A 230686-nucleotide genomic window follows, 5' to 3' on the forward strand; every position below is an offset into this window, starting at 1 on the left:
GTCAAAGCCGAAGGTACCGCGTGAGCGGCGCGAGGACGGCCCGGCAGCAGCAGAGGTGCGCTGGCCCGCACTGCGGCGCGCTCGCCCGGAAAAAAAGGCTGCCACGTCTGACCGTGACAGCCTTTATAAAACTAATCTTAACCGATCAGCATTACACCCTCAGGTGCCGTTTTTTCATTGCAGCGCAGCGTAAAGCAGAATTAACGGAACATCACTTCCGCCCAGCGGGCCAGCCCTGCGGTGACGGAGGCGAAATCATCGCCGCCCGCAATCGGTGTATCCGGCAGCGTCTGCTGCAGCGCCGCGCGCAGCAACGGCGAACGCGCACTGCCGCCGGTCAGGTAAATCACATCAGGCTTAATCTGGCTGGTGGCCAATGCCAGCTGCACCTGTTCCAGAATTTTCTCCAGCGGCTGACTGATGGCGTCCTGCAGCTGATCCACGCCAATCTCTGTCTCTAATGCGGCGGCAATAAAGTCCAGGGAAGCGGTATGCGCCGGGCTGGCTGACAGCGCAATCTTGCTCTCTTCCGCTGCGCGTACCAGGCGATAACTGAGCTTCTGCTGCCACACTTTCAGCAGGCGAGCCACTACGTCACCCTGTTCCGCATCACGCACTAAATCCCGCAGCCACTTTCCGCAGGCGGGACTGTAAAAGTCACTTTGTGCCGGCACATCATTGATGGCGATCGCATTCCACCACGGCAGCGCAGGCAGGGCGGTGCCTTTCTGGGTGTTACCGCCCAGACCGAGTAGCGGCATCAGGGTCTTAAACGTCAGCATGATGTCCAGGTCGTTACCGCCGACACGGCAACCGCTGTGGCCCAGCAGGCTTTCACGGCGGTCAGCTTTATCACGCCACTTCGGCCCCATCAGCAACATTGAGCAGTCGGTAGTACCACCGCCAATATCCACCACCAGTACCCGCGTCTCCTGCTGCAGCGTGGCTTCGAAATCGAGTCCGGCCGCCACCGGTTCGAACTGAAACTCTACGTCGCGGAAACCGGCGCGGTGAGCGGCGCGCAGCAGAATACCTTCAGCCTGCTGGTTAGACTCTTCACTGCCTAAACCCTGGAAGTTGACCGGTCGGCCGATTACCGCCTGATCGATAGCCTGATCAAGCTGGCTTTCACCCTGCTTGCGGATGTGCAGCATCATTGCGCAGACCAGATCTTCAAACAGGGCAATCTGCTGTGGCTTCAGGCCAGTAGCACCGAGGAACGATTTGGGGGATTTAACGAACCAGACATCTTCGGGATCGACCATATAGTGTTGCAGCGCGGTGAGGCCAAACTGCACGCTATTGGGCTGGACGTCGATATCTTCTTCGCGGTTATATCGCAGCGCGCGCTGCAGCAGCGCCGTGGTTTCGCTGTCAGGTGTCGCGACCTGATGATGACGATAGAGCCATTCGCTGATCGACTCGCGGGTGGGCGCACAGATCATCGACGGCAGCAGGCGCTGATCATTTTCCAGCGTTAACAGACGTGGCGTGCCATTTTCGCTGACTGCAATAGAGCAGTTAGCCGTGCCGTAATCGAATCCTATGAACATTTTCGCCCCCATGCCGGAAAAAAGGGGGCGACTTTAGCGCAGCTTCAGCAGGGTGGCAAGCGGGCAGCGCCGGAATTAACGAATAGCGAAGATGTGATCTTCAGCCAGTGAACGCAACGGCTGGCGCTCCGCCACGGCACTGCCCCAGACGCCATTAACATCAAGGTTAGCCAGGGTGCTGAGCAGGGCCGGTACCGAAACCGGACCGGCCAGCACCGAGATATTGCGCTGTGTGGCCTGGCCCTGAATGATGGTCAGCAGCATCTCATCCATCAGATTATTGTGAACGTTGGCAACCAGTTCAGGCGCCAGCACCAGATAATCGACCACCTCGTCACTCAGCAGATTGAAAGCATCCAGATTACGGCCAAAATGTTGCAATACGATGCGGCAGCCGCACTGCCGCAGTTGCAGCAGCGCGGCATAGAGCTGATCGCCCTGGCTCAGCACGCTGGCGGCAGGGAAAGCAAAACCACAGCCGCTGCTGGAGAGTCCGGCGGCGACAAAGCGCTGACAGAGTTGCTGCACAAAGGCGGCATCACTCAGCACCTGGGCATTAAGCGGCAGAATCACCGGAATGCCTTTGTTATTGAGCCGCTGCACGTCGTGGCGGAAAAAAGCCTCAACAATATTGTTATCCAGCCGGCGACGCAGCGTTTCATCAGGCAGGTTATTGCGTAACAGTGTCTCATCCAGCAGCAATCCGTCAGCGGTTAACAGCTGCACCTCAAGCAGCCAGATAAAGGCGGCCTGCGGCGTTTTTGGCGGCGCAACGGCCCAGGCGGGCAGTTCGATCTGCAGCGCATCAATCATCGCCGCATCCATGCCCTGATGGTTGCCCGACAGCGGTAAGCGATGCTGTTCGTAGACCACCAGCCGTCCGCGCCCGCTGCGTTTGGCGTTGTAACAGGCGATGTCCGCCTGCGAAAGCACGTCGCTGCTCTGACAGTTTTCTGCTGAAATCTGCGTCACGCCCGCGCTGGCGCCGACCTGATAGAGTCGTCCCAGCCACTGGAACCGGTAATCATTTACCGCGGCGACAATGCGCTGCACCACATCATGAGCCTGTCCGATATCGCAATCGGGCATCAGTAGTGCAAACTCATCACCGCCCAGTCGCGCAAGGAAATCGCTGCTGCGCAGAGGGTGCTGCATCAGATCGGAGAGTTCGCGCAGTAACGCATCGCCTGCAGCATGCCCGGCGCTGTCATTGACCGCTTTAAACTTATCAAGGTCGATAAACACCAGCACATGCTGATGCTGATGTTCAGCGGCATCAAACAGCAGACGCTTAAGCTGAAGTTCGAAGCTGGCGCGGTTAGGCAGACGGGTCAGGGTGTCATGCAGCGCGCTGTAGCTCAGGCGCTTCATCAGTTTGCGTGACTCACTCACATCCTGAATGACCATCACCGCCCCCTGTTCCAGACCCGCTTCCGAACGCAGCGGCGTGATGCTGTAGTGAATATCGATATGACCGCCGTCCGGGGTATGCAGCACCAGATCTTCAGCGAGACCGGGGGTGACTTTTTCCGGCGGCAGCTGGCATAACAGCAAACTCTCTACCTCAGGGCCGTTAAGTCCCTGCGTGATATGCAGCAGTTCACTCAGCGGCTGACCGGCGGCCTGCTCCTGCGACCAGCCACTCATTTTCTCCGCCACCGGGTTCATAAAGGCAACGCGCATCTCTTTATCGGTGCTGATGACCGCTTCGCCGATCGAATCCAGGGTGATCGCCATGCGCTCTTTCTCCTGAAACAGCGCCTCGTTAAGATTGCGTAGCGGCGTGATGTCCTGACAGATGCCCAGCATGCGCTCAATGCGCCCCTCTTTGCTTAGCAGCCGGTTGGCCTGAGTGCGCACCCAGCGATGTCCCTGGTCATCGACCACGCGGTACTCCATGTGAAACGCGCTGCGAAGCTCAATCGCCTGTTGCACCGTCAGTGCGGCATACTCGCGATCGGCGGGATGCAGCAGATGGATCCAGAGGTCGTAGCTGGGTGACTCATGCGGGGCAAGACCAAACAGCGCGTACATGCGCTTGTCCCATAACATCTCGCCGGTCAGCAGGTTCCACTCCCATACGCCAATGCCACCCGCTTCGTTGGCCAGCGTAATACGCTCCATCAGCCGGCGATTCACCTGCTCGCTCTGCTTCAGCTCAGAGATATCGATAATCTGCGCAATAAAGTAGAGCGGTTCCTGGTTACCATCGCGCACCAGCGATACCGTCAGCCGCGCCCAGACAATCTCGCCATCTTTGCGGAAATAGCGCTTCTCAAAGGTGTAGGTATCAATCTCACCCGCCAGCAGTCGGTTCGCATGTTGCAAATCGAGGCTGAGATCGTCGGGATGGGTGATCTGCTGAAAAGTCAGCCGCTTCAGCTCCTCAGCCGGGTAGCCCAGGATCTGGCACAGCGAGCGGTTGACCTGCAACCAGATGCCGTGGGGCGCCACCAGCGCCATCCCAATGGCGGAATACTCCATGGCGTGACGGAAGCGGGTTTCACTGTCAGTGATATGGAGCTTTTCGCGCCGGAACGCATCCATCACCAGCGACATAATGTGACTGGGGATTAGCACCAGCAGGAACGGCAGCCAGCTGGAGACCGGGCCCAGCGCGCTGTTGTTGTTCACCACGGTGACCAGATCAAAGGCGAGCAGTATCGAGATAAAACTGGCGTTCAGGAAGAACAGCACGAACGCCTGCAGCTTGGGCAGGCGGACCGCGCACCAGAAGAGGATCACCACGATAAAGGTAAAGGGCCACGGCAAAAAGCGCAGCGCCAGATAACTGGCCCCGAGGGTGAGAAGAAGCGTCAGCAGAGCTTCGGCCAGGCGCAGATTGCTGAACCCCGTGCGACGCAGCGGCCACGGCAGAAGTAACAGCATCGGGCCTAACACCAGCATGCCGATGATTTCGGAGATCACCCAGGTATAAAAGAAGGGAAAAGAGGCGTGGCCGCTGACCTGTAGCGTCCAGAGTGCCAGCAGGCCGCCGAGCACCGGCGTCACGATGCCCACCGACAGTACCATCCGTGCCCAGTCATGCAGTGAATCCAGCGGCGCGCGCCGATCCAGCAGGGCGCGCAGCAGCATGCCACCCACACCGGCCTGGATAAGATTGAGCAGGGCGAATTTAATGTTCGAGAGGGCAGGCCCGATGATGATGGCGTTAGCCCCGGCGGTGCCAAGCACGCAGGCTGTCAGCAGCAGCGGGAGCTGGCGTGACGGGCAGCGGAAAACCACGACGGTCATTAACGTAGTCGGAAACCAGAGCGGGGAGATTTTGCCGCTGACGACGATCAGTTCCAGACAGAAGAGTGTCAGGACAAACACCACGCAGCCAAGGAGCAGCGCCGAGAGCCAGCGGTTTGGCGTGCTATTTTGCGGGGACAGGATCTCTATCGTCATGCGGACTTCCGGCAGGGTGCAGCGCTCCACAATGGCGTATCAGGCACCAGTCATTCTCTCACTGCATGCTAGCACATCCGGCAAAGAAAAAAGGGGTGAAATCAATATTGCCCGTTATTCGGCGAATTGACGGGCACGCTAAGATTGATTGCCAGCACGTTGATTACTGGCGGAAAAGATCGGCGCGGGTATAGGGTTTCTCCATGCCCGCAAGGCTGGCGGCGAAACGCTCCAGGAACTGCTGCGTGGTGGCGACACGACCGTGACTCATCAATACAAACGGCACTAACAGCGCAGCACCGACCTGCGGCCAGCTGAAGCCTTTGAGCGAGGTGCGACGCTGGGATATCAGAAACGCCGTGCTCAGCGTGAAGCCCAGCAGCAGCCCGGTGACCACCTCACTTTTTGAGTGTGCGTGGATGACCAGGCGGGAGAAACCGACCATCAGGGGAATCAGATAGCCAACCCCAATCGCCGCAATGCGCCACATCGCGGACCAGCGCCCGGAAATCAGCCATAGCATGACCGGCCACAGCGTGGCGGACATGGCGCTGTGGCCGCTGAAACCGGTAAAATTAAAGCGGGCGCTGCCGATGCCAAACCCCAGAAACAGAATTTTAGAGATGCTGACGGTCAGGCCAGCCAGGCCGAATGCCACAATCCAGTAAAAGACCGTATGACGATTATCACTCTTCCACGGCAAAATCAGCGCAATAATCACGGCTGTTGGAATCAACAGCATGCTGTCGCCAAAATAGGTCAAAGTCTTCCAGTGCATACCACTCCTGATGCATCTTCGGTCGTCACGTTAGCGACACGCGTTGTCTGAACAGCGCGCCGCGCAGGCCATTTTTTTTATAGTATGGTGTGCCGCTAGTTTATCGGTGAAATGAGTGGCGTCCAAAGGAGAAAGTCTGAAAAGTCGCCGACGCCATTTCTCTGGCATCAAAAGGCCGAAATCCCTATACTTAGCGCGAACACACCCTCTCCATTTCGGCCCGTCCGCTGCCCGCGTAATGTGTGACCAGTGGCAGGCTCCAGTTATCAGGTCTTAAAAAAGTATGACTGACAAGTCTCATCAGTGCGTGATTGTAGGCATTGCCGGCGCTTCCGCATCCGGTAAAAGTTTAATTGCCAGCACGCTCTATCGTGAAATCCGTGATCAGGTAGGTGGCGAGCACATCGGGGTCATCCCGGAAGATGCTTATTACAAAGATCAAAGTCACCTCACCATGGAAGAGAGGGTTAAAACCAATTATGACCATCCGAGTGCGATGGATCATGATTTGCTGTTGCAGCATCTGCAGGCGGTCAAAGCCGGTCAGGATATTGAGCTGCCGGTCTACAGCTACGTTGAGCACACCCGCACCCAGCAAACGCATCATCTGAGCGCAAAAAAGGTCATCATCCTTGAAGGCATTCTGCTGTTAACCGATGCCCGTCTGCGCCAGGAACTCAACTTCTCTATCTTCGTGGACACGCCGCTCGACATCTGTCTGATGCGTCGTATGAAGCGTGACGTCAATGAGCGTGGCCGCTCAATGGATTCAGTAATGAGTCAGTATCAGAAGACCGTGCGTCCGATGTTCCTGCAGTTTATCGAGCCATCAAAACAGTACGCCGATATCATTGTGCCGCGCGGCGGAAAAAACCGTATTGCCATCGATATTCTCAAGGCGAAAATCAACCAGTTTTTTGAATAACGCACGTCCGTCCGGACGTGGTGCAGACCGGCGGCAGGCACGCATGCCGGTTTGCTACACTTATGCCATGGAGTTACCGCAATGAGATTATGCGATCGCGATATTGAAGCCTGGCTGGACTATGGCAAACTGGCCATTGAGCCACGCCCGCCGGTCGAGCGCATTAACGGAGCAACCGTCGATGTGCGTCTGGGTAATCAGTTCCGCACCTTCAGCGGTCATACCGCGGCCTTTATCGATCTGAGCGGCCCGAAACAGGAAGTGAGCGCGGCACTGGATCGGGTCATGAGCGATGAGATCGTGTTGCCTGATGGCGAAGCCTTTTTCCTCCATCCGGGAGAGCTGGCGCTGGCGGTGACGCTGGAGTCCGTGACGCTGCCTGACGATCTGGTCGGCTGGCTGGATGGCCGTTCATCGCTGGCGCGACTTGGGTTGATGGTACACGTTACGGCTCACCGCATCGATCCTGGCTGGCAGGGCCGTATCGTGTTGGAGTTCTACAATTCAGGTAAACTGCCGCTGGCTCTGCGTCCCGGTATGTTGATCGGCGCGCTGAGTTTTGAACCGCTTTCAGGCCCGGCTGCGCGTCCCTATAACCGACGTGAAGATGCGAAATATCGCGGTCAGCAGGGCGCTGATGCCAGCCGTATCGACAAAGACTGATCTGAGGATGTAATGAAAAGAGTGATAACCACGCTGGCCATCCTGTTAGTGGTGGTCGTAACGGGAATGAGCGCACTGGTGCTGCTGGTCAATCCCAACGACTTTCGTGCCTATATGGTGCAGCAGGTCGAACAACGCAGTGGTTATCGCCTTGAGGTCAGCAGCGATCTGCGCTGGCACGTCTGGCCTCAGCTCAGCATTCTGGCCGGCCGGATGAGTCTTACCGCGCCGGGTGCCAGCCAGCCGATGGTCTCGGCGGAAAACATGCGGCTGGATGTTGATCTCTGGCCACTGTTATCCCATCAGCTCAGCGTCAGCCAGGTGATGCTGAAAAATGCGATAGTGCGGGTGACGCCAGATAGCCGCGCGCAGCGTGCCAGAAATGCGCCTCAGGGTCCGCGTGATGCGGAGCCGGCTTCGCCTTCCAGCGGCTGGTCATTTGATATCGCTAAACTGCGGGTAGCAGACAGTCTGTTGATCTGGCAGCAGCCAGGCGGCGACGAATATAATTTCCGCGACCTCAACATTAATATGGAACAGGACGCGAACAAGCTGGCGACCCTGTCGCTGAGCACTACGCTGATGCGCAACCAGCGCAACGCCACACTGAATCTCAAAGGCCAGCTGGATGCCGCGCAATATCCCCATCGCCTCAGCGGCCAGTTGCAGCAGCTTGATTACACCTTGTCCGGCGCTGATATTCCGGCACAGGGGATCAAAGGCTCGCTGAGCCTGCAGGGCGAGTGGGATGGCGACCGCCAGCAGCTCTCCTTCAGTAATCTGCAGCTCACCGCCAATGACAGCACCCTGACCGGGCAGGGCAGTGGCCATATTGCGCCACCGCAGCAGCTGGCGCTGGATCTGAAAGCCAGCAACCTTAACGTCGATAATTTACTCACCAGTGCGCCCGTCTCTGACGCACCTGGCGTGCAGCACGCCACCGTAGCTCGTTCGCCGGTGATTGCTGCGCCGCGGGAACGCAGCAACGCCGACTCTCCGCTGAATGACCTGGATCTGGCGCTGATGTTACAGGCTGACAATGCGGTATGGCGCGGACTCTCTCTGACCAGTCTTTCGGTGAACGCCAGCAATCAGCAGGGAGTGATGACGCTGAAGACGCTCAGCGGCAAGCTGGGCAATGGCAGCTTCTCCATTCCCGGCAGTATCGATATCCGTCAGCCAGAGACGCGGGTCAGCCTTAAACCCCAACTCCGTTTAATTGCGATTCAGCCGCTGCTTAAAGCGTTTGAACTGCCGGAAAGTGTGCAGGGGAACCTGAGTCTGGATGGCGACCTGTCGGGTGATACGCTGACGGTCGAAGCAGCCAAACGTCGCTGGCAGGGCAGGGCGACCATCAGCGCCAGCAACCTGAAGCTGGCACAGCTGAATCTGCAGCAGATGGTGCAGCGTGCCGTGGCGCGGGTCAGCGATAAGGTCAGCAGCGATCAGGCGGTGGATGAGGGGATTGAGTCGATTAGCGCACAGGTGGCGCTGAATAAGGGCGTACTCAGCTTCAGCGATATCAATGGCAACGGACAGAATCTGGGCCTGCAGGGTGCGGGCAAAGTTGACATGGTGCAGCAACAGCTGGATATGACCCTGGGGCTGAAAATCAGCGGCTGGCGTGGCGATGATGCGCTGGTGAAGGCGCTCTCCAGTCAGCCGGTTCCGCTGCGCATGTATGGTCGCTGGGACAGCCTGCAATACTCTCTGCCGGTGGATGACGTTCTGCGTAACCGGCTGCAGAGTGAGGCGAAATCACGGCTGAATCAGTGGATCGATCGCCAGAAAGAGGGCGAGAACAAAGAGAACCTGAAGAAAATCATGCGCCCATAGCGGGCGCATTTCCTTCTGCCTGCTAATCGCTCAGACCTCGTAACTGATATCGGGCTGCAACAGGATCTCGACTTTCTGCACCCGATGATTTTCGACCTGCAGCGTTCGCAGCAGATAGTCACCCAGTTGCAACACTTCGCCTTCCTGAGGGATGTGTTGCAGCTTATCCATCAGTAATCCCGCCAGCGTATGATAGTCACCCTGCTCATCGAGCGGCAATTTCACATAGAGCGCCAGATCTTCCAGCGGCATATGACCGTTAGCAATCCAGTGACCTTCATCCTGAATCTGAATATCGTAGCGAGCATCGATTTCACCCGCCTCATTCGGCAGATTGCCGGCGATGGTCTCCATTACATCGCTCAGCGTCACCACGCCTTCCACCGAACCAAACTCATCAACCACAAAGGCGAAGTGAGTATGGGCCTGACGAAACTGTTCAAGCGCCTGCAGCACCGTCAGCCGTTCAGGAAAGACCAGCGGCTGTCGAATCAGGGCGCGTAAATCGAGGGAATTGTGGTGCAGTGACTGGTGCAGCAGATCGATAACATGAACCACGCCCAGCGGTTCGCTGGAGTGATCTGTGATCAGTATTCGCGTGTGCTGATTGCGGTCGAGGCGCGACATAATCTCTGCCGGATCATCACTGAGATCGATATGTTCGACGTCGTGGCGCGAGGTCATGATGCTGTTAATGTGGCGCTGACCCATGCCCAGTACGCGGGCAATCATCACCCGTTCCTGCCGGTTAAACAGCATGCTGTCATCGCTGTCAGCAATCAGTGACGAAGTTTTCGCATCCAATTCCGCCGGTTCTGCCGCGCCGCGCAGCAGGCGTAACACCGCTTCCGCCGTGCGCTGGCGTAGCGGACGACCGGCCGACAGCACCCGACGACGATTAAAGTGCGCCAGCTGGTTCAGTGCCTCAATGACCACCGAGAAGCCGATTGCCGCATAGAGGTAGCCTTTGGGAATCACAAAGCCAAAGCCTTCCGCCACCAGGCTGAAGCCGATCATCAGCAGAAAGCTTAAGCAGAGGATCACAATCGTAGGATGGTTGTTCACGAAGCGGGTTAACGGCTTGCTGGCGAGCAGCATCAGCAGAATGGCGATGGTGACCGCAATCATCATGACCGGTAAGTCATTAACCATGCCGACGGCAGTAATCACCGCATCCAGCGAGAAGATGGCATCCAGCACCACGATTTGCGCCACCACCGGCCAGAATTTAGCGCCGCCTTTTTGTTGACCGGACGCCTCATCATCCCCTTCAAGACGCTCATTCAACTCTGTGGTGGCTTTAAATAGCAGGAAAATCCCGCCTGTCAGCAACAGTAAATCGCGCGCACTGAAGGGGTGGCCCATAAGCGTAATCCAGGGTTCTTTCAGCGTAACCAGCCACGAAAGCGATGCCAGCAGCAATAATCGGCACAATAACGCCAGCAGCAGTCCAATCACGCGCGCGCGGTCGCGAAGCGGCCCTGGAAGCTTCTCCACCAGGATGGCGATGAAAATCAGATTGTCGATGCCTAAAACCAGTTCCAGAACGATTAGCGTTACTAATCCCGCCCATAGCGAGGGATCTGCAATTACCTCCAGCATGCGTTGTTCACCTGAATGTCTTAAATTGAGTTTTCTCTGATGATAGTGGAGTGCGAAGCCACGTACAAATGGCAGGGCAGGGGGCATGTTCTCAGATAACCGCGCTATATCGTGCAAAATATGAACATAATAGTGTGACGCTTTGATTAACTTCACAGGGCGCAGTAGAGATAATTCTTAGTCATTGGCTGACAGGAAAGAGATATTCACCTGTCGGGCTTATGCGATTTATCTCATCGTGAGTATGGCATTAATCCGAATTGTGAAGAAAGGATTGCACTGCCCGTCAGGCCTCAATACTAATTGCTGGTAGTCTTTTTCCTAAAATAGTCCAGGGATGGCGGGACCTGCTTGTAAACAAGCCAGTAATAACTAGTATAGCAACAAGTTAGCAAACTCTGCCCCAGAGTCGTAATCTGCGTACCTATTCGACATTAATCGCAATGTTACGAATGAGTAATTCGCCTGTGAACGTCTGTATGATGCGTTACGGTAACGCTAACACATTACGGGGAGCATTATGAATGATGACAGCGATATTGGCAGCGACAGCCAAGGGCGGTAGCGTGCCCGAATCGCGTTTTTGTTGATAAAGTGAGCAGCGCTGGCGGTGGTTAAGTCAGAGTAATCTGTTGGTATTCATCACGATATTATTGGTTTCATGGTTAAGATCATTGGCCTAAACGCCGCAGGAGCTCCCCTTAGAAACGGCTCACTCTGGAGAGGTTTCGTCGCTTAATGATTAAACAGGCGATAGCCGTTGCGGGTTTAAGGAAATAAAATAAAGAGTTAAATATGCGCGATACAGAATTTACGTTTAAAAGTCTTATTACCAAATTAATGCTGGCATGTTCAGACTTAATTTGTTTCAACGCAGCGTTCTTTTTGGCGATGATGCTAATTAATTTGCAGTCAGATTCGCCGCTGGCAGATATTTCTGAAAAAGAAATGAATTTAAAAATTGCCACACACATTTGTCTGTCGGTAATTTGTATTGGCTGGTTCTGGGTAAGGCTGCGTCACTACACTTACCGCAAACCTTTCTGGTTCGAATTAAAAGAAGTTTTTCGTACCATTCTTATATTTTCTGTTATCGACCTGTCGATTACCGCCCTGTCGCAGTGGCAGATGTCGCGTTTCGTCTGGTTACTGACCTGGATCCTGGCGCTGATTTTAATTCCGACCTGCCGCGCGCTTTCTAAACGTCTGCTGAATAAAAATGGCTTGTGGAAAAAACAGACCATTATTATCGGCAGCAGCAAAAATGCGCATGAAGCCTGGCAGGCACTGCAAAGCGAAGAGGTCATGGGTTTTGACGTTATCGCCTTCTATGACGTTGATGGAACCTGTCCGCAGGAGATCATGAACGGCGTGCCGGTGCTGCGCGACGAGCAGGAGCTCTGGAGCCTCACCAACAGCGAAACGCAGTTTATCGTTGCGGTTGAGTATGAGCAGAGTCAGTACCGTGATGTCTGGCTTAAATCGCTGGCGATGCACAACTGCCGTTCAGTGTCAGTGATCCCAACCCTGCGTGGTGTACCGCTCTACGGTACCGACATGGCCTATATCTTCAGCCATGAAGTGATGATCCTGCGGGTTCAGAACAACCTGGCTAAACGCACGTCGCGCTTCCTGAAGCGGGCATTCGATATCGTGGGTGCGCTCTCGATTATCCTGATGCTGATGCCAGCGCTGCTGGTACTGGGCTTCCTGGTGGGTCGTGACGGTGGACCACCGATTTATGGTCACGAGCGTGTGGGAATGAATGGCCGTAAATTCAAATGCCTGAAATTCCGCTCGATGGTCATTAATTCAAAAGAAGTGCTGGAAGAGGTGCTGCGCACTGATCCGATTGCCCGTGCTGAATGGGATAAAGATTTCAAACTCAAAAATGATCCACGTATTACTAAAGTGGGCCACTTCATCCGTAAAACAAGCCTCGATGAGCTCCCTCAGCTCTGGAACGTGGTGCGCGGTGATATGAGTCTGGTCGGACCGCGTCCGGTCATTGAAGATGAACTCTGTCGTTATGCCGGTGATGTTGATTATTACCTGATGGCAAAGCCAGGCATGACGGGATTGTGGCAGGTCAGCGGTCGTAATGATGTTGACTATGAAACCCGCGTCTATTTCGACTCGTGGTACGTGAAAAACTGGTCACTGTGGAACGACATCGCGATTCTGTTTAAAACAGTGGGCGTGGTGTTGAAACGCGATGGTGCCTATTAATCGTGAGTCGGAATGAGCGCGTTAATGCGCGCTCAGAGGTGTTTTGCCGTTGTCAGGCGTGTCGTTGATAGTGGCCATCATCAGGGATATCGCTGTGCATCCATAGTCCGCTATGATGCGTGGCGTTCAGGGTACACCCTGGTAGATGGCCGCTACTTATAACAAGTGGAGCAAGGATAATGAACGACAGGTTCAGTGCTTAAGTCAGGTAGGATTTACTTTTTGTTGGACGCTTACACAGCGGCGGTTTCGCCTCTATCAATAAATAACTGATAGCGAAGATCTAAATGATTACAATCAAAATGAAATTGATACCCTTGCTGGTATCCGCCACATTCCTTAGCGGGTGTACGATCGAACCAGGTTCTCACCTTTCTACATCAGGAAAAGATGTTGTTGAACAGCAGGATAGCAACTTTGACATCGATAAATATGTCAACGTCTTCCCGTTAACGCCTTCACTGGTTGAAAGGATGCGTCCGAAGCCACTGGTGGCTCAGACGAATCCTGCCCTGCAGAACGAAATTCAGAACTACGAATACCGTATCGGTGTGGGCGATGTCCTGACCGTAACGGTCTGGGATCACCCGGAACTGACCACCCCAGCGGGTCAGTACCGTAGCGCCAGCGACACCGGTAACTGGGTGCATTCTGACGGCACCATTTTCTATCCCTACATTGGTCGTGTGCGTGTAGCGGGCCGTACCGTCGGCGAAGTACGTGACGAAGTGTCACGTCGTCTGGCTCAGTACATTGAAAGCCCACAGGTTGATGTCAGCATCGCCTCGTTCAAATCACAGAAAACCTATGTGACGGGTTCAGTGACCACTTCTGGTCAGCAGCCCATCACCAACGTTCCGTTGACGGTGCTGGATGCGATCAACGCCGCTGGCGGCCTGGCTGCTGATGCTGACTGGCGCAACGTGGTGCTGACGCACAACGGTCGTGAACAGCGCATCTCTCTGCAGGCACTGATGCAGAATGGTGACCTGAGCCAGAACCACCTCCTCTATCCAGGCGATATTCTTTACGTTCCGCGTAACGATGATCTGAAAATCTTCGTGATGGGTGAAGTGAAGCAGCAGACTACCCTGAAAATGGACCGTAGCGGCATGACGCTGGCGGAAGCACTGGGCAATGCGGCCGGGATGGATCAAACCACCTCTGACGCCACCGGTGTATTCGTTATCCGTCCACTGCACGGCACCGATCGCAACAAGATTGCCAACATCTATCAGTTGAACACCAAAGATGCGGCATCCATGGTGATGGGAACCGATTTCCAGCTCCAGCCTTACGACATCGTTTATGTCACCTCTACGCCGCTGACGCGCTGGAACCGTGTGATTGGACAGTTGATACCGACCATCGCAGGTATCAACGATGCAACACAGGCCGCATCGCGTATCCGTACCTGGGGTAATTAAGGTCCCATCATGATTAAGTCCGTGTTAGTCGTTTGCGTCGGCAACATCTGCCGCTCTCCTACCGGAGAGCGCCTGTTTAAACGTGCGCTGCCTGATTTAGACGTTCGCTCTGCCGGCCTGGGGGCGCTGGTCGGCCACCCGGCCGACAAGACGGCGTCTGAAGTCGCTGCTGCGCAGGGTCTGTCGCTGGAAGGACATGAGGCGCAACAGTTGACGGCAGAGATGTGCCGCAACGTTGACCTGATTCTGGTGATGGAAAAGCGACATATTGAACAGGTGAATCGCATCGACCCGGCCGCGCGTGGCAAAACCATGCTGCTTGGGCACTGGCTCAATCAGAAAGAAATTGCGGATCCGTACAGAAAAAGCCGTGAGGCCTTTGAAGAGATTTACGGATTACTGGAAAACGCTACCCAGAAGTGGGTGAACGTATTAAGCCGATAGTTGGGATTATCCATGAATATAAAAAATAAGGTCAGAACCGCGCCGGGAGAGGATTCGAATGGATGGGATCTGGCGCATCTTGTGGGACAGCTAATTGATCATCGCTGGATCATTGTTGCCGTTACCGCTTTTTTCATGCTGGCGGGAACACTCTACACACTGTTTGCAACACCCATTTATAGCGCAGATGCGTTAGTTCAGGTTGAGCAGAAGAATGCCAGCACCGTTCTGAACGAAATTGACAGCATTCTGCCACCGACACCAGCCTCTGATACGGAAATCGAGATTCTGGAATCCCGTATGGTCATCGGCAAAACCGTTGACGATCTGGGTCTGGATACCGTCGTTGAGCAGAACTATTTCCCGGTTATCGGTAAAGGTCTGTCGCGCCTGATGGGCAACAAACCCGCCAGTATCGCGATTTCGCGCCTGGAAATCCCACGCACTATCGACAAACGTAACGTTGAACTGGAAGTGACCGGTCCGGATAGCTACACCGTCTCAAAAGATGGCGATGAGCTGTTCAAAGGTAAAGTCGGCCAGCTGGAGTCGCACGGCGACATCAGCATGCTGGTCAGCGAGATCCACGCTGATGAAGGCACCAGCTTCACCGTGACCAAGCTGAATAACCTGCAGGCGATCCGTTCAGTGCTCTCTAACCTGACCGTGGCAGACAAAGGTAAAGATACCGGCGTGCTGGGTCTGGAGTATCTGGGTGAAGATCCAGAGCAGATCAGCAAAGTGCTGAACCAGATTGTGAATAACTATCTGTTACAGAACGTTGAGCGCAAGTCAGCGCAGGCAGAGAAAAGCCTGGAGTTCTTACGCACTCAGCTGCCTGCCGTGCGCAGCAAGCTGGATGAAGCGGAAGACAAGCTGAACACCTTCCGTCGTCAGAACGAATCTGTTGACCTGTCACTGGAAGCGAAATCCGCTCTGGACTCCTCTGTCAGCGTGCAGAGTCAGCTGAACGAACTGACCTTCCGTGAAGCCGAAGTCTCTCAGCTGTTTACCAAAGATCACCCGACGTATCGCGCGCTGCTTGAAAAACGCAAAACGCTGGAAGGTGAGCAGGCTCAGCTGAACAAGAAAATTGCTGGCATGCCACAGACTCAGCAGGAAATCCTGCGTCTGACCCGTGACGTTCAGTCTGGTCAGGAGATCTACATGCAGCTGCTGAACCGTCAGCAGGAGCTGGGTATCAGTAAAGCGAGCACCGTGGGTGATGTCCGCATCATCGATGGCGCGCAGACTGCTAACTCGCCTGTTGCACCGAAGAAGCTGCTGATCATCGCCGCGAGCCTGATTTTCGGTCTGTTCGTGTCAGTGGGTCTGGTTCTGCTGAAAGCGCTGCTGCATCACGGCATCGAGAACCCGGATCAGCTGGAAGAGCTGGGCATGAATGTCTATGCCAGCGTTCCACTGTCAGACTGGCAGCGTAAGAAAGATACCGAAGCCCTGGCGCGTCGTGGCAGCAAGGTGAAAACCGATCCGCACGAAACGCTGCTGGCGCTGGGTAATCCGACTGACCTCTCCATCGAAGCGATTCGTAGCCTGCGTACCAGCCTGCACTTCGCGATGATGGAAGCGAAAAACAATATCCTGATGATCACCGGTGCCAGCCCGGGTATTGGTAAAACCTTTATCTGTGCCAACCTGGCGACCCTGGTCGCGAAAGCGGGTCAGCGTGTTCTGTTTATCGATGGCGACATGCGTCGTGGTTATACCCACGAACTGCTGGGCGCAGATAACAAATCAGGTCTGTCCAACGTCTTGTCCGGTAAAACTGAGTTCAGCCCGGCGCTGATTCAGCAGGGCGTGTACGGTTTCGACTTCCTGCCACGTGGTCAGGTTCCGCCGAACCCGTCTGAGCTGCTGATGCATCGTCGCATGGGTGAGTTGCTGGAGTGGGCGAGCAAGAACTACGACCTGGTGTTAATCGATACGCCGCCAATCCTGGCCGTCACCGATGCCTCTATCATCGGTAAGCTGGCCGGCACCTCACTGATGGTGGCGCGTTTCGAAGCCAACACCACCAAAGAAGTGGACGTCAGCTTCAAACGCTTTGCCCAGAACGGTATTGAGATTAAAGGTGTGATCCTCAACGCCGTGGTGCGTAAAGCCGCTAATGCGTATGGCTATGGGTATGACTACTACGCCTATGACTACGGCAAGACGAACAAAAGCTGATCATTGAGCAATAAAACAGGGGGCGGTCTGACCGCCCCTTTTTATCGTCCCTTTGAATGACGACACGCATCAATTTACACAGGTTATTCTGTCCAAACCCACAAAAGCGATACATCTATAAATCGCATGGCGAGCGTCACTCAACAGAATTCATCACCAGCCGGCATCGCCCGCACGCAATTTGTGACCGTGCAATCAGACTCGCTGTAAAGCCAGTCGGTAAGGCGAAGCGTGATTATTGCTGGCATGAGAACTTGTGGAATTAAGGAATCACACCATGGCTCCATATTGGTATGTATCAGGCTTTTTACTGCTGCTTTCGCTGTTTGAAATAGCGCTAAAAAAAGACGAACGCACAAATTATATTCTGACCTGGCTACTCTGTTTTGCCGCCGTGACTTTGATTATTTTCGGGGGAATACGCGGTCTTGGTACCGGCATGGATGACTTTCAGTACCGGAGCTTCTTCGAAGACTTTGTAAGACGTATTGAGATTAATGGCTTCTTTAATACCGTTGCGTTTTTCCGTTACGAACCGCTGATTTTTGCGATGGCCTGGCTCACCAGCCTGTTTTCGCACAATGCCAGCATCTTCCTGTTTGTCTTCTGCGCCATTGCCGTTTCCATCAATACCTGGTTTTTCAGGAAGATGTCTCCGTATCCGGTGCTGGCGCTGGTGCTCTATTCGGCGCACATCTTTATCAACAAAGACATTAACCAGATTCGCTTTGGCCTGAGTTCTGCGCTGTTCCTTGGCGTTCTCTGGTCGATCTATCTCAAGCGCTACTGGTGGGCATTTGCCTTCTTTATTCTGTCGTTCACGAGCCATAACACCGGTGTCATGGTGGTGACGCTTGTGCCGTTCCTGTTTATCCGGGACTGGCGCTGGTGGCCGGTCATTATCATCGTTGCCAGTCTGCCGCTATCGGTTGTGGGTGGCTCGGGCTTTATTGCCCTGATTGCCGGTCATCTGGGATCGCTGGGAGAGAGGGCATCGGGCTATAACAATGACCCCTCCTATGCAATGGGTGGCAGCATTCTGGCCGTATCGAACCTGAAAAACATCATGCTGGTGTTCGTCTTCTTCTATTTCATGCTGACCGATAAGCTGAAGCGCGAGAATTACGCCCAGTATCGCCTTAACTATCTGCTGATTTTAAGTTTTGCCATCGGCGGGGCGATCAGGATCTTCCTGTACAACTTCCCGTCAGGTTCGCGCCTGTCCAACTATCTGCAGCAGGTTGAGCCGATCATCCTGACCTCGCTGATTTATCAGGCAAGGCGATCCTGGAAGCCAGCGCTGTATGCCATGCTGGTGTTCTTCCTGCTCTATTACCTCTACTACAACACCATTTCAACCAAACAGGCCGTTACCGGTTATGAAGTGGCGCGGGAGTTTTGGCTGATGCACTAATCAATCTGACGACCGCCTCTGGATGACGAGTTTCACCCAGGGGCGGTCGTCGGTCAGAACACAGGTTTTTCATCGACCGTTGTCGAATGAACTGTTTATTTTTGAACTACTTTAATGAGGTGCTGGCAATGAAGGACATTCGTTTCTCCATCGTAATTCCGGCTTATAACGCGTCAGAATCGATTGTCACGACGCTGGATTGCGTTAAAGCACAAACGTATCGCAATTTCGAAGTCATCATCGTTGATGATAAATCTGCGGATGCCGCCGCGCTGGCGGATGTGGTGCGCAGCGAACGCTACCGGGATCTCGATATCAATCTGGTGCTCTCTGAGGTCAAACTCAACGGAGCCGGTGCGCGTAACAAAGGCATTGAGCTGGCGACCGGTGACTACGTCAGCTTCCTTGACGCCGATGATGAGTGGGCGGCGGACAAACTGCAGCAGGTGAGCGAAAAAATTGCTCAGCTGGACGCGCAGGGCAAAAAGAATTTCGTCATTTTCAGCCAGGTGAATATCTATCAGGATGGCACGTTCCTGAAAGTGATGCCGATGCAGCCGCCAGGCAAAAATGAAACGGTCGCGGAGTATCTGTTCGGCTGCTACGGCTTTATCCAGACCAGCACCATTGTGCTGAAGCGGGAAGACGCGGCGAAAATTCAGTTCGATACCCGCTACATCCGTCATCAGGACTATGATTTCTGCATACGTGCCGACCGCATGGGCTATGACTTTGTGATGATCGCCGCACCGCTGGCGAACTACCACCTGGTCACTAAGTTTGGCTCGAAACACAAAGGCGAATCGGTGAACTACTCGATGTTCTGGCTCGATAGCATGAAGCCGCATCTGACCCCGCGTGACATCCACACCTACAAAGCTTTTAAGCTGCCGCTGCGCTACAAGATGGATGGTAAGTCGCTGATGGCGAGCCTGAGCTTTGCGCGCTACTTCTTCCTCACCAACAAAGACAACCGTGCTTACTTTATGAACCGGGTTAAAGACAAGGTCAAAGCACGTTTCGGCGGTGAGAAAGCGATCTCCTGACGCGCGCCGCGCCTCGCTCTGCTCCTGATGCCAGGAGCGACTCTTTTTACGATTAATTCAGGGTTGAAGATGAATACTTCTGTTGGAACCGTTGGCATTGTCATGCCTATGTATAATGCACGTCAGACGGTGTTACGCGCGGTGCAATCGGTTATCAATCAGCACTATACCGACTGGCATCTCTATCTGGTCAACGATAAATCGACCGATGACTCGCTGGAATTTGTGCGTGAGCATTGTCAGGATCCGCGCATTACCATTCTGGATAACGCGGTCAACATGGGCGCAGCAGAAACCCGTAACGTCGGGCTGCGCGCGGCCACTGAAGAGATTATCGCCTTTCTCGACAGCGACGATGAGTGGCATGCGGATAAGCTGACCCAGCAGGTTGCTGCCATTGCGGCCGGCGATGATTTTGTGATTACCGAATATCACTATAAAACCCGCAAGGCTGAGCACGACATTACCTACGGCAAACCTTACCTGCAGCAGGAAAACTTTGTGAAGAAGCAGTATCGCGTCTGCTTCTCCTCCGTCTGTTTCCGCCGTCCGCCGCAGGGGCTTTTCTTCCAGCGCAAAGGCCACGAAGATTTCCTGTTTTTGTATGAATTATTCACCCGCTATAAGCAGGCACGCGTAATTCAGACGATTCTGGTCAACTATTACGAATTAGGCGATTCCCTTTCCCGTAATAAGAACAAAGCGGCCCAGTGGCACCTTGAATTATTAAGAATTATCTATAAAAACAATCCTTTAAAAATCTATTACTATTACGCCTGGTATATGGTGAATGGTGTGCTGTTTACCCTTAAGCATCGTTAAGCCTGTCGGCAGGATTGTCTTTAAAATTTGAGGTGGATAGCGTTTCATGAAAAAAATTGTCCTGGTGATCAAAGATGCTTATTCGTATGCGGGCACCGAGAACATCTGTAACTTCATGTCAGAGTGTCTTGGCGAGACCCATGAAGTCACCATCTACTCGCTGGAAGGCAGTGGAAAAACCTTTTACCCGTTTGAGCACGTCAAACAGATCGTCAGCTTTGAAGGGCAGAGCAATCCGATCAAAAGCGCGGTTGCCCGGATTCACGAAGAGGGTTTCGATACCGTCTTCCTGATCAGCATGGGTCGCCTGAGCGTGATGTTCGCTTTCTGGAATCTGCTGGCGATGAAGAAGAAGCGGGGCAAAGCCTACGCCTGCGAACACATCGCCATTAACTCCTTCAGCAAACCGATTAAGTTCCTCAAGTTTCTGCTGCTGCGCTACTACGACCGCGTGATTGTTCTGACCGACAAAGATCATCAGGTGTTCAGCCGCTGGCGCATTCCCAGCAAGCAAATCCCCAACCCGGTGGTTTACAAAGACTATCAGCGCCAGACCCGTCATCGCCAGGCGCTGGCCGTAGGCCGTCTGGATAACCAGAAGGGCTTTGACCTGATGCTGGATATCTGGCGCGACTTCGCCCGCAGCCATCCTGACTGGACGCTGGTGATTGCCGGTGACGGTGAACTGCGTCAGCAACTGCATGACCAGGCGGCGGTGCTGGGCATCACCGACAGCGTGAAGTTTGTCGGTAAGGTCAGCAATATCAACGACTACTATCGCGACAGCGATATGGCGCTGATGACCTCGCGCTATGAAGGATTGCCACTGGTGCTGCTGGAAGCAAAATCCTGGTCACTGCCGGTAGTGGCATATGACTGCCCGACCGGTCCACAGGAGATCATCAATCACGGTGAAGATGGTTTCCTGGTTCCGATGAACGACAAAGCCACGTTTCTGGCCCGAATGGAGCAGCTCGCCAGCGATGACGCGCTGTTCTATGCCATGAGCGAAAAAACGAAACAGACCGCGCTGAAATTCGACGGTAATCAGATTAAGCAAAGCTGGCTGTCACTGGTTTAACCGGAGCTGGAAAAGCTCACTTGCGACGTGCCTCAGGGACACCGCCATGGCCAATGGCCTTATTGACTACGGGAATTGATGCATGAAAAGAAGAGAAGTTTTACAGACCGCCGCCTCCGCTCTGGTGGGGGCTCTCTCCGTGAGCACCTTTTCCAGCTACGCTGCAAAAAGTAACGGTATCGCCCTGAAGCCGGTTGATGCCACTGACGTGCCTAAAGGCGACGTGCCAATTCTGACCCCGGAAAATGTCTACGCCATGCCACCGCAGTTCTGGCAGGGTTTTGAAGGCAAACTCTGGATTGGTAAAGCAGGTGCAGATGCCAGCAAACCGGGCAACCAGATCCCGGTCTTCCTGCGTGATGCCAGCGGCAAAGTGTCGGAGATTGCTCAGCCTATCGCGCTGAACAAAGGTAACTTTGCCCAGTTTATTCAGGACAATGCTGCGCTGATTGCCAATCCGTCGCATTCGATGGCAGTCGAGGACAGTAGCGGTCAGACGCTGTTCAACATCGCAGATGTCAGCCGTCCGGGCGCTGCAGATTTCAGCCAGCGTCTGGCGCAGCCAGCAGGTTATCAGCTGATTGGTGAGATCCCGTCCGTAGCGGAGTTACGCAAAACCCGTCCGCTGTTTGAAGGGGCCAAGGTTAAGCTGAAAAGCTGGCATGAAGGACGGGAAGTCGGCGGCGGCGAGTTTGTCGGCAGCTTCCAGCCCGCGCAGAATGATGGCGGCGTGAACTTTGCCGGTGAGGGCTTTTCCTGGCGTCGCGTGGTAGACGATTTTAACCGCCTGACCCTGTTTGATTTCGGTGCGATTGCCGATGGCAAAACCGATACGGCACCCGCCATTATGGCGATGTTCCAGTGGTCACAGCAGGCTAACCAGCAGATCTGCGTCCAGTTCCCGGCCGGTACCTTCATGGTCTCAGCCTGTAACCTTGGCGATAAGTATCTCAACTTCTTCCGCATGTCCGGTGCGATGGTAAACTTCGGCTACTTCCCGGCGACCACGATTGTCTCGGATGGTAAGTCAGAGTTCGTCTTTGAGATGAATGCCCGTCGGGTTGAGCTTTCCAACCTGAACTTTAACGGCAACAGCGATAAAAGCCCCAACAAGCAGGGCTTTTTCCATAACAATTGCCCTGGCGGACAATATTTCCGTGGTGCCTGCCTGCGCTTTAACGCAGTCGGCGGCACCGCTATCAGCCTGCAGGATACCCTCGATTGTAAAATCGACCAGTGGTACGCCTCACGCTGCAGCGGCGATGTGATCAAATCGGGCTGGTCAGGTCAGAAGCAGGGCAAATGGGACCACAGCACCGCGATTGAGCTGTCGAACTTCAATGCGCAGTACTGTCGTGGTGGCAAAGTCCTCAACCTGCCGCGCTGCGGCCAGTCGATTATCCATAACGGCTGGATTGAGCATTGTGATAACCCGGGCGATCTCTCCAACGGTCAGTGGATTGTCGATGCGCTGAGCCTGGAAGATTGTAAGAATCCGCTGATCGCGCATAACACGCGCCTGAATATGCGCCAGACCAGCCTGCAGTCGGGCAGCTGGATCGACAACTCCATGCAGGGCGACCGTCTGCTCAGCATCTGGGAGATGGGATCGACCCGCGTGGAGTCCTATGGCGTCGCGCTCGATGGCAGCCTGAAGTACAACTACATTACCTCGCGCTGGCGTTTAGAGAACAACACGAATCAGGAAACCTGGTTTGATCTCGGCAGCCTCTACTCCCCGACGGTGGGTGATTCGTGGGAGATCGAAATTTTTGGTCAGTCGCAGTTCAGCAACGGCAGTGGCGATAAGCCGCTGATGGACCTGATCGGTGACAAGACCACCGGTGGCCGCGCGATGATCCATGTACAGCGCAAAAAAGATCGCTCTGAAGCGAGCTGGTCGGCCGAAGGCAGCAGCCCGATTGTCGATGTGCGCTATGTGGCTGAGCATGACACCGATGTCCGCATCTTCGTCAAACTGGCGGGCTGGACGCCGTCGGTGGCCGTGCTGGTGAAAACCACCGGTAAAGATCGCTTTGTCACCGGTCGCTGTGCGCGCGTTAACGCGAAGATGGAGAAGGGCAATCCTCCGGCGGGCGACGCGACTAAACGCGCGCCGCAGCGCTTCAGCCTGCACAACGGCAAAGCGGGCGTGGGCGCTAATGAACAGGGCGACCTGCTGATGGCTTCCCGTCCGCTCTCCGCCGAACAGGTCGATACCAGCAAGCCAGAAGGTTTTGTTTCCGTCGTGATCAACGGCAAACAGGTCGCACTGCCTTACTTCGCAATCAAGTCGTAACACCTTGCATCACGGCCGCCACAATGGAGGCGGCCGGTTTTAACAGGAGCACTACCTTTGGGTGCGTTATCCCGTAAAGCATTACTTTAAACAGAGTTCATTTTGCCCATTGCGGATCTGGGCGGCTTACAGAATTAAAAAAATTCATTCGGAGTTGTTATGAAAATTTTATTGGTGGGTAACCATACGTGTGGAAATCGCGGGGATGGCGCGATTCTTCGTGGACTGATTGATTCAATGAAGTCTGCACGCAGTGATTTAGAAATTGATGTTATAAGCCGTTATCCAACCAGCTCCGGTTATCTGCTTCAGCAGGATATTAAGCAGGATGCGCTGTATCTGCACAACAGCAAATCAGGCAAAGGTCTGGTCGGTTCGTTCAAGCGTAAAGTCGCGAACCGCCTGATGCCTGATATCATGATGGCGCATCTGGGCAAGGGCGGGATCTTTAAGTCGTTCGCTGTACCCCCGCACCTGAAAGCGTTTACTGACAGTCTGGCAAAATATGATGCGATTATTCAGGTTGGCGGATCGTTCTTCGTTGACCTCTATGGTGTGACCCAGTTTGACCATGCCCTCTGTGCACTGATGGCGAAAAAGCCGATCTACCTGATCGGTCACTCGGTGGGGCCGTTCCAGAACCCGCGCGTCAATGCGCTGGCAAACTTTGTCTTTGATCGGGTCGACAGCCTGGTGCTGCGTGAATCGGTCAGTCTTGACCTGATGAAGCGCGATGGCGTGACCAGTTCTAAAGTCGCGTCTGGCGTTGATACCGCTTTCCTGGTGCGCGCACGCGAAGTCGAAAATCCGAGCCATAACCTGCTCTACTGGCAGGGCATTATCGATGGCCGTAAAACCATCGCGATCACCGTGCGTGAACTGGCACCGTTTGATAAACGTCTGGGTGTGACGCAGAAAGAGTATGAAGCGGCATTTGGCCGGGTGATCAATGCCATGATTGCTGAAGGCTATCAGGTTGTGGCGTTCTCAACCTGTACCGGCATCGACAGCTATGCCAAAGATGACCGCATGGTTGCACTGACCCTGCGTGACCACGTGACGCAGCCTGAACATTACCATGTCATTATGGATGAGTTTAATGACCTGGAACTGGGCATCCTGCTGAATCATTGTCATCTGACCATTGGTACCCGCCTGCACTCGGCGATTATCTCCATGAACTTTGGCACCCCGGCTGTGGCGATTAACTACGAGCACAAGTCGATGGGTGTGATGAACCAGCTTGGTCTGCCGCAGATGGCAACCGATGTGAAAAGCCTGATGGATGGCTCGCTAATCGACAAGGTGAAAACTGTGCTTGCCGATTACGACAACATCAAGCTCAAGGTCGACACGGCCGTTGCGAATGAAAGGGAAATTGGCAACCGGATCACTGAAGAGATTCTCAAAGTATTAGGGTAATGTGATGAAACTGACTTTTTTCACCATGCGTTTCCCGGTTGCCTCTGAGACATTCGTATTAAATCAGGTAACCCACTTTATTGATGCCGGTTACGAGGTGGAGATTATTTCAGTCTTTCCCGGCGATTTAGTGAACCGGCATGCCGCTTTTGATGAGTATGGTCTGGCGGCGAAGACGCATTATCTGCTGCCGGAAGAGAAGATCTCGATTGTCGATAAGCTGAACCAGCGTATCAAGCTGGTGCTGCCAAAAGTGACGAAGCCGTCGCTGCTGCGTTCGCTGAATGTGCGCCGTTATGGCGCACAGTCCAGCAAACTGCTGCTGCCGTCGATTGTGGCGAATGCTAAACAGACCTTCACCGCAGATGTTTTCCTGGTGCATTTCGGCTATGCCGGTGCGCTGGCGAACAAGCTGCGTGAGCTGGGCGTGCTCAAGGGTAAACAGGCGACCGTGTTTCACGGCGCCGATATTTCCCGTCGTCACATTCTGGAAGAGCACAAACTCGACTATGTGAATCTGTTCCGCCAGAGTGAGCTGATGCTGCCTATCAGCAATCTGTGGAAGAATAAGCTGATTGAGATGGGCTGCCCGCCGGAAAAAATTCACGTTACGCGTATGGGCATTGAGCCGGAGAAGTTTAACTTCCAGCCGCGCCAGGCGTTTCAGACGCCGCTGCGTATCGTTTCGGTGGCTCGTCTGACCGAGAAGAAAGGGCTGGATGTGGCGGTCAAAGCCAGCGCCATCCTGAAGCAGCGTGGCGGTCAGTTTCAGTACACCATTATCGGTAACGGCGATCAGGATGAGATGATGCGTGATTTCATCGCCCGCGAGGGGATGGAAGATTGCGTCAGCATGCCGGGCTTTAAACCGCAGGAGGAGATCCGTCGCGCGCTGAGTGAGGCTGACATCTTCCTGCTGCCCTCCAAAACCGCCGCAGATGGCGATATGGAAGGTATTCCGGTTGCACTGATGGAGGCGATGGCGGTCGGCCTGCCGGTGGTCTCAACCTTCCACAGCGGCATTCCGGAGCTGATCGAAAACAACGTATCTGGCTGGCTGGTGGAAGAGGACGATCCTGAGGCGCTGGCGGAGACGCTGCTGAAGCTCTCTCAGGGTGAAGTGGATGTGGCGCCCGTGGTCGCGGCCGCCCGTCACAAAGTTGAGACTGAATTTAATCAGCATATCGCCTACGGCGAACTGGCACAGATTCTGGAGCGACTGGTGTGAGTGGATTTAAGTCACAGGCGATTTGGCTGTTCGGCAGCACCTGCTTCTCGGCAGTGCTGCAGGTTGCACAGCTAAGCTTTCTCGCCCGCAAACTGGAAACCCACGAGCTGGGTCTGTTAGCCATCATCAACGCCATCCTGGCGGTGGCGGGTGTGCTGCAGGATATGGGGATGAGCAGTTATCTGGTGCATCGCCAGAACATTACCCGTCGTGAGCAGAGCACTATCTACTGGGTGAACGTCTCACTCAGCTTGTGTACTGGCCTGATCATGCTGCTGATCGCCTTCCCGGTCTCCTGGTTCTATCACCTGCCGGAGCTGGTGGGTCTGATCATGCTGACCAGCCTCAACTTCCTGGTGCTGGGGCATCTGTCGCAGTATCAGGCGCACTACATCAAAACCAAGCGGATGGTTTCGCTGGCGAAGATTGAGATGGGCACCAAGCTGTTTGCCTTCCTCTGTGTGGTGGCGATGCTGGAGTTCACCTCGCTCACCGTAGCGGCGGCGATTCTTGGTCTGTTTATCAACGCCTTTACCCGCATCCTCTGCATGATTGCGCTGGGTGAGAAGTCGTGGCGTCCGACCTGGGAGTTCGATAAAGCGACTTTTATTGGCGCGATTCGCTACGGCAGTTATCAGCTCGGCTCGCAGACCATTAACCAGCTGCGAACCCAGGCCGATGCGCTGGTGGTCGGTAAAGTGATGGGCGCAGAGATGCTGGGTGTCTACTCGCTGGCGAAAGAGCTGGTGCTGCAACCGCTGAAGCTGGTGACGCCGGTGATTAACCGTCTGGCACTGCCGCGCTTTGCAGAGAAGCAGCACGATGCCGAGCAGTTGAAGAAGCTGTTCCTCAAAGGCACGCTGGGGATCATGCTGTTCAGCAGCGCGATGTACCTGGTGATTGGCATCTTCTCGCCGGTTATCGTTCGTGTGCTCTACGGCGCATCCCACGAGCAGGTCTATCATCTGATTCCGCTGATGCTGCTGTTTGGTATGCTGCGGCCGATGGGCGGACTGACCGGAGCGATTTCCCAGGCCAACGGACGGACCAACGTTGAGTTCTACTGGAACATCGTGGCGAGTATTGTGGTTCTGGCGGTGCTGGCAACCACCTTTATCTGGCCGAACGTGCTCTATGTGGCGCTGACGCTTTCCATCTCGCAGATTCTGATCTCGGCACTGGCTCATCCGTTCTTTATCAAGCCGGTAATTGGCATTCGGTTTATCCCTTATGCCCGGCAGTGGGTGGCGGTGTCGGTGGTATTTGTCGGCATAATGCTGCTGGTCAATCACTTTAATCTGTTTGTGATGCCAGAGTGGTTTGAAGGCTGGTTGTAATCACAATTGCGTTATATCAACGGGCGGCCTCAGGGTCGCCCGTTTTCATTTATGGCTGGTCTCAGCCGTGCGGCGACCAGGGGTTGAAATAACAGAGGCGATATTCGATTACTGATTGTCTTTATTCAGTTTATGCCGTTGCTGGCAATGGGCAAAATGCCGAATTTCCAAGTTATGACAGAGAGTTACTGTCCGATTTTCAGATAAAGATTATACTTGCTCTTCCGGCCGATCCTGCATAATCGACCCACATCTTCATTTTATTAAACGGAATAAATATGACCAAGCTTAAAGCAGTAATCCCGGTTGCGGGCCTCGGTATGCATATGCTCCCTGCGACTAAAGCCATTCCGAAAGAGATGCTGCCTGTCGTCGACAAACCGATGATCCAGTACATCATTGACGAGTGTGTTGCCGCGGGTATTAAAGAGATTGTGCTGGTCACGCATGCATCGAAAAATGCCGTAGAAAACCACTTCGACACCACCTATGAGCTCGAAGCGCTGCTTGAAGCGCGCGTGAAGCGTCAGCTGCTGAGCGAAGTGCAGTCTATCTGCCCGCCAGGCGTAACCATCATGAACGTGCGCCAGGCGCAGCCGCTGGGCCTGGGTCACTCGATTCTCTGTGCCCGTCCGATGATCGGTGATAATCCGTTTGTGGTCGTGCTGCCAGACGTCCTGCTGGATGACTCCACCGCTGACCACATGCGTTACAACCTCGCAGCAATGGTTGCCCGTTTTGAAGAGACCGGCCACAGCCAGGTCCTGGCGCAGCATATGCCCGCGTCCAATCTCACTGAGTACTCGGTAATCACCACTGCAGAGCCGATTGATCACCCTGGCGACATCAGCACCATTACCGATTTCGTTGAGAAGCCTGAAGATACCGCCGGACTGAATTCTGACCTGGCTGCGGTAGGCCGCTATGTCCTCTCTGCTGATATCTGGGCCGAACTGGAGCGCACTGAGCCAGGCGCGTGGGGCCGTATCCAGCTGACTGATGCCATCGCCAGCCTGAGCAAACATAAAACCGTTGATGTTTCGCTGCTGACCGGCCACAGTTTTGACTGCGGTCGTAAGCTCGGTTACATGCAGGCGTTTGTCTCTTACGGCCTGCGCAGCAACGCGCAGGGTCGCGATTTCCGCGAAGCTATCCAGACCATCCTCGCAAAACAACAGTAATTTATCTGCCGCGTCCTGCGCGGCAGATTGAAAGGAGCTCACATGGCAATTTTAGTCACGGGCGGAGCAGGGTATATCGGCTCCCATACGGTACTGGCGCTGTTGCAGCGCGGTGATGATGTTGTGGTTCTGGATAACCTCTGCAATGCCTCACGCGAAGCGATTAACCGCGTTGAGAAACTGGCAGGCAAAAAAGCGACCTTCGTTGAAGGCGATATCCGTGATCGCGCCTGTCTGCGTGACCTGTTTGCATCCAACAGCATTTCAGCCGTGATCCACTTTGCTGCGCTTAAAGCCGTCGGTGAATCTACGCGTATGCCGCTGGAGTACTACGAGAACAACGTCGCGGGCACCGTGGTGCTGCTGGAAGAGATGCGTGATGCCGGCGTCTGGAACTTCATCTTCAGTTCATCAGCAACAGTTTATGGCGCAGATGCCCCGGTTCCTTACGTTGAGACCACGCCGATTGGCGGCACCACCAGTCCATACGGCACCTCTAAGCTGATGACCGAATTCGTGATGCGCGACTTCGCCAAAGCTGAGCCGAAGTTCAAGGCGATTGCGCTGCGTTACTTCAATCCGGTGGGCGCGCATGAGTCAGGCGAAATCGGTGAAGATCCGGCGGGCATCCCAAACAACCTGCTGCCGTACATTGCACAGGTTGCGATTGGCCGTCTGGAGAAGCTGGGCGTGTTTGGCGGTGATTACGATACGCCAGACGGCACCTGTCTGCGTGACTACATCCATGTCGTTGACCTGGCGGAAGGGCATCTGAAAGCGCTGGATTATCTGAGCAAAGTTGAGGGCTACACCGCCTTTAACCTGGGCGGCGGCAAAGGCTTCTCGGTGCTGGAGATGATCAAAGCGTTTGAGAAGGCGTCCGGCAAGGCGATCCCGTTTGAGATCAAGCCACGTCGCGATGGCGACCTGCCTGCGTTCTGGGCCGATGCGTCACTGGCAAACACCACGCTCGACTGGCGCGTGACGCGCGGCATCGATGAGATGATGCGCGATACGTGGAACTGGCAGAGCAAGAACCCCGATGGGTTTCGGTAGTCTGCGATGAAATAAAAAAAACCCGGCTCAGGCCGGGTTTTTTTGTGCCTGCATTAAGAGAAATTGCATATTCCTGCTCACTCTCCTCACCTCAATGCCAGATTGTGACTGACTGATGACTTAATACGGAATTATCCTGGTCTGGCTTCTATAGCGTTTAATCACAATAGCGGCTAATCCGACTGTGTGAAGAGGCGCAAAGCGCGATTCCTCATACGCTACTATGCTGTTTTGCCAGTGATTACATTTACTCATGCAGGATGAGATCAATGTTTAGTCACTCTTAAGTTTTGTCAGTGGCAATGAAAGATTAGGCATATTATTTTTGCCGCACAAAATGTACTATTTGGTGTTATCCCGGAACCCGTATGCGATTGAATAAAATATAATCAGCGCATCGACAAGCTAACCTGTGAAGGTAAGATTCCTATCACACAGCGCATTGGTTGCTGCAAGCCAGGGGCGGTAGCGTGGCTGTTTATTCATAATGAATAAAAATTGACCCGCTTATATGCATAGCATGTTTAAATTTGTTAGAGGATGTGGAATGTTACTTCCCGTAATCATGGCCGGAGGAACCGGCAGCCGCTTATGGCCCCTTTCCCGCGAACTTTACCCAAAACAGTTCATCTGTCTGCACGGTGAGCACTCCATGCTGCAGGAGACGGTTAATCGTCTGAGCGGTGTCGAAGCGCGTGCACCGATGGTCATCTGTAACGAGGAACATCGTTTCCTGGTTGCCGAGCAGTTGCGACAAATTAACAAGCTATCCCATAACATCATTCTCGAACCGGTAGGGCGTAACACTGCTCCGGCCATCGCGCTGGCTGCGCTGAACGCCGTAGAGCAGGGTGATGATCCGGTTCTGCTGGTGCTGGCCGCCGATCACGTGATTGAAGACCGTGCTGCGTTTCATCAGGCTATCAAAGTCGCCACCGCCTATGCCAAACAGGGCAAGCTGGTGACTTTTGGTATTGTGCCAACCGGTCCGGAAACCGGCTATGGCTACATTCAGCGTGGCGAAGCACTGCCAGGCGCAGAAAGCGGCCCTTATCAGGTTCAGCGCTTTGTTGAAAAACCGAATCAGAGCACCGCTGAGCAGTATCTTGAGTCCGGTGAATACTACTGGAACAGTGGCATGTTCATGTTCCGGGCTAAACGCTATCTGCAGGAGCTGGAGAAATTCCGTCCGGATATTCTGGAAGCCTGCCGTCGCGCCATGGCTAACGTGAAAGAAGGGAATGATTTCATCAGTATTGATAAAGATGATTTTATCGCCTGTCCTGACGAGTCAGTGGATTACGCAGTAATGGAACAGACCGATGCCGCTGTGGTCGTCCCGCTGGCAGCCGGATGGAGTGATGTCGGTTCATGGTCTGCACTGTGGGAAGTAAACGACAAAGACGCTCACGGCAACTCGCTGAAGGGCGATACCTTCCTGCACAACACCAAAAACTGCTACATCAACAGTGAAGATCAACTGGTTGCCGCCATCGGCGTTGAAAACCTGGTCATTGTGAACACCAAAGATGCTGTGCTGGTTGCACGTAAAGACCAGGTACAGGATGTTAAGCGGGTGGTTGAGTTCCTGAAAAACGAGTGCCGCAGCGAATATCGCCGCCATCGTGAAACTTACTGGCCATGGGGACGTTGCGATCTGGTGGTTAACACTGGCCGCTTCAACGTTAACCGCATCACGGTTAAGCCGGGTGAAGCCTTCGAACTGCAGATGCATTATCACCGCACCGAACACTGGGTGATCCTCTCAGGCACAGCGAAAGTCACTATTCAGGATAAAACCCTGCTGCTGACAGAAAACCAGTCAACCTTTATTCCAATCGGTCACCCGCATACGTTAGAAAATCCAGGCAAAATTCCCCTGGAACTTCTGGAAATCCAGTCGGGTTCTTACCTTGGTGATGACGACCTCATTTTGATTAAACAACAGTTTGCAAGTAAGTAAGGACAGACACGATCATGGCAGCACTGACCTGTTTTAAAGCTTATGACATCCGCGGCGAGTTAGGCACTGAACTGAATGAAGACATCGCTTACCGCATTGGCCGCGCCTATGGTGAATTTATCCGGCCAAAAACGATCGTGGTGGGCGGCGATGTCCGACTGACTAGCGAGTCGTTAAAGCTGGCACTGGCAAATGGACTGCGGGATGCGGGCACCGATGTGCTCGACATTGGTATGAGCGGAACAGAAGAGATCTATTTCGCCACGTTTCATTTAGGCATTGATGGCGGCATTGAAGTGACTGCCAGCCACAACCCGATGAACTACAACGGGATGAAACTGGTACGGGAAGGTGCTCGCCCGGTCAGTGGTGATACCGGTCTGCGTGACGTGCAGCGCCTGGCTGAAGCGAATGACTTTGCTCCGGTAGAAGAGAGTAAGCGCGGCAGCTTTAAACAGATTTCTGTGCTGGATGCCTATGTCGATCACCTGATGGGTTACATCGACCTGAGCAACTTCACTAAACCAATGAAGCTGGTGATCAACTCCGGTAACGGTGCAGCAGGTCATATCATTGATGAAATTGAAAAACGCTTTAAGCAGGCCAATGCGCCAGTAACGTTCATCAAAGTACATCATGAAGCTGACGGTAACTTCCCGAATGGTATTCCAAATCCGCTGCTGCCGGAGTGTCGCAAAGACACTTCTGATGCGGTGCGTGAGCATCAGGCCGATATGGGTATCGCCTTCGACGGTGACTTTGATCGCTGCTTCCTGTTTGATGAGAATGCAGAGTTCATTGAGGGTTACTACATCGTTGGGCTGTTAGCCGAAGCGTTCCTCAAGAAAGAGCCTGGAGCGAAAATTATTCACGATCCGCGTCTGACCTGGAACACCATTGATGTGGTGACCAAAGCGGGTGGTATTCCGGTGATGTCTAAAACCGGTCATGCGTTTATCAAAGAGCGCATGCGTGAAGAAGACGCGGTTTACGGTGGTGAGATGAGTGCGCACCACTACTTCCGCGACTTCGCTTACTGCGACAGCGGTATGATTCCATGGCTGCTGGTGGCAGAGCTGCTGGCAGTGAAAGGAGAGACACTTTCCGGGCTGGTTTCGGAAAGAATGAAGGCGTTTCCTTGCAGTGGTGAGATTAATTCTAAAGTTGCCAATACAAAAGAAAAGATTGAAATCATTAAAGAGCACTATGTATCTGAAGAAAGTGTATTAAATCTGACAGATGGAATCAGTGTGGATTTCTCTGACTGGCGTTTCAATTTAAGAACTTCTAATACAGAACCTTTAGTCAGATTGAACGTCGAATCTAAAAACAATTCAGCGTTAATGAATGAGAAAACAGCAGACATTCTAGCTTTACTAAATGGAGTCCAGAAGTGAGAGAGATACTGATAGCGATATTAAAGTATCGTGGCTTTATATGGAGTAGTGTGAAAAGAGACTTTCAGTCTCGCTACCAAATGAGCATATTAGGAGCAGCATGGTTAGTCTTGCAGCCTCTCGCGATGATCACTGTTTATACCGTAATCTTCTCGCAACTTATGCAGGCCAGGTTGCCTCAGTCAACCGGACCTTTTGCATACAGTATATACCTCTGTTCCGGTATTCTTACTTGGGGTTTATTCGCTGAAATACTTTCCAGAATGCAGGTAGTATTTATTGAAAATGCTAATTTGTTGAAAAAGGTTACATTTCCAAGAATCTGTTTGCCGGTCATCATTGTTTTATCATGCATACTTAACTTCTTAATAATATTCTCACTGTTTTTGTTTTTCCTGGCAGTGACGGGGAATTTTCCCGGAGTTGACTTTTTCTATATTATTCCAATATTGATCATTCAGGTATTATTCGCGAGCGGGCTTGGCATTACGCTTGGCGTACTGAATGTTTTTTTCCGTGATGTGGGGCAGTTTGTCACCGTTCTGCTTCAATTCTGGTTTTGGTTCACGCCGGTGGTGTACGTCTATACAACACTTCCTGTCTGGGCTCAGAGATGGTTAAATTACAATCCAATGACAGCCATAATAAACGGATATCATGAAGTTTTTGTACATAACACCGTACCAGACTTTTTTGCTATGAAATGGACTGTTGCTATCGCGGTTATATTTTGTGTGTTGGGTATTTATCTCTTTCGGAAACACGCGGCTGATATGGTGGATGAATTATAATGTACAGCATAAAAGTTGAAAACGTCAGTAAGAGTTATAAACAATACCCGCGAAAAATTGATCGGCTATTAGAGTGGGTTTTACCAAGCAAAAAAAAACGTTTTCATGAAAAACATGTTTTAAACAATGTCTCTTTTGAAATTGAAAAAGGGGAAGCTGTTGGTATTATTGGCGTCAATGGCGCTGGTAAAAGTACCTTATTAAAAATTATCACGGGTACCACAGCAGCGACATCAGGACAGGTGAAATCACAGGGGCGTATTGCTGCACTCCTTGAATTAGGTATGGGATTCCACCCTGATTTTACCGGCAGGCAAAATGCTGTAATAGCGGGCCAACTCCTGGGTATCACTGAAGAAGATATGGATGAAGTCATCCGTGATGTAGAAAACTTTGCTGGTATAGGTGAATACTTCGATTCTCCTGTACGGACATATTCAAGTGGTATGCAAGCCCGTGTAGCATTCTCAGTAGCGACCGCAGTTAAAGCTGATATATTGATTGTCGATGAAGCACTCAGCGTTGGCGACCTGGCTTTTCAGGCTAAATGCATGCAACGCATGAATAAGATGCTTGAAGACAATGTGACTATCCTTTTTGTCAGTCATGCACTTTTCCAGGTTAGGCAGTTTTGTTCTCGTGCAGTCTATATAGCAGACGGGGAAGTAAAAGCTTTTGGTGCCGCGGCAAAAGTTTGCGACCTCTATCAAAACTCTCTGGTGGAAAATAAAATTTCTATTAAAGAGCAGGAAAATACGGGATTAATTGTTAATCACAAACTCGATCCTGATATTACAGTTAATCCTAATCTCCGCCAGAATTCCCTACAGGAGAATGCCGGGAGCCTGGCTCTGGAGTTTCTGGATTTCAAAATGTTGAACGCTGAGGGGGAGGAAATTGCTACCCTCTACGCGAAAGATAAAGTTACCGTTCAGGCTGTTATCAGATGCAACAGAGATGTACCTGCTGAGGCATGTGTTGGCATGCTGATCGGTGACAAAAATGGTTTTCCTGTGTTGAGCATGAATTCCAACTATTATGATACTCGCCTGGAGAGTCTGAAAGCTGGTGAACACGTCATCATCAGCTGGGATTTTGTCATTCCCTTTTATATGGGAGAATATCGCATCGATATTGGCATCAAGCCTGAACCCTATTCGTCTGATTTTTATGATCGGATCTTCTGCGTAAAAGTTTTCACTGTGAATACGCCAGTTGAGCTTCTGAAAGAAAACTTTGGTGGTATGCTCCATATCCCGGCAGAAATGAAAATCATAAAAAAATAAATCCAGTCTGAAATTTCAGGAAATATGTGTTAATCACATGAGGTGAATGCGAGTAATGTCAAATAAGAAATCCAAATATCTATTTTTTTGGCTTCCCTATGACGTCAAATATTCCTATGAAACATTTCTAACCGCTTTTTACCTGAGTGTTAAGCGTTTCTCTTGTAATGACGCGATACATATCGGACATGAGAAGATTTTTCAGGATGTGCCACCGCATTTACCTGAGAACTGGCTGGCAGATTTTAATACTTCCTTGCCAGACAATGAAGAGTTAAGAAATCTGGATAAAATTATCTGGAGCAGCGATGTTTTTTCTGCTCTGGAAGTTAAGCATAAATCTAAAAACATCGTATGGCAGCATATTCTTACCCAAGAGTACGAGCCATTGATGGAGCTGTTTGAATCTGAAATTGTCAGAATCAAAGAAACGTTTGATATTAAAGCTGTAGTATTATGGTCAAACTGTCCTTCAGTAAAAAAAATTGCACACAAACATCAGATTCCTGTTATTCATAATGAACTAGGACCATTACGAGAACCTGTTTATTTACCGACTTGCTATTTTGATTTTAGTGGTGTTAATGGGAATACTGAGGCTGCCCGTCGGTTTGAAAATTATCACATAAGCAACGATCGATATGCAAATTTTGGACGTGTAGCGCTGCTAAGTCTTTTTCTTAAAGTCGTAAAACCCATTCGTAAATTTGATAATTACGAAATTGGTGTGCCTCTTCAGGTTGAAGATGATTCAAATATTATTGCTTATAATAACGGGTTTGATAATCCCAAAATTATTGACTACGTCAAAAGTAAAACCAGCAGAGTTTTGATCCGCAAACACCCTTACGGACGTGTTAATTATAAAGATATAGAAAATGGAAGTGAGGATTTAACGCCTCAGGAATTTATCGCTTTATGCGAAAAAATAATTACTATTAATTCGAGTGTAGGTTTCGAAGCATTGTTATGGGGAAAACCAAGTGAGATATTAGGCGATTCTCCATTTTCATTCATTAGCCGTGACAGCGCCGGGTTTGTCGATGCGCTAAGATTCGCATTGCTTAACTATCTGGTCCCATTCGATTTCCTTTTCAACAAAGAATATTACGACTGGCGCATCACGATGCCTGATGAAGATAGTATCAGGGATAAGCATCTGTTCTATTATCTGAACTTAAAACACGGCTGGAATAAAACAAATATAAACATCGATACAATTCCTATTGAGCTGGAGAATATTTTTTTCAGAAATCTTAATTTGCAATTCGTTGAAAATGAAAATTATTTTCGTTCTGAGGCCGAAGAATTAACTAAAAAATTAATGAAGTTTAATTCCGACAGGGCGAAAGAAGTGGATTTGCTTAATTCGGAACTGAGTAAAAAGAACCAAGAGCTTGATAGTGCGGTCAATAAAAAGAAACATCTAGCAGATGAATTATGGTGTCACCAGCATCTTATTGAAAACATCTATGCAAGTAAGTCATGGCGACTTACAAAACCATTAAGAGTTATAAATAGTCTAAAATATGCGAAAAAAACAACATTTCCCTTGAAACGCAAAGTTGTTGCGCTGGCTTTACCAATTGCCAGAAAAATGCTTGCCAACTATCAGGCTCGAAAATTAGCTATAGCTGTAACAAAAAAGATTGGCCTTTACGGTAAATTAAAAAGCATTTATTTACAAAGTACAGTTCCAGTCGCCTCACCATTAGTCGATGTTTCAAATGAAAGCCAAAAATCCAAAGACACTGTTATCAATATTAAAAAAATCAAGATGCTTAAAAGTCAAAGAGGGAACGATTGATGCGCATAGCAATTGATATGCAGGGTTTGCAGTCAGAGAGTCGGTTCAGAGGTATTGGCCGGTATACTCGTGCGATAGTTAAGTCTCTGGCTAAACTGGCATTTAATAAAAAATATGAAGTTATTTTAATAGGTAATGGTGCTTTCCCAGTAAAAGATTTAGTCAATGAATTTTCTCCACTGGTTGGCCGTAATGCTATTAAGTTCTGGTACCCGGCAGGGCCCTGTGCATTTGAAAACCCCGCCAATCATCATAATAATTCAAATGCAAAAATTATTCGGGAAGCATTTTTTAAAAGCCATAAGCCTGACATCATCTATATACCGGCTATGTTCGAAGGCTATCAAGATGATAGCGTCTTAAGCGTTAATGAATTCGATACGGATACACCCGTTGTCACAACCCTTTATGATCTGATTCCGCTACACAATCCTGCACAATATCTGGACCCTAACCCCAATTATAAGAAGTTTTATCTTGAGAAGATTTCTTATTTGCAGGCATGTAAAAAGTTACTGGCTATCTCTGCTTTTTCAAGACATGAAGGACAAGAGTATTTTAAAGATAAAGCTGAAGATATTGTTAATGTCTCTACAGCCTGTGACGATATTTTCAGAGTTATAGAATCAGACCAGAATAAAATCAACGAGCTCAAACTTAAATTTAAAATAACTAAACCATTTATTATGTATTCTGGAGGAGCAGATGAACGTAAAAACCTTCCTGCTCTGATAACAGCACTCAGTGAGCTTCCTGTTGAACTACAGAAACAGTATGATTTTGTATTAGCAGGAAAATTATCGCAATTTGACATCGATAAACTCAATCACCATGCTCGTCAGTGTAAGTTAGAACACATGTCGATGATCATGACTGGTTATATTACTGATGAAGAGCTGGTTCAGCTTTATAACACCTGTAAACTCTTTGTCTTTCCCAGTTGGCATGAAGGATTCGGCCTGCCGGCTCTGGAAGCTCTTGCTTGCGGCGCCGTTGTGATTGGTGCAGGCAATACCAGTTTACCTGAAGTAATTGGTATCGAAGAGGCGTTGTTTGATCCGCTAAGCGTGTCAGACATCAGAGAGAAGATTACCAATGTGCTTACGGATGAATCACTTTATTCTTCTTTGAAAGAAAAAGGCTTGTCGCGAGCTCAAGCCTTTTCATGGGATACTTCTGCTGCTATTGCGCTTTCTGCATTTGAAGAAGTTATTGAAAGTAAAGAAACGACTGTCCTGAAGGATGCTGGCAGTCTTAAGAAGACGTTAGCATTTTTTACACCTTTAAGTCCTGCGCGATCAGGTATTTCATTATATAGCGAAGAGTTACTTCCAGCGCTATCAAAATTTTATGATATTGATGTGGTTATTGATGAAAACCAGTCTGATATAAGAGAGAATAGTTATTATTCTTTCATTACAGCGAGCGAATTTTTAAACAGCTCAAAAATTTATGATCGCATCATTTATCAAATGGGTAATTCCATATTTCATGATTATATGCATGAGATTCTGGAAATTTATCCCGGCATTGTTTGTATGCATGATTTTTATCTCAGTAACTATTTCCGCTATAAAGAAACCTTTGCTGGTCATGAACGTTCATGGAGCGAACAGTTATTTGATTCTCATGGTTATAATGCGCTTATTCAAAGAGCGAATATTAATGACGATGAGAAGATAATGTATCATTACCCGTCAAACTTTAATGTGCTGAGTAATGCTACGGCCGTTATAGTGCATTCCGATTATTCGAGGAAGTTAGCAAAACAATGGTATTCAAACAGTCGCGCGCTTGACTGGGAATGTATTCCATTGTTGCGTGCTGAACCCGTTTCTCAGGATAAGCAACAGGTCAGAAAAGAACTTAATATTTCTGAAGATAAAATATTGATTTGCTCATTTGGTATTCTTGATGCTTCTAAACTCAACCACCTTTTGATTCAGGGGTTAGGAGCTTTAAATAATGAGCTAAAACATAAGATCAAAATGGTTTTTGTTGGAGAGCTTGGTGGTAGCTATAAAGATCGGATTGAGTCATTAATAAAAGAGTATCATCTTGAGTCAGCTGTCGAGATCACCGGGTGGGTTTCTGATGCTCTTTACCGGCAGTATCTGGTTGCCGCTGATATTGGTGTTCAGCTCCGTGCTTTATCCCGGGGGGAAACCTCTGCCGCTGTTTTAGATTGCATGAATTATGGTTTAGCAACAATTATCAACGCTAATGGTTCAATGGCTGAGCTCCCTGATGACAAAGTTATTAAGCTCGCTGACGAGTTCATGCTGAGCGATTTGATCACGGCTATTGATAAATTGTGCGAGGATAAAAAATTCAGAGAAGATCTTGGCGATAGCGCGCATCTTTATATCTCAGCAGAGCACAGCCCCGAAAGATGTGCTGAGTCATGTTTTAATCATATAGAGGCTGCATATAGTAAAAATAATCTTACTGTTAATCAGATTATCAACAAGCTGGATATTCCGGAAAAACAGTATGAACCTTACGCTAATCTTATAGCCAATAACTTTCCCCGCATGAAATCAAACAGAAAGTTATTTTTTGATGTTTCCCTCATTAAAGATTCTGATTTATGGACCGGGATTGAGCGTGTTACCCGAGCCCTGCTGATTGAGCTGACCAAGCTATCAGATAATCGTTTTAGCGTAGTGCCTGTATATCTGAATAAAGAGCAAAGTGGTTATACTTTACGTGAAGCCAATAGTTTCATGGCAAAACTCTATCCTGGTATTGCACCTTATATTGATTACGATAGATGTGTCGATTTTAACTCAGGCGATGTTTACTTTTCATCCGAGTTAGCCTGCGATTTAGTCATAGATGCCCAAAAAAATGGATTTTATGACCATCTCTTAAAAAACAGTGTTAATGTCACATTCATGATTCATGATATTTTACCTGTTACCAAAAATCATTTCTTCCCGCCTGGAAGTAATGAAAGTTTTTCAGCATGGCTTAATATTATAATCGAGTATTCTGATAAAATAATTTGCGTTACTGATGCTGTTGTTAGCGAAGTTAAAAAATATATTTTGTCCAAAAAGCTAGATAATCCACGTTTGCAGCTAGAGTATTCTCATCATGGTGCGGATATTTCCTCAACAATACCTTCAGGTGGCATTAATTCGGGCGATGTTGACAAGGTTAACCTGATTAAACAGAATCTCTCTTTCCTCATGGTTGGTACACTGGAGCCGCGTAAGGGGCATTTGCAGACTGTGGCTGCTTTCGAACTGCTTTGGGCAGCAGGTAATGAATCCCACCTGGTTATCGTGGGTAAAGAAGGCTGGAAGGGGTTGCCAGATGATGCGAGGCGTACGATCCCTGAGATTGTCGATACGATTAAAAATCATCCGTTGTTAAACAAAAAACTCTTCTGGTTTGATAACGCCAGCGATGAATTACTTAATGAGCTTTATCAGAACGCTGACTGCTTACTTTATCCATCTGAAGACGAAGGTTTTGGTCTTCCGTTAATTGAAGCCTCACAGCATAACAAACCATTGATATCACGTGATGTTCCGGTGCTTCGTGAAGTTGCTGGTGAGGGCGCTTTTTATTTCCAATCCAATCGGCCTGAGGTATTAGCTCGAGCTATAGAAGAGTGGATCGAACTCTTCAAAAACAATGCACACCCTGATTCAGCTGAGATTAGTTGGTTAAGTTGGGCGCAAAGTGCAGAAAATCTTGTAAAAAAACTCTTTGATTAAAAGGTTATCTATAAATGAAAAGTGCAGTTATTACAGGCATCACTGGTCAGGATGGCGCATATTTAGCTGAATTGTTACTTGATAAAGGTTATAAAGTCTTTGGTACTTATCGCCGTACAAGTTCAGTAAACTTCTGGCGCATCGAAGAGTTAGGAATTAAACAAAATCCTAATCTTCACCTGGTCGAATATGATCTGACTGACCTGTCATCAAGCATTCGTTTACTTCAGGAAAGCAAAGCGACCGAAGTCTACAACCTTGCGGCTCAAAGCTTTGTAGGTGTTTCTTTTGACCAGCCGCTGACCACAGCTGAAATTACAGGTATTGGTCCGGTAAACTTGTTAGAAGCTATTCGCATCGTTAACCCTAAAATTCGTTTCTATCAGGCGTCTACTTCAGAGATGTTTGGTAAAGTGCAGGCTATTCCGCAGAAAGAAGATACACCTTTCTATCCGCGTAGCCCGTATGGCGTTGCAAAGTTGTATGCCCACTGGATGACAATTAACTACCGTGAGAGCTACAACATCTTCGCCTCAAGCGGCATTCTGTTTAACCACGAATCACCACTGCGTGGACAGGAGTTTGTGACCCGTAAGATCACCGATTCTGTAGCCAAAATTAAGCTCGGTAAGCTGGATGTGCTTGAGTTAGGTAACATGGACGCCAAGCGTGACTGGGGCTTTGCTAAGGAATATGTTGAAGGCATGTGGCGTATGCTGCAGGCTGATGAGCCAGATACATTTGTCCTGGCAACCAACCGCACTGAAACAGTCCGTGACTTCGTTTCAATGGCGTTCAAAGCTGCTGGCATTGAATTGCGCTTCGAAGGCAAAGATGACCAGGAAGTTGCCATCGATGTAGCCACTAATAAAGTGGTGGTTAAGGTCAATCCTAAGTTCTATCGTCCTGCTGAAGTAGAATTACTGATTGGTAATCCACAGCGCGCGAAGGACATTCTGGGCTGGGAACCAAAAACCACGCTCGAAGAGTTGTGTGCGATGATGGTAGAAGAAGATCTGCGCCGCAATAAACAAGGGTTCTCCTTCTGATATGACTAATGGCAAAAAAGCATTGATCACTGGGATCAAGGGCTTTACCGGCCAATATATGGCAGCGGATTTATCCGCTGCCGGATATGAAGTTTATGGTTTCGGTTCAACTCCCGCCCAGAATTCCTCACGCTATTTTCAGGTTGATCTTACTAATGCAGCACAGGTAAAAAATGCTGTTGACAGTATTCAGCCTGACGTCGTTGTTCATCTTGCAGCCATCGCTTTTGTTGGTCATACCGACCCGAATGCGTTCTATAGTGTAAACCTTTGCGGTACGCGTAATCTATTACAGGCTCTTAGCGAATCAGCAAAAATGCCGGATGCAGTTTTGATCGCCAGCAGTGCTAATGTTTACGGTAATAACACACCGGGAAAATTAGCAGAGTCAGTTCCTGCCAGACCTGCAAATGACTATGCGGTAAGCAAGCTGGCAATGGAGTATATGACCAGTCTGTTTTATGAAAAATTGCCGATTATTATTACCCGGCCATTCAATTACACCGGCGCCGGTCAGGCAGAAAATTTCCTGATTCCGAAAATCGTCAAACATTTTCGTGAGAGAAAAGATGTCATTGAGCTGGGCAACATAGATGTATGGCGTGATTTTTCCGACGTGCGTGACGTGGTTAAAAGCTATTCCGCGTTACTTCATTCCCGCTCATCTGGTCAGACTGTCAATGTCGCTTCAGGTAAAATGCATTCATTGAGGGAAGTCGTTGATCTCTGCCAATCCCTGACAGGCCATGATATTAAGATTGAAGTTAATCCTGATTTTATACGGCCTAATGAAATTAAAGAACTTTGTGGCGATATCACTTTGCTCAGTAGCTTAGTCGGTGAGACTTCGTCTAAAATCCCTCTTAGAGATACCCTGAAATGGATGCTGGAAGCAAAGCAATAAACGTCGTTTATTCTACGGACTGTATTAAATATCCTTTAACCGGTATTGGCCGTTATGCGTTTGAGCTTGCTAAACAGCTTCAGGAAAGAGATAACGTCGCGCTGACGTTTCTTCATGGCACTAAGACTCGCGACTCACTGGCAGTCGCGAGTGAGTCTGCTCAATCGGTTCAATCTCTAAAGCGTAAGTTACAAAGAAGCAAAACAGTAAGTGAAATATACCGTTTGACTTTCCCGGTAATGAAAATGATGGCGCTGAGGCATTTTAAGAATCATATATTTCATAGTCCAAACTATTATCTACCTCCTCGCGTGAAACATTGTGTTGCCACCTTTCATGACCTGTCAGTATTCCATTGGCCTCAATTTCATCCGGCTGGACGTGTTCACCTGATGCAAAAAGAGTTAAGGAATACCGTTTCGCGTGCATCGATGTTGATTACTGACTCTTATTACACAAAGAATGAGTTAATTGATTTCTTTGGTATTGAAGATCATAAGATTGCCGTAGCTCCTCTGGCCTGTAATGAACATTTTCATCCCCGGGATCAAGCAGAAACACAACATGTTCTTGAAAAATACAATCTTAAGTGGCGACGTTTCTTTCTGTATACCGGCACGATTGAACCAAGAAAGAATATCCTGACATTGCTTCAGGCGTATGATCGTCTGCCCGCTCAGGAAAAATCTGCTTTCCCGTTAGTCATTAGTGGTTATAAGGGTTGGGAAAATGAGCAACTCTTTAAACTCTTTGACAAGGGCGAGAGAGAAGGGTGGCTAAAATATTTAGGTTTTGTACCCGGTAAAGATCTGCCGTTTTTATTCAGTGCTGCAACGAGCTTTGTTTTCCCTTCAATCTATGAAGGTTTTGGCTTGCCGGTTCTTGAAGCGATGGCATCAGGAACGCCCGTGATCTGCTCAAATGCAACATCACTTCCGGAAGTCGCTGGAGATGCAGCATTAATGCATGAACCTCAGGACGTTCATGCTTTGACAAATTACATCCAGATGATGATTGAAAACGCTGATGAAAAGCGCCGTATGATTGATACGGGATTAGCGCGTGCCCGCGAATTTTCATGGTCACTGTGTGCGGATAAAACCATTGAAGCTTATGAGCAGGTCGCAAGATATATATGATTAAAGTTCTACACTGTTACAAAACCTACTACCCTGATACTTTTGGCGGCATCGAGCAGGTTATTTATCAGCTCGCAGAAGGTGGTTTTAAATCAGGTATTGAGTCTGTTGTTTTTACTCATAGTCCGCAATTTGAAACCAAACAAAACACGCTGGATAATCATCAGATTCATCGGGTAAAAACGCAGTGTGAGTTTGCTTCCACGCCATTCTCTTATTCAGCGATAAAAGAGTTCAGGGAACTGGCTCAGAAGGCGGATATCATCCATTACCACTTCCCGTATCCCTTTATGGACTTTATGCATTTTGCTGCTGGCATCAAAAAGCCATCAGTAGTGAGTTATCATTCTGATATTGTTAAACAGAAGGTGCTGTTAAGGCTCTATACGCCGTTGATGAACCGTTTTCTCTCCAGTGTAGACCGCATCGTTGCCGCGTCGCCAAACTATGTTGAAAGTAGCCCGGTCCTGCAGCAGTTCAAAGATAAAGTTGAAGTTATTCCTTACGGTCTTGATAAACAGTTTTATCAAAATAACGATTCTGCCGTTCTGCAAAAATGGCAGGCAAGATTTCCGGATGGCTTCTTTCTCTTTATTGGAACGTTTCGCTATTACAAAGGCCTGCATATCTTAATCGAGGCGGCAAAGAACAGCCGTTATCCAATCGTCGTGGTTGGTGCAGGACCTATTGAGGCTGAGCTGAAATCGCAGGCGCAGCAGTTAGGCGTGAACAATATTCATTTCCTGGGTGCGCTGGAAGACAGCGAAAAATCTGCCTTGCTACAGTTATGTACCTGTCTGGTTTTCCCGTCTCATTTACGTTCAGAAGCTTTCGGTATCTCTTTACTGGAAGGTGCTCTCTATTCAAAACCACTAATCTCCAGCGAGATCGGAACGGGAACAACCTTTATCAATATTGATCGGGTCACAGGATTAGTCGTCCCTCCATCTGATCCCGCAGCATTACGACGGGCGATGGATGAAATCTGGCAGAACCCCGAGCTGGCAACGACCTATGGTGCGGCTGCGCTGGCACGCTTTGAATCCCTTTTCACAGCAGATAGAATGATTCAAAGCTATACCAAGCTTTATAAATCCTTGTTAAGTGTGTGATTTATTTTCAGATAATTTCATCCGCACGACCGCACCATTCATTACCTTTAATCCGCTATCCTGAGTTAACATACTGATCACTTACAAAGTGGTGTTACGGGTAACACCATGCGAGACCACAGACAGGAGTATGTAATGTCCAAGCAACAGATCGGCGTTGTAGGTATGGCAGTAATGGGCCGCAATTTGGCTCTTAACATTGAGAGCCGCGGTTACACTGTTTCTATCTTTAACCGTTCACGCGAAAAGACTGATGAAGTCATCGCCGAGAACCAGGGCAAGAAACTTGCTCCTTTTTACACCGTTGAAGAGTTTGTCGAATCGCTGGAAAAACCTCGTCGTATCCTGCTGATGGTTCAGGCGGGTGAAGCGACCGATAAGACTATCGCCTCCCTGACTCCACACCTGGATAAAGGCGACATCCTGATCGATGGCGGTAACACCTTCTATAAAGATACTATCCGTCGTAACAAAGAGCTTTCTGACCAGGGCTTCAACTTCATCGGTACCGGTGTTTCCGGTGGTGAAGAGGGCGCACTGAAAGGCCCATCTATCATGCCTGGCGGTCAGAAAGAAGCCTACGAGCTGGTTGCTCCGATTCTGGATAAAATTGCTGCACGTGCAGAAGATGGCGAAGCCTGTGTGGCTTACATCGGTCCGGACGGCGCGGGCCACTATGTGAAGATGGTTCACAATGGCATCGAGTATGGCGACATGCAGCTGATCGCAGAAGCCTACGCTCTGCTGAAAGGCGCGCTGGGTCTGAACAACGAAGAGCTGGCTGAGACCTTCACTGATTGGAACAACGGCGAACTGAGCAGCTACCTGATCGACATCACCAAAGATATCTTCACCAAGAAAGACGAAGAAGGTAAATACCTGGTTGATGTGATTCTGGATGAAGCAGCGAACAAAGGCACCGGTAAATGGACCAGCCAGAGCTCACTGGATCTCGGCGAACCTCTGTCACTGATCACTGAGTCTGTGTTCGCTCGATACCTCTCCTCGCTGAAAACCCAGCGTGTGGCAGCCTCTAAAGTACTGAGCGGTCCACAGGCGAAGGCCTTCACCGGTGATAAAGCGGAATTCATCGAAAAAGTTCGTCGCGCTCTGTATCTGGGTAAAATCGTTTCTTATGCTCAGGGCTTCTCACAGCTGCGTGCCGCGTCTGAAGAGAACAACTGGGATCTGCACTACGGCGAAATCGCGAAGATCTTCCGCGCTGGCTGCATTATCCGTGCCCAGTTCCTGCAGAAGATTACTGATGCATACGCAGAAGATGCAGGCATCGCTAACCTGCTTCTGGCTCCGTACTTCAAAGATATCGCTGATCAGTATCAGCAGGCATTGCGTGATGTAGTTTCCTACGCGATTCAGAACGGTATCCCGACGCCAACCTTCTCTGCGGCGATCGCTTACTACGACAGCTACCGTTCAGAAGTGCTCCCTGCTAACCTGATTCAGGCGCAGCGTGACTACTTCGGTGCGCATACCTACAAGCGCATTGATAAAGACGGTGTGTTCCACACCGAGTGGTTATAATAGCTGTTACCCAGGTTTAAAAAAACCCGGCTTGGCCGGGTTTTCTTTTGCCGAAAATGAATTATTGCTTTTATAAATATAAGAATACTTTTTAAATGGTGTTGGCGAATGAATAATAAGTTAGCAGGAAAGCATATTCCATATCATCCTTTCATTGATGGCTTACGTGCTCTGGCAGTTTTAGCAGTGGTGTTTTTTCACCTGAATTCAAATTTATTGCCTGGCGGTTTTGTTGGCGTAGATGTTTTTTTCGTTATTTCAGGTTTCATCGTAAGTGCTTCAGTAGCGGCTTTTAAAGGCGCAACCATCCTACAGTTCTTTGCAATATTTTATAGTCGAAGAATAAAGCGTATATTTCCTGCGTTAATATTTATGCTGCTGGTTGTTTTTTTGTTATCAACAGCCTTTATTCCCGGCTCATGGCTAAGTTGGGTTAATCAGTCTACAGGGTATTATGCATTTTTCGGGTTCAGTAATTTCATCCTCGCTTCAACAGGAAGAGATTACTTTGCTCCAACCTCAGATTTTAATCCGTTCACGCATACGTGGTCACTAGGTGTTGAAGAACAGTTCTATTTAATATTTCCATTTCTTTACATCTTCTGGTTGTCATCAAAAAAGCGGTATTTGTCTTCAGTTATATACTTGTGCTTAGGCGTGGCTTCTCTGGTATATTCATTTAAACTATCAGCTACAGAACCTACACAGGCTTATTACTTTACAGCTAGTCGTTTTTGGGAACTGGCTTCAGGTGTATTGTTATACCAGTTCATGTCTGCGTTCAGACAGCAACTTAACTCACAACATCGGGTAATCTGGTTCAGAAGAATTATCAGTGTTATCTCTCTGGCAGGTTTACTGATTTCTTTCATCATCACTGATACCAATCGCTTCCCGATGCCAGGTGCATTACTCGCCACAGTAAGTACACTTGGGCTATTGTTTAGTCTCTATGATGGCGTTGCGCCATCAATCGTCAACAGTCTGCTAAGTAACAGATTCCTTAGATTTATTGGTAAATTGTCTTTTTCGCTTTATTTATGGCACTGGCCGGTATTCGTTCTCTTTCGCTGGACTTACGGCCTCGAAAAGATTTCACAACAATTATTAGCATTGCTGATAGCAGTATTGTTTTCGCTCTTCTCCTATCTGGTTATCGAAAAACCTGTCAGAACCGCGCGCTTTATTGCACAAAGAAATAACTGGATCGTACTATTTACAGGTGTTGTGGTTATAGGGATTTCATACTTAGCTGCTGCAAAAATCGATTCCCGCGTAGGGAAAATTTCGCAAAGCGTACTGACTAAATTCCCACAGGATTGGTATCCTGAAGGCAGTGGTGTTGTTGAGGGCTATCCTGGCTGCCAGGCAGAGCCAGAACATGTTGATGTAAACGGTGGGTTGTTACTGATTTATAAGGTGAAAGGTTGTGATAAACCAGCTTCGCCTAATCCACATCAGATTTTCGTTATCGGGGATTCGCATGCCCTGGCATACTCTGGATTATTTAAAAGTTTTGCAATCAAAACGCAGACGACAATTTTTGCATACAATAATGGTGGCTGTCCTTTCCTCAGCTTTACGCCAGAAAGAGATATGGATGTCCCTCAATGTCAGAAATATTCAGATTCGTCACTTCAGGATATTATTAAAAGAGTGAAGCCTGGAGACATTCTCTTCCTGGCTTCATTGAGATTGCCGAGATTCGTTGATCAGTGGGCCTATTTCGGAGACAGGCAACATGCGGATATTCTGTTTAGTGAGCGGGCTGAAAAAGGGCGCGAACGTACAGTAGATTATGCAAAAGAGGCCTTAAAACCCTTTGTTGATAAGGGGGTTCACATCATTTTCGAAGCACCAAAACCTCTGTTTAAGATTCCAGTGTATCGATGTGCTGACTGGTTCAACAAAAGCAATCCTATCTGTAAGAGTGGAGATTCAATCTCACGTGAAGTTATTGAAAACTATCGGGCACCTATTTTAGCTAGCTATTCGGAGTTAGGTAAAACTATCCCATTAGATGTCTGGGATCCGCTCCCGACTTTATGTGGTGAAAGTAAATGTAGTGCTTATAAAAATGGTAAACCACTCTTTTTTGATGGAGATCATCTGAGCGGCTACGGAAATAAAACGCTGTTTCCTTCTTTTACGCGCTTTGTTAACTCAGTGGAAAGCGGGAATCGTCAGCAAATTACGTTATCTGGCAAAAAACTAACTATTGATTTTACTCAGCCAACCTATCCTTCATATGTCGAAGATATTGAAGGGCTTTCACAGCATGAGGCATGGGGAAGATGGTCAGATCAGACTGAAGCCGAAAAAGTATCGATCAGCTTCAAAGCTAATTTACCTAAGCATTTTGTTATTACGCTTAAGGGACATGCTTTTGGGCCTAATATAGGCAAGGATATTAAAATCAGCTATTCAGGTGTAAATCGTACAGTGAGGTTGCAACAGGATGATACTATCCAATCGATTGAATTCAATTCAAATGAACAGTCAAATGAAATTGTTATCATGCCTCCTGCACCAACGACACCTCAATCTCTAAATCTCGGAGAAGATAAACGAATGCTGGGTGTAGGTTTTGTCAGTCTGGATATTAATGAAGTGAAATAGTGAATTTAAATTTCAAATAGAAATGGATTGCTAATGATGATTGAACAGAAAGAATATGATATTGCAGTTGTTGTGCCTTGTTATAATGAGGGTGTCTCAATTTCACAAGTGATTAAGGATTTCAAACAACATCTACCTTCAGCATCAATTTATGTGTTTGACAATAATTCAAATGACGATACTGCTGATAGAGCACTTGCGGCAGGTGCTAAAGTTTTTACTGTGAAAGAACAGGGAAAAGGTAATGTCGTCAGGCGCATGTTCGCGGACATCATTGCTGACATTTACATAATGGTAGATGGCGATGCAACCTACGATGCGGCAAGTGCCCCCAAAATGATTGAGAGATTAATCAATGAACGCCTTGATATGGTTGTCGGCGTCAGAAAACATGAAGATAAAGAAGCGTATCGTATGGGGCATACTTTAGGTAATAAGATGCTTACCGGATGCGTGAAAAGTATTTTCGGTGGCAAGTTTTCGGATATGTTATCGGGGTACCGTGTTTTTTCACGTCGCTATGTTAAATCATTCCCGGCAATGGCAAAAGGTTTTGAGACTGAAACAGAACTCACTGTGCATGCTCTCGAACTCCGGATGCCTTACAGTGAAGTGGATACCCCTTACAGTGCAAGGATGGAAGGGTCAGCGAGTAAGTTGAACACTTACAGAGATGGGATTCGCATCGCAAAAATGATCCTTAGGTTATATGCAACTGAACGGCCTCTGATGTTTTATGGCATCTTAGCACTCTTGTTCAGTATTACCGGATTCGTTTTAGCATTTCCTTTGGCCACCTACTATTTCGAAACGGGGCTCGTTCCTCGCTTGCCTACGGCATTACTCTCAACAGGATTGATTCTGTTAGCATCAATTTCGTTTGTGACCGGATTGATTTTAGAAAGTGTGACCGTAGGTCGGCGTGAACTTAAGCGTCTTTCCTATCTTTCAGTTCCTGTAAAGCGTATTTGATTTTAATATGATGAAATTAATATCCAACAGAAATGTCAGAATTCTATTATTCATTCTGGCATTTATCATAACGTTGGGGATTGTTTTCTCCAGACAATTCTCAACAGGCTTTGAATTTGTTATTGGTAGTCGTTTCGATGGAATGATAGAAACCAGTATTTTACAGCACTGGTACAATTTCTTTACGGGGCAGGCTAAATGGAATCAGGTAGCCTATTTCTATCCCTACAAAGATACCTTGGGCTATAATGATGGATATTTAATCTTTGGGATGATTTTTTCAATTTATAAGTTTTTAGGTTTGGATGTGTTTCTGGCATCTGAATTTGTTAACATAACATTGAAAGCGATTGGCTTTATATCTTTTTTCTATCTTGCGCGTCATGTTTTAAAGGTGGGTTTTTACGCAGCAGTCGCTGGGGCCATGATTTTTAGCCTCAGCAACTCTCTGACTGTGCAAATGCATCATGCACAATTGCTAAGTCTTACTTTTGCTCCGCTGTTGACGGCTCTACTTCTCAAATATTTTTCTTCGGTTATCGCAGGTGATAGAAAGAACTCCATCATCTTAGGAAGTTGTTCAGCTGTATTTTTATCGGCATGGCTGATAACCTCTTTTTATATGGCTTGGTTCTATCTGCTTTTTTCACTTATTTTTATAATATGTATTATACCTTCCATTTTATTCAGTACGGCTTTGCGAGAATCTCTCTTTAGTAGAGTTGATATTTATTCTTTTTTTGTGCCTGTTCTCTTTTTCGTTGCTTCTATAATCCCTTTTCTGATGGTTTATTTGCCTAAAGCAAAAGAAACGGGCGGGCAAAATCTTTACTCAGTTACTTATTATGCGCCAAAAATAGGTAACCTGCTGGATCCTGGTTCTTCTAACCTGCTTTTTGGAAAACTTGCCGATTTTGTTTTTGGGAACCACTTTGGGTCTGTACAGCGAGTCGGAGAGTTAAATGTTGGTTTTCCGCCGTTCATTGTACTTGTGTTTGTTTTTTCTTTACTTTCAATTCTTTTTATAAAAAAGAAAGATGTCGGGATTAAGTTAATTGCTGGCTTGATTTTTGCGTTGTTCATCTCTCTGGCAGTAATGATAAAACAGGGCGATTTCTTTCTTTGGGAGTATATCTGGAAGTTTGTTCCCGGCGCTAAAGGAATGAGGGTTACTTCACGCTATGCGCTCTTCCTTATCTTTCCGCTTGCCCTTTTAGCAACATTATTTCTTTCTGGAAGAATCGTTAAGATCGCAAAACCTATTGGGTTTATTCTTGGTGTGTTGCTTATTACTGAGCAGATTAATCTGTCACAAAGTAGTGATTTTAACCGTAAAGTTAGCCTTGCCTTCTTAAATGACGTGCCCGCTCCTCCTAAAGAGTGCAAATCATTCTATGTTTTAGGACAGCGTTTCGGTGAGTTCGATATAAATAACACAAACATTGACTTTGATCTCTATCCACATAATGTCGATGCGATGTTTATTGCTGAGATTTTTCACCTGAGAACAATCAACGGCTTTTCAACTTTCAACCCCAAAGATTGGGATTTTGCTAAAAACCCGTTAAATACCTATATACCCAGAGTTCTTAAATATGTTGATGCTCATGGTATTCGTCAGGGACTATGTGAATTTGATTTAAACCGGCTTAAATGGACTTACTTTTCCTCATCTCAGCAGCCAGGTACCTCTGGAAAAGTTCAAGGGAATTTGTCCTTAAAGCTCAGGTCACAAATCAAATCTGCAAGCGATAATTCTGGTCAGACGCTATCGGTCACTGTTATTAACAACAGTGATTTCGCTGTTGGCAAAAATACATTTTATCCTTTGAATTTAGGCGTCAGACTATATAGTCCGGATGGAGCGCTCATTAATCAGGACTTTTTGCGCGTGGCTATGCCTTACGTTGCTGCGCAAGGCGGCCATGCTGATGTAACCCTCAAATTACCAGGGAAGGTTAGTGACAGAAGCCGTGTTCAAATTGTCCCGGTTGAAGAGGGAATCGCTTGGTTAGATAAGCAGGGCGTAGAACCCTTGGTTGTCTCTTTTTAATCAAGATGACCAGCTATTATTCTGTGGCTGGTCATAACAATAAAATTGGTTCTGATTCTCGTATGAAAAAATTAATATTATTTGCATTTGTCGGTGTTGCTGGTTTTATCGTTGACGCCCTTGTGCTCTATCTTTTAAAAGATTTCTTAGGGCTGTATATTGCCAGGCTGATTTCATTTCTGGCGGCAGTTTTTGCAACCTGGCTGCTTAACCGGAAACTTACTTTCAGAAGCATGTCTTCGTCATTAAATAAGAAAAGAGAGTTCTTAAATTATCTTTTCTTTATGCTTTTTGGCGGGGCTGTGAACTATATCGCCTACAGTATTGCTGTTTACAATTCCTCCTGGATTGCGCAATACCCAGTGGTTGCCGTAGCCATCGGAAGTCTATGCGGGCTGGCGGTCAACTTCACAACATCGTCTCTCTTTGTGTTCAAAAATCGACGCGAGCAAAGCTGATTGCGAAGTGACACGCCAGTTGGTGATGCTGACTACATCACCAGCAAATCCCCGCTCCGAATCTCTCGCTCACCTGCCAGCCTCACAACCAGCATGCCTGCCGTCGCAAACTTAGCCCAGTGTCTTGCATAGAGAATACCGCCATGTTCCGTCACCAGCGGGGTAATCTGGTCGGTTATCGGATCAACAACCTCCGCCACCACTTCTCCCGGCCGAATCTTTGCGCCCAGCGGTTTACGATGCAGGATCAGTCCGGATACCGGCGAATGAATATATTCACAGCCCGCTAACGGCGTAGGTGGATTTTTCAGGGCAGGGAAGGCCGCCGCCGATCCTTCGCTGTGACGCTCTTTGATGACGCCAGCTTCTCCAGGTGCTTCAGCGATATCTGGCACGTTTAAACCAATCGGGCCGTCATTGATAGCCACGATATCGTCTCCGCCCGCGCTCGCCCGGACAAGTTCGTCGCCGCCAATCACGGGTGCCGCCACTTCCACGGAAATCGCAGGCTCGCTGTAGCCGATATAACCGCCTTCCTGTAGCGCTGAAATAATCGCCTCCGCGTCTTTCTCCGCCTGTTCAGGCGACACATCACGTACACCGCGCAACTCCAGCGTCACCGGCAGCAATCCCCGTGGCATCGGATAATCTTTGCCAAACCGTTCCGCCAGCGTCAGCCAGGGTTCGCAACAGGCTTCATCAAACGGTTCACCGCCAGAGATCTGCGCCAGCAGCTGCACCTCACTGCCTAACCAGCGCGCCAGCGGCTCAATGTCCGGCCAGGCGTGCGGCGTGGTGTACAGGTGAGGCACGGCTTCCCAGTCACAGTGCAGATCGATCATCAGATCGGCCTGACTGGCCATCCGCATCAGCGTGTGGCGTTGCGCATCCAGCTCGGTTTTTGGCACGGTATCGCGATAGTGGCGATCAATCGCCTCGCGGATCAGGCTCTTATTTTGCGTTTCACTCTGAGTCAGACTCTCAGCCAGCCCGGCCGCCAGGGTTGCGCCCAGTGACGGGAAACGGCGGTTGAAGTCCTGGCCAGAGAGCGTATGGAATCGGCCAAGATGGGTGCCATGCCAGTGCTGTCCCAGCGCCAGGGGATTGGCAACCGGCACCAGGGTAAAGGCGGCTTTAAGTTGACCGGCGGACTCCAGCGCCTGTAGTCGCTGCTTTAAAAACCATGCCACCGCCATACCGGGCAGTTCGTCGCCATGCAGCGCAGCCTGGATGTAGACCTGACGCTCGTTGTCTTCCGCGAAATGGAAACTGATGATTTCACGCTGGGTGCCTAAAGAGGCGCTTAACAGTGGATGATGTTGTTGATGCATACCGTGTTAATGTCCTTTAATCGGCAAAGGACGACAGCGCGCCGTCCCGAAATAGTTAGAGTATAGTGCCGGATCGCGGTGAGGATGAAAAAGGGCGACCGCGAGGTTAAGGCTGGATAGAGATATCCGTGGCGAAGTAGCGCTTCTGAATCTGGTCAAAGGTGCCATTCTTTTTGATTTCGACGAAGGCGTTATCCAGTGCGGTTTTCAGCTCGGTATCGCCTTTACGCAGGCCAATCGCCGTGCCGGGGCCGATGATCGGATCCTGTATAATCGGGCCAGCCAGTTCAAAATCTTTGCCCTGCGGATGCTTCAGGAAGCCGATGGCCGCCTGTGCCGCATCGGTGAATACCGCATCCAGTCGGCCTGAAACCAGATCGCTTTCAACCTGTGCCTGATCGCCATAAGGCACTACGGTCACACCGTGAGGCTGCCATTTCGCCAGCGCATAGCGCTCCTGAACCGTTCCCTGTTCTACGCCGACCGTTTTTCCTTTCAGGGATTCAACGGTGGGCAATATGCCAGCACCTTTACGGGCAATCAGCTGGGTGTGGGTGTCATAGAGCGGCGCGGTAAAATCAATCTGCTTCAGGCGCTCTTCGGTAATGCCCATGTCGGACAGAATGGCATCAAATTTACGCGCTTTAAGGGCCGGGATCATGCCGTCAAACTGGCTTTCAACCCAGACACATTTTGCCTGCATCTGAGTACAAAGCGCATTGCCCAGATCAATATCAAAGCCGACCAGCTTGCCCTGTGGCGTTTTCGATTCGAATGGCGGATAGGTCGGATCGACCGCGAAACGCACCTGTTCGATTTTTGCCTGCGCGCCAAAAGCGCAGCCTGCCATAACGGCCACAGCCAGCGTCTGACGCAGGCGTTGAGTGAAAATGTTCATGATTTTGCTCTTATTCTGTCGTGATGAGTGATTATGCAGAGTATCGCCGGGCTGCCGGGATGGCAATTACTGCGTAATCTTCACCACGTCAGCCGCGCATAACGCGCGATAATCTTCGGTATTCAGGATCACTGAGCGTTCCAGCAGACCGGCGTTAAACGCGATCTCCGGATAACGTTCAAACAACGCGGGGTCAACAATCAGTCTGAGGTCGGGATGAAAGCTGAACGGCGGAATCGCCCCGAATACGCAGCCGGTCAGCAGATCGGTTTCCGCCGGACTGGCGAGTGAGGCGCGTCTTCCCCCGACTGCTACCGCGACTTTGCCCAGATCGGCCTGATGATCGGCAGGTAAAACCGCCAGTACATGCTGTTTAACGCCGTTGCCTTTCACATGACAGACCAGCGCTTTAGCACCCTGGCCGATTTCGGTGCCGCGTATCGCCGCGACCGCTTCACATTTACCGGTCGCCTCATGCTCCATCAGGCGATAGCGTGCCTGGTGCTGGTCGAGCAGGGCGATTAATTTCTCATGGGTGGTCACGGTTCTCTCCCTGAGGTTTGAGTTGCCGTCATTGTGCCGGATGGACGAGAGGAATGAGCTGAAGACTGCTCAGAATTCGCATAAAAACGAAATTCTGAGCAGCATATTGCACAGTTACTTATGGCGGTCACGCAGGTTGTTGATCACGGCGCGGAAGTCGAGATCCTGATCCTGCAACAGCACCATCAGGTGATAGACCAGGTCAGAAGCTTCGTTGGTGAGTTCATCCCGATCGTTGACCGTGGCGGCCAGTGCGGTTTCAACGCCTTCTTCACCCACTTTCTGCGCGATGCGTTTGGTGCCGCTGGCGTAGAGTCGTGCGGTGTAGGAGCTTTCAGGATCGGCGGTTTTGCGCGAAGCCAGCAACTGCTCAAGCTGATAGAGGAACGTCCACTCAGGGACCGCCGGTGAGAAGCAACTGGTGGTGCCCAGATGGCAGGTCGGGCCAATAGGATCCGCCAGCACTAACAGGGTGTCATTGTCGCAGTCAGGCGTGATGCTCACGACCTGCAAAAAGTTGCCGGAGGTTTCGCCTTTGGTCCACAAGCGATTTTTGGTGCGGGAGAAAAAGGTGACCTTGCTTTCTGCCAGCGTTTTCTCCAGCGCGGCCGGGTTCATGTAGCCATGCATCAGTACTTCGCCTGAGACGAAGTGCTGGACAATGACCGGCATCATGCCCTGTGTTTTATCCCAGTCGAGAAGGGCCTGTTGTTGTTCAGTTAGCACGCGCGAATCTCCACTCCGTTGTCGATCAGAAAGCTCTTCAGCTCACCAATATTAATAATCTGCTTATGGAATACCGAGGCGGCTAAAGCACCATCCACGTTAGCTTCGGTAAACGCATCCAGGAAGTGCTGCATGGTGCCTGCGCCGCCAGAGGCGATGAGGGGCACGTTGCAGACTTCACGCATTTTCTTCAGCTGCACCAGGTCATAGCCGTTACGCACGCCATCCTGATTCATCATGTTCAGCACGATCTCGCCTGCGCCCAGCTTCTGCACTTCCTGCACCCACTCCAGCGTTTCCCACTGTGTCACGCGGGTGCGCGCTTCGTCGCCGGTATACTGATTCACCTGATATTTACCGCTGGCTTCATCAAACCAGGTATCGATCCCGACCACAATACACTGCACGCCAAAACGGTCCGCGAGGCGGGTAATGAGCGTGGGATCGGCCAGCGCCGGCGAGTTAATCGAAATCTTATCTGCGCCAAACTCCAGAATGCGCGCTGCGTCTTCCGGGGTTTTAATGCCGCCTGCGACGCAGAACGGGATATCGATCACTTCCGCAACCCGCGATACCCAGCTTTTGTCGACGACCCGGCCATCGGATGAGGCGGTGATATCATAGAACACCAGCTCGTCGGCACCTTCGGCGGCATAGCGCTGCGCCAGCGGCACGATGTCGCCGATGATTTCGTGATTGCGAAACTGTACGCCTTTGACCACCTGGCCGTCACGTACGTCCAGGCAGGGAATTATCCGTTTTGCCAGCATGCGATCGCCTCCGAAACAGTGAATTTATCTTCCAGCAGCGCACGTCCAACAATCACGCCCTGAACGCCGCTGCCGCGCAGGGCGGCGATATCATTGAGGTCGCCAATGCCACCCGAGGACTGGAAAGCAATCGTCGGAAAGCGCGCCGCCACTTCCTGATAGAGCGCAACATTGGAGCCGCTCAGGGTGCCGTCGCGAGAAATGTCGGTGCACAGCACGTGCTTCAGGCCCACCTGCTGAAAGTCGGTAATCACCTCTTCCAGCGTGACACCCGCCGCTTCCTGCCAGCCACTGATTGCCACTTCTTTGCGGTTACTGGCATCAATGCGCACATCTAACGCAAGCACAATCGCCTCTGCGCCAAATTCCGCAAACCACCGTTTTACCTCTTCAGGCTGTTTCACCGCGGTGGAACCGACCACCACGCGACTCGCTCCGGCTTCAAGCAGTGCATGCACATCATCACGGCTGCGAATGCCGCCACCAACCTGCACCGTCACATCAACGCCATCCAGCAGGGTTTTCAGCAGCGCGATCTGGCGTTTCGCCGGATCTTTCGCGCCGGTTAAATCCACCAGATGCAGCACGGTCGCGCCCTGGCGAACGTAATCCTGCAGACGCGGCAGCGGATCGCTGCCGTAATCGCGCTGCTGACCATAATCGCCCTGATGCAGACGAACCACTTTGCCGTCAATTAAATCTAACGCGGGGATAATCATTACATCTCCAGGAAGTTTTTCAGCAGCTGCGCGCCCGCTTTGCCCGAGCGTTCCGGGTGGAACTGGACGCCAAAGAAGTTATCTTTCTGCACCGCGGCGGTGAAAGCTTCACCGTAGTGACACTGGGCGATAGTGCTGGCGTTGACCGGCATGGCATAGCTGTGGACGAAGTAGAAATAGCAGCCTTCGTCGATGCCACGGAACAGATGATTGCCCGCCTGCGCGGTAATCTGATTCCAGCCCATGTGCGGCAGCGGCAGGCCGTGCGTGTCCATTAATGACACCGGCACATCGATAATCCCCAGCGTCGGCACGCCGCCGTTTTCATCGCTGCCTCGACCCAGCAGCTGCATACCCAGGCAGATCCCCAGCACCGGCTGGGTACAGGCTTTCACCAGATCGATCAGGTCACGCTCTTCCAGCTGATTCATTGCCGCCTGCGCGGTGCCGACGCCGGGCAGAAACAGTTTGTCGGCACGCAGCACCACATCGGGATCGCGGCTCACTTCCGGGGTGTAGCCCAGACGTTCAATCGCCCATTTCACCGACGACAGGTTGGCGCAACCGGTATCCATGATCACCACGTTCATCACAGCACTCCCTTCGAGCTTGGCAGCGTATTGCCCTCAACGCGGATCGCCTGACGCAGCGTACGGCCAAAGGCTTTAAACAGGCTCTCGACGCGGTGATGGTCATTCTTGCCTTTAGTTTTAAGATGCAGGGTGCTCATCATGGCGTAGGAGAGTGAGCTGAAGAAGTGCTCGACCATCTCGGTGCTGAGGTCGCCCACGCGCTGATAGTTGAACTCCGCTTTGAACTCGATGTGCGGACGGCCGGAGATATCCAGCGCGCAGCGCGCCAGACATTCATCCATCGGCAGCACAAAACCGAAACGGCCAATGCCACGCTTGTCGCCCAGCGCCTTCAGCAGCGCTTCGCCCAGTGCCAGACCGGTATCTTCCACCGTGTGGTGATCGTCAATATAGAGATCGCCTTTCACTTCGATGTTCATGCGGAACCCGCCGTGTACGGCAATCTGGTCCAGCATGTGGTCGAAGAAACCCACGCCGGTATTAATCTTGCTGCCGCCTTCGCGATCCAGCCACAGTTCTACCCGCACCTGTGTCTCTTTGGTGTTGCGCTGCACCAGCGCATGGCGGTCACGCTGGGTCAGACGCTGCTGGATGGTCTGCCAGTTCTGGCCGTCAGCACCGTAGCGGATAGGCTGGATGCCCATGTTCTCTGCCAGCTGGACATCGGTCAGGCGATCGCCAATCACGTAGCTGTTGGCGGTATCCAGCGCGCCTTCAGCCAGCCAGGCTTCCACCATTCGGGTTTTTGGCTTGCGACAGTCGCAGTGATCGTCCGGCATGTGCGGGCAGATCAGCACATCGTCAAACGCAATGCCCTGCGAGGTCAGGATCTGCATCATCAGATTGTGCGGGCCATCGAAATCGGCCTGCGGGAAACCCGGGGTGCCAAGACCATCCTGGTTAGTGATCATGACCAGGCGATAACCGGCGGCCTGCAGTGCCAGCAGCGCCGGGATAACATCTGGCTCAAACGCCAGCTTATCCATGCGGTCCACCTGATAATCTTCAGGCGGCTCAGAGATTAACGTACCGTCGCGGTCAATAAAAAGGGTCTTCTGGCTCATGCTTGCTCCACAGAAAAGGCTTGCAGCGCGGCGATCACTCGTTCGCACTCTTCACGCGTGCCGATAGAGATGCGCAGGCATCCCGACAGGCCCGGATTTTTGTTCTGATCACGCAGGATAATGCCCTGATCCCATAAGGTTTTGAAGACTTTTGGTGAATTGGTAAAGCGCGCCAGCACATAGTTGGTTTCACTGGAGAAAACCTGCTCAACGCAGGCCAGCTGAGCAAGTTCAGCCTGCAGCCAGCTACGATTCTCATTCAGCTGTGCCACATGCTCACGCATCAGCGCAATTCCCTGGTCGCTCAGCGCCTGACCGGCGACATCGGCCACCGGTGTGGCCAGCGGGTAGGGCGCAATCACCTTCATCAGCAGGTCGATGACCGGCTTATTCGCCAGCGCAAAGCCGCAACGCAGGCCAGCCAGCGCAAAGGCTTTAGAAAGCGTACGCAGGATCACCAGATGCGGATAATCCTTCAGCCAGCCGGTCAGGGTCGCCTGCGGGCAGAACTCAATGTAGGCTTCATCTGCGACTACCAGCGCTTTACCGGCGGTCATCGCCAGCAGCTGACGGATGTCGTCCTGATTGATCAGGTTGCCGGTCGGGTTGTTCGGGCTGCAGAGGTAAACCACTTTGACGCCATCCAGCTGCTCTGCAATGGCAGGCAGGTTCAGCTGCCAGTCGGTCAGGGCCGGGACGGTGCGGTATTCAATGCCGATGGTTTCGGCGCTGACGCTGTACATGCCATAGGTCGGTGGACAGAACAGAATCGCATCCTGACCCGGCTCACAGAAGGCGCGCATGATCAGTTCGATGGCTTCATCTGCGCCACGGCTCACCAGCACCTGCTCCGGCGTTAAGCCTGCATAAGCAGCGTAGCGCTCAATCACCAGTTTAGGCTGACATTCCGGATAGCGGTTCAGCGTCTGCTGCGACAGCTCAAACGGCACCGGCAGCGGAAACTCGTTGGCATTGAGCCAGACATCTCCGTTGCCACCCAGACGACGCGCCGACATATAGGGCGTCAGGGCGCGCACATTGGCGCGCGCCAGCTGCTCAATATCCTGACTCATGCTTGCTCCTTCAGTGCGGCAACGCGCAGGGTGACGGCATTCTTATGGGCATCCAGCTGCTCGGCGGCGGCCAGGGTTTCAATGGTGGCGGCCAGGTTCAGGAAGCCCTGTGGCGTCAGCTCCTGCACCGTCATGCGTTTCTGGAAATCGGCCAGGCCCAGGCTGGAACAGGTCGAGGTGTAACCGTAGGTCGGTAACACGTGATTGGTGCCAGAGGCGTAATCGCCCGCGGACTCCGGCGACCAGTCGCCTAAAAATACCGAACCGGCGCTGGTGATCGACTCCACCAGATCGCGCGGCTGGCGCGTTTGCAGAATCAGGTGCTCCGGGCCGTAGAGATTAGAGATCGCGACACACTGCTCAAGGTCACGCGCCACGATCAGGCGGCTGCTTTCCAGCGCCTGACGCGCTGTGGCAGCCCGCGGCAACTGCGCCAGCTGCTGCTCAACCGCGACCGCGACCGCCTCGGCCAGCTTTAATGAAGGCGTCAGCAGAATCACCTGCGAGTCGGGACCATGCTCTGCCTGTGAAAGCAAATCAGACGCGACAAACGCGGGCGTGGCGCCTTCATCCGCAATCACCAGCACTTCAGAAGGACCCGCTGGCATATCAATCGCCGCGCCATCGAGTCGCTGACTTACCTGACGTTTCGCTTCTGTCACCCAGGCGTTGCCCGGGCCAAAAATCTTATCCACGCGTGGCACGGTTTCGGTGCCGAAGGCCATCGCGGCGATGGCCTGCGCGCCGCCTACCTGGAACACCTCTTCTACGCCGCACAGCTGGGCGGCATACAGGATCTCATCGGCAATCGGCGGCGGCGAACAGAGCACCACGCGGCCACAGCCAGCGATACGGGCCGGGGTCGCCAGCATCAGCACGGTGGAGAAGAGCGGGGCGGAACCACCAGGAATATAGAGTCCGACCGATTTCACCGGACGGGTAATCTGCTGGCAGCGTACGCCTGGCTGGGTTTCCACATCCACCGGCGGCAGGATCTGCGCGTTGTGGAAGGTTTCGATATTGCCCACCGCGACGGCCATCGCCTGCTTCAGCTCGTCACTCAGACGTAAGCTGGCTTCTGCGATTTGCTGCGCGGTAACACGCAGGTTATCCACCTGCGCTTTGTCGAAGCGGGCGCTGAACTGGCGCAGGGCGTCATCACCGTTCAGCTTTACCTGCTCCAGTACATCGCGCACCGTCATCGTCACGTTTTCAGAGGCGGCGATAGCGGGACGTAACAGCAGCGCCTGCTGCTGTTCGGGGGTGCACTGCTGCCACTCAATCGGGGTAGAAAAGGCCATGGCTTACTCCATCATCTTCTCAATAGGCAGCACCAGAATCGAACTGGCACCCAGCGCTTTCAGTTTTTCCATGGTTTCCCAGAACAGGGTTTCGCTGCTGACCATGTGCATCGCCACGCGGCTGACATCGCCTGCCAGCGGCAGCACGGTCGGGCGCTCTGCGCCAGGCAGCAGGCTGATCACTTCTTCCAGACGCTCACTTGGCGCGTGCAGCATGATGTACTTCGATTCACGCGCTTTAATCACGCCCTGAATACGGGTCATCATTTTGTCGATCAGCTCCTGCTTCGCGGCAGGCATCTCGCCGTCACGCTGGATCAGCACCGCTTTTGAACGATAGATTACTTCAACTTCGCGCAGGCCATTGGCTTCCAGCGTAGCACCGGTAGAGACCAGGTCGCAGATGGCATCAGCCAGACCGGCACGGGTCGCCACTTCTACGGAACCGTTCAGTAAACAGGTCTTAAAGCTGACGCCTTTTTTGTCGAGGTATTGTTTTAACAGGTGCGGATAGGAGGTGGCGATACGGGATTTATCCAGGCATTCCGGGCCGGTGTACTCGGCATCTGTCGCCATCGCCAGTGACAGACGGCAACCGCCGAAGTCCAGGCGGCGCAGCGTAAAGTAGCGCGGGTCTTCACCCTGGGCACGGCGCGACAGCAGCTCTTCTTCCAGCACGTTCTCGCCGATGATGCCTAAATCGACCACACCATCCATCACCAGGCCAGGAATATCGTCATCGCGCACGCGCAGGATGTCGATCGGCATGTTCTCCGCAAACGCAATCAGGCGCTGTTGCTGAAGGTTGATTTTAACGCCGCAGCGCGCCAGCAGTTCGCGTGAATCATCACTTAAACGGCCAGATTTCTGCATAGCTATGCGTAAACGGGTGTTATCTAACATGGTTCCTGTCCTCTTAATTCGGTCCTGAATGTGTGGTTACGTCAGCCCATAAAAAAACCCCCGGAAGACGATCTTCCGGGGGTTCTCTTGCGTTCACACCACTGGAAGATCTTGAAAGTCTTCCAGCACCAATCGCCTGAAAGACTAGTCAGGATGATGGTGGTGATGATGGTTGAACTGAACGCGTGTCATAATAATCTCGTCGATGAATGAGTATTCATTTGTGGGGTTTAACCTAGCGAAGATGGCTGCGCTTGGCAACACTTTTTTAAACGGGCGGTTCGGAAAGCGCTGAAACAGGTTGTTCTGGTTTGCAATCCGGGGGCAAACTACGGTGAAGTCAGGGTTGATGTTTCACGTCAGGAGTCAAAATGAAGAAGGTCGCGATTGTGGGACTGGGCTGGTTAGGCATGCCGCTGGCCACGGCGTTAACTGCGCGAGGCTGGCAGGTCACCGGCAGCAAAACCACGCCAGACGGTGTAGACGCGGCACGCCGCTGCGGCATTGAGGCGTTCCAGCTGGAACTGACGCCGGAACTGCTCTGTGATGCCGCCGATATTGAGCCGCTATTCAACGTCGATGCGCTGATCGTTACACTGCCCGCCAGCCGCACTGCGGAAGGTGGCGAAGCCTATCTGCAGGCGGTGCAGAATGTGGTCGATACGGCGCTGGTTTATAAGGTACCGCGCATTATCTTTACCAGTTCCACCTCAGTCTATGGCAGCAGCGCCGGCGCTAAGCGGGAAAACAGCCCGCTGGACGCAGAAACGGTGGCCGGAAAGACGCTGGTTAAACTGGAGAACTGGCTGCACGATCTGCCAGGCACCAGCGTAGATATTGTGCGGCTGGCCGGTCTGGTAGGACCAAAGCGCCATCCGGGACGCTTCCTCGCCGGTAAGCAGGATGTGGCCAATGGCTCGCAGGGCGTCAATCTGGTGCATCTGGATGATGTCGTTGAGGCGATCACGCTGCTACTGCAGTCGCCCAAAGGGGGCCGGGTCTATAATCTGTGTGCCTCGAAACATCCCTCGCGTGACACCTTCTATCCTGCGGTCACGCACCAGCTTGGGCTGCAGCCGCCGCAGTTCGCACCCGAGGAGGAAAAGAATAGCGGCAAGCTGATTGATGGTTCCCGCATCTGTAGCGAGCTCGGTTTTGAGTACCGCTATGACGATCCGATTAAAATGCCGCTGGAGTGATACGCGGCTGGCGCTGTTGCGGGGGCTGAGTGCTCCCGCTCTGATAGGTGAAAGTTCTGCTCTTCCTGTAGTTACAACATACTATAACAGTTTAAACAACAGGGCAGAATGTGCCCCGCTGAAAGACCTGTTTTCATCTGGCCAGACAGCCAGGTCTGGCCCTCAGCCTCACACCCCTAACCGATCCCTCAACGCATACCACACCGCGCCCATCGCCGTCAGCGGCACCTTAAACCGTCGCCCACCGGGAAACGGCAGGTGAGGCAGGCGGGCGAAGGCATCAAAACGCTCGGCATCGCCGCGTAACACTTCGCTGATCAGCTTGCCGGAAAGATGCGTACTGGTTACGCCATGACCGCTGTCACCCTGCATAAAATAGACATTCTTCTCCAGCCGGCCAAACTGCGGCATGCGCGACAGCGTCAGGAGGAAATTGCCGCTCCAGCTGAAGTCCAGCTTCACGTTCTGCAACTGCGGGAAAGTGCGGCGCAGCTTGGGCCGGATCAACGCTTCAATATCGGCCGGTTCCCGTGCGCCATAAACCACGCCGCCGCCATAGAGCAGCCGGTTATCCGCAGTCAGACGGAAGTAATCCAGCAGATAGTTACAATCTTCCACACAGTAGTTGTTCGGCATCAGCGACAACGCCTGGTCGGTTGACAGCGGTTCGGTTGCCACAATCTGCGATCCGCACGGCATGCTTTTCCTGCTCAGTCGCGGTTCCAGCTGCGGGGCCAGATAGGCATTCCCGGCGAAGATCACAAAGGTTGCGCTGACCTCGCCCTGGGCGGTTTTTACCCGGTTTGGTGTACCATAAACCACACTGGTCGCCGCGGACTGTTCATAGATGCGTCCGCCATGTCGCCGGATCGCCTCCGCTTCCCCCAGCGCCAGGTTCAGCGGATGCAGATGGCCGCCGCGCCGATCCAGCAGCCCGCCAACGTAGCGTTCGGTGGCGACTTCACGGCGAATGGCTCGCTCATCCAGTAGTTCCAGATCATGATTCCCATACTGCTGCCATAACGCTTTCTGTTTTCGCAGATGCGCCATCTGACGTGCATTCAGGGCCGCAAAAACGCCGCCAGGCCGGTAATCGCAGTCGATCGCGTACCGCTTAATGCGATCGCGGATGATTTCAGCGCCTTCAAACATCATGCTGCCCAGCATACGGGCGCTCTCTTTACCGTAGCGCTGCTCAATCACATCCACGTCGCGGCTGTAGGAGTTCACCACCTGACCACCGTTACGCCCGCTGGCACCAAAGCCGACCCGCGCCGCTTCCAGCACGACCACGTCATAGCCTACCTCGGTCAGATGCAGCGCCGCCGAAAGACCGGTGAAACCGCCGCCAATAATGCAGACGTCACACTGAATGCTCTCCTGTAATGTCGGCCAGGGCGCATGCGGATTGGCGGTCGCTGCGTAATAACTCTCCACGTAATTCATAACAACCTCCGGAAGCGCCTAAAAGTTGGCTGGCGTATGGGCACTGACAATGCGGCAGGGGATTTCAGCACGGTTGGTGAAACTGTGTGGTAAGCCCGTATCAATGACGTAGCTCTCTCCGGCAGAGAGATGATAGTGCTCTCCGTTGATGACCAGCGTAATCTCTCCTTCCAGCAGCGTGCCGGTCTCTTCGCCCGGATGACGCAGCTTCTCGCCGGTGCTGGCACCGGGTTGATAAGTTTCCAGCAGCATGCCCAGCGTGCGCTGTGCACGGCCATTGTCGATAAGCTTCAGCGAAACTCCCTGACTGCCAATCTCCAGCAGGTCGCTGGCGCGGACAATGACCTTAGGTTCCGCGTCCGGTTTGGGTTCCGAGAAGAACTCTGACAGCGAGAGCCCATAGACTTTCAGCAGCTTCTGTAGGGTGCTGACCGCCGGGCTGACCTTATCCTGTTCAATGGTGCTGATGGCGCTGTGGGTCAGTCCGGCCAGTTCGGCGACACGGCGTTGTGACAGCCCCAGTGTCTGCCGGATCTGCGCCAGCCGTCGTCCCGGCGCCAGCGTGGCATCACTCATTTTCTTTTTCCTTGTGATAACGAATGGCGGCCTGAATAAAGCCGCTGAAGAGCGCCTGCGATCCCGCCGTGTGTTCCGGCTGCCACTCGGGATGCCACTGCACCGCCAGGGCGAAGGGATGATGGCGCAGACTCACCGCCTCAATCAGGCCATCCGGCGCGCGCGCTTCAACGCGCAATTGCGGGCCCGGTTCGCGTACCCCCTGATGATGCAGTGAATTGACCGCCAGCGGACTGTTGCTGTCCAGCAGCGTCGCCAGCAGGCCGTCGGGTTCGATAGTGATTGGATGCGTCGGCGCATACTGCTGCTCCAGCGGCTGCGTCTCATCTTCATGATGACGCTGAAACGGCGGCTGCCCGCTGAGCTCCCGCCACAGCGCACCGCCATTTGCCACCACCAGCTCCTGCAGCCCACGGCAGATCCCGAACATCGGCATCTTGTGGCTGGTGGCCCAGGTGATCAGCTGAAAGGCGAGATGGTCACGGCCCGGATCGGCATGCGGCTCTTCGCCCGCCTCGCCATAATGCCAGGGTTCGATATTGCTGGGGCTGCCGGTCAGCAGCAGGCCATCCAGAACAGCCATAGCGTTTTCTAATAGATGAGGCGCTTTCATCAGACTGTGGGGCAGGGCCAGCGGTACGCCACCCGCAAGGACAACCGCATCGGTATACTTATTGTGAACCGTCTGGCTCGGATGGCCGCCCAGATCCTTCTGGCACATCACTACGCCGATCAACGGCTTGTCAAAAATAATGCCCATCTCACGTCCTCGCATCGCTGTTCGAAATATCTACCGAAAGGGCACGTCTGGCGGTTAAGTGTGCAATATTTTTTCAATCTAGCAATCTGCTGTTTGTTCTTCAAACAGATTTGTTACATTTGCACACTTTTTATGTTGGCGCTATGTTAGTGGTGTGGCTGTTATTTTGAGCATTACGCAAACCTAATAGGGGCGGGTGAGATCATGACTAACCTGGTAGAAGTGGAAGACTTCACGCTTCACAGTGAAGAGAAACGAACCAGCGCGTTCCAGCTTGAGGTGAAAACCTGGCTGGAGCGCCATCCTGACACGCAGTATGTCGACATCCTGTTAAATGATTTAAATGGTGTGTTCCGCGGCAAGCGCATTCCGGTCTCTGCGCTGCCTAAGCTGGAAAAAGGGTGTTATTTCCCCGCCTCGGTGTTTGCCATGGATATCCTCGGCAACACAGTAGAAGAAGCGGGACTCGGCCAGTCACTGGGCGAACCCGATAATCTCTGCCTGCCCGTCACCGGTACTTTAGTTCCCTCCGCGTCTGACCCTCAGCACATTGCGCAACTGCTGTTAACCATGTGCAACCAAGATGGCACTCCCTTTGACGTTGAACCCCGAAATGTCCTTAACCGGCTGTGGCAACAGCTGCGTAACCGAGGTCTGTTCCCGGTGGTAGCGGTAGAGCTGGAGTTCTATCTGGTGGACAAAAAGCGCGATGCCGAAGGCTTTATCCAGCCGCCGTGTTCGCCCGGCAGTGATGAACGCAATATGCAGAGCCAGGTCTACTCGGTAGATAACCTCGATCATTTCGCCGATGTGCTGCGTGACATCGACGATCTGGCCCGTCAGCAGGGCATCCCGGCCGATGGTGCGCTGGCGGAAGCCTCGCCCGGACAGTTTGAAATTAACCTGCATCATACCCGCGACGTGCTGCGGGCCTGCGACCATGCGGTGCAGCTGAAACGCCTGATTCGTCAGGTGGCGGAAAACCACGGTATGACCGCGACGTTTATGGCGAAGCCCTATGAGGAGTACGCGGGCAGCGGCATGCATGTGCATATCAGCATGCTGGATGCCGCCGATCATAACGCCTTCGCCTGCGATGACGGCAGTGATTCGCCGCTGATGAAACGGGCGCTGGCCGGGATGATCGATCTGATGCCCGCCTCAATGGCGTTGCTGGCACCCAATGTGAATGCCTATCGCCGTTTTGTTCCGGACGCCTATGTGCCGTTGCAGGCATCGTGGGGCCATAACAACCGGACCGTTGCGCTGCGGGTGCCGTGCGGGGATATCGACAATCATCGTATTGAGTACCGGGTTGCGGGCGCGGATGCTAATCCCTACCTGGTGGTATCGGCTATTCTTGCGGGGATGCTGCATGGGCTGGATACCCAGTTGCCGTTGCCCCATCCGGTCACCGGCAACGGTCACCATGCCGAGGGTCTGGCACTGCCGATCCGCCAGAGCGATGCGCTGTATGAGTTTGACAACAGCTATCCGCTGCAGAAGTTACTGGGCGAACGCTTTGCCAGTGTCTGGCACAGCTGTAAGCATCATGAACTGATGCAGTTTGAACGGCTGATTACGTCGACCGAGATTGACTGGATGCTGAAAAATGCCTGACAGGTTTTTTTACCTGTCATCTGACGCGCTTTTTTTTGCATAAGATGCCCCGATGGCTTGTATTCCTGCCACGGGTTAGGGCAGAATACGCGGCCTGCAAAATCAGATGATAACCGACGCTAACCGCGCCGGTTATTTTTTTGCATCCAGTTTTATTAGAGCGTTTTTTGCTGACTTAACCGAGGCCGGGCACGCACCCGGATAGATAAACACTGAAAACACGCATAAGCGTGAGATTGAGGATTACAAAGATGGGGATGTTTTACACTCTGCCAGCCAACGCTGGTACGCGTTTTCGTGATGACTACGGCGCCGCGTTAACCGCTAACCTTACTCCCTGTCGCTTAATGCGCAGTTGCCCTGTGACCCAGCCCAGCCAGGTTGTCGCACATGGGGGACTGAAGCATGTCGCTTAATACCTCCGCCGCACCGCAGCGTGCGCAACTCAAAAAAACACTCACGTTACTTCCGGTCGTCATGATGGGCTTAGCCTACATGCAGCCTATGACCCTGTTCGATACCTTTGGCATCGTTTCCGGGCTGACCGAAGGTCACGTCGCCACCGCTTATGCTTTCGCGCTGATTGCGATTCTGTTCACTGCCGTGAGTTACGGTAAGCTGGTACGCCGCTTCCCCTCTGCGGGCTCCGCTTATACCTACGCTCAGAAGGCGATCAGTCCGCACGTCGGCTTTATGGTCGGCTGGTCATCACTGCTGGACTACCTGTTCATGCCGATGATCAACATCCTGCTGGCTAAAAACTATTTCGAATCGCTGGTGCCGGGCATCCCGTCGTGGATTTTTGTGGTGTTGCTGGTCGGGTTTATGACGCTCTCTAACCTCAAGGGCATCAAAACCGTCGCCAACTTCAACAGTGTGATTGTGGTGCTGCAGGTGGTTGTCATGGTCGGGATTACCGCGATGGTAATCTACGGTGTGGCAAGCGGCGTAGGTTCCGGCACGCTGGTGAGCAGCCGTCCATTCTGGTCTGAGAATGCGCATGTGGTGCCGATGATTACCGGTGCGACGATACTCTGTTTCTCGTTCCTCGGCTTTGATGGCATCAGTTCGCTGTCGGAAGAGACCAAAGATGCAGAACGCACCATTCCGCGCGCTATTTTCCTGACCGCGCTGATTGGTGGGGTGATCTTTATCGCGGCATCTTACTTCCTGCAGCTCTACTTCCCGGACATCACACGCTTCCAGCACCCGGACTCATCGCAGCCTGAAATCATGCTGTTCGTGGCCGGTAAAGCGTTGCAGGTCGGCATCCTGATCTTCTCGGTGGTCACGGTGCTGGCATCCGGTATGGCGGCGCACGCTGGCGTCTCGCGTCTGATGTATGTGATGGGCCGTGATGGTGTGTTCCCGGAGCGTTTCTTCGGTTACATCCATCCGAAATGGCGTACCCCGTCGCTCAACGTGCTGCTGGTGGGTGCGATTGCGCTGATGGCGATTAACTTCGACCTGGTGACCGCAACCGCGCTGATTAACTTTGGTGCGCTGGTGGCGTTTACCTTCGTTAACCTGTCGGTGATTGCGCAGTTCTGGGTCCGTGAGAAGCGTAACCGCACGCTGAAAGATCACGTTCAGTATCTGCTGCTGCCGCTGCTTGGCGCGCTGACGGTGGGAGCGCTGTGGGTGAATCTGGAAGAGAGTTCTATGGAGCTGGGCCTGATCTGGGCCGCCATCGGGATTATCTACCTGGCGTTCGTAACCCGCAGCTTCCGTAATCCGGTGCCGCAGTTCAGCGAAGAAGTTTAATCACGCTCACGTTGCCGCCTTCCCGGTTCAGGGAAGGCGGCGACAGCTTAACCAGCCAGTATCAGTTCACAGCTCCCCGCACTTAACAGCTCCCGCGCCGACTCACTCAGATGCGTGTCTGTCACTACCCGATCAAAGCTCTCCAGCGGTAAAGCCAGAAACGTCGCAATCCTGTTGTACTTCGAACTGTCACTCAGCAATACCCGCTTACTGCTAACTTCACTCACCGCCTGCTTCACCATCACTTTATCTTCATCCGGCGTAAACAAGCCACGCGGCCCCCAGCAGGAGGCGGAAATAAAGGCAATATCAATGGCCAGATGACGCAGGCTGCGTGCCGCCGACTCCCCGACACAGGAGCGGTTCTCCCGGCAAACGGTGCCGCCCGTGTGAATAACCCGGCACTGACTGGCCTCCATCAGCAGATTCGCCACCATAAAATCATTGGTCACCACCAGTAAATCATCGCGATCCACCACTTCTCTTGCCAGCGCTAACGTCGTGGTTCCGGCATCCAGGTAGATGCAGCTGTTACGTGGGATCTGTCGGGCGGCGGTGCGACCAATTGCGCGCTTCTCCTCATTGTAGAGGGCGCTTTTCGTCAGATGTGACGGCTCAGCCGCCAGCCGGTCGGCTGAGCGCACGCCGCCGGAGACCGACAGCACGGCCCCTTGCTCCTCCAGTTTCTGCACATCACGGCGTATGGTCATGTGTGACACACCCAGCCGTTCAGTGAGTTCTGCAATGCTCACCACGCCACGATCGGCCACCAGCGCAAGAATCTGTTGATGACGTTCAACCGGAATCATATCGGCTCCCTGATGATTACCATTTTTTCACATTATAAAGTATCTGCCGGTTAACCAGAACAAATAATAACAGCGGCAATCCCGGCAACGGCGGCGGTAACTGCACTGCGGCAGTGCCGGTGCTGCCAATCTGGTAATGTTAAAAATTGTTCTGGTTCACATCGGGAATATTTTTTTGTGAGCGGCAACACATTTTTGGCGGCAGTAAACTGGCAGGATTAACAGTAACAAACAAATAATCACTTAAATTAACAGTGGGGGCGTATCGTGCCAGCTGAAAATATCTGCGTTATCGGGTTAGGTTCCATGGGCATGGGGGCCGCGAAATCCTGCCTGCGTGCCGGTCTCAATACCTGGGGTGTCGATTTGAATCCCGCCGCGCTTGAGAACTTACGCCAGGCAGGCGCGCGTGATGCGCAGCCTTCAGCATCCGCCTTTGCAGACCAGCTTGATGCCGTTTTGCTGCTGGTGGTAAATGCGCAGCAGGTTAACGCCATTCTGTTTGGTGAAGAGGGCCTGGCCGCAAAACTGCGTCCCGGCACCGTGGTCATGGTCTCATCCACATTGTCCGCCCGGGATGCGCAGCAGATTGAACAACAGCTGGCGCAATATCAGCTGCTGATGCTGGATGCACCGGTCTCCGGCGGTGCCGCTAAAGCGGCCAGCGGTGAGATGACGGTGATGGCGTCCGGCAGTGAAGCGGCCTTTACGCAACTGCAATCTGTACTGGATGCCGTGGCAGCCAAAGTGTATCGCGTGGGCAGTGAGATCGGCCTCGGGTCAACCGTCAAAATTATCCATCAGCTGCTGGCAGGTGTTCACATCGCGGTAGGGGCAGAAGCGATGGCGCTGGCGGCGCGTGCCGGCATCCCGCTGGAAACCATGTATGAAGTGGTCACCAACGCCGCAGGCAATTCATGGATGTTCGAAAACCGCATGCGGCATGTGGTGGATGGCGACTACAGCCCGAAATCGGCGGTCGATATCTTTGTGAAAGATCTCAACCTGGTGGCCGATACCGCGAAATCCTTGCACTTCCCGCTGCCGCTGGCCTCAACCGCCCTCAATATGTTCACCGAAGCCAGCAACGCCGGTTACGGCCGTGAAGATGACAGTGCAGTAATTAAAATCTTCAGCGGCATCACGCTGCCGCAGGCAGAGGAGAAAATCTGATGCGGCTTGGCGTGATAGCGGACGATTTTACCGGTGCGACTGACATTGCCAGTTTTCTGGTGCAGAACGGGCTGACCACCATTCAGTTCAACGGCATTCCTGACAGCGAGGAAACCACAGAGGCGCAGGCGATTGTGGTCAGCCTGAAGAGCCGCTCCTGTCCGGCAGACCAGGCGGTTGCTCAGTCGCTGGCTGCGCTGGCCTGGCTGCAGAAGCAGCGCTGTGAGCGCTTCTACTTCAAATATTGCTCCACCTTCGACAGTACCGCGCAGGGCAATATCGGTCCGGTAACCGACGCCCTGCTGCAGGCGCTGGGTGAAACGCAGACGGTAATCTGTCCGGCGCTGCCGGTGAATGGCCGCACCGTTTATCAGGGCTACCTGTTTGTCGGCGATCAGCTGCTGTCAGATTCCGGTATGCGGCATCATCCGGTCACACCGATGCACGACAGTAACCTGTTGCGGTTGATGACATCACAGGCGACGGGCAAAGCCGGGCTGATCGCGGCGGCACAGGTCGATCAGGGCGCTGAGTCAGTACGGCATGCGCTGGGTCAGCTGGCGGCGCAGGGGATCAACTACGTCGTAACTGACGTCCTGCATCAGGAACATCTGTTGACCCTGGGCGAAGCACTGAGCGATCTGCGCCTGGTCACCGGCGGTTCCGGGCTGGCCATCGGTCTGGCACGGCAGTGGGCGACGGCTGAGAGTGATGCAAAAGCGGAGCAGGCAGGCCGTCCGCAGGGCGATCGCGCCGTGGTGCTTTCCGGTTCCTGTTCACAGATGACCAATCGTCAGGTCGCCGCGTACCGCCAGCTGGCACCGGCCTGCGAAGTTGAGACTGAACGCTGTCTGGAAGATGCCGGGGCTTATGCCCGGCAGTTATGCGACTGGGTGGAAGCGAACAGCGATCAGACGCTGGCACCCCTGCTGTTTGCCACCGCTGACGCGCAACAATTGCAGGCGATTCAACAGCGTTATGGTGCTCAGCGCAGCAGCGAAGCGGTTGAGCAACTGTTTGCTGCCGTCACCCGCGAGCTGAAACGGCGCGGATGGCAGCGCTTTATCGTGGCGGGTGGCGAAACCTCCGGCGTGGTCGCGCAGAGCCTGGGTGTGACGGCCTTTCATATCGGTCCGACGATTTCGCCCGGCGTGCCCTGGGTGCGCGACATTCATCAGCCGCTCTCTCTGGCACTGAAATCGGGCAATTTTGGCGATGAAGATTTCTTCCGCCGCGCGCAAACGGAGTTTACTGATGTCTGAATCTTTCTCTTTAACGGAACAGCAGGCGCGTGACGAGATGGTGCGTCTTGGCGCTTCGTTTTTTCAGCGCGGCTATGCCACCGGCTCGGCGGGCAACCTCTCAATGTTGCTGGAGGATGGCAATCTGCTGGCGACTCCCACCGGTTCATGCCTGGGTGAATTACAGGGTGACCGGCTGGCAAAAGTCACGCCTGACGGTGAATGGCTCTCAGGCGATAAACCCTCCAAAGAGATTGCGTTTCACCGCGCGCTCTATCTGAATAATCCCGACTGCAGGGCGGTGGTGCATCTGCATAGCCACTACCTGACGGCGCTCTCCTGTTTACAGGGGCTGGACACGGACAACTGCATCCGTCCGTTTACCCCCTATTTGGTGATGCGTGTCGGTGATGTGCCGGTTGTGCCTTACTACAAGCCGGGTGATGGGCGACTGGCCGAGGATCTCGCGGCGCTGGCTCCACGTTACCGTGCCTTCCTGCTGGCGAATCATGGCCCGGTGGTAGTGGGGAAATCGTTGCAGGAAGCGGCAGACAACACTGAAGAGCTGGAGGAGACCGCCCGGCTGATCTTTACCCTGGGCGACCGCCCGATCCGTTATCTCAATGATGCCGAAGTGGCAGAATTAAGGAGCCGATAATGCCGAAGTTTGCTGCTAACCTTTCGACGCAATTTACTGAATTGCCGTTTGCTGAACGCTTCGCTGCAGCGGCGGAAGCCGGTTTCACTGCCGTCGAATTTCTGTTTCCTTATGACTATCCCGCCACGCAGATCAAGCAGTGGCTTGATGATAACCAGCTGGACTTGGTGCTGTTCAATACCGCACCCGGCAACGTCGCAGCGGGTGAGTGGGGCGTTTCGGCCATCCCTGGACGGGAAGCGGAAGCAAAGGCGGATATCGATCGCGCCCTGAGCTATGCGCTGGCGCTGAACTGCCCGCAGGTGCACATCATGGCGGCGACGGTGCCGCCCGACGCTGACCGTCAGCGCTACGTTGAGACCTTTATCAGCAATATGCGTTATGCGGCTGAGCGCTTTGCGCCGCACGGCATCATCCTGCTAATTGAGGCGCTGAATCCCACAACCAAACCCAACTATCTTTATGCCAGCCAGTATCAGACGCTGGAGATGGTTGAACAGATCGATCGACCCAATGTCTTCACTCAGCTCGACCTGTTCCATGCGCAACGGGTGGATGGCAACCTCAGCCATCTGATTCGCCACTATGCCGGACGCTATCGGCACGTGCAGATTGCTTCGGCACCGGATCGTCATGAACCGGATGAGGGTGAAATCAACTACCCCTATCTCTACTCACTGCTGGATGAGGTTGGCTATTCCGGCTGGGTGGGCTGCGAATATATCCCGCGCGGCAACACTACCGCTGGTCTTGGCTGGTTTGCGCCCTGGGCGAGAAAAACCTGATTTAACGGGCTAAAAAAACCGGTGTTTCGGCACCGGTTGAGATTTTTTCGTCCTTTTTCTGACCCTGCACCTGTTTATTCTGTACGCCGATAACCTAAAAAATATAACAATTTCTGAGGTTTACTATGTCCACCGCACTGCTGTTAGCCATAGCGACCGCCAGCATCGTGATCCTGCTGCTGCTGGTCATCAAAGCCAAAGTTCATCCCTTTGTCGCCCTGTTAATTGTCAGTCTGCTGGTGGCCATCGCCACCGGCATTCCGGCTGAAAAAATCATGGAGACGATTATCACCGGGATGGGCGGCCTGCTTGGTCACATCACCATCATCATCGTGCTTGGTGCCATGCTCGGGGCGATCATTGAAGCCTCGGGCGGTGCCGAGTCGCTGGCGCAGCGTTTCAGTAAAACGCTGGGGCTGAAGCGTACCGTTGCGGCATTGACCATGGCGGCCTTTATCCTTGGCATCCCGGTATTTTTTGAAGTCGGCTTTATCATTGTTATTCCGCTGATTTATGGCTTTACCAAAGTGGCGCGGGTCTCGCCGCTGAAGTTTGGCCTGCCGATGGCGGGTGTGATGCTGACGGTACATGTGGCATTGCCGACCCATCCGGGCGCAGCGGCGGCAGCCGGGATCCTGCACACCGACATGGGATGGCTGATGATACTGGGGATCGCGATTTCCGTGCCGGTCGGGATCATCGGCTACTACGTAGCGAAATTCATGAACCGTCGCCACTACCCCCTGTCGGTGGAGGTGCTGGAACAGTTGCAGATGGCGAAGCCGGAAGGGCAGGAAAAGAAGAATGAACCGGCACCACCCGGTGCGCTCACCATCAGCGGCCTGATTGTGGTCCCGATTGTATTGATCGTGCTGGGAACTCTGTCACACACACTGCTGGCTGAAGGGAGTCTGCTGCGTAGTGTGATGACCGTGATCGGCACACCGCCGATTGCCCTGCTGATTGCCTTAGGGCTGGCGGCCTGGCTGCTGGGCGTACGGCGTGGCTGGAGCAAAGATAAGCTGGAAGATCTGACCGGCCGGGCCATTCCCACCTCAGCCAGCGTGATTCTGGTGGCCGGGGCCGGTGGTGCATTCGGCAAAGTGCTGGTGGAGTCGGGCGTGGGTAAAGCGCTGGCGGTCACGCTTGAAACGCTGCATCTGCCGCTGGTGCCAGCGGCATTTATCCTGTCGCTGGCGCTGCGTGCATCACAGGGTTCCGCCACGGTGGCGATCCTGACCACCAGCGGTTTGCTGACCCAGGCGGTGACCGGCGTGACGGATATGCAACGGGTACTGGTCACCCTGGCGGCCTGTTTTGGTGGTCTGGGATTGTCGCATGTCAATGATGCGGGATTCTGGGTGGTGACCCGTTATCTGGGACTTTCGGTGGCCGACGGTTTACGCACCTGGACGGTGCTGACAACGCTAATGGGGCTGAGTGGTTTTGCGCTGACCTGGCTGGCGTGGACCGTGCTCTGATTAAGCAGCATCAGAAAGTCTGACCCGGCAGGCGATACCGGGTCAGACTCTTAGTGCTTCAGGAAACCAACTCCTGCGCATAGAGATAGAGCGCTTTAAGCTGCCCAACTTTTTCTGCATCCGCTTCGTGCAGATTCGCCAGACCTTCCAGTTCCTGCATAAACGCCTGCACCCGATCGGCATTAAGCACGTCACGACGGTGCTGCAACCAGCGTTGCTGCTCTGCATCATCCAGCGTGCCGGGGAAGTTACGCGCCCGGTAGCGGAACAGCAGTTTCGCTACCCGTGCACTCTCAAAGCTCAGGTCCAGCGCAGGCAGATTCGCGGGCGCGGTCTGGCGGATAATATTCATCCCCGCCCGATCGGCATCACTGAAGAAGCCATCATAGAGTTGTGTGTCCACATCATCTGACGGTGCAAACGGCTCCGCTTCGGCAAACAGCGTGACCAGTTTTTCCCGCACGTCGGGCTGCTGACGCAGCAGCGCCAGATTCGCCAGGCAGTGCTGACGATCAATATTCAGCCGGGCCGCATCTTCCGGCCGCAGCGTACTGGCAGGCGCCAGCACCGGACACTTATTGATATGCACCAGTTTGACCGGCACCGCAGGCAGATCGCCGAGATCGTTTTTCGGCGTGTAAAGACGCTCACGCAGCGTGTCGGCATCCAGTTGCAGCAGCGGTGACATGTCGCCCGCCAGATCCACCACAATCAGCGCATTGCGGTTATCGGGATGCCAGGCCAGCGGTACGATCCAACTGGTGTTACCGCGCGCGGCACCGAACATGCCGGAGACATGAACCAGCGGTTTCATCTGCGGGATATCAATCAGGTTCATCAGCTTGTTTTTGTTACGATGGGTAAACAAAAACTCAAACAGTTTTGGCTGCTTCTCCTTCACCAGCTTCGCCATCGCCAGCGTGGCGTAAACGTCGGACATGGCATCGTGCGCATTTTCATGGGAGACGCCGTTTGCTTTGGTCAGATGCTCCAGCCGGAAGCTGGGAAAACCTTCTTCATTCTCCGGCCAGTTGATCCCTTCTGGCCGTAACGCGTAGCAGGCACGCATCACGTCGAGCAGGTCCCAGCGTGAGTTGCCGTTTTGCCAGGCCCAGCCATAGGGATCGTAAAAGTTGCGATAGAAGATATTGCGCGTCACTTCATCATCGAAACGCACGTTGTTGTAGCCCACCACACAGGTTTGCTCCGTGGTGAACAACGCGTGGATGCGTTCAGCGAACTCAGCTTCGATCACGCCGCGACTCATCGCTATCTGCGGGGTAATGCCGGTGATCATCACCGCTTCGGGCTGTGGCAGATAGTCATCAGGCGGACGGCAGTAGAACACTTCGGGTTCGCCGACCGGATTAAACTCACTGTCGGTGCGCAGGCCGGCAAACTGGGCTGGCCGGTCACGAGAGGGGCTGGTGCCGAAGGTCTCGTAATCGTGGAAGAGGAAAGTGGGCTGTACGCGGTCGTTATTCAAATTTCATATCCGTTCATTGCGTTCACTAAACTGATGAACAGAAAGTCATCAGGCTTCCCGTTCGCTGGATGCCTTTCTTCATCGGCGCCTGGCTGCTGGTGCGAGAGCGGTGCCTTTGCCGGGCAAGGTCATGCAGGCTCAGGCTTCACTTACTACATGGTAAACCATAATCCCACTGGCCTGAAGTTTCGGATGGTAGCGGGGGGCGTAGTATCTGACTGAGCGGTCAGGGGCAAGGAGTAAAGCGGACTTTTTACCTCTCAGGCTGTAGCTCGCTCATCCCATGTGCCACGATAGATAATATTCCCTTCGACATATTTCCAGGTTATTGCTGCATACTGTAATTCCGGTGTTTCCAGATGCGTGCTGCTCATGCCGCTGGGTGCAAGGCAGGGCGATACCGTGGTGACCTTAACGTTTTTCAGGATGATATTGAAATATTCGGTCTCATTTCCTGCATCAATTAGCCGTTACCTCCACTCTGCAGGCATCAGCCATACCCGTCGCAGTTCATACTTTTTTTCAATTTATTCAAACCTTCACAACGCTTTTGCCGTAAAACGTGCGGCTGTTTCCGTTTCGTTTTAGAAATTTTCTCTCCCGTGCAATTAAGGATGAAGTGTTGAAAAGGCGTCTGCTGTTCACCGTTACCGCTACTGTTTTTTGGGCCTCGCTGGCGCAGGCTGATGCGATTCCCTTTCCTGTGACGCCACCAGCGATTGATGCGGCTTCCTGGGTGCTGATGGATGCCACCACAGGACAGGTTCTGACTGCTGGCAATCCCGATGAACGCCGTAATCCCGCCAGCCTGACCAAACTGATGACCGGTTACGTGGTTGATCGCGCCATTGACCAGAAGAAAATCAGCCGTGACGACATGGTTACGGTCGGAAAAGATGCCTGGGCGGCGGGTAATCCGGTGTTCAAAGGCTCCTCGCTGATGTTCCTGAAGCCAGGCGATAAGCTGAGCGTCCGGGATTTAAGCCGTGGCGTCATCATCGACTCCGGTAACGACGCCTGCGTTGCCCTGGCTGATTATGTGGCGGGCAGCGAAGCGAACTTCGTCGGCATGATGAATCACTACGTTGAGAAGCTCGGCCTGCAGAATACCCATTTTGAAACGGTTCATGGTCTGGATGCGCCGGGTCAGTTCTCCAGCGCGCTGGATATGGCGAAACTGTCACGCGCCATCATTGATGGTGAGCCTGATTTTTATGCCATGTACAGTGAGAAGACCCTGACCTGGAATGGCATTACCCAGAACAACCGTAATGGCCTGTTGTGGGATAATAATCTCCACGTTGATGGGCTGAAAACCGGTCACACGGAGACCGCGGGCTTTAACATCATCGCCTCGAATGTGGTGGGCAAGCATCGCCTGATCGCCGTCGTCATGGGCGGTAAAAGCCCGAAAGGCCGCGAAGAGCAGGCGCGTAAACTGCTGGTCTGGGGACAGAACACCTTTGATACCGTTCAGCTGTTCCATGCCGGTAAGAAGATTGGCAGCGAAAACGTCTGGTATGGCAATCCTCATCAGGTGGATGTGGGTACCGCAGAAGATGTTTATCTGTCACTGCCGCGCAGTGAAGTGCAGAACGTGAAGGCGAAGTATGTTATCGATCGCAAAGATCTGGAAGCCCCGCTGAAAGCCAACGAAGTCATTGGTGAAATTCAGGTGATGGATAAAGATCAGCAGATTGCCCACTATCCGCTGGTGGCGCTGAGTGCGGTTGAACCCGCAGGTGTAATTACCCGCCTGACGGATTATCTCAGGCAGAAGTTCTGATTAGCCGATTGTCAGCACTAAAACGGGTAGCCTGCGGGCTGCCCGTTTTTACTTGCACGCTGGCTGCTCTGAGCGTGTTACTGAGAGCCGATAAAGGTTAAAAAATCGCATTAAGTTGTTTTTAACTACCGGGAAAGTATGTGAGGCGGATGTTGATAATTGTAAGCGAACGTCAAAACTGTTTTAAATATCCGACCCGCGCTAAGCCTGAGCCGCGTTCAGCGTTAAGATAGCCACACCATGTTCCCGCAACCGGAAAGTCATTTTGCGTCCCGATAAGCCCATATCAAAACTGGAGTTCTGGTTTTATCGCCATTATCGCTCCGTCCACGGTGTGCGTATTGCCATCGCCTTTTTGCTCTGCTTTATCTTTGTGCGGGCGACCGATATCCCTGAAGGCACCTGGCCGCTGATTACGCTGGTGGTGGTGATGGGGCCCATCTCCACCTGGGGGAATGTCTTTCCGCGCGCACTGCAGCGCATCAGCGGCACGGTCGCCGGGTCAATATCCGGTCTGATTGCCCTGAAGCTGGAGCTGATTTCGATGCCGATGATGCTGGCCTGGTGCGGCATCATCATGATGATCAGCGGCTACCTGACGCTGGGCAAACATCCCTACATGGCGTTGTTGATCGGGATTACGCTGAGCGTGGTCGTGGGCGCACCAACCGGCGATTTCACGATGGCACTGTGGCGCGGCGGTGATGTGATTCTGGGCTCGCTGATGGCGCTGCTGTTTACCGCTATCTGGGCGCAGCGTGCCTATACACACTGGCGCATTCAGCTCTCCGACGCGCTGGCGGAAATGGCAAAAATCTATCACGCCGGTTTCTCACCCAACCTGGTTGAAAAGCCACGCCTGAACAAGCCGCTGGGCAAATTGCTGAGCAGCGTGATCAAAATGCGGGCGCTGCTGGAGCCGTCAAGCAAAGAGACGCGCATTCCAAAATCGGTGCTTGAAGCGATCCAGACCATCAACCGTAATATGGTTTACACCATTGAGATGCAGATTAATGCCTGGTGGGCATCGCGCGAGAGCCATCTGATTATGCTTAACGCGCCTGCATTGCGCCGCACCCAGCAGATGACTGAGAACACGCTGCGGGCGCTGTCGGTCATGGCGATTGAAGGGGAAACGGAAGAGGTGGTGGCTAACAGTCACGAGCTGACCGAAATCAGTGGCGAACTGCGGCGACTGATCGCGGAAGCGGGCAGCGAAGGTCTGGAGGAGACGCCGATCTACGGCTACGTCTGGCTGACACTGGAACTGGCAAAACAGCTGGAGCGGATGACCGACCTGATGCGAATGGCGCTGCGCAAATAATCACCTCAGACAATGACTTAATGTGAAACAGGGTTTCTTTGCGCTAAGATAAGAGCCAGTCTGAATTTAGCTGTGAAAATTGCTTACCTGGCGGGCTAGCCGCTAAGCTGATCGTTTTGACTCTCTCCCTGCGTCAGCAGGCTCAAAGAAAGGTGCCATCATGGAAAATGCCAAGCAATCATTTCAGGACGTACTGGAGTTCGTGCGTATGTTCCGCCGCAAAAACAAACTGCAGCGTGAAATTGTCGACAACGAGAAGAAAATTCGCGACAACCAGAAGCGCGTACTGCTGCTCGACAACCTGAGCGAATATATCAAACCCGGCATGAGCGTTGAGGCTATTCAGGAAATCATCGCCAGCATGCGTGTGGATTATGAAGATCGCGTGGATGAGTACATCATCAAAAACGCCGACCTGTCGAAAGAGCGTCGCGAGCTGTCGAAAAAGATCAAAGCGATGGGCGTGGGCGAACACCCGAAAGCGTAAGGGCAGACAGCAGCGCGCAAGCGCCAGACGTCCTATGCCAACCCGCATCCACTCCGGTGGGGCGGGTTTTTTATTGCCTGCGTCAGCGCAGCGTTATTTTCCCGCCAGCCTGCGGGCGATCGCCTGTAACTGCTGTGACAGCGCCACTAAATTGACCCGCTCATCAGCAGGCGGGGCGGTGGTCTCCCGGATCACCAGCGTGGTTTCCAGTGCATTGTCTGACGCTTCTGCTCCCTGAAGCCGGGCCAGCATCCGCTCGACGCTCTGCGCGCCAAGAGCGTGCAAATCCTGCCGCACCGTGGTCAGCGGCGGCTGATACCACGCACTCTCGGCGGTGTCATCATATCCAATCACCGATATCTCGCCAGGAATGGCTACGCCATACTGATGCAGCGCCCGCATCGCACCCAACGCCATCTGATCGTTCGCCACCAGCAGCGCCTGCGGCAGATCGTCAGGAAGCTGCGCCAGCAGCGCCTGGTAACCCGACTGCGCGCTCCAGTCGCCGCGCAAAGAACAGTGCGGTGTCAGCTGATGATCGGCCAGCGCCTGACGCCATGCATTTTCACGCTGACGGGCCGAGACCGAGCGCAGCGGCCCGTTTAACAAACCAATCTGACGATGACCCAGCGCCACCAGATGTTCAACGGCGGCACGTGCGCCAGACTCATTCGGGTACTGACACTGCGCTACCGCCGCCTGGGGTTCGACATCCAGAAACAGCACCGGTTTGCTGCCGCAGAGCAACTGGATCTGTTGCGCCTCATCTGCCTCCAGCGGCAGGTTGATCAGCAGTCCATCGACCCGCTGTGCCAGCAGTTCATTCACCGTTGCTGCCGCATCGTTACCACTGTCCATGGCGATCACCAGATGATAACCCGCCCCGGCGGCGCGCTGCTGGATCGCCGAGGCGATCTGCGCAGGAGCCATCAGGGCCAGGTCGCTGGTGGCCAGACCCAGCGTACGCGTCGCCTTACCGGCCAACTGCTGCGCCACACGATTGGGCACATAATTGAGCTGCAGCATCGCCGCCTCAACCCTTTCCCGCGTGCGGGCTGACACCTGTTCAGAACGATTTAAAACACGTGAAACGGTTTGATATGAGACGCCGGCCAGTTGAGCGACATCATCGAGGGTCACGGAGCGGGAAGTCATTGAACTCTCCAAAAGATGAAGCGACGAGTGTAGCAAATTTTCCTGCTGCACTGCTGCTGCACACCACACTTTCACGACCACAAAAACCGGGTCCGTTGCAGCACCCGGTCACGGTATCTGGCAGGGCCATTAACGCTGCTGCAGATAGACCTGAAGGTTCACATCCACCGCGTTAAGCAGTGGCGTGGCGAGACTATGGCGTTTCGCCCGCAGCAGCAGGTCACCTATCACCTGATCGGCTTCGATATCAAAGCCCTGGGTTAAATCGCGGTACATTGAGGAGGTCATCGGGGTGGCCGGATCGCTTAACAGCTCAAGAATGCGGGCAGTGGCCGCCGGACGCGTCTGATAGCCTTCGGCAGTAATGACTGACAGAATCTCCGAGAAAACACCCTGTAACAGCGCTTCGCCGCCGCGCGAGGTGAGTATCTGTTGGGTATTTCCGCGCGCCAGGCAGCAAACCGCGCCGAGCGTGCTCAGCAGCAGCCACTTCTCCCACAGCTCATCCATGATGTTATCGCTGAATCGGGTATCGACCTGACAGTCACGCAGCGCCGCATCAACCCGCTGCAGTCGCGCATCGTTGTTACCGTCCAGCGCGCCATAATAGAGCTGATGCAGCGGCGTCATCTGGATAACTTCGCCATTGTCACCCAGCGTCGCGTTGATTTTGCACAGGCCGCCAATCACCTTATCTTCGCCGAAACGCTGTTGCAGCGTCGCGATGTGCCGCAATCCGTTCAGAATCGGCATGATCAATGTTTCCGGACCCACTACAGGTGAAATATCCTCCATCACCTGATCAAGGGCAAAGCTCTTCACCGTCACGATAATCAGATCATAGTGGCCTGTCAGGCTGCTCGCCTGAGCCAGCTGCGGCTGTAGCGTTTCAGTGCCCTGCGGCGTCTGCAACACCAGACCGCTGGCCTGAAGCTGCTGATAACGCCGTTCGCGGACCAGAAAAGTCACGTCCTGGCCCGCCTGAGCCAGCCGTGCACCAAAATATCCACCGGTCGCGCCGGCGCCTGCCATCAGAATGCGCATCCCACTCTCCCTCTGCTGAAAACCTCTACCTTAGAACGCCGTGACCGGGCTTACCAGTCTTAGCCTCGGTCAGAGCGCGTCGGGGAGCATGAAATGAGAGGCCGGGAAAGCACTGGCAGGGAGGGGACGATGCAGAGAAATCAGATTTTCCCTGCCCGGTCAGCAGGGCGAAACAGAGGGGTGTGTTACAGCCGGGTGACGCCCAGCGCGGCAGCCTGCTGTTCCCACGCCAGCACGCCCTGATAATCGTCTCGCTGCATCGGGCTGAATCCGCCGATCAAATTGTCGTCGCAGACGGTGCGCCAGGCGGGATCGTTCACCAGCTGATGCAGTGCCGTGCGGAGTCTCTCCAGCCGGTCCACTGACGTCGGGGCTGCCGTGATCAACGGCAATCCGGGTGCGGCTGGCGTCTCACCGATGATATGCAGGCCGCGCAGCGCATCCGGCTCATAGCGCGCCAGCAGCGCCCAGCTGACGCAGTCGATAGCCGCGATATCCGCCTGTGAATCACGCAGTGCTGCCAGCGACTGACGATGCCCGCCGCTCAGCAGCAGCTGCGAAAACCTCACGCCCTGAAGCGATGCCACAAACCGTAGCGCGTTATAACCGGAGTGAGAGTCCTGGCTGTTAGCTACGGCCCGCTGGCCGTTAAAATCGGCCAGCGCCGCCTGTTTGTCCCGCGCCACCAGCCAGCTGCGATAGTCACGGCCGGTGCAGCCTGGGGCCTGATAGTGAAAGGTGCCGACCAGCTGAACCGCAGGAAGCTGGCTGACCAGCGGATAGCCGCAGGTCTGGCTCAGCAACAACCGGTTATCCTGCCAGTGTGTCAGCAGGTCCTCAGGCCAGACCGGCTGCGTAGCGATGCCGTGCTGCGTCAGCAGGGTAACCACAGCCTGTATCAGTGCCCGTGTGGCGGGCGGGTGAATCGCATACATCGGCAAGGCGAGCAGGTTATTCATGCGTTTTCTCCGCTGATCGTCCCGGATGGACATTGACCCCGACCGGTCTGACCCAGAACTGACGCAGCCAGACCCGATAGCCCGCCACGCGAAAGCCGTGATTGCGCTGGTAGTAATGCTCGCGATCGCGCAGATAGAGGCGGCGCAGGCCATACCAGGGGACGCCGGGGAGGTCGTGATGCACTGAATGGTAGTTCAGATTCAGGAATAGCATGCGCCACGGCCACGCCGCTTCATTATTCACCGACCGTGCCAGCGGATCGTCCGCCGCACGATGCTCATAGAAGGAGCGCACTTTGGTCAGCGCCAGCGCAGGATAACTCACCGCCAGCAGATACCACAGCGGCGAAAATCCCTGCCGCGCCATCCAGAAAAACAGTAGTGCCAGCAGCGTCCCGTGCAGCAGCCACATCGCTATCGCGGGCCGATCGCCGCGGCGCAGTGCCTGCCACATCCCGCCGAATGTCGCCGCCACATCCAGCAGCGGGCCGAGCAGCAACCGCCCCAAAAAAGTGTTACGCAGATGAATCAGCTGCTGCTGCCAGCGCGGTAACTTCGCCCAGCGAGCAGCGGAGAGGTAGTAGGTTTCCGGATCCTCATCCGGCTCGGTCAGGGTGTGATTGCGATGATGGGCCAGATGAGAATCGCGATAGAGTCCGTAGGGATACCAGACCGCCAGCGGCAGGGTGCCAAATAGCTGATTCACCCGCGGCCAGCGTGTGGGATGGCCGTGGATCAGCTCATGCTGCAGCGACATATACCAGCCAGTGAAGACGATCAGCAGCAGGGTGGCGGGCAGCCGTCCCAGCATCTGCGCGTTCAGCATCACCGAAAACCAGCCGCCATAGATCACACCGATTAGCAGCCAGGTCGGCAGTTCGCTGCGCCAGAGCCAGCTGCGTGCACGCGCTTTAAGCCAGGCGCGCTGCTGTAGAGAGAGATAACCGGTGTGCATGATTCACCTGACAGCGGAAGCGGGAATCTGAACAGTGAAAGAAAGGGCGGGCAAAGGCAAAGTGGATAATCTGCTTAGCTATGTCGAAATTCCTGAATATGGCGCTGAAAGATATTGACTATCAGTGGCGGCTCCGGGGGCGTAACCTTTCTCTATCAAAAATCGCCTTGCATCCACGGGCGTTTACCGCCTGTCAGGAGAAATACAGATGAAAAATATTGGCTTCTTATCCTTTGGTCACTGGACGCCTTCGTCTCAGTCCGCCACCCGTACCGCGCAGGATGTGTTACTGCAATCGATCGACTTAGCGGTCGCCGCCGAAGAGCTGGGCGCAGATGGCGCTTACTTCCGCGTCCACCATTTTGCCCGCCAGCTCAGCTCGCCGTTTCCGCTGCTGGCTGCCGTTGCAGCGCGCACCAAAACGATTGAGATCGGCACCGGTGTCATCGACATGCGCTACGAAAACCCACTCTACATGGTGGAAGACGCCAGCGCGGCAGACCTGATCTCCAATGGTCGTCTGCAACTGGGTCTGAGCCGCGGTTCACCTGAGCAGGTAATCGATGGCTGGCGTTACTTCGGCTTTGAACCGAAAGCGGGAGAAAGCGATGCGGATATGGGCCGTCGTCACACCGAAGAGTTTCTGGAGGTGCTGCGCGGCGAAGGTTTTGCTAAGCCAAATCCACAGCCCATGTTCCCCAATCCGCCAGGCCTGCTGCGTCCTGAGCCGCTCTCTGAAGGCCTGCGCGACCGCATCTGGTGGGGATCCGGCTCCAACGCCACCGCAGAATGGGCGGCAAAAATGGGCATGAACCTGCAAAGTTCAACCCTGAAAGATGATGAGACCGGCGAGCCGTTCCACATTCAGCAGGCAAAACAGATTCGCGCCTACCGTGAGGCCTGGAAAGCGGCGGGGCATCAGCATGCGCCACGCGTCTCCGTCAGTCGCAGCATCTTTGCGCTGGTAAATGATATGGACCGCGCGTACTTTGGCCGCAGCGGTAACGAACAGGATTCCGTGGGCTTTCTCGATGAGAAAACCCGCGCTATCTTTGGCCGCAGCTATGCCGCAGAGCCAGAGGCGTTAATTAAGCAGCTTGCGCAGGATGAGGCGATTTCCGAAGCCGACACCCTGCTGCTTACTGTGCCTAACCAGCTTGGTGTCGCCTACAACGCCCATGTGATTGAGGCGATCCTGAAGTATGTCGCCCCGGAACTCGGCTGGCGTTAAGTGACAGAGCGCCCTGAAGAGCAGGGCGCTGTGAGATCCACCGCAGGCGCAGATGACAAAGCGCCTGCGGTGATTCTGCTGTAAACGCGCGTCATCACTCCCCGCTTTTTCTGCTTTATCCTCTCTGAACTTCTCTCTGACGAGCCATTCCAGGCCCTGACAGAGCCTTTTCGTCACTCTGTTTCCAGTGTACGGAATATGCAGATTTTGTGACTTATGATTTATTTCGTCACTTGTTACTGAATGGGATGTTTCCTCTGCTCAGGGTGGGCCTGAACCCTTCATCAACGCATTTCCCTGGTTTAACGTGTTTTCATAACCTGTATGAACGGACAATGCCTTTACGCAATTTGTGACTATTGACAGTATTGGTCACATGATAAGAGAATGGCGTCACTCTCCTGCTTACTGTTGAAGGTAATCTATGCTCAGGTTCAATCCTGCCATTCTGGTTGTTTGTCTACTGCCACTGGCGCTGGCGGGTTGCCGGGATAATTCACCCAAAGACGATCCGCGCACGCAGCCGCCGCTGGTCAGGGTCACAAAGGTCATCAGCGCCACCGATGGCAGCCGTGCGTTTAGTGGCGTCGTGGTTGCCCGGGTTCAGAGCGACCTCGGCTTTCGGGTCTCAGGAAAAATCCTCGAACGGCTGGTGGATAGCGGCCAGCGGGTGACGCGCGGTCAGCCGCTGATGCGGCTCGACCCGGCAGATCTCCGGCTGCTGGCCCAGGCTCAGCAGCAGGCCGTTGCCGCCGCGCAGGCACGCGTCAGACAGGCCAGCGCCGATCAGGCGCGTTACCGCACTCTGGTGGCAACCGGGGCAGTTTCTGCGTCGGCATACGACCAGATTCGTGCCGCTGCGGCCACCGCTCAGGCTGAGCTGAAAGCCGCCCAGGCGCAGGCCAGCGTGGCAGGTAACGCCAGCGGATATGCGCTGCTCCTGGCTGATGACGATGGCGTGGTGATGGCAACGCTGGCGGAGCCGGGTCAGGTTGTGAGTGCCGGTGAGGCCGTCATCAGACTGGCCAGATCCGGACAGCGCGAGGCGAGCGTTCAGTTGCCAGAGACCCTTCGCCCGGCAGTGGGAAGTGAGGCAAAGGCAACGCTGTATGGTGCGGACAGTGCGCCGGTTTCTGCCCGGCTGCGCCAACTGGCTGATGTGGCCGATCCGATGACGCGCACCTTTGAGGCGAGATATGTGCTGGAGGGCACACTGGCCAGCGCTCCGCTGGGAGCCACCGTCACAATCACGCTGCCAAATAAACCGTCGCAACCGCTGCTGCAGGTTCCGCTGGCGGCGATCTACGATGCCGGTAAAGGGCCAGGCGTCTGGGATATTACCGGCCAGCCCGCTACCGTTGCCTGGCGGCCGGTGACGGTGGTGTCGATAAGTGACGAGGCGGCCACCGTCACGGGTCAGCTTAATGCTGGCGATCAGATAGTGGCGCTGGGCGCGCATCTGTTGCAGCAGGGGGAGCGCGTGCGCCCCGATGACGCTGCCGTTGCCGGGAGCCAGCCATGAGCCAGGGACGCTTTAATCTGTCAGCGCTGGCCGTGCGCGAGCGCGCTATTACGCTGTTTCTGATCATCCTGATTACCGTGGCGGGCGTCTTGTCCTTTTTCGAACTGGGACGGGCAGAAGATCCACCGTTCACCGTAAAACAGATGACGATTATCTCCGCCTGGCCGGGTGCGACGGCTCAGGAGATGCAGGATCAGGTGGCCGAGCCGCTGGAAAAGCGTCTGCAGGAGCTGAGGTGGTATGACCGTAGCGAGACGTACACGCGCCCCGGTCTGGCTTTCACTATGTTATCCCTGCAGGACAAAACGCCGCCTTCCCAGGTTCAGGAGGAGTTTTACCAGGCGCGTAAGAAGCTGGGTGATGAGAGCAGAAATCTGCCTGCCGGGGTCATCGGGCCGATGATCAACGACGAGTTCTCCGACGTGACCTTTGCACTGCTGGCGCTGAAGGCAAAAGGGGAGCCGCAGCGCCTGCTGGTTCGTGAAGCGGAATCACTGCGTCAGCGACTGCTGCATCTGCCTGGCGTGAAAAAGGTCAATATCATCGGTGAGCAGAGTGAACGCATCTATGTGTCGTTTTCACACGATCGGCTGGCGACACTCGGCATCACTCCGCAGGCAATTTTTGCTGCGCTGAACGATCAGAATGTCCTGACGCCAGCGGGATCGATTGATACGCAGGGGCCGCAGGTCTTTATCCGCCTGGATGGCGCGTTCGATAAACTGGAAAAAATCCGTGAGACGCCGATTGTGGCGCAGGGGAGAAGCCTGAAGCTGGCGGACGTGGCTACGGTGACCCGGGGTTACGAAGATCCCGCCACCTTTATGGTGCGCAATCAGGGCGAACCGGCGCTGCTGCTGGGTATCGTAATGCGTGAAGGCTGGAACGGTCTGGAACTCGGCAAGGCACTGGCGGCTGAAACCGCCCGCATTAACCAGGCGATGCCGCTGGGGCTCTCACTGACTCAGGTCACCGATCAGTCCGTCAATATCCGCTCGGCGGTTGATGAATTTATGGTTAAGTTCGTCGTGGCGTTGCTGGTGGTGATGGTGGTCTGCTTTGTCAGCATGGGCTGGCGTGTCGGGGTAGTGGTCGCGGCTGCGGTGCCGCTCACCCTGGCGGTGGTGTTTGTGGTGATGGAGGCTTCCGGCAAAAACTTTGACCGCATCACGCTGGGTTCGCTGATTCTGGCGCTGGGCCTGCTGGTGGACGACGCCATTATCGCCATTGAGATGATGGTAGTGAAAATGGAGGAGGGCTACGACCGCATTAAGGCTTCTGCCTATGCCTGGAGTCATACGGCGGCACCAATGCTGGCAGGCACCCTGGTTACGGCCGTCGGGTTTATGCCCAATGGGTTTGCGCAGTCCACGGCGGGCGAGTACACCAGCAATATGTTCTGGATAGTCGGCATCGCGTTGATCGCCTCCTGGATCGTCGCGGTGGTGTTCACCCCTTATCTTGGCGTAAAGCTGCTGCCAGCCATCAAAACGGTAGAAGGCGGCCACGCAGCGATCTACAACACCCGCCACTACAACCGCTTTCGCCGCCTGCTGACCCGCGTGATTGCCCGTAAAGGCTGGGTGGCAGGCGTGGTGATTGCCCTGTTTATCGCCGCTGTGCTCGGTATGGCGCTGGTGAAAAAACAGTTTTTCCCGACCTCAGACCGGCCTGAAGTGCTGGTTGAAGTTCAGCTCCCCTACGGCAGCGCCATAGAACAGACCCGCGCAGCGGCTGAAAAGGTTGAGACCTGGCTTAAACAGCAGCAGCAGGCAAAAATCGTCACCACCTATATTGGTCAGGGGCCACCGCGTTTTTATCTGGCGATGGCACCGGAACTGCCCGATCCGGCCTTTGCCAAGCTGGTGGTACTGACCGACAGTCAGGACGCGCGTGAGGCACTGAAAACGCAGCTGCGCGCCGCCATTGCCAGCGGTCTGGTGCCTGAAGCGCAGGTTCGTGTGACGCAGCTGGTGTTTGGCCCATACTCCCCTTATCCGGTGGCGTGGCGGGTGATGGGGCCCGATCCGGCCCGCCTGCGCGCGATTGCCGATCGGGTGGAAGCGGTCCTGCGGGCCAGCCCGATGATGAGGACGGTGAACACCGACTGGGGCGCCCCCGTGCCGACGCTGCATTTCTCACTGGATCAGAACCGGCTGCAGGCAGTGGGGCTGACATCCAGTGACGTCGCCCGGCAATTACAGTTTCTGCTGTCGGGCGTGCCTGTCACTACCGTGCGGGAAGATATCCGCGCGGTCCAGGTGGTGGGGCGTGCGGCCGGACAAACCCGCCTCGATCCGGCTAAAATCGCCGACTTCACGCTGGTGGGCGCCGCGGGTCAGCGTATTCCCTTATCGCAGATTGGTGATGTGCAGGTGAAAATGGAAGATCCCGTGCTGCGGCGGCGCGACCGCACGCCGACCATCACCGTTCGGGGTGATATCGCCGATTCCCTGGAGCCGCCTGACGTCTCGACGGCGCTGAACAAAGCCTTGCAACCGATCATCGCGACGCTGCCCGCGGGCTACCGCATTGAACTGGCCGGTTCAATAGAGGAGTCCGGTAAAGCGACCCAGGCGATGGCCCCGCTGTTCCCGATCATGATTGCGATCACTCTGCTGATCATCATTCTGCAGGCGCGTTCTCTGTCGGCGATGATCATGGTCTTTCTGACTGCGCCTCTCGGGCTGATTGGCGTCGTGCCGACGCTGCTGCTGTTCAGTCAGCCTTTTGGTATTAATGCACTGGTCGGGCTGATTGCCCTGTCGGGCATCCTGATGCGTAACACGCTGATTCTGATAGGGCAGATCCACCACAATGAACAGGAGGGTCTGGCACCCTTTGATGCAGTGGTCGAAGCGACAGTGCAGCGTGCCCGTCCGGTGCTGCTGACGGCAATGGCGGCGATTCTGGCGTTTATTCCACTGACCCACTCGGTGTTCTGGGGAACGCTGGCCTATACCCTGATTGGTGGCACGCTGGGCGGCACCCTGATCACGCTGGTTTTCCTGCCCGCAATGTACGCTATCTGGTTCCGCATCCGCCTGCCGGGCAGCAAAACGGCAGTTGTGAAACCGGCGCTGTCGGAATAGTCTCAGGGTGACGGTTGCCGCTTCGCTGCTCTCTGCAGCCTGGCAGCAACCGTCAATTCATTGTTTTAAGCTTTTGAAGAAGGTGTATAAAAAGGTAAAAGCTATCAAACAGATAGGATGAGACAGGTGTGCGATCCTGAAAATCCTCTATAGAGTAGCGATGAAAATACAAAAAAGAGGTGTGACCATGAGCAATTCCATTGATGAAGATGCAAAAGATGCAAAGCCTATTGTCGAAGCCGATCGCGAAGCGCCCGAGGGCAAATGTCCTTTTCATGCTGGTAAGCCTTCTCAGGAAAATCAGGCGCCGGGCGGCGGAACAACCAACCGCGACTGGTGGCCTAATCAACTCCGGGTTGACCTGCTGAACCAGCATTCATCCCGTTCGAACCCGCTTGATGAATCCTTCGATTACCGTAAAGAATTTGCCAAATTAGATTACTCAGCGCTGAAAGCTGACATCAAAGGGTTGCTCACCGAGTCACAAGCCTGGTGGCCCGCTGACTGGGGCAGCTATATCGGCCTGTTTATTCGTATGGCCTGGCACAGCGCCGGAACCTATCGCTCCGTGGACGGACGCGGTGGTTCAGGTCGTGGTCAGCAACGCTTCGCACCCCTAAACTCCTGGCCAGACAACGTCAGTCTGGATAAAGCGCGCCGCTTACTGTGGCCGGTTAAACAGAAATATGGTCAGAAGATCTCCTGGGCCGACCTCTACATTCTGGCGGGCAACGTCGCGCTGGAAAACTCCGGATTCCGTACCTTCGGCTTTGGTGCCGGACGTGAAGATGTCTGGGAACCGGATATGGATGTGAACTGGGGTGAAGAAGCCGCCTGGCTGGAACACCGTCACCCGGAATCCCTGGCGCAGTCGCCATTGGGCGCTACCGAAATGGGTCTGATCTACGTGAATCCGGAAGGCCCGGAACACAGCGGCGATCCTGCCTCTGCGGCCCCGGCTATTCGCGCCACTTTCGGCAACATGGGCATGAACGACGAAGAGATCGTGGCATTGATTGCTGGTGGACATACGCTGGGTAAAACCCACGGTGCCGCACCGGCCAGCCACGTCGGTGTCGATCCGGAAACTGCACCGATTGAGGCGCAGGGCCTGGGCTGGGTCAACAGCCACGGCACGGGCGTTGGCGCAGATGCGATTACCTCCGGTCTGGAAGTGATCTGGTCTCAGACGCCAACCCAGTGGAGTAACTACTTCTTCGAGAACCTGTTCAAATATGAGTGGGTTCAGACGCGCAGCCCGGCCGGTGCCATCCAGTTCGTGGCAGCTGATGCGCCGGATATTATCCCGGATGCGTTTGACGCCGCGAAGAAACACAAGCCGACCATGCTGGTGACCGATCTGACGCTGCGATTTGACCCGGAGTTTGAAAAGATTTCGCGTCGTTTCCACAACGATCCGCAGGCGTTCAACGAAGCCTTTGCCCGTGCCTGGTTTAAACTGACTCACCGTGATATGGGGCCAAAAGCGCGCTACATCGGACCTGAAGTCCCGCAGGAAGATCTGATCTGGCAGGATCCGCTGCCTGCACCGGTTTATCATCCAACCGTGGCGGATATCGCGCAGCTGAAAGAGAAAATCGCTGCAACCGGCCTCAGCGTCAGCGAGCTGGTTTCGGTTGCCTGGGCTTCGGCATCAACCTTCCGTGGCGGCGACAAACGTGGCGGTGCCAACGGTGCCCGCCTGGCGTTGCTGCCGCAGCGTGAGTGGGACGTCAATGCCGTCGCAGCACGCGTGCTGCCGACGCTGGAAGCGGTGCAACGCGAAGCGCACAAGGCTTCACTGGCAGATGTGATCGTGCTGGCGGGTGTGGTCGGCGTTGAGCAGGCGGCGAAAGCAGCTGGCGTTGAAATTGAGGTGCCATTTACTCCGGGCCGTGTTGATGCGCGTCAGGATCAGACTGATATCGAGTCATTCGATCTGCTGAAACCGCGTGCAGATGGTTTCCGTAACTACGGTACTGGCTTCGGCAAAACCACCACCGAAAATCTGCTGATCGATAAAGCGCAGCAGCTGACCCTGACCGTGCCGGAGTTAACGGTGCTGGTTGGCGGAATGCGTGCGCTGGGTGCTAACTTTGATGGCAGCCAGCACGGCATCTTCACGCACCACACAGGGACGCTGAACACAGACTTCTTCGTGAATCTGCTGGATATGCGCACCGAGTGGAAAGCCGCCGATTCGACCAATGAGAAATTCATTGGACGGGATCGCGTCACTGGCGAAACCCGTTTTACCGCCACGCGTGCCGATCTGGTGTTTGGCTCCAATGCGGTGTTACGCGCCTCGGCGGAAGTCTACGCCAGCAGCGACGCCCGTGAAAAATTCGTCAAAGACTTTGTTGCCGCCTGGACCAAGGTGATGAATCTGGATCGGTTTGAACTCTGATTGCTGTTGACGTTATAAAACCTGAAACCCGCTGATATTAGCGGGTTTTTTTTTATGAGAGCAGGTGAGTTATTCGACCGCTTAACTATCCTTTTACAACCCAGGTACAACAGGTTAATGGCATCATTTAAATTTCGGTCACTGCCAGTAACGTGATTCTTCGGGCCACGTAGGCAAGTACGGCTTCCCGCTGCGATTCAGGCATATGACTTTCATTATAAGTATCGATAATAAGCTGATGATGACTCACCACCTCGGAAAGCCATTTTCGTGCCAGTGTCGGATTAATATCCATACCCTGGGCAAGCAGGATAAAGTCTGCACCCAGATATTCTCCGTACTCTGAATTGATTCCCGGTGCGTTTCCTGCATCATTTTCTTCGCGTTCCAGCAGGGGCAAAGCTAAATACTCTCCAAACGCTGCAGGGTAGGGCACAACGCTGATAAAGTCATAAACCGGGGCCAGCCAGGGTGAACCCTGCGGAGGCAGGATAATCCCAATATTGCGCAGATGAAAATCATTGTTTCCCAGCACATAGGCATACACGATGCGCAAAAAGAGGTCACGTTTACTCTTTAAACTGCTGTTCACTCTGGTATTCAGGAATTTAGCGGCTTTCTCGTAACTGATGGCTTTATGATTATCAATCCTGCCATATTTATCGCCGAGACCCATCGCGCCATCCAGCTGTTCATGATGTAATCTCGCGTTATCTGACGCTGTCCGGTCATACCTTTTAATGACAAACGCCAGTTCTTCTGGCCGATTTTCATCGTGTCTGAATGGCATCAGCCCGAACGGGGGTACGTCAAATTTCAGACGCTGCATAACGCACATAGTGGCATGCTCGTTTTCTGCCAGGTGTGGGTATTCTTCCGGAGAGGGTTTCAGGATATAGGTGCCATCATTGCTGACGACCACCAGTTCTCCCTTTGCCAGGCGAAGCGACAGTTTGGGTTGATAGCCTGAAATGCTCATGCCTTTCTGACGTTCAGGGAGTTCCTGAATAAACTGACTGCGCGTAAACGGCAGGCTAAGAGCCACATTCAGACTACCCAGCAGATGCCGGATGCCTTTTGTTGAGTAGCCGGTTTTTAGCTCAGATTCTTTAAGCCGTTTTAATGTGATCAGGCAGCGTTCTGAATTCATGATGTTATCTCTTTAAAGACGACTGCCCCAAGCAAATCGTTGCCATTTTCCATCAGTAAACCGAACAGATCCTTATCATCAATTTTTTGAATTTCAGAATAGCGTTTTCGCAACCAGCCTTCCGGCGCTAAACCTTTAAAGAAGGGATGTAGCTCTTCACTTAAATAGGGCTCAGGTCTTACCGGCATGCTGAGAGATATCGCACAGCCGACATAAGTGGGCAGGTAGCAGAAAGTATAACCGCTTTGCCCTTCACTCAGTGTTCCTGCCAGCGTGTTGTAAAGCCACACCTCTATTTTTCGAGCCATACTTTTATACCCAGTTCTTTAAGCAAGGCGTGAAGATTTATTGCCTTTGCAGAAGATGGTTTAGCAATCAGTCGTTTAAATGTTGAGAGTGATACACCAATCTGAATCGCCATCTCTTCATAGGTGATGTTTTGTCGTTTGAGTTCATTGGCCAGTAGTTGTGGCAGTGTCGGAAACGTCAGATCACTCAGCTCCGATCGGGTGTCCGGTTTGTCCGCATTTATTGCTTCTGTTGTGACTTCTCTACTCAAAGCTAACCCCGCCAATACCTTTTGCCGATCTGACTCAGAAAGGCTTAGCAGCGAAGATTTAATCTCATCAAGGTTCATTTTTGACCTTTTCTGCAATTTCAGTACGTTTTTGAAACGATATGGTCCGACTATAGTACTAAAAGGGTCATTTTTGAACTATTTACCGGTATCATCTTCTCAGCTTACAGCCAGACTGTGAAATATGCGGATGAAAGGTCATTTATGACACTTTAAGTCACTATTAATGCATTTGTTAAAGAGAGTATGAGATGTAGGGGTCAGAAATGAACCTTTAAGTGAGGGCGGCACCGAATGTCTAAGTATCAGGCACTAACGAAAAGAACCGGGAATTTGAAGAGTAAACAGACTGAGTAAGACGCAAAAATTTTATCAGAAGTATGAAAAGCAAAAAGCCCGCTTAGTTTCCTAAGCAGGCTTTTCTAATTTGGCTCCTCTGACTGGACTCGAACCAGTGACATACGGATTAACAGTCCGCCGTTCTACCGACTGAACTACAGAGGAATCGTTTGAACGGGGCGCATAGTAACGGCCACGCCGGGCCATGTCAAAGCTCTTTTTCATAAATCAGCGCGACTGCTGAAATAGTCGCCACTATGGCGTTTTAAGCACTGAAAGAGCTGCCTGTGCGGCTGACTCATCCGGCAAAACGGCACGTGTAAAACTGAGGTGTTTATGAGGTGTTATGGCGCTGTATAGCCCTTGTCAGGCGGCCAGGCGCGTGATTTAACCGGATAGTTTTTTACGGGCGTCACAAAGTGTGGATTCTGGCTTTGTCAGCAATAAAAACGAAACGTAGATTCCATTTCAACCCTGAACTGAATCTCTGGAGTTGAAATGAACAAAGTCAGAATCGGCATGATTGGCAGCGGCTATATCGGACGCTGCCACGCGATTGCTTATGCGCAGGCTCCCACCGTATTTGCGCTGAAAGGCGAAATCGTGCGGGAGATGCTGGCTGAAGTGAACCCCGAGCTGGCCGCCCGTCAGGCGGCGACCTTTGGTTTCGCGCGTTCGACGGGGGACTGGCGCGCGCTGGTCAGCGACCCGGCGATTGATGTCGTGGATATCTGCGCCCCCAACTTCCTGCATAAAGAGATGGCGCTGGAGGCAATACGCCATGGCAAACACGTTTATTCAGAAAAGCCGCTGTCATTAAGCGTGGCGGATGCGCAGGAGATGGTGGCGGCAGCCGATGCGGCAGGGGTTAAAACGCTGGTAGGCTTCAACTATATGAAAAACCCTACCAGCCAGCTGGCGAAAGAGATCATTGCCAATGGTGAGATAGGCGACGTGGTGCATTTCTACGGCACCCATAACGAGGATTATCTCGCCAGACCGGAAACGCCGCTCGACTGGCACTGTCAGAAAGCGCTGGCAGGTCTCGGTGCGCTTGGCGATCTGGCGGCGCATATCGTTAATATGGCGCACTACCTGGTTGGTGACATTGCTGAGGTCAGCGGCGACATGATGACGGTGATCGCCTCACGGCCTGACCCGAAAGAGCCTGCGCGGCAGTTACCGGTCGAAAACGAAGATCAGGCCAGCGCGCTGCTACGCTTCCATAACGGTGCGCACGGCGTCATTGAAACCTCACGCATCGCCTGTGGCGCAAAGATGGGACTGACTTACGTTGTCACCGGCACCAAAGGCACACTGCGCTACACCCAGGAGCGCATGGCGGAGCTGGAACTCTATCTGCATGATGAACCGGCCGGGCGTCAGGGATTTAAAACTATCCTGACCGGACCAGCACACCCTGACTACGCAAATTTCTGTGTTTCTGCCGGACACGGCATCGGCTTTAACGATCAGAAAACGGTGGAGATTCGCGACCTGATCAACGGCATCGCAGCGGGCGACCGCATGTGGCCCGATTTTGCAGAGGGATTGCAGGTTCAGAAGGTACTGGAAGCGATTGCTGACTCAGCAGTGCAACGCCGCTGGATTGAGGTATAGGGCAGAATCAGAGGGATAGAGGGTATTGCCGATGTGTTGATTAACACTGGCGGGCAGGGCGGGAAACGTTGGCTTCCCGCCCATAGCCGATCAGATCAGACCGCTTTTTTCCCACCACAATTTATCCAGCGCATAAAAGCGATCGCGCTGACTCTCGGGCTGGCTGAGATCGCGTTTCCACGGTTTTGCCAGAATATAGTGCAGGTTCTTCACCTCATCATCGTGCCAGAGACCGCTGTGCTGAAACGGCAGCGTTTTCAAGGCATTGTAGATGTAAGAGAGCGGCTTCCAGCGATCGGCAAACACTTCGTTCAGCAGATCCTGCTCGGAGAAGGGATAGTTACTGAGATCATCAATGGCGGCAATACGCTTTTCCAGTGCGTCGAACATCGCATTATCGGGCTTCAGCACCAGAAAACCGCCGTTCAGGTAAAGATCCACACTCTCTGGCGCCTTTTCACCGCGCGCCTGCCAGGTATAGTGGCACTGCTCAGGCTGCCACTCTGCCGGATAAGAGGCAATCTGGTTGGGATTACAGCGGCAGGCGTGACAGGCGGCGAGCGGGTTATCGCCCAGATCCAGGGTAAAAAGCTCATCCATGTTTTGAAGGACCAGCATATCGGCATCCAGAAACACGACGCGCTCATAATCGGTTAGCTGCCAGGCGCGCAGCTTGGTCCAGACTTCGCCGAACTGCGCCGATGCGTAGTGCTGATCCAGATCGTCGCGCGGATAGAGGGGGTCGACCGGTTTAATCACACAGCCCTCATCCTGCAAAATCTGACAGTCAGACGCTGAAATCGCCGGCGTGGTCATCACCACCAGCGGCCACTGGCTCTGGCTCTGTTGCAGCGAACGGTGCAGCGCTTTCACGCCCACCAGATAATCGGGTTGTGTTAACAGCGTTACCCAGGCAAACATAACTTTCCTCAATCAGTCAAAAAGTGGCGTGATGTAGTCGTTACCCAGTCGGCCCTGTGGGTCGAGCTGGCTGCGCAGGGCGCGGAAGGCGTCCCACTGCGGATAGATCTCACGCCAGTTGTAGCGTTCTTCATCGTAATATTTGCCCCAGTGCGGGCGTCCGCCCTCTTCGGCCAGCAGTTTTTCCACTTCAGTCAGGAAGTGCAGGCCTTCCTGTGACAGCGAACCATCGTCGGCGTAATAGACCACGAAGCCGAAAAAGCAGGTTGGCTGGTCAGCGGCCGGACTGAGCCAGGCCGATGATGCACCGGTGCAGCGCAGGATAATCGGGTAGTGCATATGCGGACGGTTCTCGGCATACCACTGCTTAATGCGGCGAATGATGGCCGGGGTTTTTGCCAGCGGCACGCCGATTTCCACATTGATCTGCGGCACCGCAATGCCGCGGCAGAAGAGCTGGTAAATGTCACCGGTAACATCGGTGAAATCACGAAAACGGGTGACGGTGCGAAACTGTTTTCCCCCTTTGCCCTCAATCTGCGTATCGCGGTGCATATGTGCCAGCGTCTGGTCGATAGTGTCGTTGAGGCTTTCGTCAACGTCGCCCTCATGTTCCACCACCTGACGACCCTGCGCTTCGTAGCGCTGACGCTCTTCATCACTCGCCTCATGGGCGTTCCAGACGTGCATCAGGTTGTCATCGACAAACCACCAGGCTTTGCTCAGCGGATAGTCGTTGTTCCAGCGCAGCAGATCCTCTTCAAGGGTATCGGCAGAGACGGCATATTTGTGGCAGGTGAAGATGCTAAACGGCTGGGTACGCAGGGTTACCGCGGTAACAATGCCTAGTGCGCCCAGTGAGACCTGCGCTGCCGGGAAGTCAGCGTCGCCACGAACAAATTCGCGCACGCTGCCATCGGCCAGCACCATTCTGATTGCCAGCGCTTCGTCGGCAATCGAACTCTGCTGCAATCCCTGGCCGTGCGTTCCGGTCGCCATCGCGCCCGCCAGTGTCTGAATCGCAATCACGCCTGGCGATGAAGCCAGCATGCGGTTCATTTCGGTCAGGCTGCGATAGACCTGCTCAAGCGGGGTCGCGCCACCAAAGGTCACGCTCTGTTCATCACTGGCAAGCTGGCCGCTCAGGGCGCTGAGATCGAGCAGCACATCGTCATCACTGACATGCAGCATACGACCAGGCGACAGCTTGCTGCCGATCACCCGAATCTGGCCGTGTGACTCCCGGATAAGTCTCTGTAATTCCGCTTCACTGGCGGGACGCTGAACCTGGTGACGGCTGCCGATTTGCGCGTTCTGCGCCCAGTTCCACAGCGCATCATCATCGGGTTCAACATGGGTCTGACGAAGCGGATAGAGGCGTGCATCTCTGCTCACAACAGCATTCCTTATTATTGCATTTTAGTGACAAGTATCAGTAAGCGTAGACTATGGCTAAGCGCAGCCCGGCCTGCGGGCAATTATTTGCGGATATAGCGTAACGTTGCGGTTACAGCCAGCTGACGATTGCGGCGGATACTCTCTGCTTCGCTGTTGTCCGGGCTGAAAAGGGCGTTGAAGGTGTAGCGGTTTGAGACGTGATGAACGCAGATACTGCTGATCAGGCGATGGACATCGATGGTCTGCACATCGGCAGTGAACACGCCCTGTTGCTGACCGCGTGCCAGAATGTCATCCAGCAGATCCAGCGCGCTGCGATTAAGGGCTTTAATCTGCGGCGACTGGGTGATGTAGCGCCCGCGCAACAGGTTCTCACTGCAGACCAGCCGGATAAAATCGGGATGCTCGACATGGTAATCAAAACTGGCTTCCACCAGGCGGGTCATGGCCAGTTCCGGCTCCATCGCCGCCAGGTTCAGGCCGGTTTCGTGCTGACGTATCTGCTGATAAACCTGCTCCAGCACGTGGATATAAAGCTGCTCTTTACTGCCAAAGTGATAGACCACCATGCGTTTAGTGGTTTGCGCATGCTCAGCAATCTGCTCCAGCCTGGCACCCTGCATACCAAACTCCGCGAAGGTTTTCAGTGCGCCTGCGATAATGCGTTTTTTCAGCCCTTCAGGGTCATTTTTACGTTTTGTTAGCTCTGACATGGTGCTCAATAAGGTGATTTTGACCGGGGAATGTTAGCACAGTGTTGAGAGGCTGCCCGCAATCGCGGGCGTGGCAGGTTCGGCAACCTGGTACAGCCCGGATGATTACAGGTATAATCCCGGACATTATTTCACAGGTTCAGAGACGACAATGACAAAACTCACCTTGCAAGAGCAGATGCTGAAAGCGGGATTAGTATCCAGCAAAAAAATGGACAAGGTTCAGCGGACAGCGAAGAAATCCAGGGTTCAGGCACGCGAAGCCAGAGCGGCGGTGGAAGATAACAAAAAAGCGCAGCTTGAGCGGGATAAGCAGCTGAACGAGCAGCAGAAGCTGGCTGTGCTGTCTAAAGAGTACAAAGCGCAGGTCAAACAGCTGATCGAAATGAACAAAATTGACGTGGCAAGAGGCAACATCAGCTTCAATTTCACCGACAATAACCTGATCAAAAAGATTATGGTGGATAAACTGACGCAGACTCAGCTGATCAATGGGCGTCTCGCCATTGCCCGCCTGGCGGCTGACAATAATGGCGAGAGCCAGTACGCTATCATCCCGGCCAGCGTAGCGGATAAAATTGCGCAGCGTGATGCCAGTGCCATCGTATTAAACAGTGCATTAAGCGAAGAAGCACAGGACGAAGATGATCCTTATGCTGATTTCAAAGTGCCCGATGATTTGATGTGGTAACAGCGCGCTGACGCATTCAGAACGGGCTGTCGGCAGAGAGTTGCAGCGTGCTGCCGCTGACAGGATGAACAAACGTCAATCCGCTGGCGTGCAGCATCAGTCTCTCTGCCTGATCCGCGCCAGGCAGCAAAAGCCCGCCGTAGAGATCACAGCCCAGAATCGGGTGCCGCAGCTGCTGACAGTGAATGCGCAGCTGATGGGTGCGCCCGGTTTCCGGCATCAGTTCAACCCGCGTGACCGGCAATCCCTTTCCCTTTTTTTCCTGAAAATAACTTTCCTGATAATAACCGCGTTCCATGACCCGGTAGCGTGAGCGCGCAGGTTTCCCCTGGATCGGGCAAATCACCATCCGGGGAAACTGCGCCGGATCTTTCGCTATCGCGGCATCAATGACGCCTTCGTCATCGGCAAGGTGCCCGCACAGCAGCGCCTGATAAGTTTTACGCACGCTGCGCTGGCTGAATTGCTGGCAGAGTGCCGCGTTAATCGTTTTGCTGCGTGCGACGACCATCAGCCCGGAGGTGCCAAAATCGAGCCGATGAACCAGCGTGCAGCCAGGAAAAAGCTTCACCAGCCGATGATGCACCGAATCGAGGTTTTGCGGATTTTTGCCTGACAGGCTCAGCAAGCCGCTGGGTTTATTGATCACCAGCAGATGGTCGTCCTGAAAGAGGAGGGTTATCTCATCAAAGCAGGGCGGGGCGATAAACGTATCGATAATGGCAGACATCGGGCAACCGGCAGGTAAATGGCAACGGATCATAACCGATTGGCCGGTCACTGACGATGCCGCGCGCAGCCATTATTCTTCGCTGATCGTTTCCCCGCTTTGCGTGAAGAGTGACTGGCCAGCCTGCTGCGTTTCAAATTTGCCATGGGCAGCAAAAACGGAGCAGACCGTCGCAGCCAGCAGCGTAAGGAGAATGGAAAGTTTCATGGTGACATCCCATCGTGAATTTAAAAGCAAGTCTGACAGGAAGGGCGGCAGAGACAAACAGAACAATCCGGAAAAAAAACATTAAGAACATTTGTTCAGCAAGTTGCGCGATTTTTAGTGATAAATTCGGGCAGTTCTCTCTTTTACGACTACAGTCTCTGGTGAGGTTGTCATCAATTCGTATCTAATGGAGGATTTTCTGTGTTATTTCAAAACGACGAGAAAGGCCACGTCATTATTGGCGAAGCGGCACTAAGCCTTGCCCTGGGTGAAAAAGAAATCAGTATCGCAACACTCTTTACCCAACTGGGTTATATGGCGAAATCTGAAAGCAACGCGGATCGGCTGACGAAAATCGCCGAAGCCAGAAGCTGGCTGAGTAGTTTTGAGTCACCGGCGATTGCTCAACAGCAGGTGCCGTACCTGCAGACGCTTGCAAGCCTGAACGAAGAGCTGAACTAGCAGTAACGGAACTGATGCCAATGGACGTAGTCCGGCTCCGGCCGGAAAACGACGAAGCGGACCACCTCATCGGTTGCGCGAAAGCGTATACCGGCCGGAGAAGCTGTCAGGGACGACAACTCTCTCTCCATCGCTTTCTGTACAGACCGATCGCGATTCTTATCTACCCTCATTTCAAAGCCAGCCGGGATATAAACCGGAATCATCAGGCTCGGGCCAGCTTGTTTCAGCTGTCGTGGCCGATAATATGACCTTCCCTCAGTTTCCGGATGCCCGCCTGACCATGTCATTACAGCGTTAACCGCTGCGGCTTATTATCTTCTGATTAATCAGACCACTTATTTGTCTGAAGAGGGCTGTTATTTCAGCCAGCCTCAATCAATTAAGGCTGGCTCTATTTACCGTCAGACAGAATTAACGCTTCGCTAACCGTTAAAAGCTTTCCCAGCTCGAGTCTGCGGATGCATTAACGGGCGCAGCGGGTACTAAACGCGGTGACAGGGCAGGTGCGCCCCGGCTGCTACTGCTCTGCCCGGGAGAGAGACGGAATACGGCCACTGTTTTTTCCAGTTCATCTGCCTGAGATTCAAGTGAGCTGGCTGCGGCGGAGGACTCTTCAACCAGCGCGGCGTTCTGTTGCGTCGTGGTATCCATCTCGGCCATTGCCGTGGCGATCTGAGAAATGCCGCGGTTTTGCTCGTCAGATGCGGCAGCAATTTCACCCATAATATCTTTAACCTGACTGACAGAGCGGACGATGTCATCCATGGTGGTACCGGCGCGTTCCACAAATTCAGAACCATCATGAACCCGATCAAGTGACTCGCGTATCAGCGTTTCAATCTCTTTGGCGGCCAGTGAACTGCGCTGGGCCAGATTTCTGACTTCACCGGCAACCACCGCAAATCCGCGACCCTGCTCTCCGGCTCGTGCCGCTTCGACGGCGGCGTTAAGGGCCAGGATATTGGTCTGGAAGGAGATGCTGTTGATGACATGAATGATCTCGCCGATTTTGCCCGAACTCTGGCTGATGTTGTTCATGGTTTCGATAACATCACGGATAATCTCGCCACCGCGTCCGGCATTCACTGACGCGTCTGTCGCCAGCTGACTCGCATGGTGAGCGTTCTCCGCATTCTGTTTCACCGTTGAAGAGAGCTCTTCCATGCTGGCCGCGGTCTGAACCACTGCGGCAGACTGCTGTTCTGTGCGGGATGAAAGATCGGTATTGCCTGCCGCGATTTCCGCCGAGGCACGCGCCACGCTGCTGACGCCATCACGCACGTTGGTGATGATATTCTGCAGGCTGATGTTCATTGCATCTACCGCCTGCATCAGCTGACCTAACTCATCACCACGTGTGGTTTTCAGTGAGGTTGTTAAATCACCGCTGGCAATACGTTGTGCTGCGTTCAGCGTCTCTTTCAATGGCAGCGTAATGTTGCGGGTGATCCGCCAGGCAATCAGCAGACTCAGCACAACACAAATCAGCGCGGCAAAAGCAATGCGCCACTCCGCCTGTTTGATAAATTCAGAGGATAGCTGGGACTGATAGGCAAAGGTATCGGAGACCACCGCATTGAGCCGCTCTGCGGTGGTGGTCAGGCCCGCCGATTCGCTCTTTTCTTTCTCTGTCGCATCGACATAGCGCGTTAAAGCCTGGCGTTGCTGCGTCAGAGTGCTGAGCACATTTCGCGTTACGTCATTAATATTCGGCTGGGCGAAAATATCCAGTTGCTCGCTCAGGGTGTTGATAGCGGTGTATTCTTCAAGAATCGCCTCTCTGCTGGCCTCAGACGGCTTATCGAGAAACGCTTTTTCAACATTGGCCGCATCAAACAGCGCTGCGGCCAGGTGCATGACCGGCAGCGCCGCGTCGGGTGTCAGAGCCATATCGAGTGATTCAAACTGATGCGCAAGCGCAATCAGGGCACCCGGTTTAATGGCATCAAAGGCGCTGCTTGTCGCCTGCGCAGCCGTCACGAATGTCTGGCGCTGATTCTGATAATCGTTAAGTAACTGCCCCATCAGCGCGACTTTCTGCTGGCCCATCTCATCCCATTTGAATCCATCCAGCCGTTTATAAAGGACATCTAACTCCTTCAGGGCCTGAACGTTCTGCGTGGCAAATTTGGGATCTTTGGTGTACTGGTAGAGGGTGCGGTTAAGGCGTGCCTTGCTTAACGTGTTTACCATCTCCACGGTAATCGTGCGCCGGGCGGAGTTGTCTTTAATACTGCGAAAACAATCGAAAGCGATAAAAGTAATGGCGAGGGAGGCAGCAATGACGACGATAAAACCGACGCCCAGTTTTTTCCCAATTTTAATATCGGAGATGCGTTGAGCAAGGCCCATAAGGTTCACCTTTAGTGAGATATCAGAAGCAGAGAAGAGGCTGTTAAATAATTCAAAGATGATCTTCTTATCGTCAGTGTCAGACAAAGCTTTAATATTATTTATGCTTACTCCATGATCTGATTAATGAGGCTTTCATTATTCTCAAGGGAAACTATCTGCCTGCTAATCTTTGATTTGATTCGTGTAATGTATTGATAATTTTGATTAAAATTATGATTCCCGTGCCTGCTGCAGTCTTTGCATTACCTGAATAAATAGTTATTGATTTTGATCAAATAAGTCCCGGATAAAAGAATCGGTCAGGCGCAGAGGGATGATTTTTCAATAAATACTTATCAATGAAATTATATTTTTATTAATCATCAGAGCCTGGCTGTGCCAATTAATTAACCGCAGTATGACGTTTTCTCGCCTCGCCAATCCTTACCAAACTGCTCATCTCTTCGGTCACAGGATGCCAGCGCCTGTTCAACAGCCTCGTAACGCGCGCCATTGCCATATTCCAGCAAAATATTCCCGGTTTTAGCATTTGTGATCGCCGCCGGTCTTCACTGAGAATGACAACAGAACGTTACGAGGATGATAAAAGCTCTGGAGCCCGCCGCTTATCTGGCTTTCTTTCAGCGCTGACAACAGGTCACGATCGCTTTTCCCTCTGGGGGAACATTTTAAATATCAGGAGAAAGGTTCCGGTGAAATTGATAAAAAGAATGACCCTTTTCACACTCGTGCTCAACGCATCCGTCAGCTTTGCGGCAGAACCCTCAGTGCCTGCTGACAGCAGCATACATGTTAAAGCCGATCCGGCGCTGAAAACGCTGATTCCTGCGGATATCCTCAAGCGTGGCTACATTGTGGCAGGAACAAACCCGAATACGCCGCCAACTACCTTTTATAAAGAAGATAATAAGACGCTGGCCGGTCGCGAAATCGACATCATGAATGCGGTGGGTGAACGTCTGGGTATCGCGGTAGAGTGGCGCGACACGGGCGGCTTCGACAACATCATTCCCGGTCTGAAAACCGGACGTTACGATGTGGCGCTTTCGAACATCAACGCCACACCGACCCGCCTGAAACAGATCGACTTTGTCGGCTACTACAACGCCAGCCTGCTGGGAATTATTTCCCGAAAAGACGCCAGTATCGCCCCGTTTAAATCACTCAATGACGTTTGCGGCAAAGAGGTCGGCGCCGGTTCCGGTACCACCCAGGTTACGCGGCTGGAAGAAGCCAGTAAAGACTGTGAGGCCGCAGGTAAACAGCCCATCAAGGTAGCGATATTCCCGGATCGTCCGGCTGGCGTGCAGGCGGTGGTCAGCGGTCGCGTACCGCTGTTCCTGGGGCCCTATGAGGGGCTGCTGTGGCAGGTTAAGGTAATCAAACCGCTGACCATGAGCGGCGAAATCACCGTTAACGATGCACCGGTCTCTGTCGCTTTCCCAAAAGCCTCTCCGCTTGAACCTGCCGTGCAGGCCGCGCTGAACTCATTAATCAAAGATGGCAGCTACCGGAAAATCCTCGATAACTGGGGAATCGGATTTGGTGCTGTGACCGAAGCCCGACGCAACGAAGAGATTTTTAAATGAGTGAGATTCAGAACCACACTGACGATCTGAAAATCGTCAGTAAACGCTACTACGGACGCTGGCTGAGTGCGCTGGTGGTGCTGTTGTGCGTGGTGGCGATGGCACATTCGATGATTAACAATCCGCGCTTTGAGTGGGGGATCATCGCAGACAACTTCACTGCGCCCTCCATTCTGCAGGGGGTGTTAATGACGCTGCAGCTCACCGCCATTTCAGTGGTGCTGGGCTTTGCCTTCGGCACGGTGCTGGCGCTGATGCGTCTCTCATCAAACCCGGTTCTGGTTGCGGTGAGCTGGGCCTACACCTGGTTTTTCCGTGGTGTACCGATGCTGGTGCAGCTGTTTCTCTGGTACAACATCGCGGCGCTCTATCCCAGAATAGCGCTGTCGATTCCCGGTTTAGGTGAGATCTGGAGTGCACAGTCCAACGCGCTGGTCAGCCCGTTTAGTGCGGCAGTGATCGCGCTGGTCATGCATCAGTCCGCCTATGCCGCAGAAATTGTGCGCGCGGGTATCCAGAGCGTGGGTAATGGGCAGATTGAAGCGGCACGCGCGCTTGGATATCGCCCGGCTCAGATTTTCCGTCATACCGTTTTACCGCAGGCGATGCGCGCCATTATGCCGCCAGCGGGTAACGAGATCATTGGCCAGTTGAAAACCACGGCAGTGGTGTCAGTGATTTCTCTGCAGGATGTGCTGTTTTCGGCGCAGATTATCTATCAGCGCACCTATGAAGTGATACCGCTGCTGCTGGTGGCCACCCTGTGGTATCTGCTGATGACCTCAGTGCTTTCGGTGGGCCAGTATTACGTGGAGCGTTATTTTGGCCGCGGTGTCACGCGGCGTGAAAAGCGCAGCCTCTGGCCGTCGTTGCCGCGCTTTTCGCTGCCGAAAACCCAAAGGAGTGTGAGCAATGGCTGAAGCAATTGCACTGCGCAGGGTCACTAAGCGCTTCTCTGGCGTAACCATCCTCGACGACGTTAACCTGGATATACCTGCCGGGTCGGTCACGGTGATTCTGGGACCATCCGGCTCCGGTAAATCCACGCTGCTGCGCTGCATTAATCACCTTGAGAAGCTGGATGGTGGCACCATCCGTATCGGCGGCCAGATGGTGGGATACCGACAAAAAGGCCAGGCGCTGCACGAACTCAACAGCAGTGCCATTGCACGCCAGCGGGCGGAAATCGGCATGGTGTTTCAGCAATTCAACCTGTTCCCGCACCGTACCGTGTTGCAGAACATCACGGATGCGCCGATGCGGGTGAAAAAGCAGAGCCGCCATCAGGCGACCAGCAAAGCACTGGCGCTGCTGAAACAGGTGGGGCTGTCTGGTCGCGAAGATGAGTGGCCGCAAAACCTTTCCGGTGGTCAGCAGCAGCGCGTTGCGATTGCCCGCGCACTGGCGATGGATCCTGGCGTTATGTTGTTTGATGAACCGACCTCGGCGCTTGACCCGGAACTGGTGGGTGAAGTGCTGCAGGTCATTAAACAGCTGGCGCATTCCGGTATCACCATGGTGGTTGTCACCCATGAAATCGGATTTGCCCGCGAGGTCGCCGATAACATCGTCTTTATGGAGAGCGGCAAAATTGTGGCGGCTGGCCCGACGCAGCAGGTACTCGACGATCCGGACAACGGACGCGTCAGAAACTTTATCGCAACGGTGCTCTGAGCACCGTTTCTTTTGTGATAACCAGGAAGCAGGATGACGCAAAAACCGGTAATGCACAGCGCCCACTGGGGCGCTTTTCACGCTGAGCGCAGCGGCGATCAACTGCTTATTGAGCCGTTCGGGGGCGATCCCGACCCCAGTCCGCTGTTGCAAAACTTCCGTCATGCACTTAATCACCCGGCACGCGTCGCACGGCCGATGATACGGCGTGGCTGGCTGGAAAACGGGCCTGGCCCGGATCGGCGTCGTGGGGCAGATGAATATGTCGCGGTTAGCTGGGAGGAAGCCAGTCATCGGGTTGCACTGGAGCTTAATCGGGTCGGTGAGGCTTACGGCCCGGCGGGGATTTTTGGCGGATCTTACGGATGGTCAAGCGCAGGCCGTTTCCATCACGCCCAAAGTCAGGTGCACCGTTTCCTGAACACCACGCTGGGCGGCTATGTTCGCTCAGTTAACAGCTACAGCTCCGGCGCGGCATCGGTTTTGCTGCCGCATATTGTGGGCGACATGAATGAAGTCGCCCGGCGTGGCGTGAGCTGGGAAGAGATTGCCGGTCACAGCGAGGTGGTGCTGGCGTTTGGCGGGCTGGCGCTGAAAAATGCCCAGGTGGCCAGCGGCGGCCTGAGTGAGCATACCGAGCGCGGTTTTATGCAGCGTGCAGCACAGCGCGGCACCCGTTTTATCTCGGTAAGCCCACTGAAAAGCGATTTGCCAGAGGAAGCACAGGGTGAGTGGCTGGCGCTGCGACCCGGAACGGATGCGGCGTTTATACTCGGCCTGCTGGCGGTATTAATCACCGAAGGGTTAACCGATGAGGCATTTCTGGCGCGCTACTGTGTCGGCTGGCCTCAGATGGTGGCCTACATCCGGGGTGAAGAGGATGGCGTGGTGCGTGACGCGCCGTGGGCGGCCGCGATCTGTGGCGTCAGCAGCGACCTGATCAGGCAGTTCGCCCGACAGCTGCACGGCAAGCGCGTACTGGTTACGGTCGCCCATGCCTTACAACGCGCCGAGCATGGCGAACAACCGGTGTGGCTTGGCCTGGTGCTGGCGGCGGCACTCGGACAGCCCGGGCTGCCCGGCGGCGGCTATACCTATGCACTGGGTGCGCTGGGCCATTATGGCAAACATCACAATCTGGTCAGCTTTCTGTCCCTGCCGCAGGGCAAAAATGGCATCGACCGCTTTATTCCGGTAGCCCGTATTGCCGATATGCTGCTCAATCCCGGCACCAGGTTTGACTACAATGGCCGTCAGCTTACTTATCCTCATATCCGGCTGGCTTACTGGGCGGGTGGCAATCCGTTTCACCACCATCAGGATCTGGCCCGGCTGCGTCAGGCGTTCTGCCAGCTGGATACGTTCATCGTGCATGAGAGCGTCTGGACCGCCAGTGCGCGTCATGCTGATATCGTCCTGCCCGCCACCATGACCCTGGAGCGTGAGGATATCGGCGGTGCGCCGACCGATCGCCATTTAATCGCCATGCAGCCAGTGGCACAGCCTTACGCCGAAGCCAGGGACGATTACACGATTTTCCGTGAGCTGGCCAGGCAACTTGGCCGGGAAGAAGCGTTTAGCGAAGGGCGCGATGCGCGAGGCTGGTTGCAGCATCTTTACCATCAGCTACAGGAAAAACTGGCGGCGCATCAGGTGCAGACACCGGATTTTAATCAGTTCTGGCAGCAGGGCATCCTGGCGTTGCCGCAGGTGAAGGATGGTGGACGGATGATCAATGCGTTTCGCGCTGACCCTGATGCTGCACCGCTGCCCACAGCAGGCGGCAAAATTGAGATCTTCTCCGCCACTATCGCCAGCTTTGGTTATGAGAACTGTCCCGGCCATCCGGTATGGCGTGAACCGCAGCAAAAACCCAGCGCCGACTACCCATTCTGGCTGATTGCCAATCAGCCCGCGACGCGCCTGCACAGTCAGCTCGATTTTGGTGATTTCAGTCAGAGTGGCAAGCGTGGCGGGCGCGAAGTCTGTAGCCTCAACAGCGAGGATGCCGCAGCCCGGGCTATCGCGGATGGCGACATCATTGAGCTTTATAACGATCGGGGCCATGTGCTCGCCAGCGCACGTCTCACCGACACGGTTATGCCTGGCGTGGTACAGCTGCCAACCGGTGCCTGGTACGATCCGGTCGACGCCACTGCCGCCCGTCCGCTTTGTCGTCACGGTAATCCCAATGTGCTGACGCTGGATATCGGGACGTCATCTCTGGCGCAGGGATGTAGCGGGCAGATTACGGTGGTACAGGTGCGTAAATTTGCCGGGGAAGTCACGCCGGTGCAGGCCTTTATTCCCCCGTTATGAGTCGGTTACAGGGCGCTCAGCACTGCGCGGCCCAGCGCCTGCAAATCTGCCGTTGAACGCAGCTCACTGGCTGCCAGCAGATCGGGCGACGACGCTTTCAGCGCCAGCTGCAGTTTCCTGTTTACATCCACACTCTCTGCCAGTGACTGCTGGCGCGTGCGGCGCTGATGCAGCTTTGTGCTATCACTCAGCGTCAGCGTGACGTCATGGAAGCGCAGGGCGGGATTAATCGCATCGGGCGGCGCGCTGTTATCGGGAGTACGACGGACGCGGGCGGCCAGTGGCATAATCTGATGATTGAGATCGCCTTCGGCGAAATCCTGCAAACGCAGATCGCCGTAGATCAGCATCGCAGCAATCACATATTCCAGGCTGAAACGCGCTTCAATGCCGTGCGTCGGAACGGATATGGAAGCGGCGATGTCACCGCCTGGCGGGAAGGCGACGGTGATATCGACAATCTGGCTCAGCAGCGCATCAAGAGGTTTGCCGGCTGCCAGCCACTGCTGGCGCAGCATTTGTGCCGCTTCCGCTGCGCTGTGGGTACCCGCGCAGGTTGGGAAAGGTTTGAACTCCAGTCCGGGCGCGCTAATCCGCCAGGGGCGGCCCCAGTTTTCCAGCAATTTCTCCGGCTGCGCCTGACCCGAACTGCTGGCTGCCAGAAAAGCCTCAATCACACCCCCCTGACGGCCATCTATTCCGGCCAGTGTCAGCAGAGCCGCTGACACCGCACGTTCTGCGGCAAAACCAGCGTGCAGTGGTTTCACCGCCGAACCAAACTGTGCGCGTAGCCCGCTGGCCTGGGTGGCAGCGATCCCCAGCAGGGTCGCGGTTGCATCACTCTCCAGCGCCAGCAAACGCGCCAGTGCCGCCGCCGCTGCCAGGGTGCCCAGCGTTGCCGTGTTGTGATAGCCCAGCGCGTAATGTTGCTGGCTGATAGCCAGTCCCAGGCGACCTGCCATTTCCACACCCGTGACGTAAGCATCCAGAAAACGGTTCAGGCGCTTTGGCTGATATTGCTGCCAGGCGAGCAGGGCGGGCAGGATCACTACACTGGGATGACCGCGAAAATCGGCATGAAAATCATCGTAGTCCAGCGCATGTCCGGCATAGCCCAGCAGCAGCGCCTGCGAGCGCACGCTGCCGTCGCGGTAGATTGTGCGCAGTGCCGGTAAGCCGCTATCTGGCACCTTGCCCTGTAACACCGGCCAGCTCACCGCCAGGAAGTCCCGCACACCTTCACGCGCGTGCTGGTGCGCTGACTCATCCGGCTGACTATAAAGGATATGTTCAGCCAGCATTGCGCTCAGGTTCATTGCGGTCGCTCCGGAAAATGGTGTAGTTCGTGGCGAAACGCGATCGGCTGTTCGCCCAGTGATGCGGGATTATCGCTGCTCATAGCGGGTTTCCTTCTGCTGCTGTCTGGCGGCTCAGCCAGGCATCATGTGCCGCCGGGTCCAGTACTTTTTTCATATAGAGGGTGATGTGACCTTTACCGAGATCGCGGGTATGCATCGGCTGGAAGCCACGTTTCAGATACATCTCTTTCAGCCAGGGGTGATGGGTGGCGGTGCCCAGCGAGACCGCAGGGGCATGCAACTGATCGATCAGGATTTCCTGCTCTAACCGATCCTGAACCTGGCGACCAAAATGGTGGCCGGGATAGTCGGGATGCGCGCCAAACCAGCCGATATGCGGCAGCCCAAACGGGCCGGGCAGCGGCCCCCAGGGATAGCGAACGGTCACTGATGAAACCATCTGGTCACGCATGTAGAGCGCATACACGCCATGATTCTGCAGATGGCGTAATGCTGTAGCGCGGTCAGCCGTGGCGGCATCAAATTTAATGCCCAGCGCTTTGACGGGTGCATAGGCGGCATGCATCAGCGCCAGATAAACATCTACCTCATCTTCTCTGACCTGACGAAAATCGAGTTGCATAATATTTCCCGGAAAACTGCCAGGCAGGCAGTTAATTCATTCAGCCAGAATGAGAGATTAACAGTAAAAGCCGGGTCGCTATGTGTGAAAAATAACTAACCTAATGCGGATTTGTGAATATGAAATGGCCGGTTTTTGATTGCTTAAATTGTTATTTGTCGTAGTATTCAGAAAAGAAATTAAATTCCATGAAACGCTATTAACTCACTGTAATAAAAGTCTTTTTCTATTTTATATAATCAGGATGCTGCTGTGTTAGCCATTACATCTCCGCGAGCCTATGCGCATGAGGCGGGCCTGCGCATCCGCGCCGGTCAGTTTATTAAACCCTATGCCACCCATATTCGTATTTTTACCTCTCCTCAGGCGTGGCAGGCGGTTAATCCGGAATTAAGCCAGAGTCTTGAAGAGAATGGCATCCGCTGGCAGCTCGACTATTTAGAGGGCGAATGTACAGAACAGGCCATCGCCAGCTTAAAACACCATACCGAACAGCAGGGCGCAGAACTGCTGCTGGCGATTGGGGGTGGACGCGTGCTGGATGCGGCTAAAGCCGCTGCCAGCCAGTTGCCGACGGTCACGCTGGTTAACTTTGCGACCCAGGCGGCAACCTGCGCGGCCTGGTCACCGATTGCCATCATCTATAACGAGCAAGGCGGCCATCTGCGCAGCCAGCCGCTGGGGAAAATGCCGGAGCTGGTGCTGGTAGACAGTGAAGTGATCGCCCGGAGCGACGTGCGCTACCTGAAAGCGGGTATTGTGGATGCGCTGGCCAAATATTATGAATTCCGGCCTTACCAGCAGCACAACCCTGATGATCTGGCTTTGGATCTTAAGGTGATGACCGCGCGGCAGGCGCTTGACACTTTCCGGCAGCAGGGAGACGCCGCGATCCTGGCCTGCCAGCAGCAGCGGGTCACGCCTGAACTGGTCAGAGTCATTGATGCCACTATCGTGCTCGCCGGGCTGGCGAACAGTGTGCGCGACCTGCTGCCGACGCCGGGCTTTGCGCACGCCATTCACAATCGACTGACGCACCTGCCGGAGCTGCATCACTGGCTGCACGGTGAGAAAGTCGGCTTCAGCCTGCTGGTGCAGTCGCTGATGGAACATGACGGCGTCGCGGATGCGGAACTCCTTGCGCTGCTGCGTCACTACGATATGCCGCTGAAGCTGCCGGTGTTACGCGGCGATCGCCATAGCGCGCTGCGCAACATCGCGCAGCAGATTAAATTCCCCCAGGCCTGCGCAGAACGGCTGCCGTTTAGCGTCTCCGCCCGCGCGCTGGAACAGGCGCTGCTGGCGACGGACACCCTTTTTTAAGCGCGCGCTGCGGCGCGCCTTTTCACCTTACAGACCAGGAATCGTTCATGAATCATTTCACTCCATCACGTCGCCTGCGGCTCGGCCTGTTTGTTCAACCGGTGGGTCAGCACGTGAGCGGCTGGCGTCTGACGGAACAGCTGGGCGATCCCACTGACATCGACTGGCTGATCACGCTGGCTAAAAAAGCCGAAGCGGGTAAGTTCGACCTGTTCTTTGTGGGTGATGCACTGGCAACCAGCATGTATCGTCTGCCGTCGACCATGGCACGCCTTGAACCGCTGACGATGCTGGCGGCGCTGGCGGTCCACACCAGACGTATTGGCCTGGCCGCAACCGCCTCTACCACCTTCAGCGATCCCTTTACGCTGGCGCGCAGTTTCTCGTCACTGGATCACATCAGCCGTGGCCGGGCCGCGTGGAACGTCGTGACCTCGTTTTCCACTGACGTTGCACGTAACTTCAGCCGCAGCGATATGCCCGACCACGCTTCCCGCTATGCCCGTGCGCGGGAGTTCCTTGAGGTGGCAGACAAATTGTGGCGGGGTTGGGAAGCGGGGGCAGTACAGCCCGACAAAGCGACCGGGGACTATTTTGTTGATGAGAAGATCAAACCGATCAACCATCAGGGCGAGCATTTTCAGGTACAAGGCCCCCTGAACATCACGCGTTCGCCACAGGGACGTCCGGTGATTATCGAAGCAGGTTCTTCTGCTGATGGTCAGAAGCTGGCGGCTGAGACAGCGGAAGTGATCTTTACCGCCTCCGCCAGTCTGGAGGAAGCGCAAGCGTTCTATCGCACTCAAAAGGAGCAGGTCATTGCCGCCGGGCGTAACCCGGATCATGTCGTGATCATGCCCGGTGTCATGCCGATTATTGGCCGCACGCGTGAGGAGGCGAAGGCGCTGTGGAAAAAGCTGAATACGCTGGTGGATATCGAGAACGGGCTTCGTCAGCTTTCACTGCGGTTCAGTATGGATCTCAGCCAATATCCACTGGATGGCCCGGTACCGGAGGTTCCGCTGGGCGAAGGTAATCAGAGCCGCGTTAAGCTGATGACCGATATGGCAAAGCGCGAGAATCTGACGCTGCGTGAGCTGGCCGCCGTCGCCGCCGGTTCACGCGGACACCGCGTGATTGTCGGTACCGCTGAAGATATCGCCGACGACTTCCAGCAGTGGCTGGAGCAGGGCGGGGCTGACGGCTTTAACATTATGCCAGCCATTATGCCTGAACAACTGGATCTGTTTGTGGAGCTGGTGATCCCGGAACTGCGCCGTCGCGGACTGTTTCGCGATGAGTATGAGTTTGCCACGCTGCGGGAGAATCTGGGGCTTAAAGTGATAACCGAAGAGAGTTAACAGCCACGGTCATCACGGGAAATATTACCGCAATACTGCATGCAGTTTGCTGGAAAAGGATATGCGGTTAACTCAGCAGGGAGGCTGGAGCCTGTATTGTGCCGCACTATTTTCCAAAAGCGTTCTGCAAACCCATTCATACCCGATATAGTGCAAATCTATCCTCTGGGATGTGAGATCGCTGAATGTCAGAATACAGGTTCTATACCAAAGGCAAATACACTGTTGCACTTGAAAGATCGGACGTAACACGAGCTTTCGATCTGACAGAGCAGGGTTATAAAAAACAGTTCGAGGAAGTTCGTGCCTCAGATGAAAAACAGGCACTCGCACGCTTCGCGGATATCCGCAGGGACAAACGCATCGACCAGCACAACTTTCTGGCGGGCGCGGCCACGATGCCCCTGATTGGCGTATTAACAGCGATTGCTTTCTCTCTCTTCTGGCGAAAAAAAACGGGAAAATAACCCTGTGTTGATTCACTTTGCAGGGGTTTAGCTTAGCCTGATATCAGAATAACCAGGGAGCAGGACGCCGTTCCCTTTTCACCTAAAAGGACTTATCCATGAAAAAGATCATTCCCATTTTCTGCTGTGCCCTGTTAGCCGGTTGTGCGCCTCTCACTCCACACGAATGCATTAAAAAAAGCGCACTCGAAACCTGCAACTATAAACGTTCAGGAAAAGTCGGGGACAACGATATCTATGGTCAGCAGGCATCTGGCATTAAAAAAGCGCTGGATGCTGCACTATCAGAGCCGCACGCCTGGAAGGGGAAACGCTGTAATGCCCATCTGGATTTCAAAATTGATGGCACCCTGGATAATTTTATTATCAAAGGGGGCGATAAAGATTATTGCAACGCGCTCAAAGTGGCGGCAAAACGCGCCAGATTTCCGGCTTTCACCGACCAGCATGTTTTCGATGTGATGGGATCAGCGCGCTGGAATATGGAAGGACAGCCCTGACACGCATCATGCCCGTTAAATCAGCCCACCAGACAGCCCGCAATCGCGGGCTGTCTGGCCTCCCAGCACCACCATTATCAGAACTGATAAGACACGCTGACATTCACGTTACGTGGCTCACCGTAAACGTAGCTGTTCATATAGCTGTAATATTCACGGTCGAAGAGATTATCGACGTTGGCCTGTACGGCAACCTGCTTATTCACCTGATAGCGGGCAAACAACGAGGCCAGCGGGTAGCTGCCCTGATATACCCGTACGCTGTCGCCGCTGGCATTGGTCACATCTTTAAACACCCGGTTCTGCCAGTTAATTCCGCCACCAACGGTGAGCTCGGGGATTGCGTCCAGCTGATAACGGGTGAAAAGCTTGAATGAGGTTTGCGGCTGATAGCTGTTGAACCGGCCACTTTTATCGCGTGCCACATAGCGGGTTGCGCCAAAGGTCAGCTGCAGATTATCGGTCAGTGCGCCATTCAGCTCGAACTCGGCACCTTTACTCACTGCACCTTTGGCGGCGTCATAGGCCTGCTCATTGCCGCTCAGATAAACGCCATCAATCGCCTGTCCAACGTTATCCTGCTCGATGCGGAAAATCGCCACGCTGGCGGTCAGCAGGCCATCGTTCCAGGCGGATTTCAGACCGGTCTCGTAACTTTTACCTGTCACCGGTGAGAGGTAACTGCCGTGAGTATCGCGATAAGTCTGCGGCAGGAAAATGGCGGTGTAGCTGCCATAGGCGGACCAGGTGTCATTAATGTCATACACCAGCCCTGCATAAGGCGTGGTGTTATTTTTAGTCATCTCTCCGCTACTGCCATGGGTGCTCCACTGGGTATAGCGAGCGCCAATAATCAGCGACAGCGGATCGGCCAGCGACAGACGTGCAGCGCTATAGACCGATTTCTGACGAACAGTGTCATCATCGTTGAGATACCAGCCCTGCCACTCCGGCTCCGCAACGTTACCGCTCCAGCTATTATTGAAAATTCCCATATCGGCGGCAGTGATTTCACCCGCCTCCGCATCGCTGAATCCATCCTGACTGTAAGCGGCATTATGCTGGCGGCTGTAGCTTGCTCCGGCCATCAACAGGTGCTGACGACCCAGTAGTTCAAACGGGCCGCTGGCAAAGCCATCGATTGAATCCATTTTACGCTTGCCGCGATCCATACTGCCATAACCGGTAGTGCCTTCACCGTTCTCCTGATCGGGATTGCCCATCACATAGAGCAGCTTATCGCTGAAGGTATTCTCGGCGTGCGTGCCATTAATATGAATATTCCAGCCGTTATCGAAGTTATGGTCGATATCCGCAAAGACTTTGCGCGAATTAGTGTTGTAACGCGCCCAGTTAGCTGATGAATTCAGGCTGCGGTCGTAATGTGTCGTGGCGTTATTACTGTAAAACATCGGCAGGCCGCCCCAGGTTGGATTGCCGGTGTTGTCATCTTCATAGTCGTAGCCCAGTGACAGCGTCGTCTTATCGGTAAGGTCCGCATCAATCACGCCGTAGATGAATTTTTTGGTTTTTTGATAGCGATCCAGCCAGCTCTCCTGATCGGTATAACCGGTCACCACACGGCCGCGCAGGCTGCCATCGCTATTAAGCGGGGCAGAGAGATCCGCCACGTAGCGCTGCTTGTTCCAGCTGCCATAGCTGGCACTCAGCGTGCCGGTCGCGGTTTTGCTGTCAGCATGTTTACGCACCATATTGATCGAGGCCGAAGGGCTGCCCGCTCCGGTCATCAGGCCGGTCGCACCGCGCACGATTTCAATACGGTCATAGATTGCCGTGTCGGACGCCGCGTCGCCGTAATTCCATGTATCGTTAACCGAGGTCGGAATGCCATCGAAAGTGAAGTTGCTGACTTTGAAGCCGCGTGAATAGTACTCGGAGCGTTCACTGTCGATAAGATTGGTGGAGATACCGGTGGCGTTGGTCAGCACATCATTAACCGATTGCAGATCCTGATCCTGCATTCGCTGCTGCGTCACCACGCTGAGTGACTGAGGCACATCTCGCGGTGTCAGCATTAATTTGGTGCCCGCGCGGGTGGTCTGCACCGCGTAATTCTGCTTACCGCTGTCACTGGTTTCGTCAGTCGTGGCGCTGACCACCATATCCTGCGATGTCTCCTCCGCCGCCAGGGCGGGGTGGAAGAGGGCGTGTATCGCCAGTGTCAGTAATGAGACGCTAAAGCTGTTTCTGAAACCTGATTCCCTGCCACTACGAGCCATAAAATTTTCCATTAAAAATTGGTATTGAGTTAAACCGTTGTGTCTTTGGTTGTTATTTTTTATCCACTCATCTTCTGGAAAAAGACGCTCAGCCAGTCATGAGAACGCCAATGATAATCATTTGCTTTATATATTCTTCAAAGGATTCAATCGAAAGTGTAACCTTATGTTAATTATTTATAATTCAATGTGATAGGAAAATTTAAAGCCTTTTAGTTGCTGGTGTTTATCAGATTTGAAAGCAGAAAAAGGGCATTCAGGTGGAATTTCACGGGGCAGTTAAGCGGTTTAACGCGGGTAAAATGACCGGACAGGTCTGGATAGCAGCGTCGCCATTTGATTACTGGCTGTTAATGCGTATGATTCTCATTCTTTATTTCCTGACGGAGTTCAGCATGAAATCGTTAAGCCCGCGCAAAGCCGCTGTTGCCATGGCAGTTGCCGCTGCCTTTAGCCTGACAGCGTGTCAGGCTCCTGCTAAAAAAGCCGATGCGCCTGCCGCTGAAGCCCCAAAACCGGTTAATACCGCAGTGACACAACGCGCTCTGGGTGATGGTCTGTACGAAATGGCTTACTCCCCTGCGTCAAAAGCGTTGTTTGTCGCCAGCGCGCAGGCGTTTAAGGATGTGAACGGCGGCATGATCTATCGTCTCGATCCGGCCACGCTGACGACCAAAGGCGAAACGCATACCGACATGAAAAACTTCGGTACCGCTATCGATGAAAACGGTCAGGTGTTCTACACCACCAACTCACTGGATGGCGCGATCTCCAAAGTGGATGCCCAGAGTGGCAAAGTGCTGCAGCGTCTGGTGTTCCCGGGCAAGATCAGTAAAGAGGGCTATCCGGCGGGTGCGCGTGAAGTCCTGTGGCACGGCAACGAGCTCTATGTCGGTCGCGTAGCCGAACCGGGCTATATCTCCGTCGTAGATACCCGAACCTTTAAGCTGAAAACCGAGATTAAAAACGCCGGGAAATGGGTCACCGGTATCATCTATTCCCCGCTGACTGAGCGCATTTATGCGGCTAACGGCTCGGGTGAAATTCTGGTGATCAATCCACGCAGCCATAAAATCGAGAAGCGCTGGACCGCAGGCGATGGCAAAGAGTATCTGTTCCTGAACATGGCGGAAGATCCTGCTACCGGTCGCCTGTTTGTTACTGACGACTCCAAAGGCAAAACCACGCTGATCTTTGATGAGCGCACCGGCAAAGTGATCAAGCGCATCGAAGGCGATGCGATGGGCATCAAGTTCAATGCTAAACGCAATGAGCTTTACATCAGCCAGCGCGAATCGAAGAAAGTGCTGCAACTGGATGCCACCACCTACGCGGTGAAAAACAGCTGGTCGTTTGACAAGAACCCAAACAGCCTGCTGATTGGCCCGGACAACAATACGCTCTATGTCACGCTTAAGGCGGAATTCAACAAAGATTCCTCCACCAAAGGCACTGACGAGATTGCCCGTATCGCGCTGCCGTAATCACGCGCTAAAAGCGTCACTCTGCATTGGCAGGGAAGCGATGCGAACAAAGTGAAAGCCCGCTCAGGGAAGCCTGAGCGGGCTTTCTTATTGATAACAACGCCTCACATCATCTCACCCCATAACCAATCCGGTACAGCTCGCAAAACGATGAAGGTTGTGTGGATTCATCACTGACCCGGCTGAACGCTTCTCTCACTTTGCACTAAAAGCACAGGCATCTGAAATCCCCCTGTATCGCACTCGATTATCGCTTTACACCTATATAGTATTTGACCTATATTAATAAGGAGATCCCGTGTGGATGATTAAAACGACGGAGAGGTTTGATCGCTGGTTTACCTTGCTTAATGAGAGCGATCGCGCCTGCGTACTGGCAGCATTAATGGTGTTGCGCGAAAAAGGGGCCGGGGTTGTCCAGGCCATACGCGGATACGCTAAAAGGCTCTGTTTATATCAACATGAAAGAGCTGCGTATTCAGAGTCGCGGCGATCCGATAAGGGCTTTCTTTGCTTTTGACCCAAACCGAACGGCGATTGTGCTTTGTGCCGGAAATAAGGTGGGCAATGAAAAGCGTTTTTATCAGGAGATGCTTCCGGTTGCCGATCGGGAATTTACACACTGGCTGAATAGTTTTAAAGATGAGGAGTAACCAGATGGGCAGAACGCTTGAACAGCTTATTGCGGATGAAAAACCGGAAGTCGTTGCCGACGCACAGGCGATGGCGACGGATATCCTGCTCAACATTCACCTTGCCGAGCTGCGCGAGAAAGTGCAGAAAACACAGGTCGAAATGGCAAAGGCGCTGGGCATTACACAGCCTACCGTGGCGGGCATGGAGAAGCCGGGCCGCGACCTGAAGCTCTCTACGCTCAAGCGCTATATCGATGCGGCAGGGGGTAAGCTGCGGCTGGTGGTGGAACTGCCGGACGGCTCGCACTACGGGTTTGAGGTGTAAGCCATTCAGGCGGGGATGTCATGCCGCCGTGACCGAAAACATAAATGCAAAAAGCCCGCTCAGGTTTCCCTGAGCGGGCTTTTCTAATTCTGGCTCCTCTGACTGGACTCGAACCAGTGACATACGGATTAACAGTCCGCCGTTCTACCGACTGAACTACAGAGGAATCGCTTGAACGGGGCGAATATTAGCGGCGCAGATCCCGCTTGTCAAAGCCCTGTTTACCGAATTGCGTTCAGATGCTCGTAAAAGCAGCGGATTGGCGATTTTTACCCGATTCTGCTGGATTTTCAAACTGCCAACAGGATCTCACTTTGCGGGCATTTCTCCGCAGATGTTAGAGGCATGTCAAAGTTTTGTTGTTTGCCGATGTTAAAACAACCGTTTCAGTGCTTTTATGATAAAAATTTCAAAACGTGATTATATGGAATAAATAAACTGCTTATCATCACGGTCGTCATTATCGTCTGAAAGTGAAACGCTATTATGAAGTTAACTGTTTGCAGATCAAGTGATTGTGAAAAGGAGTGGTCGATCACAAAAATAGTCAGAACATGAAGTCTTACCTCAAATTTCCCGAAACAGACGCCAGACAGGCTGGGTGAATGTAAAAGATATTTTTCATTCGCGGTCACAGCCGCTGAGCAAGTTAACAAATAAGAAGGGTCCCTATGAACATTAAAAAAACGATTGTCGCCTCACTGTTAGCCTGCATGTTACCTGCCGCGGTTATGGCAAAAGATATCTCAGTTGGTGTCTCCATGGCGCTGTTTGATGACAACTTCCTCACCATTCTGCGTACCTCAATGAAGAAAGAGATGCAGAAAGATGGCGTTAAAGGGCAGGTTGAGGATGCAAAAGGCGACGTTTCACAGCAGCTGCAGCAGGTTCAGAACTTTATCGGTCAGGGTGTTGATGCCCTGATCGTCAACCCGGTCGATACCAATGCGGTGAAACCGATTATGGACCAGGCGAGCAAAGCGGGTATCCCGCTGATCTTTGTCAACCGCCGTCCACAGGCTGAGCTGACCGGCAAAATGGCCTATGTCGGGTCCGATTCGGAACTGGCCGGACGCTTACAGATGGAAGCGCTGGCTAAAGCGATGAACGGCAAAGGCAATGTTGCCATCCTGATGGGTGACCTGGCGAATGAAGCGACCCGTGACCGTACCAAAGGGGTGGAAGAGGTTGCGGCTAAATTCCCTGGCATCAAAATTGTTCAGAAACAGACCGCCAAATTTACCCGTAACGATGCGGTAGACGTAGTCAGTAACTGGATGACTGCCGGTGATGAGATCAATGCCATCGCTTCTAACAACGATGAAATGGCGATCGGTGCGCTGCAGGCACTGGGTAAAAATCCGGACAAAATCCTGATCGCTGGCGTCGATGGCACACCCGATGCGCTGCAGATGCTGAAGCAGGGCAAGATGGTCGCCACGGTATTCCAGGATGCGCAGGGCCAGGGTGAAGGTGCGGTGCAGACGGCAATCAAACTGGTGAATGGCGAGAAAGTTCAGAAAGTCATCAATATCCCCTACCAGTTGATTACTAAAGAAAACATGGAACAGTTTACCAAGCGTAACCTGAAATAGTCGTTCCCGACCCAGCTGTACGGAGGTGATGTATGAACGCTTTTGCGCTTGAAGCCGAAGGCATCAGCAAGTTCTTCCCCGGCGTTAAAGCCCTCGACAACGTCTCGTTGCGGGTGCGTCCGGGAACGGTACATGCCTTGATGGGCGAAAATGGCGCGGGCAAATCCACTTTAATGAAGTGCCTGATCGGGATGTATCGTCCCGATCAGGGCACCATCAAAATTAAAGGGGAGCCGGTGCAGTTTCAGGACACCATGGACGCGTTGCGTTCCGGCATTTCAATGATCCACCAGGAACTCAACCTGGTGCCTTACATGACCGTCGCCGAGAATATCTGGCTGGGTCGCGAACCGATGAGATTTGGCTTTGTCGATCACGCCCGACTTAATCAGAAGACGCAGGAATTGCTGAACCGCCTGAATATCCGCCTGAAAGCCGATCGGATGGTGGGTGAGCTGAGCATCGCGTCGCAGCAGATGGTTGAGATTGCCAAAGCAGTTTCATGGGATTCAGACATCGTGATCATGGATGAGCCCACCTCCGCGCTGACAGAAACCGAAGTGGCGCATCTGTTTACCATCATTCGTGACCTGCGAGAGCAGGGCAAAGCGATCATCTACATCAGCCATAAGATGGATGAAATTTTCACCATCACCGATGAAGTCAGTATCTTCCGTGACGGCAACTGGATCGCCAGCGATCAGACGTCGAAATATACCCGCCAGTCGCTGATTACCCAGATGGTGGGACGCGAACTGACCCAGCTGTTCCCGAAATTCAACAGCGCAATTGGTGAAGAGGTGCTGACGGTGCGCAATCTCACCTGCAAAGATCGTTTCACCGACGTCAGTTTCAGTGTGCGCCGGGGGGAGATCCTCGGCGTCGCCGGACTGGTGGGTGCGGGTCGCAGCGAGGTGATGGAGAGCCTGTTCGGCATGGAGAGCTTCGATAGCGGCGAGATCTTAATTGATGGCGTGCCGGTGACGATCGACTCACCCTCAACCGCGATTGAAAAGGGCATGGCGTTCCTCACCGAAGACCGTAAAAAGTCCGGCCTGTTTCTGGTGCTATCGGTGATGGAGAACATGAGCATCGTTAACATGCCGGAGTACAGCGGCAAAAGCGGATTTGTCAGCCATGTGAAGATGGCGCAGGACTGCATGGATCAAATCCGTCGTCTCAACATCAAAACGCCGACCATGGATCAAATCATCAATAACCTCAGCGGCGGTAATCAGCAGAAAGTCCTGATTGCCCGCTGGCTGCTGGCGCAACCGAAGATTCTGATTCTGGACGAACCGACGCGCGGCATTGACGTCGGGGCGAAAGCGGAGATTTACCGCTTAATCAGTGAACTTGCCAATCGTGGCGTGGCTATCATCATGGTCTCCTCTGAACTGCCGGAAATTCTTGGCATGAGCGACCGGGTAATGGTCATGCACGGCGGGCGTATAACCGGCATCCTCGATAAAGAAGAAGCCGATCAGGAAACCATTCTGTCGTTGGCATCCGAGTGAGGCGCGAGACCACTATGAGCAATATGAAAGCTACTGCCACCCCGGCAGCCCCGCAGCAACCCTCTTTTTTTGCCAGCCTGCGTCATAAATTGCCGAAAGATACCGGCATTTTCGTGGTGATGGTGGGGATTGCGTTAATTTTTGAAATGTTCGGCTGGTACGTGCGTGACCAGTCTTTCCTGCTCAACACCAACCGTCTGATCCTGATTGTATTGCAGGTGGCGATTATCGGGATTATCGCCGTCGGCGTGACCCAGGTCATCATCACCACCGGTATCGATCTCTCCTCCGGGTCCGTTATCGCCCTGGCGGCGGTGGTGGCCGCGAGCCTGGCGCAGACCTCTGACAGCCTGTCGCCAATGTATCCGTCGCTGGTGAATATGCCTGCGGTGATCCCTATTGCGGCCGGTATCGGCGTCGGTTTGCTGGCGGGTGTGGTCAATGGTGTGCTGATCACCCGCACCGGTATTCCGCCCTTTATTGCCACGCTGGGCATGATGGTGTCGGCACGCGGTCTGGCGCAGTATTACACCCAGGGCAATCCGATCAGCTTCCTTTCCGATGGCTTCACCTCAATCGGACAGGGTGCCATGCCGGTAGTGATTTTCCTGGTGGTGGCGCTGCTGTTCCATATCGCCCTGAAGCATACCCGCTACGGTAAATATGTTTACGCCATCGGCGGCAACATGACCTCGGCGAAAGTCTCCGGTATCAACGTTAATAAGTATCTGATTATCGTCTACACCATTGCAGGCGCGCTCTCTGGCCTGGCGGGTGTAGTACTGGCGGCGCGCGTCAGCAGCGGTCAGTCGAGCATGGGGATGTCGTACGAGCTGGATGCGATTGCCGCAGCCGTTATCGGTGGCAGCAGCCTGATGGGTGGCGTGGGCCGTATCACCGGAACATTAATTGGCGCAGTGATCCTTGGCCTGATTAAAAGCGGATTCACCTTCGTTGGTGTCGATGCGTACATTCAGGACATCATCAAAGGGATGATTATTGTGGCTGCGGTCTCTATCGACATGCACCGTAACCGCAAAAAACGTTAATCAGCAGGCGTTGCCTTCTTCCGGATGCGGGAGAGGGCAACGGTTGCTTTTTATCACCCGGCATTCGTCAGCGATAAGAAATCCTGCTGATAGCGGTTACATTCACTCCCTGTTTTTTACTCCTCTGTTCAGGCCCTGCCAGCCTTCATCAGGTGCAATGCGTTTCCACTGCACTCAAACTGTACAACCTGTCATCACTTTTCTGCACGTCTGACTCGCAGCGTCTGCACTGTCACAGTGCGCCTGACGGTTTTACTCTCTCTTCTCAGCCATTCCTGATGCTTATTAACCCATAAGAGGTAATCAGAAACGCTTATTTTCCGGGCCGTTAGGAAAAATCTGTCTGCCTGATGGCCTGAATTTTTTAAACCTGGCCTGCATCTTGCAAAATCTCTGTTATCAGGGCGATGGGATCAGACCCATTTCGCTATTCGGGGTGAGTGACGGAGGCAAGATGAATTTAAGACGACTGAAGTACTTTGTGAAAATCGTCGATATCGGCAGTCTGACGCAGGCAGCAGAAGTGTTGCACATCGCCCAGCCTGCACTCAGTCAGCAGGTCGCGACGCTGGAAAATGAACTGGATCAGCAGTTGCTGATTCGTACCAAGCGCGGTGTTACGCCAACTGAGGCGGGTAAGATTCTCTATGGTCATGCGCGCACCATTCTGCGCCAGTGTGAGCAGGCCCAGACTGCGGTAATTAACGCCGGTCAGGTGCTGAGTGGGCAGGTATCGATTGGGCTTGCCCCAGGCACCGCGGCTTCATCGCTGACCATGCCGCTGTTGCAGACCGTGCGCGATCAATTTCCGGAAGTGCTGGTTTACCTGCACGAAAATAGCGGCAGCGTGCTGAATGAGAAAGTGATGAACGGTCAGCTGGATATGGCGGTGCTGTACGATCGCGCGCCCACTGCCGGGATCACCAGCATGCCGCTGATGAAAGAGGATCTGTTTCTGGTAGGCGCCACCGATTACCCGGGAGCCAGCGTCGATCTGGCCGATGTGGCGCAGATGAGTCTGTTTTTACCGCGCGATTACAGCGCAGTACGCAAGCGGGTCGATGAGGCCTTTTCGCTGCGTCGTCTGAGTGCACGCATCATCGGTGAGATCGAATCGATTTCAACCCTGACTGCAGCCATTTCCAGCGGCATGGGCGTGACCGTATTACCTGAGTCCGCCGCCCGTTCGCTGGTGGGCTCCACCGATGCCTGGATGTCACGGATCAACAGCCCGTCATTGAGTCTGCCGCTGTCACTGAACGTCTCCGCCCGGTTGCCGCTGTCACCTTCAGCGCAGGCAGTGAAGAATATTCTGCTGTCGCTGCTGAATAAGCCGCTGAGTGAGGAGCGGGAGTTGATGTTAGTGAGTTAAGAGGGCGCTTGCAGCGGGCTGGCACTGAGCGGGTTTCGCTTTGCAGCGGGCTGCACTGAGCGGGTTACGCCCGCCAGGCGTATGGGAGTTTCAGGTCACTTAGCCGCGCGTTAGCACTGAGCGGGGTTCGCCCGCCAGGCGATGAAGAGTTTCAGGTTGCCCGAGCAGGCGGACGCGTCAAGGGGCGGACGCCCGCCCCTTAACAATCCCGGCGTCCGGCTGCCTGCGCGCCCCGCTGTGCGGGGTACCTTCGTCACGCCCTGCGGCCGACGGACCGTCCGGACTCGCCATCCCTGGCTCGTACCGTCCTTTCGCCGACGTCCTGTCGGCTCATCCTTGCCTGCGGTAGTTCCTCAGCGCTCCGGACGCCTCTGGTAAACCTTCGTCTGTAATTTCTGTATTTATTTGCTGCACAGAGCTGTTTACTGGCTGGACAGGAAGAGGTTCTATCTTTCCATTTCGACGCAATGTGAACTTCATAGCACGAATGATAAATCCATGTTGGCGTGAAGAATTGCTGATGCGACTTTTAAATTATTCTGAATAGCTTTTGGGCACGTTTTTTTTCTCTGATACCGGGTTATTCCGCGATCTCTATATCTGAAACAATAAAACTTCAATCAGGTTGATTTCACGCTGTATGAAAATTGATCTGATGTTTGCCGGAAGATAGTTTAATCAGGCTGTGAAAGCAGTGGGCCTGTCAGCAGAAAACAGGCTGGCTTTCTCTTTTTAAAATGGAGTTTAAAACGATGGCTATTCCAGCTTATCTCTGGCTTAAAGATGACGGTAACAACATTATTGTCGGATCAGTCGACGTGGCAGGTCGTGAAGGCGCTATTGAAGTCCTCGGCCTGAATCACGGCGTCATGCTCTCCACAGACAACGTGACGGGTAAAACAACCGCTGTCCGCGAACACGCTTCTTACAGTTTTGATAAAGAGATCGATAAGTCCAGTCCCTGCCTTTACCGGGCTGTGACCTCAGGTCAAAAGCTTTGCTCAGCGGAAATAAGATTTTACCGGATAAATGACGCGGGGCAGGAGGTGGAATATTTCAATACTTTGATGGAAGGCGTAACCGTTATCTGTGTGGGCCCGATGATGTATGACGTTAAATCCTGCTATGGTGAGGCGCGGGATCATCTGGAAACTGTAGAGCTGATTTACGAAAAAATTACCTGGCGATATGCAGACGGAAATATCGTCCACTCGGACAGCTGGAATGATCGAGTGACAGCATAAAGGAATATAACGATGACATGGACATATGAGCAAAGCACGGGTCACTTATACCACAACAGTGAATTTATTGAGGCCGGCTACTCAGGTAGTCTGACTAACAAAAATAATCCCGATCGCCAGCATGTAAGAGGGATGGGGCCCCTTCCTCAGGGAACGTACAGAATTGCAGGGCACTCCACATCAAAAGGACCCCTGACCATTATTCTGGTGCAGACTTCCGGAGAGTCTTTTGGCCGTTCGGCATTTCGCATTCATGGCGAAAGGGTCAATAAGCCAGCGGGCTTCGCCTCAGAAGGCTGCATCATTATGTCACTTGCAACCCGGCGACGCGTGCTGCGTGAAGGCGGGACGCTGGAGGTGGTCCGATGAAATATCTGATATTGATTGGCCTTCTGCCCTTCGCGGTCTGGGCTGGAGCGAATACATCCGACTGGGAAAATTCGCTGAAGGGCATCGCGTCAGGAGAGCAAGCCTGGCTTGCAAAAGTGCCCCAACTGGCAGCTACGGCTGATGTTCAGCAGGCAACCCGGATGGAGGATGCCCTTGCCTCGGCGTTAGCAAAGAATACCCCGGACGTGCTGGAGACGCTCCGGGTTATTGACGCCAGATCCTGGCCCCATATGGCAGGTACAGACATTGTCTGCAGCGTTCCGGCTGAGCAACCTACAGCCTTTATAGAGGATTTTTATCAACAAACCCGTCTGGCGCTACTGGCAACTGACCAGGGTGCGACCTGTCTGTGGATCCTGGAAGCAAGCTATGAAGAGATGAAAGCAGAGAGCGCCAGAATGCGTAATCTATCGCCTTCTGTAAAATAGCCTCTCCCCCAGACCGGGTTTCAGTCAAATTCTGAAGTCCGGCCGCCCATCTCAAACCTCTCTGTACCCCCAAAACCCACCCCGTTATTCCCTAAAGTCATAAATGCGAATTTTTTAGTATTTCCGGTTATCAATAATAGTTCTTACCATCAGATAATCAGATTATGTAAAGGGAGGTAAATACCGTGAATTTCCAGCAGCTTAAAATCATCCGCGAGGCGGCCCGCTGTGAGTTTAACTTAACGGAAGTCGCTAACACGCTGTTTACCTCCCAGTCGGGAGTAAGTCGGCACATCCGCGACCTGGAAGATGAACTCGGGGTTGAGATCTTTATTCGTCGCGGCAAGCGCCTGCTGGGGATGACCGAGCCGGGCAAAGCGCTGCTGACCATCGCTGAGCGTATCCTGGATGAAGCGGGCAAAGTGCGACGTCTGGCCGATGTCTTTACCAATGAAACCAGCGGCATCCTGACCATAGCCACTACCCATACTCAGGCGCGCTACAGCCTGCCGAAAGTCATCAAAGCGTTTCGTCAGCTCTATCCTAACGTCCGGCTTGAACTCAATCAGGGTTCGCCGCAGGAAATTGTCACCATGCTGCTGGCGGGTGAGGCGGACATTGGCATCGCCAGTGAATTACTGGTCAACAACAGCAGCCTGGCGGCGTTCCCCTGGTTCAGCTGGCATCACGCCTTACTGGTGCCGAAAGGACATGAACTGGTGCAGAACCAGCCGGTTTCACTGAGCACGCTCAGCCGCTATCCGCTGATCACCTACCGGCAGGGTATCACCGGACGTTCGCGGGTTGACCGTGCATTCCAGACGGCCGGTTTAAAACCAGATATCGTGCTCAGCGCTCAGGACTCCGATGTGGTGAAAACCTACGTCAAACTCGGTTTAGGCGTGGGGATACTGGCCGATCAGGCGTGTGAAACTGAAGAGAGTGAAGAGCTGGTGCGCCTCGATGCCACGCATCTGTTCGATGCCAGCACCGTATGGCTCGGCCTCAAGCGCGGCCAGCTGCAACGCAACTACGTCTGGCAGTTCCTGGAACTCTGCAACGCCAACCTGTCGCTGGAAGAGATCAAGCGTCAGGCGCTCTCCTACAGCAATGACGACGAACCGGTTATCGACTTCCAGATTTAAGCACACGGCGCATCCACCCGGATGCGCGCCTGTTTCCGCACGGCATAAAATTTCAAATCATTGCGAAAATCTCCCCTATCGACCTTTCTCACCCCGCACAACAACATCCTGCGCTGACCCGGCGCGATAAAGTGGAATCAGCTGACCACAAGGGGATGATATGTCGCGACTACAACTTAACGATAGCGATCTGCTGCGCCAGCAGGCGCTGTTTAATGGACGCTGGCAGGATGCGCATCAGGGCGCCACGCTGCCGGTTACCGATCCCGCCACGGGCGAAACCCTGGCGACGATTCCGGCACTGGGTCGGGCAGAAACCGGGCAGGCGATAGCTTATGCGGAAACTGTGCGCATCAGCTGGGGCAAAACTACCAATGCCAGCCGTGCCGCGCTGCTGGAAAAGTGGCATCAACTGATTATTGAACACGCTGACGACCTGGCGATTATCATGACCGCCGAGCAGGGCAAACCGCTGGCGGAAGCCAGAGGCGAAGTGCTCTATGGAGCCAGCTTCGTGAAATGGTTCGCGGAAGAGGCACGCCGCATCTATGGCGACACCATTCCCGCACCCAGCGAGGACCGGCGCATCCTGGTGCTGAAACAGCCGGTAGGCGTTGCCGCCGCGATCACGCCGTGGAACTTCCCGATTGCGATGATCACCCGCAAGGTGGCGCCCGCGCTGGCCGCCGGATGCCCGATTATTGTTAAGCCTTCCGAGTTAACACCGCTGTCCGCGCTGGCACTGGCGGTACTGGCAGAGCGCGCGGGCTTCCCGTCCGGCGTGCTGCAGGTGCTGACCGGCCTGCCCACGGAGATTGGCGCGACGCTGACTGAAAGCCGCACGGTACGTAAAATCTCCTTTACCGGTTCAACCCGCATCGGACAGTTACTGATGCAACAGAGCGCCGACAGCATCAAGCGCCTGAGTCTGGAGCTGGGTGGCAACGCGCCGCTGATCGTGTTTGATGATGCCGATATTGAGATTGCCGTCGCGGGGGTCATGCTCAGCAAGTTCCGCAACGCCGGGCAGACCTGCGTCTGCGCTAACCGCATCCTGGTGCAGCGAAGTATCTATCCGCGTTTCACCGCCCGATTGCTGGAGGCGGTCGCCACTCTGAAAGTGGGCGATGGTTTTGCGCCCGACAGCACTATTGGCCCTTTGATCAATAGCCGCGCGGTAGAGAAAGTGAACGGTCATATCGATGATGCGCTCAGCCAGGGAGCAACGCTGCTGACCGGCGGCATCAGCCAGGGCAACGGGACCTTTGTGCAGCCCACGGTGCTCGGTGAGGTCACCGCCACCATGCGCATCGCCCATGAAGAGACGTTTGGTCCGGTCGCGCCGCTGTTTATCTTCGATGATGAAGAGGAGGCAATCGCGATGGCAAATGACACGCCCTACGGCCTGGGTGCCTATTTCTTTACCGAGAACATCCGGCGCGCATGGCGGGTAGCGGAGGCGCTGGAGTTTGGCATGGTCGGCTTTAATACCGGCGCTATTTCCCTGGAGGTCGCGCCGTTTGGCGGCGTGAAACTCTCCGGTATTGGCCGGGAAGGTTCCCGCTACGGAATTGATGAATATCTGGAACAGAAAACATTTCACATTGGCAGTCTGTAACTAAAAATGAAAAAAGCCAGCCGGATAATCCGGCTGGCTTTTTTTTGCCTGAGGCTCCGTAAAAACTTACCGGCGTCAAATAATTGTTCTGAAAAATTAAAGAATTTATCAGGGATGTGAAGCGGGTCGTTAAATCGGCGGATCATGTGAACCGGATTGAGCCGCCTGACCCGAAATATCCGCTTTGGTGCAATTTCCGTGCAGGTTGCACCAGCAGGGCGCATAAATTTTGTGAAGTAAATCATCTGTTTAATTGTTCGGCAATTCCGCAAAAAATCCCCCGCCAATACGGCAGAAAATTTTTTTGCACTGTTTTAAACGCATTTTTATTTTTTGCCCGGCTGGCATACTTTCTGCATTAGCTTATTAACAGCGCAGAAACCGGCAGTTTTAAACGCTAATAAACCAGCAACTGATGGGTGTAACAAATAAGGAATTCTTCCATGTTAAGTTTCGACCCGGAAAAAGTTTCTCTTCCAGCTGGCCATTATATTGGCGGCCAGCACTGTCAGAGCCAGGGCGCATCCTTTGAGGTTAAACGTCCCTCCGATGGCAGGGTCTATGCCACGCTGCAGGACGCCACGCCGCAGGATGTCGATCGTGCCGTTACTGTGGCGCATCAGGCGCTGAAAAGCAGCGGCTGGTCCGGTTGTCCGCCGCGCGAACGCGGACGGATACTGCGCCGCTGGGCCGATCTGATTGAGCAGGACGCGCTGCTGGCACAGCTGGAAGCGCTGGGCTCCACCCGGCCGATCAATGACGTGGTGCTGCACGAAATTCCTTTTACCGCCGAAGCGATTCACTTCTATGCCGAATGCGCTGACAAATACAGCGGGGATCTCTTTCCCACCCGCGACAGCAGCCTGGGCATGCTGATTGCCGAACCTTATGGCGTTATCGCCGCGATTACCCCGTGGAATTTCCCGCTGTCGATGGCGTCGTGGAAATGCGGACCGGCGCTGGCGGCGGGCAATGCGGTGGTGCTTAAACCCTCTGAACTGACCCCGTTTTCTACCGTGCGCATGGCCGAACTGGCCATTCAGGCTGGCTTGCCGGCCGGCGTGCTGAACATTGTACAGGGCAGTGGCGCGGTGACCGGCAGCGCGCTGGTAAAACATCCGCTGGTGCGCAAAGTCTCGTTTACCGGCTCGACGCTGACCGGTCAACGCATTATGAGCGATGCCGCGCAGCACGGCATGAAGCCGGTGACGCTGGAACTGGGCGGCAAAAGTCCGCAACTGGTGTTTGATGACGCGGGTGACCTTGAGGTGCTGGCCCAGCGTATTCTGCGCGGCTTCACCGCCAACGGCGGTCAGGCCTGCGTGGCGGGCACCCGTCTTATTGTGCAGCGCAACATTGCCGATCCGCTGGTGGAGCGGCTGGCTCAGCTCTGCCGGGAGGTTAAACCGGGTGTCACCTGGCAGGAGGGCAGCCGCTACGCGCCGCTGATCGACGAACGACAGGGCAACAAAGTCTGCTCGGTTATTGAGGCGGCAAAAGCGCAGGGCGCAGAAGTGCTGGTGGGCGGTGAGCGTTTTGCCGACACCGACGACGGCTGGTTCTGGCAGCCCACGCTGCTGAGTCACGTGGCGCAGGATAACCCGGCGGTCCAGCAGGAGATTTTTGGTCCGGTGCTGACGGTGCAGACGTTTGATGATGAAGAGCAGGGACTGGCGATGGCCGCCCATGACACCTATGGCCTCTGCGCCGGTGTTCACACCCTGAGTCTGCCGCGCGCGCTGCGGGCAATGCGCGCCATCGACGCGGGCACCGTCTGGATCAACCGCTATGGCCGCTCCGGCGACTTCATCATTCCGACCGGTGGCTTTCTCGGCTCCGGCATTGGTAAAGATTTAGGCCGCCAGGCGTTTCAGGCCTGCCAGCGCCAGAAGAGTGTACTCATCGATTTCTAAGCGCAACTGACAATGACGAGGGTGTTACATGGCACTGTTTAAACCGAAATTCATCACGTTTGACTGTTACGGCACGCTGATTCGCTTCGATATGGCGGGTGCCGCGCAGCGCTGTTTCAGCGACCGCGTCGACCCGGACGCAATGCTCGCCTTTACCACCGACTTTTCCAGCTACCGGCTGGATGAGGTGCTCGGCGCGTGGAAACCCTACTACGACGTGGTGAGTAATGCCCTGCAGCGCACCTGCAAAAAGTGGGGCGTCCGCTGGGACAAAGCCGACAGCGACTTTATCTACACCGACTGCGCCAGCTGGGGTCCGCATCCCGACGTGCCCGCCGGGCTGGCAAAGGTGGCTAAGGAGTTTCCGCTGGTGCTGCTGACCAACTCGATGAAAGACCTGATCCCGCATCACGAACCGCGTCTGGGCGCACCAATCTATATGGCTATCACGGCAGAAGAGACGGGAGCCTACAAACCACAGATGAAGGGCTTCGAGTACATGCTGGATAAGCTCGGCTGCGGCCCGGAGGAGATCCTGCACGTCTCCTCCAGCTTTCGCTATGACCTGATGACTGCCCACGATCTCGGCATCAAAAACAAAGTCTGGGTTAATCGCGGTCATGAACCGGCGAATCCTTATTACCAGTACACCGAAATCAACGATATCGGCGGCCTGCCTGGCGTCGTCGGACTCTGAGGAACACCCCATGAAACTGGAATCGTTCTGGCAGGCCACCGCTCCGGCCTTTACCGGTGCCGCACGCGAACCGCTGCCCGCACAGGCGGACGTGGTGGTGATTGGCGGTGGCTTCACCGGCATCTCGGCGGCCCTGAACCTGGCGCGCAGCGGCATCAGCGTTGTGCTGCTGGAGAGTGGCGACGTGATGAGTCAGGCCTCGGCGCGCAACGGCGGCCACTGCAACACCGGTGTGGCGCAGAACTTCGCCTCGCTGGTGGCGAGCCAGGGTCTGGAGCAGGCCAGCCGCTTCTATCGGGCATTTGATGAGGCGGTGAGCTATGTCCAGCAACTGATCCAGGATGAAGCGATCGACTGCGATTTCCGGCTGTGCGGCAAACTCAAGCTCGCCAGCAAAGCGTCGCATGTGGCCGGGCTGCAGGAAGCGTATGAGCTGATGCGGCGCACCGTTGACCCGGAGATCGAACTGCTCGACAAAACCGCAGTGCGTGACGAGATCGCCAGCGATGACTTTCATGGCGGCCTGCTGCAGAAGCGTGGCGGTCAGATGCACATGGGCAAGTTCGGCGTCGGGCTGGCTGAGGCCGCCGCCCGCAGCGGCGCGAAGATTTTTCCGCACCACGCCGTGACGAAGCTAGAACGCCTGAAGGGTTATCAGCATCGGGTAGAGACCGCGCAGGGCACCATTCTGGCGGACAAAGTGCTGATGGCGACCGGCTGCTCCAACGTCGGCCCTTTTCCCTGGTTTCAGCGCCGCATTGTGCCGGTCGGCAGCTTTATCGTGGTGACGGAGGCGCTCGACCCGGCGCTGCTGCGCCAGGTGCTGCCAAAGGATCGCACCTACGTCACCTCACTGAATATCGGCAACTACTTCCGTACCACGGCCGATCGCCGTTTGGTGTTTGGCGGGCGGGCGCGGTTTGCCGTCAGCAACCCGACGTCGGACTCGCGTAGCGGTGAGATCCTGCGCCGGGCGATGACGCAGATGCTGCCACAGCTTGGCCAGTCGCAGGTGGATTACTGCTGGGGCGGTATGGTTGACATGACCGCCGACCGTCTGCCGCACGCGGGTGAACAGGATGGCCTCTTCTATTCGCTGGGCTACAGCGGTCACGGCACCCAGATGTCGGTGTGGATGGGACGCGTCATGGCCAGTCTGCTGGCTGAAAAGCGCACTGAAAATCCCTGGCAGCGCGATACATGGCCTGCGCTGCCCGGTTATCACGGCAAGCCATGGTTTTTACCGCTCGCAGGACTCTATTACAAAGCAAAGGATCGCCTTTCATAACGTCCCGTCGGGTGCTGACCGCCAGGTCATCAGCACCGCCAGAACATGATCCCCGGTTCGCCTGACTATTGAGGGTACAGAGATGAGTAAATTTGATAATAACGACGCTGATGCGGTAAATCCGGCACTGACGCGCATGATCACCGAAGGTTCATTGTCACGTCGCAGCCTGATGAAAATGCTCTCAGCCGGTGCGGTGATGAGCAGCGGCCTGATCACTTTTTCAGGGGCCGCACTGGCGGATGACAAGCCGGTCAGGGGCGGTAAACTGCGGGCGGCGATGTCGAATGCCTCGGCCACCGATACACTTGATCCGGCCAAAAGTAACAACAGTGCGGATTACACCCGCCAGTTCATGTTCTACAGCGGCCTGACCGAACTGGATAAAAACCTGATGGCGCAACCGGCGCTGGCCGAATCGCTGGAATCCAGCGACGGCATTACCTGGCATATCAAACTGCGTAAGGGGGTCACTTTCCATGATGGCAAACCGCTGACCGCCAAAGATGTCATTTACTCGCTCAGCCGTCACAAAGATCCGGCCATCGCCTCTATCGCCTTTAAGCTCGCCGATCAGTTCAAAACCTTCAGCGCGGTCAATGATAACGAGGTGCAGCTGGAGCTGAGCAGCGCTAACTTCGACGTCCCTTATATGCTGGCGACGCCGCCATTTCTGATCGTGCCGGACGGCACCAAAGATTTCAGCAAAGGCATCGGCACCGGTCCGTTTGTCTGCAAAACATTTATGCCGGGTACGCGCACCATCGGCACCAAAAACCCCAACTACTACAAACCTGGTCTGCCGCATCTGGATGAGGTAGAACTCATCGGCGTCACCGACGGCGCCGCGCGCGTTAATGCCCTGATGTCGGGCGATCTGCAGATGGTTTCCACGCTGACCGCTGCCGACTGCAAGCGCATCAAAGCCAGCAGCGAATTTGGCGTGCTGGAGAGTAAATCGGGCATGTACACCAACCTGATTATCCGCACCGATGTGAAGCCGGGTAACAACGAAGATTTCGTGCTGGCGATGAAATATCTGCAGCCACGTGAAATGCTGGTGAAAACGGTGCTGCAGGGTTACGGCGACGTCAGTAATGACACCCCGGTGCCGCCGTGGCATCCGCTCTATAACGCCGATCTCAAACCGCGTGCGCTGGACATTGAAAAAGCGAAGTTCCACATCAAAAAAGCGGGCATGGCCGGCTCCACGGTGGAGATTATCACCACGCCGAATATCGAAGGGGCAAATGAAGGCGGTCAGATGATCCAGCAGATGGCGCGCGGGGCAGGGCTGAACATCAAAGTGCGACGTGTGCCGTATGACGGTTACTGGTCTTCGCACTGGATGAAAGATCCGGTGGGATATGGCTCGATAAATCCGCGTCCGACGCTCGACATGCTCTTCTCACAGTTCTATCTCTCTACCGCACCGAATAACGAATCGGGCTGGAAAAATCCTCAGTTTGATCAACTGGTGGTCGCGGCACGCGGTGAGCGCGATCAGGCGAAACGCAAGCAGATGTATGGCGATATGCAGACGCTGATTTATGACCACTGCGGCACCCTTATCCCGACCTTTATCAGCTCCACGGATGGTTATAACAAAAAGGTCAAAGGGGTGGAGGCCTGGCCGTCAGGCATGATGATGGGCTATCGCTTCCATGAATTTGCGTGGCTGAGCGCCTGATACGTTATTTGAGGAAGGAGTACGCCGATGAACCGATACATGCTGTTCCTGATTGCCCGGCGAATTGGTGCCGGCATCCTGACTTTGCTTATCGTCTCGGCGGTGGTGTTTTTCATCACCAGCCTGCTGCCGGGCGACGCAGCGCAGATGATCCTCGGCCAGAACGCCACGCCGGAAACGGTGGCGGCGTTACGGCAGCAGCTGGGTCTCGATCAGCCTTTGCTGATGCGCTACTTCCACTGGCTGACAGGCATGGTGCAGGGCGACTTTGGCACCTCGTTTGCCAGCCATTTGCCGGTCTCGCAGCTGGTGGCGCAGCGCATTCCCGCCACCTTTGAACTGGCGGGTATCACCACGCTGATCTGCGTGCCGCTGGCGCTGATTATCGGCATTATTGCGGCGATGAATCGCGGTTCCCGACTCGATCGGGCGCTGGTCATCGGCACCATGGCGACGGTTGCCGTGCCGGAGTTTCTGGTGGCGACGGTGGCGGTACTGATTTTCGCCGTCAAGCTGCACTGGGTCTCGGCGATGTCGTTCGGCAGCCCGGATAGCGACCTGCTGAGTTACCTCAAAGCCTATGCGCTGCCGGTGCTGACCCTCTGCTGCGTGCTGGTGGCGCAGATGGCACGTATGACGCGGGCAGCCATTATCAACCAGCTCGACAGTCCTTATCTGGAGATGGCGCTGCTGAAAGGGGTTTCACCGCTGAGAGCGGTGCTGCGTCACGCACTGCCTAACGCGGTCGGCCCCATCGCCAATGCCATTTCACTCAGCCTCTCCTATCTGTTTGGCGGGGTGATCATCATCGAAACTATCTTCAGCTATCCCGGTCTCGCCAGCCAGCTGGTGGATGCGGTCAGTAACCGCGACCTGCCGGTGGTGCAGCTCTGCGTGATGCTGTTCGCCGCCTGCTATCTGGTCCTGCTGCTGGCGGCAGACATTCTGACTATCGCCTTTAACCCGAAATGGAGAAGCGCATGAATATTCTCTCGTTGCCCTGGCGTTTCTTACAGTCGCTCTCCTGGTCGGGACGGCTGGGTCTGATAATGTCGCTGTTCTGGCTGCTGATGGCAATATTCGGCACCCCGCTGGCCCCGCACAGCATTGATGACATCGGCGGCGGCCCGCTGATGGGCGGCCTGACGTCCGATAACCTGCTGGGCACCGACTACCTTGGGCGCGACATGCTGAGCCGCATTCTCTATGGCGCGAAGTTCTCTATCGGTCTGGCGCTGAGTGCGGCGCTGCTGGCCAGCCTGATCGGCACGCTGCTGGCGCTGCTGGCAGCGGTGGCGGGGCGCTGGCTGGAGGAGGTACTGGGCCGCGTCAACGACGCGCTGCTGGTACTGCCGGGCAAAGTGCTGTCGCTGATGATAGTCGCGGTATTTGGCTCCTCACTGCCGATGCTGATCCTCACGGCGGTCTTCACCTACTGGCCGGGCGCATTTCGTATCGCGTTTGCCATGGCCAGCTCGCTGCGCAGCATGGACTACGTCCGGGCGTCACGGCTGCGGGGCGAAAGCCGCTGGTATATCGCCATTCACGATATCCTGCCCAACATGGTGCACCCGATGCTGACTGATTTTGGTCTGCGCTTTGTCTACATCGTGCTGCTGCTGAGCGGCCTGAGCTTCCTCGGTCTGGGTGTTCAGCCGCCCTACGCCGACTGGGGCACGCTGGTGCGTGAAAATATGCAGGGGCTGTTTGACGGCTCGCCTGCGGTGCTGATGCCCGCGCTGGCGATTGCCAGCCTGACCATTGGTGCCAACCTGTTTATTGACAGCCTGCAGGCGATGCGTCCGATGACGCTGGCGAAGGAGGGAGCATGAACGTGACACCACATACCGCCATGCCGGTGATTTCGGTAGATAAACTGCGCGTCACTGCGCAGACCGATCGCGGCGAAGAGATCGACCTGGTTTCCGACATTCACTTTACCGTGCAGAAGGGCGAAGTGCTGGCGCTGATTGGCGAATCCGGCTCAGGTAAAACCACTATCGCGATGGCGCTGATGGGTTACGCCCGCAGCGGCTGCCGCATCGCCGAAGGCAACATTCACGTTGCCGGCACCGACGTTAACAGCCTGACGCCGGGGCAGTTGCGCGCTTTCCGTGGCAACAAAGTCGCCTATATCGCCCAGAGCGCGGCAGCGTCGTTTAATCCGGGCATGAAGATCCTCGACCAGGTGATTGAGCCGGTGGTTATCCACGGCACCCTGACCCGCAAAGCGGCAAAAGCCAAAGCGATTGAGCTGTTCCGCGAACTGGCGCTGCCCAACCCCGAGACCATTGGCGACCGCTTCCCGCACCAGGTGTCGGGCGGTCAGTTACAGCGTCTGATGACGGCGATGGCGCTGATTGGCGATCCTGACGTGGTAATCCTTGATGAACCTACTACCGCGCTGGATGTGACCACGCAGGTGGAAGTGCTGAAGGCGTTTCGCCGCGTGGTGGTGCAGCGCGGCGTCACGGCAATTTACGTCAGTCACGATTTAGCCGTGGTGGCGCAGATGGCAGACCGGATACTGGTGCTGCTGCGCGGCAAAATGGCGGAGTATGGCAGCACCGCGCATCTGATCGGCGCGCCGCAGGCGGAGTACACCCGTTTACTGATGGAGGCGGCGCGGCAGAAAGAGCGGCCCAGCAACTGGTGCCCGGTTGCCGCCGATATTCAGCCGCTGCTTGAGGTGCGCGACCTCAGCGCAGGTTATGGCCCGCGCGGCAGCGATGGCTACCCGAAAATACGCATTCTGGAGGATATCAACCTCAGGCTGTGGAAAGGGCAGGCGATTGGCATCATTGGTGAGTCAGGCTCAGGTAAAACCACCCTGGCGCACGCTATTGCCGGACTCAACGCTCCAAGCCACGGCCATATTCTGTTCAACGGCCACTACATCGCGGGCGATATGCAAAAACGGCCTGACAACGAGCTGCGCCGCATTCAGTATGTATTCCAGATGGCAGACACCGCGCTGAACCCGGCCCACAGCGTTGAACGCATCCTGTCACGTCCGCTGACGCTGTTTCACGGTCTGAGCGGTGCGGCCCGACAGCAGCGGCTTTATCAACTGCTGGATCTGGTGCAGCTTCCGCGCAGCGTGCTGTGGCGGCGTCCCTGGGCGCTCTCCGGCGGGCAGAAGCAGCGCGTCAATCTGGCGCGCGCGCTGGCGGCTGAGCCGGATCTGATTCTGTGTGATGAAGTGACCTCGGCGCTGGATACAGTGGTTGCCGCTGCCGTCCTCGACTTAATCAGCGAACTGCGCCGCGAACTGGGACTCTCGGTGATCTTCATCAGCCATGACATGCATGCGGTACGCGCGGTGTGTGATGAAATCGTGGTGATGAAGAGCGGTCGCATCGTCACCCAGCTGGCGCGCAGCGACTACGACAAGCCGACCAGCGAATTGTATTTCGAGCGGCTGAAACGCGCGGTGCCGGAGCTGCGTCAGGGCTGGCTGGATGAGCATGAAGAGATTTTAAAAGCAGAGTGAGTTGCCTGAAGCAACGGGCACCCTGATTAATCCGCCTGCACAGCACTGATGTAATGCGCGGGCGGCACGGGTCAAGGCACCGCGGCGATATCGCCCTGTGCCAGACCAGATACTGACAACAGAGGTAGTCTTGTTATGCCTGCACCGATTCGTTATGTACAGGACAGTGCGAATTTTCCCGATTCCGCCGATGTAGTGGTGATTGGCGCCGGTATCGCCGGAGCCGCCGCCACCTGGGAGCTGGCGAAGCAGGGACTGAAGGTCGTGCTAATCGAAAAAGGCCTGGTAGGGGCGGAGCAGTCGAGCCGTAACTGGGGCTGGTGTCGCCAGCAGAACCGTGATGAGCGTGAATTGCCGCTGATTATTTATGCGCTGCAACGCTGGGGTGAGCTTAACGATGAAACCGGCGAGGAGCTGGGTTTCCGCCGCAGCGGGCTGGTTTACGCCACGCAGGAAGAGTCGGACATCGCGGCCTGGGATAAGTGGATCCAGATGGCAAAAGGCTATGGCGTGCGCAGTTCGATTCTCACAGCGGAGCAGGCTAAAGCGATGACGCCCGGCAGCACCACAAACTGGCGGGGCGGTCTCTCAGCGCCAACCGACGGTCACGCCGAACCACGGCTGGCCGCACCGGGGCTGGTGGCGGGCGCGCTGAAAAAAGGGGCGCTGCTGTTTCAACAATGCGCGGTGCGCGGGCTGGATATCGCCGCCGGTCGGGTCAGCGGCGTCTGGACCGAGCGCGGCCTGATCAAAACCAGCCGGGTGATCTGTGCCGCCGGGGCCTGGACCTCCATGTTCTGCCGTCGTCATGGTATCGATCTGCCGCTGGGCAACGTGATTGGCACCGCCTTCCGCACGCAGCCCATTGAGCAGGCGATTGCCATGCCACTCTACACACCTGGCTTTGCCTGTCGGCCACAGATGGACGGCAGCTACACCGTATCCGTCTCGGGTCGTGGTCGGCTGGAGCCGGGCGCGCAGGGGCTGCGCTATGCCCGCCAGTTCTACCCGACGTTTAAAAGCCGCCGCAAGAATCTCACCCTGAATCTTGGCCTTTCGCCGTTCTTCAATGGCCCTGAAGCGATGGGTGGCTGGGCATTTGACCGCGAGTCGCCGTTTGAGCGCATGCGCATTCTCGATCCGGCAGCCGATGCAACGATCGTGGAAGAGGGACTGGCGGCGATGCGGCGTGAATACCCGGCGCTGGCGAACCTGCGGCTGGCGCAGTCGTGGGGCGGCATGATTGACAGCACCCCGGATGCGATTCCGGTGATCTCCACCGTGGCGAAACTGCCGGGGCTGGTGCTCTCGGCGGGCTACAGCGCCCACGGCTTCGGTATCGGACCGGGTGCCGGACGACTGGCAGCCGATCTGGCGACCGAAGCCACGCCAGTCGTTGATCCCACCCCTTATCGCTACAGCCGTCTGGTTGACGGCAGCGGACTTGAAACGCCAGGAATGATGTAAGGAGACCTGCAATGAGCCTGAAAATACGCGCAATGACGCCGGACGATATCGACCCCTGTTTCACCTTAACGCAGGCACTGAAATGGCCCCACCGACGTGAAGACTGGGCGCTGGCGCTGCAGCTGGGCGAGGGCACGGTGATTGAAGAGCAGGGCAAGCTGATTGCGAGCGCGGTGCTCTGGCGCTGGGGCGAGCGCGCCGCCACGCTGGGGCTGGTGATCGTCGATAACCAGCAGCAGGGGCGTGGCCTGGGCAAACAGCTGATGCTGGCGCAACTGGAAAAATTACCCGACTGTAATGTGCGTCTGCACGCCACCGAAATGGGCAAAGGTTTGTATGAAAAACTCGGGTTTGTCAGTTGCGGTGAGATTCGCCAGCACCAGACCCGCGCAGTGACCACCATTCCAGACGTCGTGATCCCGGCGGGACTGCAGCTGCGTCCGGCAACACTGGCCGATCACGCCACACTGGTGACGCTGGATCAGCAGGCGCACGGTATGCATCGTCCGGCACTGTTCGACCACCTGCTGCGCGACTGCCAGACGGTGCTGTTGCAGGATGACCAACAGCAAATTCAGGGCTTCGCCAGCCTGCGCCGCTTTGGTCACGGCTGGGCGATTGGCCCGGTGATCGCGGCAGATTTTTCAGTCGCGCAGGCGCTGGTCGCCACGCTGATGCAGTCGCTGCAGGGGGAATTCCTGCGCATCGACACCGATGCCGCGCTGCCGATGGCCGCCTGGCTACAGAGCCTCGGTATCCCTCAGGTCGATGCGCCTACGACTATGGTGCGCGGCACGCCCTGGACACCGCAGGGTATGCAGGCGTTTGGACTGATGACGCAGGCGATGGCCTGATGCATATCGTCTATAAATCGGAGCCGGAACGTGGCCGGATCTGGCAGCGCTGGCTGGCAGCGCATGCGCCTGACATTCAGCTGCATATCTGGCCTGAGACCGGCGAGCCAGAGCAGGTTGAGGCGCTGGTTGCCTGGCAGCCACCGGCTGACATCACCGCGCTCTTCCCCCGGCTGAAACTGCTGTTCTCCGTGGGTGCCGGGGCCGATCAGTTTGACCTTGGCGCGCTGCCGCCCGACCTGCCGGTGATCAGGATGATCGAGCCAGGCCTGACCCAGGGCATGGTGGAGTATGTCACCTTCGCGGTACTCGGCCTGCATCGCGACATGCCGCGCTATTTTCATCAGCAACGCCAGCAGCAGTGGCTGACACACGCGGTATTACCTGCCGCGCAGCGTCGGGTAGGCGTCATGGGGCTGGGCGAACTGGGCCAGGCCGCATTGCAACAGCTGGTGGCGCTGGGCTTTGACTGCGCTGGCTGGAGCCGCACACCGCGCCAGATTCCCGGCGTCCGCTGCTGGCACGGTGACGATCAGCTCGGGGCGTTTCTGGCGCACAGCGAGATTCTGGTCTGCCTGCTGCCGCTGACTGACACCACACAGGGTTTGCTTAACCGAACCCTGTTTAATCAGCTACCACAGGGTGCGGCGCTGGTGCAGGCCGGGCGCGGCCCCCAGCTGAATCAGGACGATCTGCTGCAGGCGCTGGAGAGCGGTCAGCTCCGTGCCGCCGTGATCGATGTGACCGACCCGGAGCCGTTACCGGCGGGTCATCCCTTCTGGCACCATCCCGCCATCTGGCTCACACCCCACATCGCCAGCCAGACGCAGAATGAGAGCGCCATTGCGGCACTGCTGGAAAACCTGCGGCGCCATCAGCGTGGCGAGCCGCTGCACGGTGAGATTGATCGTTCGCGAGGATATTAAGATGGAACATCTGGTGGCATTGCGCCGCGACCTGCATGCGCACCCGGAACTGGGCTTTCAGGAGCAGCGCACCAGCGACATCGTGGCGAACTTTCTGCAACAGCTGGGCATTGAGGTGCATCGCGGCATCGGTAAAACCGGCGTGGTCGGGATACTGAAAAAGGGCAGCAGTGAATGCATGATTGGCCTGCGGGCTGATATGGATGCGCTGCCGATGCAGGATCAGAGCGGCACCGACTGGCAAAGCCGCGCGGAGCAGGTGAGCCACGCCTGCGGCCACGATGGTCACACCGTGATGCTGCTGGGAGCCGCAGAAAAACTGGCGCGCGACGTCAGCTTTGATGGCAGCGTCTGCTTTATCTTCCAGCCCGCCGAAGAGGGGCTGGCGGGCGCAAAGGCGATGATTGACGATGGCCTGTTCAGCCGCTTTCCCTGCGAGGCGGTCTACGCCATCCACAACTGGCCGGAACTGCCGCTCGGCCAGGTACAGACCCGCCCTGGCGCGATCATGGCAGCGGCTGACCGTTTTGATATCCGGGTACTGGGCGGAGGCGGTCATGCCGCGCAGCCGCATCTGACGCGCGATACTCTGCTGGCGACCAGCGAGCTGGTGGTGCAGCTGAATACTCTGGTCTCACGCGCCCTGGATCCGTGCAAAACGGCGCTGCTCACCGTCACCCGGATGCAGGGCGGCTTTTCGCACAACATGATCCCGGCGGAGGCGAACATCACCGGCACGGTGCGCACTTTCAGCCCGGCAGCGCAGGCGACGATTGAAGCACGACTGCGTCAGATGGCGGAGCACATCACCGCCGCCCACGGTTTGCACGCAGAGGTCAGCTATCTGCGCTACTACCCGGCGACCCTGAACAGTAATGCTGAAGCGCAGTTTTGCCTGCAGGCGCTGACGCAGGCGGGCATTAAGGCTGAGGCCGCGCCCCAGCCCGCACTTACCTCAGAAGATTTTGCTTTTATGTTGCAGGCGCGGCCCGGTGCCTATCTGTGGCTGGGGTCGGCACCCTGCAAGCCGCTGCATCATGCCGCTTACGACTTCAACGATGCGCTGATCCCGCATGGCGTTAACGTTTTTGTCACGCTGATTCGTCAGGCGCTGGCAGAGAAATTTCCCTGCTGAATGCCGCAGGATTTTGACAGGAAATGCCGCTGTCTGAGGAATTACGGCAGCGTGACAAACCAGCGGGTTGCGATACTTGAGCCAACCGAACGTTACGTGGATGAGGGTTTAAAATGCAGAATGTCATGGCAGAGCAGCAAGCATACTCCGATAACAGCCTGTTACTGGATGCACGCGAGCAGAACGTGCCGCGCGGCGTAGTTACCGCCCATCCGCTGGTGATCGAACGCGCCAGAGGCAGTGAAGTGTGGGACGTGGAGGGCAATCGCTATCTCGACTTTGTCGGCGGCATCGGGGTGCTGAATGTCGGCCACAATCACCCGGCGGTGGTCAATGCGGTGACCCGCCAGCTCGGCCTGGTGTCTCACGCCTGTTTTCAGGTGGTGGCCTATCCGGGCTACATCGAGCTGGCGCAGCGGCTGAACAAACTGGTGGGCGGCGATGAGGCGTACAAAAGCGTCTTCTTTACCAGCGGCGCCGAAGCGGTGGAAAATGCGGTGAAGATTGCCCGCTCACACACCCAGCGCTCTGGCATTATCGCTTTTGATGGTGCGTTTCATGGCCGCACCCTGCTGGGTATCACTCTGACCGGCATGTCCGCGCCTTACAAACAGAATTTTGGCCCGTTCCCCGGCGATATTTACCGTCTGCCCTTCCCGAACCCGCTGCACGGTATTACTGAAGCGGACTGCCTGAAAGCGCTGGATCAGCTGTTTGCGGTGCAGGTCCTGCCGGAGCGGGTCGCGGCGATTATCATTGAGCCGGTTCAGGGTGACGGCGGCTTCCTGCCCGCTGGCCCGGCATTTATGCAGGCGCTGCGTCGCATCACCAGCCAGCACGGTATTCTGCTGATTTGTGATGAAATCCAGTCCGGCTTCGGGCGTACCGGCACGATGTTCGCCTTCCAGCAACTGGGTATCAAACCCGATTTAGTCACGCTGGCGAAAAGCCTGGGCGGCGGTCTGCCGATTTCCGGCGTGGTGGGGCGTGCAGAGATCATGGATGCACCGACGCCTGGCGGGTTAGGCGGTACTTATGGCGGCAACGCACTGGCCTGTGCGGCGGCGCTGGCGGTACTGGATCTGTTTGAGCAGGAAAACCTGTTGCAGCGCTCCTGCCAGCTTGGTGAGCAACTCAATGCACGACTGCGGCAGCTGGCGGATAAATATGCCTGCATCGGTGACGTCCGCGGCGTAGGCTTTATGCAGGCGGTGGAGATCCTCGATTTCGAAACCGGTCGCCCGGATGCGGCCTTAACCCAGAAGATCCTCGACAGCGCCTGCCAGGAGGGATTGCTGCTGATCAAATGCGGCCTGCATCGTAACACCATCCGTTTCCTGGCGCCGCTGGTCACTACCGACTCACAGCTGGAAGAGGCGCTGCATATCTTCGATATTGCGCTGGCCCGCGCCACAGGTCGGTTGGGATAAAGTGCGATTCCTCATTGATATTGTTAAAGTAATTTGAAAATCTCCCGCTGGTATAACCACTGCGAAGCGCTGGCGCGTTTACGGTAAAGCGTGATATACCTTCGGGAGGTTCTGCACATTTAATTAAGCGTCTATCCCATCAGGCTATTTCATTTGTCAGTCTGAACCTGGTCAGTGCTTACAATCCTCACGTACGCCATGTACGCGCCGGTTGTTCCGCGCTGTCCGTCTCCAGACTGCCTGCAACAATGACGCCTGGTGGGACAGGCTCTGACAATGAGGGGGGTGCTATGAACGGCTTAATGAAACTCGACCGCATCGACATCAACATCCTGGTGCAACTCCAGAAAGATGGCCGTATCAGCAACGTTAACCTCGCCGACGCCGTAGGCCTTTCGCCCAGTCCCTGTCTGCAACGGGTCAAACGTCTGGAACAGGCCGGTTTTATCACCGGTTATGAAGCGCACATTAATCTCACCCGCATTACCGATTCGGTGACGGTCTTTACCGAAGTCACCCTGTCAGGCCATCGCCGCGAAGACTTTATGAAATTTGAAAGTGCGATGCGCGACGTCGATGAGCTGATGGAGTGCCATCTGATTACCGGCGGCTATGACTATTTGCTGCGCTTTATTACCCGCAGCATTGAACATTACCAGGAAGTGATTGAGAAGATGCTCGACGCTCAGATCGGCATCGATAAGTACTTCAGCTATATCGTGATCAAATCCCCGATCATGAAAAGCAGCGTGCCGTTGCGATCGCTGATCGGCAAGCACAATTCGGTGGAGTTCGGCGTGTAGCGGGCGGCCAGGCGTCGCCCTCGCCATGTTTACCGGTGGAGAGAGGGCCGTCACCTGCCTTGTTTCTGCTTACTCTTTCCTGATTCACCCCAGCCGCACTTTTGTTCGCCCATCCGCTTCACTTCTCCCGTTAATGTGCCAGATGCCCCCTCAGCATAAAATTTCTTCATGACGCAAAATTCAGTCGCAACAACCGGTTCTGTAGCGCGCTACAGCCTCAACCGTTGGGCGAACCCTTTTACACTGTTTTCAACCGATACAAGGAGTTGTCATGGACTCATTGCAGATTGCTGACCAGCAGTGGCAGCGCGAGGCGTTCACTGTCTCCACCAGCCGCCAGCGGCTCGACCTGGCGTGGATCCACATCCAGCTGGCGGAGAAATCCTACTGGGCCAAAGGCCAGCCGCTGGCCAAAACCGTGCGGGCGATTGCCGGTTCGCTGCCGTTTGGCCTCTATCACCAGCAGAGCCAGATTGGCTTTGCCCGACTGATTACCGACTACACCCGGTTTGGCTGGCTGTGTGACGTAATGATTGATGAAAACTGGCGCGGTCACGGGCTGGGCAGCTGGCTGGCAACCTGCGTCCGTGAACACCCGGAGCTGCAAACGGTGCATCGCTGGATGCTCTCAACCCAGGATGCCCATCAGGTCTATCAGCGGCTCGGCTGGCGTGTGGTGCAACATCCCGAGGCGCTGATGGAATTTCCCCCTTCCTGACACTGGAGTTACCCCGATATGCGATACCGCGTTGGCGTGGATATTGGTGGATCCTTTACCGATTTCGCCGTGCTCGATCAGCAAACGAACCAGATTCACACCCTGAAAGTCCTGTCGCGACCGGATCAGCCAGGCAGCGAAATCGTTACCGGACTGGCGCAGTTTCAGCAGCATCAGGGCATTGACCCCGCTGAGATTGGCTACTTCACCCACGGCACCACGGTAGGGATAAACGCGGTGATCCAGCGGCGTGGCGTGCGGCTGGCACTGTTCGCCACGGAGGGCTTCTGCGATGTCCTGGAGCTGGCCCGGCTTAAAATCCCGCATATTCACGACCTTTTCTCGCGGCGTCCTGCTCCGCTGATCACCCGCGATCGGGTGTTTGCCATCCGTGAACGCAGTGACGCGCACGGCAACGTGCTGCACGCGCCTGATCGCCAGAGCGTGCTCGACGCAATTGCTCAGGCACGCGCGGCAGGCTGTCAGGGCATTGTGGTGTCGCTGCTGCACAGCTATCGCAACCGGCACAATGAAGCGGCGGTGAAGGCGATTATCGACGAGGTGGCACCCGAGCTGCTGACCTCCTGTTCCGCTGACATCTGGCCGATCATCCGTGAATATGAACGCACCATTACCGCCACCATTAATGCCTACGTGCAGCCGATGGTGATCCACTACCTGGAATCCTTTGAGCAGGCGCTGCAACGGCTCGGCGTCAGGCCGCCGCCACGCATCACCAAATCCAACGGCGGGGTGATGGGCGTCGATCAGGCGAAACGCGAATGCGTGCAGATGGTGCTCTCCGGCACCGCATCCGGGGTGATTGGTGCCAGCTATCTCGCCAGCGCCTGCGGTTTTGACAAAATCCTCAGCCTGGATATCGGCGGCACCAGCGCCGACGTGGCGGTGATCATCGACGGCAAAGTGGCGCAGGGCAACGGCGAAATTATCGGGGATTTCCCAATCTTTATTCCTTCTGTCGCCGTCACCTCGGTGGGTCAGGGCGGCGGCTCGCTGGCGTGGATCGATGGTCAGGGTGTGCTGCAGATGGGCCCGGACAGTGCCGGATCGCTGCCTGGCCCGGTCTGCTTCCAGCGCGGCGGCACGCAACCCACCGCCACCGATGCGTTCGCCGCCTGCGGCATGATGGGCCATGGCGCGCTGGGTTATAACGCCGTCACTGTTGATGTGGACGCCGCCTGCGCGGCCTGGCAGCCGCTGGCGGATGCGCTTGGCGTCACGGTGCAGGAAACGGCAGAGACCGCCATCCAGCTGGCGATCTCCAGCATGTACAGCGACACCAGCGGGCTGCTGTCGCGCTTTGGTCTCGATCCGCGTGAATTCTGGTTCCTCGCCTTTGGCGGAGCGGGTCCGATGATGGGCTGCTTTCTGGCCCGCGAACTGAATATGAAAGGGGTGATTGTGCCGCCGACGCCGGGCGTGCTGTCCGCGCTGGGCGGGCTGGTAGCAGATATCCGCAACGATTTTATCCGCACGCTCTACGGCGATCTGACACCCGCCCTGGCCGACACCCTGGCCAGTGAAGCCGAAGCATTACAGCAGCGCGCCTGTGGCTGGCTGGCCCAGGAGCACGGCAGCGATATGCCTTACAGCCTGCAGTTCAGCGCGGATATGCGCTATCGCGGGCAGTCGTTTGAGATCGATGTGCCGCTGGAGACGAACTGGCTGGCGCAGGCGGATTTCACTGCGCTGCATGACGCCTTTGATCGCCAGCACCAGCAGCTGTTTGGTCACTGTGACCCGCAGGCGCCGGTGCAGTTGATCAACCTGCGGCTGGTGATTGCATCACCGACGCCGAAACCGGTGATTAACCCACTGGCTCCGGCCACGGAACCGGTGCCGGTACTGAAACAGACCAGGGCGTGGATCGACGGCGGCTGGCATCAGGTTGATTTAGTGCTGCGTTCGGTGCTGCGTGCCGGCCATCAGCTCAGTGGCCCGGTCATCATCGCCCAGGATGACTGCACCACCTGCGTGCCGCCCGGCATGGGCGTCATGGTCGATTCATTCGGTAATCTGCTGATCACGGCGAACGAGGCATAACATGGCGATTGATGGACGTAACTTACAGATCCTGGCGAACTACTGCGCCGCGGCTGCCGATGCGATGGCCTTTACCCTGATGCGCACGGCGCACTCCACCTTTGTTAAAGAGACGGAAGATTTCTCCTGCCAGATTGTCAGCCGCAGCGGCCTGGCGTTCGCCTCGCCGCGCAGCTTCGGCGCGCCCTGGTACAGCGGCATCGACTATGCGCCGGTGCTGGCGCTGATTGAAGAGTACGCTGACGGCGACATCTGCATTACCAACGACGCCTATGCCGGCAACGTGGCGACCCACTCGCCCGATATCCACATCTGGAAACCGGTGTTCCACCAGGGTGAAATTGTCTGCTTCGTTGTGGGCCACATTCATAACACCGACGTCGGCGGCGCGGTGCCTGCCTCGCTGTCGCGCTCGCTGACCGATATCGTGCAGGAGGGGATTCGCATCCCGCCGCTGAAGATCATGCGGCAGGGTCAGCTCAACGAAGAGGTCGCCAGCATCATGCGGCTCAATGTGCGGGTGCCGGATCAGAACTGGGGCGATTTCAAAGCCCAGCTGGCGTCGGTGAACGTCGGCGAGCGTAAAATCCACGACATTATTGCCCGCTTTGGCATCGCCGATTTTTTGCAGGGCATTGAGGGCATTCTCGATTACGCCGAAGCGCAGGCGCGCAGCATTATCAAAACCATTCCCGACGGGGAATACTTCTATGCCGACTACGCCGATGAAGATGGCGAGGGCGGTTATCCCTGCCGGATCGCCATTACTCTGCGGGTGCAGGGCGATCAGCTGGAGCTGGACTACACCGGCAGCGACCCGCAGCTGGCCTCGTCGCTGAATATGCCGACTGGCGGACGTGAGCGACATCCGCTGGCGCTGGTGGGTGTTACCTATGTGCTCTCCACGCTGGACCGTTCACTGCTGCTTAACGCCGGTACGCTGCGACCCACCCGGGCAATCCTGCCGCCTGGCACGGTCATGAACTGTGAAGCGCCCGCAGCGGTGGGAATGCGCTCCCTGACCTGTGCACTGTCGCAGATTGCCACTATCGGCGTCTTCTCGCTGGCGATGCCGGAGCGTTTGCCCGCGAATTCACCGGGCGGCAACTCAATCATGAACATTCGTACCCAGACGCAGAATCGCAGTGTGGTCGCCTCGCTGGGTCCGGTGGGCGGCGGCGCGGGCGGCACGCCGCGTCACGATGGGCCTGACGGCTCCGGCGGTCTTTCAGCCTTTCTGAAAAACACCCCGATTGAGATCAACGAAGCGGAAGTGCCAATCCGCTTTCATCGCTACGGACTGGCCCAGGACAGCGCCGGAGCCGGTCGCTATCGCGGCGGTTTAGCCACCGAAATGGCATTTGAGGTTTTCTCGCCCAATACCACCATTACCGCGCGCAACCGTAACCGATCGGTGTTTGCCTCGGCGGGTGTCGTCGGCGGCCAGAGTGGGGCGCTCTCTTACTTCCGTACCCGGCGCGACGGTGAGGTCATCAATCACGGTAACACTGATGTGATCCACTGCCTGCCGGGTGACGTGGTCGAAGTGCGCGGACCCGGCGCGGGCGGTTATGGCCTGCCGACACAGCGCGATGCCGATGCGGTGATGCAGGATGTGCGCTGCGGTTATCTCAGCGTCGCGGCAGCCAGGACGCAGTATGGCGTGGTAGTGGTTGATCACCACGTGGATCGGGCAGCAACGGAGCACCTGCGCGCCACGATGCCGCAGCAGGCTGCGGACCATTTTGAGCACGGCGAAGCACGGAGTCGCTTCGAAATGCTCTGGACGCCACAGCGTTATCAGTTACTTACCGCCTTTCTGGCAAGCGCGCCGGTGAGCTGGCGTCACTTCCTGAAAACCCAGGTATTCCGGGCGGTGGCAGAGATAGGCGAAACGGCGGATATGGCACAAATATTCAGTGATTTGCGTCAGCGATACCCGGCAATGGCGAACAATTAACGGCGATTGCCCATCGTCTACTACGCTTTAAGTCTGCATGGACTACAAGGGGAAACGCGACGATGAGCATGAAAACCAGTGATTTTTTTGTCCAGCGCCTGAAAGAGTGGGGCGTCACACGCATCTATGGCTATCCGGGAGATGGCATCAACGGGGTGCTGGGCGCCATTCAGCGTGCTAACGCCAAAGGCGACGGCATCGAATTTATTCAGGTACGTCACGAAGAGATGGCGGCCTTTATGGCGGCCGGACACGCCAAATTCACCGGTGAGCTGGGCGTCTGCCTCTCTACCGGCGGGCCGGGCGCGACCCATCTGCTGACCGGACTCTATGACGCCAAAATGGATCATGCCCCGGTGCTGGCGATTGCCGGACAGGCGGAAGCGACCGCGCGCGGCTCCAGTTATCAGCAGGAGATGAACCTGGATCGCATCTTCTCGGACGTTGCCAACTTCGTTCAGGAAGCTTCGAGTTCAACCCAGGTTCGCCATCTGCTCGACCGGGGCGTGCGCATCGCCAAAGCGCAAAACGGCGTGGCGGTGATCATCATCCCTAAAGATATTCAGGATGAAGAGTGGCAGCCGCCGCAGCATCTGCACGGTTTTACCCATTCCGGCAGCGGCTATCAGCGTCCCAAAGTGATCCCTTATGAAGCGGATCTGCAACGCGCCGCTGAGGTGCTTAACGCCGGCAAAAAAGTGGCGATTCTGATTGGCGCAGGCGCACGTAACGCCGCCGTCGAGGTGGTACAGGTCGCCAATGTGCTGGGTGCGGGCGTGGCAAAAGCGCTGCTGGGCAAAGATGTGCTGCCGGACGATGCGCCGTTTGTGACCGGTTCGATTGGCCTGCTGGGCACGAAGCCCTCATCCGATTTAATGCAGAACTGCGACACCCTGCTGATGATCGGCAGCGGCTTCCCGTGGACAGAGTTCCTGCCGGAAGAGGGCAAGGCGCGTGCGGTGCAGATAGACATCGATCCCGCCATGCTCGGCCTGCGCTATCCCAGCGAAGTGAATCTGCATGGCGATGCGGCTGAAACCCTGCGCGCCCTGCTGCCGCTGCTGGAGCACAAAGAGGATCGCAGCTGGCAGGAAGATATTGCGCTTCAGGTGCGCGACTGGTGGACGCTGATGGAAGAGCGCGCCATGGCACCCGCTAATCCGGTCAACCCGCAGCGGGTGGTGTGGGAGATGTCGCCACAACTGCCGGATAACGCCATTGTCACCTCGGACTCCGGTTCCTGTGCCAACTGGTTCGCCCGCGACTATCGGGTTAAGCAGGGTCAGCGCGCCTCGCTCTCCGGTGGCCTGGCCTGTATGGGCGCGGCGGTGCCTTATGCGATTGCCGCAAAATTTGCCCATCCCGACAAACCTGTGGTAGCGCTGGTGGGTGACGGCGCCATGCAGATGAACAATATGGCGGAGCTGATCACCATCCAGAAATACTGGCAGCAGTGGGCCGATCCACGCCTGATCGTCTGCGTGTTCAACAACCAGGATCTCAATCAGGTTACCTGGGAGCAGCGGGTCATGGAGGGCAATCCCCGCTTTGACGCCTCGCAGCAACTGCCGGACGTGAAGTATGCCGAGTTTGCGCAGTCGCTGGGGATGGTCGGTATTTTTGTCGATAATCCTGACGATCTGGCGGCGGCCTGGCAGCGTGCGCTCAGCGCCGATCGCCCGGTATTGCTGGAGGTGAAAACCGATCCGGAAGTGGCCCCGTTACCGCCGCACATCACCTTTAAACAGGCGAAAGCTTTTATGGCGTCGATGGTGAAAGGCGATCGCGGTGCGGCACAGATCATCAGCGACACCGCCAGCCAGCTGTTCAATAAAAAGCATTAAGGGCTAAGTGGGGCGGTCGCGCCTCGCTAACCTTAAATCCCGGATGCACTCGCGTCCGGGTCTCCAGTCACTTCATCATCATCAACGGGAGTCTTACCATGACTGCTCACTCCAGCCCTGTCTGGTTAATATCGGGATGTTCGACCGGATTTGGTCGTGAACTGGCGCAGCAGACCATCGCGCGTGGTTTTAAGGTCGTCGTGACGGCACGTGATACCTCTTCCATTGCCGATCTGGTTGAGGGACACGACAACGCGCTGGCAGTAGCGCTGGATGTGACCCACCAGGCGAGCATCGACCAGGCCGTCAAAGTGGCACTCGACAGGTTCGGCACCATTGATGTGCTGGTAAACAACGCCGGTTACGGCTATCAGAGCTCGGTGGAAGAGGGTGTGGAAAGCGAAATCCGCGCGCAGTTTGATGCCAACGTCTTTGGCCTGTTTGCCCTGACCCGCGCCGTGCTGCCCGCGATGAGAAAGGCGCGCAGCGGCCACGTTATCAACATTACCTCGGTGGCAGGCTTAATTGGTTTTGCCAGCTCAGGCTACTACTCTGCCAGCAAACATGCGGTGGAAGGCTGGTCAGATTCGCTGGCGCTGGAAGCGGGACCGCTGGGCATTCGCGTTACCTGTGTCGAGCCAGGTCCGTTCCGCACCGACTGGGCGGGACGCTCCCTGCATCAGACACCGAGCACGCTGCCAGACTATGCAGAGACTGCAGCCGCACGGATGAAAGCCACCGCCGAATACAGCGGCACGCAGAAGGGCGATCCGGCGCGGGCCGCCACGGCGATGATTGCCATCACTGAGCATGATAACCCGCCACGCCATCTGGTAATGGGCGCCTGGGGCCATGATGCCGTAACCAGCAAGCTTACAGAGCGGCTGGCTGAGATCGAAGCGTGGAAACAGACGTCGGTGGAGACGGATTTTCCGGAGTAGAGGTGCGTTGCGGGTGGCGGAAAGCCGTCTGCGAGTGAGCCAGAAGCTGATAAAAATACGAAAGGCCCGTTATCGGGCCTTTAAGCGTTAAGCGCTGATCTTAGCTTTCTGCATTTCGCGCGCATTCAGCTCTTTCAACTTGCGGCGTAACAGGGCAGACGACGAGCGTTTTTTCCTCTGAGCTAACTGGGCTTTAATGGCGGGCAGATCGGGTCTGGCCAGCCATTCAGCAATCAATAGTGCCCTTAACTCCTTATACCTGGTTTCGACCGGAGCCAAAGGGGTTGTTTCATCGTGTTTATTGTAAAACGACATAGCAAGCTCTCCCTGTAGTCACTACTTTATAAGCCCGGAAACAGTCCGGGATTAAAGGTTGCGGCGCTTTCTTTGGCAACCCTGTCCGGCGATTGTAACGTAGTTCATTTTTTAACCCAAGCAAAGCATCGTAGATCTCCTCAAGGGGGGTCGGGCGATTGCGGTCAACGATCTCTCCTGATGCAGCCTGGAAAACAAAACCGCCTATAAAGAAGCTTTCATGGTGTGCCATTAACGCCAGGAGTACGCTTTTGAAAACGACAGCACTGCCTAATCCTGCAAAGCTGATATGGCGGAAATCGCCCAGGCACTCCAGACCATCGAACACGTCAAAACAGACTTCAGCCAGCCCGTTAACCGGAAAGGCGATACCGGGTGGCATCCGGTATCCGATACGGTTAAAGGTCTGTTCATCTATCCGGTCGCCAACGATGACGGTGTAAGTCTCATTACCGACAACAAACACGTAGCTGTGATAAACCTGACGATCATAAATGAATCTTTTTCGTCTGATTTCGTAGTTTTCGAGATAAATATCTTCCTCAATGCGCACTTATCATCCCTGCAGGCTGCATGTGAATCTTTAAGCCGTGATTTTTCAGTGCCTGCTCAGACCGGTCAAACATCCATGGTAAAAATGTGGTTATTCATTCCAGCATATCGGCCGCTGTTGCTGATTACCGACATCGTTTTGTAAACCAGCCCGCAAACCATTCAGCTATTACGCCCCCTTATCGCGCAGCCCTGCGCCATCATCGTGCTGGAAAAATAAACAGTCGCCTCCACCTGGCATCATAAGAATTCGATCTTGTATCCCAGCCCGTATTCCATCTGGCATCCCCGTTTCAGACCGGTTGATTCACCGCTAACTGGCACGCTTCATGCACTAGCTGACAGGTACACTTTTGGCGAGGTAACCCATGTTTGACTCCTTATTAGACGAAGATGCCACCACGATGGCCGCTCTGATTCGCAGCGGGGACGTGTCGGCGTGCGAGCTGACCGTGGCGGCGCTGGCACGGATGGAACAGCGGGAACCGGCGATACAGGCTTTTTGTACTCCGACGCCTGAACTGGCGCTGGCACAGGCCAGAGCCGTGGATGCCCGACGGGCACGCGGAGAAACACTGGGCGCGCTGGCGGGCGTACCGCTGGCGGTGAAGGATTTAATCTGCACCGCAAACGTCAGAACCACCTCCGGTTCGGTGGCGTACAAAGATTTCGTGCCGGAAGATGATGACATTACGGTGGAACGGTTGCTGGCCGCCGACGCCATTCTGCTTGGCAAAACCACCGCACCGGAGTTTGGCTACAGCGGGGTCGGGCACAATCCGCTGTTTCCGTCGCCGCGCAATCCCTGGGATTTGAGCATGACGCCAGGAGGGTCCAGCGCCGGTTCGGGTGCGGCGGTGGCGGCGCGGCTTTGCCCGATTGCACTGGGCAGCGACGGCGGCGGGTCGGTACGCATTCCGGCGGCGCACTGCGGTATTTTCGGCTTCAAGGCGTCGATGGGCCGGGTGCCGCTCTGGCCCGGCTGTCGTGATGAACGCTACCCCGGCGTGTCGAGCTGGGAGTCACTGGAGCACATCGCTCCGATGACGCGCAGCGTGCGCGATGCCGCGTTGATGATGTCACTGATGGCCGGACCAGATATGCGCGATCGCCACTCGATTCCCTGCAGCGATGTCGACTGGCTGGGTGCGCCACACCATCTGCCAGGCAAACTGCGCATCGCCTTCAGCGCGGATTTTGGCTATGTGGCCGTTGACCCGGAAGTGCGGGCAGTGGTCAGCGCGGCGGTGCAGCGTTTTGCCGCTGAAATCGGTGCTGAACTGGAACTGGCCGATCCGGGCTTCCCTGATCCGTCGGCGGCCTTTGGCGCGCTGGTGGCGATGGAGAGCGATCTCACCGGTATGCGCCGGATGCTGGCGGAGCAGGGCAGCGAGATGTCGCCGCATCTGGTCGCCATGCTGCAGCGCGACTGGCGGGCGGAAAACTTCACCGATGCCATCACCACCCGAAAAGCGGTCAGCAACTGCCTGTGGCGCTTTATGCAGCGCTTTGACCTGCTGATTACCCCGACGCTGGCGGTGCCGCCGTTTCCGCTGGGGATGCAGGGACCGGAGATCATTGATGGCCGCATGGTCCGCAGCGATCACTGGCTCTCGTTCTGCTACCCGTTCAACTTCACCGGTCAGCCCGCCGCGTCCGTGCCCGCCGGTTTTACTGCCAGCGGCTTGCCCGTCGGTCTGCAGATTGTCGGACGTCATCTTGATGATGCCTTAGTGCTGGCTGCCAGTGCCGCTTTCGAGCGCATTCAGCCGTGGAATCACCTTCAACCCGGAATCGCCCAATGAAAACGTCTACCACGCCTGCGCTGGAGCAGGAGTTTGAACATCAGCCGGTGCCGCTGTCGCACCGTCATTCTACCCGCTCCGTCTCGGCCGTCTGGTTTGGATTTCCGATGATCCTCACCAATGCGCTATTTGGCGGCATCATCACCTGGCATCTGGGGTTCTGGCCTGCGCTGATCGCCATTCTGCTGGGAAACCTGGTGCTGTTCGCCTATGTCGGCGCGCTGAGCTGGTACGCCGGTAACAGCGGAATGAATTTCGCCCTGCAGGCCAGACGCACCTTTGGCAGCAAAGGCTACATCCTGGTCTCGGGTTTTCTCTCGACGGTGGTGATCGGCTGGTATGCCTTCCAGACCGGCCTTACCGGTACGGTCATTAATCAGACCTTCGGCTGGAATGCGCTGGCGGTGACAGCCTTTGCCATGATCCTCTATACCGGCATCACTTTCCTGGGCGTGCGGGCGTTGTCGGTACTGGGGATGATCGCCGCGCCGCTGTTTGTGGTGCTGGGAATGGTGGCGCTGTGGCTGATTAGTAAACAGCACGACTTCTCCGTGGTGACGCAGTGGAAAGGCAGCGCCAGCGCAGCCGGTGCAATGAGTATGGGCACTGCCGTCACCATGGTGGTGGCCGGTTTTGCTGACTCCGGCACCATGACCGCTGACTTTACCCGCTGGTCGAAGAATGGCCGTTCGGCGGTGATCGCCGCGTTCTCTGCCTTCCCGGTCGCTAACGTCATCTCTTACCTGTTCGGTGTGGTGATTGTGGCCGTGGGCGCAGCAGTTGATCCGCTGACCAATGGCGGCAACTTCCTGCCGATGCTGATGGGGCACAGCGCCTTTTTGTCGGTAGTGGCCTGCCTGTTTGTCTTTATCAATCTCGGATCGGTCTGCACGCACTGCCTCTACAACGGGGCGGTGGGCTTCAGTCATCTGTTCAGCAGTAAAATGCGGCTCTGGACGCTGATCCTGGGTGCCATTGGCGGCGTGCTGGCGCTGGCGGGCGTCTGGTCTTACTTCCTGGAGTGGCTCAGCCTGCTCGGCATTGTGGTGCCGCCGTTTGGTGCCGTGATGATCGTGGATTTAATTTTTATGGCGCGCATCAGCGAGCAGCGTCCGGCGCAGCGTTTTCGTGGTAATGCGTTTGCCGCCTGGGCGATTGGCAGCTTGTGTGCGGTGATCGCCCACGTCGCTTTCCCTCAATTTGGTGAAGCGGTTATTGGTCTGGTGACCGCCGCCATCAGCTACAGCGTGATCAGCAAAATGCGCATGCCGCGCCCGGTAATGGAGAACAGCAATGTCCGACTATAGCGTTAATTCAACCCCCTACGCCTGGCCGTATGACGGCACTTTTACACCGGCTGACACCGCGCTGATCGTGATTGATATGCAGACCGACTTCTGCGGCGTGGGTGGCTATGTCGACAGCATGGGCTATGACGTGAGTCTGACCCGCGCGCCCGTCGCGCCGTTGCAGCAGGTGCTGGCGGCGATGCGCGCCCGGCAGTTTCCAGTTATTCATACCCGAGAAGGGCACCGGCCCGATCTCAGTGATTTGCCCGCCAACAAACGCTGGCGCTCGCGGCGAATGAACGCCGGGATTGGGGATGACGGACCGTGCGGCCGTATTCTGGTGCGCGGTGAACCGGGCTGGGAGATTATCCCGGAGCTGACGCCGCTGCCGGGTGAAGTGGTGATTGATAAGCCGGGTAAGGGATCGTTTTATGCCACCGATCTGGAGCTGATATTGCGCAGTCGCGGCATCCGTAATCTGATCCTCACCGGCATTACCACCGACGTCTGCGTCCACACCACACTGCGCGAAGCCAACGATCGCGGCTTTGAGTGCCTGGTGCTGTCCGATTGCTGCGCTGCGACCGAGCAGCGTCATCATGAGGCGGCGCTGAGCATGATCCATATGCAGGGCGGCATCTTTGGCGCGGTCGCCCATTCTGCCGCGCTGCTGGATAGCCTGGGGGTTTAATTTCCCGCGACGACGGGTAAATGGCGATGTTGATCTTCTGATCTCAGATGCATCACGCAGCCGGAAAGCCTGAGCACAACGTTGTGCTCAGGCTTTCCACATCAGCGATCACTCGTGCTGCGCGTTGTCTGGCGCAATCGTTTTCATCAGTGCTGCGAGCTGATCGGCGGGCACCGCCTGACTGAACAGATAGCCCTGCAGCTGATTACAGCCCGCATCTGCCAGCGCAGACATCTGCCCTGGCGTCTCGACGCCTTCTGCTGTCACCATCAGACCCATGGCATGACCCAGCTTCACCACCGATTCAACAATCGCCACTGAATTTTCCGCCACGCCCAGCGACTGGGTAAATGAGCGATCGATTTTGATTTTATCCACCGGAAAGTTGCTGAGATAGTTCAGGCTGGAGTAACCGGTGCCAAAGTCATCCAGCGCAATCCGGAAGCCCGCGTCACGCAGCTCCACAATAATGGCGCGTGCTTCACGTTCATCTTCGATTAACACCCCTTCGGTGATCTCCAGTTCCAGGCGTTTCGGATCGCCGCCGTTCTGGCTGACAATCGCCATCACCCGCTCAACAAAGCCGGTAGAGCGGAACTGCACCGGCGAGACGTTGACCGCCACCAGCAGCTCGGGAAAACGCTGCTGAGTGATACAGGCTTCAGCCAGCACCCATTCGCCCAGCGGAATAATCAGGCCGGTCTCTTCGGCAATCGCGATAAATTCACCGGGCGCAATCAGGCCGCGGGCTGGATGGTGCCAGCGCAGCAGCGCTTCGATGCCCACCATCTGCTGACCGCCAATATCCATCAGCGGCTGATACCACACCTCCAGCCCCTGATGGGTATGCAGCGCCGTACGCAGGTCGGCAGCGATGGTCTGTCGGGTCCGCACCGACTCATCCATCGCCCGTTCAAACTGACGATACGTGCCGCGCCCGCCGCTTTTGGCCTCATACAGCGCAATATCCGCTTTGCGCATCAGTTCCAGCCGATCAACCCCATCTTTGGGTGCCAGCGCCAGTCCAATACTGGCGCCACTCCAGACATCGCTGCCAAACAGCGTAAAAGGCTCACTCAGTTCATCGATAATGCGCTGCGCCAGGCTATGCACCTGGCCGATATTATCGACATCTGGCATCACCACGATAAATTCATCACCGCCGATGCGTCCTACCGTATCGCTGGCCCGCACGATACGGCTCAGGCGCTGTGCGACCGCGATGATCAGTTCATCTCCGGCATGATGACCGTGAGTGTCGTTGATGGTTTTAAAGCGGTCGAGGTCGATGAGCAGCAGCGCCACCCGCTGATCGTGGCGCGTCGCCAGAGCCAGCGCCTGGGTTAAGCGGTCTTCGACCAGTGCGCGGTTCGGCAGGCCGGTCAGCACATCATGAAACGCCAGGTGCTGTGCCTGAGCCTCCGACGCGCCGAGCCTGAGCATGGATTGCGAGAGGTTCACCGACGAATTCCAGAGTCGCCGCACCATATAAAGGCAGAGCAGGGATATCGCCAGTACCGCCAGCCCGGTAGATGGCCCGATGGTGCGCAGCATCTGCGCACCGGGACGGGAGGGGATCCAGTTCAGATAGCCAACCGCCTCACCCGCCTGCGCGATCAGCAGATAGCGCGCACCGATTCCCGGCTGTGGCGTGCCGTCGGAGAAGTGCAGCCCCTGCAGCTGATTGCGTTCCGCCAGGCCCGCCAGATAGCCGTCATCAAGAAATTTCAGGCTCACCAGCCGGAAACGCGGCAGGGCATTACCATCCCGCTGGATGTTACCCACTGCCAGCGCGGCGGCACGGTTTGTCACACGGGCATAATCGGCGTTATCGTGGCGTGCCGGATCGTTGACCAGCGGGCTTTGCAGCACCTCACCAATCAGCGGGTCATCTTCAGGGGCAGAGACCGGCTGGCCTTCGCGCCAGACTCTGACGATCTGATTTTGCTGGTCCAGCACCAGAATCAGCTGATGGCCGAACATCTCATACAGCCACAACCCAATGTTCTCATCCAGCCACCTGCTGCTGTTGCCCTCTGCCAGATGCTGCTCAAAAGGGCCCCAGCGCGACAGGCTACGCAGCTGGCGCAGATGCTCATTCAGACTCTGTGAAAAAGAGGCTTCAATCATCCGTTGCTGCTGATGGCGGGCCTCCGTATTGGTGAGTGAGGTGCCGACAAAGAGCGCAGCGCCTGCACCCACAAACGTCAGCAGTAAAATAGCGACCAGCGGCACCAGGACTTCACGCAGGAAACTGCGACGAAAATCAGAGGAAAGTTTAAGGGTGTTAATCATATTGTTGTTTTTCTCAGCAGCGGGGGAGCAGCTTAAAAATTAGCAGATTGCACAAAAACGTCCACGCAAAGCGTTGCGCCTGGAGATTATAGCCATGTTTTTGCTGCCGGATGGCCAGGGCAGGCTAAAAAATGGAGAGCGGAAAAGTGGCTGTGTTGTATCAGATATTTTAATGATGTTGGGCAGGCCGGACAGTGACATAAAGGCCGCATTCTGCTTCCGTATCAGTAGCCATAAGGCTGGCGCGCGACAGCCTCTCTGGACGCATCACCGTGCATTTCCTGTTAACTTCGCCGCGATGGTTCATACTCATGTGCGCTGATTGTGTTACGAACGGATAGCCGTGAAGACAACGGTTACTGAGTTTGTCACTTATCTGACAGCCTGAGGTTGTCAGCTTACTATAAGGGAAAATAATGCCATTGTTATTCGGTGAGTTATCTGGTTTCCCGTCATGGGTGCCTGTTGTATTACTCGTCTCGCTCTCTTTTGTGCTGGGATTTCTGGCCCGCCTTATCCTGCTCCGGTTCATCCGCTACTGGCAGATTCGTGACAGAAAACTGTTTAAATCCCTTGAGAAGCATCTTAGCGGCTCGATGTTCTTTTTTATTCCGTTATTAATGATTAATGTCGGCGTTAATTACATCGATTTCCAACCGGAATCTCTCTCTCTAATCACCAATATCATCAATGTCTTTATTATTATGTCATTTTGCTCGGTCTTAATCCGGCTGACTAATGTGGCGCAGGATATGCTTTATATCCGCTATGACATTAATATTTCCAATAACCTTCGTGCGCGTAAAATTCGCACGCAGATTATCTATGTCAAAAAAGTGGTTATTGTCATCCTGGTTCTGTTCTGTGTTTCGCTGATTCTGCTCAGCTTCCCTGGCGTCCGGAAATTCGGCACCACCATTCTGGCCGGTGCGGGTGTTGCCGGTATCATTATTGGTTTTGCGCTGCAAAAGTCGCTGGTCAATCTGTTCGCCGGTATTCAGATCGCCTTTACCCAGCCTATTAAAATTGATGATGCGGTAGTGGTAGAAAAAGAGTGGGGCTGGATTGAGGAGATCAACCTGACCTATGTGGTGGTGCGCATCTGGGATTTGCGTCGGCTGGTGTTGCCGATCACCTACTTTACCGAAAACCCGTTTCAGAACTGGACGCGCAATAACGCCCAGATCTTAGGCTCGGTGTTCCTTTACGTGGATTACTCCATGCCGCTGGAGCCGCTGCGCAAGCATTTTGAAAAGGTGCTGAGCGAAACCAAGCTTTGGGATCAGGAAACGTCTGTGCTACAGGTGACCGACACCACCGAGAAAACCATGACCATCAGGATGCTGATGACCGCGCAGAACTCCCCGATCGCCTTTGATTTACGCTGTTACGTGCGTGAAAAAATGATTGAGTTTATTCAGCAGAATTACCCGGAAAGCCTGCCGCAGGTGAGAGCGTCACTGACAGATACCGGGCGTGAGAAGGTGGGAATAGGGACGGCTGAGTAGGATTTTTTAGAGGTTGGGGGCGGCGGTTTTGAGAGCATGTGAGCATCCTGATGGCCGCCGCCCAGTTATTTTCTAAGAGTCAAGGAGGTGAGTGGATTCTATGCAGAAGCGGTGGTATTAAGCGGATTTAATTCAGTTAAATTATACTTTTCAGTAAATCTTTTCCACCTTTCAACAAGAGCTCCTTGATTAATCTTATACGTTACATTTAGCTTTTTTCCATGATGCTTTGTGTACTCTTTATCTTGGACCTGTGGAGCAAAGTAAATAATGAATGATTTAGGATCTATTGCAAATAGGTCCAGGTCGTAAAGAGTATGCATGTCACAACGTAATAATAGTCCATTACTAACATGGTTGTGTGTATCATTTTTGTATGCGGTGATATGTGCGGCTTCAAGTATATCAATGATTTCACAGCCACTTACTGCACATTTGGCTAATTGAGATATCAGAGTGTCGCGAAAAGCTTTTTGCCCACGCCTTTGCTTAATTTGCCGTAAAACAGCTTTCCGCTGGTCATCTGCATCAAGTGGAATTTCATCAATATCTGCTTCAGTGGGATCTAATTGGATGATGCTACCAAACAGGTGCGTTGCCCACTCTAAATCAATCTCCTGAATTGAACTTTGAACGTTATAGCGGGGTGTATGAGATATTAAATCCGTCATGGATATAGAGTTAAGTGATCTGTAGTTTTTCTGATACTCAGCTTTAAATTCATTCGCTGATATACCTTCTTCTTTAGGCTCGCTAAAAACATGTCCATTGCTGCAACGCCATTCCGGCTTTTTATTTTTCCGAAAGTTAATCTTTTGTGGATTACAATTTTCTTGTGGGCAACGGTTGCGGATTTTAATATATGGTGCTGATGACAAGTTATCTATAATCGATATACCAAGAACAGTTTTTCTGTCTGTAATAATGACAATGTCGCCTTCTTTTACTTGCTTATGATTTGGAACAAAATTGTCATATCGGTAAAGGCCAGTTGAGTCATCATAGTAACCGTTATTGCCAAAGTAACGGAGATCATCCAGACCTACTGATTTAAAAGACCACGCTTTCATATTTATCCATTTAATTTTATCGTAAGTTTTTCAATTGAATCATATAACAATAACAACTTATTTAGAACTAACTGTAGTGCAATTGATTATGACGAATAGAGCGATAAGAAACTATAAACCTCAGTACTTGCTTCTTTCTTTCAGACAATCAGCGACTTGAAAGAAAAGTGTGACGATACCTTTTGCTTGCTTTAAATTCCTGAAAGCGGGCCAAAACTTAATGTGAGCTTAAAGCACTCCTTACAATCAATTGTCCGGCTCAAACAAACCCAGTACTAAGTTCTAGCTTTAAGGATTTCTTCAACGCACTCAGCAGGCGATAATTCTGCAGTATCCAGCTTCAGATGCTCTCTGCTCCACGGTTCATAAACACGATCCACAACGGCTTGCCAGTCAGGCACTTTTAAACCAGGAATATCTGAGATTCTGTTCTCTACACGGGCACGATGCTGTTCTGGATCAGAACAGAGGATTTCTATCTCCAGAAAGGGAACGCCTGATGATAGTGCGATATCACGAAAACTATCACGTACCAGGTTAAGGTCATTCACCGAGTCAGTGACAACAGGTGATCCCAGTTTTAAATTATCCCGCGCAAGCTCATAAAGGATGAAATAGCCTTCAGGGCCGATATTCCTGAAAGCTGCTGAACTATTACGCAGAGCCTGTTCGATCGTATCTACGCGTAAATAAACCGCTTTCAATTTTTCAGATAACATTTTAGCGATAGTGCTTTTGCCGCAACCCGGAAGGCCACTAAAGATGTAGAGCATAACGACTCCTGTTTTAACCCGCGCTCCAGTGGTAAAGCAGACACATTGATACATCAATCTGCGCGAAATTATGCGAAGTCCTTTCGGATGACCGCCACCCTTTGCCAGCAGCGGGCAGTGTTTATTCCACTTCTGCCCGGCTATTCATCTGGCAAGGCTTCAAGGTCTGCGGAGATAATTGCCGGTAAGTTTTGGGTAATCTTTTCTACCGGCCAGTCCCACCAGGCCAGCTTCTCTAGTCGGGATATGGTTTCATCGGTAAAACGCTGCCTGATCACTCTGGCCGGGTTGCCACCCACAATCGAATAGGCCGGGACATCCGAGGTCACAACAGAACGTGACGAGATTATTGCGCCGTTACCGATTTTAACGCCTGGCATAATCAGCGCCTGATAACCCACCCATACATCATTACCAATCACCGTATCGCCTTTATAGGGCAGATCGCCGGCCTGAGGCTGGGCTGTTTCCCATCCATTTCCGAAAATGTAAAACGGAAAAGTGGAGAAACCCGCCATGTTATGGTTTGCCCCGTTCATGATGAACTGAACGCCTCTGGCTATCGCGCAGAATTTACCCATGATCAGTTTGTCACCAATAAAGGGGAAGTGATAAAGGACATTGCGCTCGAAGTTTTCTGAGTCTTCAGGATCATCATAATAAGTAAAATCCCCGATTATGATGTAGGGTTTTTTCACCGTATTTTTGATAAAACAAACCTGTGGGAAGCCTTCCATTGGATGGGGATTAGCGGGATCCGGTCCGTACATATTCTCTCCTAAGCGCAACGTTAGTTCGTTCCAGTGTACACCATCAAGCCCGTCGTTCCTTTCGTGCAAGCCCGGTCTTCATTATCTGCTCATCGCGCGCCGGCCCCGGCAGTATTGCCCACTCCAGTTTCCTCTTTCCGGGATGGGCCCGGCAGAGATTCAGCAGATATATAAACGGTTGTTAGTTCTGTTTGTGTGCAAAGAAATCTGATTCCTGTAAATTAAATTCTTCTGCATTCTGATAAAGAGTTTTACATGCTGACCGGACTCAATCACCTCACACTCGCAGTTAGCAACCTGGCCAGAAGCCTGAATTTTTATACTGAGACCCTTGGATTCATCCCCAAAGCGGCATGGGATCACGGCGCTTATCTTTCGCTGGGTGAACTCTGGCTCTGTCTCTCTGTGGATACCGTCTCTGCTGGAAATGATTACACACACTATGCATTCACTATTGCTGGTGACGAATTTGATGCGTTCGTTGAGCGATTGAGAGCGGCGGGTGTGACAGAATGGAAGCGCAATAAAAGCGAGGGGAACTCCTTCTACTTTCTGGACCCCGATGGCCACAAGCTTGAAATCCACGATGGCGATCTTGAGAGCCGTATCAGAGCCTGCCTTGCTCAGCCTTATCAGGGAATGACGTTCTTCTGATTGATTGACTCCCGGCCCGGCAGAGGAAATGATCGCTGAAGCGGGGGCTATCACCCCATGCCCGGCGGTTTCCTGCCAGTCACTCACCCTGACAAATGCTCCTCATTTTCCAGCCACCACATTCACCTCTCCTTCACCCCCGCGTCACGGTTCTGTCATCTGATCCCCTCAAGCTAACACCATCCCGCAGCGTCTTTTCACTGCGTTCCCACTCTGTAACCCGTGAGGATTTCATCGTGATGGAGTTATCCAGACATCCGACCACTGTCTATCAGGCTGTTGCCGCACAACTGGAGCAGGCGCTGAAAGAGCGCTACCGCTGCGGCGACTATCTTCCTTCCGAGCAACAGCTGGCCGATCACTATGAGGTGAATCGCCACACGCTGCGTCGGGCGGTGGATGAGCTGGTGCACAAAGGGCTGCTGCAGCGCCGTCACGGCGTCGGCATCCTGGTTTTGATGCGCCCTTATGACTATCCGCTGCATGCTCAGGCGCGATTCAGCCAGAACCTGCTGGAGCAGGGCAGTCATCCCACCAGCGAACGGCTGCTGGCGGTGCTGCGTCCGGCCAGCAACGACGTTGCCAATGCGCTGGGCGTGAAAGAGGGCGACAACGTCATTCATCTGCGTACCCTGCGTCGCGCCAACGGCGTGCCGCTCTGCCTGATTAACCATTTCCTCGCCGACCTCAGCTGGTGGCCACAACTTCAGCAATTTAACAGTGGATCGCTGCACGACTTCTTAGTGGAGCACACCGGCAAGCAGCTGGTGCGCACCCAGACCCGCATCAGCACCCGTCGGGCGCAGGCCAAAGAGTGTCGGCAGCTCGACATCGCGCTGCATTCGCCGCTGCTCTGCGTGCGGACCCTGAACAAAACCAGTGATGGCGCGGTGGCGGAATACTCCGTCAGCCTGACGCGCGGCGACATGATTGAACTGACTCTGGAGCACTAATGGAACAGCAAACGGATCGCCAGCGCTGGCTGTCGGTGCTGGCGCACAGCAGCGCCGCCTTGCTTGAGACGCACTGGCAGGCGCTTAACCTCCAGCCCGCCTTTACCCTGATCCGTCCGGCAGAGATCGGGCTGACACGGTTGCAGGCGAGGATGGGGGCCACCGGCAAACGCTTTGTGATGGGTGATGCCACGGTGACGCGCGCGGTGGTGCAGCTCAGCGACGGCACCCTAGGTTACAGCTACCTGTTAGGGCGTGACAAAGCCCATGCCGAGCGCTGCGCCCTGCTGGATGCGCTGTTGCAGCAGCCGGAAACCCGGCAACTGCTGGAAGAGAAGATTATTACCCCGCTGGCGGCGTGGCGCGATGAGCAGCGACAGCTGCGCGCCCGTGAAATCGCCAGCAGCAAAGTGGATTTCTTTACGCTGGTTCGCGGAGATAACTGATGACTTTACTGGCAAGTTTTAACCATCCGGTGGCGGATGCGCAGCGCGCGTTTCGCCGCATTCTGAAAGCGATGAGCGAACCGGGCGTGATGGTCTCGCTGCCGCTGCAACAGGGCTGGGGCGCACTGTCACCGGCGGCCACGGCGCTGCTGCTGACGCTGGTCGATCAGGAAAGCCCGGTCTGGCTGGATGAGGAAATTGACAACGAACAGCTGCGCAACAATCTGCGCTTCCATACCGGTGCGCCGATCACCACGCAGCAGGATGCACCATTCGCCCTGAGCCATGCGGCGGCGCAGCCCGACCCGACGCAGTTCGCAGCGGGTGACAACATGTCACCAGAAAAAAGCACCACGCTGATTATCGAAGTGCCGTCGCTGAATGGCGGCCTGACGCTGCGCCTCTCCGGCCCTGGCCTGCGGGAAACCCGCGCCATCGCGCCACAGCTGCCCGAAAGCGTGCTGGAATATCTGCGCACCCGTCCGCATCCGTTTCCACAGGGCGTGGACCTGATCTTCACCTGTGGCGAAGCGATCATGGCCGTGCCGCGCACCACCGTTGTGGAGGTGTGCTGATGTATGTCGCGGTGAAAGGGGGCGAAAAAGCCATTTCAAATGCCCACCAGTTGCAGGCCGATCTGCGGCGCGGCGATAGAGCGGTAGCCGAACTCGGCTGCGATCAGGTGGCGCAGCAGCTGGGACTGGCGGTGGATCGGGTGATGACCGAGGGAGGAATTTACGATCCTGAGCTGGCGGCGCTGGCGATTAAGCAGGCCAGCGGCGATCTTGTCGAGGCGATCTTTCTGCTGCGCGCCTATCGCACCACGCTGCCACGCCTGGCGGAGAGCACGCCGCTGACGACCGGTGCGATGCGCATCGAACGCCGCATCTCGGCGGTCTATAAAGATCTGCCGGGCGGCCAGGTATTGGGGCCAACTTATGACTACAGCCACCGTCTGCTCGACTTCACGCTGCTGGCCAATGGCGAAACGCCCGCCGCGCCGCGTGACGATCGTTCGGTGCCTGACCAGTGCCCGCACATGTTCAGCATGATGAGCGATGAAGGGCTGGCTGCCGCCGAGATGGATGACGGCAGCGAGCCTGTCGATATCACCCGTGAGCCGATGAGCTTTCCCGCCTCACGCGCCGCGCGGCTGCAACAACTGGTGCGTGGCGACGAAGGCTTTCTGCTGGCGCTGGGTTATTCGACCCAGCGCGGCTATGGCCGCACCCATCCGTTTGCCGGCGAGATCCGCACCGGCACTCTCAGCGTCAGTATCTGTCCCGAAGAGCTGGGTTTTGAGCTGGAGATCGGTGAGCTGCTACTGACAGAGTGTGAAATGGTCAACGGCGTCGCCCACAGCGACGAGACTGCGCCGCACTTTACCCGGGGCTATGGGCTGGTGTTTGGCCGCGCCGAACGCAAAGCGATGGCGATGGCGCTGGTGGACCGGGCGCTGCAAAGCCGCGAACAGCATGAGCGTGTTACCAGCCCGGCGCAGGACGAAGAGTTTGTGCTGTCGCACGCCGACAACGTCGAAGCCGCAGGCTTTGTCTCGCATCTCAAGCTGCCGCACTACGTCGATTTCCAGGCGGAACTGGAACTGCTGAAACAGCTGCAGCACGATTATCAGGAGCGCAACCATGGCTGAACTCACCGGCTATAACAACGGCTATCTCGATGAGCAGACCAAACGCACCATCCGCCGCGCCATCCTGAAAGCGGTGGCGATCCCCGGCTATCAGGTGCCGTTCGCCGGACGTGAGATGCCGATGCCCTACGGCTGGGGCACCGGCGGCATCCAGATCACCGCCAGCGTGATTGGCGATCAGGATGTGCTGAAAGTGATCGATCAGGGCGCAGATGACACTACCAATGCGGTGTCGATCCGCCAGTTCTTTAAGCGAGTCAGCAATGCTGCCACCACCGAGCGCACCGCCGATGCCACCCTGATCCAGACCCGGCACCGCATCCCGGAAACGCCGCTGGAAGAGGATCAGATCCTGATTTTCCAGGTGCCGATCCCGGAGCCGCTGCGCTTTATCGAGCCGCGCGAAACCGAAACCCGCACCATGCATGCGCTGGAGGAGTACGGCATCATGCAGGTGAAGCTGTATGAAGATATCGCCCGCTACGGCCACATCGCGACGACTTACGCCTATCCGGTCCGGGTCAACGATCGCTACGTGATGGATCCTTCGCCCATTCCCAAATTCGACAACCCGAAGATGCACATGATGCCCGCGCTGCAGCTGTTTGGTGCCGGGCGTGAAAAGCGCATCTACGCCTTGCCGCCTTACACCCGTGTGGAAAGCCTGGACTTCGACGATCATCCGTTCACCGTGCAGCAGTGGGATGAACCCTGCGCGCTGTGCGGCTCGCGCCACAGCTATCTCGATGAGGTGGTAATGGACGATCAGGGAACGCGGATGTTTGTCTGCTCCGACACCGACTTTTGCCATCAGCAGCAGGAACAGCAACATGCACAGTGAACAGCCGCTGCTTGCGGTGAACCAGCTCACCCATCTTTATGCGCCGGGAAAAGGGTTTGAGCAGGTCAGTTTTGATCTCTTTCCCGGCGAAGTGCTGGGCATTGTCGGCGAGTCCGGCTCCGGTAAAACCACGCTGCTGCAGAGCCTGTCGGCGCGTCTGACGCCGCAGCAGGGCAGCATCCTCTATCAGAATCGCGACCTCTATCAGATGAGTGAAAGCGATCGCCGTCGCCTGCTGCGCACCGAATGGGGCGTGGTGCATCAGCATCCGATGGACGGGCTGCGTTCGCAGGTCAGCGCGGGCGGCAATATCGGCGAACGGCTGATGGCGACCGGACAGCGCCACTATGGCGATATCCGCGCCGAGGCGAGCCGCTGGCTGCAGGCGGTGGAGATTGACGCCGGTCGCATCGACGATCTGCCCACCACCTTTTCCGGCGGTATGCAGCAGCGTCTGCAGATCGCCCGGAACCTGGTGACGCAGCCGCAGTTGATGTTTATGGATGAGCCGACCGGCGGGCTGGATGTGTCGGTGCAGGCGCGACTGCTGGATCTGCTGCGGACGCTGGTGCGCGAACTGAATCTGGCGGTGGTGATTGTCACCCACGATCTCGGCGTGGCGCGACTGCTGGCGCATCGCCTGCTGGTGATGAAGCAGGGGCGGGTGGTGGAGAGCGGTCTGACTGACCGCGTGCTGGACGATCCTCATCATCCTTACACTCAACTGCTGGTCTCTTCGGTGCTCAATTAAATGACAACTATCACTCCGCGCCTGCGGGTAGAGAATTTGTGTAAAACCTTTGTGCTGCATAACCAGAACGGCGCGGCGCTGCCGGTGCTGCACAACGCCAGCCTGACGGCAGGCGAGGGCGAATGCGTCGTGCTGCACGGTCATTCCGGCAGCGGTAAATCCACACTGCTGCGCGCGCTTTACGGCAACTATCAGCCCGACAGCGGCCACATTCGGGTCGCGCATCAGGGCGAGTGGATCGACATGGCGCAGGCATCGGCGCGCCAGATTATCGCCCTGCGCCGCGACACGCTGGGCTGGGTCAGCCAGTTTCTGCGGGTGATCCCGCGCGTGCCGACGCTGGAGATTGTGATGCAGCCGCTGCTGGAGCGCGGCGTCGAGCGCGCCTTATGTGAAGCACGTGCCGCCGAACTGCTGACCCGGCTCAACGTGCCGCAGCGTCTCTGGTCGCTGGCCCCGTCCACTTTCTCTGGCGGAGAGCAGCAGCGCGTCAATATCGCTCGCGGCTTTATCGCCGACTATCCGGTGCTGCTGCTGGATGAACCCACCGCCTCGCTCGACAGTGTCAACAGCGAGGCGGTGGTGAGCCTAATTGAACAGGCGCGCGCCCGTGGTGCCGCCATCGTCGGTATTTTTCACGATCGGGCGGTGCGCGAGCGGGTAGCGGACCGGCTGCACCTGATGCACCCAATCGAGACAGGAGCGCAGGCATGATCATCAATAACGTCAGACTGGTGCTGGAAAACGAAGTGGTAACCGGATCGCTGGAGTTTCGCGACGAGCGCATCAGCAGCTTCAGCGAAACCACCAGCCAGCAGCCGGGCGCGCTGGATGGCGAGGGCGCCTGGCTGCTGCCGGGTCTGGTGGAGCTGCACACCGATAACCTCGACAAGTTTTTCACGCCGCGTCCGAAAGTGGACTGGCCGGCACACTCGGCGATGAGCAGCCACGATGCGCTGATGGTCTCCAGCGGCATTACCACGGTGCTGGATGCGATTGGCGTCGGGGATGTGCGCGACGGCGGGCACCGGCTGGATAACCTCAGCAAGATGATCGACGCCATCCGCGACAGCAACCGCAAAGGACTGAACCGGGCCGAGCATCTGTTGCATCTGCGCTGTGAACTGCCGCATCCCACCACTGCGCCGCTGTTTGAAGCGCTGATGGGCACGCCGGAGCTGGCGCTGGTGTCGCTGATGGACCATTCACCGGGCCAGCGTCAGTACGCGTCCCTGACGAAGTATCGCGAATATTATCAGGGCAAATATCAGCTCAACGACGCGGAGATGGATCAGTTCGAGCATGACCAGCTCACCCTGGCAGCAGCATGGTCACAGCCCAATCGTCAGGCGATTGCCGGACTCTGCCGGGAACATGGCATCGCCATTGCCAGCCACGATGATGCCACCGCGGCGCACGTTGAAGAGTCTCATGCCGCGGGCAGCCGCATCGCGGAGTTTCCTACCACGCTGGAGGCGGCACGCGCCTCGCGTTATCGCAATATGCAGGTGCTGATGGGCGCGCCTAACATCGTGCGCGGCGGCTCGCACTCCGGCAACGTCGCTGCCTGGGAGCTGGCGTCACACGGCCTGCTGAATATTCTCTCCTCCGATTACTATCCGGCGAGCCTGCTGGATGCAGCGTTCCGGCTGGCAGATGATGAGCGCAACAGCCTCGGCATGGCGCAGGCGATCGCGCTGGTCACCTGTAACCCGGCGCGCGCCTTAGGGCTCGAAGATCGCGGGGTAATCGCCGAAGGCTGCCGCGCCGATCTGGTGCTGGCGCATACCGCACACGGCTACCCGCACGTGCGGCATGTCTGGAGCAAAGGCCGGCAGGTGTACTGATGGCGCGGCTGATCTGGCTCACCGGTCCTTCGGGTTCGGGTAAAGACAGCCTGCTGGATGCGCTGCGGGCGGCACCTCCGCCACGGCTGCTGATCGCCCATCGCTACATTACCCGCGCCGCCGATGCGGGCGGCGAAAACCATGTGGCACTGACCGAGGCGGAGTTTGCCCGTCGCGCTGCGCTGGGACTGTTCGCGGTGAGCTGGCAGGCGCACGGTTTCAGCTATGGCATTGGCTGTGAGACGGAGCAGTGGCTGCTGCGCGGGCAGAATGTGGTGGTGAACGGTTCGCGGCTGCATCTGGCGCAGGCGCAGGCCCGTTTCGGCACGCAGCTGCTGCCGGTCTGTCTGCAGGTCACACCCGCCGTGCTGGCAGCGCGGCTGCGCCAGCGCGGACGGGAAGATGAGGCGGAGATCGCCCGGCGGCTGGCGCGCGCCGCACAGCCGCAGCCCGATGGCTGCCTTATCCTCAACAACGACGGCGCGCTGGCGGATACCGTGTGCCTGCTGCGTCAGATACTGGAGGCGCATCAATGAAACTCTCTTATCCTGGCACCGGCGGTGACAGTCCGGCATCGACATCCGCTACCAAAGGCGCATCAATGAAACTCACTTTTCTGGGTACTGGCGGGGTCACTGCCGCACCGCTGCCGGGCTGCGACTGTCGCGCCTGTCAGCGTGCGCAGCTCAACAGCGGCTACGCGCGTGCACCCTGCAGCGCGCTGATTGAGTTTGGTCGCGAGCGCATCCTGCTGGATGCCGGTCTGCCGCTGCTGGCGTCGCGCTTCCCGCCCGGCACACTGACGCGCATTCTGCTGACTCACTACCACATGGATCATGTGCAGGGGCTTTTTGCACTGCGCTGGGGAGTGGGCGCGCCGATTCCGGTCTGGGGTCCACCCGATCCGCGAGGCTGTGACGATCTCTATAAACATCCAGGCCTGCTCGATTTCCGTCCCGCCTTAACGCCGTTTGTAGCACACGCCTTTGGTGAACTGCAGGTTACGCCGCTGCCGTTGCAGCACTCGAAGCTGACGCATGGCTATCTGTTCGACTGGCACGGCACCCGGCTCGCCTGGCTGTGTGATACCTGCGGATTGCCACCCGACACCGCCGACTTCCTGCGCGGTCAGCCGCTGGACCAGCTGGTGATTGACTGCAACGATCCGCCGCAAGCAGAACCGCGTAACCATAATGATGTGACCCAGGCGCTGGCGATAGCAGAGATGCTCCAGCCGCGTCAGACCTGGCTCACCCATCTCAGTCATGAGATGGATAACTGGTTAGCTGAGAACCCGTTGCCGGACGGCGTGCTGGCTGCCCGTGATGGCCAGACATTGCTGTGCGGCGCGCACTGGCCTGTCACGGTTTGATCATCTGACTGTCATCCCGTGTTCATCGCGTCACGCCTTAATAACCCGCAGAACGCAATCAGCGATGACGGAGAACACCATGGCACAGGCACTTCTGAAAACGGTGGTCGACAACGATCTGCCACCGGCCAGCCTCAGCGGACAAAAAGTGTTGTCGGTGCAGAAACTGAGCAAAGCCTACGGCGACACTCAGGTGCTGGATCAGGTCAGTTTCGACCTGCACGCCGGTGAGCTGGTGGCGGTGATTGGCCGCTCTGGCGCGGGTAAATCGACCCTGCTGCACATGCTCAACGGCACGATTGAAGCGACTTCCGGCGCGATTATCAGTCTGCATCATGGCGAAGCGGATCGTAACGTGGTTACGCTCAACAGCCGCCAGTTGCGCGAATGGCGCAGCCAGTGCGGCATGATCTTTCAGGATTTCTGTCTGGTGCCACGCCTCGACGTGCTGACCAACGTGCTGCTGGGCCGTCTGAGCCAGACCGGCACGCTGAAATCCTTCTTTAAAATCTTCTCCGACAATGACCGGGCGCACGCCATCGAACTGCTGCAGTGGATGAACATGCTGCCGCAGGCGCTGCAGCGGGCGGAAAACCTCTCTGGCGGTCAGATGCAGCGTGTGGCGATCTGCCGTGCCCTGATGCAGAACCCCAAAATCCTGCTGGCCGATGAGCCGGTGGCGTCACTCGATCCCAAAAATACCAAGCGCATCATGGATGTGCTGCGTCAGGTCAGCGAGCAGGGCATCAGCGTGATGGTCAACCTGCACTCGATTGAGCTGGTGAAAAGCTACTGCACCCGGGTGATTGGCATTCAGCGCGGCGTGGTGCTGTTTGACGGCCATCCTTCAGGACTGACCGACAACCTGCTGCACCAGCTGTACGGCGATGAACTTAACCAAATCCATTAACTTCCACAGCAAGAGAACAACCCCGAATGAAACTGACTTCTTTAGCACTCCTGACCAGTGTAATGGCGTTTGGTGTCAGCGCAGCGGATGCGCCGAAACAGCTTAATCTGGGGATTCTGGGCGGTCAGAACGCCACCCAGCAGATTGGCGATAATCAGTGTGTGAAGACCTTCTTTGATAAAGAGCTGGGTGTGGATACCCAGATGCGCAACGCCTCCGACTACTCTGGCGTGATTCAGGGTCTGCTGGGTGGCAAGATTGATATGGTGCTGAGCATGTCGCCAGCCTCGTTTGCGTCGGTCTACATTCAGGACCCGAAAGCGGTGGATGTGGTTGGCATTGTGGTGGATGACAAAGATCAGTCACGTGGCTACCACTCGGTGGTGATTGTTAAAGCGGACAGCCCGTACAAAAAGCTGGAAGACCTGAAAGGGAAATCATTCGGTATGGCCGATCCCGACTCGACGTCCGGCTTCCTGATGCCGAACCAGGCGTTTAAGAAGATGTTCGGCGGCTCAGTGGATGACAAATATAACAACACCTTCTCCAGCGTCACCTTCTCCGGCGGCCATGAGCATGACATTCTGGGCGTGCTGAATAACCAGTTTGATGGCGCAGTGACCTGGACCTCACTGGTCGGTGACTACAACAGCGGCTATACCTCTGGCGCGTTTGGCCGTCTGATCCGCATGGACCATCCTGATCTGATGAAGCAGATCCGCATTATCTGGCAGTCACCGCTGATCCCCAACGGTCCGGTGCTGGTCAGCAACAAGCTGCCCGCTGACTTTAAAGCGAAAGTGGTGTCGGCGATTAAAAAGCTGGATAAGGAAGATCACGCCTGCTTCGTGAAAGCGGTGGGCGGCGAGCAGCACATCGGTCAGGCGACGGTTGCCGATTATAAGAACATCATCGATATGAAGCGCGACCTGATGAAAGGCAGCCGCGGCTAAATCCAGCTACTTCTTATCTTCTCCGCTCAGGCGGGGAAAGCGGGGCGCGGCAAACTTGCCCGCGTCCCGCTGCTTTAGCGCCGGAGATCCCCTTTGACCGAATTCGAACACTACTACCAACGCATCCGCCGCCAGCAGAAACGAGACACGCTGCTCTGGTCACTGCTGCTGGTGGCACTCTACCTGGCGGCGGGCAGGGTGGCAGAATTTAATCTGCTTACCGTCTGGCAGTCGCTGCCGCACTTCTTTGACTACCTGCACGAAATTCTGCCGGTGCTGCATCTGCCGCTGCTCTTTGCCGACGGCAAGACCGAAGGCTCGCTGGCTTACTGGGGCTACCGTCTGCCGATCCAGCTGCCGCTGATCTGGGAAACACTACAACTGGCGCTGGCTTCGACGCTGGTGGCGGTGGCACTGGCCGCGATGCTGGCCTTTTTCGCCGCCGACAATACTCAGACGCCGGTCAGCGTGCGGATGACGATTCGCGCCTTTGTCGCCTTCCTGCGCACCATGCCGGAGCTGGCGTGGGCGGTGATGTTTGTGATGGCCTTTGGCATCGGGGCGATCCCCGGTTTTCTGGCGCTGGCGCTGCACACCGTGGGCAGCCTGACCAAGCTGTTTTACGAGGCGATTGAATCGGCGTCAGATAAGCCGGTACGCGGCCTGGCGGCCTGCGGAGCCAGCAAACTGCAGCGGATGCGCTTCGCTTTCTGGCCACAGGTTAAGCCGGTCTTTCTCTCCTACAGCTTTATGCGACTGGAAATTAACTTCCGCTCCTCAACCATCCTTGGGCTGGTCGGCGCAGGCGGCATCGGCCAGGAGCTGATGACCAACATCAAACTGGACCGCTACGATCAGGTCAGTATTACGCTGCTGCTGATCCTGATTGTGGTGTCGCTGCTGGATACGCTCTCCGGCCAGCTTCGTCGCCGTGTGACAGGAGACAGGACATGATAAGCACCGTTCCCGATATCGCGCTAATGAAGCAGCAGCATCGTGAACTCTTCGCCGCACAGCCGCGCTATCTGCGTCGCCTGGCGCTGATGACACTGGCGGTACTGCTCTATTACCTCTTTTTCTTTTCGGTGTTTGGTCTGGAGTGGTCGCGCCTGCTGATGGGCTGCCAGCAGCTGGGGCGCTATTTCCTGCGGATGTTTGTCTGGCACGACTTCCTGAACTGGCCGTTTGGCTACTATCTGTCGCAGGTCGGCATCACCTTAGGGATTGTCTTTGCCGGCACGCTGACTGCCTCGCTGCTGGCGCTGCCGCTGTCGTTTCTGGCGGCGCGCAACGTGATGCACAGCCGAACCGCGAAACCGCTGGCGTTTCTGATGCGCCGTCTGTTTGACGTGTTGCGCGGTATCGACATGGCGATCTGGGGGCTGATCTTCGTCCGGGCGGTCGGCATGGGGCCGCTGGCCGGGGTGCTGGCGATTATCCTGCAGGATGTCGGTCTGCTCGGCAAACTCTACGCCGAAGGGCACGAGGCGGTGGAGCGTTCACCGGGTCGCGGACTGGGCGCCGTCGGCGCCAACAGCCTGCAGAAACACCGCTTCGGCATCTTCACCCAGTCATTCCCGCAGTTTCTGGCGCTGAGCCTTTACCAGATAGAATCCAATACCCGCTCAGCGGCGGTGCTGGGCTTTGTCGGTGCCGGGGGCGTCGGTCTGGTTTACGCTGAGAATATGCGCCTGTGGAACTGGGATGTGGTGATGTTCCTGACGCTGATTCTGGTGGTGGTAGTGATGGTGATGGATGTGATCTCCAGCCGCCTGCGCAAGCGCTACATCAGTGGGAAGCCGGTGCCGTTGTGGCAGCCTGCTGGGCGCGATTAAGCCGTTCGCTGCGCTGCCAGGCCCGCTGTAACGCCTGCACCAGCTGTGCCTGCTGCCAGGGCTTCGCCAGCCGTTCGCACAGCGGCAGCGTCACCGGCTGATGGCGCAGGTCCTGACCGCTGATGAGCAGCGTCGCCAGCTGCGGCCAGTTCTGCTGCGCCTGGCGGATCACATCCGCGCCGTTAATCTCGCCGGGCAGCATCAGGTCGCTGATCAGCAGGTCGATATCGGGTGTCTGGCGCAGCAGCGCCAGCGCCTCTTCACCGTCACCACACTCCAGCGTCAGATAACCCAGCTGATGCAGATGCTCACAGAGCGTCTGGCGCACCGCCGGTTCATCATCCAGCACCAGCACCAGCCGGTTACTGGCCGCCGCAATGTCCGTCTCAATGTGCACAGGCGATGGCGGGGCGATCACTGCGGCGACGGCGGCTTCCGGTGCACGTGGCAACAGCAGCCGCACCGTGGTGCCCTGGCCTGGCGCGGTTTCCAGTTCGATCTGGCCGCCTGACTGCCGTACAAAACCATAGACCATCGACAGGCCCAGCCCGCTGCCGCTGCCGGTAGCTTTGGTGGTGAAAAAAGGCTCAAACACCTGCTCACGAACCCCGGCCGACATGCCGCAGCCGTGGTCTATCACCTCGATTGTGACCCTGTCACGCTTTTCATCCCCCTCCAGACGACGCTGATTCCAGATGCGCAGCCGGATTTCACCGCTTTGCTGATGCATCGCATCGCGGGCATTCACCACCAGATTCATCAGCGCATTTTCCAGCTGGCTGGCATCAATCCAGGCGGGCCAGCCGGGACGCTGCGCATCAATAATCAGCTGCTGACCGGGCAGCAGCGAGTGCTGCAGCAGCCCCTGCAGGTTATCCACCAGCGTCACCACCGACACCGCACGGGGATAGAGAGCCTGCTTGCGTGAGAACGCCAGCAGCCGCTGGGTCAGTTGGGCAGCGCGGTCGGCCGCCTGCCGCGCCCGATCAATCCGGCTGGCCAGCGGGCCGGGCGTCAGCTGGCCTTCGGTCAGTGCCAGACTGCCGATAATCACCGCCAGCAGATTGTTAAAGTCGTGTGCCAGTCCGCCGGTCAGCTGGCCGACCGCCTTCATTTTCTGGCTGTGCTGCAGCGCCTCCTCCAGCGTTTTACGCGAGGTCCGGTCCAGCACGGTATTGACCATGCCGCGCCGCGGGATTGGGCTGAAGCGCAGCTCCAGCGTACGACCATCGGCCAGCCGGATCTCCTGCGGTTCACCGGGATCGTGCAGATCCACCGCCAGCGGCGCCAGCAGTTGCTGCCAGGGAACGCCACGATGCAGCTCATGCGGCGCGATGCCGAGCAGCTCCGCATACTGGGCGTTCCACACCACCAGCTGCCCGTTGTTATCAAACAGCGCAAAGCCGTCGCGCATCGCCAGAAAGGTGGACTCCAGCTGATTACTCTTCTCTTTCAGCAGTCGTGAGGTGTGAGCCAGCGAGGCGGTATTACGCGCAAAGACGTTAAACGCCCGCGCCAGCTCGCCCAGCTCGTCGCGGCGTTGCAGCCCTGGCACGCTGACGTTCTGCTCGCCCTGCGCCAGCCGCGTCATGGCTCCGGCAATCGCCGTCAGGCTCGACCCGAGATTGCGATAGATGTAGATACCGGCATAGCCGGTGATTGCCAGCGCCAGCAGCGCAAACAGCGCGATAAAGCCGATGATGGAATCCAGCTCACGGTGGGTCGCCAGGGTGCGCGCCTCACTCTGTAACGCCACCTGCTGCACCGAGGCGCTGATATCTTCATTCAGCATCGCCACCAGCGCTTTAATCCGGTAGGTGGCATAGGCGATCGCCAGGTCGCTCTGCTCCAGCGCCTCTGCCAGCGGCAGCAGGCGCTGCTGGGTGGCCAGCAGTCGCTGCACGTTTTCGCCGGTCACGCCCGTCAGCGGCACGTTGCGCCACTGCGCCATCACCTGCTGGAGCTGTTCGATGACGGCGATGGGCGAGGGTGTGCGGATTGCGATGGTGATCAGCCGTTCGGTTTGCTCCCGCAGCGCGGCATCCGGCAGCGTCCGCTGTTCCCGCTGTACCAGCTGGTCGATATGGCTGAGCAGAATCTGCGTCTGCCACAGGTCGCTCAGCATGTTGTTGCGCTGCAGATGACGCTGGTGACCGGTCAGCAGCAGGCTGTTAATCGTCTGTTCCAGCATCAGGCTGCGGGCGCGGATCCGGGCGATGCGCTCCGGCTGACGTGCCGCCAGCGGCGCACTGGCCAGCAGGCTCAGCGACTGCTGCAACGCCTGCTGATTCTGCTGCAACCGCTGTGATTCGCTCTGATACTCCAGCGCGCCCACCACCTGTGACAGCCGCACTGCCGCTGTCGCCACGTTGGCGGTATCCCGCGCCAGCGCCAGGCTGCCGTTCATGTCGGCCAGGGTCTGCGCCTGTGCCTGCTCCTGAATCGCCCCGGCATGACGAAAGCCGAAGATCGCCACCACGCTGACCATCAGCGTGACCGACACCACCAGCAGATTGAACAGCAACAGGCGTCCACGTGCCCCGGCCTGCCACGGATAAGTGCGCTGCATCCCACGACCTCTTATTCACTGCAACGATGGGCCGAGTATAGGAGCGTGCAGGCGGGCGTTTATGACAAATATGAACGGGCGCTGACATTTTCCGTTTATCTGGCGTTGCTTTACTGACGGCTATCCACAGTCCGCAGGAGCGAGGCGATGACAGCCACACCGATACTGGAAATGCGGGGAATTACCCGGCGCTTCGGCAGCTTTTATGCCCTGAAGGGCGTCGATCTCACGGTTTATCCCGGTGAGGTCCACGCGCTGATGGGGGAGAACGGCGCGGGTAAAAGCACACTGATGAAGATTCTGGCCGGTGCCTATACCGCCAGCAGCGGGGAAATTTTAATTGAAGGCAAGCCCTGGGCGCTGAAAGGGCCGAAAGAGGCTCTGGCCGCCGGGATCACCCTGATTTATCAGGAGATCAACCTGGCACCCAACCTGACGGTGGCGGAGAACATTTTTCTCGGCAGCGAAATCGCGCCCGGCGGGCTGGTCAGGCGGCGGCAGATGGCCGAAGAGGCGCAGCGGGTCATTGACCGGCTCGGCGCGCAGTTCAGCGCCTGGGATCTGGTCAGCCGTCTGAGCATCGCCGAGCAGCAGCAGGTGGAGATCGCCCGCGCGCTGCAGCGCAACAGCCGCATTCTGGTGATGGATGAGCCGACCGCCGCGCTCTCCAACCGCGAAACCGAACAGCTGTTCGCGCTGATCAAACGGCTGCGCAGCGAAGGCATGGCGATCATCTATATCAGCCACCGCATGGCGGAGGTGTATGAGCTGTCCGATCGCGTCAGCGTGCTGCGCGACGGGGAGTATGTGGGCAGCCTGACCCGTGATCAGCTTAACGCCAGCGAACTGGTGCGGATGATGGTCGGACGGCCGCTCAGCGACCTGTTTAACAAAGACCGTGCTATCCCGCTGGGCGATATCCGGCTGGCGGTCAATCACCTTACCGATGGTGGCAAAGTGCATCCCAGCAGTCTTGAAGTGCGGGCCGGAGAGATTGTCGGCCTGGCCGGGCTGGTGGGCGCAGGCCGCAGCGAGCTGGCACAGCTGATTTTTGGCGTGCACAAGCCGAAAGAGGGCGAGATCTGGATCGATGGCGAGAAGGTCACCATCCATTCACCGCGCGATGCAATTGCACGCGGCATCGGTTTCCTCACCGAAAACCGCAAAGAGCAGGGACTGTTTCTGGAGATGGCGGCGCAGGAGAACATCGTGATGGCGACGCTGGAACGTGACGCCAGTTACGGGATGCTGAACCGCCGCAAAGGGCAAACCATCGCCAGTGAGGCGATCGCTTCACTCAATATTCGCGTTCCTCACGCTCAGGTCCGGGCGGGCGGTCTGTCGGGCGGTAACCAGCAGAAGCTGCTGATTTCACGCTGGGTGGCGATTGGCCCGCGCATTCTGATCCTCGATGAACCGACGCGCGGCGTCGATGTCGGGGCGAAAAGCGAGATCTACCGCATGATGCAGGAGATGGCGCGGCAGGGCGTGGCGATTCTGATGATATCCAGCGAACTGCCGGAAGTGGTCGGGATGAGCGACCGCGTTTACGTGATGCACGAAGGCACCATCGTCGGTGAGCTGGAGGGCAGCCACATCAGTCAGGAAAATATTATGACGCTGGCAACCGGTGCGCACAGCGCGTCAGCAGGCGAAATCTAAGGAGACCACCATGACACAACTGGCCCGCACCAAAGCACCGACGCTGAAACGCGCTCTGATGGGCGATCTGCTGCAAACGGTGGGTATCCTGCCGATTTTGATCCTGATCGTGGCGGTATTTGGTTTCGTCACGCCGAACTTCTTCACCGAAGCAAACCTGCTCAACATCACCCGTCAGGCGTCGATTAACATCGTGCTGGCGGCGGGCATGACCTTTGTGATTCTTACCGGCGGCATCGACCTGTCGGTGGGGTCAATGCTGGGGACCACCGCGGTGGTTGCGCTGGTAGCGTCGCTGGATCCGATGCTGGCTTCCATGACCATTCCGATGGCGCTGGGCGCAGGCCTGGTGATGGGGCTGTTCAACGGCATCCTGGTCGCCTGGGCCGGGTTGCCGCCCTTTATCGTCACGCTTGGCACCTACACCGCGCTGCGCGGAGCCGCTTACCTGCTGGCGGATGGCACCACGGTAATCAACTCCGATATTAACTTTGAGTGGATCGGCAACGGCTATCTCGGGCCGGTGCCGTGGCTGATTGTGATTGCCTTTGCAGTGATCGCCATCTGCTGGTTCATCCTGCGCCGCACCACGCTGGGCGTCCATATCTACGCGGTCGGCGGCAATATCCAGGCGGCGCGTCTCACCGGGATCAAGGTCGGAATGGTGCTGCTGTTTGTCTACGGCATGAGCGGCCTGCTGTCGGGGCTGGGCGGTCTGATGAGCGCCTCGCGGCTATACAGCGCCAACGGCAACCTTGGGGTGGGCTATGAGCTGGATGCGATTGCGGCGGTGATCCTCGGCGGTACCAGCTTTGTCGGCGGCATCGGTACCATCACCGGCACCCTGATTGGTGCACTGATTATCGCCACGCTGAATAACGGCATGACACTGATGGGGGTCTCCTACTTCTGGCAGCTGGTAATCAAGGGCGCGGTCATCATCATCGCGGTCCTGATCGACAAATACCGTACCCGTCATCATGTGAGTTGAGTCTTAAAAGGGCGGATGTGCCATTTCACCTCCGCCACCTAAAAAACGCCATTAAGTGGTTGGCACCTTGAAAACAGCAGGAGAAGGTCTATGCGTTTTAATCCGATTGTAACCGGGCTGCTGGCGGCGACGCTGTTCAGTACCGGCCTGGCTCAGGCAAAAGAACTCAAATCTATCGGCGTAACGGTCGGCGATCTGGCAAACCCCTTCTTCGTGCAGATCACCAAAGGCGCAGAGATGAAGGCGCGTCAGCTGGCGGGCGATAAGGTGAATGTGACGCTGGTCTCGAGCGGCTACGATCTCGGTCAGCAGGTGGGCCAGATTGATAACTTTATTGCGGCCAAAGTCGACATGATTATCCTCAACGCCGCGGACTCCAAAGGGATCGCCCCGGCGGTGAAGCGGGCGCGTGATGCCGGTATTGTAGTGGTGGCGGTCGACGTGGCGGCCGATGGCGCGAATGCGACCATCACCTCCGATAACACCGAGGCGGGCGCGATGGCCTGTAAATATATTGCTGACCGCCTGAAGAACAAGGGCAACGTGGTGATCATCAACGGACCACCGGTCTCTGCAGTGCAGAACCGCGTTGAAGGCTGCATGACCGAACTGAAAACCCATCCTGACATCAAGCTGCTCTCATACAACCAGAACGCCAAAGGCAGTCGTGAAGGCGGACTGGAAGTCATGACCGGTCTGCTCTCTGCCAATCCAAAAATTGATGCGGTGTTTGCCATCAATGACCCGACAGCGATTGGCGCAGACTTAGCGGCGAAACAGGCGCAGCGCAGTGAGTTCTTTATCGTTGGCGTCGATGGCTCGCCGGACGGTGAAGAGGCGCTGAAGCGCAAGAATTCACTGTTCGTCGCGACGCCTGCGCAGGACCCGCAGGTCATGGCAGCCAAAGCGGTCGAGATTGGTTATGACATTCTGCAGGGCAAACCGGCACCGGACAAACCGGTGCTGATCCCGGTGAAACTGATCGATCGTAATAATATCGGCAGCTATCAGGGCTGGACGGTGAAATAAGCTTTAGTGCGGCACCTTAAGGGTGCCGCACTCAGGAGGCCACCATGCAACGTTCAGAGGTTAATTATTACCTGCAACATACGCGCGAGTTTTTCCGACAGCAGGATGTGCATCTGCCGCCGTGGGCCGATTTCGATGTGAGCCAGTGGCGGGCTCAGGATCGTGAGGTCGCGCAGGAGATTCTGGCGTTGCGGCTGGGATGGGATCTCACCAGTTTTGGCGCGACTGATTTTCTGCAGACCGGGCTGACACTGTTTACCCTGCGCAACGGTTCACCAAACGGGCAGCCGTGGCATAAACCCTACGCCGAGAAAATAATGCACGTGCGGGAAGGGCAGCAGACGCCGATGCACTACCATCCGCGCAAGATGGAAGACATCATTAATCGCGGCGGCGGAAATTTGATTGTCGAACTGCATAACCGCAACGGTGACGGGCTGGCTGACTCGCTGGTGGCGGTTTCGCTGGATGGCCTGCGCCAGACCCATGCCGCCGGTTCACAGCTACGGCTCTCACCGGGTGAAAGCGTGACGCTGGAGGCGGGCATCTGGCACAGTTTCTGGGGTGAAAGTGGCTTCGGCGACGTGCTGGTGGGCGAGGTGTCGATGCCCAACGATGACGAAAACGACAATGTGTTTCTGACGCCGCTGGCTCGTTTCAACCCACTGGAGGAGGATGAAGCGCCGCGCTGGCTGCTGTGTAATGATTACGCGCACTGGCTATCCTGAGCGCGTCAGGCCTAATCAGGCAATCTGACTGGCACGCGTTGTCGAATCGGGTTTCACCACATCGGCCGAAAAGACATAACCCAGTCCGCGAATGGTGCGGATCAGGTCGGGCTGGTGCGGGTTGGTTTCGATTTTACGGCGCAGCCGCATGATCAGCACATCGATGGTGCGGTCAAACACGTCGAGACTTTCGCTATGGGTCAGCTCCAGCAACTGATCGCGGGTCAGCACTTTTCGGGCGTGGCGAACCAGCGCGCGTAACAGGCTATATTCCCCCTGGGTCAGCGGCACCAGCTCGCGCTGCGGATTAAACAGCTGGCAGCGGCCATCATCCAGTTGCCAGCCGCCAAAACGCCAGCCCTCCTGTTCAGGGTCGGCCTGCGCTATGCGTCCGCTGCGACGCAGGGCCGCCCGGGTTCTCGCTACTACCACGCGTGGATTAAAGGGTTTGGCGATGTAATCATCTGCGCCCATCTCAAGGCCCACCACCATCTCCGCTTCAGAACCCATACCGGTCAGCATAATCACCAGCACTTCGGGTCGCTCACGCTGAAGCTGCTGCAACACCAGTAGCCCGTTGGTATCGGGCAGCATCATATCCAGCATCACCAGCGAGATTTCCGGGTGTTCGCCGAGCATCGATAGCGCCTCGCGTCCCTGATGACAGCGGTAGACCGTTAACAGATGTTCACTTAACGCATCCTGCAAGACGTCGCAGACTGCAGGATCATCATCCACCACCAAAATTGCTGGCTTCATTGCGCGGCCTCAATGTTACGAAAGAGTTAATTCAGGAGTCTACACAGGCCAGAAAAGGTTGCTGAGGCAGCGTGCTGAAACGTGACCAGCTTCGCCTGTGAGAGTGCGGAAGCGTGCGCTGGCGCAGAGTTTTTCGGGGCTGCCTGTTTGCCGCAGGAAAACGATTGCGCGGCATCGGTGCATTGCACCATAATCGCGCCTCGTTTTGGTTCGGAATTCTCTTAGGCGTACCCGGCTCTGCCAGGTAATCGATTGCGTCGGTAGATGGCATGGCAATTGCTTTGGGCAGTGGGTAAGTCAGGGATTTCAGGCGATTCTGGCACGCAAGTATGCAGCGGCCGGCATCAGTGTCCCGGAAACAGAATAATCAGCATGCAAACCCCTTTGGCAAGTGAGACTGATGTCTCCTGTATCGAGAGATGATGATGTTAGAAAAACTATTCAAACTCAAAGCGCATAACACGACGGTTCGTACTGAGATTATCGCCGGGATCACCACCTTCCTGGCGATGGCTTATATTCTGTTTGTGAACCCAAGCATTCTGGGCGCGACCGGCATGGACAAGGGCGCGGTATTTGTCGCCACCTGTCTGGCGGCGGCGATTGGCTGCGTGCTGATGGGGCTGATCGCCAACTATCCGATTGCGCTGGCTCCGGGTATGGGACTGAACGCCTTTTTCACCTATACCGTTGTGTTGCACATGGGCTACACGTGGCAGATTGCGCTGGGCGCGGTGTTTCTCTCGGCGGTGATTTTCTTCGCGATGTCGCTATTTAAGATTCGTGAATGGATTATTGCCAGTATTCCGCTGCCGCTGCGCGCCGGGATTGGTGCCGGTATCGGCCTTTTTCTGGCACTGATTGCGCTGGAAGGGGCAGGCATCGTGGTCGATAACCCGGCAACGCTGGTGGGCATTGGCGATCTGACTAAACCGGGTCCGCTGCTGGCGATGCTCGGCTTTGTGGTTATCGTGGTACTGGAAGCACGTCGGGTTACGGGCGCAGTGCTGATCGGTATTCTGCTGGTGACCTTTATCTCCATGGGCATTGGTCTGTCGCCCTTTGCCGGGGTCTTCTCTGCACCGCCGTCGATTGCACCGACCTTTATGCAGCTGGATATTGCCGGCGCGTTTAACGTCGGCCTGATCAGCGTGATTTTTGCCTTCCTGTTTGTTGACGTGTTTGATAACACGGGCACGCTGCTGGGTGTGACCAAACGCGCCGGTCTGGCGGATGAGCAGGGTAACGTGCCGAAGATGGGCCGTGCGCTGATTGCTGACAGTGCGGCTGCGCTGTTTGGTTCGCTGCTCGGCACCTCGACCACTACCAGTTATGTGGAATCGGCGGCGGGCGTGAGTGCCGGGGGCCGTACCGGCCTGACCGCGATTGTGGTCGCCGTGCTGTTCCTGCTGGCCCTGTTTTTCTCGCCGCTGGCCTCCAGTGTTCCGGTTTATGCCACTGCGCCTGCGTTGCTGTTTGTGGCGGTGCTGATGGCATCGGGCCTCGCAGAGATTGACTGGAAAGATATCACCACCGCCGCGCCGGTCACCGTGACCGCGCTGACCATGCCGCTGACCTATTCGATCGCCAACGGCATCGCGTTTGGTTTTATTACCTGGACGCTGGTGAAGTTGCTGAGCGGACGTGCGAAAGAGGTGAATGCGGCGCTGGTTATCCTGTCGATTCTGTTTGTGATTAAGCTGGGATGGTTGAGTGCTTAGTTGTTGCCTGGCGGCAGGGAAGGTCGCTTAGCAGCGGGCGGATTTCGCTGTGCAGCGGGCTGGCTATGAGCGGGTTTCGCATGGCTGCGGGCTGGCACACTGAGTAAGTTTCGCCTGGCAGCGGGCTTGCTATGAGCAGGTTACGCCCGCCTGGGCGATGGAGCGTTTCAGATCACTTACCGCGCGTTAGCACTGAGCGGGTTTCGCCCGCCAGGCGATGGGGAGTTTCAGGTTGCCCGTGCAGGCGGACGCGTCAAGGGGCGGACGCCCGCCCCTTAACAATCCCGGCGTCCGGCTGCCTGCGCGCCCCGCGTAGCGGGGTACCCTCGTCACGCCCTGCGGCCGACGGACCGTCCGGACTCGCCATCCCTGGCTCGTACCGTCCTTTCGCCGACGTCCTGTCGGCTCATCCTGGCCTGCGGTTGTTCCTCAGCGCTGCGGACGCCTCTGGGAAACCCCTGCCGGTGGGTTTGTCACCCGGACTGGCTGGGTTCAGGCCGCTGAAAGCGTGGAAAGATTCATAAGGTTTCGCTTTGCAGCGGGCTTGCACTGAGCGGTTTCGCCTGCAAGGCGACGAGGATTTTCAGGTCCTTTAGCAGCGCGTTAGCACTGAGCGGGTTTCGCCCGCCAGACGTATGGGAGTTTCAGATCACTTAGCAGCACGTTAACACTGAGCGGGTATCGTCTGTCAGGCTATGGGGTTGGCGGTATCTGATACACTGCGCAACATTGCAATAGAGCGCATATGGCGGAGTTGTTGTTATTCACGGCTGTTCTCGTTTGTGCGTTTAAATTATAAAAGCATTTCACTTGTGGCGTTTGTTGTTACTCGCTACTCCATTTCAGCGGTGTATTTAATTCCATTATTTCTCACATCATGGCTATCAAAAATCCGGGGCTCCACTGTACGCCAACTCCAGGGTGCATTTCCCTGATGTTAAAAAAAGAGGAGTTTCACACATACTTAGCGTTGACAGGATCTCTGAGCGTTTTTGTTAGTTCAGGTAAGCTGATTTTAATGTTGAGCTGACGGAGCTGACGGAGCTGACGGAAAGTTTTATTACGCTAAATCAGTGTTATTCAAATGCCTGTTTTAGCTGTGAATTAACCCGTGATAATTGCTGTTCTCGCCTGTTTTATAAGCCTGCTGCCAGGAGAGAAGAGATATTAAGGCGTGGTTGAATTTAGTCGCCGCCATCTCCTCCGTCACCACCGTTACCTCCCGCACCGCCGTCACCTCCCGTGCTGCCACCATTCCCTCCGTTCCCCCCTGCGCCACCAGCACTACCATTGCTGCCATTCCCTCCATTTCCACCGTTTCCGCCATCTCCCCCCATACTGCCGCTTCCTCCATTCCCGCCATTGCCTCCGGCCTGGCCATTCTGTCCAGCACCTCCGTTCCCGCCATTTCCACCGCTTCCTCCCAGGCCGCCATTTCCGCCATCACCGCCATTGGCTCCGGCACCACCGTTTCCTCCTGACCCTCCATTTCCTCCGATACCTCCGTTTCCCCCTCGTCCTCCATTTTCACCCGGACCGCCATTGGCCCCGGCACCGCCGTTCTGACCCGGTCCGCCATCAGAACCTGCAGCGGCATCAATGAGAATGACATTATGGTGTGAACTCAACATATCCGTTTTGTACTCAGCATGCGCATACGGAATGATGATTAGCGAAGCTAACAAAGTGATTGTTTTCATTTGAAAATCCTTTTCAGAAAACTTTCTCCACCGGTCCCTCCGTTACCGCCTGCGCCACCCGCACCGCCTGCGCCACCCGCACCGCCTGCGCCACCCGCACCGCCTGCGCCGCCCGCACCACCTTCGCCGCCCGCACCACCTGCGCCGCCCGCACCACCTGCGCCGTCCGCACCGCCTTTACTTGATGTATCGGGATTATCGGCACTCCCACTATTGCCGCCATTGCCGCCATTGCCGCCATTGCCGCCATTACCTCCTTTTCCTCCGTTAGTACCTTCTCCCGGAACGCCTCCTTTGCCTCCCGCGCCTCCGTTTTCACCATTGCCTTGTTGTCCGTCTTTACCTGCTGAGGGCTGGAGGGAGGTATTTGAGGATGAAGTATTCATGTCGCTGGCAGTCTGAGCCAGGGAGTAAAACGGACATGCCACTGTCAGTACGGTGGCTAAAAATAATGGGTAACTTCTGGTAAGTTTCATGTGCTGTTCCTGTGCTAACAGTGATAATGCTCCTGCTATAACGGTTACAAACAGGAGCTTTTTAGTTAATGGACGCCAGACTATCAGTCTCCGCCGCCATCACCGCCGCCATCACCGCCGCCATCACCGCCACCATCACCTCCTCCATTACCACCGCCGTTGCCTGCATCATTTCCGTTACCGTCACCACTCCCGTTAGCATTCCCGGTGCCGTTATTACTGTTATTACCCTGATCAGAACCGTTGCCGTTTTTACTGCCGTTATCATTATTGGAATTATTACCATTCTGGCTGGCGTTAGCGGCGCCATTACCATCACTTCCGCCAGCACCTCCGGCGCCGCCAACACCTCCGGCACCACCTTGCCCGCCTAACGCTCCTCCTGCACCCCCCGCGCCACCTGCGCCGCCGGCACCTCCCGCACCAGTAAGAATGAAGGAAGATTTAGAGGTATTGACGTCAATGTTTGCTGCACTGATATCAAATTGTCTGGCCATACCCTGAGCGGAGTAGAATAAAACCATACTCGCTAACACAGTCATATTTTTAACTTTCACAATGAATCCTCTTTAAGTGAGTAATTAAATTTATTATCTGCGCTGCCAAAGGTATGTTAATTTTCCTCAAATAATTCTTGTCACTCTTCCTCCGTTTTGGAGTTTCTTTATGCGTCCTTTATTTTATTTTATGTGAAAGGCGGGAATACATTGCCAGTATGTGGCACTAATTTTAAGAAATAGCTTCTACAGTCTGCTGTTATTTATATTGCACAGCAATTATGGAGTGACAAGCTCAATAATGATGTTTTTTGTTGCTGTGTATGTTTTTATATTTCGTCTGCAATATGCTTCAGTTATGTTACGCTTTTAATTTCATCTGTTACTGCAGCTGATGCGCGAGTCAGGCAAATCTATTTCTCTCTGCGATTGCCCGGGCTATCCGTTCGTATCAAGGGCTGATGATGGAGAGTTTATTCGTGATGCATATCAGACCAGGGCTATCGTGCAGACGGGCACGCTCATCAACGCACTCAGCGCGTTTTCTGCCTGAAGGCTGGATTGCTACGGCCGGGCTGAAGCATCCTTATGCCGGTCTGTTCTGCCATATTCATCGTACTAATAAAGCATTCATATCCTGCGAGACGTCACAGAACCGGCCCGCGTTTAAAGTGATCTACAGAAGTTCCTGACGTTATTTATAATTATAATTTATGTATTCCTGATTTTTATTGCGGTATTTTTTGCATGCGAAAAGCATCCAGGTTGTAGCAGCCTTAAAAGCCGCGCCTGCAAGGGTTAAATGAAATTTTTATGACATGCAAACCAGTGTAGCGTAACGCAGTAATAAGTTAAGACAACGGTATGCATAAGGGTTCTGATTGTTTATAACGCACAAAAAAACGATTTCTGGTTGAACTGGAAAGCATCAAAGCCTGACAAATTTATGAGTTTTTGTGATGCTTTGCAGCGGTGCCATTAATTCTGGTTAATATTATTTATGTGATAAATATTCATTGAAGTTAAAAAAAGAGATGCCGATAGATCTATATCGCCGCCCCCCTTCAAGGAATTTTAATGAAAATCTCTACGCGCCTCGGTTCCGGATTTGGCACGTTAATCATCTTTTTCTCCATATGTATCGTTGTCGCTATTCACTCTTTATATCAGGCTAAAAGCACGCTTGAGTCAGTTGTTCAGGGTGATATGAAAAAAACAAAATTAATCAATGAACTTACCCTGGCGCAGCGCGATATGGCGATAACCGTCAGGAATTTATCACTCTTTTCAGATCAGGCTCTTATCCAGGAGCAGTCTGATCGTCTGGTTAAACTGAAGGCTAAATTTGCAGCCAGCAGGGATCAACTGAATACGATGATCAGCCAGTCTGGCGATACGGAAGAATATAAAGCCTTTGCGAAGATCAGTGACAGCGAGAAAAATGCTCTGGATGCCTTCAGTAACACCGTTCCGCTGGCACTGGCTAAAAACAGTGATATCACCGTTAAGTATCTGTTGGAAAAAGTCAGACCCGCACAGGTTCCGCTGCTTGAAGGTCTTACCCTGATGAGTGAAATCCTGGCAAAGCAGTCGGATGACTCAGTTAATCAAAATGCGAAAAATACCGAAAGAGCCTACATCATCCTGGTGACGCTTTTAGTTGCGGCTATTTTGTTCGGCACGGGCACCAGCATCTATCTTATTCGTAAACTCATGAGCGAGCTTGGCGATGAACCGAGTACAGCGCGGAAGCTTGCTTATGCGATCACCAATGGGGATCTGACCACACCGGTTAGCTTGAAGAAAAATGACACTCTCAGTCTCATGGCCTCTTTAAACAGCATGCAGGTTCGGTTACGGGATATCGTTTCAGAAATTAAATCAGGCTCTTCTTCAGTCGCCCTTTCTGCGAATGAGATTTCTGAAGGAAACAATGAGCTTGCATCCCGCACTGAACAGCAGGCCGCTGCCTTGCAGGAAACGGCTGCGAGTATGGAACAGCTCACCGCTACGGTACAAAATAACAGCAAAACTGCCAGGGACACAGCCAACTCAGCGAGAGATACCGCCTCGATTGCAAAACGAGGGGAAACGGACGTCAAACGAATGTCAGATACGATGAGTGATATTTCAAAAAGCGCGTCTAAAGTCAGAGATATCACCGCCGTCATCGAAAGCATCGCATTCCAGACTAATATTCTTGCCCTGAACGCAGCCGTTGAAGCGGCACGAGCGGGAGAGACGGGAAGGGGCTTCGCTGTCGTCGCGTCTGAAGTCAGAACGCTTGCACAACGTAGTGCGACTGCCGCAAAAGATATTAAAGCGTTAATAGAGCAGGCTGTCGGACAGGTTGAATGCGGCGTCACTGTTGCCAGTGATACGGGTTTGAGTATTCTCAAAGTCGTGCATTTAGTGGATGAACTGGCTGAATCCATGGATGCTATTGCGCTGTCGTCGGCTGAACAGATGCAGGGGATTTCTCAGGTGAGTATTGCAGTCAGCCAGATGGATGGGGTGACGCAAAATAACTCTGCTCTGGTAGAAGAATCATCAAGTGCTTCTCAGTCTCTCTCTGAGCAAGCGCAGTCTCTCAGGCTGATTGTAGAGACCTTTAAAGTATAAATTATCCCGGCGCTGACATGCGCATTGGGTAAATTCCAAAGCAAGAGGCCGGTACTGCCTGTCAGCAGTACCGGCCTTATTCCTCGCATCAGCCGGCTAACACTTACCTGAAAGGCGGCTCATTAAAGGTACGCAACTTACGCGAATGCAGCTTATCGCCCTCGGCGCGCAGCAGCTCAACAGCGTGAATACCAATCTGCAGATGCTCCGAAATCGCCCCTTCATAGAAACGGTTCGCCTGACCGGGCAGCTTAATCTCACCGTGCAGCGGCTTGTCTGAAACGCACAGCAGCGTGCCATATGGCACCCGGAAACGATAACCCTGTGCGGCAATAGTGGCGCTTTCCATATCGACCGCCACCGCACGGCTCAGGTTAAAGCGCAGTGCCGAAGCGGAGTAGCGCAGTTCCCAGTTGCGGTCGTCCGTGGTCACCACGGTGCCGGTACGCAACCGCTGCTTCACCTCTTCGCCTGGCATGCCGCTCACTGATTTGGTGGCGTCATACAGCGCGCGCTGCACTTCGGCAATGCTGGGTACCGGGATATCAGGCGGCAGCACGCTGTCCAGCACGTGATCGTCGCGCAGATAGGCATGGGCCAGCACATAATCACCAATCCGCTGGCTCTCGCGCAGACCGCCACAGTGACCAATCATCAGCCACGCATGTGGACGCATCACCGCCAGATGATCGCAGATGGTTTTGGCATTCGACGGGCCAACACCAATATTAATCAGCGTAATACCACGACGATTCGGCGAGGTGAGATGCCAGGCGGGCATCTGGTGCTTCTTCCACGCCAGATCCGAGAGCATCGACTCACTGTCAGCGGTGTCGGCGGTCAGCACCACATCGCCCGCGCAGGCCAGGCTGTCGTAAGGGGTACTGGGATCGCGCACCTGCTCGATCGCCCAGCGCACAAACTCATCAACATAACGGGTGTAGTTGGTGAACAGCACAAATGGCTGGAAGTGCTCTACGCTGGTGCCGGTGTAGTGACGCAGGCGGGCCAGCGAGAAGTCGGTTCGCAGCGCGTCGAAGTGCGACAGAGGGGATTTTGCATCGGCGTGGAACAGGCCATCGGCGGTCTCATCGCCAATCTGCGACAGCTCGGTGGTCGGGAAGTGGCGCGCAATACCGGCGCTCATGGTGCGATCCAGTGACAGGTCGGAACCGTCGATCACGTAAGGATAGGGGATCTCCTGGCTGGAGGGCCCCACGTCGATCTCCAGCTGATACTCCTTCTCCAGCATCTGAAGCTGTTCCGAAATATAGTGGCGCAGCAATGCCGGGCGGGTGATGGTGGTGCTGTAACTGCCGGTGTGGGTGAAGCGTCCCCAGGCACGCGTGCGGTTCTGCTGCGGACCGTCGCCGCGCCAGGTGATGCGCAGCTCCGGGTAAACAAATAGTCCCTGCGCCCGTGCGGTGGCATCGGGCAGCGTGCCGTTTTCGGTAAAGGCTTTAATCGCCTCGCGCAGCGCATCAACGGCGCCATCGTACAGGCGTTCGAGTTCATCCAGCGCCTGCTGGCTGGTCAGGTTTTTCCGTAGTGTCGGCATGGTTTCTCCTTCCATTTTTTTCCGCAATTTGCCCCAAGCTTAGCGGGTTTGTTGCGGAGATTGTTGAAGAATCTGTGATCGCCGTTTTTTTGCGCCAGCGAAGCGGGAATTCTGAGCAGTGCTGTTTTAAGTGAAGATCTGCTGCACTGAAAAACAGTAAGAAAATCTTTACTATCAGAAGGGGTGGTTCGCCACGTTTGAATGCGTTACCAATGAGGAGATGGCGGAAAAAACCGCCAGCAGCAAAGCATGGCCAACCGATCATAACGTCAGGGAAATAATCAGGTTTGCTACAGCGGGCGGGGCAGTGAGGCAGATTGTGCCGTGGCGGCATTAAAAAGTTTGTAACCATGATTAATTTGCACCGGAAAGACTTTGCATATTTCCCTGCCCACTATCATCATTAGAACTCCTGTCCAGTCTCTTCTGATTTGGTAATCCTTTGCAAAATCCCGGCGTAGCAGTGATGCAGGCGATCAAGCGCACGGCGTGGTACCCGAAACGCCGTTCGTATCGCACGCTCTACTGGCGTGAGATATCGCCATTAGCAGTGCCTATCTTTTTCGAGAACGCCTGTGTGCTATTGATGGGCGTACTGAGCACCTTCCTGGTCAGCTGGCTGGGTAAAGAGGCGATGGCGGGCGTCGGCCTGGCCGACAGCTTCAACATGGTGATCATCTCGTTCTTTGCTGCCATCGATCTTGGTACCACGGTGGTGGTGGCGTTCAGTCTGGCAAAACGCAACGGCAAGCGCGCCCGTGCCGCCACGCGTCAGTCGCTGGCCATGATGACGATACTCGCCTTTGTGCTGGTGATCGCCATTGAGTTCTGGGGTCATCTGATCGTCGATGCGATTGCCGGTGCCGCCGATCCAAAAGTCAAAGCGCTGGCGCTGAGCTATCTGCAGACTTCCGCCTGGAGCTATCCGGCCGCCGCTATCACCCTGATTGGCAGCGGGGCGCTGCGTGGTGCAGGTAATACCAAAATTCCGATGCTGATTAACGGCGGCATGAACATCCTCAACATCATCATCAGTAGCGTGCTGATTTATGGCTGCTTCTCGTGGGACGGTTTAGGGTTTATCGGTGCCGGGCTCGGACTGACCATCACCCGCTATATCGGGGCGATCGCGGTGATTTACGTGCTGATGATCGGCTTTAACGCCTCACTGAAAATTACGCTGTCGAGCTATTTCCGGCGCTGGAACAGCAGCATTCTGATGGAAGTTTTAGGAATAGGCGTGCCTGCCAGTATCGAGTCGGTGCTGTTCAACGGCGGCAAACTACTGACACAGGTGTTTGTTGCCGGAATGGGCACCAGCGAGATTGCCGGTAATTTTATCGCTTTTTCTATCGCCTCACTGATCAACCTGCCAGGCAATGCGCTGGGTTCGGCTTCAACGATTATCACCGGTACCCGTCTGGGCAGGAATCAGGTGTTCCAGGCGGAACGCCAGGTGCGACACGTCTTCTGGCTGGCGACGGTCTGCCTGACCGTGATGGCCCTGCTGACGGTGCCGCTGGCCGGGTTGCTGGCACGGTTTTATACCAGCGACCCGGAAGTGATTAACGTGACGAAGCAGCTGATCTGGCTTAACGCGCTGTTTATGCCGTTATGGGCCGCTTCCTGGGTGCTACCTGCCGGTCTCAAGGGCGCACGCGATGCGCGTTACACCATGTATGTGTCGATGTTCAGCATGTGGGGCGCCCGCGTGGTGGTCGGCTACCTGCTCGGTATTGAACTGGGGATGGGCGTGACCGGTGTCTGGCTGGGGATGTTCCTCGACTGGACGGTGCGTGGCATCTTCTTCTGGTGGCGACTTAACAGCGGCAAGTGGCTCAACCGCTATCGAAAAATGATCGCGAAAACCGGTTAGCGCGTTGTTAACGCCTTTCCCCCGCCGTGGGGAAAGGCGTCATACCTCTTTCAGCACCATTAAAAATAACATCTCCGTCACATCTCCAGACCTTCGAACCGAATTTCAGACAGTTGCACAAAGCCAGTCTTCTCAGACAGGGTTAGCGTAATGCCTGCTGCGCAATGATGCAGACACTACTTATCAAGGTGACCCTATGATCCGTCTGAAAACGGCGCTGGCACTCCTGCCGCTGCTGTGTAGCGCCCCGTTATGGGCGACAACCTTTGTCTATGTCTCCAATGCTGAATCCGGCACCGTTTCCCGCTATCAGCTCAGCGAGGCGAATGGCAGCCTGCAATGGCGTGGCGATACGCCTGCCGGTAAAAAGATTATGCCGCTGGCGGCCAGCCCGGATGGTAAACGGCTCTATGGTGCGCTGCGGAGTCCGCCTTATTCGATCATCAGCTGGCGCGTCTCGGGTTCGCATGTTGATTTGCAGAAACTGGCGGTGACACCGGTTGTAGCCAGCTTTCCGTGGATCACCACTGACAGAAGTGGGCGCTATCTGCTGGCCGCCTCCTATGACAGCGATATCGTCACCAGCAACCGGATTGATGACAAAGGCATTGTGACACCCCAGGTCACGGGCGAGGTGAAAACCGGGCCGCATGCCCACTCGGTGATTACCGACGTCAGCAATCATTCCCTCTACGTCGGCAACCTTGGCGCGGATCGCGTGCTGCAATATGCCTTTGCTGATAATGGCGCGATAACGCCGCTGGGAACCGGATTTGTTCAGGGCGAGAAGAACAGCGGCGCACGACATTCGGTGATTTCGCCCGACAATCGCTTCCTCTATAACCTCGCGGAGATGAGCGGCACCATTACGCAGTTCCGGCGCGCGGCGGATGGGTCGCTGACGGAGCTGAAAACCTGGCCGAATGCGGTGGCGAAGAAATATAACCTGCAGCATGGCGAGCAGCGCCCGGCGGGCTACAGCGATCCCACGCCGCGCATCTGGGCGGCAGACATTAAAATCACCCCGGACGGGCAATTTATCTATGTCACCGAGCGCACCTCCAGCACCGTCAGCGGCTACCGGGTTGATAAACAGTCGGGTGAGTTAACACTTATCGGCAGCTGGCCGGTTGAAAAACAGCCGCGCAGTATTGCGATTGATGCGCAGGGTAAATGGCTGATCGTCAGCGGGGAGAAGAGCGCGGTGATTGGCAGTTACGCTATCGATTCCGCCAGCGGTGAACTCAAACGGGTTGCTGAAGCCCCGGCTGGTAAAGGCGCGAACTGGGTGACGCTGATAAGGCAGTAACCGTTTTGAGCCGCTGGCGTATGGCACTGGCTAAACAGATGCGGGCTGCTTATGCCATTTCCGGCATAAGCAGCGCAGAAATTTTTGCTTCTGATCGGGCGTGTAAGCGGGTTTACTCAGGGCATCAACTGATGCGGAGAGCCTGAGATGAAACAGAAACTGATAGCCTGGTTTGAACAGCTGCTGAGCGGCCCTGTGGCGAGTGACCGTGTGCATGATATTAACGTGGAACTGCTGCTGCCGCTGAGCCAGCTGTATGGACTGGAATATTATCCGGCAGTGCATCGCTACCATGAAAAATAATGGTTGTTGTATGTTGTCTGGTTAAAGGCCCGCTACGTTGCGGGCCTTTTTGCATCTGTATTGCGCTGGTCATTTCAGCCAGCAGGCTTCACCACGAAAAACAGCAACATCATTATTTTTTATCCCACTTAATGCCCCAGCGTCGTTATATGAATGAGTAATCCGGCGCGGATCTATATTCATCAGTGCACGTCTTAACATCTATTCCCTTAACACTCGTAAATGACCTCCGCACATAGAAAGTGGCTAAGTCATTACAAATTTGGCTTATAAAACGTTTTATCACCGCTAATTTTACTTTTTGTAAAACCACGTCATTATTTTAAGTCAATAAGGAACTTCCGATTGTTAAGGTGGTAATCTGCACGTCTGTGCTTACACAAAATTTACAATAAGCGTTGTTAATCCTTCGATGAAAATGCCTGAAACAGGGAAGTGGCTGGTTTTCGGAGCCAGTTTGTTTATCAGCAATGTCATGGCTGCACCGGTCACACCGGGTGATCTTGACGTTATTCAAAACCAGCAGCAGCAGCGGTTGCAGCAGGATCAGCAGCAGCGTGACGCATTAACACAGGCGCATCAGGTTGAGCTGCAAAAAACCGAGTCGGCGCCAGCCAGCGGCCCCTGTTTTGAAATCAACCAGATTTCACTGCAACAGGCGAGCTTAATCACGCCTGATACACAGAAGAGACTTGTCGCTCCCTATATCAATCAGTGCCTGAGTCTGGACCGTATTAATCAGCTGGTACGCGCTATTTCAGAGTGGTATGTCCAGCGTGGATATATCACCAGCCGGGCCTTCCTGACAGAACAGAATCTTTCCCACGGGACGTTAAATATCACCGTACTGGAAGGAAAGCTTGAGGCGATTCATTTGCAGGGTGCCAGTGCACGTCAGCTGAACATGGCGTTCCCGACCCGTGCAGGTCGTATTTTAAATTTACGTGACATTGAACAGGGTATGGAGCAGATAAACCGGCTTCGTACTTCGCCGGTTCAGATTGAAATCATTCCCTCGTCTCAGCCGGGCTATTCCATTGTTAACCTGACCAGCACACCTGAGTTTCCTCTGACGCTGGGGCTGAATATGGACAATAGCGGCCAGCGAAGCACCGGCATCGGTCAGCTTTCCGGCTCGCTGGTGGGTAATGACCTGCTGGGTGTTGCCGATCGCTGGTTTGTCAGCGGTGGTCGCAGCAGCGCTTTCAGCGACTGGCGCGATGCGCAAAATTTCCAGGCGGGCGTCAGCGTGCCTTATGGCTATGGGCTGCTGGATTACAGCTATAGCTGGAGCAACTATCACAGCCGCTTTAACGCCAATAGTTTCGACTGGTATAGCAACGGCGACAACATCTCTAACCGCCTCAGCGGCTCGTGGGTGCTGTTCCGCAACGGGCAAATCAAAACTGGCCTTCAGCTTGGGCTGAACCATTACGTCAGCCATAACTGGCTGAATGAGACGCTGCTTCAAAGCAGTAGCCGCAAACTGACCAGTCTGCAGATCGGTTTTAACCATACGCAAAAAATTGCAGGTGGGGTGGCCACTCTGAACCCGATGCTGAGCCGCGGGATGCCGTGGTTCGATGCGGAAAGCGACAAGGGTAAAAGCGACGATTTTCCGAAAGCTGAATTCCGCAAATGGAGCGTCAGCAGCAGCTATCAGCGGCCTGTCACTCAGAAAATGTGGTGGCTCAGCAGTTTTTACGCTCAGTGGTCGCCGGATCGCCTTTATGGCAGCGAACGCCTGACGATTGGTGGCGAGAACTCGGTTCGCGGCTACAAGGAGCAATACCTTTCCGGCGATGTTGGCGGCTATCTGCGTAACGAACTGAATTACTCGCTGTTTACCCTGCCTGCAATCGGCGAGGTCAGCACCACCCTGGCGCTGGACGGCGGGTGGCTCCAGAGCGACAAACAGGATCGCTACGCAGCAGGCACGTTGTGGGGCAGTTCGCTGGGACTTGGCACCCGTAACGCGCATGTCTCCACTCAGCTGTCGCTGGGTATCCCTGTCAGCTACCCCAATTATCTTGCGCCCGATCGCCTCAGCGTTTACGCGCGTGTTGGACTCGTTTTTTAAAAAAAGGCCCCGATTATGGATGATCAAATAAAGCTTTCACTGCCGCGTCGTCTGCTGAGCTATCTCATCTGTTCGCTGATCGCGTTTCAGCCACTGCTGCCCGCCTTTTCTGCGGCGATAGCGCCCGTCACATTAGGGACCAAAGTTGATGCTGCCGGGAATGGTGTTCCGGTCATTAATATCGCGACGCCGAATGCGGCGGGCCTGTCGCATAACCAGTATCAGAATTACAACGTGGGCCAGGAAGGGCTGATCCTGAACAACGCAACCGGCCGGTTGACGCAGACCCAGCTGGGTGGACTTGTCCAGAACAACCCGAACCTCAAAGCTGGGCAGGAAGCCCGGGCCATTATTAATGAGGTGGTGGGTGCCAACCGTTCACAGCTGCAGGGCTATACCGAAGTAGCGGGCAAAGCGGCCAACGTGATGGTCGCTAACCCTTATGGCATTACCTGTAACGGCTGCGGCTTTATCAATACGCCCAACGTTACGCTGACCACCGGTAAACCGCAGCTTGATGCGCAGGGCAATCTGCAATCGCTGGAAGTGACGAAAGGCGCAATCAGCATTGAGGGTAAAGGACTGGATGGCAGCCAGGCTGATGCTGTCTCGATCATCGCGCGCGCAACCGAAATCAACGCGGGCATCCATGCCAAAGATCTTAATGTGACGGTGGGCGCAAACCGGGTTGGTGCTGATGGCAGCGTGACACCCATCGCAGGCGAAGGTGCTGCGCCATCGGTCGCCGTAGATACCGGCGCGCTGGGCGGCATGTACGCCAACCGCATCCATCTGGTCTCCAGCGAAAACGGCGTTGGCGTCAATCTCGGCAATCTTAATGCCCGTCAGGGCGATATGGTGCTGGATGCGCAGGGTCGGTTAAGCGTTAACAACAGCCTGACCAGCGGCACCCTGACTGCAAAAGGTAGCAGCATCACCCTGCAGGGCGAACATAAAGCGGGTGGTAACGTCGCACTGACAGCGCAGCAGGATATTGCCTTAAATGGGGCCTCGCTGGGCAGCGACGCCTCGCTGGATCTCAACAGTCAGGGCAGTATCACGCTTAAAGGCAGCAGCGTTAAAGCAGGCCAGAATGTGCGTCTCAGCGGTGCTAACCTGAGTGTTGATAACAGCAGCAGCGGTAGTGCGGTAGACGCGCTGCAGCTCTCTGCCACCTCTCAGCTGGACAATGCCGGTCAGCTCGCCGCCGCAAAAACGCTCGATATTGAGGCCGCGCAGATCACTAACAGTGGCAGCCTGGCCAGTAATGGTGACGTGCAGGTTCGCACTAACACTCTGCAACAGAACGGTAAGCTGCTGGCTCAGGGTAAAAATACTTTGGCTGTTAGCGAACAGCTGACTAACCGCGATGAAATCAGTGGCAGCAGCCTGAACATTCAAAGCGGCACTCTTGATAACAGCGGCAAACTGATCAGTACGGGTGATGCCACGATCACGGCTAATCGTCTGAATCAGGACGGAATCTTCTCCGCACAGGGCAACGCACTATTCAGTGTTGCGGATACCTTCAGCAACAGCGGCAATCTGGTCAGTCAGCGTCTGCAAATCGATGTCCCGACCCTGAATAACAGTGGCGAGATGGTGAGTCATGGCGATGCTGTGATTAACAGCGATACGCTACAACAAAACGGCTCCATCACTGCACGCGGTGACGCGCAACTGACCGCTCGTGGCAGGCTGGAAAATCAGGGGGCCATCAGCAGTCAGAACGCACTCACCCTGAACAGTGCACAACTACGTAACATGGGCTCGTTAACCGCACCGAATCTGACGCTGATCGCCGCGCAAATCAGTAACGGCGGCCTGCTTCAGGGCTCTAATCAGCTCTCTTTACATGCCGGACAGCTGGATAACCTTGCTGCGGGGACGATCAGCTCCGACAACGACTTTGCGCTCGATTTGCCACAGCTTAATAACAGCGGATTGATCACCAGCGGCAAAACACTGGTAGTCAGCGGCGACCAGCTGAACAACAGCGGGGAAATCAACGCTGCCAGCCTCAGCGCCCGGTACGGGCATCTGGATAATCAGCTGGGTGGCAAACTGCTGGCCAGTGACCCACTCCAGCTGCACGGCGATGTACTGACTAATCAGGGCATCATCGCCGCCGCAACGCTGAATAGCGATGTCAGCCAGGTCAATAACAGCGGAACACTCCAGGGCGACAAGGCAGTATCGTTACAGGGCAGCGGGTTAACCAACAGCGGCACGCTGCTCAGCGCAGGCCAGCTGAATGTGCAACAGCAGACGCTGGACAACAGCGGACTGATGCAGGGCAAACAGCTGACACTGAATGCTGACCGCTGGCAGAACAGCGGCAATGCCCTCAGTGAAGCCGACGCTGACCTGCAAAGCGACACGCTGGCCAATAGCGGCAAGATTCTGGGACAACAGGGCATCGCGCTGAAAGCGAATCACACTGACAACAGCGGCTGGCTGATTGCCCAGGCGCTGACGCTGCGGGGCGACCTGATTAACAGTGGCCTGATTCAGGGTAATCAGCAGATTACGCTGGCAGGCGACCAGCTGGATAATCAGCAGGGCGGACAGTTGCTGAGTGACGGCACCCTGAATGGCAACATCACTTCACTGAATAACCACGGCGCAATGCAGGCCGATCAGATAGCGTTAAACGCGAAGGCGTTGCAGAACAGTGGCACTGTTCGCGCCGGAAAGGCACTGACAGCCCAGGTCGGGGGTGTGCTGGATAACAGCGGAAGTCTGATCAGCCAGCAGCAGATGAATTTACAGGCTGGGGAGATCGATAACAAAGGCACACTGGCGGCGGATAACCTCAGCCTCGGTGCGCCAGTGCTCAGTAACGGCGGTCTGCTGCAGGGCAACAGCACCTTAACGCTGGATCATCAGCAACTCCACAACCTCCAGGGCGGCCAGTTAATCGCCGGAGGACCGCTGACGCTGACGTTAGATCAACTGGATAACGACGGGCTGCTGCAGGTTAACGGTAAGCTTTCAGTCAACGGCAACCGTCTCAACAACAGCGGACGCCTGCTGAGCGATGACCTCGACCTTCAGATTGCCGATACGCTGAATAACAGCAGCACGGGACAGATCGTGACTGGCCAGCAGGCCGACCTGCAGGCACAAACGCTCAGTAACAGCGGCCAGATTGTGGCACAGCAACTCAGCGCCAGCGGTAATACGCTGGAAAACAGCGGGCTGCTTCAGGGCGACACGCTATTGGATCTCGGATTTGCTCAGACCCTCAACCACAACAATGGGCAACTGCTGAGCGGCGATCGACTGATCGTCAAGGGCGGTAGCGTGGTCAATGATGGCAGCTGGCAGGGCCAGCAACTCGACGTCACGCTGGATTCTCTCGACAATCGCGGCAGCCTCAATGGCATCAGCGCTTTGCGCGGTAACATCGCCAGCGATCTGATCAACAGCGGCACGCTGATCAGCCAGGGCAATAGCGACCTGAATGCCACCACGCTGCGCAACAGCGGCAAAATAATGGCGGACCGCCTGGGGGTGCAGGGCACCAGCCTGAACAACGACGGTCTGTTACAGGGCAACACGGCGCTGACTGCTCAGGCCGATAACATCACGCAATCTGCCGGTGGCAAAACGCTGAGCGGCGGAACACTGACGCTGACCGCGGGTCAGCTCAACACCCAGGGAACGCTGCAGGGCGAGCAGGCAACGGTTAACGCTGATAACTGGCTGCATGAGGGATCGCTGCTGGGCAGCAAAGATCTGAACGCCAGCATCAGCAATGAACTGCATAACACCGGCTCGTTGATGAGTCAGAACACCGCACAGGTTACGGCGAACACGCTGAACAACAGCGGCTCACTGCTCAGCGAAGGGGCGATGGTGCTGAACGGTGCCGCGCTGAATAACAGCGGATCGGTGCAGGGCAAAACTCTGACCATTTCACCCGCCAGCGTCATTAATCAGGGCAGCCTGATTGGTCTGCAGGCATTAACGTTTGCCGCTGCGCCACAGGTGGCCGGGCGAATGCTGCTCAGAGCGCTGGCCGCGCCATCACGTCAGCTGATCAATAATCAGGGCGGATCGCTGCTGACGCAGGGCACGCTGAACATCAACGGCGGGGACGTTGTGAATAACGGCAGCTGGCAGGGACAGCAGATCCTGCTGAATGCCCGGCAACTGACCAATAATGGCGCGATCCAGAGTGCGGATGCGCTGCAATTGATTCTGGCGGATCGCCTTGATGCGGGTGCTGGCAGTAAGATTTCAGCGAATGGCACTGCGGCACTGCAGGCACTGACGCTGACCAATCAGGGCGAATGGATTGCCAGGAACCTGACGCTACGGGGCGACACGTTAAACAATAACGGCTCAGTGACCGGTGTCGACGCGCTGACGGTTGGCCTTAACGGTGCACTGACCCAGCAGCAGGATAAAACGCTGCTCAGCGCAGGCAGGCTGACGCTTCAGTCCTCCTCGCTCAATAATGCCGGACGCGTGCAGGGCGGCGACCTGCAGATCACCACGGGCGCGGTTGATAACAACGGGCGCTTACAGGGTGACAACAGCCTGCTGGTCAATGCTGGTGGACGTATCACCAACGGCGGCAATGGCGCCATGATCACGCAAAACGCCCTGACGCTGACCGGGCCAGAACTGTTCAACTATGGCCTGATTCAGGGCAATGGCAACGGTGTCGCGACATTAACCGGTTTAACGCAAAACGATGGCCGGTGGCTCTCGGGTGGCGCGCAGACATTGAATACGCCGCAGCTGAATAACAACGGCTGGTTACAGGCGTCTCAACTCATCCTCAATGCGACTAATGCCAGCAATAACGGTACGCTGCTGGCCGACGGTCAGGGCACGCTGACCGGCAATGGCTTCAGCAACCAGGGCACAGCCCAGGGCGGCAACCTTGAGGTTAATTATCAGCAGGTAAACAACAGCGGCACGCTGCTGGGTAACAACCGACTGAGCGTGATGGGCGCTCAGGTTAATCAGCAAAGCAGTGGGCGCCTGTTCAGTGGCGGCAATTTGCTGGTTCACAGCAATGGCTTTGATCAGACCGGTCAGGTTGTGGCGCTGGGTGATGCCACGCTGGAGATCGCGAATGGTTTTACCGGTCGCGATGTGCTGGCTGCGGGCGGGCGACTCTCCGTCAGCAGTAATGGCGCGATAGACAACCAGGGCACGATGCAGGGTGGGGCGCTGACGCTGAGTGCAGGCGGCGATCTCACTAATAATGGTCAGCTCACTACCGGTTCGGGTGACAGTGCGTTAAGCGGCAACCGCATCGCCATGAACGGGAATGGCAGTCTGCAGGGCGGCGGTAACATCAACTTAGCCAGCCGCAGCGATATTGTCCTGGACGGATTTACCGGTACCCGCGGCAACCTGGTGCTCAGTGCGCCTGGCAGCATCGTTAACAATGCGCTGCTCTATGCGGCCGGCAATCTCTCTCTTTTTGCCAACAGTATTCGTAACCAGCGTGCCGATATGCTGGCAGGCGGCAGTATGTGGCTTCAGGGCGACGCGGCGGGGAACGCTAACGGCGAAGTGATTAATAACTCCGGCACCATCGAAACGCAGAATGGCGATATCACGATTAATACGGGACATTTGCTGAATACAAGGGATGGACTGCATGTAACCCAGACCAGCACATCCTCACCGACACGTGCTGGTGTTGGTGATCCAACGATGAAGATCACCATCTGGCAGTTAGCAGTGGGGGACTATGGTTACTACAACGTGACAATCACTACGCCAAGTACAGGTGGCGGTGGCAATCACTCTGGTTGTGGTTGTTCAGGAGGCTCGACTGTTTCCAAAGATTATTATGCCCCTACTAAAGAGGCTGCTACCCAAAAGTTCGCACTTTCAAGTACTACTGTAGATGTTGTCAGTAATGGCGGTGCAGCGCGAATTGCGTCAGGTAGCAACCTCAATATCAACGCAGGTTCACTGGATAACCAGGCCAGCAACATACTCGCTAATGGTAATGTCTCTCTTTCTGGCGGCCAGCTTAATAATCAGAGCTGGCAGGCGGGTACGCAAAATGACAATCTTGTTTACGAATATAAAGGAGCATTAGCGACAGGAAAAATTGGGGCTGAAAGAACCAGGAATGCCACAAAGGGGAGTGAGTTCACTTATACGCTTACCGGTCACGAAACCACCTTTACGCCTGGCCAGCTCTACCGCGCTGTTATTCAGGCCGGAGGCAATGTCTCTGCTAACTTCAGCGGCGATATCAGCAACACCAACACCACAGCGAATGCTGGCTGGAGTGGTAATACGCTTTCTGCCCCCGCTTTACGCGGCTTAACCGCAGCAGGCACCGCAGGCGCGCAGTCTCATCAGCAACTGGCAACTGCCGACAAAGCCGCAATCAATACGCCACAATGGCGTGATCAGCTCCAGAATGCGTTACAGCAGGTCAATGGCGCAGGTGCGCTGGAGACCGCATCACAGGGCAGCGCACCGCTGACGCAATATGCAACTGCGGGTAAAAACAACACAGCGCTGGGTAAAGCCGTCAACCTGACGAATGCTGCTCAGGGTCCTGCGTCGCTGCATAACTATAAGGCCGCTGAGGTTGATATCAGCGCCTATCCATTACCTTCTGGCGAAAACGGCTACTTTGTTGCGTCGAACACCAATAGCCGCTATCTGATTACCGTCAACCCCAAACTCAATGGCCTGGGCCAGCTGGATCAGAGCCTGTTCGGCGAGCTGAATGCAAAACTGGGCAAACAGCCTGCCACCACGCCATTACAGGAAACGCGCCCTCAATACACAGACGAGAACGCCTTCCTCGGCTCCTCATACATGCTGAGTCGCCTTAATCTGAAGCCAGATTATGATTATCGTTTTCTCGGTGATGCGGCGTTTGATACCCGCTACGTCAGTAATGCGGTACTAAATCAGACCGGTAATCGCTACATCAATGGCCTGGGATCCGATCTCGCCCAGATGCGCTATCTGATGGACAACGCTGCGGCGGCGCAAAAGTCGCTGGGACTGGAGTTTGGTGTCTCACTCTCTGCCGGGCAGCTCGCCTCTTTAGACAAGAGTATGGTCTGGTGGGAAGCCACCACCATCAACGGTGAAACGGTGATGGTGCCGAAGCTCTATCTGTCGACAAAAGATGTGGAGATGCGCGATGGTAGTGTGATTGCCGGTAACAACGTGACGCTGAAAGGCGGGAACATCACCAATACCAGCAGTAGCGTGATGGCCAAAAACGATCTGACTATCGACAGTCAGAACACGCTCAGTAACCTCAACGCCGGTCTGCTTCATGCTGGTGGTGATCTGCAACTTAGCGCACTGAATGATATCAACAACGTCAGCGCGACTATCAGCGGTAAAAAGGTGGCACTGGAGAGCGTTAACGGTGACATCAACAACCTGACCACTTCACAGCTCTGGCATCTGGATGCAGATAACGGTAAGGGTGCGAAGAAATCCTATACCGAAACCCTGAGCGGGCCAACGGCGAGCATCACGTCACTGGATTCTCTGAGCCTTAAGGCGGGCAACGATATTGCCGTCACCGGCGCTAACCTCAAAGCGGGTGGCGATCTGCTGCTGAACGCCTGGAATGATATTGCTATCACCGGGAACCAGAACGTCACTGGCAGCGCACAATCCGGCTTCGGAAACCGCTGGCAAAAAGTTGACCCAACCAGCACAACCACCGTCACCACAGTCGGCAGCCAGATCGCCGCAGGCGGCAATATGGCGATGCAGGCGGGCCACGATCTGACTGTTACCGCCAGCAACATCAGCGCAGGTAAAAGCGCGGCGCTGGCAGCCGGTAAAGATCTTAATCTCAACAGCGCGACGAGCAGCCAGAATGATGTGAAGGGTAAACGTGAAACCCATTCAACCGGGCTGGATCGCACGACGCTGACCAGTGGAGGCGATTTAGCACTTAAGGCCGGACGCGATCTCAATAGCCAGGCGGCAGGCATCGCCGCAGACAAAGACGTGACCTTGCAGGCGGGACGTGACGTCAATCTGCTGGCGGCTGAAACCGGTTCTGGTAATAGCTACAAATCCGGCAAGAAGGTTGAGATTAATGAGTCGGTACGCCAGCAGGGCACTGAAATTGCCAGTGGTGGGAGTACGACGGTTAAAGCTGGACGGGACATGGTCGCGGAAGCGGCGAGAGTAGATGCGCGAGGCGATCTTGCTATCCAGGCAGGACGAGACGTGGCTATCACAACGGCGACCGAAAGCGATTATCACTACGACGAAGATACAAAAGTTAAGAAAAAGCTGTTCTCTAAAAAAACCACGCACACGGTTCACGAGAACTCAGCCACGACTGAACAGTCTTCGGCGTTGAGTGGAAACAATATTGCTATCATCGCCGGACGGGATCTGGGCGTAACGGGTTCCAGCGTGGTGGGCGATAACAATGTTGCACTGAAGGCCGGGCGTGATCTTGCTATCACTGCGGCCACTGAAGAGCAGCATAGCTACAGCCTGAAAGAAACCAAAAAGAGCGGCATGATGAGTGGCGGAAGTATTGGCGTGACCTTCGGTAGCGCTTCCACTCGCCAGCAACTTAATCGCGACGGCACCACCCAAAGCCAGAGCGCCAGCGCCGTAGGCAGCACCGGCGGTAGCGTCACGCTGATTGCCGGTAATAATGCCCATATCGGCGGCTCTGATGTCATCGCTAAAAAAGACATCAGCGTGGTCGGTGGCTCCGTGGATATCGATCCTGGCAACGATCTTATCAGCCGTCGTCAGGTATATGAGCAGAAGAAAAGCGGCTTAACTCTGCAGCTTACCAGCCCGATTACCGATGCCCTATTAAGCCTTGGGGAACAGGCAAAATCCGCCAGCGAGGCGGGCGACGATCGCCTCAAAGCACTGGGTGCGGTAAAAGCTCTGGAAAGTGGCTGGGCGATGTCGGGCGCAAAAACCATGCAGTCTGGCCAGGCGCTGGCCAACGGCAACATGAACCAAGCGGGGATTAAAATTGAGCTCAGTGTCGGCGCGAGTAAAAGTAAATCCTCATCGGAATATAACGCCAATGCCGTTAAAGGTAGTTCACTCAACGGCGGCGGCAACATTGCCGTGGTGGCGACCGGTGCCAACGGCAGCAGCGGTGATATTACGCTCGCTGGCAGCGGCATTACCGGCAAAAATGTCACGCTTGCTGCGGCGCACGATCTCAACCTCACGGCGGCAACCAACAACACCGAACAGAAGAGCAGCAATAAAGCTTCCGGCTGGAGTGGCGGCGTTCATGTCGCGATAGGTAATGAAACAGGTATTGGCATACAGGCCAGTGGCTTTATGGCCAGCGGCAAGGAGAATGGCAAAACCACCGATTACGTCAACAGCCGGGTGAACGCCAGCAATGACCTCACCCTGAGCAGCGGCAACGACACCGTGCTGTCTGGCGCGCAGGCTCTGGGTAACCGGATTGTTGCCGATGTAGGCCACGATCTGACGATGACCAGCCTGCAGGATACCGATGATTATCAAAGCAAGCAGCAGAGCGCCAGCGGCGGCTTCAGCTTCACGTTCGGCAGCATGACCGGCTCCGCTGGCCTCAGTCTGAGCCAGAGTAAAGTGAACAGTGAGTATGCCAGCGTCGGCGATCAGAGCGGCCTGTTTGCAGGGAATGGTGGCTATGACATCTATGTTGGCAACCACACCCAGCTGAATGGCGCGGTGATCGCCTCAACGGCGCAGTCCGCGAACAATGCGCTCTCCACTGGTACGCTGGGCTGGTCTGACATCGACAACCACGCTTCTTACAAAGCCAGTAGCTCATCCATCAGCATGGGTGGGGGTAACGAAGATAATAAAATGTCAGGCGGTGCGATACCAACCTCTGCTAATACCCATGGCAGTGCCTCTGGCACCACCCGTTCAGCCGTGGCGGACGGTACCATCACGGTACGTAACGGTCAGGCTCAGACACAGAACGTCGCAGATCTGAGCAGAGATACCGACAACGCCAACGGCCATATCGACAAGATATTCGACAAGGATAAGGTCGCACGCAAGCTTGAGTTTGCACAGGGAATGCAGGAGCTGGGGCAGCGTGTAGCAGGCGATGTCAGCAGCTACAAAATGCAGGCTGCTGAAGATGAAACCAGAGAAAGGTTGCTGAAAGCAAACCCGCAATATGCCAGTTATTCCAAAGCAGAATTAAACAATCTCATTGTAAATGATGCGGGCTATAAGGCCGTGGCAGAAAAGTGGGGCACTGGTGGCAGCTATTCCATGGCAGCAGCAGCGGTAACTGGTGTGCTGGGTGGCCTTGGCGCAAGTAACCTCGGTGCAGCTGCAGCAGGTGGAATGGCGCCTTACATCGCCAATAAAATTAAGCAAGCTACCAGCAAAGTTGTCGACGGACAGGAGCAGACTAACGTCCTGGCTAACACCATGGCTCATGCGGTCGCGGGTGCCGTACTGGCGCAGCTTGCGGGGAACAACGCAACAGCGGGTGCAGCGGGTGCTGCGGGTGGCGAACTGATGGCCAGAGCTATCCTCAACTCAATGTATCCCGGCAAGCAGGCCAGCGAACTGACGCAGGAAGAGAAGCAGGTTGTCAGCGCACTCGGCCAGCTGGCTGCGCAACTGTCCGCGGGAGTGGCTTCTGGTTCTGTTGAAGGTGGGATTCAGGGCGCGGTTGCGGGTAAAAATGCGGTTGAGAATAACGCGCTGAGCTTTGGTACGGGTATGAACAGCTACGGTGCGGCAGTAAAATCCTGGAACCAGTATGCGGAAGTTAATGGTCTTACGCCGGAGCAGAAACAGGCAGGGCTGAATCGTATTGCTGTTGGCGAAGGGCCTTCCTGGGGTACTGAGTATAAGGTTAAACCTAATGGAAAAGTTGAGGTTTCAGGTGGTGTGGGACTTGCTTTGAAAGGAGGATCTGAGATTAATAATGATTACTTATCTATTTCTTCAGGATACACTAAAGAATTTGGTATTAAGGCTGGAGCTTCGATCGGTATTGACTTTGGCCCATATTTCCCAGGATTGTTTGGAGACTTAAATCGTGATTATTCAACTAGCATAGGTTTTGGTCCCGGTTCTGTAGGAATGTCTGGCGGAAAAGATGGAATTGGTATTTCCTTTTCTATTGGACCAAGTATTGGTTTTACAGGTTCTGCCACTGGTTCTCATGACGAAAAATTAGATCTGAACGGTGACTCTACTAAGGAAATATATCACTATGATTTCAAATGATATTATTTTAAATGCATCATCATTTATGTTATTGTTTTTTTTATTTTTATGGGGTGGGTGTTTTTTTATTTTTGTTTATAGGAATCTTGGTGGCGCTAAGGTAGGTAAGGATTCCTTGCTCTATTTCAATTATATGTTTTTTAAACGAGATGTTTTATCAAATTGCGCATTGGTTTTTCTTGTTCTTGGATATATGGCGGCAGCGATAGCTGAATATAGAAGGGTGGCCGATGACTTATTGTTAATATCTAATTTGTCCGGAGGCTTTTCATTTCTTCTCTTTGCACTCTATGGAAAGTATTTTCACCAAGGATTAACTGATGATGAAAAACCATTTTATTTTCTTAAGGTTTTTTTGATAAAGTCAGACCTATCCTTTGGCTCGATTTTTCTTTGGCTATCAAGACTGGCGTATATAACATGGCTAATTGTATTTATTAGCAATTAAACAATGTAATAGGAAATAATATTCTGGGAAGTGATTATGTTGAGTTGCAGCCATTAACATGGCAATCGCCCGGCATAATTCATTGCATTAAATGCAATAAAGCCTGGTGTTATGGATGATGAAAGGAATGTGATGGGAGCAAGCGGCATTGTTGCTGGCAGTAGTAAAGGATCGACAAAACCAGTCAATACAAATCAAGAGTCTGCTATTTTTAATAAATATTAATAATAAAGTAGATATATTATGGAGAATATTTACTTAGGATTTTTATTTAAAACTACACCTGATTGAATTACTAGTGGCGGAAAGTATCCACTTAAAAATAATTTTTCAGTATTCATAAACTATCCTGATCGCACGACAGGAATATCTGGCTTGCCCAAGCAACCTAATGGATACTATAAAGAATATGTTCATCCAACTCCGGATATACCAAGGCCAGGACCTCAGCGAATCATCGTTGGGCAAAATGGTGAGGCTTATTATACGAATGATCATTATAAGACGTTCATAAAAATCAGGTGATGATGTGATGAGTGTATTTAAATTCTTCGATAAATCTGTATGTTATGAAGGTGGTAAGGCGTTTTTAGCTAGGTTGGATCCAGCCATCGCTGATACTGACGAGTTACTAAGATCACTTTATTAATTACTTTGGTTTCCAGGGTGTTTTGGTTTAAACTGGAACACCCGCTCTGATTGTTTACGAGATCTGGATTGGATTAGTCAAAATAAAGTAAGGATCGTGAACGAGTCAATACCAGACATTCCAGACTCTGATCTGCGTATATATACTTAGAGGTATTAAAAGATTCGTTCTTAGATTGGGTTGATGATGAGTGGCATCAACTAAAGGTTTTTTTTCATGAAAAAGATAAAGGTGAAATCGAAAGATTATTACCATCTTGTAACATTATTAACTCAATGTAAGATCCCGACTTATGACGGGATCTCTACTTGTAAGTTTTTAAAGCCCATCTTCCCGCCTCGGTGATCGGGCTATTCTTATTGCCTCTGTTATCCCAGAGCAAAGCAAGCAGGTACACGCTTGTTATATTCTAACGATGGGTTACTGTATATCACTACAGACCATTATAAAACGGCGACATCAATTGGGAAATGGAAGTAATAAGGGGGCTATATGTATCGCAATGTCATAATTGAAGGTGATGAAGTGGATTCAGAACGCGATTTCCATCGTGTAATAGCTAATGCTTTAGATTTTGGTGAGTATTATGGTAATAACACTGATGCTCTTTGGGATATGTTAAGCTCCGGTATGGCTTGCGGTGTGTGTATAAATTGGAAGAAATCTTCCGTTTCCCGAAAAAAATTGGGATCCACTTTTGAGGTTATTGTTTATCTATTTGAGAAAACTAAAGATAGGTACTAGGGCAAAGGGAGCGAAAAAGAATTTGAATTTACTCTCGAGTGAATTTCAAATTTTTTGATGAGGCTTTGATATCCTGGTGAAATGCTGCGCCTAAATATATGGGTGGCTGAATTGGCTAAGTTAATAATATATTTAGCGTTTCTGGCTGATAAAGCCCACAATAAATGACCAAAATGGTCATCAAGTCATTACACCCCGGATATCTCTGGCGCATATTGCTAATATGAATTTTCAGCCATCATGGTGATGCTTCATTTGTAAATTATTTAGTTACACATCCTTAACCAACTTAATATTAACAGCTCAAACCATTTGGCTAATTATTTCCTTACAATGCTGGTCAAAAATCTAAAAGATAAAAGCCCAATACTTAAGTAGCAGGCTTTTATCTTCCACTAGCATCATGCTTAGTGCATTAACTGACTCACCAGTCCGGTAAGATCAGCCTTTTTATCCACGACGCCCGCCGTTGACGCTTTATCCACCAGCTGCGGCAGATATTTCGCCAGCAGATTCAGTGCATCGCTGGTGTTGATGCCCATCCGCGCAGCCAACTGCTCAATCGCCTCAGAGTTAATCATCTTCTGCACCAGGTCGCTGCTCAGCGCAACGTTCTGCTCATCACCCAGCCAGGAGTTAACGACCTCACTGTACTCGCCGCTCTGCAGGTGACTCACGATAGTATGTAAACCGCCTTGCTGCTCAACCCACTCCAGCACACCTTTCACTTCCTGGCTGGTCTGATTATTCAGGCCGCACATGGCCAGTACTGTTTCCAGTAAACTCATTCTGTTATCCCCTTTAACGTAATCTATTAAGACTGTTTATACGCTCTGATTTTATGAATGACAAACAGCACAATAATTGAACCCACGGTGGCAATAGCAATGCTGTAAATATTGAAGCCATTGACCTTGCCAAAACCCAGAGCGGTACTGACTACACCGCCAATCAGCGCACCGATAATACCCAGAATAATGGTCATGAAAATGCCCATATGTTCTTTACCTGGCATAATACATCTGGCGATAATGCCGGCAAGTAATCCGAATACAACCCATGACAATATACCCATCATTAATATCCTCTGTTTTTATATTAATTACAGCAACGTTTAGCAGTGGTTTAATCCATGAATTAAAAGCGGGTGTATCGTACGCCGCGTAGTGTTTGTCTGGCAATCCTGTTTTCTTTATCAAACTAAACATATCAGAAACGATAGGGGAGTAAATATGAGCATTCTGGATAATATTAAAAATATAGGCGATGAGTTGTTACATGCTGTGGATAAAAATGTTGAAGATAAGTCTGTCACCGCCGCAGGGAGTAATCGTACATATACGGTTAAATCAGGCGACACGCTCAGCGCCATCGCCAAGCAGTTTTACAATGATGCATCCCAATACATGAAAATCTTTGAGGCGAATAAAAACCTTCTCAGCAGCCCGGATAAAATTGCACCGGGTCAGGTACTGACCATTCCTGAGTAATAATTCGTCACTAGTATGAGCCAGCCGGCGTAAATATTGCCCGGCTGGTTTTTCATTTAAAGCCATCTCGTCACAACACCATGACAGGGTTGCGCCAGACAGCCTGCGTTGATCCAGACTTAACGGTGGTCTCGGTAATAACAACCGCAGACGAGTTGAGATGAACAGTCAGACAGGAAGAGAATACTGGGATCGCTGAAAAGCAAAAAACCCGCTCAGGTTTCCCTGAGCGGGTTTTTCTAATCTGGCTCCTCTGACTGGACTCGAACCAGTGACATACGGATTAACAGTCCGCCGTTCTACCGACTGAACTACAGAGGAATCGTGTGAACGAGGCGAATATTAACGGCGTCGCTCTAAGGTGTCAACAGCAAAAAATACATTATCATTCAACTGGCTAGCTTTAACGCAAAGCGATCGTGATTTAAGCAGTTTGCGCAGTGTCAGCGGCGATTCTGGCCAGGGGATCCTGCTGGTAAAACTGGCGCAGATGCTGATACATGGCGGGAAAGCGTTCGGCCAGCAGAACCGGAGCCGTAAAGAAATATTCAGAGAGCACGGCAAAGCACTCAGCGGGATCGCTGGCGGCGTAGGGATCGATCGTGGCGGCCTGCTCACCCACCAGTTCAACTTCACTCTCAATCTCCGCCATCGCGGCACGCAAATCCTTCTCCCAGAGTGCGACGTCACGCAGCGACATGACCGGAATACCGCTGGTGTAACCGCTGCCGCGGGCATCCAGTTTGTGCGCAACCTCGTGGATCACCAGATTAAAGCCGGAGAGATCGAACGAGTCCTGAATATCGAGCCAGTTGAGGACTACCGGCCCCTGCGTCCAGCTCTGTCCGGCGTGAACCGCAGGCGCGCTGTGAACCAGCCCATCGTCATCCTGCCACTGATCGTCGACCTCGAACGGCTCGGGATAGATCAGCACATCGTGGAAACCGTCCAGCCACTCCAGGCCCAGTTTCAGCACCGGCAGGCAGAACAGCAGGGCGATCCGCACACTGCGCAGTTCATCCAGCTGAACACCGTCGAGCGGCACCAGTTTTTTCTGTTGCAGAAAGCGCTGCGCCAGCTCAACCAGCGCCTGCTGTTCAGCCTCATCCAACTGGCTGAATATCGGCTGCGCCAGCCCGTGCTGCCATGGCAGCGCGGCCAGGGTGGCGTCGTTATGCGTTTTCCAGGGCCATTTAAACATCGCAACTCCCGCACAGAACCGGACTATTTCGCTATCCTGACGCGGCAGACATAAAAATGCCAGCATCGAAACACCATGCTGGCACTGTTCATCTGGCGACAGGGCTAAGGGCCGTCTATTCAACCCGTTAGCACGGTCGTTGTCTGTGATTCAGCCCGCAAAGCGTGGGGCCGGGGCGTCAGTTGCGCTCAATACGATGAAACTCAATCACCCACACCCAGGGATTCACTTCCCAGCTGGTCGCACCATACTGTTTTTCCCAGGCTTTACGGTACGCCTCTTTGGGCGATTCAGAATTGACGTTCATGGTGAAGAAGTTGTTGAGGAAGTGCGAATCGGTCTGCACGCCTTCCGCCATAATGTCATCTTCACTGATGTCCTGAATTTTCTCGGCGCGCACGCCGGTAATCTCCAGATTGATGCGGCTGGCCCAGCGCGGCATATGAATGGCGGTTTGCCAGCCAAACTGTTCTGCTTCCGGCGTGCTCAGTGCATGCTGGCCCAGCTCGTTGCTGTCTGCACGATACTGGCAATATTCTGGCTGGCGGAAGGGCGTCGGGTCGCGTTCATAATCGGCCAGATACTGCTCGGGTACCATCGGGCCACGCCAGGTTTCACGCACCCAGAGCACGTCACCCGGTTTACCGTAAGGACACTGATAGCTGATGTCCGTCATCGACATCATTTTATAACCATGCAGATGATTAGCACTCACATCGAAAGCGTGTACGCCCTCGTGATGATCCTGTCCCGGACCGAAAGCCTGAGTTTTCATAATGCGCCGGGTTTGCGTTTGCTGGCCAACCAACAGGGCACGAACACGCTGTTCGGAAAAAAGAATCGGCCGTTCTTTCATGGATTACCTCTTTTTATTAGTAGAACCCGGTTACTGCTGTAAAAGTCCATTTGCTTCACATCTGAGAGTTATCATAAAAGCTTTAAATCATTTTGCTTAATAATTTGTAGGCTGACTGTCACTGTATAATTGTCACTTTAGTAGTTAAAAACCAGCAAAATGCAAAAAGCGCACCAAAGCTTATCACGCAACTGGCAAAAAGCGACGAATAGCCCGGATACAGTACGTTATAACCGTAAAAATAGGAACCTTTTCAGACTTTTTCACCTGTCATAACGTGCAGTTTTACACTTAATCGCGTGACAAAAAAACGCTGAGCATGAGGCAGGAAGTTGGTTAAGATCGAACCAAACATTACGCCTGTTAAACTAATTTTCTTAGCAGCAATTCACTGAGGAAAGACTGAAAACAGCCGAAATTGCGGTTATTGTGTAACAGAGATGCTATACAGATGATCCAGATCTCATTTTTCTGCCCGGAATTGCTGGCAGCGCTGCTCTTTTCAACTGCACTGTAAAAAAAGTGTCATTAGCCAGTCGCTATGATGGCTTGCCGTTTGCGCACTGATCGCGACAGAAAAACTGCTGTTGATCACTACAGGGAGATAGATTATGTCACTCACACTCTGGCAATCTCGCTATGAAAGCTGGTTTCAGGCGAACTGGATCCACGACGACGGCGCGCACGATATCGCCCATCTGCGGCGTGTCTGGATGAGCGCACAGCGAATAATGAACGGTACATCCGCTGATCCGCTGGTGGTGCTGACCGCCTGCTATTTTCACGATGTGGTAAACCTGCCGAAGAACCATCCGGAACGCCATCTCGCCTCAACCTATGCCGCGACGGAAACCCAGCGCATTCTGCAGCAGGATTTTCTCGATTTCCCGGCTGAAAAGATTGATGCCGTGATGCATGCCGTTAAAACCCACAGTTTCAGCGCCGGCATACCGCCTCAGACGCTGGAAGCTAAAATTGTACAGGATGCTGATCGGCTGGAGTCGCTGGGCGCGATCGGGCTGGCGCGGGTCTTCTATACCGCCGGTGCGCTGAATCGGCCATTATTCGACAGCCAGGACCCGCTGGGTAAAGAACGCGAACTGAATGATGTTAAGTGGACGCTGGATCATTTCCAGAAGAAGTTGTTGCGTCTGCCGGAAACCATGCACACCGAAACCGGCCGCATGCTGGCTGAACATAACGCCGATTTCCTGGTGCGCTATATGGCGAAGCTTTATGCCGAACTACAGGGCAATCTGGTGGGTATGGATGAGGGTGTGCTGCGGGACTTCACACCTTTACAAACCGAATATTAAATTTTTGTGACAGTGTATTAATCGAAACGGTCATCCGGTAGCTTGTAGCAATAACAAAAAGGAGCTGCCCGATGACTGAAACTGTTAATTTAACGATTAAAATTGATCCTGAGCTGAAAGAAACGATTAAACAGCTGGCGCTGGAAAATCAGATTTCGATGAGCCAGGAGATTGTGCAACGTTTGCAGGCCAGTCTGGAAACGCATCCACATCCGGCGATTGATAATCAGGACATCACAGAAGAGGGGACTGAGGGATCCAGTGCCGCTGACGTGAAGACCGATGCACTAAGTGCAACAGAGCTGAAGCAGATTCGGCTGCTGCTGAAGAAGCAGAGCAAGAAGAAGAAATAAAACAGAAACCCGTCGCCAGACGGGTTTTTACTTTTCAGGGTTTGCTGAAACCGGCTAAATCTGGCCGCAACTCAATACCTCAGCGCGCAGGGAATAGGGTCAGATAAGGAAAGCGTCCCGCGGCAGGGACAAAAACGACGGGAGCGTTTTTGAACAACGCAAAGCGTTGGCCCGGCTACGGGCGCACCTCAGGGATGAGGTGCGTAATTACGCGGGCCGAGCGGTCATGGATGACAGTTTTTGCGTCTTTCCGATCTGACCCTGTTCCCTGAGCAGGCTCGATCTCACCGCTAATCTGGCCAGGTTTTACAGGAACCTGAAACCCGTCGCCAGACGGGTTTTTTCATTTCACGGTGCTTACGACTTCAGCTGACGGATATGTGGCAGTAACAGCTGAGCCACCGCTGCAAACACAGGCACTACCACCGAGTTACCAAACTGCTTATAAGCCTGGGTATCCGAAACCGGAATGCGGAACGGCTCGCGGCCTGGCACATCAAAGCCCATCAGGCGGGCGCACTCTCGCGGGGAAAGGCGGCGTGGCCGACGCGCCATGTTATCGGCATCCTGAAACTCCGCTTCGCCCAGCGCACTGTCCCAGCCGCGATCGATCAGAATCTCTGAGCCATCTTTGTAGTAACGTGCTGACAGCGTACGCACGCAGCAGTCAGGATTACGCGGATCGTTGAGGCCAAAGCCAAAGCCATTGCCTTTGGCTTTATGTTTTTTCGCATACTGATAGAGGTAGCGCCACAGCACTGGTGACAGGATATATTTTTCGTCCGGCGAACTCTCCAGCAGGCTCTGCAGGCTGGGTACCTGCGCCGGGTAGAAACGGCGGATATCACGCAGCGTAAAATCCTGCTTTTTCAGGTCACGGCGAATACCCACCAGCACAATGCGTTCGCGATGCTGCGGCAGGAAGTGACGCGCATCGATCACTTTGGCATCCGGGCTGCTGGCACCCGCATCCGCAACGTCATACCCCAGTTCATCCAGCGTCTGCATGATAATGGCGAAGGTGCGGCCCTTGTCATGACTCTTGAGGTTTTTCACATTCTCCAGCACAAAGAACGGCGGCTTCTTGGCAGCCAGGATACGGGCCACATCGAAAAACAGCGTGCCCTGCACCTGACACTCAAAGCCATGTGCACGGCCCAGCGCATTTTTCTTGCTGACGCCCGCCAGCGAAAAGGGCTGGCAGGGAAAACCGGCCAGCAGCACCTGATGATCGGGGATTGCCGCATCAATCGCGCGGTATATCGCTTCATCGTCGGTCAGACCTTCCGGCTGGGTGACCTGACGGATATCCGTATTGAAGTGATGCTCAAGCGGATCGCTGTAGTGGTTGGCTTTGTAAGTGCGGACCGCCTCTTTATTCCATTCACTGGTGAATACGCATTTGCCACCGATTGCCTCGAACCCCTTACGAATGCCGCCAATACCGGCAAAAAGATCGATAAAACGAAATTCAGGATTATCATAATGGGCGGGACGGGACGGCAGCAGCCCCTGTAACAGCGACAGTTCCGCCTCACACAGCGGTGGCAGGGCGGTTTTACCCTGACGAATCCGGTTCAGGAGTGCCGGCGTCCAGCAGGAAAATCCTGCCTGCTGCAGGCGGGCCGTGAGATCACGAACCGAATAGATTGCCAGCACCTGCTGAAAGAGTTCAGACGCATCAGCAGATGAAAGTGCAGCAGAGAGTGGTTCAGCGAGGGCGGCGGGATGCATGCGTTTTTCCTTAACAGTAAGGTGCCTATGCTATCACTCCAGACGCTGTGAGGAAATTGCCTGGATGTGCCCTGTGTCAGCCCCCGGAATGTTCTGTTTTTGCGGCACACTGTGTGAAGTCGTCGGGCGGCGGCTTTCGCTTTTCGTGGCGCAGGCTAAAGTTGAAGTACCAGCAAAAAAGGAGAGGTTATGGCTGATGTTCACTCCAGCGAAATACGCAGCAAAAATATGCGTGCCATTCGCGCTCAGGATACGGCCATTGAGCAACGTATTGCGCTGCTGCTGAAAGATCGGGGATTCAGCTTTCGCGTGCAGGATAAAAACCTGCCGGGTCGGCCCGATTTCGTTCTGACAGAACATCAGGCAATTATTTTTGTTCATGGCTGCTTCTGGCATCGTCATCACTGCTATCTGTTTAAACTGCCGGCGACGCGCACAGAATTCTGGACCGGCAAAATTAACAGCAACGTTGAACGTGACCGGCGTTATGTGCGCCAGCTGCAGGAGAGCGGCTGGAAAGTGCTGATCATCTGGGAGTGTGCACTACGTGGCAAACTGCGCCTGACGGATCAGGACCTGCTGGAGCGGCTGGAGGAGTGGCTGCTGGCGATGCCGGAGAGTGCCGAAGTCGACCATCAGGGCATTCATCATTACAACGCCGATTGCTAATCACAGACATAATTGGTTAGATCTGCGCTTTCTCCGTGGCCAGGAGCCTGAAATGAGCAGCATAAAACTGACGATAAAACGCCTTTACCAGATTCGTGACGAGCGGATGGTGAATACCAAAGCGACCGCGCGGGTTTACTGCGGTGACAGGCTTGTCGCCACGGAGGAGATCACCGGCATGACCGAAAGCCCGGTCAGCAAATATCTGCATGCTGAAGGAGCAGCAGGCGAGACGGTGCGGGTAGAGTGGGATTGTGAGGGCATCGCCGAGATGACCGTTACGGAAATTGAGCGCTGCCCATGTTGTCAACATAACGAACCAGACTAAGGATAAGATTTTGGCGGGAACCAGTTTACTGACTTTACTTGATGATATTGCAACACTTCTGGACGATATTTCCGTCATGGGGAAAGTGGCGGCGAAAAAGACCGCTGGCGTACTGGGCGACGATCTGTCGCTGAATGCTCAGCAGGTCAGCGGCGTAAAAGCCAACCGTGAGCTGCCGGTAGTATGGGGCGTTGCCAAAGGATCGTTTCTTAACAAACTGATCCTGGTGCCACTGGCGCTGATTATCTCCGCGTTTGCGCCCTGGCTGATTACGCCGCTGCTGATGATTGGCGGTGCCTATCTCTGCTACGAAGGCGTGGAGAAGGTGATGCACAGTTTGCAGCATGACAAGCAGAGCAAATCACCGGAAGCGCGTCAGCAGCGACTCGATTCGCTGGCGAATCAGAATGCGGCAGAGTTTGAGAAGAAGAAGATCAAAGGCGCGGTGCGCACCGATTTCATTCTGTCAGCCGAAATTGTCGCGATTACCTTAGGCATCGTGTCGGAATCGCCGCTGCTCAACCAGGTGATTATCCTGGCGGGCATCGCAATTCTGGTTACGGTAGGCGTTTACGGCATCGTGGCGGCCATCGTCAAAATTGATGACTTCGGATTCTGGCTGCGTGAGAAACCGTCTCGCCTTGCGCAGGGTTTGGGTAGTGTGCTGCTGGCTGCCGCGCCCTGGCTGATGAAGATCCTCTCGGTGGTCGGCACCATCGCCATGTTCCTGGTCGGCGGCGGTATTGTGGTGCACGGTATCGCACCGCTGCATCATCTGATCGAGGAAGTCAGCAGTGGCTTCAGCGGCTGGATCGCTATGCTGCTCAGCAACGGCGCCAACCTGGTGCTCGGCTTTATCATTGGGTCGATCGTGCTGTTAGTGGTCAACCTTATTGCCAGAGTGCGCGGAAAATCGGTATAAAGCGCACTGTGATTTACGGTCAGGAGAATGACGATGAACGACGACATGTTTGAATTTGATATCGACGCACAACTGGAGCAGGCTGAAGCGAAAGCAGAGAAAAAAGCCAGCGAAGTGCCGGATGATCTCGGCGACGAAGCCGATTGCGAAGGCTGTAAAATCTGACGTCAGCGTCAATACTTCATCAAAGCGGATAAGTTTTTTTATCCGCTTTTTTTATTTTCCGCATATCCAGCTGATTAATTCCGAATTTGCCCTTTTTTTGCGTGCCTTAACAGGCAGGAACGTTATTCGCCTGCTATAAAGAAAATAATCACTCAGGTTAATAACACTCAGGTTAATAACACTCAGGTTAATAAAAGGAGCGCATCATGGTTTTCGCAATCAGTGAAGAAGTACAGCATAAGGAAGAGGGGCAGACGATGGTGGTGACCGGCTACGCGAGTGGCATGGTGGAGTGCCGCTGGTATGATGGCTATGCCGTGCGCAGCGAAGCCTTTCGCAGCGATGAGCTCTGCGCTTTGAATCCCGCGCAGCAACTGGCGTGCTGACAGCATCAGGCCTGTGGGTTCTGCGACCCGCCAGGCCCGGTTTCTGCTTTTTCTGGCCCGGCACGCTCCCTGTGCCGCCCTGTTTTCAGACGTTACCGTCGTTATCTTCTTCAACCGCCTGATAGATCCGCTGCAGCACATCCGGGAAGGCTGACTGGACGCGACTCCAGCTCGGTATAAACGGCTTATCGTTAGGACGCTCAATAAACGCCTGACCCGCTTCCAGAATCGACTGGGTAAACATCTCTACCGCTGCTTCTTCCACATGCTGATCAAATTTCAGCCCGTTCATCGCCGCCTCATGGTTATAGGTCTCCATCATATCCAGCGCATTACGGTAATAGGTCGCCTTCAGCACCCGGAACGAGTCGCTGGTCAGCGGCACACCCATGGTGGCGAGCTTACGCAGCAGTGACTGGACGATATCGCTGCTCATGCGCTTCAGGCCGCCGGTGCCGTCATCTTCAGCCAGCGGCTGATGTTTGTGATCGTAGTTATCGGCGATCTCAACCTGGCACGACTGGCGGGTGGTGTAGTTACGATAAATCTCTGACAGCACGCCAATCTCCAGCCCCCAGTCGCCGGGGATTTTAATCCCGTTCAGCACATGCGTCCGCATGGCGAACTCCCCGGAGAGCGGATAGCGGAAGCTCGACAGATATTCCAGGTATTCTGAATGGCCATAAACTTTCTGCAGCGATCGTAGCAGCGGCCCGACCAGCAGACGTCCCACGCGGCCATTAAGCTTGCCATCCGCGACGCGCGCGTAGAACCCCTTACAGAACTCATACTGAAACGCTGGGTTCGCCACCGGGTAGAGCAGGCGTGCCAGCATTCCGCGCTCATAGGTGACGATATCGCAGTCATGCAGTGCCACACAGCTGGTACGGTCTGACGCCAGCGTATAGCCAGTGCAGAACCAGACGTTGCGACCTTTGCCGGGATTAGTGGGTGATAAACCCTCTTTATCCAGCTCGGCATCAATCGCCTTCAGACGCGGGCCATCGTTCCACAGAATGCGATGCCGTTGCGGCAGACGGGAGAAAAACTCGCGGGCAAACAGGAACTGGTCGCGGTCGGCGCGATCCAGCCCAATCACAATTTCATCCAGATAGGGCACTTTAGCCAGCTCATCGACGATTTTCGTCAGCGCCGGGCCTTCAAGTTCGGAAAACAGCGATGGCAGGATCAGCCCCATTTTGCGTTTGCGGGCAAAGCGTACCATCTCTTTTTCCAGCGACTCCACGCTACGGTGGGTGAGGTTGTGAAAGTTGGTGATTACGCCATTCTGATAAAAGTCACTCATCGCATCATCCTTTTAATGCCCGTGGGCAGCTCATTGAGGTTGAGTCAAAAAATAGTCCAGCCCTTCACGCCAGCCCTCAGGGCCATGGTGAGCTGTGTGATAGATCTGCTGCTGATCGGATCGGCTGAGTGTCACCGGTGTTTTACTGTAGCCCTTAATTACGACCGCATAATCAACCGCATCCAGCATCGGCGCATCGTTAGGGCCGTCACCCAGTCCGATGGTCACGCGTGCCTCACCGGGTGAATGCGCCAGCAGCCAGCGCAGGGCTTCGCCTTTGCCGCTGCCCGCAGGCATCACATGCCAGAAACGCCCGCCCTGGGTCAGCGCCAGGCCCTGTGCACGCAACGCATCATGGAACTGCTCAAACGCCTCGTCACTGTCGCGCCAGACAATCACTTCTGACGCATCGCGCTGACGCGACAGTTCTGCATCCGCCTCACTCAGGCCGGTCATTGCGGCCACTTCCGGATCAGAGAAGTCATGAAAGCCGGTAAAACGGTACGCTGTTTTCAAGGCAGCCAGCCGCTGGCAGATAGCGTCATAGGTCAGGGTGTTATCGGGCAGGCGGATACGCTGCTGATCGTGCGTTTGCACCACGGCACCGTTTTCAGCAATAAACGGTGAACCACTGATGCCAAGCCTTTTTTGCAGCGGAATAATCTCGGCTGCCGTTTTACTGGAACAGATCACCAGCGGAACGGCGTACTGCTTTAACGTGGTGAGCCATTCGGTGGCCGCATCCCAGCGATAGGTATGATGGTCGAGTAACGAACCATCCAGATCGGTAATTATCATTAACGGCTGGTGGAGATCGGGCATTTACAGGCTCCTTTCATCACATTCGCGGCTAAAGCGGCGATTTTTCAATATTATAGTTGAATATGGCTCACACTTTTTTTCCTGCCACGCTGGCTGGAAATCCAGGATAATTCTTAAAACGAAACCGCAGTAAAAGTGAGTATGCAAGAAGTGTGCAGGGCTAAGTGACTGGCGGGCGCGGTGTTTTTGGTAACAGCCGCTCCATAATTACCCGATCGGTTGCAGAAACGTGCGTATCTGATGCTTGTTTCGGAGTCGGGAAAGGGTAATCTGCAGAGGTGTTAAGAATTCCCTGGTGTAACGAATTGAATTTTTACCCGGCCTTCCCGCCGGGTTTTTTTTGAAATCGATTTCAGCGGTTCGCTTCATAGGCGCGATAATCACAAATATCAATTTCAAACGCCTCCGCCAGTTCGCTATAGGAGTGGAAAACCCGGCCTTCTACTTCCAGCCGTGGCGTCTGATCCTGCTCCATATACTCCCGTACCTCTCCCGACGTTCTGGCCTGAATCGCCGCCAGTAAACCTTCGACATCAATCTGCAGATCGGATGGCTGAGCATCGCCGTGCTGTTTTTCGTCTGTCATTTTCTGACTCCTGAGAGCAAACAGAGTAATCAGTATAGAACGCAGGGCAGAAAGGCGGGAGCGAAGAGATCGCAGGCAAAAAAAAAGCCCGCGCTGCGCGGGCAAAATCCTTGTTACTTTCAGGTTGGCTGCACCTATGGGGTGGCGCAGTGAGAAGAGTTTAAAGGCCTGACGCGTAAGAAGTCTTGCGGTGAAATGTTAAGGAATTGCAAAAGTTTCTCCTTACTCAGATTTACCTGACTTTTCGACTAAACAGAGCAGATTCAGCTATAGTTAACGATAAAGCTGATTTTTATCAATACCTAAAGGAATGGTTATGGACATCTTACGAATTATTATCGCTATTCTGCTGCCACCACTGGGCGTGTTTATGCAGGTTGGTTTTGGCGGCGCCTTCTGGCTGAATATCCTGCTGACACTCTGTGGTTATATCCCCGGTATCATCCATGCCGTCTGGGTCATTGCCCGCCGCTAACGCGCTGCATCGCCACGGTTCTTCGTTTAGACTGTACTCAGTCAATAATCTGGAGAACCGAAATGAAGGTAAATGACCGCGTCAGCGTCAAAACCGATGGCGGCCCGCGTCGTGTTGGCACCATTCTGGCTATGGAGCCGTTTAATGAAGGCACCATGTTCCTGGTGGCGCTGGAAGATTATCCGCTGGGCATCTGGTTTTTTAACGAGACGCACCAGCCGGATGGCATTTTCGTCGAGCCTTACCAGGAAGCCTGAGCCTGACGCGCAATAAAAAGCCGCCTTTCCGTTTGCCGGAAAGGCGGCTTTTAGCTGTCGGAGATTACGCGGCTGACATCAGCCGCTGACGTTTACCGGTATGACTTCAGAAGGTTTCCCAGTTATCGCTGCCGCCTGCCAGCGCCGGACGGGGTGCCAGAGCCGGTGTCTTTAAGGGTGAAGAGACACGTGCAGCCACACCTGTGGTTGCAGGGGCATCCTGCAGGCGGAATGCCGCGACCGCCTGCGTCAGTTTACCCGCCTGATCTTCCAGCGAGGCCGCTGCGGCGGAGGCTTCTTCCACCAGCGAGGCGTTCTGCTGGGTGACGTTATCCATTTCGGTGACCGCCTGGCTCACCTGCTGAATACCACGGCTCTGCTCGTCTGACGCCGCCGCGATCTCCGACATAATATCGGTAACGCGTCGTACGGCTTCGACAATCTCACCCATGGTGCTACCGGCTGCGCCAACCTGATGCGAACCGTCATTGATCAGCGTGACGGACTCAGCAATCAGCGATTCAATCTCTTTCGCTGCCTGCGCACTGCGCTGGGCCAGATTACGCACTTCGCTGGCCACCACCGCAAAGCCACGACCCTGCTCACCGGCACGCGCCGCTTCTACTGCCGCATTCAGCGCCAGGATGTTGGTCTGAAACGCAATACTGTTAATGACGTTGGTGATCTCAGCGATTTTTTTCGAGCTGCCGGAAATATTGGTCATGGTTTTCACGACGCTGCTCACCAGCTCGCCACCGCTGCGCGCTTTGCCCGAGGCATCCGCGGCCAGCTGGCTGGCGTGATGCGCATTCTCGGCGTTCTGCTTCACCGTAGCGGTAAGCTGTTCCATGCTGGCTGCGGTCTGCTCCAGTGCCGCAGCCTGCTGCTCGGTGCGTGAAGAGAGATCGGTGTTGCCGGCTGAAATTTCGCTGGAGCCCTGATAAATCGCGACGGCGCCTTCACGCACCGTACCAACGGTGGTTACCAGCGCCTGCTGCATCAGTTGCAGGTTATGGATGAGCGTACCAATCTCGCTGCGGCCATGGGGCAGGGGAGCGGAGGTCAGATCACCCTGCGCAATGCGTTCGATACGCAGCACCGACTGACGCAGTGGACTAATCACCACGCGGCGCAGGAAGACAAAGGTCAACAGCACCAGCACCAGGGCGGCACTGAATGCTACGGCCATGGAGATAAAGCCGATGCGCGACTGTTGATCGGCCTGGGCGGTAATGGCATTGGCGCGATCAGTTCGGATCTTGATCGCCTTCAGCAACACCGCGTTATAGTCGTCATCCAGCTTGCGGGTTACATCGGTCTCCTGAGCGATGATGCCCTCAAAGCTGCCCTGTTTACCGGATTCAATCATCGGTATCAGGCCTTTGGTAATGTAATCGTTGAAGCGAGCCTGCAGCGTGGCATCCAGTTCCATATCCGCGGGCGTCTTAACTTCACGTGCCTGATAAATCGCGAAGCCATCTTTTGCCTGCTGGATCCGTTTTTCGGCGGCGGCAATATTGGCGCGAAACTCGTCCATTTCACCAATACGCGCGGCGGCACCGGCCTGAATAATGGTCAGGCGCGCAGTTCGCAGGTGGTTTGAACTGTTAGAGAGGCCCATACGAACCTGAATTTCGTCCGTGGCATCATCAAGGGAGTGATTGCCGGAAATCAGAAAGTAACTGGCGACACCAATACAGAGTGCGAACAGCAGCAAAATGCCGCCGAAGATCAGGCTAAACAGCGGCACCAGGCGGAGATTCTGCCAGATGCCTGCGCTTTTCTGTCCATTATTATCTCGTGCAGTGTTCATATCCTTGCTCTCTTGAGGCTGTTGTTATAAGGCATAACATCGGCAAAAGAGCGTAAAGGCTTAGCAGTAAGAGTGAGACCTGGATCGCAATTCCGGGCAAAAAAAAACCGGCCAGAGAGGCCGGTTCTTCAGATGTTATGATCAGCGGATATTAACGTAAATACCTGAAGTCACATTATCCGTTAAACGCACCACATGATAAATAACCTGCTTATTATGGGTTTTGATTTTGCGTTTAATATTACCTTTGTGTGACGATACCGTTTTGGCCTTAATTTGCATTTTATCTGAGATCTGGATGGTATCATGACCTGACATCCACATCTTCAGCATGTTTGACTCAGTCTGGCTCAGCGTTAATGGATGTACATCCATGCCCGAAGAGATACGCGCAGACTGGTTAAGCTTCTTCTGCAAATAGGTGCTGAGTAAGGAATCCAGGGTCGATGTCTTCATCGATTTTGATGTAATAATCAGGTTCTTACGAACGTAGAGATATTCCTCAAAATGGATATTGCTAATCGCCATGAATATAAAGAACAGCGTGTCAGGATGCTGCGTAATAATGCTACGGATACGTTCACTGGAATCGGATTCATGAATGAAGCAATCTTCATTAATAAAGACGACACCAGGGTTTAATTGCTCACATTTTTGCTGTAGTTGCTCAATATCGGAGACAGAAGAGATATTCTTCTTCTTAACTCCTTTTAAAGACATGTAGTCTGATAATCCCAGGCGTGTGTAGTTGCAGGAATCCATAATAATAGTTGGCATAATAGCGACCCTCACCAATTTGTTATCCGTTTAAATCAACGATGAATACGCGTTGCGGTACGAGAGAGATTTCTTAGGTACTTTTTTATTCTGCTCGTGCAGTTTGGCAACAGGCAAACGCCCGTAAAAGTCTTCATCCCTGACCCGTTCTGCAAAAAATTTGTGCTGCCATGACGTCACACATTCTCCGGCCATGGCGGGGAATGCCAGTGAAATGTCGGAGGTTAAGTAAGACTCATTTTTTTGGGAGCCAGGTCACTATCCTTGAAAACGCGGAGTTTTCTGATAGGACAATTCTCAAAAACATTTGTTTTACGAAAGTGTGATGTCTCAGCGTGCGTTGACAATGCCGGAAAAAACATTTTTTAACAAGAAAAATCACTTAAAGATTTTTTTCTTGTAAATTCAGTGTCTTGTCGATTTTGCCTGCACATTCACAGTCTGACCGCTCCTGTGAACCACCCCACTAAAATACGCGAAGCCCGGTTTAATAAGAATTATTTTCAGACTCTCCGCACGTTTATCAGAATTTCCTTAGTTGCATTCTGGAAAACATGGTTCGGAAAATGCACGGATGGTTTTGCGATACTTAAGTATCGTTATGCAAAGATAGTTAGAAACTTAATGTTCAGGGACGGGATAGTTCTGTCAGGAACACGGCGAGTAAATCAAATACTTCACCGAACAAATGCTCACAGAACGGGGCTAGCAGAGGCATCAGCAAGCTGATGGTTAAAATTCCGACTGATAAGGTAATCGGGAAGCCAATTGCGAAGATTGATAACTGTGGTGAAACACGGTTTAACAAACCCAGTACCAGATTTACCATGAGTAACAAAACGATTAAGGGCAGCGCTAACATCATGCCATTAAGGAAAATTAATCCGCCAGATTTCACCAGCGCCATAAACGCATTGGCATTTAGCGGCTGACCGCCAATCGGCAGCGTATGAAAACTGTCCGCCAGCAGCGAGATCAGCCACAGGTGTCCGTTAAAGGTCAGGAACAGCAACATCGCCAGCATGTCGAGAAAACGGGCCAGCACCGGCATATTAAGACGGCTGCCAGGATCGAAAAAGGTGGCGAACGAGATGCCCATCTGCAGACCAATCACTTCCCCGGCAAGGCGCACGGCAGCAAAAGCGAACTGCATGGTGAAGCCGAGTGCAATACCAATCAGCATCTGCTGAATCAGCAGCAGGAAGCCTTCAGGGGAAAACAGGGTGACATTGACCGCAGGTAACAGCGGCATCAGCAGCCAGGTGATCATTACCGCCAGACCGATTTTGACACGTTTGCTGACGGATCGTTCATTGAGGATCGGTGCGGTGGCGAATAGCGCCATGATGCGTACCAGAGGCCAGAAGAACTGGCTGACCCATTGAACCAGCTGGCTGCTGTCGAGAGTAATCATCAGCCGATGATGTAAGGCAGGTTGGTAAAGACGGTGCGGATATAGTCCAGCAGCAGATTCAGCATCCACGGGCCGGCAATGATACCGGTAGTGGCAACCGCCAGAATCTTAGGAATAAAGGATAAGGTCTGTTCGTTGACCTGGGTCGCGGCCTGGATCAGGCTGATCAGCAAACCGCTGACCAGTGCGGCCAGCAGCAGCGGGGCGGCCAGCATCAGGGCGACGCGCATCGCTTCCTGTCCCATTACCATTACTGATTCGGGTGTCATGTATTGCTCCGGTAAGAAAAGGGGGATCAGGAGTAGAAGCTTTGCGCCAGTGAACCGACCAGCAGTTGCCAGCCATCGACCAGAACAAACAGCATCAGTTTAAACGGCAGCGCGATGGACGCTGGCGGGACCATCATCATCCCCAGCGCCATCAGCACGCTGGCAACCACCAGGTCGATGATCAGGAACGGAATAAAGACGGTAAAGCCTATCTGGAAAGCCGTCTTCAGCTCGCTGGTAACATAGGCAGGCAGCAGAATACGCATTGGCACCGCTTCAGGACCGGCAATCGGGGCGGTATTCGCCAGACGGGCAAACAGGGCTAAATCCGCTTCACGGGTCTGACGCAGCATAAACTCGCGCAGCGGCTGGGCACCTTTATCAATCGCCACTTCCATGCTGATCTTGTCCTGGCTGAACGGCAGATAAGCATCCTGATAAATCTTGTCGAAGGTCGGCGCCATAATAAAGAAGGTCAGAAACAGCGACAGTCCGAGCAGCACCTGGTTAGGCGGCGCAGAGGGCGTGCCCAGGGCGTTACGCAGCAAACCAAACACAATGATGATACGGGTGAAGCTGGTCATCATCAGCAGCACGGCCGGAATAAAGGTCAGCGCAGTGATAAAGACCAGCGTCTGTACCGGCAGTGACCAGCTCTGACCGCCATTCGGCAGCGAGTGACTCACCAGACCCGGCAACTGGGCATGGGCAACCGGTGCCAGTAACAACAGTGGCAATAAAGGAAGCAGTCGACGCATCATTGTGGTTTTCCGGGACGTTTAACCAGGTTCTGTAACAGCTGACGAAAATCCTGTGGCGCACTGTTAACCGGCGTCACAGAGACCGGTTCACCCGGCGGCAAAGTATGCAGATGGGTAATCTGCTGTGCGGTGACGCCCAGCACCAGACGCGCATCAGCGGTATCGACAATCACCACCCGCTCGCGCTGGCCCACTGAGACGCTGGCTGTGAGTTTAAGCTCCTGGCCGCTGACCTTTTTCGGCGCGAAGCCGACACGGCGTGCCAGCCAGGCGCAGGCCAGAATCAATAAGATAATCACGGCTAACACGCTGCTGACCTGGGC

The 230686-nt window shown here is 54.6% G+C and carries 194 protein-coding genes, 3 tRNA genes, 3 pseudogenes and 1 other annotated feature (1 of these 201 cut by a window edge); of the genes and pseudogenes, 134 read left to right on the forward strand and 66 right to left on the reverse strand.

Annotation, left to right across the window (positions count from 1 at the left end):
- Window positions 1-200: 200 nt before the first annotated feature.
- From yegD to HFD94_RS03170, 3 genes are all read right to left on the reverse strand, one after another.
- Window positions 201-1553: a molecular chaperone gene (gene yegD, locus HFD94_RS03160; RefSeq protein WP_010248167.1), complete on the reverse strand. Its 1353-nt coding sequence runs from the start codon at window positions 1551-1553 to the stop codon at window positions 201-203.
- A gap of 75 nt (window positions 1554-1628) precedes the next feature.
- The gene (locus tag HFD94_RS03165; protein WP_167432750.1) at window positions 1629-4964 is read right to left on the reverse strand and encodes a diguanylate cyclase; all 3336 of its coding nucleotides are present in this window, start codon (window positions 4962-4964) and stop codon (window positions 1629-1631) included.
- Between the two features lie 163 nt (window positions 4965-5127).
- On the reverse strand, window positions 5128-5742 hold the full coding sequence (locus HFD94_RS03170) for a phosphatase PAP2 family protein (protein ID WP_010248160.1): 615 nt from the start codon (window positions 5740-5742) through the stop codon (window positions 5128-5130).
- Between the two features lie 283 nt (window positions 5743-6025).
- Here HFD94_RS03170 and udk point away from each other — a divergent pair, with 283 nt between their 5' ends.
- From udk to asmA, 3 genes are all read left to right on the forward strand, one after another.
- On the forward strand, window positions 6026-6667 hold the full coding sequence (gene udk, locus HFD94_RS03175) for a uridine kinase (protein WP_010670982.1): 642 nt from the start codon (window positions 6026-6028) through the stop codon (window positions 6665-6667).
- An 81-nt stretch (window positions 6668-6748) separates the two neighbouring features.
- Window positions 6749-7330 carry a dCTP deaminase gene (gene dcd, locus HFD94_RS03180; protein WP_167432751.1) on the forward strand — a complete coding sequence of 194 codons (582 nt, stop codon included), beginning with the start codon at window positions 6749-6751 and terminating at the stop codon, window positions 7328-7330.
- Window positions 7331-7342: 12 nt separating this feature from the next.
- The gene (asmA, locus tag HFD94_RS03185; RefSeq protein WP_167432752.1) at window positions 7343-9166 is read left to right on the forward strand and encodes an outer membrane assembly protein AsmA; all 1824 of its coding nucleotides are present in this window, start codon (window positions 7343-7345) and stop codon (window positions 9164-9166) included.
- Window positions 9167-9196: 30 nt separating this feature from the next.
- Here asmA and HFD94_RS03190 read toward each other — a convergent pair whose 3' ends face one another.
- Complete coding sequence (locus tag HFD94_RS03190; RefSeq protein ID WP_010248151.1) at window positions 9197-10768, reverse strand: TerC family protein; 1572 nt, start codon at window positions 10766-10768, stop codon at window positions 9197-9199.
- A 795-nt stretch (window positions 10769-11563) separates the two neighbouring features.
- On the opposite strand from HFD94_RS03190, the gene wbaP reads away from it, so the two are divergent.
- From wbaP to HFD94_RS03335, 29 genes are all read left to right on the forward strand, one after another.
- Window positions 11564-12997, forward strand: coding sequence for an undecaprenyl-phosphate galactose phosphotransferase WbaP (gene wbaP / locus HFD94_RS03195; RefSeq protein WP_010248148.1), 1434 nt, complete (start codon window positions 11564-11566; stop codon window positions 12995-12997).
- Window positions 12998-13284: 287 nt separating this feature from the next.
- Entirely contained in the window at window positions 13285-14424 is a 1140-nt protein-coding gene (locus tag HFD94_RS03200; protein WP_010248145.1) for a polysaccharide export protein, read from the forward strand.
- Window positions 14425-14433: 9 nt separating this feature from the next.
- Window positions 14434-14868 (forward strand): protein-tyrosine-phosphatase, encoded by a 435-nt coding sequence (locus HFD94_RS03205; protein WP_010248142.1) that lies wholly within the window; start codon window positions 14434-14436, stop codon window positions 14866-14868.
- Between the two features lie 12 nt (window positions 14869-14880).
- A complete protein-coding gene (gene wzc / locus HFD94_RS03210; RefSeq protein WP_010248139.1) occupies window positions 14881-17058 on the forward strand; it encodes a tyrosine-protein kinase Wzc in 2178 nt (725 codons plus the stop codon).
- A gap of 277 nt (window positions 17059-17335) precedes the next feature.
- Window positions 17336-18472, forward strand: coding sequence for an EpsG family protein (locus HFD94_RS03215; protein ID WP_167432753.1), 1137 nt, complete (start codon window positions 17336-17338; stop codon window positions 18470-18472).
- 128 nt (window positions 18473-18600) lie between these two features.
- A complete protein-coding gene (locus HFD94_RS03220) occupies window positions 18601-19518 on the forward strand; it encodes a glycosyltransferase family 2 protein (RefSeq protein ID WP_010248134.1) in 918 nt (305 codons plus the stop codon).
- 69 nt (window positions 19519-19587) lie between these two features.
- Entirely contained in the window at window positions 19588-20340 is a 753-nt protein-coding gene (locus HFD94_RS03225) for a glycosyltransferase family 2 protein (RefSeq protein ID WP_010670978.1), read from the forward strand.
- Window positions 20341-20386: 46 nt separating this feature from the next.
- Complete coding sequence (locus tag HFD94_RS03230; RefSeq protein ID WP_010670977.1) at window positions 20387-21421, forward strand: glycosyltransferase; 1035 nt, start codon at window positions 20387-20389, stop codon at window positions 21419-21421.
- Between the two features lie 82 nt (window positions 21422-21503).
- Window positions 21504-23720 carry a phage tailspike protein gene (locus tag HFD94_RS03235; RefSeq protein ID WP_122888694.1) on the forward strand — a complete coding sequence of 739 codons (2217 nt, stop codon included), beginning with the start codon at window positions 21504-21506 and terminating at the stop codon, window positions 23718-23720.
- A gap of 159 nt (window positions 23721-23879) precedes the next feature.
- A complete protein-coding gene (gene wcaK / locus HFD94_RS03240) occupies window positions 23880-25142 on the forward strand; it encodes a colanic acid biosynthesis pyruvyl transferase WcaK (protein WP_010248124.1) in 1263 nt (420 codons plus the stop codon).
- Window positions 25143-25146: 4 nt separating this feature from the next.
- Window positions 25147-26370: a glycosyltransferase gene (locus tag HFD94_RS03245; RefSeq protein WP_010248122.1), complete on the forward strand. Its 1224-nt coding sequence runs from the start codon at window positions 25147-25149 to the stop codon at window positions 26368-26370.
- Window positions 26367-27707, forward strand: a complete 1341-nt coding sequence (locus HFD94_RS03250) for a lipopolysaccharide biosynthesis protein (RefSeq protein WP_010248120.1) — start codon at window positions 26367-26369, stop codon at window positions 27705-27707. Before HFD94_RS03245 ends, HFD94_RS03250 begins: the two co-directional genes overlap by 4 nt.
- Before the next feature lie 278 nt (window positions 27708-27985).
- Window positions 27986-28888: a UTP--glucose-1-phosphate uridylyltransferase GalF gene (gene galF / locus HFD94_RS03255; protein WP_010248118.1), complete on the forward strand. Its 903-nt coding sequence runs from the start codon at window positions 27986-27988 to the stop codon at window positions 28886-28888.
- Between the two features lie 42 nt (window positions 28889-28930).
- On the forward strand, window positions 28931-29944 hold the full coding sequence (gene galE, locus HFD94_RS03260) for a UDP-glucose 4-epimerase GalE (protein WP_010670976.1): 1014 nt from the start codon (window positions 28931-28933) through the stop codon (window positions 29942-29944).
- Window positions 29945-30491: 547 nt separating this feature from the next.
- The gene (locus HFD94_RS03265; protein ID WP_122888695.1) at window positions 30492-31907 is read left to right on the forward strand and encodes a mannose-1-phosphate guanylyltransferase/mannose-6-phosphate isomerase; all 1416 of its coding nucleotides are present in this window, start codon (window positions 30492-30494) and stop codon (window positions 31905-31907) included.
- Window positions 31908-31921: 14 nt separating this feature from the next.
- Window positions 31922-33304 carry a phosphomannomutase CpsG gene (gene cpsG, locus HFD94_RS03270; protein ID WP_122888696.1) on the forward strand — a complete coding sequence of 461 codons (1383 nt, stop codon included), beginning with the start codon at window positions 31922-31924 and terminating at the stop codon, window positions 33302-33304.
- Window positions 33301-34095 carry an ABC transporter permease gene (locus HFD94_RS03275; RefSeq protein WP_167432754.1) on the forward strand — a complete coding sequence of 265 codons (795 nt, stop codon included), beginning with the start codon at window positions 33301-33303 and terminating at the stop codon, window positions 34093-34095. The genes cpsG and HFD94_RS03275 overlap by 4 nt, the downstream gene beginning before the upstream one ends.
- Complete coding sequence (locus HFD94_RS03280; protein ID WP_122888697.1) at window positions 34095-35381, forward strand: ABC transporter ATP-binding protein; 1287 nt, start codon at window positions 34095-34097, stop codon at window positions 35379-35381. Before HFD94_RS03275 ends, HFD94_RS03280 begins: the two co-directional genes overlap by 1 nt.
- Window positions 35382-35436: 55 nt before the next feature.
- Complete coding sequence (locus HFD94_RS03285) at window positions 35437-37188, forward strand: hypothetical protein (protein WP_158601475.1); 1752 nt, start codon at window positions 35437-35439, stop codon at window positions 37186-37188.
- Window positions 37188-40916, forward strand: a complete 3729-nt coding sequence (locus tag HFD94_RS03290; protein WP_122888699.1) for a glycosyltransferase — start codon at window positions 37188-37190, stop codon at window positions 40914-40916. Before HFD94_RS03285 ends, HFD94_RS03290 begins: the two co-directional genes overlap by 1 nt.
- Before the next feature lie 14 nt (window positions 40917-40930).
- Complete coding sequence (gene gmd, locus HFD94_RS03295; RefSeq protein ID WP_122888700.1) at window positions 40931-41965, forward strand: GDP-mannose 4,6-dehydratase; 1035 nt, start codon at window positions 40931-40933, stop codon at window positions 41963-41965.
- 1 nt (window position 41966) lies between these two features.
- Window positions 41967-42869 carry a GDP-mannose 4,6-dehydratase gene (locus HFD94_RS03300; protein ID WP_122888701.1) on the forward strand — a complete coding sequence of 301 codons (903 nt, stop codon included), beginning with the start codon at window positions 41967-41969 and terminating at the stop codon, window positions 42867-42869.
- A complete protein-coding gene (locus HFD94_RS03305) occupies window positions 42845-44008 on the forward strand; it encodes a glycosyltransferase family 1 protein (protein WP_122888702.1) in 1164 nt (387 codons plus the stop codon). Before HFD94_RS03300 ends, HFD94_RS03305 begins: the two co-directional genes overlap by 25 nt.
- Entirely contained in the window at window positions 44005-45120 is a 1116-nt protein-coding gene (locus tag HFD94_RS03310) for a glycosyltransferase family 4 protein (RefSeq protein ID WP_122888703.1), read from the forward strand. Before HFD94_RS03305 ends, HFD94_RS03310 begins: the two co-directional genes overlap by 4 nt.
- A gap of 135 nt (window positions 45121-45255) precedes the next feature.
- Window positions 45256-46662 (forward strand): NADP-dependent phosphogluconate dehydrogenase, encoded by a 1407-nt coding sequence (gene gndA, locus HFD94_RS03315; protein WP_122888704.1) that lies wholly within the window; start codon window positions 45256-45258, stop codon window positions 46660-46662.
- 108 nt (window positions 46663-46770) lie between these two features.
- The gene (locus HFD94_RS03320; RefSeq protein ID WP_122888705.1) at window positions 46771-49281 is read left to right on the forward strand and encodes an acyltransferase family protein; all 2511 of its coding nucleotides are present in this window, start codon (window positions 46771-46773) and stop codon (window positions 49279-49281) included.
- A gap of 36 nt (window positions 49282-49317) precedes the next feature.
- Complete coding sequence (locus tag HFD94_RS03325; RefSeq protein ID WP_122888974.1) at window positions 49318-50253, forward strand: glycosyltransferase family 2 protein; 936 nt, start codon at window positions 49318-49320, stop codon at window positions 50251-50253.
- 7 nt (window positions 50254-50260) lie between these two features.
- A complete protein-coding gene (locus HFD94_RS03330; RefSeq protein WP_122888706.1) occupies window positions 50261-52306 on the forward strand; it encodes a hypothetical protein in 2046 nt (681 codons plus the stop codon).
- Between the two features lie 23 nt (window positions 52307-52329).
- A complete protein-coding gene (locus tag HFD94_RS03335) occupies window positions 52330-52764 on the forward strand; it encodes a GtrA family protein (protein WP_243234766.1) in 435 nt (144 codons plus the stop codon).
- Window positions 52765-52796: 32 nt separating this feature from the next.
- On the opposite strand, the gene HFD94_RS03340 is transcribed toward HFD94_RS03335, so the two are convergent.
- The 12 genes from HFD94_RS03340 to hisL all read right to left on the reverse strand — a co-directional run bounded on the left by HFD94_RS03340 (window position 52797) and on the right by hisL (window position 62877).
- Window positions 52797-54095 (reverse strand): succinylglutamate desuccinylase/aspartoacylase family protein, encoded by a 1299-nt coding sequence (locus HFD94_RS03340; RefSeq protein ID WP_122888708.1) that lies wholly within the window; start codon window positions 54093-54095, stop codon window positions 52797-52799.
- Between the two features lie 106 nt (window positions 54096-54201).
- Window positions 54202-54993, reverse strand: a complete 792-nt coding sequence (locus HFD94_RS03345; protein WP_010248077.1) for an ABC transporter substrate-binding protein — start codon at window positions 54991-54993, stop codon at window positions 54202-54204.
- Between the two features lie 66 nt (window positions 54994-55059).
- Window positions 55060-55536 (reverse strand): YbaK/prolyl-tRNA synthetase associated domain-containing protein, encoded by a 477-nt coding sequence (locus HFD94_RS03350; protein WP_010248074.1) that lies wholly within the window; start codon window positions 55534-55536, stop codon window positions 55060-55062.
- 114 nt (window positions 55537-55650) lie between these two features.
- A complete protein-coding gene (gene hisIE / locus HFD94_RS03355) occupies window positions 55651-56262 on the reverse strand; it encodes a bifunctional phosphoribosyl-AMP cyclohydrolase/phosphoribosyl-ATP diphosphatase HisIE (RefSeq protein ID WP_010670963.1) in 612 nt (203 codons plus the stop codon).
- The gene (gene hisF / locus HFD94_RS03360) at window positions 56256-57032 is read right to left on the reverse strand and encodes an imidazole glycerol phosphate synthase subunit HisF (protein ID WP_010670962.1); all 777 of its coding nucleotides are present in this window, start codon (window positions 57030-57032) and stop codon (window positions 56256-56258) included. Before hisF ends, hisIE begins: the two co-directional genes overlap by 7 nt.
- On the reverse strand, window positions 57014-57751 hold the full coding sequence (gene hisA, locus HFD94_RS03365; RefSeq protein ID WP_010248066.1) for a 1-(5-phosphoribosyl)-5-[(5-phosphoribosylamino)methylideneamino]imidazole-4-carboxamide isomerase: 738 nt from the start codon (window positions 57749-57751) through the stop codon (window positions 57014-57016). The genes hisF and hisA overlap by 19 nt, the downstream gene beginning before the upstream one ends.
- The gene (gene hisH, locus HFD94_RS03370; protein ID WP_122888709.1) at window positions 57751-58341 is read right to left on the reverse strand and encodes an imidazole glycerol phosphate synthase subunit HisH; all 591 of its coding nucleotides are present in this window, start codon (window positions 58339-58341) and stop codon (window positions 57751-57753) included. Before hisH ends, hisA begins: the two co-directional genes overlap by 1 nt.
- The gene (hisB, locus tag HFD94_RS03375; protein WP_010670960.1) at window positions 58341-59408 is read right to left on the reverse strand and encodes a bifunctional histidinol-phosphatase/imidazoleglycerol-phosphate dehydratase HisB; all 1068 of its coding nucleotides are present in this window, start codon (window positions 59406-59408) and stop codon (window positions 58341-58343) included. Before hisB ends, hisH begins: the two co-directional genes overlap by 1 nt.
- Window positions 59405-60481 (reverse strand): histidinol-phosphate transaminase, encoded by a 1077-nt coding sequence (hisC, locus tag HFD94_RS03380; protein WP_111534025.1) that lies wholly within the window; start codon window positions 60479-60481, stop codon window positions 59405-59407. Before hisC ends, hisB begins: the two co-directional genes overlap by 4 nt.
- Window positions 60478-61782 carry a histidinol dehydrogenase gene (gene hisD, locus HFD94_RS03385; RefSeq protein WP_033758367.1) on the reverse strand — a complete coding sequence of 435 codons (1305 nt, stop codon included), beginning with the start codon at window positions 61780-61782 and terminating at the stop codon, window positions 60478-60480. Before hisD ends, hisC begins: the two co-directional genes overlap by 4 nt.
- A 3-nt stretch (window positions 61783-61785) precedes the next feature.
- Window positions 61786-62685, reverse strand: coding sequence for an ATP phosphoribosyltransferase (hisG, locus tag HFD94_RS03390; protein ID WP_004571317.1), 900 nt, complete (start codon window positions 62683-62685; stop codon window positions 61786-61788).
- Between the two features lie 48 nt (window positions 62686-62733).
- Window positions 62734-62854 (reverse strand) — a sequence feature (His leader region).
- Entirely contained in the window at window positions 62830-62877 is a 48-nt protein-coding gene (hisL, locus tag HFD94_RS03395) for a his operon leader peptide (RefSeq protein ID WP_100396937.1), read from the reverse strand. Its footprint overlaps the feature before it by 25 nt.
- Window positions 62878-63056: 179 nt before the next feature.
- Between hisL and HFD94_RS03400 the strand changes: the two genes are divergently transcribed.
- Window positions 63057-63884 carry an SDR family oxidoreductase gene (locus HFD94_RS03400; protein ID WP_033778808.1) on the forward strand — a complete coding sequence of 276 codons (828 nt, stop codon included), beginning with the start codon at window positions 63057-63059 and terminating at the stop codon, window positions 63882-63884.
- Window positions 63885-64052: 168 nt separating this feature from the next.
- Here the strand turns inward: HFD94_RS03400 and HFD94_RS03405 are convergent, their stop codons facing one another.
- Genes HFD94_RS03405 through puuD form a run of 3 tightly spaced genes read right to left on the reverse strand, consistent with a single transcriptional unit; the run spans window position 64053 to window position 66666 of the window.
- Window positions 64053-65330, reverse strand: coding sequence for an FAD-binding oxidoreductase (locus tag HFD94_RS03405; protein WP_010248052.1), 1278 nt, complete (start codon window positions 65328-65330; stop codon window positions 64053-64055).
- Window positions 65331-65348: 18 nt separating this feature from the next.
- Window positions 65349-65906 carry an HTH-type transcriptional regulator PuuR gene (gene puuR / locus HFD94_RS03410; protein WP_010670955.1) on the reverse strand — a complete coding sequence of 186 codons (558 nt, stop codon included), beginning with the start codon at window positions 65904-65906 and terminating at the stop codon, window positions 65349-65351.
- A complete protein-coding gene (gene puuD / locus HFD94_RS03415) occupies window positions 65899-66666 on the reverse strand; it encodes a gamma-glutamyl-gamma-aminobutyrate hydrolase (protein WP_167432755.1) in 768 nt (255 codons plus the stop codon). Before puuD ends, puuR begins: the two co-directional genes overlap by 8 nt.
- 201 nt (window positions 66667-66867) lie before the next feature.
- Between puuD and HFD94_RS03420 the strand changes: the two genes are divergently transcribed.
- Entirely contained in the window at window positions 66868-68286 is a 1419-nt protein-coding gene (locus HFD94_RS03420) for a glutamine synthetase family protein (protein ID WP_029519400.1), read from the forward strand.
- Between the two features lie 405 nt (window positions 68287-68691).
- A complete protein-coding gene (locus tag HFD94_RS03425; RefSeq protein ID WP_010248042.1) occupies window positions 68692-70050 on the forward strand; it encodes an APC family permease in 1359 nt (452 codons plus the stop codon).
- Window positions 70051-70097: 47 nt separating this feature from the next.
- Here HFD94_RS03425 and ygbI read toward each other — a convergent pair whose 3' ends face one another.
- On the reverse strand, window positions 70098-70859 hold the full coding sequence (gene ygbI, locus HFD94_RS03430) for a DNA-binding transcriptional repressor YgbI (RefSeq protein WP_010670952.1): 762 nt from the start codon (window positions 70857-70859) through the stop codon (window positions 70098-70100).
- Between the two features lie 267 nt (window positions 70860-71126).
- On the opposite strand from ygbI, the gene ltnD reads away from it, so the two are divergent.
- From ltnD to HFD94_RS03455, 5 genes are all read left to right on the forward strand, one after another.
- Window positions 71127-72032: an L-threonate dehydrogenase gene (ltnD, locus tag HFD94_RS03435; RefSeq protein ID WP_061703786.1), complete on the forward strand. Its 906-nt coding sequence runs from the start codon at window positions 71127-71129 to the stop codon at window positions 72030-72032.
- Window positions 72032-73294 carry a 3-oxo-tetronate kinase gene (otnK, locus tag HFD94_RS03440; protein WP_167432756.1) on the forward strand — a complete coding sequence of 421 codons (1263 nt, stop codon included), beginning with the start codon at window positions 72032-72034 and terminating at the stop codon, window positions 73292-73294. The genes ltnD and otnK overlap by 1 nt, the downstream gene beginning before the upstream one ends.
- Window positions 73287-73931, forward strand: a complete 645-nt coding sequence (locus HFD94_RS03445) for an aldolase (protein ID WP_167432757.1) — start codon at window positions 73287-73289, stop codon at window positions 73929-73931. Before otnK ends, HFD94_RS03445 begins: the two co-directional genes overlap by 8 nt.
- Window positions 73931-74716, forward strand: coding sequence for an HPr family phosphocarrier protein (locus HFD94_RS03450; RefSeq protein ID WP_061901290.1), 786 nt, complete (start codon window positions 73931-73933; stop codon window positions 74714-74716). The genes HFD94_RS03445 and HFD94_RS03450 overlap by 1 nt, the downstream gene beginning before the upstream one ends.
- A gap of 125 nt (window positions 74717-74841) precedes the next feature.
- Window positions 74842-76197, forward strand: coding sequence for a GntP family transporter (locus HFD94_RS03455; RefSeq protein WP_061703789.1), 1356 nt, complete (start codon window positions 74842-74844; stop codon window positions 76195-76197).
- Between the two features lie 58 nt (window positions 76198-76255).
- On the opposite strand, the gene sbcB is transcribed toward HFD94_RS03455, so the two are convergent.
- Window positions 76256-77683 carry an exodeoxyribonuclease I gene (gene sbcB / locus HFD94_RS03460; protein ID WP_061901291.1) on the reverse strand — a complete coding sequence of 476 codons (1428 nt, stop codon included), beginning with the start codon at window positions 77681-77683 and terminating at the stop codon, window positions 76256-76258.
- Window positions 77684-77943: 260 nt separating this feature from the next.
- Window positions 77944-78153, reverse strand: a pseudogene (locus HFD94_RS03465) (type VI secretion system tube protein Hcp); the annotation flags it as partial.
- A gap of 152 nt (window positions 78154-78305) precedes the next feature.
- Between HFD94_RS03465 and dacD the strand changes: the two are divergent.
- From dacD to tmaR, 3 genes are all read left to right on the forward strand, one after another.
- A complete protein-coding gene (dacD, locus tag HFD94_RS03470; protein ID WP_022624996.1) occupies window positions 78306-79469 on the forward strand; it encodes a serine-type D-Ala-D-Ala carboxypeptidase DacD in 1164 nt (387 codons plus the stop codon).
- A gap of 265 nt (window positions 79470-79734) precedes the next feature.
- Window positions 79735-80793: an FUSC family protein gene (locus HFD94_RS03475; RefSeq protein WP_010670945.1), complete on the forward strand. Its 1059-nt coding sequence runs from the start codon at window positions 79735-79737 to the stop codon at window positions 80791-80793.
- Window positions 80794-80953: 160 nt separating this feature from the next.
- Window positions 80954-81280: a PTS system regulator TmaR gene (tmaR, locus tag HFD94_RS03480; protein WP_004571340.1), complete on the forward strand. Its 327-nt coding sequence runs from the start codon at window positions 80954-80956 to the stop codon at window positions 81278-81280.
- Between the two features lie 93 nt (window positions 81281-81373).
- Here tmaR and HFD94_RS03485 read toward each other — a convergent pair whose 3' ends face one another.
- The 4 genes from HFD94_RS03485 to HFD94_RS03500 form a co-directional block, all read right to left on the reverse strand.
- Complete coding sequence (locus tag HFD94_RS03485) at window positions 81374-82435, reverse strand: LacI family DNA-binding transcriptional regulator (RefSeq protein ID WP_122888712.1); 1062 nt, start codon at window positions 82433-82435, stop codon at window positions 81374-81376.
- 129 nt (window positions 82436-82564) lie between these two features.
- Entirely contained in the window at window positions 82565-83479 is a 915-nt protein-coding gene (locus HFD94_RS03490) for a ketopantoate reductase family protein (protein WP_122888713.1), read from the reverse strand.
- 185 nt (window positions 83480-83664) lie between these two features.
- Window positions 83665-84438, reverse strand: coding sequence for a phosphate/phosphite/phosphonate ABC transporter substrate-binding protein (locus tag HFD94_RS03495; RefSeq protein ID WP_122888714.1), 774 nt, complete (start codon window positions 84436-84438; stop codon window positions 83665-83667).
- Complete coding sequence (locus HFD94_RS03500; protein ID WP_122888715.1) at window positions 84431-85393, reverse strand: fatty acid desaturase; 963 nt, start codon at window positions 85391-85393, stop codon at window positions 84431-84433. The genes HFD94_RS03495 and HFD94_RS03500 overlap by 8 nt, the downstream gene beginning before the upstream one ends.
- Before the next feature lie 208 nt (window positions 85394-85601).
- On the opposite strand from HFD94_RS03500, the gene HFD94_RS03505 reads away from it, so the two are divergent.
- The 4 genes from HFD94_RS03505 (at window position 85602) to katG (ending at window position 93645) form a co-directional block, all read left to right on the forward strand.
- The gene (locus HFD94_RS03505) at window positions 85602-86624 is read left to right on the forward strand and encodes an LLM class flavin-dependent oxidoreductase (RefSeq protein WP_061901298.1); all 1023 of its coding nucleotides are present in this window, start codon (window positions 85602-85604) and stop codon (window positions 86622-86624) included.
- Window positions 86625-87048: 424 nt separating this feature from the next.
- A complete protein-coding gene (locus HFD94_RS03510; protein ID WP_061901299.1) occupies window positions 87049-88146 on the forward strand; it encodes an efflux RND transporter periplasmic adaptor subunit in 1098 nt (365 codons plus the stop codon).
- A complete protein-coding gene (locus HFD94_RS03515) occupies window positions 88143-91238 on the forward strand; it encodes an efflux RND transporter permease subunit (protein ID WP_061901300.1) in 3096 nt (1031 codons plus the stop codon). Before HFD94_RS03510 ends, HFD94_RS03515 begins: the two co-directional genes overlap by 4 nt.
- A gap of 187 nt (window positions 91239-91425) precedes the next feature.
- Window positions 91426-93645 (forward strand): catalase/peroxidase HPI, encoded by a 2220-nt coding sequence (gene katG, locus HFD94_RS03520; RefSeq protein ID WP_033758333.1) that lies wholly within the window; start codon window positions 91426-91428, stop codon window positions 93643-93645.
- Window positions 93646-93772: 127 nt separating this feature from the next.
- Here katG and HFD94_RS03525 read toward each other — a convergent pair whose 3' ends face one another.
- The 4 genes from HFD94_RS03525 to HFD94_RS03540 form a co-directional block, all read right to left on the reverse strand.
- Window positions 93773-94795 carry a type II toxin-antitoxin system HipA family toxin gene (locus HFD94_RS03525; protein WP_167432758.1) on the reverse strand — a complete coding sequence of 341 codons (1023 nt, stop codon included), beginning with the start codon at window positions 94793-94795 and terminating at the stop codon, window positions 93773-93775.
- Window positions 94792-95103, reverse strand: coding sequence for a HipA N-terminal domain-containing protein (locus tag HFD94_RS03530; protein WP_033758331.1), 312 nt, complete (start codon window positions 95101-95103; stop codon window positions 94792-94794). Before HFD94_RS03530 ends, HFD94_RS03525 begins: the two co-directional genes overlap by 4 nt.
- Window positions 95088-95432, reverse strand: a complete 345-nt coding sequence (locus tag HFD94_RS03535) for a helix-turn-helix transcriptional regulator (RefSeq protein ID WP_061901302.1) — start codon at window positions 95430-95432, stop codon at window positions 95088-95090. The genes HFD94_RS03530 and HFD94_RS03535 overlap by 16 nt, the downstream gene beginning before the upstream one ends.
- A 368-nt stretch (window positions 95433-95800) precedes the next feature.
- A tRNA-Asn gene (locus tag HFD94_RS03540) sits at window positions 95801-95876 on the reverse strand.
- 333 nt (window positions 95877-96209) lie between these two features.
- Between HFD94_RS03540 and HFD94_RS03545 the strand changes: the two genes are divergently transcribed.
- A complete protein-coding gene (locus HFD94_RS03545) occupies window positions 96210-97331 on the forward strand; it encodes a Gfo/Idh/MocA family protein (protein ID WP_061901303.1) in 1122 nt (373 codons plus the stop codon).
- A gap of 90 nt (window positions 97332-97421) precedes the next feature.
- Here HFD94_RS03545 and HFD94_RS03550 read toward each other — a convergent pair whose 3' ends face one another.
- The 3 genes from HFD94_RS03550 to HFD94_RS03560 form a co-directional block, all read right to left on the reverse strand.
- Window positions 97422-98252: a glycosyltransferase family 8 protein gene (locus tag HFD94_RS03550; RefSeq protein ID WP_061901304.1), complete on the reverse strand. Its 831-nt coding sequence runs from the start codon at window positions 98250-98252 to the stop codon at window positions 97422-97424.
- 12 nt (window positions 98253-98264) lie between these two features.
- Window positions 98265-99647, reverse strand: coding sequence for a D-arabinono-1,4-lactone oxidase (locus HFD94_RS03555; protein WP_061901305.1), 1383 nt, complete (start codon window positions 99645-99647; stop codon window positions 98265-98267).
- A gap of 83 nt (window positions 99648-99730) precedes the next feature.
- The gene (locus tag HFD94_RS03560; RefSeq protein ID WP_010247970.1) at window positions 99731-100363 is read right to left on the reverse strand and encodes a TetR family transcriptional regulator; all 633 of its coding nucleotides are present in this window, start codon (window positions 100361-100363) and stop codon (window positions 99731-99733) included.
- Window positions 100364-100514: 151 nt separating this feature from the next.
- On the opposite strand from HFD94_RS03560, the gene HFD94_RS03565 reads away from it, so the two are divergent.
- Window positions 100515-101054 carry a DUF2058 domain-containing protein gene (locus tag HFD94_RS03565; RefSeq protein ID WP_010247968.1) on the forward strand — a complete coding sequence of 180 codons (540 nt, stop codon included), beginning with the start codon at window positions 100515-100517 and terminating at the stop codon, window positions 101052-101054.
- 16 nt (window positions 101055-101070) lie between these two features.
- Here the strand turns inward: HFD94_RS03565 and HFD94_RS03570 are convergent, their stop codons facing one another.
- Window positions 101071-101784, reverse strand: coding sequence for an RluA family pseudouridine synthase (locus HFD94_RS03570; protein WP_122888716.1), 714 nt, complete (start codon window positions 101782-101784; stop codon window positions 101071-101073).
- On the opposite strand from HFD94_RS03570, the gene HFD94_RS03575 reads away from it, so the two are divergent.
- Together HFD94_RS03575 and HFD94_RS03580 are read left to right on the forward strand one after the other, a co-directional pair.
- Window positions 101774-102076: a hypothetical protein gene (locus tag HFD94_RS03575; RefSeq protein ID WP_154210388.1), complete on the forward strand. Its 303-nt coding sequence runs from the start codon at window positions 101774-101776 to the stop codon at window positions 102074-102076. The genes HFD94_RS03570 and HFD94_RS03575 overlap by 11 nt on opposite strands.
- A 116-nt stretch (window positions 102077-102192) precedes the next feature.
- Entirely contained in the window at window positions 102193-102453 is a 261-nt protein-coding gene (locus HFD94_RS03580; RefSeq protein ID WP_010247965.1) for a hypothetical protein, read from the forward strand.
- Between the two features lie 432 nt (window positions 102454-102885).
- On the opposite strand, the gene HFD94_RS03585 is transcribed toward HFD94_RS03580, so the two are convergent.
- A complete protein-coding gene (locus tag HFD94_RS03585; RefSeq protein WP_122888718.1) occupies window positions 102886-104808 on the reverse strand; it encodes a methyl-accepting chemotaxis protein in 1923 nt (640 codons plus the stop codon).
- Window positions 104809-105521: 713 nt separating this feature from the next.
- Between HFD94_RS03585 and HFD94_RS03590 the strand changes: the two genes are divergently transcribed.
- The 4 genes from HFD94_RS03590 to HFD94_RS03605 are packed head-to-tail and all read left to right on the forward strand — an operon-like array spanning window position 105522 to window position 110393.
- Entirely contained in the window at window positions 105522-106400 is an 879-nt protein-coding gene (locus tag HFD94_RS03590; RefSeq protein WP_181955342.1) for an ABC transporter substrate-binding protein, read from the forward strand.
- Window positions 106397-107320, forward strand: coding sequence for an amino acid ABC transporter permease (locus tag HFD94_RS03595; protein ID WP_033767719.1), 924 nt, complete (start codon window positions 106397-106399; stop codon window positions 107318-107320). Before HFD94_RS03590 ends, HFD94_RS03595 begins: the two co-directional genes overlap by 4 nt.
- Window positions 107313-108074 (forward strand): amino acid ABC transporter ATP-binding protein, encoded by a 762-nt coding sequence (locus HFD94_RS03600; RefSeq protein WP_010670928.1) that lies wholly within the window; start codon window positions 107313-107315, stop codon window positions 108072-108074. The genes HFD94_RS03595 and HFD94_RS03600 overlap by 8 nt, the downstream gene beginning before the upstream one ends.
- A gap of 33 nt (window positions 108075-108107) precedes the next feature.
- Window positions 108108-110393 carry a molybdopterin-dependent oxidoreductase gene (locus HFD94_RS03605; protein ID WP_167432759.1) on the forward strand — a complete coding sequence of 762 codons (2286 nt, stop codon included), beginning with the start codon at window positions 108108-108110 and terminating at the stop codon, window positions 110391-110393.
- Between the two features lie 5 nt (window positions 110394-110398).
- On the opposite strand, the gene HFD94_RS03610 is transcribed toward HFD94_RS03605, so the two are convergent.
- Together HFD94_RS03610 and HFD94_RS03615 are read right to left on the reverse strand one after the other, a co-directional pair.
- On the reverse strand, window positions 110399-111709 hold the full coding sequence (locus HFD94_RS03610) for an MmgE/PrpD family protein (protein WP_122888721.1): 1311 nt from the start codon (window positions 111707-111709) through the stop codon (window positions 110399-110401).
- A 79-nt stretch (window positions 111710-111788) separates the two neighbouring features.
- Complete coding sequence (locus tag HFD94_RS03615; protein WP_033758314.1) at window positions 111789-112334, reverse strand: N-acetyltransferase; 546 nt, start codon at window positions 112332-112334, stop codon at window positions 111789-111791.
- A 252-nt stretch (window positions 112335-112586) separates the two neighbouring features.
- Between HFD94_RS03615 and HFD94_RS03620 the strand changes: the two genes are divergently transcribed.
- From HFD94_RS03620 to HFD94_RS03635, 4 genes are all read left to right on the forward strand, one after another.
- Entirely contained in the window at window positions 112587-113657 is a 1071-nt protein-coding gene (locus HFD94_RS03620; RefSeq protein ID WP_122888722.1) for an iron-containing alcohol dehydrogenase family protein, read from the forward strand.
- A 47-nt stretch (window positions 113658-113704) separates the two neighbouring features.
- The gene (locus tag HFD94_RS03625) at window positions 113705-115018 is read left to right on the forward strand and encodes an LLM class flavin-dependent oxidoreductase (RefSeq protein ID WP_033788362.1); all 1314 of its coding nucleotides are present in this window, start codon (window positions 113705-113707) and stop codon (window positions 115016-115018) included.
- A gap of 185 nt (window positions 115019-115203) precedes the next feature.
- Window positions 115204-115485 carry a hypothetical protein gene (locus HFD94_RS03630; protein WP_010247933.1) on the forward strand — a complete coding sequence of 94 codons (282 nt, stop codon included), beginning with the start codon at window positions 115204-115206 and terminating at the stop codon, window positions 115483-115485.
- A gap of 98 nt (window positions 115486-115583) precedes the next feature.
- Entirely contained in the window at window positions 115584-115985 is a 402-nt protein-coding gene (locus HFD94_RS03635) for a cell envelope integrity TolA C-terminal domain-containing protein (RefSeq protein ID WP_010670921.1), read from the forward strand.
- A gap of 77 nt (window positions 115986-116062) precedes the next feature.
- Here the strand turns inward: HFD94_RS03635 and fhuE are convergent, their stop codons facing one another.
- Window positions 116063-118225: a ferric-rhodotorulic acid/ferric-coprogen receptor FhuE gene (gene fhuE / locus HFD94_RS03640; protein ID WP_122888723.1), complete on the reverse strand. Its 2163-nt coding sequence runs from the start codon at window positions 118223-118225 to the stop codon at window positions 116063-116065.
- 395 nt (window positions 118226-118620) lie between these two features.
- Between fhuE and HFD94_RS03645 the strand changes: the two genes are divergently transcribed.
- From HFD94_RS03645 to HFD94_RS03655, 3 genes and pseudogenes are all read left to right on the forward strand, one after another.
- The gene (locus tag HFD94_RS03645; RefSeq protein WP_029519393.1) at window positions 118621-119709 is read left to right on the forward strand and encodes a YncE family protein; all 1089 of its coding nucleotides are present in this window, start codon (window positions 118621-118623) and stop codon (window positions 119707-119709) included.
- A gap of 298 nt (window positions 119710-120007) precedes the next feature.
- A pseudogene (locus tag HFD94_RS03650) lies at window positions 120008-120362 on the forward strand (type II toxin-antitoxin system RelE/ParE family toxin).
- Between the two features lie 4 nt (window positions 120363-120366).
- Entirely contained in the window at window positions 120367-120669 is a 303-nt protein-coding gene (locus tag HFD94_RS03655; protein ID WP_010247918.1) for a helix-turn-helix domain-containing protein, read from the forward strand.
- 90 nt (window positions 120670-120759) lie between these two features.
- On the opposite strand, the gene HFD94_RS03660 is transcribed toward HFD94_RS03655, so the two are convergent.
- Window positions 120760-120835, reverse strand: a tRNA-Asn gene (locus HFD94_RS03660).
- Window positions 120836-121340: 505 nt separating this feature from the next.
- Between HFD94_RS03660 and HFD94_RS03665 the strand changes: the two genes are divergently transcribed.
- The 27 genes from HFD94_RS03665 (at window position 121341) to HFD94_RS03795 (ending at window position 154250) form a co-directional block, all read left to right on the forward strand.
- Window positions 121341-122264: a sugar ABC transporter substrate-binding protein gene (locus HFD94_RS03665; protein ID WP_167432760.1), complete on the forward strand. Its 924-nt coding sequence runs from the start codon at window positions 121341-121343 to the stop codon at window positions 122262-122264.
- Between the two features lie 32 nt (window positions 122265-122296).
- A complete protein-coding gene (locus HFD94_RS03670) occupies window positions 122297-123781 on the forward strand; it encodes a sugar ABC transporter ATP-binding protein (protein ID WP_122888724.1) in 1485 nt (494 codons plus the stop codon).
- Between the two features lie 23 nt (window positions 123782-123804).
- A complete protein-coding gene (locus HFD94_RS03675) occupies window positions 123805-124830 on the forward strand; it encodes an ABC transporter permease (RefSeq protein WP_170933484.1) in 1026 nt (341 codons plus the stop codon).
- A 454-nt stretch (window positions 124831-125284) separates the two neighbouring features.
- Window positions 125285-126202, forward strand: a complete 918-nt coding sequence (nac, locus tag HFD94_RS03680; RefSeq protein WP_010247899.1) for a nitrogen assimilation transcriptional regulator NAC — start codon at window positions 125285-125287, stop codon at window positions 126200-126202.
- Window positions 126203-126954: 752 nt separating this feature from the next.
- Window positions 126955-127446 (forward strand): type VI secretion system tube protein TssD, encoded by a 492-nt coding sequence (tssD, locus tag HFD94_RS03685; protein ID WP_122888975.1) that lies wholly within the window; start codon window positions 126955-126957, stop codon window positions 127444-127446.
- Between the two features lie 12 nt (window positions 127447-127458).
- Entirely contained in the window at window positions 127459-127815 is a 357-nt protein-coding gene (locus tag HFD94_RS03690; RefSeq protein WP_010247892.1) for a tlde1 domain-containing protein, read from the forward strand.
- The gene (locus tag HFD94_RS03695) at window positions 127812-128264 is read left to right on the forward strand and encodes a hypothetical protein (RefSeq protein WP_010247890.1); all 453 of its coding nucleotides are present in this window, start codon (window positions 127812-127814) and stop codon (window positions 128262-128264) included. Before HFD94_RS03690 ends, HFD94_RS03695 begins: the two co-directional genes overlap by 4 nt.
- Window positions 128265-128449: 185 nt before the next feature.
- Window positions 128450-129409 (forward strand): HTH-type transcriptional regulator Cbl, encoded by a 960-nt coding sequence (gene cbl / locus HFD94_RS03700; RefSeq protein WP_010247887.1) that lies wholly within the window; start codon window positions 128450-128452, stop codon window positions 129407-129409.
- 160 nt (window positions 129410-129569) lie between these two features.
- Window positions 129570-131027 (forward strand): NAD-dependent succinate-semialdehyde dehydrogenase, encoded by a 1458-nt coding sequence (locus HFD94_RS03705; protein WP_033758293.1) that lies wholly within the window; start codon window positions 129570-129572, stop codon window positions 131025-131027.
- A gap of 443 nt (window positions 131028-131470) precedes the next feature.
- Complete coding sequence (locus HFD94_RS03710) at window positions 131471-132940, forward strand: aldehyde dehydrogenase (protein WP_167432761.1); 1470 nt, start codon at window positions 131471-131473, stop codon at window positions 132938-132940.
- Window positions 132941-132968: 28 nt separating this feature from the next.
- Complete coding sequence (locus tag HFD94_RS03715) at window positions 132969-133637, forward strand: haloacid dehalogenase type II (RefSeq protein ID WP_031591248.1); 669 nt, start codon at window positions 132969-132971, stop codon at window positions 133635-133637.
- A 10-nt stretch (window positions 133638-133647) separates the two neighbouring features.
- On the forward strand, window positions 133648-134925 hold the full coding sequence (locus tag HFD94_RS03720; RefSeq protein ID WP_010247879.1) for an FAD-binding oxidoreductase: 1278 nt from the start codon (window positions 133648-133650) through the stop codon (window positions 134923-134925).
- A gap of 82 nt (window positions 134926-135007) precedes the next feature.
- On the forward strand, window positions 135008-136615 hold the full coding sequence (locus HFD94_RS03725; protein ID WP_033758289.1) for an ABC transporter substrate-binding protein: 1608 nt from the start codon (window positions 135008-135010) through the stop codon (window positions 136613-136615).
- Between the two features lie 27 nt (window positions 136616-136642).
- Window positions 136643-137599 carry an ABC transporter permease gene (locus tag HFD94_RS03730; RefSeq protein ID WP_010247875.1) on the forward strand — a complete coding sequence of 319 codons (957 nt, stop codon included), beginning with the start codon at window positions 136643-136645 and terminating at the stop codon, window positions 137597-137599.
- Window positions 137596-138447: an ABC transporter permease gene (locus HFD94_RS03735; RefSeq protein WP_167432762.1), complete on the forward strand. Its 852-nt coding sequence runs from the start codon at window positions 137596-137598 to the stop codon at window positions 138445-138447. The genes HFD94_RS03730 and HFD94_RS03735 overlap by 4 nt, the downstream gene beginning before the upstream one ends.
- Entirely contained in the window at window positions 138444-140108 is a 1665-nt protein-coding gene (locus tag HFD94_RS03740) for an ABC transporter ATP-binding protein (RefSeq protein ID WP_167432763.1), read from the forward strand. Before HFD94_RS03735 ends, HFD94_RS03740 begins: the two co-directional genes overlap by 4 nt.
- Window positions 140109-140243: 135 nt before the next feature.
- Window positions 140244-141575 (forward strand): FAD-binding oxidoreductase, encoded by a 1332-nt coding sequence (locus HFD94_RS03745; RefSeq protein ID WP_010670909.1) that lies wholly within the window; start codon window positions 140244-140246, stop codon window positions 141573-141575.
- An 11-nt stretch (window positions 141576-141586) separates the two neighbouring features.
- Window positions 141587-142429 carry a GNAT family N-acetyltransferase gene (locus HFD94_RS03750; RefSeq protein WP_033767688.1) on the forward strand — a complete coding sequence of 281 codons (843 nt, stop codon included), beginning with the start codon at window positions 141587-141589 and terminating at the stop codon, window positions 142427-142429.
- Window positions 142429-143355 carry a glyoxylate/hydroxypyruvate reductase A gene (locus HFD94_RS03755; RefSeq protein ID WP_033767686.1) on the forward strand — a complete coding sequence of 309 codons (927 nt, stop codon included), beginning with the start codon at window positions 142429-142431 and terminating at the stop codon, window positions 143353-143355. The genes HFD94_RS03750 and HFD94_RS03755 overlap by 1 nt, the downstream gene beginning before the upstream one ends.
- 1 nt (window position 143356) lies before the next feature.
- Window positions 143357-144490, forward strand: a complete 1134-nt coding sequence (locus HFD94_RS03760) for a M20 aminoacylase family protein (protein WP_167432764.1) — start codon at window positions 143357-143359, stop codon at window positions 144488-144490.
- Window positions 144491-144603: 113 nt separating this feature from the next.
- A complete protein-coding gene (gene gabT, locus HFD94_RS03765; RefSeq protein ID WP_167432765.1) occupies window positions 144604-145920 on the forward strand; it encodes a 4-aminobutyrate--2-oxoglutarate transaminase in 1317 nt (438 codons plus the stop codon).
- A 290-nt stretch (window positions 145921-146210) separates the two neighbouring features.
- Window positions 146211-146723 carry an Lrp/AsnC family transcriptional regulator gene (locus tag HFD94_RS03770; RefSeq protein ID WP_010247853.1) on the forward strand — a complete coding sequence of 171 codons (513 nt, stop codon included), beginning with the start codon at window positions 146211-146213 and terminating at the stop codon, window positions 146721-146723.
- Window positions 146724-146994: 271 nt separating this feature from the next.
- Window positions 146995-147441: a GNAT family N-acetyltransferase gene (locus HFD94_RS03775; protein ID WP_060680517.1), complete on the forward strand. Its 447-nt coding sequence runs from the start codon at window positions 146995-146997 to the stop codon at window positions 147439-147441.
- 18 nt (window positions 147442-147459) lie between these two features.
- Entirely contained in the window at window positions 147460-149505 is a 2046-nt protein-coding gene (locus tag HFD94_RS03780; protein WP_167432766.1) for a hydantoinase/oxoprolinase family protein, read from the forward strand.
- Window position 149506: 1 nt separating this feature from the next.
- Window positions 149507-151465: a hydantoinase B/oxoprolinase family protein gene (locus HFD94_RS03785; protein WP_167432767.1), complete on the forward strand. Its 1959-nt coding sequence runs from the start codon at window positions 149507-149509 to the stop codon at window positions 151463-151465.
- A gap of 62 nt (window positions 151466-151527) precedes the next feature.
- Window positions 151528-153309: a thiamine pyrophosphate-requiring protein gene (locus HFD94_RS03790; RefSeq protein WP_031591090.1), complete on the forward strand. Its 1782-nt coding sequence runs from the start codon at window positions 151528-151530 to the stop codon at window positions 153307-153309.
- 98 nt (window positions 153310-153407) lie between these two features.
- Window positions 153408-154250, forward strand: a complete 843-nt coding sequence (locus HFD94_RS03795) for an oxidoreductase (RefSeq protein WP_167432768.1) — start codon at window positions 153408-153410, stop codon at window positions 154248-154250.
- An 87-nt stretch (window positions 154251-154337) separates the two neighbouring features.
- Here the strand turns inward: HFD94_RS03795 and HFD94_RS03800 are convergent, their stop codons facing one another.
- Complete coding sequence (locus HFD94_RS03800; protein ID WP_029519618.1) at window positions 154338-154565, reverse strand: hypothetical protein; 228 nt, start codon at window positions 154563-154565, stop codon at window positions 154338-154340.
- Entirely contained in the window at window positions 154549-155118 is a 570-nt protein-coding gene (locus tag HFD94_RS03805) for a hypothetical protein (protein WP_033772110.1), read from the reverse strand. Before HFD94_RS03805 ends, HFD94_RS03800 begins: the two co-directional genes overlap by 17 nt.
- A gap of 367 nt (window positions 155119-155485) precedes the next feature.
- On the opposite strand from HFD94_RS03805, the gene HFD94_RS03810 reads away from it, so the two are divergent.
- The 3 genes from HFD94_RS03810 to HFD94_RS03820 are packed head-to-tail and all read left to right on the forward strand — an operon-like array spanning window position 155486 to window position 158902.
- Complete coding sequence (locus tag HFD94_RS03810; RefSeq protein WP_122888732.1) at window positions 155486-156922, forward strand: amidase; 1437 nt, start codon at window positions 155486-155488, stop codon at window positions 156920-156922.
- Window positions 156919-158229, forward strand: a complete 1311-nt coding sequence (locus tag HFD94_RS03815; protein WP_122888733.1) for a cytosine permease — start codon at window positions 156919-156921, stop codon at window positions 158227-158229. The genes HFD94_RS03810 and HFD94_RS03815 overlap by 4 nt, the downstream gene beginning before the upstream one ends.
- A complete protein-coding gene (locus HFD94_RS03820; protein WP_061901327.1) occupies window positions 158216-158902 on the forward strand; it encodes a cysteine hydrolase family protein in 687 nt (228 codons plus the stop codon). Before HFD94_RS03815 ends, HFD94_RS03820 begins: the two co-directional genes overlap by 14 nt.
- 108 nt (window positions 158903-159010) lie before the next feature.
- Here the strand turns inward: HFD94_RS03820 and HFD94_RS03825 are convergent, their stop codons facing one another.
- A complete protein-coding gene (locus tag HFD94_RS03825; protein WP_122888734.1) occupies window positions 159011-161197 on the reverse strand; it encodes a bifunctional diguanylate cyclase/phosphodiesterase in 2187 nt (728 codons plus the stop codon).
- Window positions 161198-161613: 416 nt separating this feature from the next.
- On the opposite strand from HFD94_RS03825, the gene HFD94_RS03830 reads away from it, so the two are divergent.
- Complete coding sequence (locus tag HFD94_RS03830) at window positions 161614-162705, forward strand: mechanosensitive ion channel family protein (RefSeq protein ID WP_033758264.1); 1092 nt, start codon at window positions 161614-161616, stop codon at window positions 162703-162705.
- A 98-nt stretch (window positions 162706-162803) separates the two neighbouring features.
- Here the strand turns inward: HFD94_RS03830 and HFD94_RS03835 are convergent, their stop codons facing one another.
- The 3 genes from HFD94_RS03835 to HFD94_RS03845 form a co-directional block, all read right to left on the reverse strand.
- Window positions 162804-163775: an HNH endonuclease gene (locus tag HFD94_RS03835; protein WP_243234767.1), complete on the reverse strand. Its 972-nt coding sequence runs from the start codon at window positions 163773-163775 to the stop codon at window positions 162804-162806.
- 275 nt (window positions 163776-164050) lie between these two features.
- Entirely contained in the window at window positions 164051-164548 is a 498-nt protein-coding gene (locus HFD94_RS03840) for an AAA family ATPase (RefSeq protein WP_061901331.1), read from the reverse strand.
- A 140-nt stretch (window positions 164549-164688) separates the two neighbouring features.
- Window positions 164689-165318, reverse strand: a complete 630-nt coding sequence (locus tag HFD94_RS03845; RefSeq protein WP_061901332.1) for a Vat family streptogramin A O-acetyltransferase — start codon at window positions 165316-165318, stop codon at window positions 164689-164691.
- 255 nt (window positions 165319-165573) lie between these two features.
- Between HFD94_RS03845 and fos the strand changes: the two genes are divergently transcribed.
- From fos to phnE (HFD94_RS03920), 15 genes are all read left to right on the forward strand, one after another.
- Window positions 165574-165972 (forward strand): fosfomycin resistance glutathione transferase, encoded by a 399-nt coding sequence (gene fos, locus HFD94_RS03850; protein ID WP_061901333.1) that lies wholly within the window; start codon window positions 165574-165576, stop codon window positions 165970-165972.
- 239 nt (window positions 165973-166211) lie between these two features.
- On the forward strand, window positions 166212-166925 hold the full coding sequence (gene phnF / locus HFD94_RS03855) for a phosphonate metabolism transcriptional regulator PhnF (RefSeq protein ID WP_010247805.1): 714 nt from the start codon (window positions 166212-166214) through the stop codon (window positions 166923-166925).
- A complete protein-coding gene (gene phnG / locus HFD94_RS03860; protein WP_010247802.1) occupies window positions 166925-167371 on the forward strand; it encodes a phosphonate C-P lyase system protein PhnG in 447 nt (148 codons plus the stop codon). Before phnF ends, phnG begins: the two co-directional genes overlap by 1 nt.
- Window positions 167371-167946, forward strand: coding sequence for a phosphonate C-P lyase system protein PhnH (gene phnH, locus HFD94_RS03865; RefSeq protein ID WP_167432769.1), 576 nt, complete (start codon window positions 167371-167373; stop codon window positions 167944-167946). Before phnG ends, phnH begins: the two co-directional genes overlap by 1 nt.
- Complete coding sequence (locus HFD94_RS03870) at window positions 167946-169022, forward strand: carbon-phosphorus lyase complex subunit PhnI (RefSeq protein WP_167432770.1); 1077 nt, start codon at window positions 167946-167948, stop codon at window positions 169020-169022. The genes phnH and HFD94_RS03870 overlap by 1 nt, the downstream gene beginning before the upstream one ends.
- Complete coding sequence (locus HFD94_RS03875; protein ID WP_010247794.1) at window positions 169015-169863, forward strand: alpha-D-ribose 1-methylphosphonate 5-phosphate C-P-lyase PhnJ; 849 nt, start codon at window positions 169015-169017, stop codon at window positions 169861-169863. Before HFD94_RS03870 ends, HFD94_RS03875 begins: the two co-directional genes overlap by 8 nt.
- Window positions 169853-170614 carry a phosphonate C-P lyase system protein PhnK gene (gene phnK, locus HFD94_RS03880; protein WP_033778916.1) on the forward strand — a complete coding sequence of 254 codons (762 nt, stop codon included), beginning with the start codon at window positions 169853-169855 and terminating at the stop codon, window positions 170612-170614. Before HFD94_RS03875 ends, phnK begins: the two co-directional genes overlap by 11 nt.
- Window positions 170615-171328 (forward strand): phosphonate C-P lyase system protein PhnL, encoded by a 714-nt coding sequence (gene phnL, locus HFD94_RS03885; RefSeq protein ID WP_033772090.1) that lies wholly within the window; start codon window positions 170615-170617, stop codon window positions 171326-171328. It begins immediately after the preceding gene.
- On the forward strand, window positions 171325-172461 hold the full coding sequence (gene phnM, locus HFD94_RS03890; RefSeq protein ID WP_033772089.1) for an alpha-D-ribose 1-methylphosphonate 5-triphosphate diphosphatase: 1137 nt from the start codon (window positions 171325-171327) through the stop codon (window positions 172459-172461). Before phnL ends, phnM begins: the two co-directional genes overlap by 4 nt.
- Complete coding sequence (gene phnN / locus HFD94_RS03895; protein ID WP_010247782.1) at window positions 172461-172997, forward strand: ribose 1,5-bisphosphokinase; 537 nt, start codon at window positions 172461-172463, stop codon at window positions 172995-172997. The genes phnM and phnN overlap by 1 nt, the downstream gene beginning before the upstream one ends.
- A 65-nt stretch (window positions 172998-173062) precedes the next feature.
- Complete coding sequence (gene phnP, locus HFD94_RS03900) at window positions 173063-173833, forward strand: phosphonate metabolism protein PhnP (protein WP_033767649.1); 771 nt, start codon at window positions 173063-173065, stop codon at window positions 173831-173833.
- A gap of 79 nt (window positions 173834-173912) precedes the next feature.
- Window positions 173913-174743, forward strand: a complete 831-nt coding sequence (gene phnC / locus HFD94_RS03905; protein WP_045140231.1) for a phosphonate ABC transporter ATP-binding protein — start codon at window positions 173913-173915, stop codon at window positions 174741-174743.
- A 26-nt stretch (window positions 174744-174769) separates the two neighbouring features.
- A complete protein-coding gene (phnD, locus tag HFD94_RS03910; protein ID WP_167432771.1) occupies window positions 174770-175696 on the forward strand; it encodes a phosphonate ABC transporter substrate-binding protein in 927 nt (308 codons plus the stop codon).
- Between the two features lie 93 nt (window positions 175697-175789).
- A complete protein-coding gene (phnE, locus tag HFD94_RS03915) occupies window positions 175790-176650 on the forward strand; it encodes a phosphonate ABC transporter, permease protein PhnE (protein ID WP_064703644.1) in 861 nt (286 codons plus the stop codon).
- Entirely contained in the window at window positions 176647-177531 is an 885-nt protein-coding gene (phnE, locus tag HFD94_RS03920) for a phosphonate ABC transporter, permease protein PhnE (RefSeq protein WP_167432772.1), read from the forward strand. Before phnE (HFD94_RS03915) ends, phnE (HFD94_RS03920) begins: the two co-directional genes overlap by 4 nt.
- Here the strand turns inward: phnE (HFD94_RS03920) and HFD94_RS03925 are convergent.
- Window positions 177485-180100, reverse strand: coding sequence for an ATP-binding protein (locus HFD94_RS03925; protein ID WP_167432773.1), 2616 nt, complete (start codon window positions 180098-180100; stop codon window positions 177485-177487). The two genes, phnE (HFD94_RS03920) and HFD94_RS03925, sit on opposite strands and share 47 nt — an antisense overlap.
- Before the next feature lie 147 nt (window positions 180101-180247).
- Here HFD94_RS03925 and HFD94_RS03930 point away from each other — a divergent pair, with 147 nt between their 5' ends.
- From HFD94_RS03930 to HFD94_RS03945, 4 genes are all read left to right on the forward strand, one after another.
- Window positions 180248-181762, forward strand: coding sequence for a sugar ABC transporter ATP-binding protein (locus tag HFD94_RS03930; RefSeq protein ID WP_033758244.1), 1515 nt, complete (start codon window positions 180248-180250; stop codon window positions 181760-181762).
- A 10-nt stretch (window positions 181763-181772) separates the two neighbouring features.
- Window positions 181773-182753, forward strand: coding sequence for a ribose ABC transporter permease (locus HFD94_RS03935; RefSeq protein WP_010670880.1), 981 nt, complete (start codon window positions 181773-181775; stop codon window positions 182751-182753).
- A 90-nt stretch (window positions 182754-182843) separates the two neighbouring features.
- Window positions 182844-183782, forward strand: coding sequence for an ABC transporter substrate-binding protein (locus HFD94_RS03940; RefSeq protein WP_010247755.1), 939 nt, complete (start codon window positions 182844-182846; stop codon window positions 183780-183782).
- 44 nt (window positions 183783-183826) lie between these two features.
- Window positions 183827-184510 (forward strand): D-lyxose/D-mannose family sugar isomerase, encoded by a 684-nt coding sequence (locus HFD94_RS03945; RefSeq protein ID WP_167432774.1) that lies wholly within the window; start codon window positions 183827-183829, stop codon window positions 184508-184510.
- A 15-nt stretch (window positions 184511-184525) separates the two neighbouring features.
- Here the strand turns inward: HFD94_RS03945 and HFD94_RS03950 are convergent, their stop codons facing one another.
- Window positions 184526-185269, reverse strand: coding sequence for a response regulator (locus tag HFD94_RS03950; protein ID WP_167432775.1), 744 nt, complete (start codon window positions 185267-185269; stop codon window positions 184526-184528).
- 422 nt (window positions 185270-185691) lie between these two features.
- Between HFD94_RS03950 and HFD94_RS03955 the strand changes: the two genes are divergently transcribed.
- Entirely contained in the window at window positions 185692-186990 is a 1299-nt protein-coding gene (locus HFD94_RS03955) for an NCS2 family permease (protein WP_212685931.1), read from the forward strand.
- Between the two features lie 1093 nt (window positions 186991-188083).
- Here HFD94_RS03955 and HFD94_RS03960 read toward each other — a convergent pair.
- Entirely contained in the window at window positions 188084-188602 is a 519-nt protein-coding gene (locus HFD94_RS03960) for a hypothetical protein (RefSeq protein WP_167432776.1), read from the reverse strand.
- Window positions 188603-188703: 101 nt separating this feature from the next.
- Window positions 188704-188940: a hypothetical protein gene (locus tag HFD94_RS03965; protein WP_167432777.1), complete on the reverse strand. Its 237-nt coding sequence runs from the start codon at window positions 188938-188940 to the stop codon at window positions 188704-188706.
- 294 nt (window positions 188941-189234) lie between these two features.
- On the opposite strand from HFD94_RS03965, the gene HFD94_RS03970 reads away from it, so the two are divergent.
- A complete protein-coding gene (locus tag HFD94_RS03970) occupies window positions 189235-189540 on the forward strand; it encodes a hypothetical protein (RefSeq protein ID WP_163636823.1) in 306 nt (101 codons plus the stop codon).
- Between the two features lie 1200 nt (window positions 189541-190740).
- Window positions 190741-192285: a methyl-accepting chemotaxis protein gene (locus HFD94_RS03975; RefSeq protein WP_022625462.1), complete on the forward strand. Its 1545-nt coding sequence runs from the start codon at window positions 190741-190743 to the stop codon at window positions 192283-192285.
- A 103-nt stretch (window positions 192286-192388) separates the two neighbouring features.
- On the opposite strand, the gene HFD94_RS03980 is transcribed toward HFD94_RS03975, so the two are convergent.
- Window positions 192389-193843: an AMP nucleosidase gene (locus HFD94_RS03980; RefSeq protein ID WP_010670874.1), complete on the reverse strand. Its 1455-nt coding sequence runs from the start codon at window positions 193841-193843 to the stop codon at window positions 192389-192391.
- On the reverse strand, window positions 193797-194195 hold the full coding sequence (locus HFD94_RS03985) for a hypothetical protein (protein WP_148037974.1): 399 nt from the start codon (window positions 194193-194195) through the stop codon (window positions 193797-193799). Before HFD94_RS03985 ends, HFD94_RS03980 begins: the two co-directional genes overlap by 47 nt.
- A 114-nt stretch (window positions 194196-194309) precedes the next feature.
- Between HFD94_RS03985 and HFD94_RS03990 the strand changes: the two genes are divergently transcribed.
- The 9 genes and pseudogenes from HFD94_RS03990 to HFD94_RS04035 all read left to right on the forward strand — a co-directional run bounded on the left by HFD94_RS03990 (window position 194310) and on the right by HFD94_RS04035 (window position 212463).
- Complete coding sequence (locus HFD94_RS03990; protein WP_022625464.1) at window positions 194310-195719, forward strand: EmmdR/YeeO family multidrug/toxin efflux MATE transporter; 1410 nt, start codon at window positions 194310-194312, stop codon at window positions 195717-195719.
- Window positions 195720-195915: 196 nt separating this feature from the next.
- Window positions 195916-197028: a beta-propeller fold lactonase family protein gene (locus tag HFD94_RS03995; protein WP_122888743.1), complete on the forward strand. Its 1113-nt coding sequence runs from the start codon at window positions 195916-195918 to the stop codon at window positions 197026-197028.
- A 147-nt stretch (window positions 197029-197175) separates the two neighbouring features.
- On the forward strand, window positions 197176-197331 hold the full coding sequence (locus HFD94_RS04000; RefSeq protein ID WP_010247735.1) for a hypothetical protein: 156 nt from the start codon (window positions 197176-197178) through the stop codon (window positions 197329-197331).
- A gap of 412 nt (window positions 197332-197743) precedes the next feature.
- On the forward strand, window positions 197744-199411 hold the full coding sequence (locus HFD94_RS04005) for a ShlB/FhaC/HecB family hemolysin secretion/activation protein (protein ID WP_163850217.1): 1668 nt from the start codon (window positions 197744-197746) through the stop codon (window positions 199409-199411).
- A 15-nt stretch (window positions 199412-199426) separates the two neighbouring features.
- Window positions 199427-210622, forward strand: a complete 11196-nt coding sequence (locus HFD94_RS04010; protein ID WP_122888745.1) for a hemagglutinin repeat-containing protein — start codon at window positions 199427-199429, stop codon at window positions 210620-210622.
- Complete coding sequence (locus HFD94_RS04015; protein ID WP_122888746.1) at window positions 210609-211070, forward strand: hypothetical protein; 462 nt, start codon at window positions 210609-210611, stop codon at window positions 211068-211070. Before HFD94_RS04010 ends, HFD94_RS04015 begins: the two co-directional genes overlap by 14 nt.
- 291 nt (window positions 211071-211361) lie before the next feature.
- Window positions 211362-211595 carry a ribonuclease domain-containing protein gene (locus tag HFD94_RS23160; RefSeq protein WP_081000453.1) on the forward strand — a complete coding sequence of 78 codons (234 nt, stop codon included), beginning with the start codon at window positions 211362-211364 and terminating at the stop codon, window positions 211593-211595.
- Between the two features lie 178 nt (window positions 211596-211773).
- Window positions 211774-211869 (forward strand): annotated as a pseudogene (locus HFD94_RS23165) (hypothetical protein); the annotation flags it as partial.
- 342 nt (window positions 211870-212211) lie between these two features.
- Window positions 212212-212463 (forward strand): barstar family protein, encoded by a 252-nt coding sequence (locus tag HFD94_RS04035; RefSeq protein ID WP_122888747.1) that lies wholly within the window; start codon window positions 212212-212214, stop codon window positions 212461-212463.
- Between the two features lie 407 nt (window positions 212464-212870).
- Here the strand turns inward: HFD94_RS04035 and HFD94_RS04040 are convergent, their stop codons facing one another.
- Window positions 212871-213251 carry a YidB family protein gene (locus HFD94_RS04040; RefSeq protein WP_010247730.1) on the reverse strand — a complete coding sequence of 127 codons (381 nt, stop codon included), beginning with the start codon at window positions 213249-213251 and terminating at the stop codon, window positions 212871-212873.
- A gap of 26 nt (window positions 213252-213277) precedes the next feature.
- A complete protein-coding gene (locus HFD94_RS04045; protein ID WP_122888748.1) occupies window positions 213278-213538 on the reverse strand; it encodes a GlsB/YeaQ/YmgE family stress response membrane protein in 261 nt (86 codons plus the stop codon).
- A gap of 157 nt (window positions 213539-213695) precedes the next feature.
- Between HFD94_RS04045 and HFD94_RS04050 the strand changes: the two genes are divergently transcribed.
- Window positions 213696-213953 (forward strand): LysM peptidoglycan-binding domain-containing protein, encoded by a 258-nt coding sequence (locus HFD94_RS04050; RefSeq protein WP_010247725.1) that lies wholly within the window; start codon window positions 213696-213698, stop codon window positions 213951-213953.
- 245 nt (window positions 213954-214198) lie between these two features.
- On the opposite strand, the gene HFD94_RS04055 is transcribed toward HFD94_RS04050, so the two are convergent.
- The 3 genes from HFD94_RS04055 to HFD94_RS04065 all read right to left on the reverse strand — a co-directional run bounded on the left by HFD94_RS04055 (window position 214199) and on the right by HFD94_RS04065 (window position 216010).
- Window positions 214199-214274 (reverse strand) — tRNA-Asn (locus HFD94_RS04055).
- 103 nt (window positions 214275-214377) lie between these two features.
- Window positions 214378-215154 carry a DgsA anti-repressor MtfA gene (mtfA, locus tag HFD94_RS04060; RefSeq protein ID WP_171820333.1) on the reverse strand — a complete coding sequence of 259 codons (777 nt, stop codon included), beginning with the start codon at window positions 215152-215154 and terminating at the stop codon, window positions 214378-214380.
- Window positions 215155-215332: 178 nt separating this feature from the next.
- Entirely contained in the window at window positions 215333-216010 is a 678-nt protein-coding gene (locus HFD94_RS04065) for a hypothetical protein (RefSeq protein WP_010247721.1), read from the reverse strand.
- A gap of 611 nt (window positions 216011-216621) precedes the next feature.
- Here HFD94_RS04065 and HFD94_RS04070 point away from each other — a divergent pair.
- Window positions 216622-217326 carry a phosphohydrolase gene (locus HFD94_RS04070; protein ID WP_167430273.1) on the forward strand — a complete coding sequence of 235 codons (705 nt, stop codon included), beginning with the start codon at window positions 216622-216624 and terminating at the stop codon, window positions 217324-217326.
- A gap of 71 nt (window positions 217327-217397) precedes the next feature.
- Entirely contained in the window at window positions 217398-217679 is a 282-nt protein-coding gene (locus HFD94_RS04075; RefSeq protein ID WP_010247717.1) for an Arc family DNA-binding protein, read from the forward strand.
- A 357-nt stretch (window positions 217680-218036) separates the two neighbouring features.
- Here HFD94_RS04075 and dcm read toward each other — a convergent pair whose 3' ends face one another.
- The gene (gene dcm / locus HFD94_RS04080; RefSeq protein ID WP_167432778.1) at window positions 218037-219413 is read right to left on the reverse strand and encodes a DNA (cytosine-5-)-methyltransferase; all 1377 of its coding nucleotides are present in this window, start codon (window positions 219411-219413) and stop codon (window positions 218037-218039) included.
- Window positions 219414-219602: 189 nt separating this feature from the next.
- On the opposite strand from dcm, the gene HFD94_RS04085 reads away from it, so the two are divergent.
- From HFD94_RS04085 to HFD94_RS04100, 5 genes are all read left to right on the forward strand, one after another.
- Window positions 219603-220082 carry a very short patch repair endonuclease gene (locus tag HFD94_RS04085; protein WP_010247714.1) on the forward strand — a complete coding sequence of 160 codons (480 nt, stop codon included), beginning with the start codon at window positions 219603-219605 and terminating at the stop codon, window positions 220080-220082.
- Between the two features lie 52 nt (window positions 220083-220134).
- Window positions 220135-220410 carry a hypothetical protein gene (locus HFD94_RS04090; RefSeq protein WP_167432779.1) on the forward strand — a complete coding sequence of 92 codons (276 nt, stop codon included), beginning with the start codon at window positions 220135-220137 and terminating at the stop codon, window positions 220408-220410.
- A 10-nt stretch (window positions 220411-220420) separates the two neighbouring features.
- Entirely contained in the window at window positions 220421-221332 is a 912-nt protein-coding gene (locus HFD94_RS04095; protein ID WP_010247708.1) for a DUF808 domain-containing protein, read from the forward strand.
- 33 nt (window positions 221333-221365) lie between these two features.
- The gene (locus HFD94_RS23095) at window positions 221366-221497 is read left to right on the forward strand and encodes a hypothetical protein (RefSeq protein WP_003854444.1); all 132 of its coding nucleotides are present in this window, start codon (window positions 221366-221368) and stop codon (window positions 221495-221497) included.
- A gap of 206 nt (window positions 221498-221703) precedes the next feature.
- Window positions 221704-221883, forward strand: a complete 180-nt coding sequence (locus tag HFD94_RS04100) for a YodC family protein (protein ID WP_167432780.1) — start codon at window positions 221704-221706, stop codon at window positions 221881-221883.
- A gap of 85 nt (window positions 221884-221968) precedes the next feature.
- Here the strand turns inward: HFD94_RS04100 and HFD94_RS04105 are convergent, their stop codons facing one another.
- The 3 genes from HFD94_RS04105 to HFD94_RS04115 form a co-directional block, all read right to left on the reverse strand.
- Window positions 221969-223189 carry a glycosyl transferase gene (locus HFD94_RS04105; protein WP_010247700.1) on the reverse strand — a complete coding sequence of 407 codons (1221 nt, stop codon included), beginning with the start codon at window positions 223187-223189 and terminating at the stop codon, window positions 221969-221971.
- Between the two features lie 30 nt (window positions 223190-223219).
- A complete protein-coding gene (locus HFD94_RS04110) occupies window positions 223220-224011 on the reverse strand; it encodes a mannosyl-3-phosphoglycerate phosphatase-related protein (protein WP_159226519.1) in 792 nt (263 codons plus the stop codon).
- A gap of 352 nt (window positions 224012-224363) precedes the next feature.
- Window positions 224364-224597: a DUF2525 domain-containing protein gene (locus HFD94_RS04115; protein ID WP_010247694.1), complete on the reverse strand. Its 234-nt coding sequence runs from the start codon at window positions 224595-224597 to the stop codon at window positions 224364-224366.
- A gap of 316 nt (window positions 224598-224913) precedes the next feature.
- Between HFD94_RS04115 and HFD94_RS04120 the strand changes: the two genes are divergently transcribed.
- Together HFD94_RS04120 and dsrB are read left to right on the forward strand one after the other, a co-directional pair.
- Complete coding sequence (locus HFD94_RS04120; RefSeq protein WP_010247691.1) at window positions 224914-225072, forward strand: YqaE/Pmp3 family membrane protein; 159 nt, start codon at window positions 224914-224916, stop codon at window positions 225070-225072.
- Window positions 225073-225134: 62 nt separating this feature from the next.
- Window positions 225135-225329, forward strand: coding sequence for a protein DsrB (gene dsrB / locus HFD94_RS04125; protein ID WP_010247689.1), 195 nt, complete (start codon window positions 225135-225137; stop codon window positions 225327-225329).
- 106 nt (window positions 225330-225435) lie between these two features.
- Here the strand turns inward: dsrB and HFD94_RS04130 are convergent, their stop codons facing one another.
- The 6 genes from HFD94_RS04130 to fliO form a co-directional block, all read right to left on the reverse strand.
- Window positions 225436-227142 (reverse strand): methyl-accepting chemotaxis protein, encoded by a 1707-nt coding sequence (locus HFD94_RS04130; RefSeq protein ID WP_167432781.1) that lies wholly within the window; start codon window positions 227140-227142, stop codon window positions 225436-225438.
- A 141-nt stretch (window positions 227143-227283) separates the two neighbouring features.
- On the reverse strand, window positions 227284-227919 hold the full coding sequence (gene rcsA, locus HFD94_RS04135; RefSeq protein ID WP_010247685.1) for a transcriptional regulator RcsA: 636 nt from the start codon (window positions 227917-227919) through the stop codon (window positions 227284-227286).
- A gap of 628 nt (window positions 227920-228547) precedes the next feature.
- Window positions 228548-229333 (reverse strand): flagellar biosynthetic protein FliR, encoded by a 786-nt coding sequence (gene fliR, locus HFD94_RS04140; protein ID WP_010247683.1) that lies wholly within the window; start codon window positions 229331-229333, stop codon window positions 228548-228550.
- Window positions 229333-229602 (reverse strand): flagellar biosynthesis protein FliQ, encoded by a 270-nt coding sequence (gene fliQ, locus HFD94_RS04145; protein WP_003854466.1) that lies wholly within the window; start codon window positions 229600-229602, stop codon window positions 229333-229335. Before fliQ ends, fliR begins: the two co-directional genes overlap by 1 nt.
- 26 nt (window positions 229603-229628) lie before the next feature.
- Window positions 229629-230360, reverse strand: coding sequence for a flagellar type III secretion system pore protein FliP (gene fliP, locus HFD94_RS04150; protein ID WP_010247675.1), 732 nt, complete (start codon window positions 230358-230360; stop codon window positions 229629-229631).
- Window positions 230360-230686 carry the 3' portion of a flagellar biosynthetic protein FliO gene (gene fliO / locus HFD94_RS04155; RefSeq protein WP_010247672.1) on the reverse strand. It continues 72 nt past the right edge of the window, so only the last 327 of its 399 coding nucleotides appear in the window; its start codon lies off the right edge, out of view — the gene reads right to left on this strand; the stop codon is at window positions 230360-230362. Before fliO ends, fliP begins: the two co-directional genes overlap by 1 nt.

Source organism: Pantoea sp. EKM20T (assembly GCF_011800485.1).
Classification (GTDB): Bacteria; Pseudomonadota; Gammaproteobacteria; order Enterobacterales; family Enterobacteriaceae; genus Pantoea; species Pantoea agglomerans.

What these genes read in the sequence shown, in the direction of transcription:
- yegD (WP_010248167.1), bottom strand. Translation starts at nt 1,553, where the DNA reads ATGTTCATAGGATTCGATTACGGCACGGCTAACTGCTCTATTGCAGTC.
- HFD94_RS03165 (WP_167432750.1), bottom strand. Translation starts at nt 4,964, where the DNA reads ATGACGATAGAGATCCTGTCCCCGCAAAATAGCACGCCAAACCGCTGG.
- HFD94_RS03170 (WP_010248160.1), bottom strand. Translation starts at nt 5,742, where the DNA reads ATGCACTGGAAGACTTTGACCTATTTTGGCGACAGCATGCTGTTGATT.
- udk (WP_010670982.1), top strand. Translation starts at nt 6,026, where the DNA reads ATGACTGACAAGTCTCATCAGTGCGTGATTGTAGGCATTGCCGGCGCT.
- dcd (WP_167432751.1), top strand. Translation starts at nt 6,749, where the DNA reads ATGAGATTATGCGATCGCGATATTGAAGCCTGGCTGGACTATGGCAAA.
- asmA (WP_167432752.1), top strand. Translation starts at nt 7,343, where the DNA reads ATGAAAAGAGTGATAACCACGCTGGCCATCCTGTTAGTGGTGGTCGTA.
- HFD94_RS03190 (WP_010248151.1), bottom strand. Translation starts at nt 10,768, where the DNA reads ATGCTGGAGGTAATTGCAGATCCCTCGCTATGGGCGGGATTAGTAACG.
- wbaP (WP_010248148.1), top strand. Translation starts at nt 11,564, where the DNA reads ATGCGCGATACAGAATTTACGTTTAAAAGTCTTATTACCAAATTAATG.
- HFD94_RS03200 (WP_010248145.1), top strand. Translation starts at nt 13,285, where the DNA reads ATGATTACAATCAAAATGAAATTGATACCCTTGCTGGTATCCGCCACA.
- HFD94_RS03205 (WP_010248142.1), top strand. Translation starts at nt 14,434, where the DNA reads ATGATTAAGTCCGTGTTAGTCGTTTGCGTCGGCAACATCTGCCGCTCT.
- wzc (WP_010248139.1), top strand. Translation starts at nt 14,881, where the DNA reads ATGAATATAAAAAATAAGGTCAGAACCGCGCCGGGAGAGGATTCGAAT.
- HFD94_RS03215 (WP_167432753.1), top strand. Translation starts at nt 17,336, where the DNA reads ATGGCTCCATATTGGTATGTATCAGGCTTTTTACTGCTGCTTTCGCTG.
- HFD94_RS03220 (WP_010248134.1), top strand. Translation starts at nt 18,601, where the DNA reads ATGAAGGACATTCGTTTCTCCATCGTAATTCCGGCTTATAACGCGTCA.
- HFD94_RS03225 (WP_010670978.1), top strand. Translation starts at nt 19,588, where the DNA reads ATGAATACTTCTGTTGGAACCGTTGGCATTGTCATGCCTATGTATAAT.
- HFD94_RS03230 (WP_010670977.1), top strand. Translation starts at nt 20,387, where the DNA reads ATGAAAAAAATTGTCCTGGTGATCAAAGATGCTTATTCGTATGCGGGC.
- HFD94_RS03235 (WP_122888694.1), top strand. Translation starts at nt 21,504, where the DNA reads ATGAAAAGAAGAGAAGTTTTACAGACCGCCGCCTCCGCTCTGGTGGGG.
- wcaK (WP_010248124.1), top strand. Translation starts at nt 23,880, where the DNA reads ATGAAAATTTTATTGGTGGGTAACCATACGTGTGGAAATCGCGGGGAT.
- HFD94_RS03245 (WP_010248122.1), top strand. Translation starts at nt 25,147, where the DNA reads ATGAAACTGACTTTTTTCACCATGCGTTTCCCGGTTGCCTCTGAGACA.
- galF (WP_010248118.1), top strand. Translation starts at nt 27,986, where the DNA reads ATGACCAAGCTTAAAGCAGTAATCCCGGTTGCGGGCCTCGGTATGCAT.
- galE (WP_010670976.1), top strand. Translation starts at nt 28,931, where the DNA reads ATGGCAATTTTAGTCACGGGCGGAGCAGGGTATATCGGCTCCCATACG.
- HFD94_RS03265 (WP_122888695.1), top strand. Translation starts at nt 30,492, where the DNA reads ATGTTACTTCCCGTAATCATGGCCGGAGGAACCGGCAGCCGCTTATGG.
- cpsG (WP_122888696.1), top strand. Translation starts at nt 31,922, where the DNA reads ATGGCAGCACTGACCTGTTTTAAAGCTTATGACATCCGCGGCGAGTTA.
- HFD94_RS03280 (WP_122888697.1), top strand. Translation starts at nt 34,095, where the DNA reads ATGTACAGCATAAAAGTTGAAAACGTCAGTAAGAGTTATAAACAATAC.
- HFD94_RS03285 (WP_158601475.1), top strand. Translation starts at nt 35,437, where the DNA reads ATGTCAAATAAGAAATCCAAATATCTATTTTTTTGGCTTCCCTATGAC.
- HFD94_RS03290 (WP_122888699.1), top strand. Translation starts at nt 37,188, where the DNA reads ATGCGCATAGCAATTGATATGCAGGGTTTGCAGTCAGAGAGTCGGTTC.
- gmd (WP_122888700.1), top strand. Translation starts at nt 40,931, where the DNA reads ATGAAAAGTGCAGTTATTACAGGCATCACTGGTCAGGATGGCGCATAT.
- HFD94_RS03300 (WP_122888701.1), top strand. Translation starts at nt 41,967, where the DNA reads ATGACTAATGGCAAAAAAGCATTGATCACTGGGATCAAGGGCTTTACC.
- HFD94_RS03305 (WP_122888702.1), top strand. Translation starts at nt 42,845, where the DNA reads ATGGATGCTGGAAGCAAAGCAATAAACGTCGTTTATTCTACGGACTGT.
- HFD94_RS03310 (WP_122888703.1), top strand. Translation starts at nt 44,005, where the DNA reads ATGATTAAAGTTCTACACTGTTACAAAACCTACTACCCTGATACTTTT.
- gndA (WP_122888704.1), top strand. Translation starts at nt 45,256, where the DNA reads ATGTCCAAGCAACAGATCGGCGTTGTAGGTATGGCAGTAATGGGCCGC.
- HFD94_RS03320 (WP_122888705.1), top strand. Translation starts at nt 46,771, where the DNA reads ATGAATAATAAGTTAGCAGGAAAGCATATTCCATATCATCCTTTCATT.
- HFD94_RS03325 (WP_122888974.1), top strand. Translation starts at nt 49,318, where the DNA reads ATGATTGAACAGAAAGAATATGATATTGCAGTTGTTGTGCCTTGTTAT.
- HFD94_RS03330 (WP_122888706.1), top strand. Translation starts at nt 50,261, where the DNA reads ATGATGAAATTAATATCCAACAGAAATGTCAGAATTCTATTATTCATT.
- HFD94_RS03340 (WP_122888708.1), bottom strand. Translation starts at nt 54,095, where the DNA reads ATGCATCAACAACATCATCCACTGTTAAGCGCCTCTTTAGGCACCCAG.
- HFD94_RS03345 (WP_010248077.1), bottom strand. Translation starts at nt 54,993, where the DNA reads ATGAACATTTTCACTCAACGCCTGCGTCAGACGCTGGCTGTGGCCGTT.
- hisF (WP_010670962.1), bottom strand. Translation starts at nt 57,032, where the DNA reads ATGCTGGCAAAACGGATAATTCCCTGCCTGGACGTACGTGACGGCCAG.
- hisA (WP_010248066.1), bottom strand. Translation starts at nt 57,751, where the DNA reads ATGATTATCCCCGCGTTAGATTTAATTGACGGCAAAGTGGTTCGTCTG.
- hisH (WP_122888709.1), bottom strand. Translation starts at nt 58,341, where the DNA reads ATGAACGTGGTGATCATGGATACCGGTTGCGCCAACCTGTCGTCGGTG.
- hisB (WP_010670960.1), bottom strand. Translation starts at nt 59,408, where the DNA reads ATGAGCCAGAAGACCCTTTTTATTGACCGCGACGGTACGTTAATCTCT.
- hisC (WP_111534025.1), bottom strand. Translation starts at nt 60,481, where the DNA reads ATGAGTCAGGATATTGAGCAGCTGGCGCGCGCCAATGTGCGCGCCCTG.
- hisD (WP_033758367.1), bottom strand. Translation starts at nt 61,782, where the DNA reads ATGGCCTTTTCTACCCCGATTGAGTGGCAGCAGTGCACCCCCGAACAG.
- hisG (WP_004571317.1), bottom strand. Translation starts at nt 62,685, where the DNA reads ATGTTAGATAACACCCGTTTACGCATAGCTATGCAGAAATCTGGCCGT.
- HFD94_RS03400 (WP_033778808.1), top strand. Translation starts at nt 63,057, where the DNA reads ATGAAGAAGGTCGCGATTGTGGGACTGGGCTGGTTAGGCATGCCGCTG.
- HFD94_RS03405 (WP_010248052.1), bottom strand. Translation starts at nt 65,330, where the DNA reads ATGAATTACGTGGAGAGTTATTACGCAGCGACCGCCAATCCGCATGCG.
- puuR (WP_010670955.1), bottom strand. Translation starts at nt 65,906, where the DNA reads ATGAGTGATGCCACGCTGGCGCCGGGACGACGGCTGGCGCAGATCCGG.
- puuD (WP_167432755.1), bottom strand. Translation starts at nt 66,666, where the DNA reads ATGGGCATTATTTTTGACAAGCCGTTGATCGGCGTAGTGATGTGCCAG.
- HFD94_RS03425 (WP_010248042.1), top strand. Translation starts at nt 68,692, where the DNA reads ATGTCGCTTAATACCTCCGCCGCACCGCAGCGTGCGCAACTCAAAAAA.
- ygbI (WP_010670952.1), bottom strand. Translation starts at nt 70,859, where the DNA reads ATGATTCCGGTTGAACGTCATCAACAGATTCTTGCGCTGGTGGCCGAT.
- otnK (WP_167432756.1), top strand. Translation starts at nt 72,032, where the DNA reads ATGCGGCTTGGCGTGATAGCGGACGATTTTACCGGTGCGACTGACATT.
- HFD94_RS03445 (WP_167432757.1), top strand. Translation starts at nt 73,287, where the DNA reads ATGTCTGAATCTTTCTCTTTAACGGAACAGCAGGCGCGTGACGAGATG.
- HFD94_RS03450 (WP_061901290.1), top strand. Translation starts at nt 73,931, where the DNA reads ATGCCGAAGTTTGCTGCTAACCTTTCGACGCAATTTACTGAATTGCCG.
- HFD94_RS03455 (WP_061703789.1), top strand. Translation starts at nt 74,842, where the DNA reads ATGTCCACCGCACTGCTGTTAGCCATAGCGACCGCCAGCATCGTGATC.
- tmaR (WP_004571340.1), top strand. Translation starts at nt 80,954, where the DNA reads ATGGAAAATGCCAAGCAATCATTTCAGGACGTACTGGAGTTCGTGCGT.
- HFD94_RS03485 (WP_122888712.1), bottom strand. Translation starts at nt 82,435, where the DNA reads ATGACTTCCCGCTCCGTGACCCTCGATGATGTCGCTCAACTGGCCGGC.
- HFD94_RS03490 (WP_122888713.1), bottom strand. Translation starts at nt 83,479, where the DNA reads ATGCGCATTCTGATGGCAGGCGCCGGCGCGACCGGTGGATATTTTGGT.
- HFD94_RS03495 (WP_122888714.1), bottom strand. Translation starts at nt 84,438, where the DNA reads ATGAATAACCTGCTCGCCTTGCCGATGTATGCGATTCACCCGCCCGCC.
- HFD94_RS03500 (WP_122888715.1), bottom strand. Translation starts at nt 85,393, where the DNA reads ATGCACACCGGTTATCTCTCTCTACAGCAGCGCGCCTGGCTTAAAGCG.
- HFD94_RS03505 (WP_061901298.1), top strand. Translation starts at nt 85,602, where the DNA reads ATGAAAAATATTGGCTTCTTATCCTTTGGTCACTGGACGCCTTCGTCT.
- HFD94_RS03510 (WP_061901299.1), top strand. Translation starts at nt 87,049, where the DNA reads ATGCTCAGGTTCAATCCTGCCATTCTGGTTGTTTGTCTACTGCCACTG.
- HFD94_RS03515 (WP_061901300.1), top strand. Translation starts at nt 88,143, where the DNA reads ATGAGCCAGGGACGCTTTAATCTGTCAGCGCTGGCCGTGCGCGAGCGC.
- katG (WP_033758333.1), top strand. Translation starts at nt 91,426, where the DNA reads ATGAGCAATTCCATTGATGAAGATGCAAAAGATGCAAAGCCTATTGTC.
- HFD94_RS03525 (WP_167432758.1), bottom strand. Translation starts at nt 94,795, where the DNA reads ATGAATTCAGAACGCTGCCTGATCACATTAAAACGGCTTAAAGAATCT.
- HFD94_RS03530 (WP_033758331.1), bottom strand. Translation starts at nt 95,103, where the DNA reads ATGGCTCGAAAAATAGAGGTGTGGCTTTACAACACGCTGGCAGGAACA.
- HFD94_RS03535 (WP_061901302.1), bottom strand. Translation starts at nt 95,432, where the DNA reads ATGAACCTTGATGAGATTAAATCTTCGCTGCTAAGCCTTTCTGAGTCA.
- HFD94_RS03545 (WP_061901303.1), top strand. Translation starts at nt 96,210, where the DNA reads ATGAACAAAGTCAGAATCGGCATGATTGGCAGCGGCTATATCGGACGC.
- HFD94_RS03550 (WP_061901304.1), bottom strand. Translation starts at nt 98,252, where the DNA reads ATGTTTGCCTGGGTAACGCTGTTAACACAACCCGATTATCTGGTGGGC.
- HFD94_RS03560 (WP_010247970.1), bottom strand. Translation starts at nt 100,363, where the DNA reads ATGTCAGAGCTAACAAAACGTAAAAATGACCCTGAAGGGCTGAAAAAA.
- HFD94_RS03565 (WP_010247968.1), top strand. Translation starts at nt 100,515, where the DNA reads ATGACAAAACTCACCTTGCAAGAGCAGATGCTGAAAGCGGGATTAGTA.
- HFD94_RS03575 (WP_154210388.1), top strand. Translation starts at nt 101,774, where the DNA reads ATGGCAGACATCGGGCAACCGGCAGGTAAATGGCAACGGATCATAACC.
- HFD94_RS03570 (WP_122888716.1), bottom strand. Translation starts at nt 101,784, where the DNA reads ATGTCTGCCATTATCGATACGTTTATCGCCCCGCCCTGCTTTGATGAG.
- HFD94_RS03585 (WP_122888718.1), bottom strand. Translation starts at nt 104,808, where the DNA reads ATGGGCCTTGCTCAACGCATCTCCGATATTAAAATTGGGAAAAAACTG.
- HFD94_RS03590 (WP_181955342.1), top strand. Translation starts at nt 105,522, where the DNA reads ATGACCCTTTTCACACTCGTGCTCAACGCATCCGTCAGCTTTGCGGCA.
- HFD94_RS03595 (WP_033767719.1), top strand. Translation starts at nt 106,397, where the DNA reads ATGAGTGAGATTCAGAACCACACTGACGATCTGAAAATCGTCAGTAAA.
- HFD94_RS03600 (WP_010670928.1), top strand. Translation starts at nt 107,313, where the DNA reads ATGGCTGAAGCAATTGCACTGCGCAGGGTCACTAAGCGCTTCTCTGGC.
- HFD94_RS03605 (WP_167432759.1), top strand. Translation starts at nt 108,108, where the DNA reads ATGACGCAAAAACCGGTAATGCACAGCGCCCACTGGGGCGCTTTTCAC.
- HFD94_RS03610 (WP_122888721.1), bottom strand. Translation starts at nt 111,709, where the DNA reads ATGAACCTGAGCGCAATGCTGGCTGAACATATCCTTTATAGTCAGCCG.
- HFD94_RS03615 (WP_033758314.1), bottom strand. Translation starts at nt 112,334, where the DNA reads ATGCAACTCGATTTTCGTCAGGTCAGAGAAGATGAGGTAGATGTTTAT.
- HFD94_RS03625 (WP_033788362.1), top strand. Translation starts at nt 113,705, where the DNA reads ATGAATCATTTCACTCCATCACGTCGCCTGCGGCTCGGCCTGTTTGTT.
- HFD94_RS03630 (WP_010247933.1), top strand. Translation starts at nt 115,204, where the DNA reads ATGTCAGAATACAGGTTCTATACCAAAGGCAAATACACTGTTGCACTT.
- HFD94_RS03635 (WP_010670921.1), top strand. Translation starts at nt 115,584, where the DNA reads ATGAAAAAGATCATTCCCATTTTCTGCTGTGCCCTGTTAGCCGGTTGT.
- fhuE (WP_122888723.1), bottom strand. Translation starts at nt 118,225, where the DNA reads ATGGCTCGTAGTGGCAGGGAATCAGGTTTCAGAAACAGCTTTAGCGTC.
- HFD94_RS03645 (WP_029519393.1), top strand. Translation starts at nt 118,621, where the DNA reads ATGAAATCGTTAAGCCCGCGCAAAGCCGCTGTTGCCATGGCAGTTGCC.
- HFD94_RS03655 (WP_010247918.1), top strand. Translation starts at nt 120,367, where the DNA reads ATGGGCAGAACGCTTGAACAGCTTATTGCGGATGAAAAACCGGAAGTC.
- HFD94_RS03665 (WP_167432760.1), top strand. Translation starts at nt 121,341, where the DNA reads ATGAACATTAAAAAAACGATTGTCGCCTCACTGTTAGCCTGCATGTTA.
- HFD94_RS03670 (WP_122888724.1), top strand. Translation starts at nt 122,297, where the DNA reads ATGAACGCTTTTGCGCTTGAAGCCGAAGGCATCAGCAAGTTCTTCCCC.
- HFD94_RS03675 (WP_170933484.1), top strand. Translation starts at nt 123,805, where the DNA reads ATGAAAGCTACTGCCACCCCGGCAGCCCCGCAGCAACCCTCTTTTTTT.
- nac (WP_010247899.1), top strand. Translation starts at nt 125,285, where the DNA reads ATGAATTTAAGACGACTGAAGTACTTTGTGAAAATCGTCGATATCGGC.
- tssD (WP_122888975.1), top strand. Translation starts at nt 126,955, where the DNA reads ATGGCTATTCCAGCTTATCTCTGGCTTAAAGATGACGGTAACAACATT.
- HFD94_RS03690 (WP_010247892.1), top strand. Translation starts at nt 127,459, where the DNA reads ATGACATGGACATATGAGCAAAGCACGGGTCACTTATACCACAACAGT.
- HFD94_RS03695 (WP_010247890.1), top strand. Translation starts at nt 127,812, where the DNA reads ATGAAATATCTGATATTGATTGGCCTTCTGCCCTTCGCGGTCTGGGCT.
- HFD94_RS03705 (WP_033758293.1), top strand. Translation starts at nt 129,570, where the DNA reads ATGTCGCGACTACAACTTAACGATAGCGATCTGCTGCGCCAGCAGGCG.
- HFD94_RS03710 (WP_167432761.1), top strand. Translation starts at nt 131,471, where the DNA reads ATGTTAAGTTTCGACCCGGAAAAAGTTTCTCTTCCAGCTGGCCATTAT.
- HFD94_RS03715 (WP_031591248.1), top strand. Translation starts at nt 132,969, where the DNA reads ATGGCACTGTTTAAACCGAAATTCATCACGTTTGACTGTTACGGCACG.
- HFD94_RS03720 (WP_010247879.1), top strand. Translation starts at nt 133,648, where the DNA reads ATGAAACTGGAATCGTTCTGGCAGGCCACCGCTCCGGCCTTTACCGGT.
- HFD94_RS03725 (WP_033758289.1), top strand. Translation starts at nt 135,008, where the DNA reads ATGAGTAAATTTGATAATAACGACGCTGATGCGGTAAATCCGGCACTG.
- HFD94_RS03730 (WP_010247875.1), top strand. Translation starts at nt 136,643, where the DNA reads ATGAACCGATACATGCTGTTCCTGATTGCCCGGCGAATTGGTGCCGGC.
- HFD94_RS03735 (WP_167432762.1), top strand. Translation starts at nt 137,596, where the DNA reads ATGAATATTCTCTCGTTGCCCTGGCGTTTCTTACAGTCGCTCTCCTGG.
- HFD94_RS03740 (WP_167432763.1), top strand. Translation starts at nt 138,444, where the DNA reads ATGAACGTGACACCACATACCGCCATGCCGGTGATTTCGGTAGATAAA.
- HFD94_RS03745 (WP_010670909.1), top strand. Translation starts at nt 140,244, where the DNA reads ATGCCTGCACCGATTCGTTATGTACAGGACAGTGCGAATTTTCCCGAT.
- HFD94_RS03750 (WP_033767688.1), top strand. Translation starts at nt 141,587, where the DNA reads ATGAGCCTGAAAATACGCGCAATGACGCCGGACGATATCGACCCCTGT.
- HFD94_RS03755 (WP_033767686.1), top strand. Translation starts at nt 142,429, where the DNA reads ATGCATATCGTCTATAAATCGGAGCCGGAACGTGGCCGGATCTGGCAG.
- HFD94_RS03760 (WP_167432764.1), top strand. Translation starts at nt 143,357, where the DNA reads ATGGAACATCTGGTGGCATTGCGCCGCGACCTGCATGCGCACCCGGAA.
- gabT (WP_167432765.1), top strand. Translation starts at nt 144,604, where the DNA reads ATGCAGAATGTCATGGCAGAGCAGCAAGCATACTCCGATAACAGCCTG.
- HFD94_RS03770 (WP_010247853.1), top strand. Translation starts at nt 146,211, where the DNA reads ATGAACGGCTTAATGAAACTCGACCGCATCGACATCAACATCCTGGTG.
- HFD94_RS03775 (WP_060680517.1), top strand. Translation starts at nt 146,995, where the DNA reads ATGGACTCATTGCAGATTGCTGACCAGCAGTGGCAGCGCGAGGCGTTC.
- HFD94_RS03780 (WP_167432766.1), top strand. Translation starts at nt 147,460, where the DNA reads ATGCGATACCGCGTTGGCGTGGATATTGGTGGATCCTTTACCGATTTC.
- HFD94_RS03785 (WP_167432767.1), top strand. Translation starts at nt 149,507, where the DNA reads ATGGCGATTGATGGACGTAACTTACAGATCCTGGCGAACTACTGCGCC.
- HFD94_RS03790 (WP_031591090.1), top strand. Translation starts at nt 151,528, where the DNA reads ATGAGCATGAAAACCAGTGATTTTTTTGTCCAGCGCCTGAAAGAGTGG.
- HFD94_RS03795 (WP_167432768.1), top strand. Translation starts at nt 153,408, where the DNA reads ATGACTGCTCACTCCAGCCCTGTCTGGTTAATATCGGGATGTTCGACC.
- HFD94_RS03800 (WP_029519618.1), bottom strand. Translation starts at nt 154,565, where the DNA reads ATGTCGTTTTACAATAAACACGATGAAACAACCCCTTTGGCTCCGGTC.
- HFD94_RS03810 (WP_122888732.1), top strand. Translation starts at nt 155,486, where the DNA reads ATGTTTGACTCCTTATTAGACGAAGATGCCACCACGATGGCCGCTCTG.
- HFD94_RS03815 (WP_122888733.1), top strand. Translation starts at nt 156,919, where the DNA reads ATGAAAACGTCTACCACGCCTGCGCTGGAGCAGGAGTTTGAACATCAG.
- HFD94_RS03820 (WP_061901327.1), top strand. Translation starts at nt 158,216, where the DNA reads ATGTCCGACTATAGCGTTAATTCAACCCCCTACGCCTGGCCGTATGAC.
- HFD94_RS03825 (WP_122888734.1), bottom strand. Translation starts at nt 161,197, where the DNA reads ATGATTAACACCCTTAAACTTTCCTCTGATTTTCGTCGCAGTTTCCTG.
- HFD94_RS03830 (WP_033758264.1), top strand. Translation starts at nt 161,614, where the DNA reads ATGCCATTGTTATTCGGTGAGTTATCTGGTTTCCCGTCATGGGTGCCT.
- HFD94_RS03835 (WP_243234767.1), bottom strand. Translation starts at nt 163,775, where the DNA reads ATGAAAGCGTGGTCTTTTAAATCAGTAGGTCTGGATGATCTCCGTTAC.
- HFD94_RS03840 (WP_061901331.1), bottom strand. Translation starts at nt 164,548, where the DNA reads ATGCTCTACATCTTTAGTGGCCTTCCGGGTTGCGGCAAAAGCACTATC.
- HFD94_RS03845 (WP_061901332.1), bottom strand. Translation starts at nt 165,318, where the DNA reads ATGTACGGACCGGATCCCGCTAATCCCCATCCAATGGAAGGCTTCCCA.
- fos (WP_061901333.1), top strand. Translation starts at nt 165,574, where the DNA reads ATGCTGACCGGACTCAATCACCTCACACTCGCAGTTAGCAACCTGGCC.
- phnF (WP_010247805.1), top strand. Translation starts at nt 166,212, where the DNA reads ATGGAGTTATCCAGACATCCGACCACTGTCTATCAGGCTGTTGCCGCA.
- phnG (WP_010247802.1), top strand. Translation starts at nt 166,925, where the DNA reads ATGGAACAGCAAACGGATCGCCAGCGCTGGCTGTCGGTGCTGGCGCAC.
- phnH (WP_167432769.1), top strand. Translation starts at nt 167,371, where the DNA reads ATGACTTTACTGGCAAGTTTTAACCATCCGGTGGCGGATGCGCAGCGC.
- HFD94_RS03870 (WP_167432770.1), top strand. Translation starts at nt 167,946, where the DNA reads ATGTATGTCGCGGTGAAAGGGGGCGAAAAAGCCATTTCAAATGCCCAC.
- HFD94_RS03875 (WP_010247794.1), top strand. Translation starts at nt 169,015, where the DNA reads ATGGCTGAACTCACCGGCTATAACAACGGCTATCTCGATGAGCAGACC.
- phnK (WP_033778916.1), top strand. Translation starts at nt 169,853, where the DNA reads ATGCACAGTGAACAGCCGCTGCTTGCGGTGAACCAGCTCACCCATCTT.
- phnL (WP_033772090.1), top strand. Translation starts at nt 170,615, where the DNA reads ATGACAACTATCACTCCGCGCCTGCGGGTAGAGAATTTGTGTAAAACC.
- phnM (WP_033772089.1), top strand. Translation starts at nt 171,325, where the DNA reads ATGATCATCAATAACGTCAGACTGGTGCTGGAAAACGAAGTGGTAACC.
- phnN (WP_010247782.1), top strand. Translation starts at nt 172,461, where the DNA reads ATGGCGCGGCTGATCTGGCTCACCGGTCCTTCGGGTTCGGGTAAAGAC.
- phnP (WP_033767649.1), top strand. Translation starts at nt 173,063, where the DNA reads ATGAAACTCACTTTTCTGGGTACTGGCGGGGTCACTGCCGCACCGCTG.
- phnC (WP_045140231.1), top strand. Translation starts at nt 173,913, where the DNA reads ATGGCACAGGCACTTCTGAAAACGGTGGTCGACAACGATCTGCCACCG.
- phnD (WP_167432771.1), top strand. Translation starts at nt 174,770, where the DNA reads ATGAAACTGACTTCTTTAGCACTCCTGACCAGTGTAATGGCGTTTGGT.
- phnE (WP_167432772.1), top strand. Translation starts at nt 176,647, where the DNA reads ATGATAAGCACCGTTCCCGATATCGCGCTAATGAAGCAGCAGCATCGT.
- HFD94_RS03925 (WP_167432773.1), bottom strand. Translation starts at nt 180,100, where the DNA reads ATGCAGCGCACTTATCCGTGGCAGGCCGGGGCACGTGGACGCCTGTTG.
- HFD94_RS03930 (WP_033758244.1), top strand. Translation starts at nt 180,248, where the DNA reads ATGACAGCCACACCGATACTGGAAATGCGGGGAATTACCCGGCGCTTC.
- HFD94_RS03935 (WP_010670880.1), top strand. Translation starts at nt 181,773, where the DNA reads ATGACACAACTGGCCCGCACCAAAGCACCGACGCTGAAACGCGCTCTG.
- HFD94_RS03940 (WP_010247755.1), top strand. Translation starts at nt 182,844, where the DNA reads ATGCGTTTTAATCCGATTGTAACCGGGCTGCTGGCGGCGACGCTGTTC.
- HFD94_RS03945 (WP_167432774.1), top strand. Translation starts at nt 183,827, where the DNA reads ATGCAACGTTCAGAGGTTAATTATTACCTGCAACATACGCGCGAGTTT.
- HFD94_RS03950 (WP_167432775.1), bottom strand. Translation starts at nt 185,269, where the DNA reads ATGAAGCCAGCAATTTTGGTGGTGGATGATGATCCTGCAGTCTGCGAC.
- HFD94_RS03955 (WP_212685931.1), top strand. Translation starts at nt 185,692, where the DNA reads ATGATGTTAGAAAAACTATTCAAACTCAAAGCGCATAACACGACGGTT.
- HFD94_RS03960 (WP_167432776.1), bottom strand. Translation starts at nt 188,602, where the DNA reads ATGTCATTCTCATTGATGCCGCTGCAGGTTCTGATGGCGGACCGGGTC.
- HFD94_RS03965 (WP_167432777.1), bottom strand. Translation starts at nt 188,940, where the DNA reads ATGGCGGCAATGGCGGCAATGGCGGCAATGGCGGCAATAGTGGGAGTG.
- HFD94_RS03970 (WP_163636823.1), top strand. Translation starts at nt 189,235, where the DNA reads ATGGACGCCAGACTATCAGTCTCCGCCGCCATCACCGCCGCCATCACC.
- HFD94_RS03975 (WP_022625462.1), top strand. Translation starts at nt 190,741, where the DNA reads ATGAAAATCTCTACGCGCCTCGGTTCCGGATTTGGCACGTTAATCATC.
- HFD94_RS03980 (WP_010670874.1), bottom strand. Translation starts at nt 193,843, where the DNA reads ATGCCGACACTACGGAAAAACCTGACCAGCCAGCAGGCGCTGGATGAA.
- HFD94_RS03985 (WP_148037974.1), bottom strand. Translation starts at nt 194,195, where the DNA reads ATGGTTACAAACTTTTTAATGCCGCCACGGCACAATCTGCCTCACTGC.
- HFD94_RS03990 (WP_022625464.1), top strand. Translation starts at nt 194,310, where the DNA reads ATGCAGGCGATCAAGCGCACGGCGTGGTACCCGAAACGCCGTTCGTAT.
- HFD94_RS03995 (WP_122888743.1), top strand. Translation starts at nt 195,916, where the DNA reads ATGATCCGTCTGAAAACGGCGCTGGCACTCCTGCCGCTGCTGTGTAGC.
- HFD94_RS04000 (WP_010247735.1), top strand. Translation starts at nt 197,176, where the DNA reads ATGAAACAGAAACTGATAGCCTGGTTTGAACAGCTGCTGAGCGGCCCT.
- HFD94_RS04005 (WP_163850217.1), top strand. Translation starts at nt 197,744, where the DNA reads ATGAAAATGCCTGAAACAGGGAAGTGGCTGGTTTTCGGAGCCAGTTTG.
- HFD94_RS04010 (WP_122888745.1), top strand. Translation starts at nt 199,427, where the DNA reads ATGGATGATCAAATAAAGCTTTCACTGCCGCGTCGTCTGCTGAGCTAT.
- HFD94_RS04015 (WP_122888746.1), top strand. Translation starts at nt 210,609, where the DNA reads ATGATTTCAAATGATATTATTTTAAATGCATCATCATTTATGTTATTG.
- HFD94_RS04035 (WP_122888747.1), top strand. Translation starts at nt 212,212, where the DNA reads ATGTATCGCAATGTCATAATTGAAGGTGATGAAGTGGATTCAGAACGC.
- HFD94_RS04040 (WP_010247730.1), bottom strand. Translation starts at nt 213,251, where the DNA reads ATGAGTTTACTGGAAACAGTACTGGCCATGTGCGGCCTGAATAATCAG.
- HFD94_RS04045 (WP_122888748.1), bottom strand. Translation starts at nt 213,538, where the DNA reads ATGGGTATATTGTCATGGGTTGTATTCGGATTACTTGCCGGCATTATC.
- HFD94_RS04050 (WP_010247725.1), top strand. Translation starts at nt 213,696, where the DNA reads ATGAGCATTCTGGATAATATTAAAAATATAGGCGATGAGTTGTTACAT.
- mtfA (WP_171820333.1), bottom strand. Translation starts at nt 215,154, where the DNA reads ATGTTTAAATGGCCCTGGAAAACGCATAACGACGCCACCCTGGCCGCG.
- HFD94_RS04065 (WP_010247721.1), bottom strand. Translation starts at nt 216,010, where the DNA reads ATGAAAGAACGGCCGATTCTTTTTTCCGAACAGCGTGTTCGTGCCCTG.
- HFD94_RS04070 (WP_167430273.1), top strand. Translation starts at nt 216,622, where the DNA reads ATGTCACTCACACTCTGGCAATCTCGCTATGAAAGCTGGTTTCAGGCG.
- HFD94_RS04075 (WP_010247717.1), top strand. Translation starts at nt 217,398, where the DNA reads ATGACTGAAACTGTTAATTTAACGATTAAAATTGATCCTGAGCTGAAA.
- dcm (WP_167432778.1), bottom strand. Translation starts at nt 219,413, where the DNA reads ATGCATCCCGCCGCCCTCGCTGAACCACTCTCTGCTGCACTTTCATCT.
- HFD94_RS04085 (WP_010247714.1), top strand. Translation starts at nt 219,603, where the DNA reads ATGGCTGATGTTCACTCCAGCGAAATACGCAGCAAAAATATGCGTGCC.
- HFD94_RS04090 (WP_167432779.1), top strand. Translation starts at nt 220,135, where the DNA reads ATGAGCAGCATAAAACTGACGATAAAACGCCTTTACCAGATTCGTGAC.
- HFD94_RS23095 (WP_003854444.1), top strand. Translation starts at nt 221,366, where the DNA reads ATGAACGACGACATGTTTGAATTTGATATCGACGCACAACTGGAGCAG.
- HFD94_RS04100 (WP_167432780.1), top strand. Translation starts at nt 221,704, where the DNA reads ATGGTTTTCGCAATCAGTGAAGAAGTACAGCATAAGGAAGAGGGGCAG.
- HFD94_RS04105 (WP_010247700.1), bottom strand. Translation starts at nt 223,189, where the DNA reads ATGAGTGACTTTTATCAGAATGGCGTAATCACCAACTTTCACAACCTC.
- HFD94_RS04110 (WP_159226519.1), bottom strand. Translation starts at nt 224,011, where the DNA reads ATGCCCGATCTCCACCAGCCGTTAATGATAATTACCGATCTGGATGGT.
- HFD94_RS04115 (WP_010247694.1), bottom strand. Translation starts at nt 224,597, where the DNA reads ATGACAGACGAAAAACAGCACGGCGATGCTCAGCCATCCGATCTGCAG.
- HFD94_RS04120 (WP_010247691.1), top strand. Translation starts at nt 224,914, where the DNA reads ATGGACATCTTACGAATTATTATCGCTATTCTGCTGCCACCACTGGGC.
- dsrB (WP_010247689.1), top strand. Translation starts at nt 225,135, where the DNA reads ATGAAGGTAAATGACCGCGTCAGCGTCAAAACCGATGGCGGCCCGCGT.
- HFD94_RS04130 (WP_167432781.1), bottom strand. Translation starts at nt 227,142, where the DNA reads ATGAACACTGCACGAGATAATAATGGACAGAAAAGCGCAGGCATCTGG.
- rcsA (WP_010247685.1), bottom strand. Translation starts at nt 227,919, where the DNA reads ATGCCAACTATTATTATGGATTCCTGCAACTACACACGCCTGGGATTA.
- fliR (WP_010247683.1), bottom strand. Translation starts at nt 229,333, where the DNA reads ATGATTACTCTCGACAGCAGCCAGCTGGTTCAATGGGTCAGCCAGTTC.
- fliQ (WP_003854466.1), bottom strand. Translation starts at nt 229,602, where the DNA reads ATGACACCCGAATCAGTAATGGTAATGGGACAGGAAGCGATGCGCGTC.
- fliP (WP_010247675.1), bottom strand. Translation starts at nt 230,360, where the DNA reads ATGCGTCGACTGCTTCCTTTATTGCCACTGTTGTTACTGGCACCGGTT.